234 protein-coding genes, 3 tRNA genes and 1 pseudogene (1 of these 238 only partly in view) are annotated in these 219,959 nt (G+C 65.0%); 108 read left to right on the top strand and 130 right to left on the bottom strand.

What is annotated here, in order from left to right; genetic code table 11:
• Positions 1-41: 41 nt before the first annotated feature.
• Positions 42-1,073: an NAD(P)/FAD-dependent oxidoreductase gene (locus tag BV210_RS03660; RefSeq protein ID WP_077205332.1), complete on the bottom strand. Its 1,032-nt coding sequence runs from the start codon at positions 1,071-1,073 to the stop codon at positions 42-44.
• A 232-nt stretch (positions 1,074-1,305) separates the two neighbouring features.
• On the opposite strand from BV210_RS03660, the gene BV210_RS03655 reads away from it, so the two are divergent.
• The gene (locus tag BV210_RS03655; RefSeq protein ID WP_077205331.1) at positions 1,306-1,899 is read left to right on the top strand and encodes a hypothetical protein; all 594 of its coding nucleotides are present in this window, start codon (positions 1,306-1,308) and stop codon (positions 1,897-1,899) included.
• A gap of 133 nt (positions 1,900-2,032) precedes the next feature.
• On the opposite strand, the gene BV210_RS03650 is transcribed toward BV210_RS03655, so the two are convergent.
• Together BV210_RS03650 and BV210_RS03645 are read right to left on the bottom strand one after the other, a co-directional pair.
• Positions 2,033-3,697: a glycosyltransferase family 2 protein gene (locus BV210_RS03650; RefSeq protein ID WP_077205330.1), complete on the bottom strand. Its 1,665-nt coding sequence runs from the start codon at positions 3,695-3,697 to the stop codon at positions 2,033-2,035.
• 2 nt (positions 3,698-3,699) lie between these two features.
• Positions 3,700-4,038 carry a hypothetical protein gene (locus tag BV210_RS03645; RefSeq protein ID WP_077205329.1) on the bottom strand — a complete coding sequence of 113 codons (339 nt, stop codon included), beginning with the start codon at positions 4,036-4,038 and terminating at the stop codon, positions 3,700-3,702.
• 269 nt (positions 4,039-4,307) lie between these two features.
• On the opposite strand from BV210_RS03645, the gene BV210_RS03640 reads away from it, so the two are divergent.
• The 3 genes from BV210_RS03640 (at position 4,308) to BV210_RS03630 (ending at position 7,347) form a co-directional block, all read left to right on the top strand.
• Complete coding sequence (locus BV210_RS03640) at positions 4,308-5,057, top strand: glycosyltransferase family 2 protein (RefSeq protein ID WP_216640639.1); 750 nt, start codon at positions 4,308-4,310, stop codon at positions 5,055-5,057.
• 70 nt (positions 5,058-5,127) lie between these two features.
• A complete protein-coding gene (locus tag BV210_RS03635; RefSeq protein WP_077205328.1) occupies positions 5,128-6,246 on the top strand; it encodes a glycoside hydrolase family 26 protein in 1,119 nt (372 codons plus the stop codon).
• Between the two features lie 120 nt (positions 6,247-6,366).
• A complete protein-coding gene (locus tag BV210_RS03630) occupies positions 6,367-7,347 on the top strand; it encodes a glycosyltransferase family 2 protein (protein ID WP_077205327.1) in 981 nt (326 codons plus the stop codon).
• Between the two features lie 32 nt (positions 7,348-7,379).
• On the opposite strand, the gene BV210_RS03625 is transcribed toward BV210_RS03630, so the two are convergent.
• The 3 genes from BV210_RS03625 to BV210_RS03615 form a co-directional block, all read right to left on the bottom strand.
• Positions 7,380-8,795 (bottom strand): lipopolysaccharide biosynthesis protein, encoded by a 1,416-nt coding sequence (locus BV210_RS03625; protein ID WP_084802551.1) that lies wholly within the window; start codon positions 8,793-8,795, stop codon positions 7,380-7,382.
• Between the two features lie 370 nt (positions 8,796-9,165).
• A complete protein-coding gene (locus BV210_RS03620) occupies positions 9,166-10,284 on the bottom strand; it encodes a hypothetical protein (protein WP_157525786.1) in 1,119 nt (372 codons plus the stop codon).
• A 125-nt stretch (positions 10,285-10,409) separates the two neighbouring features.
• On the bottom strand, positions 10,410-10,655 hold the full coding sequence (locus BV210_RS03615; protein WP_077205324.1) for a hypothetical protein: 246 nt from the start codon (positions 10,653-10,655) through the stop codon (positions 10,410-10,412).
• A 140-nt stretch (positions 10,656-10,795) separates the two neighbouring features.
• On the opposite strand from BV210_RS03615, the gene BV210_RS03610 reads away from it, so the two are divergent.
• A complete protein-coding gene (locus BV210_RS03610; RefSeq protein ID WP_077205323.1) occupies positions 10,796-11,764 on the top strand; it encodes a phosphoadenosine phosphosulfate reductase family protein in 969 nt (322 codons plus the stop codon).
• A 194-nt stretch (positions 11,765-11,958) separates the two neighbouring features.
• On the top strand, positions 11,959-12,600 hold the full coding sequence (locus tag BV210_RS03605) for a hypothetical protein (protein ID WP_077205322.1): 642 nt from the start codon (positions 11,959-11,961) through the stop codon (positions 12,598-12,600).
• 15 nt (positions 12,601-12,615) lie between these two features.
• On the opposite strand, the gene BV210_RS03600 is transcribed toward BV210_RS03605, so the two are convergent.
• The 3 genes from BV210_RS03600 to BV210_RS03590 form a co-directional block, all read right to left on the bottom strand.
• Positions 12,616-13,140 (bottom strand): hypothetical protein, encoded by a 525-nt coding sequence (locus BV210_RS03600; protein WP_077205321.1) that lies wholly within the window; start codon positions 13,138-13,140, stop codon positions 12,616-12,618.
• 69 nt (positions 13,141-13,209) lie between these two features.
• Positions 13,210-13,629, bottom strand: a complete 420-nt coding sequence (locus tag BV210_RS03595) for a VOC family protein (protein WP_077205320.1) — start codon at positions 13,627-13,629, stop codon at positions 13,210-13,212.
• Positions 13,630-13,665: 36 nt separating this feature from the next.
• Positions 13,666-15,165, bottom strand: a complete 1,500-nt coding sequence (locus tag BV210_RS03590) for a DUF790 family protein (protein WP_077205319.1) — start codon at positions 15,163-15,165, stop codon at positions 13,666-13,668.
• 83 nt (positions 15,166-15,248) lie between these two features.
• Here BV210_RS03590 and BV210_RS03585 point away from each other — a divergent pair, with 83 nt between their 5' ends.
• Positions 15,249-15,665, top strand: coding sequence for a hypothetical protein (locus BV210_RS03585; protein ID WP_077205318.1), 417 nt, complete (start codon positions 15,249-15,251; stop codon positions 15,663-15,665).
• Here the strand turns inward: BV210_RS03585 and BV210_RS03580 are convergent.
• On the bottom strand, positions 15,662-17,095 hold the full coding sequence (locus BV210_RS03580; RefSeq protein WP_077205317.1) for a DEAD/DEAH box helicase family protein: 1,434 nt from the start codon (positions 17,093-17,095) through the stop codon (positions 15,662-15,664). The genes BV210_RS03585 and BV210_RS03580 overlap by 4 nt on opposite strands.
• A gap of 111 nt (positions 17,096-17,206) precedes the next feature.
• Here BV210_RS03580 and BV210_RS03575 point away from each other — a divergent pair, with 111 nt between their 5' ends.
• The 6 genes from BV210_RS03575 (at position 17,207) to BV210_RS03550 (ending at position 23,330) form a co-directional block, all read left to right on the top strand.
• The gene (locus tag BV210_RS03575; protein WP_077205316.1) at positions 17,207-17,809 is read left to right on the top strand and encodes a hypothetical protein; all 603 of its coding nucleotides are present in this window, start codon (positions 17,207-17,209) and stop codon (positions 17,807-17,809) included.
• Positions 17,810-17,876: 67 nt separating this feature from the next.
• Positions 17,877-18,584, top strand: coding sequence for a nucleotide exchange factor GrpE (locus BV210_RS03570; RefSeq protein ID WP_077205315.1), 708 nt, complete (start codon positions 17,877-17,879; stop codon positions 18,582-18,584).
• Positions 18,585-18,760: 176 nt separating this feature from the next.
• Positions 18,761-20,701 carry a molecular chaperone DnaK gene (gene dnaK / locus BV210_RS03565; protein WP_077205314.1) on the top strand — a complete coding sequence of 647 codons (1,941 nt, stop codon included), beginning with the start codon at positions 18,761-18,763 and terminating at the stop codon, positions 20,699-20,701.
• 219 nt (positions 20,702-20,920) lie between these two features.
• The gene (locus BV210_RS03560; RefSeq protein ID WP_077205313.1) at positions 20,921-21,163 is read left to right on the top strand and encodes a hypothetical protein; all 243 of its coding nucleotides are present in this window, start codon (positions 20,921-20,923) and stop codon (positions 21,161-21,163) included.
• A 70-nt stretch (positions 21,164-21,233) separates the two neighbouring features.
• Positions 21,234-22,385, top strand: coding sequence for a molecular chaperone DnaJ (gene dnaJ, locus BV210_RS03555; protein WP_077205312.1), 1,152 nt, complete (start codon positions 21,234-21,236; stop codon positions 22,383-22,385).
• A gap of 243 nt (positions 22,386-22,628) precedes the next feature.
• Entirely contained in the window at positions 22,629-23,330 is a 702-nt protein-coding gene (locus BV210_RS03550) for a hypothetical protein (protein WP_077205311.1), read from the top strand.
• Between the two features lie 12 nt (positions 23,331-23,342).
• On the opposite strand, the gene BV210_RS03545 is transcribed toward BV210_RS03550, so the two are convergent.
• From BV210_RS03545 to BV210_RS03530, 4 genes are all read right to left on the bottom strand, one after another.
• Positions 23,343-25,340, bottom strand: coding sequence for an AMP-binding protein (locus BV210_RS03545; RefSeq protein WP_077205310.1), 1,998 nt, complete (start codon positions 25,338-25,340; stop codon positions 23,343-23,345).
• A 57-nt stretch (positions 25,341-25,397) separates the two neighbouring features.
• On the bottom strand, positions 25,398-26,162 hold the full coding sequence (locus BV210_RS03540; protein ID WP_077205309.1) for a response regulator: 765 nt from the start codon (positions 26,160-26,162) through the stop codon (positions 25,398-25,400).
• A gap of 112 nt (positions 26,163-26,274) precedes the next feature.
• Positions 26,275-28,050 (bottom strand): PAS domain S-box protein, encoded by a 1,776-nt coding sequence (locus BV210_RS03535; protein WP_077205308.1) that lies wholly within the window; start codon positions 28,048-28,050, stop codon positions 26,275-26,277.
• Positions 28,051-28,152: 102 nt separating this feature from the next.
• Positions 28,153-29,010 carry a hypothetical protein gene (locus tag BV210_RS03530; protein ID WP_077205307.1) on the bottom strand — a complete coding sequence of 286 codons (858 nt, stop codon included), beginning with the start codon at positions 29,008-29,010 and terminating at the stop codon, positions 28,153-28,155.
• Between the two features lie 155 nt (positions 29,011-29,165).
• Here BV210_RS03530 and BV210_RS03525 point away from each other — a divergent pair, with 155 nt between their 5' ends.
• Positions 29,166-29,888 (top strand): helix-turn-helix domain-containing protein, encoded by a 723-nt coding sequence (locus BV210_RS03525; protein ID WP_077205306.1) that lies wholly within the window; start codon positions 29,166-29,168, stop codon positions 29,886-29,888.
• Here the strand turns inward: BV210_RS03525 and BV210_RS03520 are convergent.
• Together BV210_RS03520 and BV210_RS03515 are read right to left on the bottom strand one after the other, a co-directional pair.
• Positions 29,885-31,123 (bottom strand): branched-chain amino acid ABC transporter permease, encoded by a 1,239-nt coding sequence (locus tag BV210_RS03520; RefSeq protein ID WP_077205305.1) that lies wholly within the window; start codon positions 31,121-31,123, stop codon positions 29,885-29,887. The two genes, BV210_RS03525 and BV210_RS03520, sit on opposite strands and share 4 nt — an antisense overlap.
• A gap of 1 nt (position 31,124) precedes the next feature.
• Positions 31,125-32,471: an ABC transporter substrate-binding protein gene (locus BV210_RS03515; RefSeq protein WP_077205304.1), complete on the bottom strand. Its 1,347-nt coding sequence runs from the start codon at positions 32,469-32,471 to the stop codon at positions 31,125-31,127.
• Between the two features lie 160 nt (positions 32,472-32,631).
• Here BV210_RS03515 and BV210_RS03510 point away from each other — a divergent pair, with 160 nt between their 5' ends.
• The 4 genes from BV210_RS03510 (at position 32,632) to BV210_RS03495 (ending at position 35,649) form a co-directional block, all read left to right on the top strand.
• The gene (locus BV210_RS03510) at positions 32,632-33,510 is read left to right on the top strand and encodes a branched-chain amino acid ABC transporter permease (RefSeq protein WP_077205303.1); all 879 of its coding nucleotides are present in this window, start codon (positions 32,632-32,634) and stop codon (positions 33,508-33,510) included.
• On the top strand, positions 33,507-34,277 hold the full coding sequence (locus BV210_RS03505; protein WP_077205302.1) for an ABC transporter ATP-binding protein: 771 nt from the start codon (positions 33,507-33,509) through the stop codon (positions 34,275-34,277). The genes BV210_RS03510 and BV210_RS03505 overlap by 4 nt, the downstream gene beginning before the upstream one ends.
• Positions 34,274-34,996: an ABC transporter ATP-binding protein gene (locus tag BV210_RS03500; RefSeq protein WP_077205301.1), complete on the top strand. Its 723-nt coding sequence runs from the start codon at positions 34,274-34,276 to the stop codon at positions 34,994-34,996. Before BV210_RS03505 ends, BV210_RS03500 begins: the two co-directional genes overlap by 4 nt.
• A 71-nt stretch (positions 34,997-35,067) precedes the next feature.
• Entirely contained in the window at positions 35,068-35,649 is a 582-nt protein-coding gene (locus BV210_RS03495) for a GNAT family N-acetyltransferase (protein ID WP_077205300.1), read from the top strand.
• Positions 35,650-35,667: 18 nt separating this feature from the next.
• Here BV210_RS03495 and BV210_RS03490 read toward each other — a convergent pair whose 3' ends face one another.
• Positions 35,668-37,503, bottom strand: coding sequence for a histidine kinase N-terminal 7TM domain-containing protein (locus BV210_RS03490; RefSeq protein WP_077205299.1), 1,836 nt, complete (start codon positions 37,501-37,503; stop codon positions 35,668-35,670).
• A 265-nt stretch (positions 37,504-37,768) separates the two neighbouring features.
• Between BV210_RS03490 and BV210_RS03485 the strand changes: the two genes are divergently transcribed.
• The 4 genes from BV210_RS03485 (at position 37,769) to mce (ending at position 40,621) form a co-directional block, all read left to right on the top strand.
• Positions 37,769-39,448, top strand: coding sequence for a methylmalonyl-CoA mutase (locus BV210_RS03485; protein WP_077205298.1), 1,680 nt, complete (start codon positions 37,769-37,771; stop codon positions 39,446-39,448).
• A 129-nt stretch (positions 39,449-39,577) separates the two neighbouring features.
• Positions 39,578-39,991 (top strand): DUF2178 domain-containing protein, encoded by a 414-nt coding sequence (locus tag BV210_RS03480; RefSeq protein WP_077205297.1) that lies wholly within the window; start codon positions 39,578-39,580, stop codon positions 39,989-39,991.
• Positions 39,988-40,179 (top strand): helix-turn-helix transcriptional regulator, encoded by a 192-nt coding sequence (locus BV210_RS03475; RefSeq protein ID WP_077205296.1) that lies wholly within the window; start codon positions 39,988-39,990, stop codon positions 40,177-40,179. The genes BV210_RS03480 and BV210_RS03475 overlap by 4 nt, the downstream gene beginning before the upstream one ends.
• A gap of 55 nt (positions 40,180-40,234) precedes the next feature.
• A complete protein-coding gene (gene mce, locus BV210_RS03470; RefSeq protein ID WP_077205295.1) occupies positions 40,235-40,621 on the top strand; it encodes a methylmalonyl-CoA epimerase in 387 nt (128 codons plus the stop codon).
• Here the strand turns inward: mce and BV210_RS03465 are convergent.
• The 6 genes from BV210_RS03465 to BV210_RS03440 form a co-directional block, all read right to left on the bottom strand.
• Positions 40,618-42,447 (bottom strand): histidine kinase N-terminal 7TM domain-containing protein, encoded by a 1,830-nt coding sequence (locus tag BV210_RS03465; protein ID WP_077205294.1) that lies wholly within the window; start codon positions 42,445-42,447, stop codon positions 40,618-40,620. The genes mce and BV210_RS03465 overlap by 4 nt on opposite strands.
• 103 nt (positions 42,448-42,550) lie before the next feature.
• A complete protein-coding gene (locus tag BV210_RS03460; protein WP_077205293.1) occupies positions 42,551-43,129 on the bottom strand; it encodes an NUDIX hydrolase in 579 nt (192 codons plus the stop codon).
• 80 nt (positions 43,130-43,209) lie between these two features.
• Entirely contained in the window at positions 43,210-44,163 is a 954-nt protein-coding gene (locus tag BV210_RS03455) for an alpha/beta fold hydrolase (RefSeq protein WP_084802550.1), read from the bottom strand.
• Between the two features lie 60 nt (positions 44,164-44,223).
• Positions 44,224-45,828, bottom strand: coding sequence for an oleate hydratase (locus BV210_RS03450; RefSeq protein WP_077205292.1), 1,605 nt, complete (start codon positions 45,826-45,828; stop codon positions 44,224-44,226).
• 292 nt (positions 45,829-46,120) lie between these two features.
• Positions 46,121-46,501, bottom strand: coding sequence for a hypothetical protein (locus BV210_RS03445; RefSeq protein WP_077205291.1), 381 nt, complete (start codon positions 46,499-46,501; stop codon positions 46,121-46,123).
• Positions 46,502-46,547: 46 nt separating this feature from the next.
• Complete coding sequence (locus tag BV210_RS03440; protein ID WP_077205290.1) at positions 46,548-47,189, bottom strand: FAD-dependent oxidoreductase; 642 nt, start codon at positions 47,187-47,189, stop codon at positions 46,548-46,550.
• A gap of 141 nt (positions 47,190-47,330) precedes the next feature.
• Here BV210_RS03440 and BV210_RS03435 point away from each other — a divergent pair, with 141 nt between their 5' ends.
• From BV210_RS03435 to BV210_RS03425, 3 genes are all read left to right on the top strand, one after another.
• Complete coding sequence (locus BV210_RS03435) at positions 47,331-49,097, top strand: 2-oxoacid:acceptor oxidoreductase subunit alpha (protein ID WP_077205289.1); 1,767 nt, start codon at positions 47,331-47,333, stop codon at positions 49,095-49,097.
• Positions 49,097-49,960, top strand: a complete 864-nt coding sequence (locus BV210_RS03430) for a 2-oxoacid:ferredoxin oxidoreductase subunit beta (RefSeq protein ID WP_077205288.1) — start codon at positions 49,097-49,099, stop codon at positions 49,958-49,960. Before BV210_RS03435 ends, BV210_RS03430 begins: the two co-directional genes overlap by 1 nt.
• Before the next feature lie 401 nt (positions 49,961-50,361).
• Entirely contained in the window at positions 50,362-51,495 is a 1,134-nt protein-coding gene (locus tag BV210_RS03425) for a HAMP domain-containing sensor histidine kinase (RefSeq protein WP_077205287.1), read from the top strand.
• A gap of 24 nt (positions 51,496-51,519) precedes the next feature.
• On the opposite strand, the gene BV210_RS03420 is transcribed toward BV210_RS03425, so the two are convergent.
• Positions 51,520-51,957: a GNAT family N-acetyltransferase gene (locus BV210_RS03420; RefSeq protein ID WP_077205286.1), complete on the bottom strand. Its 438-nt coding sequence runs from the start codon at positions 51,955-51,957 to the stop codon at positions 51,520-51,522.
• 43 nt (positions 51,958-52,000) lie between these two features.
• The gene (locus tag BV210_RS03415; RefSeq protein WP_077205285.1) at positions 52,001-52,969 is read right to left on the bottom strand and encodes an alpha/beta hydrolase; all 969 of its coding nucleotides are present in this window, start codon (positions 52,967-52,969) and stop codon (positions 52,001-52,003) included.
• A gap of 304 nt (positions 52,970-53,273) precedes the next feature.
• Here BV210_RS03415 and BV210_RS03410 point away from each other — a divergent pair, with 304 nt between their 5' ends.
• From BV210_RS03410 to BV210_RS03395, 4 genes are all read left to right on the top strand, one after another.
• Positions 53,274-54,560, top strand: coding sequence for a digeranylgeranylglycerophospholipid reductase (locus tag BV210_RS03410; protein WP_077205284.1), 1,287 nt, complete (start codon positions 53,274-53,276; stop codon positions 54,558-54,560).
• A 101-nt stretch (positions 54,561-54,661) separates the two neighbouring features.
• A complete protein-coding gene (locus BV210_RS03405; RefSeq protein ID WP_077207953.1) occupies positions 54,662-55,450 on the top strand; it encodes an aldo/keto reductase in 789 nt (262 codons plus the stop codon).
• Positions 55,451-55,554: 104 nt separating this feature from the next.
• Entirely contained in the window at positions 55,555-56,331 is a 777-nt protein-coding gene (locus tag BV210_RS03400; protein WP_077205283.1) for a hypothetical protein, read from the top strand.
• 69 nt (positions 56,332-56,400) lie between these two features.
• Positions 56,401-56,592 carry a hypothetical protein gene (locus BV210_RS03395; protein ID WP_077205282.1) on the top strand — a complete coding sequence of 64 codons (192 nt, stop codon included), beginning with the start codon at positions 56,401-56,403 and terminating at the stop codon, positions 56,590-56,592.
• Here BV210_RS03395 and BV210_RS03390 read toward each other — a convergent pair.
• From BV210_RS03390 to BV210_RS03370, 5 genes are all read right to left on the bottom strand, one after another.
• Positions 56,586-57,104: a hypothetical protein gene (locus BV210_RS03390; RefSeq protein WP_077205281.1), complete on the bottom strand. Its 519-nt coding sequence runs from the start codon at positions 57,102-57,104 to the stop codon at positions 56,586-56,588. The genes BV210_RS03395 and BV210_RS03390 overlap by 7 nt on opposite strands.
• Positions 57,101-58,006 carry an RsmB/NOP family class I SAM-dependent RNA methyltransferase gene (locus BV210_RS03385; protein WP_077205280.1) on the bottom strand — a complete coding sequence of 302 codons (906 nt, stop codon included), beginning with the start codon at positions 58,004-58,006 and terminating at the stop codon, positions 57,101-57,103. Before BV210_RS03385 ends, BV210_RS03390 begins: the two co-directional genes overlap by 4 nt.
• A gap of 239 nt (positions 58,007-58,245) precedes the next feature.
• On the bottom strand, positions 58,246-58,530 hold the full coding sequence (locus tag BV210_RS03380) for a hypothetical protein (protein WP_077205279.1): 285 nt from the start codon (positions 58,528-58,530) through the stop codon (positions 58,246-58,248).
• Between the two features lie 57 nt (positions 58,531-58,587).
• Positions 58,588-58,917, bottom strand: coding sequence for a DUF6114 domain-containing protein (locus BV210_RS03375; RefSeq protein WP_077205278.1), 330 nt, complete (start codon positions 58,915-58,917; stop codon positions 58,588-58,590).
• A gap of 49 nt (positions 58,918-58,966) precedes the next feature.
• On the bottom strand, positions 58,967-59,884 hold the full coding sequence (locus BV210_RS03370) for an SDR family NAD(P)-dependent oxidoreductase (RefSeq protein ID WP_077207952.1): 918 nt from the start codon (positions 59,882-59,884) through the stop codon (positions 58,967-58,969).
• Between the two features lie 179 nt (positions 59,885-60,063).
• Between BV210_RS03370 and BV210_RS03365 the strand changes: the two genes are divergently transcribed.
• The 3 genes from BV210_RS03365 to BV210_RS03355 all read left to right on the top strand — a co-directional run bounded on the left by BV210_RS03365 (position 60,064) and on the right by BV210_RS03355 (position 62,192).
• Entirely contained in the window at positions 60,064-60,795 is a 732-nt protein-coding gene (locus BV210_RS03365; protein WP_077205277.1) for a proteasome assembly chaperone family protein, read from the top strand.
• A 99-nt stretch (positions 60,796-60,894) separates the two neighbouring features.
• Positions 60,895-61,650 (top strand): DsbA family protein, encoded by a 756-nt coding sequence (locus BV210_RS03360; protein ID WP_077205276.1) that lies wholly within the window; start codon positions 60,895-60,897, stop codon positions 61,648-61,650.
• Positions 61,647-62,192 carry a hypothetical protein gene (locus tag BV210_RS03355; RefSeq protein WP_077205275.1) on the top strand — a complete coding sequence of 182 codons (546 nt, stop codon included), beginning with the start codon at positions 61,647-61,649 and terminating at the stop codon, positions 62,190-62,192. The genes BV210_RS03360 and BV210_RS03355 overlap by 4 nt, the downstream gene beginning before the upstream one ends.
• Before the next feature lie 35 nt (positions 62,193-62,227).
• Here the strand turns inward: BV210_RS03355 and BV210_RS03350 are convergent, their stop codons facing one another.
• Positions 62,228-62,482 (bottom strand): hypothetical protein, encoded by a 255-nt coding sequence (locus tag BV210_RS03350; RefSeq protein ID WP_077205274.1) that lies wholly within the window; start codon positions 62,480-62,482, stop codon positions 62,228-62,230.
• A 5-nt stretch (positions 62,483-62,487) separates the two neighbouring features.
• Positions 62,488-62,928: a hypothetical protein gene (locus BV210_RS03345; protein WP_077205273.1), complete on the bottom strand. Its 441-nt coding sequence runs from the start codon at positions 62,926-62,928 to the stop codon at positions 62,488-62,490.
• Between the two features lie 127 nt (positions 62,929-63,055).
• Here BV210_RS03345 and BV210_RS03340 point away from each other — a divergent pair, with 127 nt between their 5' ends.
• The 6 genes from BV210_RS03340 to BV210_RS03320 all read left to right on the top strand — a co-directional run bounded on the left by BV210_RS03340 (position 63,056) and on the right by BV210_RS03320 (position 66,102).
• Entirely contained in the window at positions 63,056-63,415 is a 360-nt protein-coding gene (locus BV210_RS03340; protein WP_077205272.1) for a helix-turn-helix domain-containing protein, read from the top strand.
• Positions 63,415-63,687, top strand: coding sequence for a hypothetical protein (locus tag BV210_RS03335; protein ID WP_077207951.1), 273 nt, complete (start codon positions 63,415-63,417; stop codon positions 63,685-63,687). Before BV210_RS03340 ends, BV210_RS03335 begins: the two co-directional genes overlap by 1 nt.
• Positions 63,688-63,736: 49 nt before the next feature.
• Positions 63,737-63,883, top strand: coding sequence for a hypothetical protein (locus tag BV210_RS20145; protein ID WP_172824869.1), 147 nt, complete (start codon positions 63,737-63,739; stop codon positions 63,881-63,883).
• Between the two features lie 57 nt (positions 63,884-63,940).
• Complete coding sequence (locus tag BV210_RS03330; protein WP_077205271.1) at positions 63,941-64,396, top strand: ferritin-like domain-containing protein; 456 nt, start codon at positions 63,941-63,943, stop codon at positions 64,394-64,396.
• Positions 64,397-64,454: 58 nt separating this feature from the next.
• On the top strand, positions 64,455-65,576 hold the full coding sequence (locus BV210_RS03325) for a pyridoxal phosphate-dependent aminotransferase (protein ID WP_077205270.1): 1,122 nt from the start codon (positions 64,455-64,457) through the stop codon (positions 65,574-65,576).
• Between the two features lie 139 nt (positions 65,577-65,715).
• Entirely contained in the window at positions 65,716-66,102 is a 387-nt protein-coding gene (locus tag BV210_RS03320) for a hypothetical protein (RefSeq protein WP_077205269.1), read from the top strand.
• Here the strand turns inward: BV210_RS03320 and BV210_RS03315 are convergent, their stop codons facing one another.
• The 3 genes from BV210_RS03315 to BV210_RS20745 all read right to left on the bottom strand — a co-directional run bounded on the left by BV210_RS03315 (position 66,103) and on the right by BV210_RS20745 (position 68,855).
• On the bottom strand, positions 66,103-67,284 hold the full coding sequence (locus BV210_RS03315) for a redox-regulated ATPase YchF (RefSeq protein ID WP_077205268.1): 1,182 nt from the start codon (positions 67,282-67,284) through the stop codon (positions 66,103-66,105).
• Positions 67,285-67,489: 205 nt separating this feature from the next.
• Positions 67,490-68,707, bottom strand: a complete 1,218-nt coding sequence (locus BV210_RS03310) for a polymer-forming cytoskeletal protein (RefSeq protein WP_084802549.1) — start codon at positions 68,705-68,707, stop codon at positions 67,490-67,492.
• A 25-nt stretch (positions 68,708-68,732) separates the two neighbouring features.
• Positions 68,733-68,855 (bottom strand): hypothetical protein, encoded by a 123-nt coding sequence (locus tag BV210_RS20745; RefSeq protein WP_256385551.1) that lies wholly within the window; start codon positions 68,853-68,855, stop codon positions 68,733-68,735.
• A 119-nt stretch (positions 68,856-68,974) separates the two neighbouring features.
• On the opposite strand from BV210_RS20745, the gene BV210_RS03305 reads away from it, so the two are divergent.
• Both BV210_RS03305 and BV210_RS20140 read left to right on the top strand, forming a co-directional pair.
• Entirely contained in the window at positions 68,975-69,172 is a 198-nt protein-coding gene (locus BV210_RS03305; protein ID WP_077205267.1) for a DUF5800 family protein, read from the top strand.
• Between the two features lie 44 nt (positions 69,173-69,216).
• The gene (locus tag BV210_RS20140) at positions 69,217-69,354 is read left to right on the top strand and encodes a hypothetical protein (protein ID WP_172824868.1); all 138 of its coding nucleotides are present in this window, start codon (positions 69,217-69,219) and stop codon (positions 69,352-69,354) included.
• Between the two features lie 185 nt (positions 69,355-69,539).
• Here the strand turns inward: BV210_RS20140 and BV210_RS03300 are convergent, their stop codons facing one another.
• On the bottom strand, positions 69,540-70,754 hold the full coding sequence (locus BV210_RS03300) for a proteasome-activating nucleotidase (protein ID WP_077205266.1): 1,215 nt from the start codon (positions 70,752-70,754) through the stop codon (positions 69,540-69,542).
• Positions 70,755-70,911: 157 nt separating this feature from the next.
• Between BV210_RS03300 and BV210_RS03295 the strand changes: the two genes are divergently transcribed.
• The 4 genes from BV210_RS03295 (at position 70,912) to rad50 (ending at position 75,589) form a co-directional block, all read left to right on the top strand.
• A complete protein-coding gene (locus BV210_RS03295; protein ID WP_077205265.1) occupies positions 70,912-71,184 on the top strand; it encodes a helix-turn-helix domain-containing protein in 273 nt (90 codons plus the stop codon).
• A gap of 64 nt (positions 71,185-71,248) precedes the next feature.
• Positions 71,249-71,626, top strand: coding sequence for a hypothetical protein (locus BV210_RS19670; RefSeq protein WP_157525785.1), 378 nt, complete (start codon positions 71,249-71,251; stop codon positions 71,624-71,626).
• Positions 71,601-72,902, top strand: coding sequence for a DNA double-strand break repair protein Mre11 (gene mre11, locus BV210_RS03285; RefSeq protein ID WP_077205263.1), 1,302 nt, complete (start codon positions 71,601-71,603; stop codon positions 72,900-72,902). The genes BV210_RS19670 and mre11 overlap by 26 nt, the downstream gene beginning before the upstream one ends.
• Entirely contained in the window at positions 72,899-75,589 is a 2,691-nt protein-coding gene (gene rad50 / locus BV210_RS03280) for a DNA double-strand break repair ATPase Rad50 (protein ID WP_077205262.1), read from the top strand. Before mre11 ends, rad50 begins: the two co-directional genes overlap by 4 nt.
• Here rad50 and BV210_RS03275 read toward each other — a convergent pair.
• The 3 genes from BV210_RS03275 to BV210_RS03265 form a co-directional block, all read right to left on the bottom strand.
• Entirely contained in the window at positions 75,586-76,017 is a 432-nt protein-coding gene (locus BV210_RS03275; protein ID WP_077205261.1) for a hypothetical protein, read from the bottom strand. The two genes, rad50 and BV210_RS03275, sit on opposite strands and share 4 nt — an antisense overlap.
• Before the next feature lie 63 nt (positions 76,018-76,080).
• On the bottom strand, positions 76,081-76,440 hold the full coding sequence (locus tag BV210_RS03270) for a hypothetical protein (protein WP_077205260.1): 360 nt from the start codon (positions 76,438-76,440) through the stop codon (positions 76,081-76,083).
• A gap of 46 nt (positions 76,441-76,486) precedes the next feature.
• Positions 76,487-76,669 carry a hypothetical protein gene (locus tag BV210_RS03265; RefSeq protein WP_077205259.1) on the bottom strand — a complete coding sequence of 61 codons (183 nt, stop codon included), beginning with the start codon at positions 76,667-76,669 and terminating at the stop codon, positions 76,487-76,489.
• 118 nt (positions 76,670-76,787) lie between these two features.
• On the opposite strand from BV210_RS03265, the gene BV210_RS03260 reads away from it, so the two are divergent.
• Positions 76,788-79,553 (top strand): DNA-directed DNA polymerase, encoded by a 2,766-nt coding sequence (locus BV210_RS03260; RefSeq protein WP_077205258.1) that lies wholly within the window; start codon positions 76,788-76,790, stop codon positions 79,551-79,553.
• Here BV210_RS03260 and BV210_RS03255 read toward each other — a convergent pair.
• Positions 79,546-81,420: a histidine kinase N-terminal 7TM domain-containing protein gene (locus tag BV210_RS03255; protein WP_077205257.1), complete on the bottom strand. Its 1,875-nt coding sequence runs from the start codon at positions 81,418-81,420 to the stop codon at positions 79,546-79,548. The genes BV210_RS03260 and BV210_RS03255 overlap by 8 nt on opposite strands.
• Positions 81,421-81,697: 277 nt before the next feature.
• Here BV210_RS03255 and BV210_RS03250 point away from each other — a divergent pair, with 277 nt between their 5' ends.
• The 3 genes from BV210_RS03250 to sufD are packed head-to-tail and all read left to right on the top strand — an operon-like array spanning position 81,698 to position 85,337.
• Positions 81,698-82,630, top strand: a complete 933-nt coding sequence (locus BV210_RS03250) for an ABC transporter ATP-binding protein (RefSeq protein WP_077205256.1) — start codon at positions 81,698-81,700, stop codon at positions 82,628-82,630.
• A 57-nt stretch (positions 82,631-82,687) separates the two neighbouring features.
• Complete coding sequence (sufB, locus tag BV210_RS03245) at positions 82,688-84,118, top strand: Fe-S cluster assembly protein SufB (protein WP_077205255.1); 1,431 nt, start codon at positions 82,688-82,690, stop codon at positions 84,116-84,118.
• Position 84,119: 1 nt separating this feature from the next.
• Positions 84,120-85,337: a Fe-S cluster assembly protein SufD gene (gene sufD, locus BV210_RS03240; RefSeq protein ID WP_077205254.1), complete on the top strand. Its 1,218-nt coding sequence runs from the start codon at positions 84,120-84,122 to the stop codon at positions 85,335-85,337.
• Positions 85,338-85,419: 82 nt separating this feature from the next.
• Here sufD and BV210_RS03235 read toward each other — a convergent pair whose 3' ends face one another.
• On the bottom strand, positions 85,420-86,442 hold the full coding sequence (locus tag BV210_RS03235; protein WP_077205253.1) for a DUF2332 domain-containing protein: 1,023 nt from the start codon (positions 86,440-86,442) through the stop codon (positions 85,420-85,422).
• A 124-nt stretch (positions 86,443-86,566) separates the two neighbouring features.
• On the opposite strand from BV210_RS03235, the gene BV210_RS03230 reads away from it, so the two are divergent.
• The 5 genes from BV210_RS03230 (at position 86,567) to BV210_RS19665 (ending at position 88,732) form a co-directional block, all read left to right on the top strand.
• Positions 86,567-87,046, top strand: a complete 480-nt coding sequence (locus tag BV210_RS03230) for a rubrerythrin (RefSeq protein ID WP_077207950.1) — start codon at positions 86,567-86,569, stop codon at positions 87,044-87,046.
• 31 nt (positions 87,047-87,077) lie between these two features.
• Positions 87,078-87,518, top strand: coding sequence for a metal-dependent transcriptional regulator (locus BV210_RS03225; RefSeq protein ID WP_077205252.1), 441 nt, complete (start codon positions 87,078-87,080; stop codon positions 87,516-87,518).
• Between the two features lie 61 nt (positions 87,519-87,579).
• Positions 87,580-88,326, top strand: a complete 747-nt coding sequence (locus BV210_RS03220) for an HNH endonuclease (protein WP_077205251.1) — start codon at positions 87,580-87,582, stop codon at positions 88,324-88,326.
• Positions 88,327-88,353: 27 nt separating this feature from the next.
• Positions 88,354-88,477 (top strand) — tRNA-Gln (locus BV210_RS03215).
• A 96-nt stretch (positions 88,478-88,573) separates the two neighbouring features.
• Positions 88,574-88,732: a hypothetical protein gene (locus BV210_RS19665; RefSeq protein WP_157525783.1), complete on the top strand. Its 159-nt coding sequence runs from the start codon at positions 88,574-88,576 to the stop codon at positions 88,730-88,732.
• On the opposite strand, the gene BV210_RS03210 is transcribed toward BV210_RS19665, so the two are convergent.
• The gene (locus tag BV210_RS03210; RefSeq protein ID WP_253741593.1) at positions 88,702-89,223 is read right to left on the bottom strand and encodes a pyridoxamine 5'-phosphate oxidase family protein; all 522 of its coding nucleotides are present in this window, start codon (positions 89,221-89,223) and stop codon (positions 88,702-88,704) included. The genes BV210_RS19665 and BV210_RS03210 overlap by 31 nt on opposite strands.
• A 73-nt stretch (positions 89,224-89,296) precedes the next feature.
• On the opposite strand from BV210_RS03210, the gene BV210_RS03205 reads away from it, so the two are divergent.
• A complete protein-coding gene (locus tag BV210_RS03205; RefSeq protein ID WP_077205250.1) occupies positions 89,297-89,959 on the top strand; it encodes a DUF502 domain-containing protein in 663 nt (220 codons plus the stop codon).
• A 10-nt stretch (positions 89,960-89,969) separates the two neighbouring features.
• Here the strand turns inward: BV210_RS03205 and BV210_RS03200 are convergent, their stop codons facing one another.
• Positions 89,970-90,701: a GNAT family N-acetyltransferase gene (locus tag BV210_RS03200; protein WP_077205249.1), complete on the bottom strand. Its 732-nt coding sequence runs from the start codon at positions 90,699-90,701 to the stop codon at positions 89,970-89,972.
• Positions 90,702-90,937: 236 nt separating this feature from the next.
• Here BV210_RS03200 and BV210_RS03195 point away from each other — a divergent pair, with 236 nt between their 5' ends.
• Positions 90,938-91,669 carry an HD domain-containing protein gene (locus BV210_RS03195; protein WP_077205248.1) on the top strand — a complete coding sequence of 244 codons (732 nt, stop codon included), beginning with the start codon at positions 90,938-90,940 and terminating at the stop codon, positions 91,667-91,669.
• Here BV210_RS03195 and BV210_RS03190 read toward each other — a convergent pair.
• Genes BV210_RS03190 through BV210_RS03180 form a run of 3 tightly spaced genes read right to left on the bottom strand, consistent with a single transcriptional unit; the run spans position 91,666 to position 93,890 of the window.
• Positions 91,666-92,361: a LysE family translocator gene (locus BV210_RS03190; RefSeq protein ID WP_077205247.1), complete on the bottom strand. Its 696-nt coding sequence runs from the start codon at positions 92,359-92,361 to the stop codon at positions 91,666-91,668. The two genes, BV210_RS03195 and BV210_RS03190, sit on opposite strands and share 4 nt — an antisense overlap.
• Positions 92,362-92,364: 3 nt before the next feature.
• Positions 92,365-93,555: a threonine synthase gene (locus BV210_RS03185; RefSeq protein ID WP_077205246.1), complete on the bottom strand. Its 1,191-nt coding sequence runs from the start codon at positions 93,553-93,555 to the stop codon at positions 92,365-92,367.
• 53 nt (positions 93,556-93,608) lie between these two features.
• Entirely contained in the window at positions 93,609-93,890 is a 282-nt protein-coding gene (locus BV210_RS03180) for a hypothetical protein (protein WP_077205245.1), read from the bottom strand.
• A gap of 95 nt (positions 93,891-93,985) precedes the next feature.
• Here BV210_RS03180 and BV210_RS03175 point away from each other — a divergent pair, with 95 nt between their 5' ends.
• On the top strand, positions 93,986-95,239 hold the full coding sequence (locus tag BV210_RS03175; protein ID WP_077205244.1) for an NAD(P)/FAD-dependent oxidoreductase: 1,254 nt from the start codon (positions 93,986-93,988) through the stop codon (positions 95,237-95,239).
• Here the strand turns inward: BV210_RS03175 and BV210_RS03170 are convergent.
• From BV210_RS03170 to BV210_RS03140, 7 genes are all read right to left on the bottom strand, one after another.
• Positions 95,231-95,929, bottom strand: coding sequence for a metallophosphoesterase (locus tag BV210_RS03170; RefSeq protein ID WP_077205243.1), 699 nt, complete (start codon positions 95,927-95,929; stop codon positions 95,231-95,233). The two genes, BV210_RS03175 and BV210_RS03170, sit on opposite strands and share 9 nt — an antisense overlap.
• 36 nt (positions 95,930-95,965) lie before the next feature.
• Positions 95,966-96,544: a J domain-containing protein gene (locus BV210_RS03165; RefSeq protein ID WP_077205242.1), complete on the bottom strand. Its 579-nt coding sequence runs from the start codon at positions 96,542-96,544 to the stop codon at positions 95,966-95,968.
• A gap of 63 nt (positions 96,545-96,607) precedes the next feature.
• On the bottom strand, positions 96,608-97,366 hold the full coding sequence (locus BV210_RS03160; RefSeq protein WP_077205241.1) for a proteasome assembly chaperone family protein: 759 nt from the start codon (positions 97,364-97,366) through the stop codon (positions 96,608-96,610).
• 5 nt (positions 97,367-97,371) lie between these two features.
• On the bottom strand, positions 97,372-97,554 hold the full coding sequence (locus tag BV210_RS03155) for an RNA-protein complex protein Nop10 (RefSeq protein ID WP_077205240.1): 183 nt from the start codon (positions 97,552-97,554) through the stop codon (positions 97,372-97,374).
• Positions 97,555-97,579: 25 nt separating this feature from the next.
• Positions 97,580-98,380 carry a translation initiation factor IF-2 subunit alpha gene (locus tag BV210_RS03150; protein ID WP_077205239.1) on the bottom strand — a complete coding sequence of 267 codons (801 nt, stop codon included), beginning with the start codon at positions 98,378-98,380 and terminating at the stop codon, positions 97,580-97,582.
• Complete coding sequence (locus BV210_RS03145; protein ID WP_077205238.1) at positions 98,381-98,554, bottom strand: 30S ribosomal protein S27e; 174 nt, start codon at positions 98,552-98,554, stop codon at positions 98,381-98,383. It abuts the gene before it with no gap.
• A 2-nt stretch (positions 98,555-98,556) separates the two neighbouring features.
• Positions 98,557-98,841 (bottom strand): 50S ribosomal protein L44e, encoded by a 285-nt coding sequence (locus tag BV210_RS03140; RefSeq protein ID WP_077205237.1) that lies wholly within the window; start codon positions 98,839-98,841, stop codon positions 98,557-98,559.
• Between the two features lie 154 nt (positions 98,842-98,995).
• On the opposite strand from BV210_RS03140, the gene BV210_RS03135 reads away from it, so the two are divergent.
• Positions 98,996-99,250, top strand: a complete 255-nt coding sequence (locus BV210_RS03135; protein WP_077205236.1) for an HAH_0734 family protein — start codon at positions 98,996-98,998, stop codon at positions 99,248-99,250.
• Here BV210_RS03135 and BV210_RS03130 read toward each other — a convergent pair.
• A complete protein-coding gene (locus BV210_RS03130) occupies positions 99,247-101,715 on the bottom strand; it encodes a DUF2298 domain-containing protein (RefSeq protein WP_077205235.1) in 2,469 nt (822 codons plus the stop codon). The genes BV210_RS03135 and BV210_RS03130 overlap by 4 nt on opposite strands.
• Before the next feature lie 95 nt (positions 101,716-101,810).
• Here BV210_RS03130 and BV210_RS03125 point away from each other — a divergent pair, with 95 nt between their 5' ends.
• The 5 genes from BV210_RS03125 (at position 101,811) to BV210_RS03105 (ending at position 104,485) form a co-directional block, all read left to right on the top strand.
• Positions 101,811-102,575: a glycosyltransferase gene (locus tag BV210_RS03125; protein ID WP_077205234.1), complete on the top strand. Its 765-nt coding sequence runs from the start codon at positions 101,811-101,813 to the stop codon at positions 102,573-102,575.
• Positions 102,572-103,030, top strand: a complete 459-nt coding sequence (locus BV210_RS03120) for a GtrA family protein (RefSeq protein WP_077205233.1) — start codon at positions 102,572-102,574, stop codon at positions 103,028-103,030. The genes BV210_RS03125 and BV210_RS03120 overlap by 4 nt, the downstream gene beginning before the upstream one ends.
• Before the next feature lie 69 nt (positions 103,031-103,099).
• Positions 103,100-103,174: transfer RNA gene (locus BV210_RS03115), tRNA-Met, on the top strand.
• A 202-nt stretch (positions 103,175-103,376) separates the two neighbouring features.
• Complete coding sequence (locus BV210_RS03110; RefSeq protein ID WP_077205232.1) at positions 103,377-103,661, top strand: hypothetical protein; 285 nt, start codon at positions 103,377-103,379, stop codon at positions 103,659-103,661.
• A gap of 38 nt (positions 103,662-103,699) precedes the next feature.
• Positions 103,700-104,485, top strand: a complete 786-nt coding sequence (locus BV210_RS03105) for an endonuclease/exonuclease/phosphatase family protein (protein ID WP_077205231.1) — start codon at positions 103,700-103,702, stop codon at positions 104,483-104,485.
• A gap of 23 nt (positions 104,486-104,508) precedes the next feature.
• Here BV210_RS03105 and BV210_RS03100 read toward each other — a convergent pair whose 3' ends face one another.
• The 9 genes from BV210_RS03100 to BV210_RS03060 all read right to left on the bottom strand — a co-directional run bounded on the left by BV210_RS03100 (position 104,509) and on the right by BV210_RS03060 (position 111,722).
• Positions 104,509-105,642 carry a YihY/virulence factor BrkB family protein gene (locus BV210_RS03100; protein ID WP_077205230.1) on the bottom strand — a complete coding sequence of 378 codons (1,134 nt, stop codon included), beginning with the start codon at positions 105,640-105,642 and terminating at the stop codon, positions 104,509-104,511.
• 84 nt (positions 105,643-105,726) lie between these two features.
• Positions 105,727-106,155, bottom strand: a complete 429-nt coding sequence (locus BV210_RS03095) for a hypothetical protein (protein ID WP_077205229.1) — start codon at positions 106,153-106,155, stop codon at positions 105,727-105,729.
• Positions 106,156-106,159: 4 nt separating this feature from the next.
• Entirely contained in the window at positions 106,160-106,729 is a 570-nt protein-coding gene (hpt, locus tag BV210_RS03090; RefSeq protein WP_077205228.1) for a hypoxanthine/guanine phosphoribosyltransferase, read from the bottom strand.
• A gap of 38 nt (positions 106,730-106,767) precedes the next feature.
• Positions 106,768-108,639, bottom strand: coding sequence for a hypothetical protein (locus tag BV210_RS03085; protein WP_084802548.1), 1,872 nt, complete (start codon positions 108,637-108,639; stop codon positions 106,768-106,770).
• The gene (locus BV210_RS03080; RefSeq protein ID WP_077205227.1) at positions 108,636-109,118 is read right to left on the bottom strand and encodes a hypothetical protein; all 483 of its coding nucleotides are present in this window, start codon (positions 109,116-109,118) and stop codon (positions 108,636-108,638) included. Before BV210_RS03080 ends, BV210_RS03085 begins: the two co-directional genes overlap by 4 nt.
• Positions 109,119-109,220: 102 nt before the next feature.
• Positions 109,221-109,730, bottom strand: a complete 510-nt coding sequence (locus BV210_RS03075) for a type IV pilin (RefSeq protein ID WP_077205226.1) — start codon at positions 109,728-109,730, stop codon at positions 109,221-109,223.
• 151 nt (positions 109,731-109,881) lie between these two features.
• Complete coding sequence (locus tag BV210_RS03070) at positions 109,882-110,379, bottom strand: type IV pilin (RefSeq protein ID WP_077205225.1); 498 nt, start codon at positions 110,377-110,379, stop codon at positions 109,882-109,884.
• Between the two features lie 135 nt (positions 110,380-110,514).
• Positions 110,515-111,048: a type IV pilin gene (locus BV210_RS03065; protein ID WP_077205224.1), complete on the bottom strand. Its 534-nt coding sequence runs from the start codon at positions 111,046-111,048 to the stop codon at positions 110,515-110,517.
• 146 nt (positions 111,049-111,194) lie between these two features.
• Positions 111,195-111,722, bottom strand: a complete 528-nt coding sequence (locus BV210_RS03060) for a type IV pilin (protein WP_077205223.1) — start codon at positions 111,720-111,722, stop codon at positions 111,195-111,197.
• Positions 111,723-112,193: 471 nt separating this feature from the next.
• Here BV210_RS03060 and BV210_RS03055 point away from each other — a divergent pair, with 471 nt between their 5' ends.
• From BV210_RS03055 to BV210_RS03015, 9 genes are read left to right on the top strand one after another with little or no spacing between them, the layout of a single operon-like run.
• Positions 112,194-113,216, top strand: coding sequence for a monovalent cation/H+ antiporter subunit E (locus tag BV210_RS03055; protein WP_253741592.1), 1,023 nt, complete (start codon positions 112,194-112,196; stop codon positions 113,214-113,216).
• A gap of 5 nt (positions 113,217-113,221) precedes the next feature.
• Positions 113,222-113,488 (top strand): monovalent cation/H+ antiporter complex subunit F, encoded by a 267-nt coding sequence (locus BV210_RS03050; RefSeq protein WP_371340832.1) that lies wholly within the window; start codon positions 113,222-113,224, stop codon positions 113,486-113,488.
• The gene (gene mnhG, locus BV210_RS03045) at positions 113,489-113,812 is read left to right on the top strand and encodes a monovalent cation/H(+) antiporter subunit G (RefSeq protein ID WP_077205221.1); all 324 of its coding nucleotides are present in this window, start codon (positions 113,489-113,491) and stop codon (positions 113,810-113,812) included.
• Positions 113,809-114,345 (top strand): DUF4040 domain-containing protein, encoded by a 537-nt coding sequence (locus BV210_RS03040; protein WP_077205220.1) that lies wholly within the window; start codon positions 113,809-113,811, stop codon positions 114,343-114,345. Before mnhG ends, BV210_RS03040 begins: the two co-directional genes overlap by 4 nt.
• Positions 114,342-114,851, top strand: a complete 510-nt coding sequence (locus BV210_RS03035; RefSeq protein WP_077205219.1) for an MnhB domain-containing protein — start codon at positions 114,342-114,344, stop codon at positions 114,849-114,851. The genes BV210_RS03040 and BV210_RS03035 overlap by 4 nt, the downstream gene beginning before the upstream one ends.
• 26 nt (positions 114,852-114,877) lie before the next feature.
• On the top strand, positions 114,878-115,231 hold the full coding sequence (locus tag BV210_RS03030) for a cation:proton antiporter subunit C (RefSeq protein WP_216640656.1): 354 nt from the start codon (positions 114,878-114,880) through the stop codon (positions 115,229-115,231).
• Positions 115,224-116,741 carry a monovalent cation/H+ antiporter subunit D family protein gene (locus BV210_RS03025; protein WP_077205218.1) on the top strand — a complete coding sequence of 506 codons (1,518 nt, stop codon included), beginning with the start codon at positions 115,224-115,226 and terminating at the stop codon, positions 116,739-116,741. The genes BV210_RS03030 and BV210_RS03025 overlap by 8 nt, the downstream gene beginning before the upstream one ends.
• Positions 116,738-118,546, top strand: a complete 1,809-nt coding sequence (locus tag BV210_RS03020) for a cation:proton antiporter (protein WP_077205217.1) — start codon at positions 116,738-116,740, stop codon at positions 118,544-118,546. Before BV210_RS03025 ends, BV210_RS03020 begins: the two co-directional genes overlap by 4 nt.
• Complete coding sequence (locus BV210_RS03015; protein ID WP_077205216.1) at positions 118,546-120,297, top strand: Na(+)/H(+) antiporter subunit D; 1,752 nt, start codon at positions 118,546-118,548, stop codon at positions 120,295-120,297. The genes BV210_RS03020 and BV210_RS03015 overlap by 1 nt, the downstream gene beginning before the upstream one ends.
• A gap of 85 nt (positions 120,298-120,382) precedes the next feature.
• On the opposite strand, the gene BV210_RS03010 is transcribed toward BV210_RS03015, so the two are convergent.
• The 4 genes from BV210_RS03010 to coaBC form a co-directional block, all read right to left on the bottom strand.
• The gene (locus tag BV210_RS03010) at positions 120,383-120,601 is read right to left on the bottom strand and encodes a hypothetical protein (protein WP_077205215.1); all 219 of its coding nucleotides are present in this window, start codon (positions 120,599-120,601) and stop codon (positions 120,383-120,385) included.
• Positions 120,602-120,678: 77 nt separating this feature from the next.
• Positions 120,679-121,452 carry an SDR family NAD(P)-dependent oxidoreductase gene (locus tag BV210_RS03005; protein WP_077205214.1) on the bottom strand — a complete coding sequence of 258 codons (774 nt, stop codon included), beginning with the start codon at positions 121,450-121,452 and terminating at the stop codon, positions 120,679-120,681.
• 42 nt (positions 121,453-121,494) lie between these two features.
• Positions 121,495-121,968, bottom strand: coding sequence for a molybdopterin-dependent oxidoreductase (locus tag BV210_RS03000; protein ID WP_157525781.1), 474 nt, complete (start codon positions 121,966-121,968; stop codon positions 121,495-121,497).
• Between the two features lie 66 nt (positions 121,969-122,034).
• Complete coding sequence (gene coaBC, locus BV210_RS02995) at positions 122,035-123,189, bottom strand: bifunctional phosphopantothenoylcysteine decarboxylase/phosphopantothenate--cysteine ligase CoaBC (RefSeq protein ID WP_077205212.1); 1,155 nt, start codon at positions 123,187-123,189, stop codon at positions 122,035-122,037.
• Positions 123,190-123,325: 136 nt separating this feature from the next.
• Here coaBC and BV210_RS02990 point away from each other — a divergent pair, with 136 nt between their 5' ends.
• On the top strand, positions 123,326-123,835 hold the full coding sequence (locus BV210_RS02990) for an SCP2 sterol-binding domain-containing protein (RefSeq protein ID WP_077205211.1): 510 nt from the start codon (positions 123,326-123,328) through the stop codon (positions 123,833-123,835).
• Between the two features lie 68 nt (positions 123,836-123,903).
• On the opposite strand, the gene BV210_RS02985 is transcribed toward BV210_RS02990, so the two are convergent.
• Genes BV210_RS02985 through trpB form a run of 3 tightly spaced genes read right to left on the bottom strand, consistent with a single transcriptional unit; the run spans position 123,904 to position 126,366 of the window.
• Positions 123,904-124,359: a YbhB/YbcL family Raf kinase inhibitor-like protein gene (locus tag BV210_RS02985; RefSeq protein WP_077205210.1), complete on the bottom strand. Its 456-nt coding sequence runs from the start codon at positions 124,357-124,359 to the stop codon at positions 123,904-123,906.
• Positions 124,360-124,413: 54 nt separating this feature from the next.
• Positions 124,414-125,151 (bottom strand): NAD(P)/FAD-dependent oxidoreductase, encoded by a 738-nt coding sequence (locus tag BV210_RS02980; protein ID WP_077205209.1) that lies wholly within the window; start codon positions 125,149-125,151, stop codon positions 124,414-124,416.
• A 42-nt stretch (positions 125,152-125,193) separates the two neighbouring features.
• Positions 125,194-126,366 (bottom strand): tryptophan synthase subunit beta, encoded by a 1,173-nt coding sequence (gene trpB, locus BV210_RS02975; protein ID WP_077205208.1) that lies wholly within the window; start codon positions 126,364-126,366, stop codon positions 125,194-125,196.
• A 101-nt stretch (positions 126,367-126,467) separates the two neighbouring features.
• Between trpB and BV210_RS02970 the strand changes: the two genes are divergently transcribed.
• On the top strand, positions 126,468-126,998 hold the full coding sequence (locus BV210_RS02970) for a type II toxin-antitoxin system RatA family toxin (protein WP_077205207.1): 531 nt from the start codon (positions 126,468-126,470) through the stop codon (positions 126,996-126,998).
• Positions 126,999-127,003: 5 nt separating this feature from the next.
• On the opposite strand, the gene BV210_RS02965 is transcribed toward BV210_RS02970, so the two are convergent.
• Entirely contained in the window at positions 127,004-127,741 is a 738-nt protein-coding gene (locus BV210_RS02965) for a halocyanin domain-containing protein (protein ID WP_077205206.1), read from the bottom strand.
• A gap of 99 nt (positions 127,742-127,840) precedes the next feature.
• Between BV210_RS02965 and BV210_RS02960 the strand changes: the two genes are divergently transcribed.
• From BV210_RS02960 to purL, 4 genes are all read left to right on the top strand, one after another.
• Positions 127,841-128,257 (top strand): hypothetical protein, encoded by a 417-nt coding sequence (locus BV210_RS02960; RefSeq protein ID WP_077205205.1) that lies wholly within the window; start codon positions 127,841-127,843, stop codon positions 128,255-128,257.
• A gap of 75 nt (positions 128,258-128,332) precedes the next feature.
• Entirely contained in the window at positions 128,333-128,587 is a 255-nt protein-coding gene (locus BV210_RS02955; protein WP_077205204.1) for a DUF6684 family protein, read from the top strand.
• 168 nt (positions 128,588-128,755) lie between these two features.
• Entirely contained in the window at positions 128,756-130,615 is a 1,860-nt protein-coding gene (locus BV210_RS02950; protein ID WP_077205203.1) for a cytochrome c oxidase subunit I, read from the top strand.
• Positions 130,616-130,702: 87 nt separating this feature from the next.
• Complete coding sequence (gene purL / locus BV210_RS02945) at positions 130,703-132,862, top strand: phosphoribosylformylglycinamidine synthase subunit PurL (RefSeq protein WP_077205202.1); 2,160 nt, start codon at positions 130,703-130,705, stop codon at positions 132,860-132,862.
• Here the strand turns inward: purL and BV210_RS02940 are convergent, their stop codons facing one another.
• Both BV210_RS02940 and BV210_RS02935 read right to left on the bottom strand, forming a co-directional pair.
• A complete protein-coding gene (locus tag BV210_RS02940; protein ID WP_077205201.1) occupies positions 132,863-133,354 on the bottom strand; it encodes a cupin domain-containing protein in 492 nt (163 codons plus the stop codon).
• A 38-nt stretch (positions 133,355-133,392) separates the two neighbouring features.
• Positions 133,393-133,578: a hypothetical protein gene (locus BV210_RS02935; protein ID WP_077205200.1), complete on the bottom strand. Its 186-nt coding sequence runs from the start codon at positions 133,576-133,578 to the stop codon at positions 133,393-133,395.
• A 120-nt stretch (positions 133,579-133,698) separates the two neighbouring features.
• On the opposite strand from BV210_RS02935, the gene hisF reads away from it, so the two are divergent.
• From hisF to BV210_RS02910, 5 genes are all read left to right on the top strand, one after another.
• Positions 133,699-134,514, top strand: coding sequence for an imidazole glycerol phosphate synthase subunit HisF (hisF, locus tag BV210_RS02930; protein WP_077205199.1), 816 nt, complete (start codon positions 133,699-133,701; stop codon positions 134,512-134,514).
• A 273-nt stretch (positions 134,515-134,787) separates the two neighbouring features.
• Entirely contained in the window at positions 134,788-135,072 is a 285-nt protein-coding gene (locus tag BV210_RS02925; RefSeq protein WP_077205198.1) for a ribbon-helix-helix domain-containing protein, read from the top strand.
• A complete protein-coding gene (locus tag BV210_RS02920) occupies positions 135,059-135,346 on the top strand; it encodes a type II toxin-antitoxin system RelE/ParE family toxin (RefSeq protein WP_077205197.1) in 288 nt (95 codons plus the stop codon). The genes BV210_RS02925 and BV210_RS02920 overlap by 14 nt, the downstream gene beginning before the upstream one ends.
• A gap of 84 nt (positions 135,347-135,430) precedes the next feature.
• Positions 135,431-136,402: a phosphomevalonate decarboxylase MvaD gene (gene mvaD / locus BV210_RS02915; protein ID WP_077205196.1), complete on the top strand. Its 972-nt coding sequence runs from the start codon at positions 135,431-135,433 to the stop codon at positions 136,400-136,402.
• A 64-nt stretch (positions 136,403-136,466) separates the two neighbouring features.
• Positions 136,467-137,651, top strand: a complete 1,185-nt coding sequence (locus BV210_RS02910; RefSeq protein WP_077205195.1) for an NAD(P)/FAD-dependent oxidoreductase — start codon at positions 136,467-136,469, stop codon at positions 137,649-137,651.
• Here the strand turns inward: BV210_RS02910 and BV210_RS02905 are convergent.
• The 4 genes from BV210_RS02905 to BV210_RS02890 all read right to left on the bottom strand — a co-directional run bounded on the left by BV210_RS02905 (position 137,648) and on the right by BV210_RS02890 (position 141,696).
• A complete protein-coding gene (locus tag BV210_RS02905; protein WP_077205194.1) occupies positions 137,648-138,697 on the bottom strand; it encodes a chemotaxis protein CheW in 1,050 nt (349 codons plus the stop codon). The two genes, BV210_RS02910 and BV210_RS02905, sit on opposite strands and share 4 nt — an antisense overlap.
• Complete coding sequence (locus BV210_RS02900) at positions 138,694-139,593, bottom strand: ParA family protein (protein ID WP_077205193.1); 900 nt, start codon at positions 139,591-139,593, stop codon at positions 138,694-138,696. Before BV210_RS02900 ends, BV210_RS02905 begins: the two co-directional genes overlap by 4 nt.
• 67 nt (positions 139,594-139,660) lie before the next feature.
• Positions 139,661-141,145, bottom strand: coding sequence for a cysteine--tRNA ligase (gene cysS, locus BV210_RS02895; RefSeq protein WP_077205192.1), 1,485 nt, complete (start codon positions 141,143-141,145; stop codon positions 139,661-139,663).
• A gap of 56 nt (positions 141,146-141,201) precedes the next feature.
• Positions 141,202-141,696 (bottom strand): hypothetical protein, encoded by a 495-nt coding sequence (locus tag BV210_RS02890; protein WP_077205191.1) that lies wholly within the window; start codon positions 141,694-141,696, stop codon positions 141,202-141,204.
• An 89-nt stretch (positions 141,697-141,785) separates the two neighbouring features.
• Here BV210_RS02890 and BV210_RS02885 point away from each other — a divergent pair, with 89 nt between their 5' ends.
• From BV210_RS02885 to BV210_RS02870, 4 genes are all read left to right on the top strand, one after another.
• Positions 141,786-141,983: a hypothetical protein gene (locus BV210_RS02885; protein ID WP_077205190.1), complete on the top strand. Its 198-nt coding sequence runs from the start codon at positions 141,786-141,788 to the stop codon at positions 141,981-141,983.
• A 90-nt stretch (positions 141,984-142,073) separates the two neighbouring features.
• Positions 142,074-142,952: a CbiX/SirB N-terminal domain-containing protein gene (locus BV210_RS02880; protein WP_077205189.1), complete on the top strand. Its 879-nt coding sequence runs from the start codon at positions 142,074-142,076 to the stop codon at positions 142,950-142,952.
• A gap of 93 nt (positions 142,953-143,045) precedes the next feature.
• A complete protein-coding gene (locus BV210_RS02875; RefSeq protein ID WP_077205188.1) occupies positions 143,046-143,417 on the top strand; it encodes a helix-turn-helix domain-containing protein in 372 nt (123 codons plus the stop codon).
• Positions 143,417-143,722: a hypothetical protein gene (locus BV210_RS02870; RefSeq protein WP_077205187.1), complete on the top strand. Its 306-nt coding sequence runs from the start codon at positions 143,417-143,419 to the stop codon at positions 143,720-143,722. The genes BV210_RS02875 and BV210_RS02870 overlap by 1 nt, the downstream gene beginning before the upstream one ends.
• A 50-nt stretch (positions 143,723-143,772) precedes the next feature.
• Here the strand turns inward: BV210_RS02870 and BV210_RS02865 are convergent, their stop codons facing one another.
• Positions 143,773-144,993, bottom strand: a complete 1,221-nt coding sequence (locus BV210_RS02865) for an outer membrane lipoprotein carrier protein LolA (RefSeq protein ID WP_077205186.1) — start codon at positions 144,991-144,993, stop codon at positions 143,773-143,775.
• A gap of 57 nt (positions 144,994-145,050) precedes the next feature.
• Complete coding sequence (locus BV210_RS02860) at positions 145,051-147,027, bottom strand: outer membrane lipoprotein carrier protein LolA (protein ID WP_077205185.1); 1,977 nt, start codon at positions 147,025-147,027, stop codon at positions 145,051-145,053.
• Positions 147,028-147,418: 391 nt separating this feature from the next.
• Here BV210_RS02860 and BV210_RS02855 point away from each other — a divergent pair, with 391 nt between their 5' ends.
• A complete protein-coding gene (locus BV210_RS02855; RefSeq protein WP_077205184.1) occupies positions 147,419-148,504 on the top strand; it encodes a DR2241 family protein in 1,086 nt (361 codons plus the stop codon).
• On the opposite strand, the gene BV210_RS02850 is transcribed toward BV210_RS02855, so the two are convergent.
• Together BV210_RS02850 and BV210_RS02845 are read right to left on the bottom strand one after the other, a co-directional pair.
• On the bottom strand, positions 148,501-149,082 hold the full coding sequence (locus BV210_RS02850; protein ID WP_077205183.1) for a hypothetical protein: 582 nt from the start codon (positions 149,080-149,082) through the stop codon (positions 148,501-148,503). The two genes, BV210_RS02855 and BV210_RS02850, sit on opposite strands and share 4 nt — an antisense overlap.
• Positions 149,083-149,120: 38 nt before the next feature.
• Entirely contained in the window at positions 149,121-149,315 is a 195-nt protein-coding gene (locus tag BV210_RS02845; RefSeq protein WP_077205182.1) for a methytransferase partner Trm112, read from the bottom strand.
• A gap of 158 nt (positions 149,316-149,473) precedes the next feature.
• Here BV210_RS02845 and BV210_RS02840 point away from each other — a divergent pair, with 158 nt between their 5' ends.
• Positions 149,474-149,836, top strand: coding sequence for a group 1 truncated hemoglobin (locus tag BV210_RS02840; RefSeq protein ID WP_077205181.1), 363 nt, complete (start codon positions 149,474-149,476; stop codon positions 149,834-149,836).
• A gap of 10 nt (positions 149,837-149,846) precedes the next feature.
• Here the strand turns inward: BV210_RS02840 and BV210_RS02835 are convergent, their stop codons facing one another.
• The gene (locus BV210_RS02835; protein WP_077205180.1) at positions 149,847-151,223 is read right to left on the bottom strand and encodes an adenylosuccinate synthase; all 1,377 of its coding nucleotides are present in this window, start codon (positions 151,221-151,223) and stop codon (positions 149,847-149,849) included.
• Between the two features lie 211 nt (positions 151,224-151,434).
• Between BV210_RS02835 and BV210_RS02830 the strand changes: the two genes are divergently transcribed.
• Positions 151,435-151,740: a hypothetical protein gene (locus BV210_RS02830; RefSeq protein ID WP_077205179.1), complete on the top strand. Its 306-nt coding sequence runs from the start codon at positions 151,435-151,437 to the stop codon at positions 151,738-151,740.
• Positions 151,741-151,749: 9 nt separating this feature from the next.
• Here BV210_RS02830 and BV210_RS02825 read toward each other — a convergent pair whose 3' ends face one another.
• Entirely contained in the window at positions 151,750-154,236 is a 2,487-nt protein-coding gene (locus tag BV210_RS02825) for a hypothetical protein (protein WP_077205178.1), read from the bottom strand.
• Positions 154,237-154,398: 162 nt separating this feature from the next.
• Here BV210_RS02825 and BV210_RS02820 point away from each other — a divergent pair, with 162 nt between their 5' ends.
• Positions 154,399-154,683 carry a DNA-directed RNA polymerase subunit L gene (locus BV210_RS02820; RefSeq protein ID WP_077205177.1) on the top strand — a complete coding sequence of 95 codons (285 nt, stop codon included), beginning with the start codon at positions 154,399-154,401 and terminating at the stop codon, positions 154,681-154,683.
• On the opposite strand, the gene BV210_RS02815 is transcribed toward BV210_RS02820, so the two are convergent.
• The 19 genes and pseudogenes from BV210_RS02815 to BV210_RS02730 form a co-directional block, all read right to left on the bottom strand.
• A complete protein-coding gene (locus BV210_RS02815; RefSeq protein WP_077205176.1) occupies positions 154,680-155,549 on the bottom strand; it encodes a hypothetical protein in 870 nt (289 codons plus the stop codon). The genes BV210_RS02820 and BV210_RS02815 overlap by 4 nt on opposite strands.
• Before the next feature lie 117 nt (positions 155,550-155,666).
• Complete coding sequence (locus BV210_RS02810) at positions 155,667-157,187, bottom strand: NADH-quinone oxidoreductase subunit N (RefSeq protein WP_077205175.1); 1,521 nt, start codon at positions 157,185-157,187, stop codon at positions 155,667-155,669.
• On the bottom strand, positions 157,187-158,725 hold the full coding sequence (locus tag BV210_RS02805; protein WP_077205174.1) for a NuoM family protein: 1,539 nt from the start codon (positions 158,723-158,725) through the stop codon (positions 157,187-157,189). Before BV210_RS02805 ends, BV210_RS02810 begins: the two co-directional genes overlap by 1 nt.
• The gene (gene nuoL, locus BV210_RS02800) at positions 158,726-160,759 is read right to left on the bottom strand and encodes an NADH-quinone oxidoreductase subunit L (protein WP_077205173.1); all 2,034 of its coding nucleotides are present in this window, start codon (positions 160,757-160,759) and stop codon (positions 158,726-158,728) included.
• A gap of 1 nt (position 160,760) precedes the next feature.
• Complete coding sequence (gene nuoK / locus BV210_RS02795) at positions 160,761-161,063, bottom strand: NADH-quinone oxidoreductase subunit NuoK (protein WP_077205172.1); 303 nt, start codon at positions 161,061-161,063, stop codon at positions 160,761-160,763.
• On the bottom strand, positions 161,063-161,401 hold the full coding sequence (locus BV210_RS02790; protein ID WP_077205171.1) for an NADH dehydrogenase: 339 nt from the start codon (positions 161,399-161,401) through the stop codon (positions 161,063-161,065). The genes nuoK and BV210_RS02790 overlap by 1 nt, the downstream gene beginning before the upstream one ends.
• Complete coding sequence (locus BV210_RS02785) at positions 161,398-161,673, bottom strand: NADH-quinone oxidoreductase subunit J (protein WP_077205170.1); 276 nt, start codon at positions 161,671-161,673, stop codon at positions 161,398-161,400. Before BV210_RS02785 ends, BV210_RS02790 begins: the two co-directional genes overlap by 4 nt.
• 162 nt (positions 161,674-161,835) lie before the next feature.
• Positions 161,836-163,512, bottom strand: a complete 1,677-nt coding sequence (locus tag BV210_RS02780) for an NADH-quinone oxidoreductase subunit D (protein WP_077205169.1) — start codon at positions 163,510-163,512, stop codon at positions 161,836-161,838.
• A 135-nt stretch (positions 163,513-163,647) separates the two neighbouring features.
• Positions 163,648-163,722, bottom strand: a pseudogene (locus BV210_RS20865) (NADH-quinone oxidoreductase subunit I); the annotation flags it as partial.
• A gap of 179 nt (positions 163,723-163,901) precedes the next feature.
• Positions 163,902-164,363, bottom strand: coding sequence for an NADH-quinone oxidoreductase subunit I (locus BV210_RS02775; RefSeq protein ID WP_077205168.1), 462 nt, complete (start codon positions 164,361-164,363; stop codon positions 163,902-163,904).
• Position 164,364: 1 nt separating this feature from the next.
• Positions 164,365-165,408: a complex I subunit 1 family protein gene (locus BV210_RS02770; RefSeq protein ID WP_077205167.1), complete on the bottom strand. Its 1,044-nt coding sequence runs from the start codon at positions 165,406-165,408 to the stop codon at positions 164,365-164,367.
• Positions 165,408-167,084: an NADH-quinone oxidoreductase subunit D gene (locus BV210_RS02765; RefSeq protein WP_077205166.1), complete on the bottom strand. Its 1,677-nt coding sequence runs from the start codon at positions 167,082-167,084 to the stop codon at positions 165,408-165,410. Before BV210_RS02765 ends, BV210_RS02770 begins: the two co-directional genes overlap by 1 nt.
• Entirely contained in the window at positions 167,081-167,782 is a 702-nt protein-coding gene (locus BV210_RS02760) for an NADH-quinone oxidoreductase subunit B (protein ID WP_077205165.1), read from the bottom strand. Before BV210_RS02760 ends, BV210_RS02765 begins: the two co-directional genes overlap by 4 nt.
• Before the next feature lie 3 nt (positions 167,783-167,785).
• A complete protein-coding gene (locus BV210_RS02755) occupies positions 167,786-168,193 on the bottom strand; it encodes an NADH-quinone oxidoreductase subunit A (protein WP_077205164.1) in 408 nt (135 codons plus the stop codon).
• Between the two features lie 121 nt (positions 168,194-168,314).
• On the bottom strand, positions 168,315-169,049 hold the full coding sequence (locus BV210_RS02750) for a hypothetical protein (RefSeq protein WP_077205163.1): 735 nt from the start codon (positions 169,047-169,049) through the stop codon (positions 168,315-168,317).
• 88 nt (positions 169,050-169,137) lie between these two features.
• Positions 169,138-169,875, bottom strand: a complete 738-nt coding sequence (locus tag BV210_RS02745; RefSeq protein ID WP_077205162.1) for a hypothetical protein — start codon at positions 169,873-169,875, stop codon at positions 169,138-169,140.
• 79 nt (positions 169,876-169,954) lie between these two features.
• Positions 169,955-170,596 (bottom strand): AIR carboxylase family protein, encoded by a 642-nt coding sequence (locus tag BV210_RS02740; RefSeq protein ID WP_077205161.1) that lies wholly within the window; start codon positions 170,594-170,596, stop codon positions 169,955-169,957.
• Positions 170,593-171,738: a 5-(carboxyamino)imidazole ribonucleotide synthase gene (locus BV210_RS02735; RefSeq protein ID WP_077205160.1), complete on the bottom strand. Its 1,146-nt coding sequence runs from the start codon at positions 171,736-171,738 to the stop codon at positions 170,593-170,595. Before BV210_RS02735 ends, BV210_RS02740 begins: the two co-directional genes overlap by 4 nt.
• 70 nt (positions 171,739-171,808) lie before the next feature.
• Positions 171,809-173,683, bottom strand: a complete 1,875-nt coding sequence (locus BV210_RS02730) for a flippase activity-associated protein Agl23 (protein ID WP_077205159.1) — start codon at positions 173,681-173,683, stop codon at positions 171,809-171,811.
• A gap of 125 nt (positions 173,684-173,808) precedes the next feature.
• On the opposite strand from BV210_RS02730, the gene ribH reads away from it, so the two are divergent.
• Together ribH and BV210_RS02720 are read left to right on the top strand one after the other, a co-directional pair.
• Complete coding sequence (ribH, locus tag BV210_RS02725; RefSeq protein ID WP_077205158.1) at positions 173,809-174,210, top strand: 6,7-dimethyl-8-ribityllumazine synthase; 402 nt, start codon at positions 173,809-173,811, stop codon at positions 174,208-174,210.
• Complete coding sequence (locus BV210_RS02720) at positions 174,207-175,355, top strand: pyridoxal phosphate-dependent aminotransferase (RefSeq protein WP_077205157.1); 1,149 nt, start codon at positions 174,207-174,209, stop codon at positions 175,353-175,355. The genes ribH and BV210_RS02720 overlap by 4 nt, the downstream gene beginning before the upstream one ends.
• Positions 175,356-175,457: 102 nt before the next feature.
• Here the strand turns inward: BV210_RS02720 and BV210_RS02715 are convergent, their stop codons facing one another.
• Positions 175,458-175,847, bottom strand: coding sequence for a hypothetical protein (locus BV210_RS02715; protein ID WP_157525777.1), 390 nt, complete (start codon positions 175,845-175,847; stop codon positions 175,458-175,460).
• Between the two features lie 135 nt (positions 175,848-175,982).
• On the opposite strand from BV210_RS02715, the gene BV210_RS02710 reads away from it, so the two are divergent.
• The gene (locus BV210_RS02710) at positions 175,983-176,363 is read left to right on the top strand and encodes a pyridoxamine 5'-phosphate oxidase family protein (protein WP_077205155.1); all 381 of its coding nucleotides are present in this window, start codon (positions 175,983-175,985) and stop codon (positions 176,361-176,363) included.
• A 3-nt stretch (positions 176,364-176,366) separates the two neighbouring features.
• Here the strand turns inward: BV210_RS02710 and BV210_RS02705 are convergent, their stop codons facing one another.
• Positions 176,367-176,798 carry an adenylyltransferase/cytidyltransferase family protein gene (locus BV210_RS02705; protein ID WP_077205154.1) on the bottom strand — a complete coding sequence of 144 codons (432 nt, stop codon included), beginning with the start codon at positions 176,796-176,798 and terminating at the stop codon, positions 176,367-176,369.
• Complete coding sequence (locus tag BV210_RS02700) at positions 176,795-177,301, bottom strand: Mov34/MPN/PAD-1 family protein (protein ID WP_077205153.1); 507 nt, start codon at positions 177,299-177,301, stop codon at positions 176,795-176,797. The genes BV210_RS02705 and BV210_RS02700 overlap by 4 nt, the downstream gene beginning before the upstream one ends.
• 104 nt (positions 177,302-177,405) lie before the next feature.
• Here BV210_RS02700 and BV210_RS02695 point away from each other — a divergent pair, with 104 nt between their 5' ends.
• Positions 177,406-179,310, top strand: a complete 1,905-nt coding sequence (locus BV210_RS02695; RefSeq protein ID WP_077205152.1) for a DHH family phosphoesterase — start codon at positions 177,406-177,408, stop codon at positions 179,308-179,310.
• Positions 179,311-179,496: 186 nt separating this feature from the next.
• On the opposite strand, the gene BV210_RS02690 is transcribed toward BV210_RS02695, so the two are convergent.
• Positions 179,497-179,733, bottom strand: coding sequence for a hypothetical protein (locus tag BV210_RS02690; protein WP_077205151.1), 237 nt, complete (start codon positions 179,731-179,733; stop codon positions 179,497-179,499).
• A gap of 537 nt (positions 179,734-180,270) precedes the next feature.
• Between BV210_RS02690 and BV210_RS19655 the strand changes: the two genes are divergently transcribed.
• The gene (locus tag BV210_RS19655) at positions 180,271-180,420 is read left to right on the top strand and encodes a hypothetical protein (protein WP_157525775.1); all 150 of its coding nucleotides are present in this window, start codon (positions 180,271-180,273) and stop codon (positions 180,418-180,420) included.
• A gap of 46 nt (positions 180,421-180,466) precedes the next feature.
• Here BV210_RS19655 and BV210_RS02685 read toward each other — a convergent pair whose 3' ends face one another.
• The 5 genes from BV210_RS02685 to BV210_RS02665 form a co-directional block, all read right to left on the bottom strand.
• Positions 180,467-182,128, bottom strand: coding sequence for a phosphatidylserine/phosphatidylglycerophosphate/cardiolipin synthase family protein (locus tag BV210_RS02685; protein WP_084802546.1), 1,662 nt, complete (start codon positions 182,126-182,128; stop codon positions 180,467-180,469).
• Between the two features lie 51 nt (positions 182,129-182,179).
• Positions 182,180-185,242 (bottom strand): FAD-binding and (Fe-S)-binding domain-containing protein, encoded by a 3,063-nt coding sequence (locus tag BV210_RS02680; protein WP_077205150.1) that lies wholly within the window; start codon positions 185,240-185,242, stop codon positions 182,180-182,182.
• Positions 185,243-185,305: 63 nt separating this feature from the next.
• Positions 185,306-186,631 carry a HEAT repeat domain-containing protein gene (locus tag BV210_RS02675; RefSeq protein ID WP_077205149.1) on the bottom strand — a complete coding sequence of 442 codons (1,326 nt, stop codon included), beginning with the start codon at positions 186,629-186,631 and terminating at the stop codon, positions 185,306-185,308.
• A gap of 35 nt (positions 186,632-186,666) precedes the next feature.
• On the bottom strand, positions 186,667-187,431 hold the full coding sequence (locus tag BV210_RS02670; RefSeq protein WP_077205148.1) for a protein sorting system archaetidylserine synthase: 765 nt from the start codon (positions 187,429-187,431) through the stop codon (positions 186,667-186,669).
• Positions 187,432-187,478: 47 nt separating this feature from the next.
• Positions 187,479-187,748 carry a hypothetical protein gene (locus tag BV210_RS02665; protein ID WP_077205147.1) on the bottom strand — a complete coding sequence of 90 codons (270 nt, stop codon included), beginning with the start codon at positions 187,746-187,748 and terminating at the stop codon, positions 187,479-187,481.
• A 105-nt stretch (positions 187,749-187,853) separates the two neighbouring features.
• On the opposite strand from BV210_RS02665, the gene BV210_RS02660 reads away from it, so the two are divergent.
• Positions 187,854-188,345, top strand: a complete 492-nt coding sequence (locus BV210_RS02660; protein ID WP_077205146.1) for a plastocyanin/azurin family copper-binding protein — start codon at positions 187,854-187,856, stop codon at positions 188,343-188,345.
• Positions 188,346-188,405: 60 nt separating this feature from the next.
• Here the strand turns inward: BV210_RS02660 and BV210_RS02655 are convergent, their stop codons facing one another.
• From BV210_RS02655 to BV210_RS02640, 4 genes are read right to left on the bottom strand one after another with little or no spacing between them, the layout of a single operon-like run.
• Positions 188,406-189,056: a 30S ribosomal protein S3ae gene (locus tag BV210_RS02655; RefSeq protein WP_077205145.1), complete on the bottom strand. Its 651-nt coding sequence runs from the start codon at positions 189,054-189,056 to the stop codon at positions 188,406-188,408.
• The gene (locus BV210_RS02650) at positions 189,053-189,274 is read right to left on the bottom strand and encodes a KEOPS complex subunit Pcc1 (protein ID WP_077205144.1); all 222 of its coding nucleotides are present in this window, start codon (positions 189,272-189,274) and stop codon (positions 189,053-189,055) included. Before BV210_RS02650 ends, BV210_RS02655 begins: the two co-directional genes overlap by 4 nt.
• On the bottom strand, positions 189,271-190,419 hold the full coding sequence (locus BV210_RS02645; protein WP_077205143.1) for a hypothetical protein: 1,149 nt from the start codon (positions 190,417-190,419) through the stop codon (positions 189,271-189,273). Before BV210_RS02645 ends, BV210_RS02650 begins: the two co-directional genes overlap by 4 nt.
• Positions 190,420-190,881, bottom strand: coding sequence for a 30S ribosomal protein S15 (locus tag BV210_RS02640; RefSeq protein ID WP_077205142.1), 462 nt, complete (start codon positions 190,879-190,881; stop codon positions 190,420-190,422).
• 271 nt (positions 190,882-191,152) lie between these two features.
• On the opposite strand from BV210_RS02640, the gene BV210_RS02635 reads away from it, so the two are divergent.
• Complete coding sequence (locus BV210_RS02635) at positions 191,153-192,727, top strand: hypothetical protein (protein ID WP_077205141.1); 1,575 nt, start codon at positions 191,153-191,155, stop codon at positions 192,725-192,727.
• On the opposite strand, the gene BV210_RS02630 is transcribed toward BV210_RS02635, so the two are convergent.
• The 5 genes from BV210_RS02630 to BV210_RS02610 are packed head-to-tail and all read right to left on the bottom strand — an operon-like array spanning position 192,724 to position 196,102.
• On the bottom strand, positions 192,724-193,476 hold the full coding sequence (locus BV210_RS02630; protein ID WP_077205140.1) for a hypothetical protein: 753 nt from the start codon (positions 193,474-193,476) through the stop codon (positions 192,724-192,726). The genes BV210_RS02635 and BV210_RS02630 overlap by 4 nt on opposite strands.
• Positions 193,473-193,946 carry a hypothetical protein gene (locus BV210_RS02625; protein WP_077205139.1) on the bottom strand — a complete coding sequence of 158 codons (474 nt, stop codon included), beginning with the start codon at positions 193,944-193,946 and terminating at the stop codon, positions 193,473-193,475. The genes BV210_RS02630 and BV210_RS02625 overlap by 4 nt, the downstream gene beginning before the upstream one ends.
• The gene (locus BV210_RS02620; RefSeq protein ID WP_077205138.1) at positions 193,939-194,880 is read right to left on the bottom strand and encodes a hypothetical protein; all 942 of its coding nucleotides are present in this window, start codon (positions 194,878-194,880) and stop codon (positions 193,939-193,941) included. Before BV210_RS02620 ends, BV210_RS02625 begins: the two co-directional genes overlap by 8 nt.
• Positions 194,868-195,449, bottom strand: coding sequence for a hypothetical protein (locus BV210_RS02615; RefSeq protein ID WP_077205137.1), 582 nt, complete (start codon positions 195,447-195,449; stop codon positions 194,868-194,870). Before BV210_RS02615 ends, BV210_RS02620 begins: the two co-directional genes overlap by 13 nt.
• Entirely contained in the window at positions 195,443-196,102 is a 660-nt protein-coding gene (locus BV210_RS02610; protein WP_084802545.1) for a hypothetical protein, read from the bottom strand. The genes BV210_RS02615 and BV210_RS02610 overlap by 7 nt, the downstream gene beginning before the upstream one ends.
• 240 nt (positions 196,103-196,342) lie before the next feature.
• On the opposite strand from BV210_RS02610, the gene BV210_RS02605 reads away from it, so the two are divergent.
• The 7 genes from BV210_RS02605 to BV210_RS02575 all read left to right on the top strand — a co-directional run bounded on the left by BV210_RS02605 (position 196,343) and on the right by BV210_RS02575 (position 203,575).
• Positions 196,343-196,414, top strand: a tRNA-Ala gene (locus tag BV210_RS02605).
• A gap of 283 nt (positions 196,415-196,697) precedes the next feature.
• Complete coding sequence (locus tag BV210_RS02600; RefSeq protein ID WP_157525774.1) at positions 196,698-197,045, top strand: hypothetical protein; 348 nt, start codon at positions 196,698-196,700, stop codon at positions 197,043-197,045.
• Entirely contained in the window at positions 197,045-197,446 is a 402-nt protein-coding gene (locus BV210_RS02595) for a hypothetical protein (protein WP_077205135.1), read from the top strand. Before BV210_RS02600 ends, BV210_RS02595 begins: the two co-directional genes overlap by 1 nt.
• A complete protein-coding gene (locus BV210_RS02590; RefSeq protein WP_077205134.1) occupies positions 197,446-199,371 on the top strand; it encodes a hypothetical protein in 1,926 nt (641 codons plus the stop codon). Before BV210_RS02595 ends, BV210_RS02590 begins: the two co-directional genes overlap by 1 nt.
• 486 nt (positions 199,372-199,857) lie before the next feature.
• Positions 199,858-201,858, top strand: a complete 2,001-nt coding sequence (locus BV210_RS02585) for a hypothetical protein (protein WP_077205133.1) — start codon at positions 199,858-199,860, stop codon at positions 201,856-201,858.
• 41 nt (positions 201,859-201,899) lie between these two features.
• A complete protein-coding gene (locus tag BV210_RS02580; protein WP_157525772.1) occupies positions 201,900-202,862 on the top strand; it encodes a hypothetical protein in 963 nt (320 codons plus the stop codon).
• A complete protein-coding gene (locus tag BV210_RS02575) occupies positions 202,859-203,575 on the top strand; it encodes a DUF6339 family protein (protein ID WP_077205131.1) in 717 nt (238 codons plus the stop codon). Before BV210_RS02580 ends, BV210_RS02575 begins: the two co-directional genes overlap by 4 nt.
• A 16-nt stretch (positions 203,576-203,591) precedes the next feature.
• On the opposite strand, the gene BV210_RS19650 is transcribed toward BV210_RS02575, so the two are convergent.
• The 4 genes from BV210_RS19650 to BV210_RS02560 all read right to left on the bottom strand — a co-directional run bounded on the left by BV210_RS19650 (position 203,592) and on the right by BV210_RS02560 (position 206,866).
• A complete protein-coding gene (locus tag BV210_RS19650) occupies positions 203,592-203,753 on the bottom strand; it encodes a hypothetical protein (protein WP_157525770.1) in 162 nt (53 codons plus the stop codon).
• 46 nt (positions 203,754-203,799) lie between these two features.
• Complete coding sequence (locus BV210_RS02570; RefSeq protein ID WP_077205130.1) at positions 203,800-204,891, bottom strand: DNA cytosine methyltransferase; 1,092 nt, start codon at positions 204,889-204,891, stop codon at positions 203,800-203,802.
• A 140-nt stretch (positions 204,892-205,031) separates the two neighbouring features.
• Complete coding sequence (locus tag BV210_RS02565; RefSeq protein WP_077205129.1) at positions 205,032-205,658, bottom strand: hypothetical protein; 627 nt, start codon at positions 205,656-205,658, stop codon at positions 205,032-205,034.
• Positions 205,659-205,753: 95 nt separating this feature from the next.
• On the bottom strand, positions 205,754-206,866 hold the full coding sequence (locus BV210_RS02560; protein ID WP_077205128.1) for a DNA cytosine methyltransferase: 1,113 nt from the start codon (positions 206,864-206,866) through the stop codon (positions 205,754-205,756).
• An 87-nt stretch (positions 206,867-206,953) separates the two neighbouring features.
• Here BV210_RS02560 and BV210_RS02555 point away from each other — a divergent pair, with 87 nt between their 5' ends.
• The 4 genes from BV210_RS02555 (at position 206,954) to BV210_RS02540 (ending at position 211,276) form a co-directional block, all read left to right on the top strand.
• Positions 206,954-207,316 (top strand): hypothetical protein, encoded by a 363-nt coding sequence (locus tag BV210_RS02555; RefSeq protein ID WP_077205127.1) that lies wholly within the window; start codon positions 206,954-206,956, stop codon positions 207,314-207,316.
• A 328-nt stretch (positions 207,317-207,644) separates the two neighbouring features.
• Entirely contained in the window at positions 207,645-209,558 is a 1,914-nt protein-coding gene (locus tag BV210_RS02550; RefSeq protein WP_077205126.1) for a hypothetical protein, read from the top strand.
• The gene (locus tag BV210_RS02545) at positions 209,551-210,582 is read left to right on the top strand and encodes a hypothetical protein (protein ID WP_077207942.1); all 1,032 of its coding nucleotides are present in this window, start codon (positions 209,551-209,553) and stop codon (positions 210,580-210,582) included. Before BV210_RS02550 ends, BV210_RS02545 begins: the two co-directional genes overlap by 8 nt.
• 1 nt (position 210,583) lies before the next feature.
• Positions 210,584-211,276, top strand: coding sequence for a DUF6339 family protein (locus tag BV210_RS02540; RefSeq protein WP_077205125.1), 693 nt, complete (start codon positions 210,584-210,586; stop codon positions 211,274-211,276).
• A 7-nt stretch (positions 211,277-211,283) separates the two neighbouring features.
• On the opposite strand, the gene BV210_RS02535 is transcribed toward BV210_RS02540, so the two are convergent.
• The 6 genes from BV210_RS02535 to BV210_RS02510 all read right to left on the bottom strand — a co-directional run.
• Positions 211,284-212,048: a hypothetical protein gene (locus BV210_RS02535; protein ID WP_077205124.1), complete on the bottom strand. Its 765-nt coding sequence runs from the start codon at positions 212,046-212,048 to the stop codon at positions 211,284-211,286.
• Complete coding sequence (locus BV210_RS02530) at positions 212,041-213,048, bottom strand: hypothetical protein (protein WP_077205123.1); 1,008 nt, start codon at positions 213,046-213,048, stop codon at positions 212,041-212,043. Before BV210_RS02530 ends, BV210_RS02535 begins: the two co-directional genes overlap by 8 nt.
• Positions 213,049-213,237: 189 nt before the next feature.
• The gene (locus BV210_RS02525) at positions 213,238-215,442 is read right to left on the bottom strand and encodes a DUF262 domain-containing protein (protein ID WP_077205122.1); all 2,205 of its coding nucleotides are present in this window, start codon (positions 215,440-215,442) and stop codon (positions 213,238-213,240) included.
• Positions 215,443-215,518: 76 nt separating this feature from the next.
• Positions 215,519-216,406: a phosphatidylserine/phosphatidylglycerophosphate/cardiolipin synthase family protein gene (locus BV210_RS02520; protein WP_157525768.1), complete on the bottom strand. Its 888-nt coding sequence runs from the start codon at positions 216,404-216,406 to the stop codon at positions 215,519-215,521.
• A complete protein-coding gene (locus BV210_RS02515) occupies positions 216,403-218,352 on the bottom strand; it encodes a DUF1998 domain-containing protein (RefSeq protein WP_077205120.1) in 1,950 nt (649 codons plus the stop codon). Before BV210_RS02515 ends, BV210_RS02520 begins: the two co-directional genes overlap by 4 nt.
• A 2-nt stretch (positions 218,353-218,354) precedes the next feature.
• Positions 218,355-219,959: the end of a helicase-related protein gene (locus tag BV210_RS02510; RefSeq protein ID WP_077205119.1), read on the bottom strand. 2,103 nt of this gene lie beyond the right edge of the window; 1,605 of the gene's 3,708 nt are visible here — the last part of the coding sequence; the start codon falls outside the window, past its right edge; the stop codon is at positions 218,355-218,357.

Raw genomic sequence — 219,959 nt, 5'->3', positions numbered from 1 at the left:
GACGCTCCTTCCAGTCGCGTCTCCCTGCGGTCGGCCGACCGTCAGTCGTCCGCGCTCGCTTTCCCGCCGTCCTCGCGGTGGGCCTGCGCGGACGCACGGAGGTCGTCGGAGACCGCCGGTACGTCGTCGGCGTCGATCCCGCCCGCCGCCTCGATCTCTTCTTTCGACATCGGGTAGGTCCGCAGCTCGTAGTGGATGTCGATGCCGGCCTTGGCCCCTTGTCCCATCGCGACGGGGATCTGGTTGTGGCCGGGCACCACGTCGCCGACCGCGTAGACGCCGTCGGCGCTCGTGTTGCCGTGATCGTCGACCGCGATGGTCCCGTCGTCGTTCAACTCGACGCCCAACTGTTCGGCGAGGTCGGTGTTGTAGTCGGATCCGTACATGGCGAAACCGCCGCGGTACTCCCGGCGCGTGCCATCCGCGAACTCGAGGGCTTCGAGCCAGCCGTCCTCGCCGTTCTCGACGCCCGTCACTTCTTCTTCGACGATGTCGACCGGGTGCGCGCGGACCAGTTCGTCGGTCTCCTCGCTCCAGGTTGGCTCGTCGCCGTTCAGCAGCACGTCCACCTCGTCGGTGAAGTTGAGCATGATCATCGCGACGTGGGCAGTGCTGTCCCCGTGGCCCATCACGTACACCGACTCGTCGACGAACATGTAGGCGTCACAGTGCAGACAGTAGTGGAGCCCCCGACCCGTCCGGGGCGCTGGCGGGTCGGGCCGGCCGTCCGAGAATCCGGTCGCGAGGACGACGCGGTCGGCGACGGCGGTGATATCGCCGGCTTCGAGCCGGATCCGACCGTCGTCGAGTCGTTCGGCGTCGGTCACGAAGTCGCGGTGGTAGTCCGCGCCGTAGCCCTCGATCTGCTCGATGGCCGTCTGGAGCAACTCGTTGCCCGATACCTCTTCGGTAGTCCCGATGACGTTGTGGGTCTCCTGCATCATCGCCGCGCGGCCGCCGCCGCGGTTGATGACGGCGGTGTCGTGGCCCAGTCGCGTCGTGTACAGCGCCGCTGTTAGCCCCGCCGGTCCGCCGCCCACGACGACGACTCCGTACTCGTGTTCCTCACTCATTGGTATCCACGCGTAGGATAGCGCGACACAAAACTGTCTGGTTACCCACCGGTTATCGAGTCCCCGTGACACGATGAGCCGCATTGCCGAAACCACCCACAGCAGTGTCGTGGTGGCAGTTACCACGGGTCACAGTTAGAATGGGTCACACGAAGGACAGGCCATATATGACTGGGGTGCGTATATCCCGACGAACAGACCCGGTGTCAGCCGACCGCCACTCATTCAAATCATGACAAGCCATGTATTCAGACTCCATTCGACACTCGAATTGCCGCTCGAAGACGTGTACGAGTATTTCGAAGACCCCGATCTCCCGGTGGAGATGGAGGACATCGACATCACTCGGCGGAACAACACACTGATCATCAGTGCCGTGGCCGCCGACGAGAGCATGAGCAAGTACACGCCGACGGCACAACTGAAAGCAAGCATCACTGAAAACAGGGTGTACGAGGAAGAACCCGAGGACCGACCAGGCGGCCCAGGCGGTGGCAGTGGCGGCGGCCCGCAGTGGGGGACGCTCGAAGAGGAAGAGGAGGAGATCGAGTCCGAACTCGTCGAGTACGCCTGTTTCAAGGGCGACCGCGAAACCGTTCTCCAGAACACGGCGCTCCAGTACCCGATGTTCGAAGTCCTCTGTGGCATCGCCTCGATCGCCGAGAAAGGCACGTTGACCGCCGTCGTCGCGGTCGACGGCGAACTCCACGCCACCCGTATCGTCGACGGCGAGGAACGCCCCGCCTCCGTCAACGTCGTCGAGGAGCCCAAGGAAGACGAAGGGGCAAACGGCGTCAACTGGCGCGACAACAAGTTCATCTCCTGAGTCACGCCGACCCCGATTACGCAACGCGCGATCACCGCAGCCGTTTCTCGTGCTCTCGTAGCAGCCCCAGCGTCGGCGCTCGTTCACCGTCCGACGCTCCCGGGAGATACTCCCTCGAGAGCGCCTGCCAGGCTCAGTCCCCGTCGGTGGCGAACTCGTCGAGCTGAGCCGCTCTCCTGACGTCGCCCCACTCGTAGTCCTCGCTGACGAACGCGCGGACGAGGCTGACGACGAGCGTCCCTTCGAGGAACTGCTTGAACCCGACTACGTAAACGACGACGTAGGGCAGCAACCACAGGCTCTCGTCTTCCATCCGGATGACCAGCAGGGCATAGAGGCTGGCGATCCCCAGCAGCGGAAGGACCGTCAACAGCAGCGTCTCGTACGGACGGGCGAGCACGGCCAGTGCCACTCCGACGTACATCAGGACGGCGATGACGGGCGTCAGGAAGACCCGGAGCACGTAGAAGGGAAACGAAAACCGGTGGAGGTTCCCAGTGGTACCGTCGAAGAGCACGCCCCGGTGTTTCAGCAGCGTCTCCACGGCCCCGGTGAACCAGCGACGACGCTGACGGTAGAGGTCCCGGAGGGTGAACGGTGCTTCGGTCAGGACCGCCGCCTCGCTCTGACGGACCGTCCACCCACACTTGAGCACCTTCACGGTGAGGTCGAAGTCCTCGGTGACGGTGTCGGGATCGTAGCCGCTGGCTCCCTCGAGGGCTTCGCGCCGGAACCCGGAGAGACAACCGGGCACGATCGGCACGGCTCCGAACCAGGAGAACGCACGGCGGTAGGTGTTGATACCGACGAGGTACTCGATGGCCTGTAATCGGGTGAGCAGCCCCGAGCGGTTTTCCACCTTGACGTTGCCCGCGATCGCACCCACATCGGGGTCGGCCTGAAACTCCGCGACGACCGACGACAGGGAGTCGGGTAGCAGTCGGCTGTCGGCATCGACGCAGACGACGATATCTCCGGAGGAACACAGCAGCCCGAAGTTCAGAGCCGAGTACTTCCCGCCGTTGTCCTTGTGGTAGACCGAGACCGTCTCGCTCCGGTGCTGTGTGGCTTCCTGAAAGGTTCCGTCCTCGCTCCCGTCGTCGACGACGACGACCTCCAGTCGATCGGTCGGGTAGGTCGTGTCGAGGATGCTCTCGATGCACTCGCCGACGTAGCCCTCCTCGTTGTAGGCCGGGACGATGACGCTGACGGTCGGGTACGGTGGCTCGGGGTCGGGGAGCGACCGTCGGCGACAGTGTTCGATCGTCGCGAGCGGGACGACGAGCCAGAGGTAGATCGCGAGGACCACGAATCCGGCAAAGACGCCCAACCGGAAGGGTGAGGCGGTAGTGAAGTACGCCACCCCGAACACGACGGTCGAACAGAGCGCGAGGTAGCCGAGCAGCCAGCCGGTGACGTCCCGCCGGGCGGCGAGCCACTGGCGGAGGTCGGCGCTCCCGAGCGCGCCGATGAGGTGGACTCCCGCGACAGCGATCACCGCCCCGAGCGCCACCGATGCCGGCGAGAGCGACCCCGTGGCCGCCACGAGGAGCGACACCAGCCAGAATATCGGCATCGAGACGAGTATCCAGACCGGGAGCGGGAGGCTCCACCCGTCCCCGGACTTTCCGGACCGGAGGTGTGAGCCGATCAGCGCGAACACGAAGCAGATCGCCGCGACCGCCGGAATGGCCGTCACCCACCCCGGAACCACGAGCGTCAGTGCCGGGAAGATGAAGACCAGCGCGAGCGCTATCGTGGCGACGTCGACCGATGGACGGCCAGGAAACCGTGTCATCGTTACTGTCCCCGACCACCCGGACGAGGCGGTGCGTCGAACAACTGCCCGCAGTCGTCACAGCGGAGGACCGAGGCGACCCGACGCAGGAACTCCAACTGGCCGGGTCCCTCGCAGGCGGGACATTGGACCCCCTCGTCGCACTCGAACGCTCGCTGAAGGTCCACGTGGCCACAGGACTCGTGTTCGTAGACCGTCTCCGATCGAACCAGTTCCGTCTCACAGCCTGGGCACCACAACGGCTCGCGCGCTTCGACACGGTCATCTGTCGTCTGAACCGGACCGTCGGCGACCGTCGTGTCGACTCGCCGTTCTTCGTGGCGAGCGTCACTAAGTTCCATACACGAGGTGGATGGAATGAAAATAAAGTTATTCGCGTCAAACTGGGTTTAAAGGTGATAGCTTCTAACGGGTATCGACCACGTAGGGTCTGTGCCCGCTCGGGCATCACACCGATCCAGGCGATCGGTCGCAAATCTGGCACAGTCTGACGGGGATCGGCGGGTCACGGGGCAGACGGTTCGTCCCAGCTACCCCCAATTCGATTGCAGGGTACTCCTACTGCCGTCGAAAGACACGGGTACGACGCGGGTAACAATTGGTCCTGTCCGTGAACGAGGGTGAACGGATGCCGGAACTGAGCGTAATCGTCCCGTCGCTCTCCCCGCCGTCGGAGCTGCCGGTCGTCCAGCGACTCGACCGGACGGCGTCAGCCGACTTCGAGCTGCTCGTCCGCGACGACCAGACCGTGACGGCGGCGCGCAACGCGGGGATTCGGCGGGCCTCCGCCGACAAACTCGTGTTCCTCGACGACGATTCACGTCCCTGTGAGGGGTATCTGTCCCGCGCCGCGTCGGTCCTGGACCGAGAGGCGGCGGTCGCGGGGCGGACCGTCCATCCCCGCGACGATGTCTTTGCCCGTCGCCTGACGGGCCACTACGATTTCGGCCCGGAGAGCAGGTACGTCGATCGATTTTGGGGTTGCAACATGGCCGTGCGGGCAGACGTATTCGACACGGTCGGGACGTGGAACGAAGGGTTCAGCTGGGGACACGAAGAAAAGGAACTGGCCGATCGGGTCCGAGAGTCGTTCCCGATCTACTACGATCCCGATCTGGTGGTCGCCCACAGCTACGCGGACTCGATCCCGGACTACTGGCACAAGATGTACCGGTTGGAGACCCAGACGCCGTACTACTGGGAGTGTCGGGGCGTCAGCCGGCGGCGACAGTGGCTGCGGATCGTCCAGTACGCGCTCGATCCAACGAACTACGCGGGGCTGTCGCCTCCGCACGCAGCCGCCCGATTCGGCGGGAGCGTCGCCAAGACACTCGGCAGGCTGAGGGGGATGGTACGGTGAGCCCCGGCGCTGAAACAGCGCCGCCAGTACACACGTCATAACAATCCGAAGCCTGGGCGGACGGGTACCCATGAACCGGCGACGCGCGCTGATGGCTCTCGGTTCGGGTCTCGGGGTGACGGTCGGCAGCTGGGGACTGTACCAACGGCTGAACCATTCCTCTGGCCGGTCACGGTCCGCGCCGACCCGCGACGGGCAGGTACTCCACGGCATATCGCCGGCCGCGACCGACCGCGATCGGATGGAGACGCTCGCCGCGTGGCTGGACGCGCCGCCGGCAACCGTGGTCGTCTACGCCAACCTCGGCTGGTCGCCCGACCGGATCGAGACGTTCCACGATCGACTCACGCAACTGTGGGGCTTCGGAATCGTGCCGCAGGTAACACTGCAGCCGTTTTTCTCGACGGCTGAGGAGACTGACGCCGACGTGGCATCCGCGATCACCGCGGGGGACTACGACGATCGTCTCGCCGTCTGGCGGACCGAGCTGACGGATTGGCTCACCGGCGGTGACCGGCACGGGAACGACAGACGACTCTACATCAACCTCGCCCCGGAGATGAACGGTGACTGGGTCCCCTGGGGGGCGGCCACTGGCGACACGACGCCGTCGGACTTCGTCGCGATGTGGGACTCCCTCCAGGACCGACTCACCAGTGACGAGGTCGAGAGCCACCACGTCCAGTGGATCTGGGCCCCGAACATGGTCAGCCGCGACGATAACCCCCTCTCGGCGCACTACCCGGGTGACGACGCGGTCGACTGGCTGGCATTTCACGGGTACAACCGGTATCAGTGGGGCGGCTGGAACGATCCCGCTACCCTCTACGACGGGGTGATCGACGCGCTTCGGTCGATCGCCGACAAGCCCATCGCCATCTCCGAGTACGGCTGTTCCTCGCGCATCGAAGACGAGTACCACCCCGATCGGAAGGCGGAGTGGATCGAACGTGTTTTCGAGTACTTCCGGACCCGCGACGTGCGGATGGCCTGCTGGTTCAACGTCGAGGACGAGACCGACTGGGGCGTGTTCGACGGTGAGCGGGGGACCCACACCTGGACCCACGACGGCGAGACGTACGACGTGTACGAGGCCTACCGGAAAGCGGTGGTCGCGGATCAGGTCCTGCCAGCTCACCCCGACCACGCCCGTCGACTGACCGACGAGGAGTTCCAGGGGGCGTTCTGAGGGGCCCGGAGCGAACGGGCGAGCGGTAGCCGACTCGTTCGCCGACGGTATACGGCCCGAAACACGCCGAAAGAAGCAGATAACTAACTGAATATTTCACCGAACGTGGATGCAGAAAATATGTGTGATGTCCCACTGGTGAGCGTCGTGGTGCCGACCTACGAGCGCTCGGCCATGCTCGTCGAGGCGGTCGAGAGCGTCTTTAGGCAGACGTACGGGAACGTCGAGCTACTCGTCGTCGACGATGCCTCGGAGTTGCCGGCGGAGCAGGCGCTGGCCGAGGTCACCCCGCCGGCCGACACCGATCTCCGCGTGCTGCGCCACGAGGAGAACCGCGGCGCGAACGCCGCCAGAAATACGGGGATCGAGGCGGCTCGCGGTGAGTTCGTCGCGTTCCTCGACGACGACGACTACTGGCGGCCCGGCAAGCTGGCGCGACAGGTCTCGGCGCTCCGCGGTGCGGACGAGGCCGTCGGCGTCGCGTTCACCGGGCTGGTGTACGTCGACGAGAACGGGACGACGACGGCGACGACCAGTCCCGTCACGGACGGCGACTTCCTCGAACAGCTCGTCCGTGGTGCGACCTTCGGGACCTTTTCGGCCGTCATGGCCCGGGCGGACGTGTTCGACAGCGCCGGACTCACGGACGAGCGGTTCCCCTGCTGGCAGGACCGGGAGTGGTACTTCTCCGTCGCGGCCGACTACGACTACGTCTCGATCCCGGAGCCACTGACGGTCCGGCGGTATCACGACGACCGGCAGATATCGGACGACTACGAAGCTCGCCGCGACGTGGCTTACCCGCTACTGGTTCAGAAGCACCGCGACCGGATCGCAGCGGTCGACCCCGGCTACGAGCGGACGTTCCTCGCGACGCTGAACCGGTACGTCGGCCTCGCCGCTCTCCGGAGTCAGCGGTACTTCGACGGCGTCCGGTACCTCCTGCGGGCGCTCCGGTACGACCCGACGGCCGCCGCGACCTACCTGTATCTTCTCGTCGCCGTCGGTGGGCGCTACACCTACGAGCCTGCGCGAGTGTGTCGACGACTGTTCGAGCGCGTTTCACACTACGTATCGACCGTCCGGGCCCGGCCGACGTAGGTCGACCCGCGCCGGTGTCCCGGCCGCCGGAGTCACTCCAGGCCCGCACGGACCTGGGCGACGTCCTCCAGCACGTCCAGTCCGCTCGTGCGGTACACGGCACCGAGCACGCTGGCGTACCAGGCGACGCCGATCGTCACGAGGACGGCGACCCCGGTAGGACCCGAGGGGACCACGCCGATCCGGTCGACGGCGACCACGACTGCGCCCATGGACAGACTCGCCCCCAGTGGGACCGCGAGCGAACGGGGAAACCGGGAGAGCCGGGCGTCGAGGGTCCGTCCGACCACGACCACCGCGACCGGGTTCTCGACGGCCGCGCTGACGACGAGTGCGACGGCGGTTCCCGTGATCCCCCAGGCTGCCGTCGCCGGGAGGAGGACAGCGAGGAAGACGATCATCCGGAGCGACTGGAGGGCGGTGTTGTACGCCGGACGGCCGATGGCGCGAAACAGCGGACCGATGGTGGCGACGATCGATCGCATCGCGCCCCAGACTGCCAGCACGCGCAGGGCGTCGATCATCGGAAACCACTCCGGGCCGAAGAAGGCCCTGACGAACGCATCGGCGACGGCAGCGATGCCGACAGCGACTGGCAGGGAGACGTACGCGAGGACGCGAAGAGTGCGGAGGTACGTCTCGCGGAGCCGGTCGGGATCGTCTTGGAGCTTGGAGAACGCGGGGAAGGTCACAGTCGAAACCACCTGGCTCACTTCGGTCGCCGGAGCGTTCGAGAGGCGGAAGGCGAGCTGGTACAGCCCGACGCTCGACGCGCCCAGTAGCAAGCCGACGACGGCGTCGTCGCCCCAGTTGAGCACGAGCAAGACGAGCCCGGAGCCGAAGATCCACTTGCCGAATTCCAGCAGTTCCCGCGCGGCCGCACCGTCGAACCCGAATCCCGGACGATACGGGTGGATCACATAGGAGACGACGCTCCGTGCCGCCGACCGGGCCACGATTCCGGCCACCAGCGCCCAGACGTTGGCCGCGACGAGGACAGCCCCCAGGGCGACACAGACGTACGCGGCGGTTCCGCTGGAGCGGTAGACGAACTGCTTGTCGAACGCGAGGTCCTTCCGAAAGTATACCGCGCCTGGGTTCGCCATCCCGGTCAACAAGGGCGAAAGCGCCAGTATACGGATCACGTCGGTTAACCCGCCGCTATCGAAGGCCGTCGCGGCGACCGGCGCGAGCAGGTACGCCGCCCCCGCGATCAGCGTCCCCCGTGCCAGTCCCAGCCACAACGCCGTGTCGAGGTACTCGTCGATGTCGTCTGACTCGTGCTGAATGAGCGCGGCGTCGACCCCAAACCGCAGTCCCTTCTGGAGGACGGCGAGCGAGAGCAGCCCGAGACCGATGAGTCCGAACGAGTGCGGCGAGAGGAAACGAGCGAGGACGATCAACAGCCCCAGCTGGGCGACACGGTCGATTCCGGTCACGAGCGTCATCCACACACCACCGGTGACGGTCCGGTCGCGCAGGGTATCCCCCGGGCTGAGCAGGCGACGCGCTCGACGCAGGAGTGTCGACGGCCTCGGTGCCACGAGCGAAATCCGTAGGACTGAGGGGTAGTTATTGGCCTTTTACCGGCCCGGAACGAAACGCCTTCCGGACGGAACGCCCCTCTCCGCGGCCGAACTACGTCCCGCCGATCGACGGCGAACGCCACGCGACATGCATCGTCGACGGTGCGACCGGCCCGCATCCGTCACCGGCGTCGAAGAGCCCACATCGGACGACGGGGCAACCGGCGTCACCTGGCGGGACAACACGTTCAGTAGCTGACGCCGCGTTCGATGCTGGGATTTCTTCGTGAACTCAGTCCGCCAGCGATGCGGTCGTCGAACTCGCCTGCCCTGTACTGGTGTCGGGCGTCTCTCCGCCCCCGACGGTATTCTCGCGGACGCTCTGTGGGATTGCCGTGTCGACCTGTGTATCGAACTCGACGAATTCGGTGTGCATCGTGACGTTCCCGCTGCCGGTGGAGCCGGTGACCTCGAGTCCGTTCACCTGTACGTCCAATTCGACGTAGGAGATCCGCTCTGTCTCCCTGTCGACGCCGATCTCGACGCGCATCGACTCGAACTTCTCGAGTGCGTTCTCGCCCGGCCCGTCACTGGCGTTGCCGAAGATGCTTGCAAGTCCCAGGAGACTGTCGAGGTTCCCGCTGACGATCACGGTGTCGTCGGTGACTCTCGCCCGCGACTGATTGGTCATCTCGAGCGGGATGTCGAAGTCCGGTGCCACGTCGTCGAACGTCGTCTCTTCGGTCTCGTACTCGTACTCGATCTCGTTTTCGTTCTTGCTCCGCTCGTACTCGGTCCCGTTCGCGTACCACGTGTCGACCTGCTGGGCGAAACTGAACCCGCCGAACTCGATGTCGTTCTCCATGCTGGTGTAGGACCGATTGCGAACCATGTCGTACCTCCCGGTCCCCTCACCTCGCATGGTCATCCGACCGCTCTGCTGACCCTGGAGTGTGAGGTTCATCGACTGGCGTTCCTCCGTCACGATGGTATCGACGTTTTGCATCCGCTCGCGAGCGGGCGGTAGCGGATTCTCGATGGCCGTCACCGTCGTCGACTCGCCGGCGACTTCGACCGTGTACTCGCCGGGTTCCTCGAAGACGTGACGAAGGGTGACACTCCGCTGGGCGTTCGCGTCCACGCGGACCGTCTTCGAGACGGTCTGTTCTCCGTCGACGCTGAGATCGACCGTGTGGTTCCCGGCCGCGTCACCCTCGTTTACCGCTTCCACCGTGACGGCGTAGCCGACCCCGGCGACGGCCTCGTCGTCGAGCGTCGTCGACACGTCGACAGCGGCGGCACCGCTTTCCGTTTCCCCCGTATTCACCGGTGTCTCGGTGCCAGTGAGCCCGGAACAGCCTGCCAACAGTACCAATCCTGCAACTACCAGTAGCAGCGACGATCGTCGCATGCGTACACGTCAACGAACTATCGTAAAATACCTGCTATTCTCTCGAAACGTGAACACTGTCCGGCGGTTCCTGTCACGCCCGGATCCGTCGGTGGTCGCGGGTGGCCGCCGCGATCCGCGGCCGCTCAGTTCCGGTGGCGGAACGACACGACCGTACTCAGTCCCTGCCCGTCGACCTGTTCGGTCGTCACGTTCATCGTGAGCACGTCGTCCTCGTCGACGACGCCGTAGGCGATCGCTTCGAGATCGTTCGCGCTTTCCCCCTCGGTCAGCAGAACGATCCGTACCTGATCGCGGTTGACCGTCACGTCGTCCACGTCGTATCCTTCGTCCTCGAACGCCGCTCGCAACTCCGCTTGCAACTCACTCATGCCTCGGCCTACGGCGGCCGCCTTTAAAATTCAGGGGCCCGCGAGTGGCTTCCTGCCGGCCGTTCGGTTTTGGTACTCCACCCCATGCTGCTGGCATCCCGAAAAACACTTACCGGGGGCTAATTACATCTCATTACACCATGGCGGAATTCCCCGACTACCTGGACGTCGATTACACGGACGGTGAAGGCGAAGATCCGTCGGATTACCCGACCATCGAGGACAAGATCGAGAAGGCCATCGAGGTCACTCGCGAGGGTCTCGAACAGTACGAGAACCCCGTCGTGATGTGGACCGGTGGGAAGGACTCGACGCTGACCCTCTACTTCATCAAGGAAGTCGCCGAGAAGTACGACCTGGAGGTGCCCCCGGCGGTGTTCATCGACCACTACCAGCACTTCGACGAGCTGTTCGACTTCGTCGAGAAGTGGGCCGACGAGTGGGATCTGGAACTCATCTACGCCCGCAACGAGGACGTGGGCGAGTACGTCGAGGAGAACGGCCTGACTCCCGGTGACGACATCCCGGTCGAGGAACTCTCCGAGCACAACCAGCACCACATCCGGAACATTCTGGAGTACGAGGAGGACACCTTCCCGTTCCTGCTCGACACCTACGTCGGCAACCACCTGCTCAAGACCGTCGCCCTCAACGACGCCATCGAGGAGTACGACGTGGACGGTATCCTCTCCGGCGTCCGCTGGGACGAACAGGAAGCCCGCGCCGACGAGACGTTCTTCTCGGCGCGTCACGACCCGGACATCTACCCGCCCCACGACCGGATCCAGACGATCCTGCAGTTCGCCGAACCCGACGTGTGGAACGCCTACTGGCACTTCGTCGTCCCGGACACCGTCGACGAGTACCCCGACGACGGCTACGTCCCGCAGGGTCAGGACGACATCCCCGGCGACCTCACCAAGGACGACCTGCCCGTGAGCCCGAAGTACTTCGCCGGCTTCCGCTCGCTGGGTAGCGAAGTGAGCACCGACAAATCCGCCGAGGAGCCTGCCTGGCTGCAGGACATGGAGAACACGACCGAGCGCGCCGGCCGCGCCCAGGACAAGGAGGACCTGATGGAGCGCCTGCGCGACCTCGGCTACATGTGAACCTAACTTTTTACGTCCTCGGGTGACGCGCTCCGCGCGTCACCACTCGTCGCAAAAATTTAGTATAAAAACGACCTCGACGCGAGGCGAAGCCGAGCGTCGAGTGAACCGCGGCGCTCCGCGCCGCGGATGCTAATTTCTACAGCACCACACGTCCGCAACACTGACGGTACCGCCACTCACAGCCGTCCCTAATGACCGAGGGCGTTGCCGACGATTCCGGCATCGACTACACCGACGGGGCTGGCGAAACACCCGCGGACTACCCGACCTTGGCGGCGAAGTTCGAGCGCGCGAGCGACACGGTCGGAGAGGCGCTCGCCACCTACGACGCACCCGCTGTCGTCTGGTCCGGCGACCGGGACTCGACGCTCGCACTCTATCTCGTCCGCGAGGTGGCCGACGACCGCGACCACCCGCTCCCGCCGGTCGTGCTGGCCGATCCCGTCGCCGACGACGCCTTCGTCGCGCGCTGGGTCGACCGCTGGGAACTCGACCTCGTGATCGCCGGCGACGACCGAGTGGCGACCGTGATCGACGACCACGGCTTCGACGGCGTGATCGTGCCGGATCGTGGGGACCAGTCCGACGTATCGACCGACGACTCGTTTTTCACGCCCGCTCGGAACGGCACCGTCACGTACGATCGGATTCGTCCGCTGCTTCCCTTCGACGAGACGGCCGCCCGGAACGCGACCTGGGGGTTCGTCGTCCCCGACACCGTCGACGCGTTTCCGGCTGGGTACGTCCCCGAGAGCGCCGACGACCTGCCCGACGGCGTCGAACTGGCTGACATTCCAGTCAGTCTCATCTCCTTCGAGGTCCGACCGGTGTGACGCCGTGTCGTGCTCTCAGTCACAGGCAACCTCCTCCCATTGCGTCCTCGACGCCACCGTCCCGTTCTCCCGGACCCGGATCGTCGTTCGCTGGTCGCTACAGCGGAAATCCGCCTCGGTCACTCGTAGGGTCCTCGTTCGTTCGTCGGCCTCGCTACCGACCGTCAGCGTATAGCGGTCCGGGTGGAGAAGCCGGACCAGATACGTCCCGTCGGGCGGGAGCGCGACCTGCCTGTCGACGAGCGTTTCGCCACTCTCCTCGTGGACGAGTCGCACCAGCAGTGTCCGCCTCGTCGCCGCATCGTTCCAGAGGAGGATCGGCAGACCGCCCGCGCCGTCGCCGATTCGGACGCTGCTCTCCGGATCGGTTCTGGTCCCGCTGTAGAGACCGCCGACTTCACCGTCGGGGTTCGGGTCCGACACCGTCGATACGCTCGGTGGGCCACCGGACAGCGCAGGAAACACGACGGCGGCGACCCCCGCACCGACGGCGACGATCCCCAGGATGGCGAGGACTCCGACCAGTGCGCGGCGCTGCATGCTGCCACCTCTCACCCGGGGCGGTACGTGTTTTGTGGTCCGTTCGACCGAGTGATCGTTCGCCAGCGACTACAGTTCCAGCACTTCGACCAGATGCCCGTCGGGGTCCTGCAGGAAACAGATTCGCGTCCCGCTCTCGGTAGTTCGTGGCTCGCTGATGGTCGGCACGTCCGCAGGCAGGTCGGCGTAGAAGGCGTCGAGATCCTCGACTTCCAGTCCGAAGTGGGACGCGCCGGGCTGATTCAGTCGCGCGTGGGCGGACTCGTCGCCTTTCGGCTCGTACTCGACGAGTTCGACGCGCGCGCCGTCGGCGTCCAGATGCGCGAAGTCGGCGGACGCTCCGGGAATGCCGACGCCGCTCGCGAACTCGTCGCCACCGACCGAGAACCGCGACAGCAGTTCGAGGCCGAGCGTGTCCCGGTAGAACGCGACCGCCCGGTCAAGATCCGACACCGTGAGTCCGACGTGGTGCGCCGTGAGGTCCTGCATACCGCCCCATTCGCCGAGCGGGGCAAAACCGCTTCGTTACTTCTCTCTCACGGTGCCGCCGCCGAGCCCTTCCCACTCTACGCGATATCCCAGCCGCGAGAGGACCGCACTGGCGTCGTCGATACCGCACTCTTCCAGAATCCCCTCGGCTTCCGACAGCGCCATTCCCTCCTCGATCTCTTTCTCAAGCGTCTCCAGCACCGCGGGCCGCACCAGCGTCCGTCCCACCCGCTCGTGCTCTGAAAAAATCTTGCCTTCGAGGGCAGATTCGCTGACGCCGTGGCGGTCGGCCAGTTCGGCGAGGGTGATCGCGTCCTCGTCGGGTGTGAGTTCGTCGGGGAGGTCGGCGGCAGCGTCGGCGGCGAGTTCGTCTTCGTAGCGCCGGAGCGCGTCCCGAACGTCCTTGATCCGGACCGTTCCGGAGTAGGGTATCGCGCGGTGGTCACGGGCCTCGATCTCCTCGCCCACCCCCAGGCTCTCGTCGACGGCGACGAGCAACTCGACGGATTCGAGGTCGGCCAGGCGGTCGAGTTTCTTCTCGACGTACTCGGGCGTCCAGAACCCCATAATCTCGAAGAACACGCGGAAGTCGGCGTGTTTGTACTCGAAGGCGAAATCGGGGATGACGACGTGGGCACCCGCCGCGAGCGGTTCGGGTTCCCGGACGAGATCCCAGTCCAGATCCAGCGACTGGAACCGGGTGGCGAAATCGGCCTCGACGCCGCTATCGAATGTCATTTCGGTCACGGGTTCGGCGTCCGGCACCGACACGTCCGCGTCGGTCAGGACCATCTCGCGGTCGGTCCCGCGGTCGTCGACGGTCGCGGAGACGGTCCACTCGGCGGTGCCGGCGACCGTCCGGAGCAGGCGGGCGAAGCGCGTGCCGTAGCGACGAGTCGCACGGAAGAGGGCGTCCGGTCCCGTCACGACCACCTCCCGGCCCTCGTCGGTCCGCCTGATCTCGTACATCAGGCGGAGTCGCTTGACCGCCGAGACGACGGTTTTGGGATCCGACGATCGAACCCGGACCTCGGTGGCGTCGAAGAGCGCGGTCTGGGCCAGCGAGAGGTTGTACTGGGTCACGAGGTCGGCGGGGTCCCAGCGAGCCTGCAGATCGGCGAGGACCTGCTCGCACTCGCGGTCTGCGTACAGCGAGGTCTCGACCTCCTCGGGGGTACAGTCCAGGCGGTCGGCCGCGGTCGCGAGGGCCTGCTGGCGCTCCTCGCTGGTAACCACACCGACCGCTGTGGCAGCCTCGAAGGCGGTTTTGCGGGCACGCTCGGGGTCGACCGGCGCACGTGTCTCGAACGTGGCCTCGCGTTCGAGGAGTTTCGTGAAGCCCCGAACCAGTTTGAAGTCGTCGGCCTCGCGTTCGAGGTCGGTGAGCGCGTCCTCCAGAGTCGTGCGGGACTGGTCGAGGTGGCCCTGAAAGACGCCGATCACGCGGGCCGACAGCGCTTCGTCGTCGGCGTCGGCGAAGCGGGGCTGGTAGCCGCCGCCGGCCCGGGACACCCGGAGCAGGTCCTTGGTCAGCACGGCTTGTCGGAGGCAACACAGCGACAAAAACCCGGGGAGTCCGAGAGAGAAGATTCATGCCCCGCCGCTGTCGACCGACCTCTATGAATCGCCGACATGTCCTGTGTGCGCTCGTGGTGGTCGCCGCCCTCACCGCGGGCTGTATGAACACTCCGCGGCCCACGCCCCAGTCCCCTGCCGGCGATCTGGACGCCGGCGACGGCCAGTCGGTCGAGACGCCGGAGCCGAACCGATTTTCGGTCCCATCCTGGGACACACGGGCCGGTGACAACACCACTGTCGTCGACATGCAGGTGTGGAACAAGGCCGACCGGCAACGGGGCGTCCGGGTGTCAGTCTCCCGGCAGATCGGCAACCGGTCCGTCGCGGGATCGACCGATCTCGTCCTCGGCGCGAACGAAACCGCGACGACCGAGATTACCCTCGACGTGCCATACGACGAGTTCTGGGAGGGCTCGAACCTGGACTTCGACCTCGAAGAACGGCCGATCGAGGACTAACGCCGCCGCCGGGCGACCCGTTCCTCCGCCGTCTCCTCGCTGACGATTTCGTATAGGAGCGCGCGTCCTGGTCCCGCTCTGTCTCCGTCCCCGTCGTCACCGTCCCCGTCGCCGCCGGCCTCGCTCTCCTTCGGCCGGAGGATCCGCCCGAGTCGCTGGGTGAACTCCCGTTCGCTCCCGCTCCCCGAGAGGACGACCGCGACGTTGGCGTCGGGTACGTCGATCCCCTCGTTGAGGACGTTCGCCGTCACGACCGTCGAGTACGTCCCCTCCCGGAACCGTGAGAGGATCTCCCGGCGTTCGTCGGCGGCCGTCTCTCCCGTGATAGCCGGAACGAGGAATCGCTCGGAGAGGCGATAGACGAGGTCGGTGTGGGCGGTGAAGACGATCACCCGATCCTCGCGGTGGCGGTCGAGGATGCCCGCCAGTTCCTCGACTTTGCGGTCGGCGTTCATCATGATCTCGCGGGCACGCTGTTTGGCCAGTAGCGCCTCCCGGGCTCGTGGGTCGGTTCCCGACCGCTTGACGAGTTCCTGGTAGTCGCTCCCGCTCCGCAGCTGGATGTTCGACTGGGCGAGGTAGTCGGTGAAGGTTCCCTGCTCGCGCTCGTAGGCCTCGCGCTCTTCGGAGGTGAGCGCCACTTCGATCCGTTTCAGGTCGTACTCCGCGAGGTGGTCGCCCGCGAGGTCGTCGGCGTCGAGGCGGTAGACGACCGGGCCGACGAGGTCTTCGATCACCTCGTGTGCGCCGTCGGGGCGCTCGAAAGTCGCGGTCAGACCGAGGCGGGCGGGCGCGGCGAACAGCCGACCGATGTCGCGATACCCCTCGCCCCCGAGGTGGTGCACCTCGTCGAAGACGAGCAGGCCGAATCGGTCGCCAACGTCGTCGGCCCGGAGGTACGCCGAGTCGTAGGTTGCCACCGTCAGTGTCTCGCCCCGCTGTTCGCCGCCGCCGAACTGCCCGACCGGTACGTCGAACTCCCGCTTCAGTTCCTCGCGCCACTGCTCCAGCAGGTCGATGGTCGGGACCACCACGAGCGTCGGCACGCCCAGGGTCTCGATGGCCTCGATGCCGATGACGGTCTTCCCGCTCCCCGTCGGGAGTTCGAGGACGCCCCGCGGTGCCGGGGGGCGGTCGCCGCCACCGTCTGCTCCCTCGCTCACCGCGTCGTCCGTGTCCAGCCAGGCGTCGAGGGCGTCCCGCTGGTACTCGCGGAGTTCGTAGGTGGCGGACAGATCGAGGGACTGGCGGTCGAGCACGCGGTCCTCGTACTCGACGCCGCGGTCGTCGAGCGCCCGCCGGAGTTCGTGGTACCGGACCGCCGGTGCGCGCCCGGTCTGTGAGCGCGGGTCGCGTTCGACGCCGGGCAGCCCCGTCGGTACGTCGCCGGCCAGTCGAACGGTCCCGTCCTCGAAGGTCAACCGCAGCACGGCCGCGGCTACGTCGGGGGTCCGAAAGAACCCACCGTCTGCCGACCGAGATCGCCGTGGTCGACCACATGCGCCGAAATCGACAAATGTTGCCGACTCGTAGCCACGGGTATGCCCTGGGTCGACCCGCACGAGACGGACCCCGAGACGTGGGCCGGGGACGCGACGGCGGAGCGGTCGTGTACGTCGGTCTACGAGCGGGCGCTGGACACGCCCCGCCCGTTCGAGCGGACCGACAAACTGCTGTTGCAGGGGCCGTCGGTGACCGAGGCGTTCCGGACGCGGGAGTACGACCGGGTACGGATCGACTACCACCTCGCGGTCGAGACCGACGGGCGGGTCAAACTCCTCGCGCGCGGACACCTCTGGGGAGGCGACGAGCCACACCAGCGGTTTCGCGCCCAGTACCGGCGTGAGGGCGAGCCGACCGAGACGGTGCCGTTCGACGAGTATCTCGCGTGGACGCGGTACCAGTTCGGGACCATCGAGGTCGACGGCGGACGGCTCACGTTCGAGGCCGAGAGCGACCGGGAGGAACGGATGCGACGGCTCGACTGGGCGGATCTGTACGCGCCCGACAGGTTGCGGCTGGCCGAACTCGAACTGATCCGCAACCCGGCGCTCGCCCGGTACGCCCTCAGTGATCGGGGCGACTGGCGGGCCGTCGAGGACGCGTTGCGGTACAATCCGGACGCGTTCGCAGTCCGGCCGTGAACCGTGGCGTCCGGTTGCCGGGACGGATTTCTGAACCCTTTTACCCGTCGGTGGGCACTGTCCGGACATGAGCGAGCAGGACGCCTCCGACACGGACGACGCCGACGAGTCGGCACCCGAGGACGCGGCGGACGCAACCCCCGACGAGGTGTCCGCCGACGAGACCACGGCCGACGAGTGGGAGACGCTCGACGACGTGGCCGAGGACGACGACGAGAGCGACGGTACCGCGGAGTTCGAGGCCGGCGACGACCTGCTCGACCGCGTCGAGTCCACAGACGACGAACAGTTGGCCAACGAGATCGCGTCGCTCCGGATGCGCGTCGACTCACTGGAATCGGAGGTACAGGAACGCGAGGAAGAAGCCGACGAACTGGAGTCGAAACTCGCCCGGACGAAAGCGGACTTCCAGAACTACAAGAAGCGGATGAAAAAGCGCCGCGAGGAGGAGAAACAGCGGGCCACCGAGGACCTGGTCGAGCGCCTGCTCGACGTGCGAGACAATCTGAAACGAGCGCTCGAACAGGACGAGGACGCCGACATCCGGGACGGCATCGAGGCCACGCTGCGCCAGTTCGACGAGGAACTGCGACAGGAGAACGTCGAGGAGATCGACCCAGAACCGGGCGAGGAGGTCGATCCTCAGCGCCACGAGGTTCTGCTCCGTGTCGAGTCCGATCAGCCAGCCGGTACCATCGCGGAGGTCCACCGTCCCGGCTACGAGATGGCCGAGAAGGTGATCCGGGCGGCACAGATCACCGTCAGCGAAGAGTGACGCCGATAGCGGAGCGGGGGTCGTCCCGCTCCGCGCTGAATGCGGTACGTAATATAACTCCCGGTCACTGTCCGGCGTCGTGGACTAAAACGCCGGAAGCAGTTGGGAGCGGTCGGGTTCGACTCTCTCTAATCTAGCAACTTTTAACCGATTCAGACCGGTAGGTGGGGACAACAATGGCGAGCAACAAGATTCTCGGTATCGACCTCGGTACCACCAACAGCGCTTTCGCGGTGATGGAGGGGGACGACCCGGAGATCATCGTCAACAGCGAAGGCGAGCGGACGACACCGTCGATCGTCGCCTTCACCGAGGACGGCGAGCAACTCGTCGGGAAGCCGGCCAAGAACCAGGCCGTCCAGAACCCCGAGAACACGATCCAGTCCATCAAGCGCCACATGGGCGAGGACGACTACACCGTCGAGATGAACGGGGAGGAGTACACCCCCGAACAGGTCTCGGCGATGACCCTCCAGAAGATCAAACGCGACGCGGAAGAGTATCTCGGTGACGAGATCGAGAAAGCCGTCATCACGGTCCCCGCGTACTTCAGCGACCGCCAGCGCCAGGCCACGAAGGACGCCGGCGAGATCGCCGGCTTCGAGGTCGAACGCATCATCAACGAACCGACCGCCGCGTCGATGGCCTACGGCCTCGACGACGAGTCCGACCAGACGGTACTGGTGTACGACCTCGGTGGCGGTACCTTCGACGTCTCTATTCTGGATCTCGGCGGCGGCGTCTACGAGGTCGTCGCCACCAACGGTGACAACGACCTCGGTGGGGACGACTGGGACGAGGCCATCATCGACTACCTCGCCGACGAGTTCGAGTCCGAACACGGGATCGACCTCCGTGACGACCGGCAGGCCCTCCAGCGGCTGACCGAGGCCGCCGAGGAGGCGAAGATCGAACTGTCGAACCGCAAAGAGACCACGGTCAACCTGCCCTTCATCGCGGCCGACGACGACGGCCCGAAGGACCTCGAACAGAAGATCACCCGCGCCAAGTTCGAGTCCCTGACCGAGGACCTCGTGGAGCGAACGGTCGGCCCGACCGAGCAGGCCCTCGAGGACGCCGGCTACGCCAAGGGCGACATCGACGAGGTCCTGCTCGTGGGTGGCTCGACCCGGATGCCGATGATCCAGGACAAGGTCGAGGAACTGACCGGCCAGGAGCCCAAGAAGAACGTCAACCCGGACGAGGCCGTCGCGCTGGGTGCGGCCATTCAGGGTGGTGTCCTCTCCGGCGACGTGGACGACATCGTCCTGCTGGACGTGACGCCCCTCTCGCTCGGGATCGAGGTCAAGGGCGGCCTGTTCGAGCGCCTGATCGAGAAGAACACAACGATTCCCACGGAGGAGTCGAAGATCTTCACCACGGCCGCGGACAACCAGACCTCCGTGCAGGTCCGGGTGTTCCAGGGCGAACGCGAGATGGCCGAGGAGAACGAGTTGCTGGGTGAGTTCCAGCTGACAGGCATCCCCCCGGCTCCGGCTGGAACGCCCCAGATCGAGGTCGGCTTCAACATCGACGAGAACGGTATCGTCAACGTCGAGGCCGAGGACAAGGGATCGGGCAACGCCGAGTCGATCACCATCGAGGGCGGCGCGGGCCTCAGCGACGAGCAGATCGAGGAGATGCAGGAGGAAGCCGAGGAACACGCCGAGGAAGACCAGAAGCGCCGCGACTTCGTGGAGGCACGTAACGAGGCCGAGTCGGCCATCCAGCGCGCGGAGAAGCTACTCGACGAGAACGAAGAGGAGATCGACGAGGAGCTCGAGAGCGATATCGAGGCCGAGATCGACCGCGTGCAGGAGGCCCTCGACGAGTACGAAAACGTCGACAGTGAGGAACTGGAGACGGCGTCGGACGCCCTCGAATCGGCGACCGAGAGTCTCTCGGAGGAACTGCAGGAGATCGGCAAGCAGATGTACCAGGAGCAGGCCCAGCAGGCTGCCGGCGGTGCTGGTCCCGGCGGCGCAGGCGCTGCGGGTGCTGGTCCCGGTGCGGGAGCCGGTCCCGGCCCGGGCGGTGCTGGTCCGGGTGCGGACGGCGGCGACGAGGAGTACGTCGATGCGGACTTCGAGGACGTCGACGAAAGCGACGACGAGTAACACGAGGAGTCGCTTTCGTCGGCTCGATAGACGAACGAAGTGAGTCTATCGGTGTCTCGAAAAACGACCGGAGGGAGTTTTTCGAGGTGGACGAGGACTGAAATGACGAGTCTTCGTCGGCTCGGAAGTCGAGCGGAACGTGTCGCGCTGTGGCTGACTATAAAGGCATACATATATTCAGGATAATACTTTTGGTTGTCAGAAACTGAACTCGAAACGATGGACGGTCGGGAGATGCTGGTGGGGGTTGTAGCGACCACAAAGTGGCTGGTGTACTGCGGTGGGGTCGCGGTTGTCGGTGGGGGAATCGTCTTCGTGTTGGCGGTGGCGTGGCTCGGGGTTCCGGTGCAGAAGGTGGTCCGGGAGACGCCGGTGTTCGGTGCGGTATCGCCGTCGATCGTGGCGGTCGGGGTGTTGTTCGCTGCGGTCGTGATGGTTCTCGACGCGGACCTGCGGTCGTAGGGCGGACTGGCTGCCGCGTTGACGGACCCGTTCTTTTCAAGTATCTCAATCGAATAGGGTGGGACAACGAATGAGCGAGGATTTCTACGACGTACTCGGGGTGTCGCGAGACGCCAGCGAGGACGAGATCAAGCAGGCCTACCGGGAGAAAGCACGGGAGTACCATCCTGACGTGAGCGACGATCCGAACGCCGAAGAGAAGTTCAAGAAAGCCAAGACGGCCAAGGAGGTCCTCACGGACGAGGAGAAACGGCAGGCCTACGACCGCATGGGCCACGAGCGGTTCGAGCAGGCCCAGAAACAGGGTGGGTTCAGCGGTGGTGGCGGTGCCCGCGGCCAGCGCGGCGCGGGTGGCGACCCCTTCGGACAGGGCGGTCCATTCGGCGATATGGGCGACATCTTCGAGCAGTTCTTCGGCGGCGGGGGCGGTCGCGGCGGTGCTCGACAGGGCACGGATCTCCGGACCGACCTCTCGATCACGCTCGAAGAAGCCGCGAGCGGCGTCGAGAAACAACTCGTCATCACGCGACCCGAGAACTGTCCCGACTGTCACGGCGACGGACATCCGCCGGACAGCGACTCCCGCACCTGTCCGGAGTGTGAGGGTCGCGGACAGGTGACGCGCGTTCAGCAGACGCCGATGGGCCGGGTCCAGCAGACGACGACCTGTCAGCGCTGTGGGGGCGAGGGCACGCTCTACAGCGAGACCTGTGATACCTGCCGCGGGAAGGGACAGGTCCGCAACGAGGTGACCCTCTCCGTGGACGTGCCCGCCGGGATCCGGGACGGCCAGACCCTCCGGATGGAGGGCGAGGGCGCGCCAGCCGAGGGCGGTGGGCCAAGCGGTGACCTGCTGATCGAGGTGTCGATCGAGGACCATCCCGAGTTCGACCGGGAGGGCGACGACCTCTATCACGAGTACGCGATCTCCTTCCCGCAGGCGGTGTTCGGCGACACGGTGGAGGTGTCGACGCTCGACGGGGCCGTCGAACTCGACGTGCCGAAACACACCCAGAGCGGCGAAGTCTTCAGACTCGACGGCAAGGGGATGCCCCAACTCCGGGGCCGCGGGAACGGCGACATGTTCGTGCGGGTCCGGGTCGTCACGCCCGACAGCCTGAACGACGAGCAACGCGAGGCGCTGGAGGCGTTCGCCGAAGCCGGCGGCGAGGAAGTCGACGTCGAACAGGGCTTTTTCGAGCGACTGAAAAACAGCTTCTGAGCCGCCAGTCTACAGCCGGCCTTCTGGAGTCAATCGACCGATAGTTCTGGTACGATTAGATTTATTATTATCAAGTACGGACGTGAAATCGGCGCGGGGTCGGTACCGGTAACGTACTCGTATCCACCCCTTCCCCCCTGGTGGCCTCGCGCCGCTTTTCGGTCCGGGTGATTCGTTCGAGAGTGGCTCCGAACGGCCGAACCGTGACAGACGACTTAAGCGGGCCCGGCGGTAACGATCGGTATGGACGTTATCGGCGATCTCGTCGCGCGCGAGCGTCGGGTGAAAGAGCCGCTGGTGTACGGCGACGGGGCCCAGCCCTACACCGCACACAAGTTCTGTACCGACGCCTGGAAGGCGGCGAGTCTGTTCCGCTACCACGGCGTGGGTCCGGGCCGGGGCGTCGGCGTCGCGGCCGACCCGACGCCACAGTCGCTGCTCGCGTTCTTCGGTGCAGCGCTTCTGGGTGCGCCCGTACGGTTCGGCCTGCCGCCGGAAGCCGACGCTCGGATCGTCGTCGGTCCAGTCGCGGCGGTCGAATCGCTGACGGTCGACCCGGGAACCAAGCGCGTGGGCTATGGGGACGAACCGTCCGATCCGGACGTGATCCACTTCGAGCGGGACATCTGGAGCGAGAACCCGACGATGCCGCCGGACAGGGTGAGGCCGGACCAGTCGGCGCTGTCGACGGCCGACGAAACCTACACTCACGAGGCCCTGCTCGCTGCCGCCGAACGGGTCGTCGACGAGCGGGACCTGGCCGACGGAGACGCCGTCGCGGTCCGTGCGTCGCTCACCCGACCCGGAACGCTCGTCGCGGGCGTGCTCGCGCCCTTGCAGGTCGGCGCGTCGATCCTGCTGGCAGAGACCGGACCCGAGCCGACGCTCGTGGTCGGTGCTGAGGGGGACGCGCCGACGCTCGACCCAGACGACGTGGTGCTCTGACGGGCCGATCACCTAGCGGGCGTCCTCGATGGCGTCCAGTGCGTCGGGGTTCTCGATCGAGGAGAGATCTCCCAGATCCTCGTCCTCGTAGGTGGCCTGGACGGCCCGGCGGATGATCTTGCCCGACTGGGTCTTGGGGAACTCCTCGACGAACAGGACCTCGCGGGGGCGGAACGGTTTGCCCAGTTCCTCGCCCACCTGTGTGCGGATCTCCTCGCGGAGGGCGTCCGTCTCCTCGATCCCGTCCTCGACGATGACGTAGAGGACGACGGCGGTACCGGTGGTGTCGTCGTCGGCACCGATGGCGGCGGCCTGATTGACGGCCTCGTGGTCCATCGATGCGCCCTCGACCTCGGCCGGCCCCACTTTGCGGCCGGCGACGTTGAGGGTGTCGTCGGCCCGGCCGTGGAGGAACCAGAAACCGTCCTCGTCCTTCTGGGCCCAGTCGCCGTGGTTCCAGAGGTCGTCCCACCGCGACCAGTACTCGTTCAGGTAGCGCTCGTCGCCGCTCCAGAGGGATTTCGTCATCGAGGGACAGGAGTCACGCGCGACCAGATAGCCCCGCTCGTGGTCCTCCTTGATCGACTCGCCGGTGGCGTCGACGATGTCGATGTCCATACCCAGTCCCGGCCCGCCGAGGGTGCAGGGTTTGAGGTCGTTGATCGGCAGGGGCATCAGGAAACAGCCACAGATCTCGGTGCCGCCGCTGATGTTGATGATGGGCGTGTCGCCGCCGCCGACGTTCTCGTGGAACCACAGCCAGGACTCGGGATCCCACGGTTCGCCCGTCGACCCCAGGAGTCGAAGCGAGGAGAGGTCGTGACCCTCGACCCACTCGTCGCCTTGCTTGCGGAGCGCCCGGATCGCAGTCGGGGAGATACCGAACTGGGTGAGGGAGTGGCGGTCGATCATCTCCCAGAACCGGTCGGGTTCGGGGTGGTCCGGTGCACCCTCGTACATGAAGATCGTTCCGCCGAAGGTGTGGTTGCCGATCAGCGTCCACGGCCCCATCATCCAGCCGATATCCGAAACCCAGAAGAACCGATCCGAGGGCTGCAGGTCGAACCCGAAGTACAGTTCCTTGGCACACTGGGTCTGGACGCCGGCGTGGGTGTGGACGATCCCTTTGGGCTTGCCGGTGGTCCCCGAGGAGTACAGCAGCATCGACTCCTGGTCGCTCGGAAGGGACTTGGTGTCGTACTCGTCGGACTGGGTGGCGACGGCGTCGGCCCACCACTCGTCGCGGCCGTCGGTGATCGGTATGTCTGCTCCCAGTCGGTCGTAGACGATCACCGACTCTACCTCTGTGTCGGCCTGCTCGATGGCCTCGTCGGCGGTCTCCTTGAGCGTCACCGGGTCGCCCCGGCGGAGGAAGCCGTCGCCGGTGAAGAGAACCGAGCACTCGGGGTCCTCGAGGCGGGTGGCGGTGGCGTCGACGCCGAACCCGGAGAAGATGGGGACGGCGATCGCGCCGGCCTTGAAACAGCCGTAGAGGATCGAGACGACCTCGGGGACCATCGGCATGTAGAGGCCCACGGTGTCGCCGGTCCCGATATCCCGTTCTTCGAGGGCGTTGGCCACCTGATTGGCCTGCCGGTGGAGTTCGTGGTAGGTGACCTCCCGGACCTCGCCGTCTTCGCCCTCCCAGATGGTCGCGACCTTGTTCCGGCGCTCGTTGTCGGCGGCGGCGTGGCGGTCGACGACGTTGTGGGCGAGGTTGAGTTCGCCGCCGGGGTACCAGTCGGTGAACTGCGGGCCATCCGTATCATCGCGAACCGTGTCGTAGTCCTCGTAGAACTCGATGTCGAGGTAGTCGACGAGTTCGTCCCAGAACCAGTCGACGCCGGAGTCGGGTTCACCCTCGATGTCGGTCGTGGTCCGCTCGATCAGTGCCTCGTAGTCGTCGATCCCGTGGGTCTGCATGAACTCCCACACGTTGGTGGACTCGACGAACTCCTGACTCGGTTCGTGGACCACTTCGTCCAGATCGGCGAGCGATTCGGATGTCATGCTCCGGTATATAGTCGACCGGCTAAAGTAGCTTCCCCCGCCCCGAACGGTGAGGTGTCAGTGGTACGGAGCGAGGCGCTGGTGGCTGGGGTCGGTCTGCATCTGGACGTGACCACAGTCGGTACAGCGCCAGACGTACGACCCGAGACGCCTGTACCCGCGTGCAGGGTTATCGCCCGGACCGATGCCCCACTCGTTGCCGCAGTTGACGCACTTGTTGGGTGCGTACTTGCTCTCGCCGTCGGGCTCTCGGCTCGGCCCCCGGGTCTGGCGGATCGTGTCGAGGACGGCGTGGATGTCGTCGACGTCCATCGCTCCCCGGAGCCGCTCGAACCTTTCTTTGAGCCTTCGAACCCGTCGTTCGAGCGACTCCCGGTCCGGCAGGTCGCTCTCGCCGGCCGTCGCGCCGACCTCGGCCGAGGCGAGCTGTGTCGTCCGTCTGTAGTACTCGATCACCGTCTCCCGGAACCGTGTCCGGCGCGCGAGGCGGTCGACCAGCGACCGGAGTTCGTCCTCGAAGACGGGTTTCGCGAGGTGATGGTCGACGTCGAGCTCCGGGAACGATCTGTTCCGGTCGGCCGTCGTCGTCACGACCTCACAGTACCCGCCTCGGGCCCGGACCAGCTCCAGTACGTTCGCGGCTGCACCGTCCCCGAACTCCTCGGCCAGAACGACGACGTCCACGTCGTCGTCGAACGTCTCGGCGACCTGCCGCTTCGTCACCGCGATACGGACCGTACACTCCGCGAGCCACAGCTCGTAGAGCTCCGCCCGAGTCGCGTTGTTCTCGACGACGAGAACGACAGGTTGTGTCTCCCTCATGGTTCCGTACAGCGATTAAACTGATATCAACTAGTCTCTGGTTGTGGATCTACAAATACGTTCGCTCGCCGCTATCACGGGTGATAACATCGGAATGTGGCGGCCGGGGTCGTCACTCGCTGCCGCGGGAGCCCCGCCGCGCTGCCTCGGAGACGTCGCGTGACTTGACCGAGAAGGAGTGGACCGTCGTCAGGTCGTCGAGGAGGTCCTCGGCACGGTCGAGCCAGTCTTCGGCGGCGTCTAGGGCCTGCTCGTCGCCGGCGTCACGGGCGGTCGATAGCTGGGCCTGTGCCTCCCGGAGCGGGTCCCGGAGGTCCTCGGCGAGGACCTCGCTGAACTCGTCGAACCGCCGCTCGATCCACTGCTCGTACTCTTTGGGTTCGGTGATGTCCTGCAGGAACCCGACGGTGTGTGTCACGTCGCCGTCCTCGTCTTTGACCGGTGCGACGCTGACCCGGCCCCAGAACGGCGTCTCGTCCCGTCGGGCGAGCAGGAGTTCGACCGTGGCGTCGTCCTCGCCGTCGATCGCGGCCTCGAGTTCGGCCCGCTTCGCCCGGTCGGTCTCCTCGCTCACGAGGTGGGTCAGCGGTCGGCCCTCGATCGCCGTCCCGTCGTAGCCGGTGAGTTCCCGGAACCCATCGTTCGCGTAGACGACGGGCGTGTTCGGTCGCGTCCGGTCGGCGATCGTGATGCCGATGGGTGCTTCCGAAATCGCCCGATCTCGGAGTTTCAGCTCCCGTTCGCGCTCCTTGCGTTCGGTGATGTCCCGGGTCGAGACGACGAGCTGGTCGACCTCGCCGTCGACGACGACCGGTGCGATCTGCGTGTGCCAGTGGGTCGGGATGCCGGGGATGTCGTAGGCCTCCTCGTAGGAGAGCTGGGTCTGCCGGTCGACACACTCCTGGAACCGGCCTTCGATCCGGCGACCGATCTCGTCGTCGAGTATCTCCCGCGGTGTCCGTCCGCGGATCTCCGGAAGCGACAATCCCGACATCTCCTCGTAGGCGGGGTTGATCCGCTCGATCTCGAACCGGCAGTCGTCGGTGACGTCGACGAGTGCGATGCCGTCCTGTGCGTTCTGGAACGTCGTCTCGGCCCGCTGTAGCTCCCGTTCACGTGCTTTGCGCTCGGTGATCTCCCGGGAGTTGAAGACGTAGCCGCCGACGGTCGTGTCCTTCCGGTTGCTCCCGACGCCCTCGAACCAGGCCCAGGACCCGTCGGCGCGTTTGAACCGGAACCTGACCTCGTCGACGACGGTCCCGTCCCGATCGGTGAGTTCGATGAACCGCTCGCGGAGCTCCTCGCGATCGTCGGGGTGGACGTAGTTGAACGCGTACTCGCCGACCAGTTCCCCGGGTTCCCACCCGAGTACTCGCTCCACGGAGGGGCTCTGGTACTCGATCGTCCCGTCGGGTGCCATGACCGTCACGATGTCGGCCGAGTGCTCGATGAGCGTCCGGTACTGTCGACCGGACATCGCCGTTCCGTCGGCCGCGTCGTCAAACAGGAGTGCGCCCCGGATCCGTTCGGCCAGCAGCTCCGCGCTGGCGGTCGCGAGCGCCGTCGTGAGGGCGTCGGTCGCCCCCGCTTCGACGCTCTCGGCGGCGTCGTCGGCGTCGTCGGCCAGGACGACCACGGGTATCGCGGGGTACTCCGCCCGAAGCGCCTCGAGGAGCGCGACGGCTGTCCCGTCCCGAAGGTCGAACTCGCTGACGACGCAGTCGGCGTCGGTCTCCGCGACCGCTGTGAGTGTGTCCCCGATTTCCGATACGGTCGTGACCGTCGTCTCGTCGTCACTCCCGTCGAGATACGGGATCGCCCGTTCGACGACACTCTCGTCGGCCCCGACGTGCAGAACGGTCGTCGATGCCGACCCGATGGCAGCCATAGCTCCGGATAGAATAAGATTGCTGATAAGCACTTGGGCCGCATTATCACTGGTCGAACTGGGGAACGTCGACGGCACTAGGACAGCCAGCCGGTCAGGCGGTCACGCCGGGCTGTCGGCCCGCACCCGGACCAGTCCCGTCGAGTCGCCGTCCTCGGTCACCGTCAGGTCGAACTGCCAGCGGTCGTCGTCGAGTCGCCGGGGGTCCGAGAGTTCCAGTGCCGGCCCGGGAAGCCGACCGAGCAGGTCGATCGCAATCGGCAGCGTCGGTAACGACGCCGACCGGTCGGTGAGTGCGTAGTCGGTGATCGTCACCGTCCAGGACTCGCTCTCCGGGGAATCGGACCTCGCGTCGACGGCGTACCCGTCGACGAGGTCGAGCCGCTGTAACCGTTGCAGGGTCGCGTCCAGTGGCCGATCGGTGTCGTCGGAGTCGGCGAGCTCCCCCGCTGCCCCGCGGAGGACGGCGGCCTGTTCGGGTTCGGGGAGTCGCGCCCCGAGCTCGAAAGAGAGGGTCCGTAGCAGGTGCAGACAGAGGTCGTCGGGGTCGTCGATGGCGTCGGCGGTCTCACAGTAGGCGTCCATGATCGACGACTCCAGATCGGCGTACCCCTCGGCCGACAGCGTCTCGAACACGGCCGCGGCCACGTCGTGACAGAAGCCGGTCAGCGAAGTGGACTCGCCCGTCGCGGGCGGTGTCACCGTCCGGTTCGCCCGCTCCGGCTCCTCGCAGGCGATGAAATCGTAACAGGGCGCTCGCGGGTCCCAGCGGCGCAACACCGCCCGGTAGGCGGTCGCCGCTTCCGCGGCCGACTCCGCTGCCTCGCGGTCCGGGAACCGCTTGCCCGCGACCGGGACCGGACAGACGCCCGTCCGCCCGCAGACCACCCAGTACGTCCCACCGTCGTCTGCCAGTTCCTCGATTCGGGCCCTGATCTTCGAGAGCGTGTCGCCGACCATTTTAGGCACACCTAAAACAACTGGGCGAAAATAGATTACGGTCCGGGTCGGCGGTCGCTTCGGTCGCTTCCTCCCTCTCTGAAATAAAAACGTTTCGTTCAAGTCAACATTATCTTTATACCTGTGACCAGCAAACGGTTCCGCAGGTGTGCTAAATGATATCACTGCAGATGGACATGGTCCAGTACGACTGTCCGTACATCGATACGACGGTCGAAAACGACGTGTCCTTTCACGCGAAGCAGTGGGACTTCAATCCGGCCGCAGAGGAGCTAGAGACGCGGATCACGGTCAGCGGTGCGGACGCGGAAGCGCTGGATAACGGGTTGACCACGTTCAGGAATCACGAGAACGTTCGCGGGTTCGATCTGCTGAAACGGGAGCGGGACGTGGCGCTGCTGCGGTCCCGGATCGGACAGACGGACGCGATGGAGACCATCCGGAAACACGACGGGTACATCACCGGCCCCTTCGAGATCGAAGGCGGGAGCGAGATCTGGCACGTCGGGTTCGACCGGAGCGAACTGGCCGAGGGTGCGCTGTCGGAACTCGACAAGGAGAACGACTTCACCGTCGAGTCCCGGGAGTCGATGGACCTCCAGGACTACTACGAGGTGATGGACAACGCGGACGTGGCCGCGTCACTGCTCGACGGCTGTCGGGAACTCTCCGAGGTCGAACGCCGAACCCTCCGGACCGCGGTGACGGAGGGGTACTTCGGGACCCCGCGAGACGGGACCCTCGCCACGCTGGCCGAGGAACTCGACGTCTCGAAGATGGCCGTCTCGAAGAACCTCCGTCGCAGCGAGCGAAAACTGTTCGAGCGCATCGTCGACGCGATCGGCGAACTCGACGGGGCCGCGAACGGGGACCCCTAGAAGCGGTTGGCGACCCGTTGCGGTAGCGACCTGACGCCGGTTATCACTCGACGCACGAACGCGACGACCTCGTCTTTCGCCAGCACGGCGTAGCCGACGACGGTCTCCTTGACGAACGCGATAACGCCGGCCACGCCGTCAGTCTGGTATCGCTGCCAGGCGACGCCGAGCCAGGCACGGAACCTGTTGATGCCGCCGGCGACCCCGTTGTCGAAGAAGAGGACGACCAGCAACAGCAACACACCGAAGCTGAACTGCCAGTACTGCTCCAGAAGCGGGAACAGGCTGATGAACTCGCGGAGGTACTCGTAGGTGAACGCCCCCACGATCGGCCCGAAGAACGCGTATGGGCCGCCGATGACCGTCATGATGACGGGTTCGGCGGAGAACGTCCAGTGAGCGTAGGAGGGGTTGACGTTCGTCGCCAGCGGGATGAGCAACGCACCCGCCAGGCCACTGAACGCCCCGGAGATGATGAACGTCACCCACTGGTGGCGGTTGACGTCGATCCCGAGTGCACTGGCCCGTTCGGGGTTCTCCCGGATGGCCCGACAGACCATCCCGAACGGTGACTGGACGATCCGCCAGAGCATGTACATCGCGACCGAGACCACGATGAGCGACAGGAAGTAGTACACGAACGGATCGACGATGTCGACCAGTCGGAACTGCATGCCGAACAGTTCGATCTCTCCCATGGTGAAGGTCAGACCGTCGGAGCCGTTGGTGAGGTTCCCGTCGCCGATGCCGAAGACCTCGAAGATAACGCCGACGGTGTCCTGCAGGACCATGACGTACACCGCCATGCTGAACGCGAGCGTGATCAGTGCGAAGTAGATCTCCTCGAGTCGCACCGAGAGAAAGCCCACGAACACCGCCACGAGCGTCGCGACGACGACGCCCAGCAGTAGGGCCAGCACCCACGTCGCGAACGGCGAGATGGCACCGAACGTCTCCGGGATACCCAGTGCTGGCGACACCTGTCCGACGGTTATCGCGGCCGTGTAGCCCGCGGCCGCGACGAACATCGCGTGGCCGAAGGAGAGCAGGCCCGTGTACCCGTACAGGAGGTTGAACGCCGTCGCGAACAGGGCGAGGATCACCGTCTGGGTCAGGATCGAGGTCTGATAGCCACCGAGGACGAACGGCGCGGCAACCAGCAGGATCGCCGCGAGCAAAACGATCCAGGACGTGTTCTCGACCGTCTGGACCCGTTCCGAGAATCCGTAGCTCATCTTACAGTCCCGGTGGGAGGCCGCTCCCGTCGAGCAGGTCCAGTGCCGTGTCCCGGTCCAGCGAGTAGGTCTGCGTGTTGATCTGCCCCGCGCCGTCGTAGGGGACGTCGGCGTCGAACGACGACTCGCCGATCACGCAGTTGGCCGTCGCCTGGTGGGTGTCTGCGTCGATCGTAATCGAGCCACGCGGGTCGTCCTCGTAGGTCAACCCTTCCATCTCCGCGATGATGTCGTCGGAGTTCGTGCTCCCCGCGGCCTCGATGGCCTGCTTGTAGATCTGGACCGCGGCCCAGGTACTCCCGCCGGTAAAGGGCGGGTACGCGAGCACTTCACTGTCGTTCTGGTAGGCGTTCCGGAACGTCTCGATGAGGTTCCGGTCGGCCTCGGTGTCGTACGCGCCCGGCCAGTACCAGCCGGAGTAGTGGACGCCCTCGGGCATCGTGTCGCCGAGCGCCTCGAAGTTGTTGGGGTCGGCGCCGATGGTGTCGAACACGTCGTCGACCTGATCGAACAGCCCCTGCTCGGCGGCCTGGTTGGTGAACGTGACCGTGTCGTTCGCCCAGAAGCTGGTGAACACGATATCCGGGTTCGCGCTCAGCACGGAGTTGATCTGTGGCGTCATGTTGGTCGCGCCCAGTTCCGGGAACTCCGAGGCGACGACCTCGTAGTCGGCACCGAGGCCGTCCATGTACGCCTGCACGTAGTTCCAGCACTGCTGCCCGTAGGCGTAGTCCGGTCCCATGTTGGCGATCCGCGGGTTGTCGAAGTTCTCCGAGATGTACTTCGCGATCGCGTAGGTCATGTGGGACGTGTTCGAGTTCGTCCGGAACACGTTCGGGAGGCCAGCCGCCTTCCCGTCGTCATCGTAATAGTCCCCGTATTTCTCCTCGTCCGGTTCGGTGATGAACGGCGTCCCGATGTCGGTCAGCGTCCACGGTACCCCGAGCTGCTCGACCGTCGGGCCTGAGTTGAGCGTGACACCCGAGGAAGTCATTCCGAGCAGGACATCGGCATTCTCCTGCTGGACGAGACTCTGGAGTTGCCCCTGCGGGTCGTTGCCGTGATCACGGATGACGATCTCGACGTCCTCGTCCATGATCCCACCGTTCTCGTTGATCGCCTCCACGGCGACCTCGGCCGTCGCGGCCGACCCGGCACCCAGTGCCTCGGCCAGCCCGGAGAGCAGGTAGACGCCGCCGATGGTGATTCCGCTGCCGCCGCCGCCCAGACAGCCCGCGACCGATGCGGCGGTTCCCGCACCGGTGGCCGCCAGCACCTCGCGCCGACTTACGAGCCGCGTCCCAGTGTCCTTCGACTCGCTCCCTGATCGATCGACATCATCTAGCATGGTAGTCCATCTACATCCATTCCCGGCTAATAGACAAGGGTTTACATGTAACCATTGTCAGCGCAATTATATTCTTTCAAGGTAATAGGCGGATAGAGTCCTACACACGTGTATAAAGGGGGCGAAAGTATTAACCGATAGCTGATAGAGAGGTCTTCCCATGGTATCGACCGGCCTGCTAATCGATCAGGTGATCACTGGCCTCAGTATCGGGAGTTGGTTGTTTCTCATCGCGGTCGGATTGAGTCTCATCTTCGGCGTCCTCGAAGTGCTGAACTTCGCCCACGGTGTCTTGTACATGATCGGTGCCTACGTGGGCATCGTCGCCGTAGAGAGTTCGACCGGGAACTTCTGGCTGGGGGTGGTGGCCGCGGGGCTCGTCGTCGGCCTCGTCGGGGTCTTCATCGAGATGGGATTTCTCAGGCGCGTGTACGACCGGGACGAACTCGATCAGTTGCTCCTGACGTTCGCGTTCGTCCTCATCATCACCGACGCCGTGCGGTACGTGTTCGGCTCCGGGTCCCGGATCATCAACCCGCCGCCGAGCCTCCGGTTCGACGTCGTTCTGGCGGAGGGAATCTCGATCCCGTCCTACCGAGCGTTCGTCATCGTGGCCTCGGTCGCGGTGATGGGGGTGATCCTGCTCGCCTTGCGGACCACGAACTTCGGACGGGTGGTGCGTGCCACCTCCAGTGACCGGGACATGGCGCTGTTGCTCGGGATCAACGTGCCCCGGCTCTACACCGGCGTCTTCTTCATCGGTGCGGTGCTCGCCGGTGTCGGCGGTGCGCTCGCTGCACCACTGCAGTCCGTGACGCCGGAACTGGGTAACCAGGTGATCATCAACGCCTTCGTCGTCGTGGTCATCGGCGGCCTCGGCTCCTTCACCGGGGCGTTCATCGGCGCGTACATCATCGGCATCATGATCGCGGTCGGCAGCATCTTCGCCGCCGGTGCCGGCCAGCTGTTCCCGTTCGTCGCCCTGATCGCCGTGTTGCTTCTCAAACCCGAGGGGATCGTCGGAGGTGCCGAAGCGTGACGACGGTTCTGGAGACCGACGGGCTCGAACGCCGCTTCGGCAAACTGCTCGCCGTCGAGGATCTGACCGTCTCGATCGACAGCGACGACATCACGAGCATCATCGGCCCCAACGGCGCGGGCAAGACGACCTTCTACAACCTGTTGACGGGTCGGCTCGACCCGACCGACGGGGTCGCCCGGCTCCGACCCCGCGACGGGGACGAACTCGTCACCGTAAGCGGCCGCGAACCGCACGAAATCAACCGCCTCGGCCTCTCCCGGGCGTTCCAGATCAACAACGTCTTCGAGGGGCTGACCGTCTCGGAGAATCTCCGGATCGCTCGCATCAGCAAGAACGGGCGCACGTTCGACCTGCGCGCCGTCGCCCGTGAGGACCCGGAGCTGACGGCGGAAGTGAACGAGGTCATCGAGATGGCCGAGCTCGAAGGCGTCGCCGATACGGTGTGTGAAAACCTCTCGCACGGCGACAAGCGGAAAGTCGAGATCGCGCTCGCACTGGGGACGGATCCGTCGGTGGTCCTGCTCGACGAGCCCACCGCGGGGATGAACGCCACGGAGACCGAGAAGATGGTCGAACTGGTCCGGGATCTGGACGAACAGACGGACATCACCTTCGTCCTGACCGAACACGACATGGACGTCGTCCTCGGGATCTCCGATCGGATCCTCGTTCTCGATAACGGCCAGTTGATCGCCGACGGGACGCCCGACGAGGTCATGGCCGACGAGCGCGTTCGCGAGGCCTACCTCGGAGGTGAGCCATGACGCTCCTCGACCTCTCGGACGTGAACGCCTACTACGGCAACAGCCACGTCCTGTTCGACATCTCTCTGTCCGTCGAGGAAAACGAGGTCGTCGCACTGCTGGGCCGAAACGGCGCGGGCAAGACGACCACACTGCGGGCGATTACCGGCACGGTCCCCCGGCGAGAGGGGACGATCACCTTCCGCGGCGAGTCGATCATCGACGAATCGGTCGACTCGATCAGCAACAAGGGGATCAAACTCGTGCCGGAGGAACGGCGGATCTTCCCGACGCTGACCGTTCAGGAGAACCTCTCGGTCGCCCGCGGCGCCTGTCGGGGAACCGAACCGCGGCCGATCGAGGAGATGTTCGAGATCTTCCCCGTGCTGGACGACCTCCGGGAGAACCGGGGCCGCAACCTCAGCGGCGGGGAACAGCAGATGCTTTCGGTCGCGCGGGCGCTGGTCCAGAACCCCGACCTGCTCCTGCTCGACGAACCCACCGAGGGGCTGGCCCCGGTCATCGTCGAGGACCTGGCCGACGTGCTCGAAGACATCGTCAGCCGCGACGTGACGGTCGTGATCACCGAGCAGAACGTCGACTTCGCGCTCGACCTCTCCGAACGGGCGTACATCATCGAGAGCGGTGAGAACGCCTGGGACGGCTCGATCGCCGACCTGCGCCAGCGCGAGGACCTCCTCGACGAGTACCTCTCGGTCGGGGAGGCAAACGCGGACTGACCGCGTCGCCGTCGGTGTTTCCAGCAGAAGGGCTGCCAACGTTTTTAGCCGGGCGTGGCCAAGGGGCCACCATGTACGTCCGGGACGCGAAAAACCGTGAGGAGGTCTGGCTTCTGGATCACATCGAGGACATGGGCCTGGACGAGACCGCGTTTCGCTCGCGCGACTACGTCATCGCCATCGACGAGGAGACGAACGAGAAGGCGGGCTTCGGGCGGGTCCGCGTCCACAAGACCGACGACGAAGACGTCTGTGAACTCACCTCTATCGGCGTCCTCGAGGACTGGCGCGGACAGGGCGTCGGTGCACACGTCGTCGAGCGGCTCATCCAGAAGGCCGGCGACGAAGGGTTCGAGACCGTCTACTCGCTGACCGACCAGCCGGACTACCTCCGACAGTTCGAGTTCGAGCCGATCGACGCTGGTTCGCTCCCGGAGAAACTTCAGGGTCGGCTGGAGGAAAAACGCGAGACGACCGCGCCCGACGCAGTCCCGATGGCGCTGTCGGTCGCGGAGTTCCGGATGCCCCGGAAGTTCCGGGAGGCCTTCAAACAGGCCGCTGCGGACGAAGGCGAGGCCGAGCCCGAAGAGGGGCCAGAGGACTTCGGGATCGATCCCGACGAGGCGACCTACAAGTATGACACCGGGCGGTGACCCGGTGGTTTCGACCGTCTACTCGGACGGTTCGGTTGGCGATGAGTGAGACCCGCCGTCCCCTCGCCCGGACGGCTCGTCGTCCGCAAGCGGCGGGATGTCCGTCACGTCGAACCGCGCGCCGCCGGAAGACGAACGGTGGTCCTCTTGTGACCGCCCACTCACTTCATCTTCTCGCGGGCCATGCCCGCTCGAACTGTCCGCGGAACTCCGTTCCGCGCTACTCGCGGGGACGCCCGCTTCGCTGTCACTCACCGCGATCTCCCAGCCGTGGGCCTCGACGATGCTCCGGACGATGGCGAGCCCGAAGCCGGTTCCCGACTCGCTGGTGGTGAACCCGTCCTCGAACACCTCGTCGTGCTGGTCAGCGGGGATGCCGGGGCCGTCGTCGGCGACGAAAAAGCCGTCCTCGGTCGCGCCCACGGTGACGGTAACGTCCCCGCGGCCGTGATCGAGGGCGTTGCGGAACAGGTTCTCGAGCGCCCGAAGGAGGCGCTGCTCGTCGGCCTCGAACTCGCGGTCGTCACCGAGCACGAGTTCGGCGTCGACCGTCTCGACGTTTCCCCACGCACGGTTGGCCAGCGAATGGAGGGACACCCGCGACCGATCGTCGACCTGTTTCCCCTCTCTGGCGAGGGTCAACACGTCGTCGATGATGACGTCGATGCGGTCGAGTGCTTCCTCGGCTTCCCTGAGCTCCTGGTCGTCGTCCCGGAGGCGACCGAGTTCCAGTTTTGCCGTCGCGACGTTGAGCGGGTTACGCAGATCGTGGCTCACCACGTTTGCGAACTGTTCGAGCTGGTCGTTCTGGCGTTCGAGTTCACGCTGGCGACGCTTCTGTTCGGTGACGTCGTTGACCAGGAACAGCCGACCGATCAGGGTCCCGCTGCTGTCTTCGAGCGGTCGCACCCGGACCTGGTAGTGGTTCGCGCCGAACGACAGCTCGCCTGTGACCTCGTCGTCGACGTCGGCGATGTCCTCGAACTGGTCGCGGACGGCCGGCATGCCAGCCAACAGTCCCGTTGCGTCCATTCCGATGGCGTCGGTCGCCTCGAGGTCGAGCATCTCCAGACCTTTCGGATTGATGTCCACGAGTCGGTCGTCCCTGTCGAGGACGAACACACCGGCGCCGATGTTTTCGACGACGACGCTGCGGGCGACGGGAACGAGCTCCAGGAAGTCCTGGCTGAAGATGGCCCACCAGAGCGAGAGCCCCGTAACGGCGAACGCGACCGGAGTGAGGTCGAAACTGACCGGCCCGAACAGGAACAGCGCGTTTCCGACCCAGGGGGCGAACACGGCGATGAGGATCGCGGCGACCTGTCGCTGGTAGAGGTACTCGGACTTGACCGCGAAATTCACCAGCATGGCAGCCGAAGCGGTCAGGAGGACGTACGAGTAAGCGGTGTGAGCGATAAATAGCGGCCCGTAGGTGACGGAGTAGCCGGTGAACGTCCCCGGATCCATCGCACCGAACGCGTAGACGAGGTCCCGTGACTGTGGGGCCCAGCTCGCAACGGTGATGAAGACCGGTTCGAGGAGCAAGAGCGCGACCGACCGCCGGCTGATGTACTCCTCGCGGCCGGTGTAGCGCAGCGAGAGCAAAAAGAGGAACAGGACAGACCCGACGACGCCGACGAGCAGGAATCGCGTCGCGAACTTCGCTATCGGGGTCCCCGAAAAGACACTGACCAACCCGGCCATCAGCGTCCAGAAGACCACCGAAAGCAACACGCCCGCGAGTAACTTGGCAGTACGCCGATCCCGGTGTCGCCAGGCGTAACTCGCCACGCCCAGACACAGCAGACCCGCGACGACCAGTGTCCCCTGATAGAGTATCTCGTGGAGACTCATCCATCGACCATAAATACTGTTTCCATAAGTACTCTTAGTCTGTGTACCCTCTCGAAGTGTACGTACACGGTTCGGCCACCCTTTCGGTGATTCAGCGCGAAAAATCTCCCATTTGCGGCCGGCGAAATCGCGTCCGCCCGTGTAATATTTCACTGCCGACTCGCCGGCGGACTCATCGCGAGGACCGCGTCGGGAGTGAAACGCCCCAGCGTGGCCGCCGTCCGCTCAGACAACGCTTATACACGGCCACGTCGTTCACCCAGCCATGTTCGACGAGGAGGACCTCCGGGAGATCCGCTCGGCGAAGGCCGACTGGGACGAGGAGTCGGTCCAGCCGACCGTCGAGCGGTTCGGTGAACGCAAGGAGACGTTCACGACCGACACGGAGGGACAGACCGTAGATCGCCTGTACACGCCCGCGGACGTGGCCGATATCGACTACGACGAGGATCTGAGCTTCCCCGGCGAGGAGCCCTACACGCGGGGCGTCTACCCGACGATGTATCGCGGCCGACTCTGGACCATGCGCCAGTACGCCGGCATGGGGACCGCCAGCGAGACCAACGAGCGGTTCAACTACCTGCTCGACGAGGGCCAGACCGGGCTCTCGATGGCCTTCGACCTCCCCACACAGATGGGGTACGACTCGGACAACGCCATGGCCGCCGGCGAGGTCGGCAAGACCGGCGTCGCCATCGACTCCCTCTCCGACATGGAGACCGTCTTCGAGGGCATCCCGCTCGACGAAGTGTCGACCTCCATGACGATCAACGCACCGGCCTCGGTCCTGCTCGCGATGTACATCGCCGTCGGCGACCAGCAGGGCGTCGACCGCGAGGAACTCCGGGGGACCATTCAGAACGACGTCCTCAAGGAGTACATCGCGCGCAACACCTACATCTACCCGCCCGAGCAGTCGATGCGGATCATCACGGACATCTTCGAGTTCTGTGCCGCGGAGGTCCCCAACTTCAACACCATCTCGATCTCGGGCTACCACATCCGGGAGGCCGGCTCGACCGCGGCCCAGGAGATCGCCTTCACGCTGGGCAACGGCATCGAGTACGTCGAGGCTGCCATCGAGGCCGGACTGGACGTCGACGAGTTCGCCCCGCAGCTCTCCTTCTTCTTCGCCTCGTACAACAATATCCTCGAAGAGGTCGCGAAGTTCCGCGCAGCCCGACGGATGTGGTACAAGATCATGGAGGAGCGCTTCGACGCCGAGAACCCCAAGAGCAAACAGCTCAAGTTCCACACCCAGACCGCCGGGTCCACGCTGACGGCCCAGCAGGTCGAGAACAACGTCGTCCGGGTAGCCTACCAGGCGCTGGCCGCGGTGCTGGGCGGGACCCAGAGCCTCCACACCAACGGCAAGGACGAGGCCGTCGGCCTCCCGACCGAGGAGAGCGTCCGGACCGCGCTCAGAACGCAGCAGATCCTCGCCCACGAGTCCGGAGCCGCGGACACCATCGACCCGCTCGGGGGCAGTTACTACGTCGAGAGCCTGACCGACGAGCTCGAAGAAGAGGCCTTCGACCTTCTCGACCGAATCGACGACAAGGGCGGGATGCTCCCGGCCATCGAGGATCAGTGGGTCCAGCGAGAGATTCAGGACGTGGCCTTCGAGCGCCAGCGCGAACAGGAGGAAGGCGAACGCGTCATCGTCGGCGTCAACGAGTACCAGGTCGAAGAGGAGGAGGACGTGGACATCGAAGAAGTCGACGAGTCACTCGAAGCCCAACAACAGGAGACTCTCGCCGAAGTCCGCGAGGACCGCGACGACGAGGAAGTCGAGGCCAAACTCGAAGCGATCCGGGAGGCCGCCCGCGGGGACGAGAACCTCATGCCGTATCTCGTCGACGCCGTCAAGGTCTACGCCACGACCGGCGAGATCTGTGACGCCATGCGCGACGTGTTCGGCGAGTACCAGGGCGGCGGCATCTGACGGCGCGAACCCTTCTCGGTCGACGTTCAGACAGTTATTCGATCAGCGACAGACCTAAGTATCTGTGTAAAGTCTCCTTTACTGTAAAGCGACCTTTACGGAAACGTCGCTTTACACCGCCCTGCAACCATGACACCGACACATCCGATTCGACGAGGACAGAAGTACAAACGCGTGATGCTCGGGTTCGTCGCGATAGGTGTACTGGCGTTTTTCGCCGGTATGTTGATCGACCAGTACCTCGCGGGACTGATCGTCTACGCCGTCGGCGCGATGGGAGCGCTCGTCGTGACGGTGTACGCCGAGTTCAGCGACGCGATAACCTTCCTCGACGAACGCGATCAGCGACTCCACGAGCGAGCAAGCCACGCGACCGTTTCGGCGGTCTCGTACGTCGCGCTCCCGATCATCGTGGCCCTCTACCTGCTCGACGCCATCGGGCAGTACGACATCCCTCCGGTCGTCTGGGGTGGCATCTGGGTCCTCAGTGCCTTCTACCTGCTCTGGGGTGCCGTCTACACCGTGTATCGGTACCGGACATGAACAACGACCTGCGCGAGCGCCGAGCGGAACGCGACCTGAGCCAGGCCGACCTCGCGGCCGAGGTCGACGTGACCCGCCAGACGATCAACTCCATCGAACGCGGTCGGTACGACCCCTCGCTGGAACTGGCCTTCGAGTTGGCCGCCTACTTCGACTGCCGGATCGAGGACATCTTCGACCCCGAGTAGGTCCCCGCTGACGCACGTCCACAGCGCTGATTGTGCCCCGCCACGCAGACCCGGTATGAAGTTCGATCACGCGGGCATCGCGACCGACGACGCCGACGCGCTGGCCGAGCAGTACGCGGCCCTCTTCGACGCGACGGTCGCCCACGAGGAACAGTTCGACGGCATGCAGGTCGTCTTTCTCGACCTCGGCAACGGCTTCTTCGAGGTGCTGGAACCCCTCGACGGCGAGGGTGCCATCGCGAACTACCTCGACCGAAACGGCCCGGGAATCCACCACCTCGCGGTGGCGACCGAAGACATCGAAGCGGCGCTGAATCGCGCACGCGAGGCGGGCGTCGAGTTGATCGACGAACAGCCACGCGGCGGGGCCTGGGGCCACGACGTGGCCTTCCTGCACCCCGAATCCACTGGCGGGGTCCTGCTCGAGTTCGTCGAGCACTAGGCGGTCGCCGTCTCGACCTCGACCGGGTCGCTGAAACAGTCGATCTCGAAGCGTGCGCCGCCCTCCGGGCTCTCCGCGATGGACAGCTCCCAGCCGTGCGCGCGGACGATGTCCCGGACGATGGCCAGTCCGAGGCCGGTCCCTTCCTCGTGGGTCGTGTAGCCCTGTTCGAACACGTCGGCGCGTTCGTCCTGGGGGATCCCTTCGCCGTCGTCCTCGACGTAGAAGCCGGTGTCGCCGGTGAGTGCGCCGACCCGGACCGTGACGTCACCGTCGTTGTGGTCTATCGAGTTGCGGAACAGGTTCTCGAAGACGTTCAGCAGGCGGTCCCGGTCGCTCTCCAGTCGGAGTTCGACGTCGGTATCGAGCGAGGCCCGGTCGGTTTCGACGTTCTCCCAGGCCTCGGTCGCGACTGCGCGTACGTCCACGTCTTCTTTCTCCGTGATGGCCTTCCCGGAGCGTGCGAGGGTGAGCGCGTCGTCGATGATGTCCTGCATCCGTTCGTGGGCCATGTCGATCTCCTGGACGCTGTTTTGGTACTCGTCGTCGAGTTTGGTGTCCAGCAGTTCGACGTGGCCGGTGGCGACGTTCAGCGGGTTCCGGAGGTCGTGGGAGACGATGCTGGCGAAGCGGTCGAGTCGCTCGTTCTGGTGTTCGAGCTGTTGTTTCTGCCGTTCGAGGTCCCGTTTCTGCTGGCGGAGTTCCTCCTCGCGCTGGCGGAGCTGTGTCTCGCGTTCCTTCTGGCCGGTGACGTCGTACAGGAGGATGCTCTGTCCGGCGAAGGCCCCCGAACTGTTCTCGATGTTCGAGATATTGATGTCGTAGCAGCGTTCTTCGGTTTCGGAGACGGACACCCAGATCTGCTTACGCCGGTCGCTCAGGAGTTCACCTTCCTCGTAGTCGTCCCAGTACTTGCCGAGGTCGATCACCTCGAAGACGGGTTTGCCGACGACCCGGTCTTCCAGCCCCATCATCTTGCGGGCCGTGGAGTTGATGTCCACGATTCGACCGTCGGCGTCCAGGATCATGACGCCGCTATCGAACTCCTCGATCACGAAGTCACGCGCCAGCGGCAACACGTCGTCGAACCGCGAACTCAGTCGGGCCAGCACGGTGTCGATGGGGAGCATCTGGACGAACCGCATGCTCGTGAAGATCACCAGCCCGATCGCGCCCCAGAACAGGAACGAGAGGGGGACGATCATCATGTGGGGAAACGGACTCCAGCCGGCGATAGTGATCAGGTTGCCGACCCACATCGACAGACCGGCGAACGCGAGCACCAGACTCAGCTTCCGGTAGACGTTCCGGGAGTGGATCGCCTTCCGGAGCAAGATCGCGGTCGCACTCAACAGCAGGACGTAGGTCAGTCCGACGAACGCCCAGGGGACCGGTCCCCAAGTGTCGTAGGCCAGCAACACCAGCGACCCGTCACGCACGAGCCGGGCGTTCGCGAGTACCAGTCCGTGTGCTTGATTCGTCGGGGTCAGGGGCACGTACACCAGCGACACCAGGAGGAGGGCGTGGGGCAGGTATCGCTGAAGCCTGTCGTAGTGGCCGGCGTACGCGACGGCGAAGAGGAACCAGCAGCTACAGAGGGTGACGGTCGAGACGAGAAAGCTCGTGAAAAAGACCAGCTTCAGCTGGAGCGTCGTGCTGGCCACCACGAGGGCGAGCGACAGTGACCACGTGGCGAGGCTGAACATGGCCCCGACGTACCAGATTGTCCCCCGCCGGCCGCGCTTCGCGTAACCGAGGTACCCGGCGACCGACGAGACCACCGCGACGAGCAACAGCGCGGGCACGTAGATGCTGTACTGGAACATGCGACTCGGTCACCGTTCCCCGATGGATGAACGGTGTCGTTGTTTGTCAGTTCCTTCGAGTGGTGTAAAAGATATCTCCTGTATTATCGCGGCTGATAACGAATTAGCCCCAGTCGGCGGCGCGGAACTCTCCTTCCGGGTGCATCCGGGCGGGCGGTTCGGCGAACCAGGCCGCGCCGTTGAGTTCGCCGGGCTGGATGGCGAGGTGACCGCCCTCGTAGCGGCCGTCGAAAAAGACCCACAGCGTGTGCAGTCGCTCGTCGTGGTCGCCCTGGGAGACGCTGATCCGCCGGCGGATCAGGAACGGTTCGACGATCCGGCAGTCGACGCCGGTCTCCTCGCGGACCTCCCGGACGGCCGCCTCCTCGTAGGACTCGCCACACTCCCGACCGCCGCCGGGGAGGCCCCACCGGGTCGAGCCACGCGAGAGGATCATCAGCACGCGCCGGGACTCCGGGATGTCGGCCGGAAGCGACTCCGAGAGCGGTGCGGTCTCGGGCGGTTCGCGAACGACCCAGACGTAGCCGCCGCCGGTGTACCCTTCGGTGGCCAGATCGCGCAACTCCGGGAACACGTCGGCGGGCACTTCCTCCTCTTCCTCCCGGACGGGCACGTCGCCGTACTCCGACAGCAGTCGGTCCTGCCGGCAGTCGACCTCCGTCCGGTTCACCTCGTGGGCCATCTTCGGCCCATACTTTTCGTTCGCACTGAAATGTCCTCCGACCCGCCAGTCCCGGCCTGGTCCCCGCAAGAGCCGAACGGTCAGCCCGACAGCGTCTCGAATACCTCCTCGGCGGTCCGCTCGACCGTCGAGAGATGGCCGAGGTCGGGATAGACGTGCGCCTCGGCCGTGGGAATCGCGTCGGCCAGGTACAGCCCCATCGCAGCTGGTACGACGGTGTCTTCCTTCCCGTACCACAGCCACGTCGGTACGTCGACCGACCCGAGATCGAATCCCCACGAGCGGCCGAACAGCGCCGTCTCGGTGACCAGCGGATCGAGGCCGTGGTGGCGGCGCGACTCGATCATGCTCGCGTGGACGACCTGCCCGAGTTCGCCCGTCCAGACCGGTCCGTCCGCCGGCGCGGCACTGTCGGCCATCGATTCGAGGAAGGCGTCCCGGTCTTTCAGGGCCTGCCGGCCGCCGAGCCACAGGGCGAGTTTCGCCGCGGGCGGCAGGGCACGTGCGCTGTAGTACCAGAGCCGGTCACGGACGCCGACCGCAGCCATCGGCCCGAGTCCACAGACGATGCCCGCTCGCTCGACCCGCTGGTCCAGCAACGCCGCCGTCACCGCGGCGTATGGGCCGCCGGCCGAAATCCCGAGGACTGGAAATTCGGCCAGTTCCAGCGCGTCGGCCATATCGGCCACGTCGGCGGGCCAGTCGGTCAGTGCCCGGTCGGGGTCCGGATCCGAGACGCCGAAGCCCGGCCGCTCGGGCGCGATCACACGCACGCCCTGCTCGCGGGCCACGTCGTCGAACGCCGCCGCGAACACTCTCGAGTTGGGGAACCCGTGGAACAGGACGAGGGGGTCGCCGTCGGGATCGCCGACGGTCGCGTACCCCAGATCCCGACCGTCCCGCAACTCGACGGTCCGGGGGTTCTCGGCGATCTCACGGGCCAGTGCCAGCGCATCGGACCCGTCATCGGTCGGTATTCTCACCCGTTCGTCGTCGCTTCCGAGCCACTCGCCGAGTGCGTCGCGCAGTCCCATGCGCGAACGGTCTGTCGCTCCCCGAATAACGGTTCGGGACGGCGAAGACGAGGGGCGACGCTATCGGAACGCCGCCTTCCCCACGTCGAGCAACACGTCGGGTTCGTACTCGTGGTCGCTCACCGGCGGGATCTCCCTGTCGATGTCGAGCAGCTCGTAGGTGGCCATCATGGCCGACCGGACCGAGTACTCGACGGTGAACACCACGTCCCGTGGCACCTCGGCGAACTGGCCGAGGAACGCGAGGTTGTTCGACCCGTCCGGGACCACGTCCGGTCGATCACCGGGGGTCCGGGGCATGAACTGGCCCGTGATGAACGGCATCATACAGGGGATGCAGTTGGCGTCGTCGACGAACTCCTCGAAGCGGTCGAGACAGCCCAGATGGTAACAGAGCTCTTCGAGGATCTCCTCACCGGTACAGTCCTCCATCTTCTTCTCGACGTGGTTGCCCTCTTCCTCGGGGAACAGGCCGTATCCCCAGAGTACCTTCACGTCGTCGGGCTGGTTCGCGAAGTGTGGCTGTGCGGCGACGACTGTGGAGAGCAGCCAGTTCGACTCCGTGTACGTTACCAGCCCGTTGCCGGGTTCTTCCCGAGTGACCTCGACGATGTGTTCGAGCAGATCCGGTTCGTCGAGCGTGACGGTGAACGACTCCCACTTGGTCTCCTCAATGTGGTCGGCGAACACCGATGGATCGCCGAACTCGGGGTTGTCCTCGACGATGGACTTCCACAGCTGGAAGGAGGCTCCGGTCCTGTTCAGGTCTGGGGCGTCCGTCATCGACCCCAGACTCGACCCGTCGGTCATCGAACCGTTCGTGACGAACACCATGTCCTCGGGTTCGACCGCGATGGTTTCGGACCCACCGTCGGTGTCGTAGTGGATCGCCTCGACGGTCTTGCCGTCCCGCTGTGGGACGATGTCGAGATCGGTCACCTCACAGCCGCCCTCGAACTGGACGCCCCGCGCTTCGAGCCACTGACGGAGCGGACGGACCATCGAGTCGTACTGGTTGTACTTGGTCCGGTCGACGCCCTCGAGCGTGTGCAGGCGCGGGAACTCGTGCATGAACCGGTGGAGATACCGGCGCAGCTCCGCGACGCTGTGCCACGGCTGGAACGCGAACGTCGTCGACCACAGATACCAGAAGGTCGTGTCGAAAAACGACTCCGAGAACCACTCCTCGATCCGCGTGTCCCCGAGTTTCTCCTCGGGCGTGAGGACGAGCTGCAACAGGGAGAGCCGATGCTCCATCTCGAAGCCGTAGGTAGACACGTCGAGAATCTCCTGGTCGCTGTTCATCAACCGTGCTTCTGCGTAGGTCTCGTGCTCGGCGTTGAACTCGTCCATCACCGCCTTCACCGACCTGTCCTCGTCCTCCAGCGCGGGAATCGAGTCCAGCAGGTCCCAGGTACACTCGTAGGTGGGGAAGTTGAGCATCCGCCCGCCGCGGATGACGTACCCCTCCTCGGGCGAGCCGGCCCCGTCGAGGGCCCCGCCCATCACGTCGAGCTTTTCCAGGACGTGGACGTTCTCGCCCGGCATGCCACCGTCTCGCACGAGGAACGCAGCCCCGGCGAGCGACGCGATCCCGCCGCCCACGAAGTACGCTTCTCGCTCGGTCACGTCCGGTTCCGTCCGTCCGTCGTCGACGTGGCTCATTCTCGAACACCTCCGGTATGCCGCTGGTTCCGTGCGACCGCCTCAGTTCGCGACCACGGCGAGCGTGTGTCGGGTACTGTCCGTCCTGTGTCGTGGTCGGGTAGTGGTCTCATCTTCGTTTGTTGATTCGATGCCCCGGGAAAAGGACACTCCCGACAATTATCAACCGGTGGTTAGTTGCGACAGGTATAAATTATACATTTCTCACACTTCACATTGGTGGTGGTATATAAGCAATCTGCCGACGCGACCGGTGGCGACCACCGGCAGTTGCGACGGGTCAGCGGTGCACCTACTCGTAGTACTCAAGGTACAGCGCGATCGCCTTCAGCCCGAGGTAGAGCCCGAGCGGAATCCCGACCAGTGCGTGTCCGATGGGGCTGTCGAGGAAGCCGAGGATCGCTCCGACGATTCCGCCGAAAAAGCCGACCACGCCGCCGACGAGTCCGAACAGTCCGCTCAGCAGGCCGCCACCCCCCTCGTCGCCGTCGGCGTTCGCGGCCGTCTGAAGCTGGGAGCCGTTCCCGGCCCCGTCCGCAGCCGTCCCGTTTGCAGTCTCCTGAGCGGTCGCCGGACCGACGGGTCCCGGTGCGGCGAAGACGGCCACCACGCTCGCGACGAGCAGGCAGGCACCGATCCGGGCGGCGATCCGCGACCACCGACGCACACTCATCACCCGGAGTACCGACCGATGGGGGTTAAATCCCACCCGCGTTCGCCTAGCCGAAGTTCTCGACCTTGGCGGCGTCGGGGTCGCCGCCGGCCGCGTCGATGGCGGACGTCGCGGCGTCCAGGAAGTCCGCGAAGCCGTAGACGAACACCTGTTCGCCCTCTTCGCCGGTCACCACGTCGGTCGTGGCCGCGACCGTGTCGTCGTCGGCGTCGAGGACGTGGACGGTTGCGCCCCGGGCTTCGATATCCTCGAGTGCGTCCTCGTGGATGGGATCGTCGTCGCGGTAGACGACGGCGGCCTCGTTGCCGTCCGCGAGCGCGCGGCGAGCGATGCCGACTGCTGGACCCACACCCGGGCCGCCCGCGAGGACGACCGTCCGGGATTCGTCCTCGTAGTAGGCGTTCCCGTAGGGGCCCGACACGTCGAGTTCGTCGCCGGCCGTCAGATCGGCGAGGATCGGCCCGAACGCGCCGTCGGGGTCGATCTCGACGGTGATCTCGAAGGTGTCCTCGACGTCCGACGACGAGATGGTGTAGAAGCGGCTCTCGCGCTCGCCGTCGATGTCCGCACTGAGCTTGACGAACTGGCCGGGGTTGGCCGTGAAGTCCGCTGGTGACTCGAACGCGATGGCGATGGCGTCCTGACCGACGGACTCGACGGCGGCGACGGAGACGGGTTCGTCTTCCATATTTCACTCTGGGCGCCCTTGCCGAAAGGTGCTTTCGATCCGAAGAGAACTGGACGGACAGTCAATAAACTGACCGATTTGCGGGGTTGAACACCTATTGCAGAAGGCTTTTGCGTCGCCGCTGGGTAGCCCCTCGCTAGTATGCCCGCGGACCTCAACTGGGCCATCGGCGGTGAAGCTGGCGACGGGATCGACTCGACGGGCAAGATTTTCGCACAAGCTCTGTCCCGTGCCGGTCGCCACGTCTTCACCTCCAAGGACTTCGCGTCGCGTATCCGTGGCGGGTACACGGCGTACAAGATACGCACCTCGGTCGACCAGGTCGAGAGTGTCGTCGACAGACTCGACATTCTCATCGCGTTGACCGAGCGAACCATCGACGAGAACATGGACGAACTGCACGAGGGCAGCGTCATCATCTACGACGGTGAGCGCACCACGATGCAGGACGTCGAGATCCCCGACGGGATGGTCGGGCTCGACGTCCCCCTCAAATCGCTGGCGGAGGACGCCGGCGGCGCGATCATGCGCAACATCGTCGCGCTGGGCGCTGCCTGCGAGGTGACGAACTTCCCCATCGAGAACCTCGACGAATCGCTGGACAAGCGGTTCAAGGACAAGGGCCAGGCCATCGTCGAGAACAACAAGGAGGCCGCCCGACTCGGGCAGGAGTACGTCGCCGAGGAGTTCGACCACGACTTCGACTACGACGTGGAGACGACCGACAACGACTACGTCCTCCTGAACGGCAACGAGGCGCTCGGCATGGGCGCTATCGCCGCCGGCTGTCGGTTCTACTCCGGCTACCCGATCACCCCGGCGACCAGCATCATGGAGTATCTGACCGGCCGGCTGGACTCCTACGGCGGGAAGGTCGTCCAGGCCGAGGACGAACTCGCGGCCATCAACATGGCACTCGGCGCCGCACGGGCCGGTGCACGTGCGATGACCGCAACCTCCGGTGCCGGGATCGACCTGATGACCGAGACCTTTGGACTGGTCGCACAGAGCGAGACGCCGCTGGTCATCACCGACGTCCAGCGCTCCGGGCCGTCGACCGGGATGCCGACGAAACAGGAGCAGGGCGACCTCAACATGGCGCTGTACGGCGGCCACGGCGAGGTCCCCCGTTTCGTCGTCGCGCCGACGAGCATCTCGGAGTGTTTCTGGAAGACGATCGAGGCGTTCAACCTCGCCGAGAAGTACCAGACGCCGGTCTTCCTGGTCTCGGACCTGGCCATGTCGGTCTCCGAGCAGACGTTCCCGCCGGAGGTCTTCGACATGGACGAGGTCGAGATCGACCGCGGGAAGGTCGTCGACGAGGACTCGATCTCGGAGTGGCAAAACGAGAAGGAGCAGTTCCAGCCTCACTTCCCGGCCGCAGACGGCGTCAGCCCGCGGACCTTCCCCGGGACCGACGGCGGCGCACACATGACGACCGGGCTCGAACACGACGAACTCGGTCGCCGGACCGAGGACACCGACGTCCGCATCGAGCAGGTCGACAAGCGCCAGCAGAAAGTCGAGACCGCCCGCGAGGCCGAAGAGTGGGACTACCGCGAGTACGGTGACACCGACGCGGACACGCTCGTCATCTCGTGGGGGTCCAACGAGGGCGCGATGCGCGAGGCCCTCGGCTTCCTCGACGAGAAGGACATCGACGTGCGCTTCATCTCCGTGCCGTACATCTTCCCCCGTCCGGATTTGTCCGAGGAGATCGAAGCCGCAGACGACGTGATCGTCGTCGAGTGTAACTCCACGGGGCAGTTCGCCGACCTCCTCGAACACGACACGCTGACACGACTCAAACGCGTCAACAAGTACAACGGCGTGCGATTCAAGGCCGACGAACTCGCAGCGGAGATCGAAGACAAACTCGCCGAACCCAGCGAGGTGGAGGCAGAATAATGAGCTCCGATATCAGATTCACCGACTTCAAGACCGACAAGCAACCCACGTGGTGTCCCGGCTGCGGCGACTTCGGGACCATGAACGGCATGATGAAAGCCCTCGCGAACACCGGCAACGACCCGGACAACACGTTCGTCGTCGCCGGCATCGGGTGCTCCGGGAAGATCGGCACCTACATGCGCAGCTACGCGCTCCACGGCGTCCACGGCCGCGCACTCCCCGTGGGCATCGGGACGAAGCTGGCAAACCCCGAACTCGAAGTGATGGTCGCCGGCGGGGACGGCGACGGCTACTCCATCGGCGCGGGCCACTTCATCCACGCCGTCCGCCGGAACGTCGACATGACCTACGTCGTCATGGACAACCGAATCTACGGCCTCACCAAGGGCCAGGCCTCGCCGACCTCGCGTGAGGACTTCGAGACCTCGACCTCCCCCGACGGGCCGAAACAGCCCCCGGTCAACCCCCTCGCGCTCGCGCTGGCCGCCGGCGGTACCTTCATCGCCCAGTCCTTTAGCTCCGACAGCCAGCGCCACACCGAGATCGTCAAGGAGGCCATCGAACACGACGGCTTCGGCTTCGTCAACGTCTACAGCCCGTGTGTCACCTTCAACGACGTCGACACCTACGACTACTTCCGTGACACCATCGTGGACCTCAGCGAGACCGACCACGACCCCACCGACTACGACGACGCCAAGTCGGCCATCCTCGACGCCGACAAGGAGTATCAGGGCGTCATCTATCAGGACGAGGGCTCCGTGCCCTTCGACGAACGCGAGGGTCTGAGCGAGCCGATGCACGACATCCCCGACGGCGCGCCCGAGGACGCGATGGATCTCGTCCGGGAGTTCTACTAGCACCTTTTTCCCGCTCGGGTGCCGCGCTCCGCGCGGCACCACTCGCGGCAAAAACGTGCGCGAAAAAGGCGGAGTTCGCGCCGCCGGCGCGAACTCCGTACGACTTCCTTGCTCCGCACCGCGACCGCACAGCCACCGCACCGCCACCGCACCGCGACCGCACAGCCACCGCACCGCCACCGCACCGCGACCAAACAGCCACCCCACCGCCAGCAGTGACTGAATCGCCGTCGGAATCGAGTCCTGCCGGACCGCCGCGTCGCAGTTCGATCAGCCCCGAGATTCAGTACTGAGAATCGACGACGAAGTATTTACCTTCGCCACTCGTATATCAAATAATCGAACTGTACGATCGTCTCGCGCGCTTCCGAGACGACGAGCGAACACCGGAACGATACACGATGTCAGAACACGAGTTCGACGCGGAACAGGCACGCCGAGACCTCTACGAGGTGATGAGTCGCGACACCGACTTCGATACGAAGGCGACCGACGCCTTGCGTCTCGGCCGGAAGTATCTCGGCGTCCAGAACGGCCACCTGACCCGGATCGACGAACCGATCGACTACCGGGAGGTCATCGCGAGTTCGGACCCGTCGGACGGCGTCATCACGCCCGGGCTCGTCATGGACCTCCAGAAGACGTTCTGCCGGGAGGCGATCCAGCGGGAGGATCCGCTCAGAATCCACGACGTCGACGCGCAGGGATGGGGCGGCCACCCGGCCCGGACCGACTACGGTATCCAGTGTTACCACGGGACGACGATCACCGTCGACGACGAACTGTACGGGACGGTCTGCTTCGGTTCGATTACGCCTCGGGAGGACCCGTTCACCGAGGACGAGACGCTGTACGCCGAGCTGATCGGCCGGATGCTCGAACACGAACTCGTCCGGGAGCGCACCGAGACCGAGCTGGAGCAACTCGAACGGTTCGCGAGCGTCGTCTCCCACGACCTCCGGAACCCGATGACGGTCGCCAAGAATCGCATCGAACTCGAACGCGAGCACCGCGACAGCGAGCACCTCGAGTCGGCCGCCACCGCCGTCGACCGCATGGACGACATCGTCGACGACGTGTTGACCGTCGTTCGCCAGGGCCGGGACGTCGAGGATACCGAACCCGTCACCCTCGAGTCACAGCTATCGTCCTGCCGGCAGTCGGTCGACCTGCGCGACGCGACGGTGACCGTCACCGAAGACATCGAGTTCGCGGCGGACCCCGACCGACTCCGCCAGCTGTTCGAGAACCTGCTCCGCAACGCGCTAGACCACGCCGGCGAGGGCGTCACCGTCACCGTGGGCTCCCTCCGGGCCCCCGACGGCTTCTACGTCGAGGACGACGGCCCGGGCATCCCCGGAGAGGACCGCGAGACGGTTTTCGAATCGGGCTACTCGACCCGCGAGGAGGGGACTGGCCTCGGCCTCTCGATCGTCGCGAGCATCGTCGAGTCCCACGACTGGGAGATCGAGGTGACCGAGAGCGAGCAGGGCGGGGCGCGGTTCGAGATCACCGGGGTCGCCGTCCCGCAGTGATCTGCAGGGGCTGGTAGTACACGATCACCGCACCTGCTTCGTCATCTCCACGTGCGGGATACCCGCCTCCTCGAACTCGTCGCTAACAGTTTCGTAGCCCAGCTTTCGGTAGAACTCCTCGACCGTGGTCTGTGCGTGCAGGACGAGGCGGTCCAGATCGCGCTCGCGGGCGAGGTCCTCGACGGTGTCCATCAGTTTTCGGCCCAGCTCTTCCCCACGCCGTTCCCGGCGGACTGCGACTCGTTCGACCTTGCCGGTGTCGTCGCCGACGGTCCGGAGTCGGGCCGTGCCAACGGGTCTGCTGCCCTCGTAGGCAACGGTGTGGACGGCGTCGTCGTCCCGCCCGTCGATCTCCACGGCTTCGTCGACGCCCTGCTCGTCGACGAACACGTCGCGACGGACCGCGAACGCATCAGACAGATCGCCGTCGCCGGCGACGACCTCGATCCGTGCGTCGGGCATGGCTCGACGTAGGGCGGGCCGGGAGAAAAGGGCTGGTGGGTCGTCAGTTTCCGCCGGCTTTCCGGACCTGTTCGGCGACTTCCTCGACGCCATCGTAGGTGTGGTCGACGATGGCCTCCATGTTGAGGAAGCCGTGGATCATCGACTCGTGGTTGCTGTACTCCACGTCGACGCCGGCCTCGGCGAGTTCCTCGGCGTAGGCGTGCCCCTCGTCGCGCAGCGGGTCGTACCCGCAGGTGAGGACGAACGCGGGCGGCGTCTCGGCGAGTTTGTCACGGCGGGCGTTCAGCGGGAACGCCCACGGGTGGTGGGCGTCGATCTCGTCGTCGATGTACTGCTTGACGAACCAGAGCATGTCCTGTGCGGTCAGGAAGTAGCCGTCCCCGTTCTGAGCGCGGGAGGGCATCGGGTCCATGTAGGTCGTCGCGGGGTAGAGCAGGAGTTGCCGGTCGATGTTCGGCATCCCGCGCTCGGCGGCCATCAGCGAGACGACGGCGGCGAGGTTCCCCCCGGCGCTGTCGCCGGCGACGACGTGGGTGCCCGTGTCGGCGCCGTACTCGTCGGCGTTGCGGGCGGTCCACTGCGCGCCGGCGTAGGCGTCCTTGATCGGCTCCGGCCACGCCGCTTCGGGGGCCTTGCGGTACTCGACGGAGACGACCACGGCTTCGGCCCGGTTAGCCAGCATCCGGCAGAGCGGGTCGTGCGTGTCGATATCGCCGGCGACGAAGCCGCCACCGTGGAAGTAGGTGACCGTCGGGTGTCCCTCACCGGCCGGTGCGTAGACCCGGGCGGGAATCGGGTCCTCGCCGTCGCCGGCGGCCGGAATCTCCACGTCCTCGACGGTGTCGACGTCCTCCGGTTCGGCCGTCGAGAGGTCCGTCATGATAGACAGCTGCTGGCGCGAGTCCTCCGGTGTGCCCTCCGAGAGCGAGATTTCGTAGTCGTTGAGCAAGTCGAGCATGTTCTCGACGTGCCCGTCGAGATCCCCCCGTACCGGCTGGTCGTCGAACATATGCCTTTCTTTCACACCGGACCGCCCATGAACGTTCTACCACTAATCTACGGCTGCTTTTAAGCTATCCGGGGGAATGCCGGGGAGTCGGCCGATTTCGCCGCGGATAGGGTCCTTTTTATGAGCTGGGACGATAATGGAGACCAATGAGTGTGCAGTCCGATAGTACCGTGGGGGGTGACGCGGTGGGGGCCGTGATCACGGACTCGCCGTCGCGGGGGGCGTATCGCATGCGACGATGCGGCTCGGTGTCCGGTGGAGAACAGCGCTGTCAGGAACGATCCGCAGTGCAGGAGAGGATGCTATGACCGATCGTTACGACGTCCTCGTCGCCGGTGCGGGTCCGGCCGGAGCACAGTGCGCTCGCGACCTGGCAGCACGGGGCTACGAGGTGCTCGTCCTCGAAACCGAACCCGAAGACGAGTTCCCGCGCCAGAGCAACAAGTCGACGGCGGGCACGTTCCCCTCGATGATGGCGTCGTTCAACGTGCCCAGCGACGTCGTGATGAACTACACCGACAACGTCGTCCTGGAGTCGCCCAACGAACACTACGTCCAGGAACAGGCGGGTGCCGTCCTCGAGTTCGCCGACTTCAAGCAGTGGCTCGTCGAGAAGGGGCGCGAGAACGGTGCCGAGTACTGGTTCGACGCCCGCGTCGCCAACCCGATCATGGACGGCGGCGAGATCATCGGCGTCGAGTACGACGGTGACGAGGAGGTCTACGCCGACATCGTAATCGACGCGACGGGCCCCTCCGCGCCGCTCGCCCGCGCCCTCGGCGTGAGTGATCTGGAGCGACGGAACCAGGCCATCGGCATCGAGTACGAGTTCGAGGGTATCGACGTGGATCACGACGGGTACGCCGACCTGACCGACGCGATGATGCTCCGACTCGATCACGACCTCGCGCCGGGCGGGTACTCCTGGATCTTCCACACCGGCGAAGACACCGCCAAGGTCGGCCTCTGTTACATCCAGAACGAGCGCTACCAGTCCCGTGGTCACGAGGGCATGACCATCGACGACCACCTCGACTACTGGCTCGACTCCGACCCCCGCTTCGAGGACGCGACGAAACTCGAAGGCAAGATGCACCGCGGGTCGGCCCACATCCAGATGCCCGGAGAGATGAGCACGGACAACTTCATGGCCATCGGTGACACCGTGCCGACCCTCGATCCGCTGTGGGGCGAGGGCATCCACAAGTGCATGGAGTCCGGTCGCGTCGCGGCCGCGACCGCCGACAAGTGTCTCACGCCGAACGACCCCGACACGTCCGCCGAGAACATGGCGACCTACGACGACCTCTGGCACCAGCGGGTCGCACCCCGGATGCGCAACCGGCTGTTGATGACCAAACTGCTGTATCTCGCCCCCAACGAGCGCTACGACCAGCTGATGACGGATCTCCACCGGATGCCAGACGAGACACTCGCGAAGGCCAACAAGGGGAACCCGCTAGCCATCGGGAAACTGATCCACACCGGCGACCTCCCGATCCTGGTCGACTACGCGAAAGAGCAGTTCGACGGGGCCGGATCGAACCCCGCGAGCCCCGTCGAGGCCATCGCGAAGTTCTTCCGGCGCTGACGCTTCGCGCCGGTTTCACAACCGTTTTCCACGCGGCAGCCGTTCGTTCTATGACTATGTCTCCACAACTCGACCCCGAGAGCGTTCCGCGAGCGAACGGCATGCCGATGCTCGGTCTCGGCACCTGGCAGAACGAGGACGCCGACCAGTGCGCCGAGAGCGTCCGGACCGCACTCGAGGCCGGCTATCGGCACATCGACACCGCACAGGCCTACGGCAACGAGGAGGCCGTCGGCCGCGGCATCGCCGAAGCCGACGTGGACCGCGAGGACGTGTTCCTCGCGACCAAGGTGTGGATCTCGGAACTGGCCCACGACGACGTGATCGAGAGCACCGAGGCGAGTCTGGACAAACTCGGCGTCGACTACGTCGACCTGCTGTACATCCACTGGCCGGCCCGCGAGTACGACCCCGAGGGGACCATCTCGGCGTTCGACCAGCTCCACGACGAGGGCAAGATCGAGCAGTTCGGGGTCTCGAACTTCGAGCCCCACCACGTCGAGGAGGCCCGCGAGCACGCCGACATGCCCGTGTTCGCCAATCAGGTGGAGATGCACCCGCTCCTCCCCCAGACCGAACTCCGGGAGTTCGCGGCCGACACGGACCTCGAACTGGTGGCGTACTCGCCGCTCGCTCGCGGGCAGGTCTTCGAGAACGACACCATCGTCGACATCGCCGAGGCCCACGACGCTAGCCCCGCGCAGGTCAGCCTCGCCTGGCTCCGCGAGAAGGGCGTCACCGCCATCCCGAAGGCGACCGGCGAGGACCACATCCGGGACAACTTCGGGAGCGTCGACGTCGACCTCTCAGCGGACGATATCGAGCGGATCGACGCCATCGACGAGCGGGACCGGCGGGTCCACCCCGACTTCGCGCCGGACGCCTGGTAACCGTCCTGTCGCGGACCGGCGGCTGGCCTCTCGAATTCCCCCTCGTTGACACGCGTCTGACGAGGCCAGAATGATTATACCCCCCGCGTCGTAACCCGCCGCACATGGCAGCGGGACGCGCGTCGGGCGGCGGTGTCGTCGACGATATCCGCTTCGATCTCCGGCGGATGCACGAGACCTGGATGGAGTTGTTCTTTCCGCGCCAGCGCAACGCTTCGAGTTCCGTCCTCGGGAAGTGGGAACCGAAGACGGCCCGGGAGAAGGTGACCTACAACACCTGGTACTACCTCGGGATTCCGATCATCGGACTCCTCTACCCGCTCGTTCTCCTCGGTGTCGTCCTGCGTTTCCAGAGCCGACGGCTCGACAGCGCGGCGCTTCGACTCGGAACCGTGGGCGTCGTCTTCCTGTTTATCCTGCTGTGGGGTGCGCTAACCGCGGCGTCGTACGTCCGGTTCGACGGGCTCACGGAGGGCTTCTTCGCGGTCGCGGCCGCCTCGACGGTAGCGGTCGTCGCCGCCGCGCTGGCGGTCGGCTTCCGGGTGATCGGCGGCCGGGTGACGACGGTCCTGTTCGCGTGGCCGTTCGCGATGACGGCGATCTTCCTCCCGCCGGTCGTCGCCGCACTGTACTCCCCGACGGTTGCCGAGGTCGTCCTGCCCCGCAGCGAGAGCCTCGCCATCTGGCTGCTGGAGAACCCGCTCGACTTCGCCGACGTGAACACGTACCTGAAGACGCGGTACGACCTCGAAGGGCTCGCCTTCGCAGGCATGTGGTTCGGCCTCTCCGTCCCCGTCGGCTGGGTGCTCGGCATCCTCGTGACGCTGGCCGACCTCGTCCGGCCGAAGGCCGACGGCGGAGACGGCGGCAGCGACGACTGAAACCCCCTCCCACCGGAACTGACCGCCGGAAGCACAACTCACATTTCCGTCGCTTCCTACGGGTCAGATATGGAGTTCGACCTGCCGAAGACGCTGGCACTGTTCGCGGCGTTGATCGTCGTCGGTGTGGGTGCGTTGCTCGTCGCGCCGATGATGGGGACGACGACCGTCCTGACGATGGTCCTCCCGTCGATGGCCATCTTCGGCGGGATCTGTCTCTTCCTGGGCGTCAAACACGGCGAGTACCGCGCCGGTCACTGATCCACTCGGAGGTCCCGGCGTCGACCCTTCGGGATTTGCGAGCGCAACTCCCCGTGCAGGTAGAGGCCGACGCCGAGCGGTTCGGCCGCCCCCGCGAGGTCGTGGGTGGCGATCAGGTAACCCCAGTCGCCGTCCCACGCGATCTCCTGATCCTCGCCCGCGACGAACGCTTCGGCCTGCTCGCGAGTGAGGTGGATCACGTTCTTCTCGGCCCGGTGGCCGAATCGCTGGACCGCGTTCGTCGTCGGCTTCCAGTGGTCGCCCCGGGTCCGCAGGACGCTCATGCCGAGTCCCTCCACTCTGACCGGTGACTCGGTGTCGGCGTGGAACGCCCAGACCTTCCCGCGTCCTTTCTCCCAGAAGGAAAAGTCGGCGAGGAACGCCCGCGAAATGCCGAACCGCTCGTCCCACCAGTCGAGGAGTTCCTCACGGGTAGGCTGGTCTTCGTGGATCCGATCCTCGGGGTCGGTCGGGAGGCGGACGAACGTCTGACCGTCGTGCTGGTCCGTCATCCTTCCACCTCCAGTTTCGCACAGAAGAACCCGCCCGTGTCGTTGTGGTGGGGATAGATCCGCTTCGCTTTCCGGACCGACTCGTCGAAGGTCTCGCCCTCCCACTCGGTGACGCCCGGCGCGTGGTCGAGGGGCAGGTCGAACTCGACCAGCCGGCAGTCCGCCTCGGCCAGCACGTGATCGAGGACGGCCTCGTTCTCCTCGGGGGCGAACGTACAGGTAGAGTAGACGACGTGGCCGCCCTCCCGGACCACCTGGACCGCCCGTCGGAGGATGCCCTTCTGGGTCCCGGCGATGCCCGTCACGTGTTCGAGCGTCCACTCGTCAAGCGTGTCGGGATTCTTCCGGATGGTGCCCTCACAGGAACAGGGCACGTCGACGAGGGCGGCGTCGTACCCCTTCGACTCCCAGGGCTTCAGCGAGTGGTTGCGGGCGTCCTCGCGAGTGACGGCGATGTTGGTGACGCCGAGCCGTTCGGCGTTGCTCCGCAGCGCGGAGATGCGCCCGAGGTTGTTGTCGGTCGCCACCAGCAGGCCGCGGTCGTCCATCAGCGCCGAGAGCTGGGTGGTCTTGCTCCCGGGGGCGGCACAGGCGTCCCAGACCCGGTCGCCCGGCTCGGGGTCGAGGACCGTCGCCGGGACGGCCGAGACCTCCTCTTGCCCGTGGAGCCAGCCGTGGAAGTACGGCCAGTTGGCCCCCGGCTGGGTGTCCAGTCTGAAGAGGCCGGGGTGCCACTCGCAGGGCTCGACGCCGATCCCCTCGGCTTCGAGCGCCTCGCGGGCCCGCTCGGGGTCGGTCGCGATCGTGTTCACCCGAACCACCGACGGCAGCGGGCGCTCGCAGGCGTCGCGGAACGCCTCGAAGTCGTCGATCAGCGGTTCGTAGCGGTCCAGTACCTCCATTGGCCGTCCGTTCGCTCCCGGTGATTAAAACCTCGGCTATCCCGGGACGGGCGGACGAGGGTAGCGAGGACGACCGGAGGGAGTCCTCGAACAGTCGAGCGGTGAAACCGCGAGACAGGGAGTCCGCCGGAGGTGCGAGCGGTGACGTGAGGAACCGCGGGACGGGCGGACGAGGGTAGCGAGGACGACCGGAGGGAGTCCTCGAACAGTCGAGCGGTGACGAAAGGAACCGCGAGCGTTCAGTACTCTTCACCCTCCAGATCTTCGAGGTGGGTCTGGAGGTCGGGGAACGCCTCGACGTCGGCGAGGCCGTACTCGGCACCGCCGTAGAACGATTCGGGGATCTCGGTGTCGACGAGTACGTCGTCGGCGTCTCCGTCGACGTGGTTGACCTTGTCGAGCGGCACCAGCCGAACCGACTCCTCGTCGGCCTGCACGCAGACGACGAGCGTCTCCCGGAACAGGACGGCGTCGAACGCCTGCGGTTCGTACTCCGACGTGGTGAAGAGGGTGATCGAACCCATACCGGAGTCGACGGGCCGAAGGCACTAAACCCTCCCGCGGGTCGGGGAGGTTCGGAATCATCCCGCTGTCGGCTTCCACGCGACACAGAGGCTCCCACCGACGACACCCAGCAGGAGGCCCACGACGAGGCCGCCGAGCGCACCGAACACGGACGCGAGCGAGAGGACGATGGCGACGGCACCGAGTTCGGTCGTGAACGACGGTCGAAGGTGGGCGGCCACGCCGACGAGGACGAGCGCACACCCGATGGCGAGGCCGACGGCCGGCGCGCCGTCGGCACCGACGAGTGCGAACACCCCGCCGAACTGGAGCGGGACGGCGGCGATGACGACGCCGGCCAGGACGACCACGAGCGGGCCGGCGACGGGACCGCGGCTGGCGACCATATCGGCCACGTCTACGCCCGCCCGGAAAACCCTAGGCCCGACGCGGTTCTCAGGCGTAATCCGCGAGCGGTTCCTCGATGTCGAGCAGGTCGGCGCTGCGCTTCCAGAGGTCGCGCTGGGCCTGCTCGTCGCGCGCGTCCGGTGCGGGGCGGCGCTTGCGACAGCGCGCGAAGTACTTGCCGGTCGTCCCCGCGACGTCCTCGGACGCTGCGAGGTAGGTCATCGTCGCGGCTCCGTCCGCGGGCGAATCGGTTAGCGGCACGTCGTCGAGGAAGTTGCCGAACTGCTGGATCGGGCCGGGGAGCGCCCGCGAGAACTCGCTTCCGGGGATGATGCCCGGGTGGAACGAGTTGGACGTGACGCCCCGCCCCGCGTTGTCCAGCCGCCGGGCCAGTTCGTTCGCGAAGTGGATGTTCGCCAGTTTCGACCGGCAGTAGGCCGCCCACTCCGAGAACGGGCTCGGCTCGATCAGCGCGTCGAGATTCATCGAGGTGACGCGGTGGCCGATGGAGGCCGTGGTGACGACCCGCGCGTCCGGCGCGAGCGTGTCGAGCAGTTCCGTCGTCAGCAGGAACGGCGAGAGGTGGTTGATGTGAAAGTGCATCCCCACGCCGAGTTCCGTCCGCTCGTCGTCGTCGAACAGTCCACCGGCGTTGTTACAGAGCACGTCGATCTCGTCGACCGAGTCGCGAACCTCGTCGGCCATCCCGCGCACCGCCTCGACCGACGCGTAGTCCGCCGAGACGAACTGCGCGTCGGAGCCGACCGCTTCCAGTTCGTCGACGGCGCTCTCGCCGGCCGCCCTATCGCGGCCGTGGACGATCACGTCGGCCCCGAGTCGTCCCATCGCCACCGCGGCCTGCCGACCGAGGCCGTTCGTCGACCCCGTCACGAGCACCGTCTGTCCGGACAAGTCCACGCCCTGTACCCCCGCCTTCACTTCCGGATCCCTGTCCCCGAGTATCATCATCCGACAGTTTCGAACGATCGCACATAATATTCGCGGAATTCACTCCGGAGAGAACCGCTATCCGGCCACCGGTACGGTGGCGGGCGACGAGGCGGCACCCGGTCGCGAGAGTGGAGGGAAACCGAACAAAGTGTGTGGCCCACGGGATTTTACTCGCTGCCGGTCAAAGGGCGGCTATGGCACACGTCGATGTCCACGACGACCGTTCACTGGAGTCGCCGGTCCTGATCGAGGGGTTGCCCGGTGTCGGCCTCGTCGGGAAGATCGCCACCGACCACCTCGTCGACGCGTTCGATATGTCCTACTACGCCGCCTGCCGGTGTGACGGGTTGCCCGACGTGGCCGTCTACCACGAAGGTAGCCAGAGCGTCGAACCGCCGGTTCGGATCTACGCCGACCACGACCAAGACCTGCTCGCCCTCCAGAGCGACGTGCCCGTCTCGCCGAGCGAGGCTACCGAGTTCGCGGCCTGCCTCTCGGGGTGGATCGCCGAGCAGGACGCCCTCCCGCTGTATCTCAGCGGCCTCCCCGCCGACAAGGGCGGCCCGCCGGAACTACACGGGGTCGCCACGGGCGAAGCCGGCGACCTGCTGGAGGAACACGACATCACCGCCCCGCCACAGAGCGGGTTCGTCAGCGGCCCGACCGGGAACCTGCTCTCGCGGGCCGAACGGGACGGCCTCGACAGCCTCGGGTTCGTCGTCGAGTCCAACGCGCAGTTCCCCGATCCCGAGGCCGCTCGCAAGCTGTTGATCGACGCCGTCGCGCCCGTCGCAGGGATCGACGTCGACACCCAGAAACTGGTCGATCAGGCCGAGGAGATCGCACAGGCCCGCCAGCAACTCGCCCAGCAGATGGGCCAGGCCGGCGACGAGAGTTCCCAGGCCCAGCCCATCGGGTTCCAGTAACCGCCCACGCCAGCAGTCGCCTGCCCCCACCCCCGGGCTGTTTTGCACGCTCTGCAAATCGTCGGGTGGTCTATGTGAGCCCAACGACGACCACGACGCATGGAAGGACCGGATTCGCCGGCGACGCGTCGTGCCCTCCTCGGTGGGATCGGCACAGTCGCCGTCGGGGGTGGCGTCGTCTACGGAGCGTCACGGCTCGATGGTGACAGCTCCGACGGATCGACTTCGAACGAATCGAGCGGGGCAGGGTTTCACAGCAGTTCCAAGACGACCGGTTTCGGCATCGAACTCGGTGGCCATCCGATCCTCGGCGCGAAGGACGCTCCGGTCGACGTGTACTACTGGAGCGACTACCAGTGTCCGTTCTGCCGCCGCTTCGAGGGCGGCGCCTTCCCGAAACTGATCGAGAACCACGTCGAGGAGGGTACCGTCCGCTTCGTGTTCATCCAGTTTCCGTACCTCAGCGACGCGTCGACGACGGCCGCAGTGATGGACCGGTGTGTCTGGCGGCAGGTCCGGGACGCGAACCCGGACCGCTATCTGGACTGGCACTCGGCCGTGTTCGAGGCGCAGGGCGAGAAGGGTTCGGGCTGGGCGTCGAGGGAGAACCTGCTAGAGATCACGGCGGGTGTCGAGGGCGTCGACGCCAACGCCGTGGAGACGTGCATGGACGATCACGGGACGGAGATCGAAGCCGAAATCGAGACGGACGTACAGCAGGCTTCGAGGTTCGGGATCAGAGGGACGCCGGCGTTCGTCCTCTACAACCGAGACGCCGACAAGGCGGGGAAACTCGTCGGCGCACAGCCGTACGAACGCTTCGACGAAGCGATCTCGAGGGTGAGAAACGCGTGAACGATATCGTCGACGCCCACGTCTCGCGGTTCGTCGAAGCCTTCGGCTACCCGTTCACCTCGACACGGCGGACGGTCGCGACGCTCGCGTTCGCCGTCACGACCTACGCCCTGTTGATCCTGTCCTCGTTCCCGACCTATTCGATACAGATGCTCACGTCGGATCTGGCCTATCTCGACGACGCGGTGCTCGCGCTCACCGCGAACACGTTCGAGTCGATCGGTGCGGTCGGGCTCGGTCTGACCGTCGTCTACGCCGTCGTCACCGGGGTCGCACTCACGACCGCCATCGGCCGTATCCGACACGCCGGCGGCGTGAGCGCTCGCGGCCTGTCGAGCGTGCTCCCCGGACTGCTCGCCTCCGGCTGTGCGAGCTGTGGAGCCGGCCTCCTCGGTACGCTCGGATTCGTCGGTGCGCTCTCGACGCTCCCCTTCGACGGGAACCTCCTCCGTCTGGCGGGCCTCGTGCTCCTCGTGGCCTATCTCTCCCGGCTCGGGGACCCCCGGTACTGTGCGATCCCGTCGGGGGCCGGCGGCGAGTAAGGAGCGTCGGGAACGGACCCAAACGACCTGTTATCTCACTTCTCACAGCAACTCGCGTCGGTGCGGAGTCGCCACACCACGGCGAGGAGCCCGACCGTCAGGGCCGAGACGGCGACGCGAACGACGCCCCCGCCCAGCGCCGCGGTCGCACCGCCAGCCGCGACACCGCTTGCTGCGCCGGTCGCCGCCGGCGCGGCGAACAGACAGCAGAGACTCACTGCGCCGCCGACGGCCACGAGGGGCCATCGGGCGTCCGCGTCGTCAGCGTCCTCGTCGGCTCCGTCCGTCATCGGTCTCAGTCGGCCCCCGGATCCGTCGACGGCTGACCCGCACAGTCTGCACAGGATTTCTGGGACCGGACGTAGAGCAGTCCCGCGAAGACGACGACGCTCACCGCGCCGATCACCGGGCGGAGCGGGTCTAGATACGTCATCAGCGCGGAACTGCTGAACAGCGCCAGCAGGATGGCGTTACAGATCGGACAGCCGAACGCGAGAAAGCCGAGGGCTGTTCCGGCGGCCGCGCTCCTGTCGTCGCCCCCGTCGGGCGTGCGCTGGAACGTATAGAGTGCGAGCGCGCCCGCAGTGAGCGTCAGGAACAGGTAGTCCAGACCCGTGCGTGGAACCATACGGACGTAAAGGGGATTCGGGATCAATCCAGTGACGACCCCGAAGAGGACGAACGTACCGGCCCCCACCGCCACCGCTTTCAGGACGCGTTTCCAGGAACGGGTCATACCCGTCGTTCGCAGGTGGCAGACTAAAGGGAACTGGCTCTTTGCAGTCTTGTTTAAAATGCACATTCCTGCTGTCGGTGATTCACGAACCACCGACGCTTTGGTCCTGGGTGGTCTCCGTGGGGACATGGACGGTGGCGAGAGCGCGTCGATGGCAGACGTTCTCCAGATCCTCGCGGACGACTACTCACGCCGGATCCTGCTGGCGGCCGACGAGAAGCCACGGACGGCAAAAGACCTCAGCGACATCTGTGACGCCTCCCTCGCGACGATCTACCGTCGTGTCTCGACGCTACAGGACTACGAACTCGTCGACGAGCGGTCGACCGTCGACGACGACGGGGCCCACCGCCGCAGGTACGAGACGACACTCGAAGCACTCCACGTCGAGATGGACGACGGCGAACTCCAGGGATCGATCACGACGCGGGACGAACTCGCGGATAACTTCACCAACCTCTGGTCGAATCTCCGGGACAGCACATGATCGACGCGCCCTTCCTGCTCGTGAAACTCGTCACGCTCGTGCTCGCGCTCGTGGTCGCGTCGCTGGCCTTCCACGGCTACCGACGCAGCGGGAACGAGCCGATGCTGTACGTCGCCGGCGGGTTCGTGTTCATCGGTGTCGGGGCGATCTGTGAGGGGTTGATCTACCAGCTGCTAGGCACGTCCCTCCTGTCGGCAGCGCTCGTGCAAGCCGTCGTCGTCTCAAGCGGCATGGTGTTGATCCTGGCCTCGCTGACGCGTGGCAGCGAGTGAGCGGCCTCGCTTCGCAACTTTCACCGGGTTCCCGCTCGGACAGTGGTACATGACCGACACGGACGACGCCGTCGAGACGTTCCTCGACGAATCCGAGACCGTCTTCGAGGAGTACGACCAGGGCTACATGGATGCGGACGCGGCGCTCGAACGCCTTCGCGGACACATCGAGGACCTCGACGAGGCAGGCGACTGAGGGGGGCTTGCACTCGCCGGGTCCGTCGCTAAGTGGCTGGCGACCGGACTGACACGCATGACCGACGACGAGGTCATCGACCTGCTGCAGACGGCCTACGGCGACGAGATCGAGACCGTGATGAACTACCTCACGAACTCCATCGTGCTCGACGGCGTGAGCGCCGAGGAAGTCAAGGCGAGCCTCCAGGAGGACATTCAGGAGGAACTGGGTCACGCGGAGATGCTGGGCCAGCGACTCAAACAACTCGACGCGCGCCCGCCGGGATCGATGGCGTTCGAGGCGAGCCAGGAGTCGCTGCAGCCGCCCGAGGACACCACGGACGTGCTCAGCGTCATCGAGGGCGTCCTCGACGCCGAGAACGACGCCATCGAGACCTACCGCTCGCTGGTCCACGCCGCCGAGGACGCCGACGACCCCGTGACCGAGGACATCGCGGTGACGATCCTCTCCGACGAGGAGGCCCACCGCACGGAGTTCCGCGGGTTCCGCAAGGAGTACCGGCAGGACTGAGCGACGCGGAGTCCCCGAATCCGCTACCATTATCGGGATCGGTCCCCGCGAGTAGGGTATGACGGAGTTTTCCGAGCGGATCGAGCAGGTGTCGATCTCGGGCATCCGCGAGGTGTTCGAGGCCGCGGGCGAGGACGCGATCAACCTCGGGCTGGGCCAGCCTGACTTCCCCACCCCCGAGCACGTCCGCGAGGCGGCCGTCGAGGCCATCGAAGCCGGCGAGGCCGACGCCTACACCTCCAACAAGGGGACTCGCGAGCTCAGAGACGCCATCTCGGCGAAGTACGACCGCGACTACGGGCTCCACGTCGACCCCGAGCACGTCATCGCCACCGCGGGCGGCAGCGAGGCCCTCCACATCGCCCTCGAAGCCCACGTCGACCCCGGCGACGAAGTGATCTACCCCGACCCCGGATTCGTCTCCTACGAGGCGCTGACCCACATCGCTGGGGGCGAACCCAAACCGGTCTCCCTGCGCGAGGACCTCACGATGGATCCCGCGACCGTCGAGGAATCGATCACCGACGACACCGCCGTCTTCGTCGTCAACTCGCCGGCGAACCCGACTGGCGCTGTGCAGTCGCCCGACGATATGCGCGAGTTCGCCCGCATCGCCGACGAACACGACGTGCTCTGTCTCTCCGACGAAGTGTACGAACACATCGTCTTCGACGGGGAACACCGCTCACCGCTAGAGTTCGCCGAGACGGACAACGTCGCCGTCGTCGGCGCGTGCTCGAAGACCTACTCGATGACGGGCTGGCGACTCGGCTGGATCACCTCCAGTGAACGCCGGATCGAGCGGATGCTCCGGGCCCACCAGTACGGCCAGGCCTGTGCCACCGCCGCCAGTCAGCACGCCGCCGAGGCCGCTCTCTCGGGGCCCCAGGAACCCGTCGAGGAGATGGTCGCGGCCTTCGAGGAGCGCCGGGACGTGTTGGTCGACGGCCTGGCCGACATCGGACTGGACTGCCCGACGCCCCGTGGCGCGTTCTACGCGATGCCGGAGGTGCCCGAGGGGTTCGTCGACGAGGTCATCGACCGCGGCGTGGTGATCGTTCCCGGCGAAGCCTTCGGTGACCACGGCGCAGGCTACGCACGCATCTCCTACGCCGTGGACGTGGAGACGCTGAAGGAGGCCCTCGAGATAATGGACGAGGCTGCCACGGCGGTTCGGTGAGTTCACCGCCCGCACTCCTCGAAATTGCTTTCTGGCCCCTCGCGTCGGTAATAATCAACTTTCTTAAAAATAAGGGGGTATAGCCGGCAGTGGCCCTACCGGGGAGCGGGCCATCCTGTATCGTACGGGAAGGGGTCACATGCCGACGTTTCAGAACGCAATATCCAAAGCACTCGACGTTACCGAGGCGGAACTCGAATCGCTGGTCGTCGCCGACGAGGCGATGTCACTGGGCTATCGCGTCGCGGACACCGACGACCCGGATGCCGTGACGGAACAGGCCGCCGCCGTCGCCAGCGCGTACCTGCTGGCAGTCCGTGACGGCGCGGGGCGACCCGAACTCACCGTGCACATCTACTCGGGCGAGGCATCCGTCCCGACGGCGTCGTACGTCGTCGAGGCGTCCTGGGCGCGGGCCGCGATTCTGGGCGATATGGCCCACAGTGAGTACCTCCAGCGCGTGCTGGATACGCTGGCCTCCCGTCAACAGCGGGCCGCCGGAAAAATCGAGATCGCCGAAGCCTGATTACTTGGCCGAGCTGACGATTTTCACCACGTCTCCCTCTTCGAGCTCGTGGTCGTCGCCGATCTTGCGGCCGTCCTTGGCGTCGACGGCGTGGAGATAGCCGTCGCCGATGTCCGAGTGGACGGCGTAGGCCAGATCGACCGGCGTCGAGCCGTCGGGAAGCAAGTGCGCGTCGGGCAGGACGTTCCCGGTGCCGTCGGTCCACTTGCTCTCGTTCTGGACGGGGTAGGCCGTCAGGTGATCCAGCAGGTCGTAGACGGCCGTGTTCAGCGCCGTCTGCACTCCTGTGCCGCCCCACTCACCCATCACATCGCGGATGCGCTCTAGCCCCTCTGCCTGCTGGTCGCTCACGTCGCCGGCGATCTCGAAGTCGGGATCGCCCGGGTCGTAGTCGACGACGCCGGCGTCGGCCCCGTTGCGCAGCGCCAGCTCGCCGTCTGCGGTCGCGGGCACGACGTACTCGGCGGCCTCACGGAGGCGTTCGACGTTGCCCTCCGGCGCGATGTCGGCCTTGTTCGCGACGACGACGATGGGTTTGGTGCGCCGGCGGATCTCCCCGGCCAGCGCCTCGCGGTCTTCGTCGGTCCACTGGATCGGATCCTCGGGATACTCCAGTTCCCGGAGGGTGCGTGCCACGTCCAGTTCCGTCGCGCCGACGCCGGTGAGCATCTCCGCCAGCGCCTCGTCGATGTCGAAATCGGGCGAGCGCGACTGCCGTTCGACCGACTCCCAGTTGCGGTCGACGATGCTCGCAAGCCAGAGGTCCATCTCTTCCTCGACGAAGTCCACGTCCTCGACCGGGTCGTGTTCGCCCACCTCGACCGGCTCACCTTCCTCGTTGGTCCCGCCGGAGGCGTCCACGACGTTCAGGATGGCGTCGGCGTTCGAGAGTTCGTCGAGGAACTGGTTGCCCAGCCCTCTGCCCTCGTGGGCACCGGGGACGAGGCCGGCCACGTCCAGCAGTTCGACGGGGACGTAGCGCTTGCCGTCCCGGCAGTGGTCGTCGCCACAGCGCTCGTCGCGTTCGAGACAGGGGCACTCCGTCCGGACGTAGCTGACGCCACGGTTGGCGTCGATAGTAGTGAAAGGATAGTTCCCCACGTCGACGTCGGCCCTGGTCGCGGCCGTGTAGAACGTCGACTTGCCGGCGTTTGGTTTGCCGGCGAGAGCGACCGAAAGCATGCCCCGAGATACCCGTGACGGGTGGAAGGGGCTTTCGGTTCCGGGGGTCGCGTGCGGTCAACTGCCCAGAAGTGTGGGCCAATACACTCGTCCGAACGGCCGAGTCACTAGCCACGGGGACGACTCGTCGGGCCCTTCTCGTGCTCTGTCCGGTCCTCACACTGATGGTACTCGATGTACGTCGCTGAGTCCAGAAAGAGCCGACTTACTCCGCGAGGCCGGCCTCGTGGCCGTTCTCGCGGTAGTCGTCGTCGGTGTCGGACCCGTCCTCGGTGACAGTCACCCGTTCGTCGTCTGGGTCCCGGTCAGTCACACGCTCCGACTCGGCGTCGGATGCAGTCACACGCTCGTCGTCCGCTTCCGAGTCGTCGGACTCGTCGGCCGTGTCGTCGGTCGACTCGCCAGTGTCGTCGGCGGCCGCGCCGTCGTCGGACGGCTGGAACCCCGAGTTCGCCCATCCATCGTGGACTTCCGCGGCGTCGAGGTCGGCCGTCTCGTCGTCGGTCACGGCGTCGCCGCCGTCCGACTCGTCGGTGTCGGAGTCGTCGGTATCGGTCGCGTCCTCCTCCGGCGCTCCAGTTCCGGAGTCGGACTGCAACATGGTCATCTCACCGCGCGCACGGATGGATCCCTCCACGGTGGCGTCCTCGTGCAGTTGCACGTCGGTCGCCGAGATGTCGCCCCAGATCGTTACGTCCGGGCCGACGCTGACGGTGCCGTCCCGGGTCGTCACGTCGCCTTTGATCTCCGTGCCCTCGCCGACGTGAACGTCGGACTTGGCGCGGAGGCTCCCGAAGACGATGTTGTCCTCGCCGACGGCCAGGCGTTCGGCGCGCAGGTTGCCGTGCAGTCGGCAGTCGTCGCCGACGGTGGCCGGCGTCGAGACGCGCCAGGCGTCGTCGCTGACGCTCCCGTTCCGGGGGATCAGGACCGGATCGCTGTCGGCACCGTCGTCGCTCAGGACTTCGGAGACGACTTCGTCTGCGGTCTCCTCCTCACCGATCCGGAGGAGATGCGAGAGGTACACGAACAGGAACACGATGGTCGGCATCGGGTTGCGAATGACGATCCAGCCGTTGGCCTCGAAGCCCTCCTCGATGTCGACGTCGTCGCCGATGTCGAGGTCACCCGAGACCATGAGCTGGCCGCCGACGTGGACGCGCTCGCCGATGTAGGCGTTCTCGCCCACGAGGACGTTGCCTGCCACGTCACTCCACATGTCCAGCCGACAGTCGCCCTCGGCCTCGATGTCGCCGCCGAAGCGGACGCGCTCGCCCGCGATGACGTTGTGCCCGCGGACGCCGAACTCGACGGTACTCTGCCCGCCGACGATCACGTCCCCGTCCGTCACGAGGTCGTGTTCCTCGACGGTCGTCCCGTCCGGGATCTGCAGTTCGTCCAGGAGATCCGAGCGCAGCGGCACACCCCCACAACTGTCGGGACAGATATTAAACTCGGGGGCAACGTCTGACGCTCGTCTGACGCCACCGGTCGCCGAGGTACTCGTCGGTGAACAGGTGGTGGTGTGACTCGGGAATCTCGTCCATCTCGAGCAGGGGGACCCGGGACATAGTTTCACAGACGGTTCGATGCGAAGTAAAGGCTCTTGCCTGCGGTCCCGCGGGCGGTCCTGACGGCCTGGACCGTCACACCGCGCAGTTTTTTACCGACGACGGCCAACGTTCGCGGCATGACGGCGCTTTCCTTCGACGAACAGGGTGTCGACGTGGTGTACCAGGGCACCGAGTTCCGCCTGGAGAAGGCCCTCATCGAGGACGCTATCGGCAAGGCCTACCCCGACGTGACCGACCACGAAGTGCTGAAAATCGTCGCCGAGGATCCGGCGCTGTCCGGTGAACCCCGGCGGATCGCGGAGATCCTCGCCTGAACCGAGTCGGTACAACTAAATTCCACGCTCCGAATCGTACTCACATGACAGACCTCGTCGAGAAGTTCGATCATCCGTCGTGGTTCACCATCGGTGGGACAGTCGCTGGCTACGGGATCATCCTCGTGGTGATGTTCGTTCTGCTGTTCGTCGTCCCGTTCCTGATCTTCACGGCGCTGTGATCGCGGCGGCGCACTAATTTTCCGTTGCGCTGGTGTTCACCAGGCTCTTCACGGACACGTCCAGTTGCATCGAGACTGGTCCGATGCAACTACGGGACGGAACACGCACTCGTACTTGCGTTTGCGGACACTCGATGCAAACATCGGCTGGTACTGCAGCAAAAACGTGGGTCGACGGTCCGTCGCTACGCGAACGTCTTCGAGACGTCCTCGTCCTCGTCGGCCTCTTTCTGGATCTTCTCCCAGGCCTCCTCGAAGTCCGTCATGCGGACCTCGGTGCGGTCGTCGCGGATGGCGAACATCCCGGCCTCGGTGCAGATCGCCTTCACGTCGGCGCCGGAGGAGTCGTCGGCCATCTCGGCGAGTTCGGCCCAGTCCACGTCCTCGGAGACGTTCATGTCCCGGGTGTGGATCTGGAAGATCTGTTCCCGTCCCTCTGCGTCGGGCTTGGGGACCTCGATGAGGCGGTCGAACCGACCGGGGCGGAGGATGGCCCGATCGAGCATGTCGAAGCGGTTGGTAGCGGCGATGATGCGGATCTCACCGCGGTCCTCGAAGCCGTCCATCTCCGAGAGGAGTTGCATCATCGTCCGCTGGACCTCGGCGTCCCCGGAGGTCTTCGATTCGGTGCGCTTGGCCGCGATCGCGTCGATCTCGTCGATGAAGACGACGGCGGGCTCTTCCTGCCGGGCCAGGTCGAACAGGTCGCGGACGAGTTTCGCGCCCTCGCCGATGAACTTGTGGACCAGTTCGGAGCCGGCCATCTTGATGAAGGTCGCGTCGGTCTGGTTGGCGACGGCCTTGGCGAGCATCGTCTTCCCGGTGCCCGGCGGGCCGTGGAGCAGGACGCCGCTCGGCGGGTCGATACCCACGTCCTCGAACATTCCGGGGTTCTTCAGCGGCATCTCGACGGTCTCGCGGACCTCTTCCATCTGTTCTTCGATGCCGCCGATGTCCTCGTAGCCCACGTCGGGGCTCTTGTCGACCTGCATGACGCGGGCACGGACGTCCGTCTCGTCGTCCAGTGACTTCACGATAGAGAGGGAGTTGTTGACGGCGACCCGGCTGTCGGGTTCGAGGTCCTCGCGCATCTCGTCGGTGACCTCGGTGAGAGCCTCCTGGTTGTTGCCGTGCTGTTTGATGATGACGCCCTCGTCGGTGAGTTCCTGTACCGTGGCGACGAACAGCGGGGACTGTTTGAGCTTCTTGTTCTCGTGGGTGAGCCGCTCGAGTTTCTGCTGATATTTGTTGTTCTCGGCGTTGGCGTCCAGCAACTTGTCCCGCATCTCCTCGTTCTGGGACTCGAGGACTTCGAGCCGTTCCTGGAGGGCGTTGATCTTCTCCTGTTGAGAAGCGTCCTCGTCGTAGGGCAGCTCGACATCGTCCACGGTGTCAGTCATTGGCACCGGCTAGGGGATGTAGTAATAAGAGACTTCGGGTAGACACAAGCACCGAAGCAAGCCCGGTACCGTGCGATTCCGAGATTCGGCGGATTACTATGAAGAATAAATTAGAACAGGAAATATTATTAGCCTGTATGCGATAGTAGCGGGTAACATGAGTGCCTCAGAGTCAGCGGGAACGGACGTCGACACTGGCGGCTGGGACGCGGTGCGCGACCTTCCGCCCAGTGCGAAACTGGTCGCGAAGACCCTGGAGTACAACGACACGTTGACCCAGAGTCAGCTGGCCGAGGAGACGCTACTGCCGCCCCGGACCGTTCGCTACGGGCTGAACCGCCTCGAAGAGGTCGGAGTCGTCGACTCGCGGTTCTCCTTCTCGGACGCGCGCAAGCGCATCTACACGCTGACCATCGACGAGTCCCGCTGAGCGGTCCCACCAGCCCGACCGCTCGCCCGAGCCTTCAAGTGTGAAAGCGGGACCACCGCGTCGTGTGCCCGATACAGCCACCGTCAAGGACGCGTTGTCACGCCTCGCTCGCGAACCCCCCGGAACACCGTCCACGGAGAGCGGCTGGTTCGGGGCCGACGACTACCGGGATGTCGTCGCGACGGCCGAGGACGCAGTCGAGTCCGTGGACGCTGCTGTGGACTTCCTCGACGGCGACGGCATCGACCGCCTCGACGCCGCTATCGAGTCGGCCGAAGACGCGGGCGACCATGCGGCCGCCCGTCGTGGCCGACGAGTCCGGGAGACCCTGACCGACTTCCGGGCGGCGGCCCGGGGCGACCAGTTTCACTCCGGTCACGGAACGGCTTTAGGAGGTGGTGCCCAAGGTGGGAGAAATGACACGGGTAATACATACGGGTGATACCCACCTCGGGTACCGGCAGTACCACCGGCCCGAGCGCCGCGAGGACTTTCTCGACGCGTTCCGCCGAGTGGTCGAGGACGCGGTCGAGGACGACGTTGACGCCGTCGTCCACGCCGGCGACCTCTTCCACGACCGCCGACCGGACCTGCCCGACATCCTCGGGACCCTCTCCGTACTGCGGGAGCTGGACGCAGCCGGCGTGCCCTTCCTCGCTATCGTCGGCAACCACGAGACCAAACGCGACGCCCAGTGGCTCGACCTGTTCGAGTCGCTGGGGCTGGCGACCCGACTTGGCGACGAGCCGATCACCGTCGGGAACACCGCCTTCTACGGCCTCGACTTCGTCCCGCGGTCCCAGCGTGAGGATCTCGAGTACGACTTCGATTCCCACGACGCAGACCACGCCGCCCTCGTGGCCCACGGCCTCTTCGAGCCGTTCGACTACGCCGACTGGGATACCGAGCGCCTCCTCGAGGAGTCGACCGTCGACTTCGACGCCGTCCTGCTCGGGGACAACCACGAACCACAGAAGACGGAGATCGAAGACACCTGGATCACTTACTGTGGGTCGACCGAGCGAGCCAGCGCCGACGAGCGCGAGGACCGCGGGTACAACATCGTCGAGTTCGACGAGCAGGTGTCGATCAGGCGGCGTGGCCTCCCGACCCGCGAGTTCGTCTTCGTCGAGACCGAACTCGGCGAGGGTGAGGGCGTCGAGCGCGTCCGGGAACGCGTCGGCCAGTACGATCTGGCGGACGCGGTCGTCGTCGTCCACATCGAGGGTGAGGGCGATCCGGTCGCCCCGGCCACCATCGAAGAGTACGCCGACGAGGAGGGTGCGCTCGTCGCTCGCGTCACCGACCACCGCGAGGTAGCCGACAGCGCGGACATCGATGTGAACTTCGCGGACCCCGACGACGCCGTCCAGGAGCGCATCCGCGAGATGGGACTCAGTCGGGCGGCCCGAGACATCGACGAGACCGTCCGGGCGAGCAAGACCGCCGACTCGAACGTCACCGACGAGGTCGAGCGCCGCGTCCGCGAGATCGTCGACGAGGGCGACGCCGACGCCTTCCGTCCTGCCGAGGAGTACTCGACAGACGAGGAGGCCGACAGATCGACGGCGACCGCCGAGCCCGCGACCACCGGGGAACCGACCAAGACCGACGGCGGCGACGCGGACGACGACCCGTCGGCGGCCGCCGACGCCGATGCCGATACCGACACAGACGCCAGCGGGTCGGACCAGCCCTCGCTGGGTGATTTCGAATGAGATTCGAGCGTGTCAGGCTGGAGAATTTCAAGTGCTACGGGGACGCGGACCTTCGGCTCGACAGCGGTGTGACGGTCATCCACGGGCTGAACGGCAGCGGGAAGTCCTCGCTGCTTGAGGCCTGCTTCTTCGCGCTGTACGGAGCCCGCGCGCTGGACGAGAACCTCGACGAGGTCGTGACCATCGGTGAGGAAGATGCGACGGTCGAGCTGTGGTTCACGCACGGTGGCAGGTCCTACCACGTCGAACGACGCGTCCGGGTGACCGACGACCGCGCGACCACGGCCAAGTGCGTGCTGGAGACGCCCGAGTCGACCTACGAGGGGGCCCGCGACGTTCGCGGGCACGTCGCCGAGTTGCTCCGGATGGACCACGAGGCGTTCGTCAACTGCGCCTACGTCCGCCAGGGCGAGGTGAACAAACTCATCAACGCTTCCCCCGCCGACCGGCAGGACATGATCGACGACCTGCTCCAGCTCGGGAAGCTCGAGGACTACCGGGAACGGGCGAGCAAGGCCCGCCTGGGGGTCAAACACGTCCGGGACGGCAAGCGGGAACTGCTCGACGATCTCGCCGCCCAGATCGAACGGAAGGAGGAGCAGGACCTTCACGAGCGGCTCAACGCACTCCAGACCGAGCGCAAGGACCTCGAAAGCGATATCGAACGGTTCGAGGAGAACCGTGAGGAGGCCGTGACGACCCGCGACGATGCCCAGGCGATCCTCGACGATCACGAGGAGAAACGCGAACGACTCGGCGACCTCGAAACCGAGATCGAGGAGCTGACCGAGACGATCGAGGCGACCGAGCGCGAACGCGAGCGACTCGGCGACCGGATCGGCGACCTGAAGACCGATATCGACGAGATCGAGAGCGAGCGCGACGATCTGCTCGAAGAATCGGAACTCGACGATCCCGACGAGGCGACCATCGACGAGACTATCGAGGACCTCGAAGCCCGGGACGAGCAGTTACGGGACGACATTCAAGACCTCCGGGTCGAAGTTAGCGAACACACGAGCGAGGCTGAATCGCTTCGAGAGACTGCCGAGGAGAAGGCCGCCCGGGCCGAGGAGAAACGCGGGGAGGCCGAAGAACTGGCGAGCGAACTCGCGGCGACGCGGGAGACACTCGCCGAGCGACGCGAGCGGATCGAACGCCTGGACTCCGACATCGAGGAAAAGCGTGAGGCCTTCGAGGATGCTCCGGTCGCGGTCGGCGAGGCCAGCGACCACTGGGACGAACTGGCAGACGAGCTGAACGAGGCCCGCGAGCGCGAGACGGAACTGGAGACCGAACTGAAAAACGCAGAGGATACCCTCGAAGAGGCCGAAAACCTGCTGGAGCAAGGGAAATGCCCGGAGTGCGGCCAGCCCGTCGAGGATTCCCCGCACGTCGAATCCATCGACGAGCACCGCGAGCGGATCGACGACCTGCAGGACGAACTCGTTTCGGTCCGGCAGCGTCGCGAACGACTCGAAGACGAGGTCGAAGCGGCCAGCGACCTGGTCGACCGGGAGAACGAGATCCGGACGCTCGAGAACGATCTGGAGAACGTCGAACAGTTGGTCGACGAGCAGGAAGACGGGCTCGACGACACGGTCGAGAAGATCGAACAGTTGCGCGAAGCGGCCGAGGAACTCGACGCCGAAGCGGCGGAGAAACGCGAGGCCGCCGCGGAGGCCGAACAGGCAGCCGAGGAGAAACGCGAGGCCGTCGCCGAGTGCAACGAGGAACGCAGCGAGATCGGCGATCGACTCGACCGCCTGGAAGCGATTCGAGGAACCTTCGAGCGCGTGGCCGACTGCGAGGACGAGATCGAGCGCCTGCGCGAGCAACGGGACAACAAGGCCGAGTTGAACGACGAGCGCCGCGACCGGCTAGCGGACAAACGCGACCAGCGCGACGAACTCGAAGCCGAGTTCGACGAGTCGGCCGTCGAACAGGCCCGCGAGGAGAAAGCACGCGCTGTGGAGTACATCGAGAAAGTCGAGCCGAAACTCGACGAACTCCGCGCGGAACGTGACGACCTGATCGACGAGATCGGCGGCGTCAAACAGGAGATCGAGGAACTGGAGGATCTGCGGGACCGACACGACGACCTCGAAGCCACGGTCGAACGGCTGGACTCGCTGTACGACGAGACCGAGCGACTGGAGGAGATGTACGGCCAGCTACGGGCGGAACTGCGCCAGCGCAACGTCGAGAGTCTCGAACGGATGCTCAACGAGACGTTCGATCTGATCTACGGCAACGACTCCTATTCCCGGATCGAACTCGACGGGGAGTACGAGCTGACGGTCTACCAGAAGGACGGCCAGCCGCTCGATCCCGAACAGCTCTCGGGCGGCGAGCGCGCGCTGTTCAACCTCAGTCTTCGGTGTGCGATCTACCAGTTGCTGGCCGAGGGGATCGAGGGCTCGGCCCCGATGCCGCCGCTGATCCTCGACGAACCGACTGTGTTCCTCGATTCGGGGCACGTCTCCCGGCTGGTCGACCTCGTCAAACACATGCACGATCTCGGCGTCGAACAGATTCTCGTCGTCAGCCACGACGAGGAACTGTTCGGCGCGGCAGACGATCTGGTGACGGTCTCGAAGGACGCCACGACGAACCGGTCGACGGTATCACGCAAAGACCCCGATGCGGCGACGCGAGAACTCGTCGCCGACGCCGCAACGGACTAACTCTTCTCTCCGGCACGGAGGTAGTCCAGCCCTTCGACTGCCTCGTCGGTGAGCCGATACCCACGCTCGCCGGCCACAGTCGCCTCGTCGACGAGGCCGGCGGCGCGGAACTCCCCGAGCAGGCCGTGGAGATCGCTCTCACAGAGATCGTACCCGCTCAGGAGGTCGCGGACGGCCAGCGGCCCGCGGCGGTCGAGTTCGAACAGGAGTCCCAGCGACCGGTCGTCGCGGACAGCGGTCAGGATCGTCCGCGTCGCGTCGGGGACGGTACCGGCGGCCGTGTCGAGGGGAGACTCGTCGACGAACTCCAGTTCGTCGTTCGGGACGTAGCGCTCCTCGCCGGTCTCGGGGTCGCGGACGCGGCTGGAGTCGCCGGACTGCTTGATCAGCAACAGCCGGGTCCCGGACTCGTCGCGGACGGTACGCATCGCTCGCCGGTAGTGGTCGGTGACGGGTAACCGTTCTGGACCGCTGTCGATGGTCCGCGACCGTCAGTCACTGTCGACGAACTCCTCACGGGCGCGCTGGTAGCGGGCGTAGCCGTAGAAGAAGACGGCGAGACCCATGAAAAACACCGCACCGCCGTTGACCCACTCGCCGCGGAAGACGGCGAGCATCGGGCCGAGCGCGACCGCGAACAGTGCGAGGTTGAAGATGGCGACGAGTTTCCAGAACGACCGGGCGAGTCCCTCCGGCACGTCTTCGGGCGCGGGATCCGGCGGCTCCGGGATATCGACTTCCGGAACATCGGGGCCCAGATCCGGCTCTGCGTCGGGTTCCGGATCGGGCTCGACGTTCTCGGGGCTCCCGGGATCGTCCGGCTCGTGGGGCCAGCGGTCGTCGTCGCTCACTACTCCGTCGTCGGGCAGGGGGTGAGAAAAGCGTTCCGTGACCGCTCTATACCGCGTCCTCCAGCGTGGTCGCCGCACTCGACTGGACCCACGCGAGCGGGTTCTGGGCGTCGTAGAGTACGACCCCGTCGTCGGTCTCGTAGGCCTCTATCGTCTCGACCTCGGGGCCGTCCGGTCCCGTTTCGGCACTGTCCAACTCCGACCGACTTCCGTTTGCGCGGTCCGTCATATCGCTTCGGCATGTGGTATGATGTGTCATGCCATATACCTTGTGTTCCCGTCGCGGCTCGAAACGCGGCCGGGGGACCGTCGGGATTTTAGTCGGGGGTCTCGAACGGGTGGACAGTATGGACGAGACCGGGAACGGAACACAGACAGGTCTCTCTGCGTTCGAGGACGGGCCGGGGAGCGACGGGGCCGACGGCGAGGGCGACCGTGACGCGGCGGCGGAGGCGGCGGCCGTCGCGGGCAACGGCGGCGACACGTTCGACATCGTCGACCTCGACGACATCCGCTATCCGGACACCGACGAGTACGTGACCGCCGCTGTCACGCAGGTCGACTACACCGTCGAGGGCCGGGGCGACGACGAGTTCCCCGTGGTACACATCTTCGGCCGCACACCCGAGGACAACGAACAGGTCCACATCGAAGTCTACGAGTTCAGACCCTACTTCTACGCGCCGACCGACTCGCTGACCGACGCGGACCTCCAGCGCGACACGATCACCGGCTGGGAGGAGGAAGACGACGACGGCGAGCCCTACGAGTCGATTCGCGGCGAGCGCCTGACCAAGATCTTCGGCCAGACGCCGCGGGACGTGGGCCAGATGCGCGACGAGTTCGACCACTACGAAGCAGACATCCTCTTTCCCAACCGCCTTTTGATCGACAAGGACATCACCAGCGGCGTGCGCGTGCCCGCCCGCCGCGAGGCCGAAGGCGAACCCATTCGGGTCCCCCACGACGAGATCGAGGCCGTCGACGCCAGCGCCGATCCGCGCGTCAACACCTTCGACATCGAGGTCGACGACCGCCACGGGTTCCCGGAAGAGGGCGAGGAGACCATCGTCTGTCTCACCTCACACGACTCCTACGACGACGAGTACATCACGTGGCTGTACGACTCCCCCGCGGGCATCGACCCGCCGGAGGCCCTGGCCGAGTACGACCCCATCGAGGCCGACTTCGAGGCCGACGTGCGCGTCTTCGAGGAAGAGGAGGCGATGCTCGAAGCGTTCGTGGACTACATCGAGACGACCGACCCGGACCTCCTGACCGGCTGGAACTTCGACGACTTCGACGCCCCCTACTTCCTCGACAGGCTCGAAGAACTCCAGGGCCCCCACCACGACTACGACCTCTCGATCGAACGGCTCTCCCGCGTCGACGAGGTCTGGCGCAACAACTGGCAGGGGCCGAACATCAAGGGCCGGGTCGTCTTCGACCTGCTCTACGCCTACCAGCGCACGAAGTTCACCGAACTCGACTCCTACCGACTGGACGCCGTCGGCGAACAGGAACTCGGCGTCGGAAAAGAGCGCTACCCCGGCGACATCGGCGACCTCTGGGAGGACGACCCCGAGCGCCTGCTGGAGTACAACCTCCGGGACGTGGAACTCTGTGTGGAATTGAACGACCAGCAGGAGATCATCCCATTCTGGCAGGAGGTCGCTTCCTTCGTCGGCTGTAAACTGGAGGACGCCACGACGCCCGGCGACGCCGTCGACATGTACGTCCTCCACAAACTCCACGGCAACTTCGCCCTCCCCTCGAAAGGGCAACACGACGCCGAGGACTACGAGGGCGGGGCCGTCTTCGACCCGATCACGGGAGTCCGGGAGATGGTGACGGTGCTGGACCTGAAGAGCCTCTACCCGATGTGCATGGTGACGATCAACGCCAGCCCCGAGACCAAGGTCGATCCCGATGCCTACGAGGGTGACACCTTCCGCGCCCCGAACGGCCAGCACTTCCGGAAGGAACCGGACGGCGTCATCCGGGAGATGGTCGACGAACTGCTGAGCGAACGCGAGGAGAAGAAATCGCTCCGGAACGACCACGATCCCGATAGTTCGGAATACGAGCAGTTTGACAGGCAACAAGCAGCTGTCAAGGTAATTATGAACTCTTTATATGGGGTCTTGGGTTGGGATCGGTTCCGGCTATACGACAAGGAGATGGGAGCTGCGGTCACTGCAACGGGGAGAGACGTTATCGATTATACCGACGAAGTCGCGGGCCGTATGGATAAAGAGGTCGTGTATGGTGACACTGACAGCGTGATGATAGAACTCGGTGGCGACGTGTCGAAGGAGGCGGCCATCGAGCAGTCCTTCGAACTGGAGGAGCAGATCAACGACGCCTACGACGAGTTCGCCGAGTCGGAACTGAACGTCGACCTCGACGCCGGCGAGGAACACCGCTTCCAGATCGAGTTCGAGAAGCTCTACCGTCGGTTCTTCCAGGCGGGCAAGAAGAAACGCTACGCCGGCCACATCGTCTGGAAGGAGGGCAAAGACGTCGACGACATCGACATCACGGGCTTCGAGTACCAGCGCAGCGACATCGCGCCGATCACCAAGGAGGTCCAGAAGGAGGTGATCGACCGCATCGTGACGGGTGCGGACACGGAGGATATCAAAGACTACGTCCACGAAGTCATTCAGGACTTCGAGGCGGGGAACGTCAGCCTCGACGACGTGGGAATCCCCGGCGGTATCGGGAAGAAACTGGACAACTACGACACCGACACGGCCCAGGTCCGTGGGGCGAAGTACGCCAACCTCCTGCTCGGGACGAACTTCGCGTCGGGTTCGAAACCCAAGCGCGTCTATCTCGACCGGGTCCACTCTGACTTCTGGGACAAGGTCGAGGCCGAACACGGGCTGGACCCGTCGACAGATCCGCTGTACGGCGAGTTCCGCCGCGATCCGGACGTGATCTGCTACGAGTACGCGGATCAGGTCCCCGAGGAGTTCGAGGTCGACTGGGAGAAGATGCTGGACAAGACGCTCAAGGGACCGATCGAGCGCATTCTGGAGGCGCTGGACATCTCCTGGGACGAGGTCAAAAGCGGGCAGGAACAGACCGGTCTCGGCAACTTCATGTAGTCGTCGCCGGCCCGTCGCTGGTGGCCGGGTTCGGGCCCGACGCATCATCGAGGCCGTCGATCTCGAAGCGAGCGCCGCCACTCTCGCTCTCGGTGATCTCGACGGTCCAGCCGTGTGCTTCGGCGGCGTTCTCGACGATGGCGAGCCCGAACCCGGTGCCGTCCGTGGCCGTCGTGAACCCCTTCTCGAACACCTGACCGCGCTTTTCGGGCGGGATGCCGGGGCCGTCGTCTGCGACGTAGAACCCGTCGGTCATCTCGCCGACGGTGACGGTCACGTCCGACCCGCCGGGTTCGACGGGGTCATCGGACGACGTCCGATTGCTCGTGGAACCGTGTTCCACGGCGTCATCAGAACGCTTCGCGTTCTGATTGCCTGTCGAGCCATGCTCGACAGCGTCCTGACGAGCCTGCGAGTCAGGGCTCGTGGAACCGTGTTCCACGGCGTTACGAAAGAGGTTCTCGAACAGCTGGGTGAGCTGTGAGCCGTCCGCGACGACCGTCCGATCGGTCGTGACGTCGAGCGTCGCTGCCCCGGTGTCGACGTTCTCCCAGGCGTGCTCGGCGATCCGACGGAGCGACACCGGCTCGCGGTTGAGGACGGTCTGGCCCTGTCGAGCCAGCGCGAGCGCGTCCTCGATGAGTTCGTCCATCCGGTCGTGGGCCTCGGCGATTTTCTCCATGTGGACGCTGTCGTACTCGTCTCGGGCGAGTTCGAGTCGGCCGTCGGCGACCGAGAGGGGGTTACGGAGGTCGTGTGAGAGGATGCTGGCGAACTCCTCTAGCCGTTCGTTCTGCTCTTCGAGGCGGTCTTTCTGGGCGCGGAGCTGGCGTTGAGCCGCTATCTGGTCGGTCACGTCCTGGAAGAGCACGACCGAACCGGTGTCAGAGTTCGCTCCCTCGATCGGGGGGCCCAGAGTCGAGGTCTCGACGTTGTAGTAGCGGTCGTCGCCGTTTTCTTCGCGCGTGATGGTGTTGAACCCCTCGCTGTCCTCGAAGGCGGTCGCGATCTCGGGGAACGTGGCTTCGAGGAATGCGCGGTCGCGACCGAGCAGTCCCTCGGGATCCATCCCGAGCAACTCCGCGGCCCGGTCGTTGACGTCGACGACCACGTCTCCCTGGTCCAGCACGAGGTAACCGGTGTCCATCTCCGCGACGACAGAGGAGCGCTCGACGGGGATGAGTTGCAGGATGCGGTAGCGAAAGACCATCAACACGCCGATCGGGAGGGCGGCGGCGAACCCGATGGAGGTGTAGTTGAACGTCGTCAGTCCGGCCAGATACGCCATGTTGAGCAGCCACGGGATCGAGAGTGCGGCGACGATGGACCGGACCTGGCCACGGTAGTGTCGGTTGGCCGTCTCGAAGGTCAGAAACAGATACGCGGCCCCGGCGACGAACAGATAGGCGATGCCGTGGTGGAGGTAAAACAGCGGCCCCCAGGTCACGTCGGCGACGAGTACCCCGTCTCGGCTGACGAGACGCGCCGACCGCATCGTCCACGACCCGAGGTTGGTAACTTCGAGCACGGTCGAGAGCGCGACGGGAAGCGTGACGAGAGCCAGTCGCTCGGGCCGCAGCCAGTCGGTTCGCTCCGTGTAGTCGGCGGCGAAGACGAACAGCGAGACCACGACGACCGTCCCCATCAGGTAGTAGCCGGGATACAGCGCCAGTTTGGTGTCGAGGTCGGTGACGGCCAGCCGCGCCGCGTCGCTGAGACACCATAGCGTCACGGCGACGATCAACACCAGGGGCGGAATCGGGGAGAGCCGCGGGGTCTCGAAGTTCCGTACGATCACGTAAACCGTTGGAATAGCGACTAGAAGCGGGAACACGAGCGGCAACAGGAGCCAACTGAACTGCACCATTCCCAACCGAACTATTCAGGTACGGGGTATGAATGTTGTGGGCATTTCACGCATTTCTCTCTGAAACCAGCAGTCGGCCGACGGTTTCCCCTGCCTGCCGTCCCGTTCCTGGCCACCGAGGGTCACCCACGGTTCGGAATAGCGGGACGGCGTCCCGCCACTCTGGTTTCCAGAATACGAAATCAAATTTTCCGTTGGGGAAATCGTAACCGGGTGAATGCGAAAGCATTATCAACGTCACGGCCGGATCTGAAGACGACTTAGGTGTCCCTAAACAATGGCAACACTCGAAATATCCAACCTACACGCTGAAGTTGCCGAGGAGGGCGGTGAGCAGATCCTGCGCGGGGTCGATCTCGAAGTCGAATCCGGTGAGATCCACGCGCTGATGGGTCCCAACGGGAGCGGGAAGTCGACGACCGCGAAGATCATCGCCGGCCACCCGGCGTACGAAGTGACCGAGGGCGAGGTCCTCCTGCACATCGAGGACGACGAGTTCGAGGACCTCGACGAGGAGATCCCCGACGACCTCCGCACGTGGAATCTGCTGGACCTGGAACCCAACGAGCGCGCGGCACTCGGTATCTTCCTGGGCTTCCAGTATCCCGCGGAGATCGAGGGCGTCACGATGGTCAACTTCCTGCGCACGGCGCTGAACGCCAAACTCGAAGAGCGCGAGGAACTGTTCGAGGAGGACGAGGAGGAGGAAGAAGCCGAAGGTGGCGACACCAACGAGGACGCGGCCGGCTACGACACCTCTCCGATGGAGGGCGACCCCGAGGAAGGCGACATCGGCGTCGCGGAGTTCCAGGAGATCCTCCAGGAGAAGATGGAGCAACTCGACATGGACGAGAGCTTCGCCCAGCGATACCTCAACGCGGGCTTCTCCGGCGGGGAGAAAAAGCAAAACGAGGTGCTGCAGGCCGCGATCCTGGAGCCCTCGATCGCCGTGCTCGACGAGATCGACTCCGGGCTGGACATCGACCGCCTGCAGGACGTCTCGAACGGCATCAACGCGCTGCGCGACGAGCAGGGCGCCGGCATCCTCCAGATCACCCACTACCAGCGGATCCTCGACTACGTCGAGCCCGATCACGTCCACGTGATGCTCGACGGCCAGATCGCCAAGTCCGGCGACGCCTCGCTGGCCGAGGAACTCGAGGACAAGGGGTACGACTGGGTGCGCGAGGAGTTCTTCGAGACCGCGTAACCGTCCGGGGCTAGCACAGACTGATACGTCCAGAGACCGAAACCAGACACACCAACAATGAGTTCAGATCAAGACCATCTCAAAGAGACCGACACCGAGGCTCGCTTCGAGTTCAAGAAGGAGGAGAACTCCGCCTTCAAATCCGAGAAGGGCCTCACAGAGGAGACCATCCGGGTCATCAGCGAAGACAAGGACGAACCGGAGTGGATGCTCGAACGCCGCCTGCGCGCCCTGAAGCAGTTCCAGGAGATGCCGATGCCGACCGACTGGCCCGGCGCGCCGGACCTGAGCGAGATCGACTTCGACGAGATCGTCCCCTACATCCGCCCGGACATCGAGACACGCGGCGGCGCGGAGTCATGGGAGGACCTCCCCGAAGAGATCCAGGACACCTTCGACAAACTGGGCATCCCGGAAGCCGAGAAGAACGCCCTCTCGGGCGTGGGCGCCCAGTACGAGTCCGAGATCGTCTACCAGAACATGCAGGAGCGCTGGGAGGAGAAAGGCGTGATCTTCTGTGACATGGACAAGGCCGTTCAGGAACACGAGGATCTCGTCAAGGAGCACTTCATGACGAAGTGCGTCCCTCCGAGTGACAACAAGTTCGCCGCGCTCCACGGCGCGGTCTGGTCCGGCGGGTCGTTCGTCTACGTCCCCGAGGACACGACCGTGGAGATGCCCGTGCAGGCGTACTTCCGGATGAACTCCGAGGGGATGGGCCAGTTCGAGCACACGCTCATCATCGCCGAGGAGAATTCGGAAGTTCACTACATCGAGGGCTGTTCCGCGCCGAAGTACTCGGCGTTCAACCTCCACAGCGGGGGCGTCGAGGTCTTCGTCGGCGAGAACGCACACGTCCAGTACTCGACCGTGCAGAACTGGTCGAAGAACACCTACAACCTCAACACCAAGCGCGCCATCACCGAGGCCGACGGCACGATGGAGTGGGTGTCGGGGTCGATGGGGTCGAAGGCGACGATGCTGTACCCCTCGACCATCCTGAAGGGCCCAGGTGCGACGGACAACCACATCACCATCGCGATGGCCGGCGAGGGCCAGAACATCGACACTGGCGCGAAGGTCTACCACAACGCGCCGAACACGAAGTCGACCATCGAGTCCAAGTCCATCAGCAAGGACGGCGGCCGCACGAACTACCGCGGCCTGGTCCACATGTCCGACGGCGCGGAGAACTCCTCGACCTCTGTGGAGTGTGACGCGCTGATGTTCGACAACGAGTCGACCTCGGACACGATGCCGTACATGGAGATCCAGGAGAACAAGGTCGACGTGGCCCACGAGGCCACGGTCGGCAAGATCGGCGACGAGGACGTGTTCTACCTGGAGACCCGCGGGCTCGACGACGACGACGCAAAGCAGATGATCGTCGCCGGCTTCATCGAGCCGATCACGGAGGAACTGCCCATCGAGTACGCGGTCGAGCTCAACCGCCTCATCGAACTCGAGATGGAGGGCTCGCTCGGATAATATGAGCACGCAGGTACACGCGAACCTCACGGAGGAGCAGGTAACGGAGATCAGCGACCAGCTCGACGAGCCCGAGTGGCTGCTGGAGACGCGACTCGACGCGCTGGAGGCCCTCGAAGACCTCGACATGCCCGCCGTCATTCAGACGCCGGGCCGGGAGTGGACGAACCTCGACGCGCTCGATTACGAGAGCTTCGTCGACCCCCTCGAGATGGCTCAGGAGAAAGACCGCGTCGACGCCGACGGTGTCGACGTGCTCTCCTGGTCCGAGGCACTCGACGAGCACGGCGACCTGATCGAGGATCGGTTCGGCAGCGTCGTCGATCCCCAGCGCAACTACCTCACCGCGCTGTCGACGGCGCTGTTCTCGGCCGGGACGGTCGTCTACGTCCCCGAGGGCGTCGACGCCGAGGACGTGACGATCCGGACCCGGATGAACTCCCGGGCGCTGTTCAACTACACGCTCGTGATCGCCGAGGAATCGGCCTCGGTCACCATCCTCGAACGGCAGGAGACCGGTGAGGACGCGAGCGAGGAGGACGCCCGCTACTACAGCGGCGTCGTCGAGGCCGTCGCGGGCGAGAACGCCCACGTGCAGTACGGCGCGCTCCAGAACCTGGATTCGGACACCTACAACTTCCAGGTCAAGCGCGGCCACACCGGCCAGTACGGCACGGTCAACTGGATCGAAGGCAACATCGGATCCAGACTTACGAAGACCAGCGTCGAGACGCGACTGCTCGGCGATAGCTCCGAGAGCAAGATCGTCGGGGCGTTCTTCGGCCACGAGGACCAGCACTTCGATCTGGCCTCGCGAGTCTGGCACGAGGCCGAACACACGACCGCCGACCTCGTGACCCGGGGCGTCCTCGACGACGAGGCCCGCTCGGTCTACGAGGGCGTCCAGGACGTGGGTCGGGAGGCCTGGGACACCAACTCCTACCAGCGCGAGAACACGCTGATGCTTTCGGACGAAAGCGAGGCCGACGCCTCCCCGAAGCTGATCATCAACAACCACGACACGGAGGCCAGCCACTCCGCGACGGTCGGGCAGGTCGACGCCGAGGACATGTTCTACATGACCTCCCGCTCGATCCCCGAACAGGTCGCCGAGAACATGCTGGTCGAGGGCTTCTTCGAGCCCGTCCTCAGCGAAGTCGAAGTCGACGAGTTCCGCGAGGGCCTCGAAGGACTGATCGCGCGCCGACTGCGCGAATAGCGAGGTTGCGGTAGCAACCTCGACATCGAACGGGCCGGAGGCCCGTGCGTAGACTCCGGGCGCTTTCTTTTGCAGTCGCAGGTCACACTCGCCAGGAGAGCCAGCTCCCGTAGGCCTCGAACGCGGCGAGCTCTGTAGTCTCGGCCTCGCCGTCCTCGAAGCGGACGTGCCGGTACGTCGGATCGCTGGGCGGGGTCGACGGATCTCCCGACAGCCAGTGGACCGGGCGCTCGTGGCTGGCGTCGGCCAGCGTCTCGCGGATGGCCGCCACGGCATCGTCGGGGAACTGGTAGAGCGCGATGGTACTGAACACGACGAGCGTCGCGTCCGCGGGCGCGTCGCCGAGGCGCGCGGGGAGGACCGCGGCGGCGTCGCCGGTGACGAGTTCCGGTGGAGTGTCGGCGGCCAGATCCAGCGCGGCGGCGAGCCGGTCGTGTCGCCGCTTTTGGTTCGGGAGGACGAGCGCCCGGAGCCAGCGGGCGTCGCTCTCGTCGGTCGCGTCGAGGGGATTCAGATCGACGCCCCAGCGGTCGGCGACGGCCGGCGGGTCCGCCGGGAGCGGTGGCGTCCCGTCCCGGAGGTCGGTCTCGATGCGGACCGGGGAGTTGGAATTGCCGACGACGCGGTCGTCGAACGCGTAGCTGTACCGGTCCCAGACGAGGTTCAGGCCGGCGCTGGCACCGAGCTCGACGAGGGCCAGGGGTTCGCCGTCGGCTGCGGCGACCCGGGCAAACGTCGGGTAGAGGACGGCCGACCGCCCCACGTCGTTGGTCTGGACAAGTCGGCTTTCGAGGCGGTCGCTGATGGCATCGCGGTGGGTCCGGCAGAACTCATCGAAGGCCGGGAACGGATCTGTCTCGGTCGGGTCGATGGGATCGTCGTCGACGGTGGGGTAGAACTCGGCGAGCCGATGATCCACCCCATCGAGCAGGAGGTCGTGGACGGCACCCAGCAACAGGTTCGGCGCGGGCTGGCTCTCCGGGGCCGTCGCGGCGAGGGCGAGGAGGTCCTCGTCGTCGGCGACGGCGCGGCTCAGTTGCTCGTACAGCGGGGACTGGTCGCTCGCCCAGTCGGCGAACTCGCGGAACTCGCTGGCGCGGGTCACGGTCGAGTGGTCCGCAGGCGGGCGCTTAGCGGTCTCGACTGCCGAGGGAACGGCTTAAGTTCCCGCCTACCCGATCGTTGTGTATGCTGGCGGGACAGAGCCGACGGTGTCGGCGGTGGTCGCCGTGAGCGTCCAGCAACCGGTCTCGAACGACCACCAGCTGGCGCGCCTCCTCCAGATCGGCGTCGTCCTCGAGGAGGTCGTGGAGGCCCGAGCGGGCGAACACGCCCGGACGATGGACGTCGACGATCCGGAACTGGAAGCGCTGCTCGACGACGCCGCCCGGGAGTCGGCCGACCACCGCGACCGACTGGAGGACCTGATCGACGACCTCGAAGCCGACACGATTCCCTTCGAGGAGATCAAGGGGCTCGTCACGGCCCAGTACGAGGCCGAATCGGACTTCGACGGCGTGCTCTACGATCAGCTGTGTAACGAGGAGACGGCCTACAAGTTCTACGACGACCTCATCGAAGCGATCGAGAACTCGGACGCCACGCTCAGCGTCGATCGCGAGTACGTCGTCGACACGCTGGCGGCGATCCGGGACGAGGAAGCCGAGGGCGTCGAGGAAGTCACCGAACTCATGGAGAAACGAGAATGAATGGGAGCTATCTGCACGGAGGGGATCTCGCGTGAACACGTCCGACCAGTATCTCAAGGCGATCTATCTCGTCCAGCAGGAGGAGGACGGCCCGGCCTCGACCGGTCGCGTCGCCGACATGCTCGACGTGAGCCCGGCCAGCGCCAACGAGATGATCGGCAAACTCGAAGAGCGCGAACTGCTCGAACACGAGAAGTACAAGGGCGTCACCCTCACCGACGAGGGCATCGTCCGCGCCCGCGACGCGCTCCAGACCTACTGCATCATCGAGCGATTCCTGCTGGAAGTGCTCGACGTCGAGGAGTTCCGCGCCGAGGCCAAACAGCTCGAACCCGTCATCGACGAGACCGTCGCCGAGCGACTCGACACCATCATCGACCGCGACTCGAAGTGTCCCGACTGTTTCGCCCCCGAAGCCGACGCCTGCTCCCTGCTGGAAGTCGAACCCGATCCGGCCGACCCGGCCGACTGACTACTTTTAGTTTCACTTCGGTAGGGTCGCATATATCCCACCGACAGCCGAATGATCGGCCATGGAATGTCCGACCTGTGGTAAGTCGCCCACGACTGAACGTGGCGTCAAACAACACCACACAAAGGTCCACGACGACCCGCTTCCGAACCGGGAGTGTGCTGGCTGCGGGACGGAATTTTACGATCCGAAGGCTCGGCTGACGTACTGCGATAACTGTAATCCTAACGCCGGCGAAAACAACGGCAACTGGAAAGACGCGAAGGAGACGACCGAGTGCGAGCGCTGTGGCGACGAGTTCGAGTATTATCCCTCGGATAAGAAGGGTGTCTACTGCCCGACCTGCGTCGAGGAAGCGGACGAGTTTCTGGGGACACACTACGCAGACGTTCACGATATCGAGCCAGTTCCACGCGAGTGCAAGCAGTGTGGTGAACAGTTCGAGGTTCTGCCCTGTTTTACACGAGATGGCGACCGGAAATTCTGTGACCACGATTGTCTCAGCTCGTGGCTCTCTGACGAGTGGGGTGACGGAACTGCCGTCTACAACGGTGACTGGCGTTGGATCCGACGAAAAGCGCTCGAACGCGACGACCACCAGTGCCGATTCTGTACTAAAGATAGCGACGAGATCGGTCGTAACCCGGACGTTCATCATATCAGACCGGTCCGGGATTTTGACGATCCACAGGATGCGCATGTTTTGGACAACGTAATTTCACTCTGTCCGAGCTGTCACGGACTGGCTGAACACGAAACTATCCCCGCGTCGGTGCTTCGTGGCATGGCGAAATCCCGGAATCCATAAGACGCCAGAACCAGAACACCCTCTTGCAGTCCCGTGGTGTAGTGGCCAATCATATGGGCCTTTGGAGGAATACATGCCGACTTGATTCGGCAACCTCGGCAGTGTATTCCGAGGTTAGCCCACGACGGCGGTTCGAATCCGCCCGGGACTACTATAATTATTCTTACATTATTGCCGTTGTTCCCGAACGAGTTCGGCCGGAACCGACAGAGTTGACTTTCCGGGTATCGTACGGGGGAGTGAGACGATGATCGATCCCGTCTTTCTACACGCTGGCGCGTCACGGATACCGTTGCCCCACGCCGTCGTCGACGGGATCATCGGCGTGGTGGCTGGACTGGTGATCGTGGCGGCCTTTTACCTGTTCCTCCGTTTCTACGCGGAGTCCTCGCGGTCGGAGCCGTGAGCCATTCGGTCGGCGTAGTCCCAGGAAGCGACTCTGGTCGGGTCTATCCGGATGGAAACTTCCTCGCGGTCCTCGTCGAGCAGTCGTCGAGCCAGCCCTGAGTTCGTTCCGTCGAGATACCGTTCCAGTAGCGACCGCAGGACGGTCTTCTCGGGGTCCGGTTCGACGGTGGCACGGCCCTGGCCGCGGACGCCGCGATAGGGCGGGTCGTTGACGGACACCTCGAAGGCCACACCGGGGTCGTGTTCGAGGAACCCGACCACGTCGGCGCTGGCGGCGGTGGCACAGTGGAGGGAGCCATCGCGAAACTCGTACCACAGCGAGAGCATCCAGAGCCCGCCGCCGGGGGTTCGACAACTCAGCCGGATGGGAACTCGGCTCTCGGTCAGAAACGTCTCTGCCTCGCCGCGAGTCCAGGGTCCCGAGGGCTCCCAGGGCTGGTCGCCGTCACGCTCGCCGTCGGCTCCGGCGGGTCTATCGCTGTCGGTCACGGTATTCGAGAGGGTCTTCGGACGGAAAGCAATGGGGGCCACGTTCTTTGTCGGGCCGCGGATACGTACTGGTATGGGATTCCGACAGGTACTCCGGAACAGTTTCATCGCGGGGCTGGCGTTGCTCGCGCCGCTCGTGGTGACGGTCGTGGCGATGCAGTTTCTGGTCGGCTGGGTGACGACGTTCATCGATCCGGTGGTCCAGGGGACGCGGCTGACCCAGTACACGGCGAACATCGAAGCGGTCGCACAGGTGCTCGCGCTGCTGTCGATCGCCGGCTTCGTCGTCGTGTTGGGGTATCTCGCCCAGGGGAGCGTCGGCGGGCGCGTGTTCGCTGGAATCGACCGCGGGATCGGTGTCGTCCCGCTGGTCAGTATCGTCTACTCCAGCGTGCGACAGGTCGCCAACGCCCTGACCGAGGGGTCGAACCGCTACAAACGCGTCGTCATGGTCGAGTACCCCCGTGACGGCGTCTACAGCATCGGGTTCGTTACGGGGGACGGACCCAGAGAGGCCGTGAACGCCACCGGCGAACCGCTTTACAACGTCTTCCTGCCGAACAGTCCGAACCCGACGGGTGGCGCGTTCCTGATGGTCCCCGAGGACGAACTGCACGAACTGGATATCAGCGTCCGGAGGGGCGTTCGGTTACTCGTGACGACTGGCATGGCCGAGAGCGACGAGGAGATGGAAGAACTACGGGCCGAAGCCGATCTGCCCGGCTACTCGTCGTGACCGATCCGCGCTACATGTAGGCCGCGTCCCAGCGCGTGGGTTTGCGGCTGTTGCCACACTCGCTGCACTCGATACGGCCCATGGCGTCCATCGCGTTGGCCAGTGAATCACACTTCCCGCAGTGGTAGCCGTACTTCTCGTCGCGGTCCTGATCGGTGTAGACGCCGTGGAACGGCTCCATCGACCCCGGATCCACGTCGTCGTAGTCGATGTACACCGTCTGGCCGCTCTCGGTGGTGCGAGGCTCTAGCCCCTCCGGTTCGGCCTCCAGGTAGATGGCTTCGGTGTAGGGGCTACCGTCGATCTCGACTTCCCCTTCGCCGACCTTCTCGAAGCCCTTGTCCTGGTAGAAGGTGTTACCGACCTCGTTCATCGAGAGGACGCGACCCCGCAACTGGCTGATGTCCATCTCGCGGAGGCGGTCGCGGACGGCAGCGAACAGTTCGGAGCCGATTCCCTCGCCACGGTAGTCGGGGTGGACGTGGAGCCACAGCAGGTCCGCGCCGTTCTCGTCGTCGTGGATCACGGTCTCGGTGAACCCGACCGGTTGGCCCTCCAGTTCGACCAGCAAGAAGAGCATGTCGTCTCGCGCGACCTTCTCCGCGTAATCCTCGTCGTCGTACCACTGCTGGACCGTCCCCTCGATGGTACCCGGACTGAGCGTGTAGGACGCCTGTAGCGACCGTTCGGCGATCTCCATGACTGCTCGTTGATCGTCAGGAGTTGCCGCTCTGACTTCCATATGTTACAGTACGAGGGAGGCTCTCATAAATCCATGTCACACCGTACCGGTGAAACGGTCGACTCGTGACGGCGACAGCGCGGGTGGTCTGGGACTGCAGTGACGGTGCGACGGAACCGGTTTCTGAACTCGACTTTGGGGGCGTGGTAGATTTCAGTCTGTCGTAACGCTAAAGACCCGCACTCGCTTTTATATCCGTAAGATGAACAGCGAACGTCACGTCCGGAGGTGGTCCCGTGGGTGTTGAAATACGGGAGTCGCCCGTCTCGGACGCGGAATTCGAGGCGATGCAGGTCTTCGTCCACGACTACCTCGAAGCGAGCGTCGTCAGCGAGGACGAAGGCGGGCGGATGCGGTGGTATCCCTGGCACTCGGCGGCCTACCGGTTCAACCACATCATGAACGTGGTCGAACTGGCGACCGACATCGCGCGCGAGGAGGGCGCAAACGTCGACGTGACGCGCGTCGCCGCCCTCTTTCACGACATCGCCAAACTGGAGGCCGACCAGGACGTCCACGCTGAGGAGGGAGCCCGCATCACCCGCGAGTACCTGACGGCTCACTGCGACTACCCGCAATCCTTCGTCGACGAAGTCTGCGCCGCGGTCGAGGACCACTCCTATCAGGGGCCGCTCTCGGATCTCTCACTGGAGACCCAGTGTCTCATCGAAGCCGACCTGCTCGACAAGGTCGGCGCGAACGGCACCGCGTTGATGCTGTTGCGGATGGGCTATGAGTCCCGCACGCACATGGACGCCGCGGAGATGGTCGGGCGCGTGCTCGAACGCGGCCGCGACGCCGCCGACCGCGTCGAAAGCGATACCGCCGAGAGCGTCGTCCACCAGCGGCTCAAACGCGTCAAGTGGTTCAAGGAGTGGCTCGAATCCGAGGTAGCCATGATGGGCGACTCCGACGCCGAATTGAGCCCCGGCATGGAGAAAGAACTGGACGACGAACTCGACGACTAGAGCAGCGTCCCCAGCCCGTCGGCCACGAAGAGGAGGCCGAAGCCGGCCAGTACGACCGCGCTCCCGCCGGCGACCACCGGCGTGAGACGGTCGACCCGCTTCCCAGCCGCGCGTAGCGCCGTCGGGAATCCGACGATCCAGCAGACGATACCCGCGAACAGTCCGGTGAGCAACAGCGGGCTGCCGGTTCGGACGACCACCAGGCCCGCGAGTTCCGCGCCGACGTAAGGTGTCTTTTCGAGTACGTCCACCGTCCCGGGTTCGAGCAGACCGACACCGACGGTCAGCCAGAACGCGATCTGGTAGGGGTTGGTCAGCGCCAGCACGAACGCCTTCCGGAACCCGCGGCCGACACCCTCCTCGGTCGCCGCCGCTTCGGACTCGACGGTCAGGGCCTCGCGAGCGCTCGTCGCCGCGCCGATCGCGAAGTACAGCATCAACGCACCGCCGCCGAGGATCATCGCCCCGCGCAGCGTCGGCGCGTCCTGGACGACCGTGACGATCCCGACCAGCGCGAGCACGAAGAAGCAGGCGTCGGCGAGCATCGCACCGAGGCCCGCGGTAACGCCCGCTAGCCAGCCGCGGAGGACGCTCTCCTCGGCGATGACGGCGTTCATCGGCCCGGGCGGAGCCGCCAGCGCCAGTCCGAACAGGACCCCGGCACCCAGCGACGCGACGGGACTCGCCGCCATCGGTCAGATCCCCTTGCTCATGAGGTGACTGCGGAGCACGTCGGCCTCGGCGTTGCCGGTGAGCGTGTTCACCAGTACGAGGGTGTCGTCGGGGCCGAACTCGTCTTGCTCTGCGAGCCTCGCCGCGCCGCTGGCCGCGACGCCGGCCGTCGCGCCGAGTTCGACCCCTTCGGACTGGGCGATGCTGACCGCGCCCTCCAGCACGTCCCGGTCCTCGGTCGCGACCGCCCCGCCGTCGCTCTCCCGGACGGCCGCCAGTACGTCGGGCCCGCCGGCGGGGTCGGGGATCTCGACGCCGCCACAGATCGTGTCGGGCGTCTCCCAGACCGCGGTGTCCTCCTCGCCGTTCTCGAACGCCTCGACGATGGGGGCACACCCGGCGGCCTGCGCGGCGTACATCGCCGGCGTGTCCTCGACCACGCCGAGGTCGGCCAGATCCCGCGTGCCGGCGTAGGTGCCGACGAGACCGACCCCCTCGCCGGTGGGGTAGACGACTGCGTCTGGAACTTCCCAGTCGAGTTGCTCGAGGAGTTCGTAGCCCAGCGTCTTGGCTCCTTCCCGACGGTAGGGCGTCTCGAAGGGAGCCAGCGAGTGCCAGCCTTCCTCCGCTACGGTCTCGTGGAAGGCCTCGACGGCGTCGCCGTAGCGCCCGCCGACGACTTCCATGTCGCCGCCGTGGACGTTGATCATCGCCTTGGCGTCGAAGGTCGCCCGCGAGGGGACGAACGAATGGGAGTCAAGCCCCGCACGAGCGGCGTAGGCGGCCGCTGCCTGCCCCTCGATGCCCGTCGTCGGCAGGGCCACGTCGTCGGCCCCGGCCTCGGCGGCCGCGGTCACCGCCACCGCCATCCCGCGGTCCGCGACGCTCCCCGTCGGGTTTCGGCCCTCGTCTTTGACGTACACCTCGCCGACGCCCCACTCGTCGGCGAGGCTCGGACAGGAAACCAGCGGCGTCGCGCCCTCGTCCATCGTCACCAGCGTCTCGGCCGTGAAGGGGAGCAACTCGGCGTAGCGGGCAATGCCCTCGTAGCGTCGTTCCGTGGTGGTCTCGGGCGTGAAATCGACCGCGTCGAGGTCGTAGGTGACAGTGAGGTGGCCGTCACACGACGGGCAGGTGCCGGTCGTCTCCGCGGGGTCGAACGAGTCGCCACACGCGCGGCAGGTGAGGTCCCGAACGGCCGGGTTGTCGGTCATATCCGCGGATCGGGTCGCGACGGACTAAGCCCTGTCCGTTCGCTCCGGGGCGGTCAGCGCTCGCGTTCGGCTGGGTCTCCCAGCGAGTCGGCCACGCGCTCGATGGCCGCCGTCCGGCGATCGTAGGCGGCGGCGAACCAGCGACCGGCCCGCCAGACCGTGTACCCGCCGGCGAGCAGGAGGACGACGAGCGTACCGAGGATCGGAGTCTGGACGATAAAGAGGCTGTACGCGAGGACGAACGCGGAGACGGTCGCGACGATGATCGCACCGAACTGGGGTCGGGACCGCCCGGCCGTCGCGTCGCTGTCGCGGGGACCCGCGTCGGCGCTCATGAACTACCGTCGTAGTCGCGATCCAATAGTTGTTTCGGCGACAGGAGTCGGCCGGCCACAGGACCCTTTTGTGGGTCCCACCCGTTCCTCCGGGCATGACAGACGCCGTGGTCGTCGGCGGGGGGCTGGCCGGACTGGTCGCGGCCCGCCACCTCGCCGATGCTGGCCAGGACGTGACGGTGCTTGAAGCGCGCGAGGAGGTGGGCGGCCGCGTCCGCTCGGTCCGCGAGGACGGGTTCGTCTTCGACCGCGGCTTTCAGGTGCTGTTCACCGCCTATCCCGCGGCGCGGCGGGAACTGGACTACGACGCCCTCGACCTGCGGTACTTCTCGGCCGGCGCGGCCATCGCCCACCCAGGCCGCCGGTCGGTGCTGGCCGACCCCCTCTCCAGTCCGGGCGACCTCTCGGACACGCTGTTCAACACCGACGTGACGCTGGGCGACAAACTCCGCCTCTTCAAACTCCAGCGGGACCTCAAGGCGGCCGACACCGGCACGCTGTTCGACCCCGACGAGACCGAGGACGTGCGGGCCTACCTGAAAGACCGGGGCTTCTCCCAGAAGTTCGTCGAGAACTTCGCCGAGCCGTTCTACGGCGGGATCACGCTGGACCGCTCGCTGTCGAGCGACGCCGGCGTATTCCGCTACACCTTCAAGATGCTCGCCGAGGGGAAGACGGCCGTCCCCGCAGACGGGATGGGTGCGATCACCGAGCAACTGGCCGACCGCGCCCGCGCCGCAGGTGCAGAGATCGAACTCGGCGTCGGGGTCACGAGTCTCGACGTGGGCGACGGCGGCGTCACCGTCGAGACCGACGGGGAGTCGATCGACGCCGACAGCGCGGTCGTCGCCACCGATCCCCAGACTGCGGCCGAGTTGACGGACGTTGCCGTCCCGACCGAGATCCGCGGCTGTGTCACCCAGTACTACGGGCTCCCGGGCCACGTCGAACTGGAGACCGGCAAAAAGATCGTCCTGAACGCCCGCGACGCGGAACCGAATCAGGTCGCGCCACTCTCGACGGTCGCGTCCGAGTACGCGCCCGACGACCGGACGCAGCTGAGCGCGACGTGGCTCGGCGACCCTGACGCGAGCGACGACGAACTTCACGCCCGTGCCCGCGAAGTACTGGGCCAGTGGTACCCCGAGCGCCAGTTCGATTCCCTCGAACTCCTGCGGACCGACCGGATCGACGTGGCCCAGTTCGTCCAGCCCCCGGGTTTTCGCGGAGATCTGCCCACGGTCGACGCGCCCGAGGGTCCCGTCGTCCTCGCGGGCGATTACACTCGCTGGTCCTCGATCCAGGGGGCGCTGGAGAGCGGTCGCATCGCTGCCGAACGGCTACAGTAGGTCCCGAAACTCGCCGAGGGGTGGGAACTCCCGAACTTCCTCGGCCTCGTCGTCCCAGACGACGGGCCGGAACCGGTCGAGGTCGCCGATCAGCGGCGAGTTCGTCGAGGCGGTCCCGCCGTAACGCCGGTTGATCGAGACGCCTTCGATCAGGTGGGAGAAGGCGGGGAGGACGAGCAGGTCCGCGCCGTCGTAGCCCTCGCGACCGTAGAGGTAGCAGTGCCACTTCTTGCCCTCGACGGTAATCGTCGGGTGGTCGTGCCCGACGACGTACAGGTCCGCCTCGGTCGCGGGTTCGTGGTCGCCGTGACAGATCACGGCGGTCCCGCTGTCGGTCTCGACCTCGAACTCGTGGGCTGTCGGGCCGGACCAGACCACGTCGAGCATCGTGTCGTGGTTGCCCGGCGTAACGACCGGCCGCGCACCCGCGTCCCGGACCGTTTGATCGAGGGCGGCGACGGTCTCCTCGGCGGCCGTGGCGACCTGGTCGAAGGAGTGCAGGAGGTCGCCGGCGAACACGACCGTCGCCGGGTCGTACCGTGCACAGAGCGCGGTCACGCGGTCGACGAGGTGGTCGCGCTCGCCGAGGGGGAGCGAGACGTTCGCGGCCGCGGCCTTCCCGACGTGGAGGTCGGCACAGACGAGCGTGTCGCCGAGCAGGGCGGCCCGGTCCCGGAAAGTCACGTCCACACTCCCCGTCGGGTTCTGCCCGGTAAATGCCTGCCGCTAGCTGGCGTGTTGTTTGGCCGTGGTGTAGGCCTCCCGGACGCGCTTGAACTCGTCCTCGTCGCCGCCGTGGTCCGGGTGAACCTCCTTGACCTTCTCTCGATAGGCCCGCTTGATGTCGTCGAGGCCGGCCCCGACTGGCAGTCCGAGGACGGCGTGGGCGGCCTCTCGCGGGTCGAGTTCGCCGCCGCCGTCCTCCTCGAAGCTGATCTCGGGTGTCTCGAAGGGGAGGCGCGGGCCGAGTGCCACGCCGGGTAACTCGTGTTCGACGAGGACCGGGAACGTCGCCGAGCGCTCGATTCGGTAGTACGCGCGGGCGTCGAAGGTGATCGCCACGTCGCGTTTGGGCAGGTAGAAGGCGACGTGTTGCCCCTCGACGAAGTGGCCTTCGGCGTACTGTTCGCCGATTGCGTCGAGGTAGGTGCGGATTTCGTCGCGGCGGTGGGCCTCGCCGCTGGGTTCGCGGCCGTCGACCCGGCCGCGGCCGGGGAACCGGGTCACGCCGACGTAGAAGAGGGCGGCGATCACCGCGCTGAGAGCGAACCCCAACAGCGCACCGTCGATGAGCCACTGTGGCAAGCGGTCAGAGCACCTCCGGATACACGAACACGGTAGGGGCCGGTCGCTAAAGAACCCTCGGACCTACCCGATGTACCGCAGATCCTCGTCGGCGGGCCCCGCCGCCGCACTGCCCTCCATCTCCTGGATCTTCCGGACGACTTCCTCCATCTCCTCGGCCCGCTCTTCGAGCGACCCGAAGTCGACCTCGAAGCCGACGAGGTCCTCCAGTACCGTCAGCACTGCCTGCGCGCTCTTGGGATCGACGAGATACCCGCTGGTCTCGCCCATCAGGCAGGCCGCCTCGAAGTCGCGGCGTTCGCCCAGCCCGAGCAGGAGACCCGAGACGCCGACGATGCCGCCGGCCGGTTCGTCCTCGCGGAACTCCACGTCCGCGTCCTCGAGGTCGTCGACGAATTCGGAGGTCGTCGCCGCACCCAGCACGTCGTACTCCTCGATGAGTTCGCCGGTCGGGACGCCGCCCAGGGCGAACACGCGCTCGACGCCGAACTCCTCAGCTACGTCGAGGATCCGGTCGGTCAGGCGGTAGTGGCCCTGGTTGTCCTGTGCCTGATGGTCGCCAGTCAACACGAGCAGGTCCTGGCCCTGTTCGGTGTGGACCGCGTGGAAGGAGGCGCTTGCCAGTTCCGACTCGCCGTCGTCGATGCTGACCTGCGGCGGGAAGTGCTGTGAGTAGATCCGGCGCACCTCCTCGCTGTCCAGTTCCTCGAGGAGGTGTTCGGCGGCGAGTTTCCCCACGTGGCCCACGCCCGGCAGTCCCTCGATCAGCACGGGATCCGATAGCTCCGGGTCCGCGAGCGTCTCGATTTCGAACTCGTCCATACCCGCTACTCGCGGTTCCTGCGCTTAATAGCGCGTCGATATTCCCCGTATCGGTCCGTGGGATCGAACGGCGCTGGCGCGCTGTTCTCGGCGTCGGCCCCACACTCCGGACAGCTCTCGCCCAGCGTGTAGACCGGCCGCTCGTGGGCCGACTCCCAGGCCGAACAGACGCGGATGTCGGATTTCATGAGAAGGGCTCCGACGGAGTGACCGTCACTCCTCGTCGGTGTTGCGCTCGCGGTGGTAGTGGCCGGTGCCACCGTGGTCGGCGACGACTGCACTCGCGCGGTCGGCGCTCTCTTCGAGGTGAGACTCGGCGGTCTTGTAGTCGGGGGCGCGGACCCGGATGCGGTACTCCGGCGAACCCACGTAGGTGACTTCGAGTTCCACTTCGTCGGGTATTTCCCCGTTGCCCTCTGCGGCCTGCAGGGCCTCCTTGATCACGTCGACGCCGTCGGCCGACGGGACCGAGAGGTCCACGTAGCCGGTGACGTTGACGTAGGGCACCGAGACGTTCTCGCGGGCGGTCTCGACGATCTTCTCGATCTCCTCGTCGTCGAGGTCGGTGTCTTCGAGGGCTTCCGTCCCGTGGATGGCCGCCTGCTCGAAGCCGTCGTACATCGAGCCGAACTCCGCGAGGAACTCGTTGGCGATGGCGGCGTAGGTCTCGTCGGCGAGGTCCTCGCCGAAGGCCAGTTCCATCCAGTTGTCGGCCTTCTGCTCGTTTTTCCACTCCTGGATCTTGTCCTTGCGCTGGTGGTCGTTGACGTCCTTGATCGAGAGGTCGACCTGCTGGGAGTCCTCGTCGACTTCCAGCACCTTGGCGACGACTGTCTGGCCTTCGCTCACGTGGTCGCGGACGTTCTTGATCCAGCCGGAGGCGACCTCGGAGATGTGACAGAGCCCGCGCTTGTCCTCGTACTCCAGCATGTCGACGAACACGCCGAAGTCCTCGATCTCGTCGATCCGGCCGACGACGAGTTCGCCGGGCTCGGGCCAGCCACTGTATTTCATCTATCGCGCCTCGACGGTGTCGGTGACCTCGCCTTCGATGACCGCTTCGCCGCCGGTCGGGCGGGCGAGCTGGTGGCCACAGACCGCACACGCGACTTCCGTGGCGGCCTTGCCGAAGACGATCTGTTCGTTCTCACAGTCCGGACACGCGACGCTGTAGAAGTTTCCTGCCATCGTTATTCTTGGAATTCGAGTCGGCCGGCGCGCCATCCTTCACGGAGGTGAGCCTTGCCACACTCCGAGCAGCGGTACTTGAGGTCGGTCTTCTTGGTGGGCTTGTCCCCACCGGGCACCTTCGAGAACTTACCCTTGTTCCCGATGCCGGTGCCGCGCCGCTTGCGCTGGCGGTCGTTGACCTTCTTCATGCCCGAGGAACGCCCCGAGCGAACCTTCTCGACTTCCACCTCGTGGTGTTCGTTGCAGTGCGGGCAGTACGTGTTAAATCGGCGTGGCATCTCCATAGATATCTACCTTGTGTCCGAGTTAGACAGTGCCCGTTAAAACCCGTTTGGTTTCGGTATCCGCTCGCCCCCGACCGTCGACCGAGGCCGGACGGGGACCGCCCGATTTCTCGGCATCGAAGCGCTTAACAGCGATTCGGGTCAACCGGCGGGCATGAAACAGCTGATCATCAACGGGGACCCCGGGATCCGGAAAGACGCCGTCATCGAGTACGACGGCGAGGAGTACGTCTGTTTCGGCGTCGCGCGCCAGGGCGACTGGCACGGCCCCGATCGCGTCCAGCTGTGGTGTACCGTCGGCTCCGAGGACGAGCGCGAAGACTACCAGTACCGCCGGTACATCCCCAACCACCTCGAAACGTTGTCGGCCGACGCCGACGCCATCACCGTCGTCGAGTCCGCGACCTAGAGTTCGGACTGGTTCACCTGATAGATCGTCACTTCTTCCCACTGTCTCACGACCGTCACACCCGGGACCTCGCCGACCGTGATTCCCCGGTAGGCCGACCCGTAGGTCGCTCGCTCGGCCGGCCCGACGTAGACGTACTCAACGTCGTACTGTTCGAGCAGGGCCGCGCTCTCCGCCGGATCGCCCGTGTAGATCGTTCTGAGGTCCGCCGCCCGGCGGTCGTAGGCCTCCTGTCCCCGATAGCCGACCTCGTGGTGCCAGCCCAGTACCGTCGGGACACCGGTCAGGCTCGACGGGGCGCTGGACCCGCCGTTGCGCTCTCCGTCCCAGGTGTAACTCCCTGGTGCGGTGGTGATCGTCGGTCGTTCGTCTAGCTGGCCGACCCAGCGGATGGCGGCCGCCTCCTCGGGGTGGACGCGGTCGACGAACTCGGTCGCGTCGAGCGTCGGGTCGTCGGTCTGGGCGTACACCGAGTCACTGGTGAAGTGGCTGGTCAGCGCCAGACCGCCGTAGATCGACGTACTGACGATCAGGACCGCGGCGAACACCCGCAGGGCGGGCCGCCAGCGACCGCCGCTGAGGCCGAGTTCGGGTCGGTGTTGCCAGACGAGATGGGACAGGGCCGCGCCGGCCGCGACCGCCCACAGCGCCCAGACCTGCGCGTAGGTCTTGAACACCGTGTTCATCCGCCCGGGACCGGCCTGCTCTTTCACGTAGACGAACTCGACGAGCAACACCAGCCCCGCGCCGGCGACGAGCAACACCGTCTCGAAGCCCGGGAGCGGGAGTGTGGTTCCGGACGGTGGCGACTCGGCGTCGCCAGCGCCACCACCGTCCGCACTCGCGGCGGCCGCCCCTGCCGTACGGTCGGGTCGAACTCTGTCCCCGATACGTCCCCTGACACCGCCGGGCAGGTCGCGCCACCGGAGCAGCGCCCAGCCGACCCCGAGCAGCGGGAGAAAGAGCAGGACTGCGGCGGCCCGGCTCAGCAGGGCGATCACGGCGACGACGGCGAGCAAGGTGACAGTCCGCCAACCGTTCCGGGCGCGGGGGAGCGCGTGCCGGAGCAGATAGGGAACGAACACCAGCAGGAAGGTCCCGTGAACGAGCACGAGCGCGCCGAGGCTGCTTCGGGCCGGGAACAGTGCGAGTTCACGCCCGCTGGCCGCGACCATCCAGAACGGGGCCGAGAGGACCAGTCCCCCGAGCACGACGACTGCCCCCACGCCGCCGGCGACCAGCAACCGGACGCCCTCGGCGAGCCGCCAGTCGTCGGTGTCGAGCCGGTCGGCGACGGACGCGGGCAACAGCGTCCGGGCCTCGGCGGGCGCGAACAGCACGGTCAGGACCGTCAGCCCGGCGACGCTCGGGAACGACCAGGTGTTGACGACAGCCAGCAGGCCGGCCAGCGGCGGGGCTGCGCCGAAGACGAGCGCACGTCGCCGCCAGATTGCCTCGGCCGGCGTCAGATAGTACGTGAGACACACCGTCGCGGCCAAAAGGAGGAAGGGCGGCCCCATCATGTGGGCGTGCAGGTCGCCGTTGAGCCAGGCGAACAGGGGGAACTCGTTGATCGTCCCGTCGATGACGCGGCTGGCGTCCCAGTAGTCGAACTGGTCGAGGCCAGCCGCGAGTCCGTCCGCCTCGACGCCGACGACCCCGATCACGAAACCGATCAGGCCGTCGAGCGCCGCGAACACGAGCTCGAAGGGTGTCGCGACGACACCGGCGAGCCCCGTCATCTCGCTCAGGGACGCGTTCCAGCCGTCGACGAGCGCGACGACGAAGCGCAGCGGGGTCGTGAGGTTGCTCGCGACGGCGACGAAGAAAGCACCGAAGACGCCGCCGAGCCACCGCGGACTCGACCGGCTGGCCGCGACGGAGCCGGCCAGGCCGTAGGCGGCGGTGACGAACGTCGCGAAAAAGCCCGCGAGCGCGAGGTTGTAGGCGAAGCGGGCCTCGGTCGCGGTCAGTCGCGCCAGCAGCGCGGCGAGCAGGTGTCCGCCGTAGTAGTAGCTCACCGGTTCGCCAGCGAACCACATGTCCTCGGGCGGGAGCGTCGGGGCGCGCAGCAGCGACTGGAGCAGGCCGAAATCGAGGAACTTCTCGCCGCCCGCCGGGTGGACGGCGGGGTCGACGGCCCGCACCGCGACGAGAAAGAGGAAGGCGAGGGTGAACACGCCGACGGTCTCGGCGAGGACGCGGCGATCCAGATCGACGCCGCGCCGGGCGAGGAGTCCACCGGCGAGGAGTGCGAGGACGGCGACGGCGACGAACGGTGCGAGGCCGAACGAGACGCGTCCGATCCAGTAGGTCACGAACCAGAGGATCGTGAACGAGCAGACGAGCGCCACCCCGACACCCCGGTCGGCGAGGCGACCGAACAGCGCGTCGGCAAGCGGGAGTCCGGCCAGCAGCAGCGCCAGGAAGACCCCTAACCACAGGGCGACGAGCAGGAACTCCATCACCTGTGGGAGACGCGTCCGTCCCTATACCTTTTCTTGTTCGCCACCGGCACGAGACGAACGGTTTTTACTCACTCCGCGGAATTTGGCGGACGATGAGTCGGTCCCTCGGTGTCGTTGTCCCCGCCTACCGCCCGGACGTGGAACGGCTGTCGGCCTACGTCGAGGCCATCGATCGGCGACTCGACCCGGCGGCCATCCGGATCGAACTCGACGCCGCCGACGATCAGGTGGTCGAGCGCCTCCGTGATCTCCCGGTCTCGATCGGCGTCGTCCCGTACCGTCGCGGGAAGGGGGCAGCCGTCACCGCCGGCTTCGAGGCACTGTCGACCGACGTGCTCGCCTTCCTCGACGCCGACGGGAGCACCACGCCCGACTCGGCGGCCGCCGTCGTCGACCCCGTCCTCGCGGGCGAGGCGGACCTCGCCGTGGGGTCCCGTCGCCACCCCGACGCCACGGTCTCTGACCACCAGACGACGGCCCGCCGCTGGCTCGGCGAGGGGTTCGTCTGGCTCGCCCGGCGGTTGCTCGACGCGAAACTCCACGACTATCAGTGTGGCGCGAAGGCGATAACGCGTGAGGGGTGGGAGCGGATTCGCGAACACCTCTACGAGGCGGGGTTCGCCTGGGACATCGAACTCGTGGCGATGGCCGCCGCGTTCGACCTGCGGATCGAGGAGGTGCCGATAACCTGGGAGGACCAGCCCGGCTCGACCGTCGAACCGATCCGGACCTCGATCCGGATGGCGACGGCACTGTTCACCGCCCGCCACCGCGTCGAGCGGGTTCGGAACAGCCGACTGCACACAGCAATCGCGGACCGCCGCGAGGACGAGGAGGCGTTGATCGACAAACGATGAGTGACCGGGAACTCCCCAGCTATCTGGAGTCGCTGCTGTCCGGCGTCCGGTTCGGCCAGTTCGTCTCCGTCGGCGTCGTGGGTCTGATCGCCGATACGATCACGCTCGTGGCGCTGACGGAACTGCTCGGCCTCGAACCGTGGCTTGCTGGTCTGTTGAGCATCGAGGCGGCGATCCTCGTGATGTTCACGGTGAACGAACACTGGACGTTCGCGGACGTCGGCGAACCGGGGAAACTCCTCCGTAGGCTGGTGAAGTCCCACGCCGTTCGGTCGGTCGGATCGTCGGTGCAGTACGGCATCTTCTACGGGCTCGTGACCTTCGCCGGTGTCTCGGTGATGCTGTTCGGGAACGACGTCTGGTATCTGTTCTCGAAGTGGATCGCGGTGGGGATCGCGATGTTCGTCAACTACGCGTTCGAGAGTCTGTTCACGTGGCGTGTTCACGCGGAGTGATCACGGGAGAAATTGACGGACGGCTTCGGAATCACAACCCTTAATTGGCGGTCGGGTTTACGAAGATGTAGCGGGATGGGATAGCCAGGAGATTCCGGCGGGCTCATAACCCGCAGATCGGTAGTTCAAATCTACCTCCCGCTACTTTTGACGCGAACAAACCCGCGAGTACCGCGTAGCGGTACTCGTGACCGTGAGCGTCAAAATGGCAGAGTAGATTTGAAGTAGACCACGAGGGAGCGACGCGACCGAAGTGGGCGTAGTTCAAATCTACCGCCTGCCAGATACTATAACACGTCTGGGAGGGCGCAACCGCTATCAGTCCAAGTGTGCTAATGGGTAGACTATGGAACCGTACGAGGAGGAGTACCTCGAAGCGATACTGGAGAACCTCTCGACGAGCATGGCACAGTGTATGCGTGACGGGGGTGTGGACGCGGAACTGGTCGAGAGTCGGGACCGACTCACTACCAGCGGCCGGCTCTGGGTCTGTGGGTACGTGACCAGTCGCCTGTCGATGGTCCGGGCCGGTGAGGTGGGGAACCCGAACCTCTCAGTTCGAGATCTCGAACACGTCCACGAGGTCGTCGAGCGACACGAATCGGCCATCGCGTGCCAGTTACACTCGTGACTCCCCAGCCAGGAGACTGTGCGGCGAGTATCCGTCTCATGACGTACAACGTCCGGTATCCGTCGCCGCCTGGCGGACCACACGCCTGGGAGCGTCGCCGGGAACCGGTGACGACGACGATCCGGTTCCACCGGCCGGACGTCGTCGGCCTGCAGGAGGCGTTTCACTCTCAGGTCGCTGAGATCCGGTCGGCGCTTCCGGGGTTCGAGTGGTTGGAGGCTGGACGGGCGGGGAGCGAGGATTACGGCGATCATCCGGCGCTGGGGTTCCGGCGCGAGCGGTTCACGCTGGAAGACGAGGGGTCGTTCTGGCTCTCGGAGACGCCGGGGACGCCGAGTCGGGGCTGGGACGCGGCGCTGTCCCGGATGGTGCGGTACGTTCGGCTCCGTGACACGGTGACGGACGGGACGTTCTATCACTTCAACACGCACTTCGATCACCGCGGGGCGACCGCGAGGGAGGAGAGCGCGACCCTCCTCCGGCGACGCAGCGCCGACATCGCGGTCGACGAGCCGGTCGTCGTGACGGGGGACCTCAACTGCCAATCGGGATCGGAACCGTACAGACGGCTCACGGAGGAGTCAGCGGCGGAGAGTCGGCGGCTGTGTGACGCCGCGACGACCGCGGAAATGTCGAGCCACGGGCCGTCGACGAGTATGACCACGTTCAGCAATCTCGTCCCGGAGAAGAAGATCGACTACGTGCTGGTCGACCCGGACGCGAGAGCCATCCAGCACGGGATCTGCTCGGACACGTACGACGGCGGGCTCTACCCCTCGGATCACCTGCCGGTGCTCGCGGACGTGGTGCTGTCCGACGACTGACGGCCATCTTTCGAGGGGTGTCGTCAGTCGCCGGCGTGCGTGGAGTCGTCCGCGCCGCCGCGTCGACGGCGTCGGTCGGCCGTCTCGGTCGGGACGGCGTCGTCGGTCTCGTCGAGGGGGGCCTCCCAGCGGACGGAGACCGCCCACTGCTGGGTGTCGCCGTCCCTGTTGGTCTGCTCGATCACGTGAACGTCGCCGTCCGGTGCGGGGTATCGCCTGACGCCGTCGTCGCCGACGGTCGGTCGATTCGCGCCGGCACGGTCGGTCAGGTCGGACCGGAGACCGAGGAGGTAGTTCCCGAACTGTTCCGGTGGGAGGTCGTCTTCGCGAGTGGTCTCGTAGCCGGCCGCGGCGCGGCCGACGCCGCCGGCCTTGCCGGAGGAGTGGCCGCCGAGGACGGCGTTGATGACCGCGCCGGTGAGCAGGACGAGACCGGAGAAGTAGAGCCACGTGACGACGACGAGGACGCCCCCGAAGACGCCGCCGGCCGTGCCACTGGAGAAGGTCAGGTACACCTGGAACAGCGACTGGAGGAGGGCCCAGCCCACCGCCGCGAACACGACGCCGGGCAGGACGTGTCGCCACTCCACGTCAGTGTCCGGAAACCGGTAGAACATGGGCGTGAAGGCGAGGACGAGACCGGCCACGACGATCAGCGGCGAGAGCAGGCCGGCGTAGGGGACCAGTCCCGAGAACCGGGCGAACAGGACGGTGGCACCGATGGTCGCGACGAGGGCCAGGACGAGCGCGATCAGCGCCACCATCCCGTCGATCAGTTGGTCGAGAAAGGAGTTCTCCTGTTCGGTCTCGTAGATCTCGGAGAAGGCGGTGTCGAGCCCGCGAAAGATCTTCAGGGTCCCCCAGAGCAGGACGACGATGCCCACGACGGAAGCGCTCGCGTACCCCGACCCTTCCTGGAACACTGTCGCGAACGTGTCGCCGATGGGACCGGGGAGCGCGCCCTGGGCGAGTTCGACGATCCGGCGTTCGAGTTCGGTCCCGATCACCGAGGTGACGAAGAGGAGCAACAACAGCAGCGGAGCCAGCGAGACGAAGGCGTTGTAGGCGATGCCGGCGGCCATGAACGTCACGTTCTTGTTCCCGAAGTCGGCGACGATCTGCTCGAGCGTCTGGACCGCGCCGGTCGAATCTGCCATGCCGTCCCTCCGGTACTGGCACGGAAAACGGACTCGTCCCTCGGGGGAGCGACACCTCGCTCGCGCTGGGTTTCGAGCGGGCTGTCAGGCGCGTCGGCGGTCGCGCTGCCACGCCCGGAACAGGAGACCGACCAGCCCGAGCGCGCCGACGACGGCCGAGAGGCCGCCCGCACCGACGGCGACGAGGTGGGCGATGGCGGTCCCGTCCTCCGGGTCGCCGACGACCACGCGGAGTCGGTAGACCGATCCCTCGTACCGGACGTACCCGGCGTTCGGTCGCTGATCGGGCTCGATCCGGGTAGTGCCGTTCGACTCGATGGCCTCGCTGACCAGGCGGCGGTCGCTCTCCGAGAGGTTCTCGTAGTCCCGGACGGTGACGTTATCGGACGGGTCGGTGGGTGTGAGTTCGAGGGTCTGATCGCCGGCGGCCTGCTCGGGCGCGGTCGCGATCACGTAGCCGGTGCCGGCGAGACCGAGGACGAACAGGGTGGCGAAACCGAGGACCAGTCGCATCGCGTCAGCCGTCGCCGAACTCGTCGACGACGACCACTTCGCCGTCGACCACGTCGACGTTGATGAGCGTCTTGACCTGGTAGTCCGAATCCTCGATCTTGTTCTCGCCGCCGACCTTCTTGATGACGGCGACGCTGTCGACCACGTCCGCGCCGATGTCCTCGAGCGCGCCGGTGAGGGCGCTGAGGGTGCCGCCGGTCGAGAGCACGTCGTCGAGCAGGAGCACGCGGTCGCCCTCGTAGACGTCGTTGACGTACATCTCGCTCTCGGAGTAGCCGGTGACCTGCGAGAGCGAGACCTCGCCGTCGAGGCCGTACTGGCGTTTGCGGACGACGACCAGCGGGATGTCGGTCATCAGCGAGACGGCGGTGGAGATGTGGATGCCCATGGCCGCCGGGGTGACGATCTTGTCGACGTCCTCCAGCTCCGCTTTCCGGATGATCTTGATGACGATCTCCCGGAGCAACTCGGGTTTGAGCATCGGGACGCCGTCGCTGATCGGGTGGACGAAGTAGTGATAGCCGTCCTTCTCGATGATCGGGGCCTCCCGAAGCGACTCCTGCAGTCGATCCATGTCGCGCGAGTTTGCCCCCGACGACTAAAAGGTGCCCGTCACGCGAGCGGCAGCGCCGCCGAGAGCCACCTGACGACCGGGAGCGCGAACTCCCCCGCGTACGCGAAGTACTCGATCCCCGAAAGCAGGACGAAGATCGTTCCGACGCCGGCGGCGGCCGCGAGGAGGACCGCGCCCGCACGCTCGGGGACGGTATCCGAGAGCGTCCGGGCGACCGCCCAGACCGCGAGTGCAGTCGCAGTCGCGAGCGCGAGCAGCGCGTGGAACTGGATCGCCTCGCCGAGACCCGGATCGATCGCGGCCAGAGCGATGACGACGAGCTGGCCGCCGATCAGGACGGTACCGCCGTAGGCCAGTCCGATCGTCCGCCAGTGGTTCGTCACGGCCGACCGGACGGCCGGTAGTCTGGCGATGCCGTACACGCCAAGCAGGAAGAGCGGGTGCAGGTACCGGACGGTCACCTGCGCGTGGAGCGGCAGCCGGGGGAGATAGAGACACACGAAGAGCAGCCCCGTCACGAGCGCGACGCTGTCGACGACGCCGGCCGGCGAGCGGAGGTGCGCTCCGATCGCGGCTCGGCCCCGGCGGCGGACCCACAGACCGGCCGCGACGGGCGCGGCGGCGAGCCCCCCGAGAAGGGGTGCCGATTCGAGGACCGTCAGTCGGATGGCCTGCGAGCCGTCCTCGGCCGCGACCGCGGGGATGTACCCGCCGCGGAGGAAGGTCCGGAACCCCCGTCCCGGTTCGGTGAGCGCGACGACGGCTCCGTCGACGAGCAAGGAGAGGAATCCGGTCGCGATCCCGAGCAGTTCACCCACGAGCGGGAGTGATGAGACGAGTCCATCCCCGCCCCCGCCGCCTCCGCCGGTCAGGTCGAACCCCTCCGTCGTGCCGTAGGCCGGGAGCATCCGGGGGGGCTGGATGGGGTTCCCCGAGAGCAGCACGTTCGTGAGGAAAAACGGGACGAGCGCGAGCGCGAAGGTGCCGGCGATCACGGCGAGTGTCCGGCGGTCGTTGCTGGTGGCCGTCGCGAAGTCGGCGACGACGAGCGGGACGAACAACAGCAGCGCCTCGGCGGCGTGGACCCACGCCAGCAGCGCCACCGGAACGTACGTCACCGCGCGGAATCGCCGCTCCTCGACGGCCTCGACCGCGGTGCGACTCCGGGCCAGCGTGTACAGCGCCGCCGCGATACAGAGCACCGTGAACGAGTGGCGCTTCAGCAGCGCCGCCCAGAAGGCGACCGGCGTGGCGACGAGAACGGCCGCGCCCGCCGCGACGCCGATCCGCTGGCCGTGCAGGACGGCGACCAGTCGGTAGCAGAACACGCCCGCGAGCGCGGCGGCGACCATGCCGACGATCTGGAGCGCGAGGACGGGATACAGCGCCGGCGCGACCGGCGTCGCCAGCGCGGCGTTCGCGAGGAAGGCGACCACCGCGAGCACGCTCCCGCCGACGACCACCCACTCCCGGTCGACGATCCGGCCCACGGTCGTCGCGGCTCCGACGAGTGCCAGCGACCAGAGACCGATCAGGACGACGCCCAGATCCAGCACCGCGCCGAGTCCCGCCAGCGCGTAGAGGACCGGGGTCGCCAGCGCGACGATGCCGTAGTTGCGCCCGACCGGCCCGTCGGCCCCGACGTAGGTCCCCGGCGCCTCCAGCCCGCTCCCGTAGGGGGTCTCCGTCAGGACGACCCGTCCGTCGGCGACGTTGACCAGCGTGTTCGCGATGGCGCTCCCGTCGGTGATGTAGATCCCCAGTCGCCAGTAGAGGCCGAAAAAGCAGAGCCCACACAGAAAGAGCGCGAGCCCGCGCCGGTCGCCGAACAGCAACCGCCCGAGTCCCGTCCGGAGGGTCTCGGTCCGCGCGGCGAGCCGTGCCGTGACGCCCGAGTCGAGCGTGCTCATCGTCGCACCTCGACCGTGATATTCCGCTCCGCGACGAACCGTGACTCCTCGTCGGTCCGGTCGACCACGCGCACCACGCCCGCGTACGAGTCGTTCTGAACTCTGTCGGGCGCGAGCTGGTCGCGTTCGAGCGAGAGTTCCATTCGGTCGCCGGTGTCCGGGCCGAGGAAAAAGGCCGACTCGCGGCTGTAGCTCAGCGCCGGAATCTCGATCTTGTAGGTCAGGATCGGCCGGCCCTCGATCCCGTCGAAGCGGACCGTCGCGTCCGGGACCTGCAGGTAGTAACTGTCCTCGCCGAACTGGCCCTGGCGGAGGGCCGCCGTCGCGGGCAACGTCACCTCGCCCACCTCGACCGAGCCCGTCCCGATCTCGGGCGTCCGGTCGGTGGGTCGGTCGGCCAGTGCGAGCGGACCGGACGCCAGCGTCCCGACGAGAATCACCGCGGCAGCGACGTAGGGCACGTACGAGCCGAAATCCATCTACTCTGTGGGTGGTGTAATGGGGGCATAAACCTCACGAGCGTGTGATGTGTCGATGGCCGTCGCTGGCCGGTGTGAAGAAAACGAAAAGTGTGTGGTCAGTTACGCGTCGGGGCCGGTCTCCTCGGAGAGGGTGGCCGACGTGTCGCCTTCCTGGGGTTCCCAGACGAGCGACATCTCGAAGTCGCTGGACGCGCCGATGGTGATCGTGTCACCGCCGACCACTGCCGTGGTGTCGCCCTTGCTGCCGGAGGCGTTTGCAGCGTTCCACTCCGAGCCCGAACCCGAGATCTGTGGGTATTCAGTGCCGTTCGTCCCGGCAGTAGTAAACGGATTAGTGAACCCACTGCCACGGAAGATCAGTTCGTTGTGACGGATCGAATCGCCGCTGTTGTGGCCGACCTCTACGACGCCCTCTGTCTTGTCCGAGTCCGTGACGTTGTTGTAGTCCCAGCTGAAGGACGCCTGCGGCGTCTGTTGCTGGCTCCCACCGAGTCCTAGCACGAACGATGCGATGACCGCGGCCAGGATGACCGTGATCGCGACCATCAGGATGACCCCGATGACCGGACTGACTGCGTCGTCCTCCTCTAACAGTTGCCGTACCTGCATGGAGAATGTGTTACTTAGTGGTTGACTTATACGTTCGGGTCGGCTCAGTGGCCGACTGAGGTGTTACATCGTATAATGTCTGAAAATAAGGGGGGGGCGATAAAGCTGCGATTAATCGGCCGTTACGGTCGAAGAAAGAAGTAAGCCGTCGTTACGCGTCGGGGCCGGTCTCCTCGGAGAGGGTGGCCGACGTGTCGCCTTCTTGGGGCTCCCAGACCAGCGACATCTCGTAATCGCTGTTAGCACCGATCTGAACGACGTCACCGCTGGCGACGGCGCTCGTATCGCCCTTCGATCCGCTGGACGCGTTCGCCGGCCACTCGACGCCACCAGAACTCACACTGATATTCCCGACGTCACCGACGATGGCGCTCCCGTTGAATCCACTCCCACGGAAGATCAGTTCGTTGTGTCGGATCGTGTCACCGCTGTCGTGACTGACTGCTGTGTATCCTGCGTTGTATTCTGAATCTAACTCCGTGTAATCCCAGCTAAAGGACGCCTGTGGTGTCTTTTGCTGGCTGCCACCGAGCCCCAGCACGAACGATGCGATCACTGCGGCCAGGATGACCGTGATGGCGACCATCAGGATGACTCCGATGACCGGGCTGACTGCGTCGTCGTCTCGTAGCAGTTCGCGGACCTGCATACCACACCTGTTATTTGGTGCTTGTCTTATACATTTGGGTCAACTCAAAGACAGAATCGGCCTCTACGGGGCGAAGAAATGATCAGTTGAAGGAAGGCGTTAACGCTGCGTTAAAGCGGGGAAAACAGGGTGAGTTTACGCGTCGGGGCCGCTTTCTTCGGAGAGAGTAGCGGAGGTGTCGCCTTCAGCTGGCTGCCAGACGAGGTCCAGATCGAACGAACTTTGAACACCGACATTGAGAGTGTCACCGCCCACGACAGCCGAATTATCCCCTTTAGCTCCACTGGCTTGTGAGTCAGGCCATTGTTTCTCACTCGTGTTACTGGCGATCGGGATTGGACCGCTAAAACCATCGGGTGAGGAGTTGTCTATGTGACTGGGATTGGCGAAGTTCGAGCCACGGATGTAGAGTTCCGACGCGACGATTGAGTCGCCGCTGTCATGGGAGATTGTCACGACACCGACATCCGTATCGTTATCCGGTGAGACGTCGTGCTTCTCGTAGTCCCAGCTGAAAGACGCCTGCGGCGTCTGCTGTTGGCTCCCCCCGAGACCGAGGACAAACGATGCGATGACGGCAGCCAGAATGACCGTGATGGCGACCATCAGGATGACCCCGATGACCGGGCTGACTGCGTCGTCGTCTTCTAGCAGTTGTCGAACCTGCATGACAACCTTGTTATTCTAACCCTTACTTATCTATTTTGACTCGACATAAGTGATTATTAATCTCGGTTAGCGGTGAGAGAAATGCTTGAAAACTGAACGCATCTGGGCGGAAAACGAAGTCGATTCGTAGAAAAACGACGAGTCGCTTACGCGTCGGGGCCTTCCCAGGTGCTGATCGTTGCCGAGGAGTCGCCTTGCTGTGACTCGTAGATCAGGCGGATCTGTCCGTCGGTGCCGATCGGGAACGTGAGATAGTCCCCGCCGGTGACTGCACTCGTACTACCGATCGAACCGCTTGCGGTCCCTTCGATGTCGTTCGCTCCACCTGACGTACTTTCTTGATTATTACTCGAACCGTCTATTACCTCATTCCAGGTGGAGTCGTAATTGTGACTCGTGGCTGACCCGTTGTTGCCACGCAGGTACAATTGATTCGCCTTTATCGAGTCTCCGCCGTCGTGATTCATCGTCAGGATTCCGGCGTCATCGGTGACTGTCTCCTCGAACTGGAAGCTAAAACTCGCCTGCGGGGAAGTCGAGCTAACCTGTTCACCGAGGCCGAGCACGAACGTCGCGATAACTGCGGCCAGGATGACCGTGATGGCGACCATCAGGATGACCCCGATGACCGGGCTGACTGCGTCGTCGTCTGAGAGTAACTGTTTCAGTTGCATGGGTGGGGTGTATGGGGGCACGCGCGCCGTTCGGGTCGTCCGCATCGAGCGTCGCCGCCCGGCCGGACGTCGTCCCGTGGAGAGCGAGCGTGCTTACTGTCTGACAAGGCGATGGCGTTACATAAATGCTCGTACTGTTTTAACGGACATTTACGCCCCTCGGGGCCCTCTACCTGCCGAAACACTCCCACCCCGTCCCTCGATTTCCCGCCCGCCTCGCCAGTCGGCACATGGTGACCCGTAACACGGGTTAACGTGTCACTACTCTGTAATCGCGGTGGTTCGCTGGGCGGTCGACGGGCGATCGCGCGGTGGCTGGGGCGGGTCGGCGGGCGTCGGTGACCTGAAAACACAATGGCTTTGATTCGGACCTTCCATGGGCATCACGACAACAGTGAACGCCGTCAATTATCCAGCGGCCGAGCCGGGCCGGTCGGCGGACCGGTGGCCCGCGACTGCGGAGGGATTCCCGTGACGGGCGAGCGGTTGCTCGTGCCCGTCAGCGAGTCCTCGACGCTCCGGAACACGGTGGCGTACGCGGTCCGGAACGCCGTCGAGGGCGAGAACCGCTACGACGCGGTCCACTTCGTCTATCCCGACTCCCGCCGCGTCACGGGCGACGAGTACCTCGAGGACGCCCACGAGCTGCTCGAACGGATCGAGGTCTGGGCCGACGAGGACCTCGGCGACGACGACCCCGCCCTCACCGTCGAGACCGCCGTGATCGGCCTCGACGTCTACCTGTTCAGCCCCGGCGACTACGTCGATCTGCTGACCGGCTACGCCGACGAGCACGGCATCGAGTCGATCCTCCTCGATCCCGATTTCAATCCCGGCGAGAACACGCCCCTGCTCCCACCGATCGAGGCCGAACTCCAGCGTTCCGGGTTCGCCGTCGAGACGGCCCCCGTCGAGCGCGGAACGCAGCGCGCACGCCTCGTCCGGCGCGCCAGCATCGGTCAGTTCGTCCTGCTCGCCGGCCTCTCGTTCGGTTTCTACCTCCTCATCGGCGGCTCGCTTGCCGTCTTCGATCTCGTGACCGGCGCGATCAGCGCCGCCATCGTCGCCACGGTCCTCTGGCGGATCTCGCTCGCTGGCCCGGTCCAGCCCGGGAAACTACTGGCACGTTTCGCCCGCATGCTCGTCTACACGCCGTATCTCCTCTACGAGATCGTCGTGGCGAACCTCGCCATCGCCTACGTCGTGCTCCACCCGTCGCTCCCGATCGATCCCGAAGTGGTGGAGTTCGACGCCGCCGTCTGGTCGGAGCTGTCGGTGACGACGCTGGCAAACAGCATCACGCTCACGCCGGGGACGCTGACCGTCGACGTGACCCGCCAGCACTTCACCGTCCACACCCTGACCGGCGGCGCGCGCGATGATCTCCTCGACGGCGGTCTCGAACGCGCAGTCCGGTTCGTCTTCTACGGTCGGGCGGCCGCCCGCGGGCCGGGCCCGCGCGAGCGCGGCGACGACGGAGGTGAGGAGTCGTGACGCTGATCACCGACGCCCTGCTGGCGGCCGCGGGGGCGTTCATCCTCCTCTCGGTCGTCATCGTCTACCGGATCGTGCAGGGGCCGACGATGCAGGATCGCGTGATCGCGGTGAACGTCGTCGGGACGAACACGGTCGTCATCATCGCGCTGTTCGCCGCGGCGCTCGACTCCCCCGGCGTCCTCGACATCGCCTTGGTGTACGCCCTGCTCAACTTCCTGATGAGCATCGCCATCTCGAAGTTCACCGTCGAACGCGGAGGTGTCCTGTAGATGGTGACGCTCTACGAGGGAGCGGTGCTGGCGCTTCTGGCCGGCGGCGTCTTCTTCGGCGTCGTCGCCGCCGTCGGACTGCTCCGCATGCCGGACCTCTACACGCGAGCCCACGCGGCGTCGAAGGCAGACACACTCGGCTCCGGCCTGTCGCTCGCCGGTGCTGCCCTCGTCTTCGGCTCCGGGCTGCCGACGGTCAAGACCGTGCTCTTGCTCCTCTTCCTGTTCATCACCAATCCGACCGCGGCCCACGCAATCTCCCGCGCGGCCGCGGATCAGGGGATCGAACCCTGGACGACCGACGACGGGGGTGAGGACGGATGATCGACGCGATCTCGCTTGGCCTGCTGGCACTGGTGCTGGCCTGCGCGCTGGCGACCGCCGTCCTGCGCGACGTGCTGGCGGCGATCATCGCGTTCGCCGCCTACAGCCTCGGTGTCGCGATGATCTGGGTGCTGCTGCAGGCGCCCGACGTCGGCCTGACCGAGGCCGCGGTCGGTGCGGGCGTGACGACCATCCTCTTCCTGGTAACCATCGCCAAGACCGTCCGGCCGCCGGGCGAGGCGATCTTCGAGTCGGTCGACCCGAAGGGGCTGGTCGTCGCGGTCCTGATCGTGGGCGTGCTCGCGTCGACGCTGGGCGCGCTCCCGCCGGTCGGGGCGGCGGACGCGCCGGTCGCCCAGTCGGACGTGACCGACTACTACCTCGACAACGCCTACGAGGAGACGGAGGTCAAAAACGCCGTGACCGCGGTGCTCGCGGCCTACCGTGGGTTCGACACGATGGGCGAAGCCGTGGTGGTCTTCGCGGCCGGCGTCGGCCTGCTCGTCGTCCTCGGCCGGGAGGTGTTCGCATGAGCGGCGACGACACCGAAACCGAGGCGACCGGGGTGACCCGCTCGCTGTACGTCGAGAGCCCGATCATCATGGCCACGGTCCGCGTCGTCGCGCCGTTCGTGTTCACCTTCGGCCTGTTCATCATGTTCCACGGGGCCGACTCCGCGGGCGGTGGCTTCCAGGGCGGCGTCATCGTCAGCACCGTCATCCTGATGCTGGCCATCGCCTTCGGCGTCGAGGCCACCCGGGACTGGATCAGGCCCGAACGCCTCGTCGCCATCGTCGGGATCGGCGTCTCGGTCTTCCTGTCGATCGGGATCGGGACCGTCGTCGCCGGCGGCGGGTTCCTCGATTACTCGGCCGTCCCGATCTATCACGCCAGCAAGTACGGGATCGAACTGGTCGAACTCGCGATCGGTGTCATCGTCTCGGGCATCGTCGCAGGGCTGTTCTTCGGCCTGGCTGTCGGTGCGACCGGTGAGGTCCCTGCCGACAGCGATTCAGACGAACGGGGGGGATTGCTGTGATCGACGCCCTCCTCGCGACCGGCGTAATCGAGTCCATCGCCGCCCGGTCGTACTACGTCGGGACCTTCCTCCTGCTGGGGATCGGCGCGTACGTGATGATCGCCAGTCCGAACCTCGTCAAGAAAGTGATCGGCATGAACATCTTCCAGACCGGTATCTTCCTGTTCTTCATCGCCTCGGCCTACGTCGACGGCGCACAGAATCCCGTTCTCGAACACGCCGGGCCCTACGTCAGCCCGCTGCCACACGTCCTGATCCTCACCGCCATCGTCGTCGGGGTGAGCCTCACGGCCGTCGCGCTGGGACTCATCGTCCGCATCTACAACGAGTACGGGACGCTCGAAGCCGACGTGCTCCAGGAGGTGCGTACCGATGACTGATCTCCTCCCCTTCCTCGTCGCCCTCCCGCTGGTGGCGTCGGTCGTCGTCCTCTTCGTGGGCCTCGTTCGCTCCGAGACCGGGTGGCCCATCGCCGCCTTGGCCGGCCTCGGCCAGTTCGGCCTCGCCGGCTACCTCGGCTACCGCGCGCTCACGGCCGGCCGCATCAGCTACGTCGTGGGCGGGTTCCGGGCCCCCTACGGGATCGAACTCGTGATCGACGGCCTCTCCGCGGCGGTGATCGTGCTGATCGCGGCCGTCTCACTCGGCGTCCTCGTCTACGCCCGCACCGCTGGCCCGCGCGGGAACCCGTTCTACGCGACCTACCTCTTGCTCGTCGGCGGCCTGACCGGTGTCGTCGTCACCGCCGACGTGTTCAACATGTACGTCTTCATCGAGATCTCCGGACTCACCGCCTACGCGCTGGTCGCCAGCGGTGACTCGGGCCGGTCGGCGGTCGCCGCGCTGAAGTACCTCATCGTCGGCACCGTCGGCGCGTCGCTGTACCTGCTCGGCGTCGGCTACGCCTACATCGGGACGGGGACGCTCAACATGGCCGACCTGTCGACGAAGCTGGCGGATCCGGCGATCGTCGGCCACGACTCCGTGTTGGCGACGACCGCCTTCGCCTTCATCGCTATCGGACTCTTCATCAAGACCGCCGTCTTCCCGCTGCACACCTGGCAGCCCGAGGCCTACGCCGGCTCGCCCGACAGCGTCAGCGGGTTCATCTCCGCGCTGGTCTCGACGACCTTCGCGTACGCCTTGATCCGCATCTCGCTGACCGTGTTCACGCCCGACTTCTTCGCCGCAGTCGACCCCGCCCGGACGCTGCTGATCGTCGGTGCCATCGTCAGCATCGTCGCCGGCAGCGCGCTCGCGGTCTCCCAATCCGAGATCAAGCGGATGCTCGCGTACTCGTCGGTCTCGCAGTTCGGCCTCGTGCTCGCGGGGCTCGCGGCCCTGAACGGAACCGCGCTGATCGGCGCGATCGTCCACCTCGTCGGCCACGCGATCATGAAGGGCGGCCTGTTCCTCGCGGCGGGGCTCATCGCGACTGCCACCGGCGCGCGCGAAGTCCACGAGTACGAGGGGCTGAGCGAGCGGATGCCCTACGCCGCCGGCGCGTTCGCGGTGCTGGCCTTCGCGATGGTCGGCGTTCCGCCCGCGGTCGGGTTCGTCGGGAAGTGGTACATCGCCGTCGGGGCCGTCGAGGCCCAGCTGTGGCCGCTGGCCGCGGTCATCCTCCTCTCGACGCTGTTGACGCTGGCCTATTTCGCCCGGCTCGTCGAGCGGATGTACTTCCGCGAACCGGCCGCGCCCGACGACCACGCCGAGGGTGAGACGGCCGCCGACGCTCGGCCGGACGCGGTGGTCGCCGACGGCGGGCGAACCTCCGTCGGGATGTACGTGGTGGTCGTCGTGGCCGCCGTCCTCGCGGTGACGCTCGGCGCTGCCGTCGTTCCGTTCGCCGAACTGCTCGAACCGACGCTCGATCTACTCCTGCCATGAACGAATTCACACCTTCACTCCGACCGCTCGCGGCGGTACTGGTGCCCGCAATCGCCATCGTTCCGATCCTGCTGTCGGGCCGACGGCCCAACCTCCGGGAGTCTTGGACGGTGCTGGCCGCGCTGGGCGCGTTCGGCATCGTCGCCAGCATGGTTCCGGGGGTTCTCTCCGGGACCGTCTACCGGACCGAACTGGGGACCTTCCTCCCCGGCGTCGAGTTCGCGCTTCAGGCCGACGCGCTCGGCATCCTCTTCGGCCTGCTGGCCAGCCTGCTGTGGGTCATCACGAGTTTCTACTCGATGGGGTACATGCGCGGGCTGGACGAACACGACCAGACGCGCTACTTCGCGGCGTTCGCCGCCAGCGTCGCCTCCGCAGTGGGGGTCGCGTTCGCCGGCAACCTGTTCGTCATCTTCGTGTTCTACGAACTGCTGACGGTGGCGACCTACCCGCTGGTCGCCCACGACGAGACCGACGAGGCCCGCGCCGCCGGCCGGAAGTACCTGACCTACACCTTCGGCGGCGGCGTCGCCGTCTTCGCCGGCGCGGTGCTGGTCTTCTGGCTCACGGGCATGGGCACGGGCGCTGCCACGACCGCGTTCACCCCCGGCGGCATCGCGAGCCTCGCCAACGCCGACCCGATGGTCGCCCGCGTCGCCTTCGCCCTGCTCGCGGGCGGGTTCGGCGTCAAGGCCGCGCTGATGCCGCTGCACTCCTGGCTCCCGGACGCGATGGTCGCGCCGACGCCCGTCTCCGGCCTGCTCCATGCGGTCGCGGTCGTCAAGTCCGGCGTGTTCGGCATCGCTCGCGTCGTGCTGGACGTGTTCGGCCCCGGACTCGTCGGCGAGATCGGAATGGGGACGATCCTCGCCGCCGTCGCCGCCTTTACCCTCGTCGTGGCGAGTATCATCGCGCTCCGGCAGGACAACCTCAAGCGCCGGCTCGCCTTTTCGACGGTGAGCCAGCTCTCCTACATCGTTCTCGGGCTGGCGGTCGGTGCAGCGGCCGCGGGCTCCGGGTCGACCGACGCCGCCGCCTACGCGCTGGTCGGCGGCCTCCTGCACATCCCCGCCCACGCGTTCATGAAGCTCACCCTCTTCTTCTGTGCCGGCGCGCTCCACGTCGAGACCCACACCGACGACATCTCCAACATGGCCGGCATCGGCCACCGCATGCCCCTCACCATGGGGGCGTTCGCCGTCGCCGCGGCCGGGATGGCCGGCATCCCGCTCGTGGCGGGCTTCGTCAGCAAGTACTTCCTGCTGATCGGGACGGTCTCGGCCGGCGGCCTCGTCTTCACCGCCGCCCTGCTGATCTCGGGCGTCCTCAACATCGCGTACTTCTGGCCGGTGGTCTACACCGCCTTCTTCGAGAAACCGACCGAGGGCGACCCCAAACCGCTGGTCGAGGGACCGCTCGGCGGCCGGTTCGCCGGGACCGATCCCGGAAGCGCACACGCGACCGCGACCGACGGCGGCTCTCGGCGCGACGACGCCCGCGGCCCGCTACCCGACGGCGGCGACGAGGGTGATCCCGACGACCACGGCTTCGCCCGGAACCACGAAGGTCAGGGGATCCGAGACGAGATCGACGCGGCCGAACAGCTCCACCACGAACACGGCCCCGACGAGCGGATCGACTGGGAACACAGCCGCTGGACCGGCGAGGAGTCCACGTGGCTGATGCTCGGGCCGATCTGCTTCGCGGCGGCCGGCTCGGTCGCCCTCGGGATCGTCCCCGACGCCGCCGTGTTCCTCGAGATCGTCCGCCTGATCGTCGAGAACGTGACGGGGGTGGTCGTCTGATGGTCGACCCCCTCGTCCCGCCGTTCGTCCCCGTCCTGCTGGCGGCGCTGCTGTTGCCGGTGGTCGGCAAGTATCTCGGCCGCGGGCCGGCCCACGCCGTCGGGATCCTCGCCACGGCGGTCGTCGTCCCCTACGTCTGGCTGGTGCCCGAAGGGGCGTTCGTCGCGGGCGTCGACCTGTTCGGCTTCGAGACGGTCCTGTTCAACGTCGACGTGTTCTCGCGGCTGATGGGCCTGATCTTCGGGTTCATCGGCGCGGTCGCGGTGGCCTACTCCTGGGCCACCGACGCCGACGCCGTCCAGACCGCCTTCGCGCTGTCCTACGTCGGGACGAGTTTGGGGGCGGTGTTCGGCGGCGACTGGCTCACCCTGATCTTCTTCTGGGAGCTGATGGCCGTCACCTCGACCCTGCTCGTCTGGCACTACGGCGGGAAGGCCGTCCGCGCGGCCTTCCGCTACGCCCTGCTGCACGGGATCGGCGGCACCCTGTTGCTGGGCGCGGTGGTCTGGCACTTCGCCGAGGTCGGCTCCTTCCTGTTCAGCGCCGCGCCCGGCGGTATGGTCGGCCCGGTCGCACAGACCCTCGCGGCGATCGGCATGGGCGTCAACGTCGGCTTCGTCGGCCTGCACGCCTGGCTGCCCGACACCTACCCGCGGCCCCACGTCGCCGCCAGCGTCTTCCTCTGTGTCTTCACCACCAAGACCGGCGTCTACGGCCTGTTCCGGGCGTTCCCCGAGGGCGAACTCGCCATCGCCTACGTCGGCGGTGCGATGGCCCTCTTCGGGGCCTGCATGGCCCTGCTGCAAAACGACATGCGCCGCCTGCTCTCCTATCACATCCAGTCCCAGGTCGGCTACATGGTCGCCGGCGTGGGTCTCGCCGGCTCTCTCGCGACCGCCGGTGCCTTCGGCCACGTCTTCAACCACATCCTCTACAAGAGTCTGCTGTTCATGACCGTCGGCGTCGTCGTCTACCGCACGGGCGAGGAGAGCCTGAAGAAACTCGGTGGCCTCGGCCGGCAGATGCCGATCACCGCGATCGTCTTCTTCGTCGCGGCCCTGTCGATCGCCGGCTTCCCCGGGTTCAACGGCTTCGTCTCGAAGGGCATGGTGATCGTCGCTGCCCACTACAAACACTACGACGTCCTGTGGTACCTCCTGCTCGCCGGCGGCGTGGGTACCTTCCTCTCCTTCATCAAACTGGGCTACTACGCCTTCCTCCACGGCGAGTACGAGGGTACCGTGAAAGACGCCAGCCTCGGTCAGGCCGTCCCGATGGTCGCAGTCGCGGCGCTGTGTGTCCTGTTCGGCCTCTACCCCCCCGCGCTGTACGAGATCCTTCCCGGTGTCACCGAGGTCCACGGACTCGACGCGGTCCTCGGCGGGACCGAGTTCCACCCCTTCAGTCCCTCCCATCTCCTCGAAGGCGTGGCGCTTGCGGCCGCCGGCGTGATCGGCTTCGTGATCCTGAAGACGCCCCTCTCCCGGGTCGCGAAGGTGCCCGACGTGGACAGCCTCTACAATCCCGGGGGCCTGTACGGGACCCGCGCGCTCGTCGTCGGCGTCACGGAACTCTACGCCGCGGTCGACCGCGTTGTCGTCGGGCTGACCCGGGCGACGATCCGACTCGTCAGGGATCCCCGGACAGTCCTCGACGACGCGACGGTCGATCGGCTCACCCGGCAGGACACCATCGGTTTCGGCGTCCTGCTCGTGGTGGTCGCACTGCTGGTCACTGTCGTCGCACTCTGAGGGGTCTGCCGCGTTCTGGACGGGGATTCCGTGGACGGCCCCGCCGGCCGTACTCGACCGGGCGCCCACCGCCGGATCCGTGGCCCTAGACTCCTGCCGGCCCGTAGCCGAGATCAGATTCGGAGGGAATCTCCTCGACGGACTCACCACAACTCGAACAGGCCTCCTTGTCGGTCCCGACGTACGTCGTCTCACACCCTCGACACCGGTACAGCGTCGCCGATGTCGTGCGTTCAGTATCGGGCCGTTCCGTTGGCCCTTCGTCGTCGAAAATCGTCTTGATCCGTTCCAGCACGTTTCCCATACGTGGAACACACGTACCAGCGGCATGCATTCAGTGCATGGTCGACCATGCCGTCCGCCGGAGGACGGTCGGACTTCTCAGAAGCAGGTCCCCCCGGCGTCGATCGCGATCTCCTGGCCCGTAATCTTCCGGGCGTGCGGGCCGGCGAGGTAGGCCACCTGCTCGGCCACGTCTTCCGGGCTGATAAAGTACTCCGGCAGGGTAAAATCGTCGGGTCCCAGACTCGCCGGTTCGGCGTTCTCCACGTCCGCAAGTTTCGCCTGCGCGCCGATCGCGTCGTCGATCCGGTCGCCCTCGACCGGCCCGGGCTGGATCACGTTGACCGTCACGTCGTCCCGCCCGAGTTCGGCGGCCAGCGTCCGGCTCAGGCCCACGAGTCCCATCTTCGAGGCGCTGTAGGGCGTCCGGTTGGCGTAGGGTCGCTTCCCGCCGATGGAGCCGAGGTTGACGACGCTGCCCTGCTCGCTCTTCCGGAGGTGTTCGCCGGCGTGTTTCACGCAGCGCCACGCGCCGATCAGGTTCACGTCCAGCACGTACTCGAAGTCGGCCTCCTCGATCCGGTCGTAGGGCTGGACCGGGCCGGCGATGCCCGCGTTGTTGACCAGACAGTCGAGACCGCCGAAGGTGTCGACCGTCTCCGCGATGGCGTTCTCGACCGAGTCCTCGTCGGTCACGTCCGTCTCGACGGCGAGCGTCCGGTCCGGGTCGTCGATGGCGGCGGCGGTGTCGTGGATGCCGTCGCCCCGCGCCGCGAGCGCGACGTTCGCGCCGTGGTCGGCGAGCGTGATCGCGATCTCGCGGCCGATTCCCTGACTCGCACCGGTGACGAAGGCAGTGATATCCTCGAGCATAGACCAGCCTCGGGACTCTCCCTCAAAGGCGTTCCGGCGGGCTCAGTTCCCGACAGCGGCGTCGCTCTCCACTGGGGACAGCGCCTCCAGATCGGTCGGCTCCTCCTCCGGCGCGAGCGATACGGGCTCGATCCTGCGGACGCCCTTCGCGCTCCGGCCGCTCTCCACGTCCGGCCCCACGATCCGGATCTCCTCGGGGGAAAGCGGGTCGCCGTCCCGGCGGTAGGCCAGCACGGCCGTCAGCGCGTCGGTCACGTCGAGACAGACCCGGTAACCGTCCCGGCAGGTCACGAGGACGTGCGTCGCGTCCGGCGGGCTCTCGGCGGTCGCGAGGAGGTCGCCCAGTTCCAGCCCGGTCCAGGGCCCTTCGATGGGGCCGCTGTCAGCACAGGCCATCTCCGGGGCTATCTCGACCGGTTCGAACCCCTCGCAGGCTTCCAGCGCCGTCGGGAGCAGTAGCTGTCGGTCGCCCTCGATCTCGACGTACGCCGCGGTCGATTCTCGCTCGGGAGTCACGTCGGTTCGGTGTCGTGTCTGCACCCGGAAAAGAGCGTCCGTCCGTTCTCGATCGGTGGGAACGTATTACAGTTCCACCGCGAGTTCCTCGGCCACGCGCGCCCCGAGGCCGGCTTTGCTGCCCGCGTACTCGTCGCTTCCGTCCTCTCGGATCACCAGCGCTCGCGTCTCCGCCTCGCCCATCACGTCGGCGCGGTTGCCGACGACGAAGGCCAGTCCAGCCCGATCCATCGTCTCGCGTGCGCGCTCGATCAGCGTCGCCTCGTCGCCCTCCGTCTCGACTTTGAATCCGACGATGGCCAGATCGGGGTGGGCCTCCCGCACGCTGTCGATCAGTTTCGGCGTCGGGGTCAGTTCGAGGGTGAGCCGGTCCTTGCCGGACTTGATCTTCTCGTCGGCCGCCCCGACGGTGTAGTCGGAGATGGCGGCCGCCGAGACCAGCGCGTCTGCATCGTCGGCGTGAGCCTGCACCGCTTCGAGCATCTCCGCGGCGCTCTCGACTCGCTCCACGTCGGCGTAGTGAACGTCACCGCCGTCGTGCACGAGCGTCACGTCGGCCCCGCGGACGTGGCAGGCCCGTGCGACTGCCCGTCCGGTCCGGCCCGACGCGCGGTTCGAGAGCGTCCGCACGGGGTCGACGGACTCCGTCGTCGCGCCGCTCGTGACGATCACGTGGTTCCCTGCGAGCGGATCGGGCGTCGTCGCACGGGCGACGCCGGTGACGATGGCTTCCTCCGTGGCGATCTTGGCTTTCCCTTCCTCGATCCGCGGGTCGACGAACTCGACGCCCCAGGACTCGACCTGAGCGATGGTTTCGAGGACGCCGGGGTGGTCGTACATCGGTTCGTGCATCGCGGGCGCGACGACGACGGGGACGTCAGCGCCCAGCGCCGTCGTCGCCGTCGTCGTCACCGGCGTGTCGTCGATGGCTGCCGCCAGTTTGCCGACGGTGTTGGCCGTCGCCGGCGCGATCAGCAGGACGTCGGCCCAGCCCTCGCGGCCACACAGCTCGACGTGTTCGACCTGTCCGGTAATCTCCGTGACGACGGGTTCGTCGGTCGCGAAGTCGACGGCCCACGGGTGGATTATTCCCGTGGCGCTGTCGGTCATCACTGCTCTGACCGACGCCCCCTGTCGGCGTAACTCGTGGGCCAACTCCACGGTCTTGACCGCCGCGATGGACCCGGTGACCCCGAGCGCAACGTTCACTCCGGATAGCATTATCTCCCCGTTTGCCCCCGCGCGGTAAATCCGTAGGGGGTTCTTTGAGGACCCCCCGATTTCCGGGTGCTTAAAAAGAAGCCGTAGATTTCCCCGTGAAGCTTTACTAGGGTTGGGGTCACAAGTTGGCATGCCTATGGCAGATGGACTCATATTCCCGAGTTCGGAATGGTTCGATAACTACCAAGAAAAGGTGAACAACAGCGAGGAGTACGCCGAGAAGTCGGCCGGCTGGGGTGTCGACTTCAACGGCGACTTCATTTTCAAGATGACTGACATGCCGCTCGACGAGATCGACGTCGACGCCATGCCCGAGCACCTTCAGGACGAGCTCGACCAGTACGTCTCCGAGGGCGCGTCGGGCCACACCGGCCAGACGTTCGTCGGTCTCGAAGACGGCGAGTGTACCGACGCCTACCTGATCGAGTCCGAGGACGAGGTCGACAACGGCTTCAAGCTCACCGGGACCTACGAGAACTGGGTCGAGCTGACGAAGGGCAACATCGGTGCCGTCGACGGCATGATGTCCGGGAAGTTCGAGCTAGACGGTGACATGCAGAAGATCCTCCAGTACTCCGACGCCGCGACGCTGCTGACCGAGTGTGCGACAGAGGTCGACACTGTGTTCGCACACGAAGAGTACTGAGGTAGCGACCCGCGGAATCGATCGAACCGCGCCTGGCACCCGTGGGGGTGGGGCGCGTGTTTCACTTCTCAGGGCGCGTACGTCCCCTCGAGCCGTGCGTTCGCCAGCACCTGCCCCATCATCTCGTCTTCCAGGTCGTTCGTGTCGGCCGACGGCGAGAGGTCGAGCGTCGTATCGAGCGCGTACACCCGGAACCGGTAGGTGTGTTCCCGGTCCGGCGGGTTCGGCCCGCCGTAGCCGTGTTCGCCGTAGTCGTTTTGCCCCTCCGTGGCGTCCTCGGCGTCCCAGTCTTCGGGTATCTCTCCGACGTCGGGGTCGATGTCCCACACGAGCCAGTGGTCCCAGATCTTCCCCGCCGGTTCCATCGCGTCCGGATCGTCGACGATCAACACCAGCGATTCAGCCGTGTCCGGCACGTTCTCGATACGCAAGGGCGGGTTCACGTCCGCCTCGGTGTAGCCGTATTTCTCGGGAATCCGCGCCCCGTCCTCGAAGGCCGGACTCTCCAGTCGTAGATCACTCACGGTATCCCTCCACCGGCGGTACGACCGGGCGGCAAAAGAAACTACGGCGTGGAATCAGTCACTGTCTTCCGCGACGCTCGGGTGCTGGGTCGGCTCGTCTGGGTGGCGCTCGGCGAACGCCTCGGTCATGGCGTCCATGGACTCGCGTTCCCGGACCTCGCGCTCGGTCTCGTCGATCTCCTCACAGCCCGGCGGCACGTCCCGCCCCCGGCCCGAGAAGTAGCCCTCGGGCGCGACCCAGTCGTGGTAGAACGGCCGGTCGTCCTCCTCCAGCAGGGTGACGGCGACCTCGGCCCCGTGGCCGGCACAGATCGCAGTCTGGTGTGGCTTCTCCGCCAGCCGCCCCGCGGCGTAGAGGCCGTCGACGCCGGTGCGTCCGCGTTCGTCCGTGTCGACGTACGTCTTCCCGCGGTCGACGAACCCGACGCCCTCTATCTCCCGGAGGTACTCGACCGTGTTCTTCGTTGCCGCGATCACGTAATCGGCCCAGAACTGGTCGCCGGCGGCGGTCTCGACGGCGAAGCCCTCGTCGTCGACGGTGACGCTCGTCACCTCCCCCTCGTGGAAGGTACAGCCGGCGTTCTCGGCCTGGTCTTCGAGCATGTCGAGAAAGCGTCGCGAGTTCACGCCGGCGGGGAAGCCGGGGACGTTCTCCAGGTGGCCGTTGCGACGGAGCAGCGACTCCCCGTCGTTCACGACGATGGTCTCCAGTCCGTGTCGGGCGGTGAAGGTGCCGGCGCTGAGGCCGGCCACGCCGCCACCGACGATACAGACGTCCGTGGTTTCGGTCATGACAGCGGGGAGTTGGCCGGCCCCCGAATAGAAGGGTTCGATTTACTCGCCCAGATCGAACTGCTCGGCGGCGGTCTCCATGTCCTTGTCGCCCCGGCCCGAGAGGTTGACGACGATGGTCTCGTGGTCGGTCTCCTCGGCGACCTGCCTGGCCATCGCCAGCCCGTGGGCCGTCTCCAGCGCCGGAATGATCCCCTCGGTCATCGAGAGGGTCCGGAACGCCTCCAGGGCCTCCTCGTCGGTGATGGCGCGGTACTCGGCGCGCCCGATCTCGCGGAACAGGGCGTGTTCGGGGCCGACGCCCGGATAATCGAGCCCCGCGGAGACGGAGTGGACCTCCACGTCGTCGTCGATTACCCTCGTACGCATCCCGTGGAGCACGTCCTCTTTGCCGTCGTCGAGCGGCGCAGCGTGACGGCCCGAGCCCGCACCCTCGCCGCCGCCCTCGCCGCCGTAGAAGGCCACGTCGTCGTCCCGGAACGCGTGGAACAGCCCCATGGCGTTGGAGCCGCCGCCGACGCAGGCCACGCACGCGTCTGGCAGGCCGCCGATCTGCTCGATGGCCTGCTCGCGGGCCTCCTCACCGATGACCGACTGGAACTCCCTGACCATCCGCGGGAACGGGTCGGGGCCGACGACCGATCCGACGAGGTAGTGGGTGTCGTCGATGTTCTCGACGAAGTCCTCCAGCGCTACGTCGACGGCGTCGGCCAGCCCCGCGCCGCCCTGCGTGACGGGGTTGACCTGTGCGCCCATCAACCGCATCCGGAAGACGTTCATCCGCTGGCGCTCCACGTCTTTCTCCCCCATGTAGATCTCCGTGTCCAGATCGAACAGGGCGCCGACCATCGCGGTCGCGGTGCCGTGCTGGCCGGCCCCGGTCTCGGCGATCAGCCGCTCCTTGCCGGCCTTCTTCGCCAAGAGCGCCTGCCCGACGGCGTTGTTGATCTTGTGGGCCCCGCCGTGGAGCAGGTCCTCGCGTTTCAGGTAGATCTCGGCGCCGTACTCCTCGGAGAGTCGCTCGGCGTGGTACAGCGGCGTCGGTCGCCCGGCGTAGGATTCCAGGATCGCGCGGAACTCCTCGCGGAACTCCTCTGTCTCGACGATGTCCTCGAACGCCGCCGCGAGCTGTGCGAGCGGTTCCTGCATCGGTTCGGGGACGTGCCGGCCCCCGAAGCCACCGAACTCCTCGTCTGCCTCGTCGTGTTCGCTCATGTCGGTCTCAGTGGCCCGGGAACGCACATATGTCTGACTGTTTGATACGGAGCGACGGCTACCTGCGGAATATTTACGGGCCGCTCGGCCCCAGTGCGAGTGTGGACAGAGTCGAGGTCAGCACCGTCGTCTACCTGCCGCCCGCGGAGATCTACGAGTTCCTCGAGGACTTCCCCGGCTACGCCGACTACTCGAAGTACCTCGAAGAGGTCCGCAGCGACGGCGACGGCGGTCCCGGGACACGGTACTTCCTCACCTTCGCCTGGTGGAAACTCAGCTACACCGCCCACTCGAAAGTGACCGACGTCGATCCGCCCACCCGGATCGACTGGGAGATTACGAAAGACATCGATGCAGGGGGCCGCTGGGCCGTCGAACCGATCCCGGAGGAGCGACCGGACAGTCAGGAACACGCCTGTCGCGTGCGCCTGATCGTCGAGTTCCACCCGGATTCGGCGGATTCGGGGGCCATCGACCTCCCGCGATTCGTCTCGATGGGCTGGGTGATCGAGAAGGCAAAGCCGAAGATTCAGGCCGAGGCCGAACGCGTCGTCGAACGGATCGTCGCCGACCTCGAGGGCCGCCAGCGCGAAGTCGACCTCGAAATAGAAACGGTCGATACCTCGGTGTAGGCGGTCTACTCGTCGATCTCGTAGTCGCCGCCGTACTTCATGAAGACGTAGGAGAGGCCGAGGGACGCGCTCATCACCAGCGCCGTCGCGACGCCGATGGTCTTGGCCTCGCCGGGCAGTGCGGGACCGCCACCGCCGCCGCCTGTCTCCGGCTCGACCGTCGGGTAGTCGCTCCCGACGACGACCGCGCCGAGCATCCCCTGCCCCTCGTGGGGGACACAGTAGTACTTGTAAATGCCGTCTTCCTCGAACGTGTGTTCATACTTGACGCCCGTACCACTCACAGCGGAGCCGGAGTCGAGCGGCCCCTCGTCGGAGACGACGTTGTGTCCGCCGCCTTCGCCGGTCCACTCCCACTGGACGGTCGCGCCGTTGTCGACGTGAACACCTGCGGGGCTGAACGCGAACCCGTCACCGGCACCGACCTCGACGGTCACGGTACTCTGCCCGGTCGCGTCGGTGACACTCCCGCCGTAGGTGTTTGCGTCGTCCAGATACCCGCCGAGGTCGGGGGTGCCGCCACCGCCGCCACCGCCGCCACCACCCTCGGTCCCGGTCCCCTCCGGGGTCCCGGTCCCGTTGGTCTCGGTCCCGTTAGTCGCTGTCCCGTTTGCCGTTCCGGTGCCGCCTGCCTGCGTGGTCTCCTGGGCAGCAGCTGTGCCCGTGACGCCGGCGGCCGCCGCGCCGCCCGCCGTCGCCATGAGGAAACCCCGTCGTGACACGTCCTCCGAACGGTCGCTCATGGTCGGGCGTTAGGTGGGGGTGGTAGTGAATATGTTGGTTCCGGATTCCCCGGGCCGGGGTTTCGATGCGCATTTTACGCGCGAGTCCCATGGTGGGGTATGGAAGAGGAACCCGGCCTGAGCGACCAGTACCGGAAAGCCAGTCCCTGGCCGATGTTCGTCGCACTCGGGTTCGTGCTCTCTGAGGTCGGCATCATCGTCGGCATCTTCGCCATCGCCGTCGGCGGCCTGTTGCTGTTCGGCGGGAGCGTCGCCGGCATCCTCAAAGAGTCCGAATACGTCGACACGCTCTGGGGCTCGTTGCTGGCCTTCGGCGGTGTCCTGGCAGTGATCGGCGTCGGCCTCGTCGGCTGGCGCGTCGGCGTCGACCCCGGCGTTCTGGTCGACGTGATCGTCGCACCCGGAGACTACGGGCAACTCGTCCCGCGCGCACTCGCGGTGGCAGTCGCCGGGCTCATCCTGCTGGCTGCCGGGGGGACCGTCCAGGCGCTCGAACGGAACGTCGAGCCTCGATAGTCGATCTGATCCCGACCGTCACGACGGCGCGGCGATTCCGACAACCTATTTATCGTCGTCGCAAAACTGGCTGGTATGCTCCCGAGCACGTTCGACCGTGAAACCATCCTCGACCTCACGGTCAACATGATCCCGCTTGGCATCCTGATGTTTTTCATCGTGGCCTTCGGGCTGTTCAACCCCTTCGGCTGGAACAACGTCATCTCGTCGCTCCAGTTCGGCATCCTGATCGCCGCGTTCGTCCTGCTGACCATCCTGACCTACTACGCCGGCAAAGCCGTCTCCGAGGCCGAGGCCGAGATGGAAGGCGACGAGGACCACACCGCCTGAGACGACTCTCCCGGCCGTCCGTCGCCGGTCTCTCTTTGTCAGTCGGTACCATCGGTAGCCGTTGCCATCGAAATAGCGTGGACCGCCGCGTCGTCCCCGGACGAACACGTTCCTGTGGGATTCAAAGGGAATCTTTCTTTAGCCCCCAGTTCCGAACGTCGAGTATCAATGGCTGCAGAACAGCTCGCACTAACGGTGCTGATGGGCGTGTTCCTCGTCGCCGTAATCGCGCTTCTGACGCGCATCGAGGACTGGCGCTCGTATACGCCACTCGCCGGCGGCGGCGCGATCGGCGAGGAGGCTAGCTACGGGCACGACGAAAAGCCCGGCGGAATCGTGCGGTGGCTCACCTCCGTCGACCACAAGGACATCGGACTGCTGTACGGTACCTACGGGGTGCTCGCGTTCGCGGTCGGTGGCATCATGGCCTTCCTCATCCGGATGCAGCTCATCACTCCGGCCGGGGCCGCCATCGAGAACGGGTTCTACAACGCCATCCTGACCAGTCACGGGATCACGATGCTGTTCCTGTTCGGGACGCCGATCATCGCGGCGTTCTCGAACTACTTCATCCCGCTTCTGATCGGGGCCGACGACATGGCGTTCCCGCGGATCAACGCCATCGCGTTCTGGCTGCTCCCACCCGGTGCGTTGCTCGTCTGGGGCGGGTTCCTCATCCCCGGTGTCGGGACCGCACAGACCTCCTGGACGATGTACCCGCCGCTGTCGGTCGAACAGGCCCAGGTCGGTGCCGACCTGATGATGCTCGGCCTGCACCTGACGGGTGTCTCGGCGACGATGGGTGCGATCAACTTCATCGCGACCATCTTCACCGAACGCAGTGAGGACGTCAACTGGGCGAACCTCGACATCTTCTCGTGGACCATCCTCACCCAGTCGGCGCTGATCCTGTTCGCCTTCCCGCTGCTTGGCAGTGCGATCATCATGCTGCTTCTGGACCGGAACTTCGCCACGACCTTCTTCGCCGTCGATGGCGGTGGGACGATGCTGTGGCAACACCTGTTCTGGTTCTTCGGCCACCCCGAAGTGTACATCCTCGTGCTCCCGCCGATGGGACTCGTGAGTTACATCCTCCCCCGCTTCGCGGGCCGGAAGCTGTTCGGGTTCAAGTTCGTCGTCTACTCCACGCTGGCCATCGGAGTCCTCTCCTTCGGCGTGTGGGCTCACCACATGTTCACGACCGGGATGGACCCGCGGCTGCGGGCCAGCTTCATGGCCGTCTCGCTCGCGATCGCGATACCGAGCGCGGTGAAGACCTTCAACTGGATCACGACGATGTGGAACGGGAAGCTCCGCCTGGCGGCCCCGATGCTGTTCTGTATCGGGTTCATCTCGAACTTCATCCTGGGCGGCGTCACCGGCGTGTTCCTCGCGTCGATTCCCGTCGACAAGGTCCTGCACGACACCTACTACGTGGTGGGCCACTTCCACTACATCGTGATGGGTGCCATCGGCTTCGCCGTCTTCGCGGGCGTCTACTACTGGTTCCCGATCTTCACGGGTCGGATGTACCAGCGGACGCTGGCGAAGTGGCATTTCTGGCTGTCGATGATCGGCACCAACATCACCTTCTTCGCCATGCTGGCGCTTGGTTATCTGGGCATGCCCCGGCGGTACGCGACCTACGAGTTCGACTCGGCCATCGCGCCGCTGGCGACGACCACGACCTTCCACCAGCTGGCCTCCGTGGGCGCGTTCATCCTGCTGGTCGGCCAGATCATCTTCGTCTGGAACCTCGTCCAGTCCTGGCTCGAAGGCCCGAAGGTCGGCCCGGACCCCTGGAACCTCAAGGAGGAAGTTCCGGAACTGTTCGGCCGCGAGTTCACCTGGCACGAGAACCGCCTCGAAACCAGGATCGCGACCGACGGTGGTCCCGCGAACGAAGCGAGTGGGGCCTCGTCGGAGGGCACCTCCGACGGTGGCGAGGGTGACGAAGACGTTGCCACGGACGGTGGCGAACCAGTCGACGACGCCGACGACGCGACCGCCGAACGGACCGACGACTGACGACGCACTCGTTTTTTCCGCCCGCTGTCGCCGTTCGCACGCGCGACATGGAAAGCGATTTAGCCGGCCTGTGGCTACCCGTGCCCAATGAGTCTGTCCGATCAGGACCACGATCTCGTCACCGCGGAACTCGGCCGCGAGCCGACGCCGGCCGAGGCCGCGCTCTTCGAGAACCTCTGGAGCGAACACTGCGCGTACCGCTCCTCCCGACCGCTGCTCTCTGCCTTCGAGTCCGAGAGCGAAGACGTCGTCGTCGGCCCCGGGGACGACGCGGCCGTCGTCGCTCTTCCCGATGGCGACGGCGGAACCAGCGAGACCTACATCACGCTGGGCATCGAGAGCCACAACCACCCCTCCTACGTCGACCCGTTCGACGGCGCGGCGACCGGCGTCGGGGGCATCGTCCGGGACACCCTCTCGATGGGTGCCTACCCAATCGCGCTGGCTGATTCGCTGTACTTCGGCGGCTTCGACCGCGAACACTCCCGCTATCTCTTCGAGGGCGTCGTCGAAGGCATCTCCCACTACGGCAACTGCATCGGCGTCCCCACGGTCGCGGGAAGCGTCGCCTTCCACGACGACTACGAGGGCAATCCGCTGGTGAACGTCTCCTGTATCGGGCTGATCGACGACCCCGACCGGCTGGTCACCGCCGAAGCGCAGGAGCCGGGCAACAAGATCGTCCTCGTCGGCAACGCGACCGGGCGGGACGGCCTCGGCGGTGCTTCCTTCGCCAGCGAGGACCTCGCGGAGGACGCCGAGACCGAGGACCGCCCGGCGGTGCAGGTCGGTGACCCCTACACGGAGAAACTCCTGATCGAGGCCAACGAGGCGCTGATCGACGAGGGGCTGATCGAGTCGGCCCGCGACCTCGGCGCGGCGGGGCTGGGCGGCGCGACGAGCGAACTCGTCGCCAAGGGTGGTCTCGGGGCCCACATCGAACTCGAACGGGTCCACCAGCGCGAGCCCAACATGAACGCCCTGGAGATCCTGCTCGCCGAGTCCCAGGAACGGATGGCCTACGAGGTGAAACCCGAGAACGTGGATCGAGTCGCCGAGATCGCAGAACGCTACGATCTCGGGTGCTCCGTCATCGGCGAGGTGACCGACGGCAACTACGTCTGCGAGTTCGAGGGCGAAACCGTGGTCGACGCGTCGGCCGAGTTCCTCGGCGAGGGCGCGCCGTTCAACGATCTCGATTCGGTCGAGCCCTCCCAGCCCGAGCGGGACCTCCCGGAACCGGCCCTCGACGACGCCTTCGAGGCCGTCGTCGGGAGCCCGAACACGGCCTCCAAGCGGTGGGTCTATCGGCAGTACGACCACGAGGTGCAGGTCCGAACCGCGACGCCGCCGGGCGACGACGCGGCGATCCTGGCGATCCGGAGCGCCGAGACGGGACTGGCCTACTCCGCCGGAGCCGACCCCAACTGGACGGACGCCGCGCCCTACGACGGCGCGCGGGCGGTCGCGCTGGAGAACGCCACCAACGTCGCCGCGAAGGGTGCGATCCCCCTCGCCGCCGTCGACTGCCTCAACGGCGGCAACCCCGAGAAACCCGACGTGTACGGCGGATTCGAAGGCATCGTCGACGGAGTGGCCGACATGTGCGCGGAACTCGACGTGCCAGTGGTCGGCGGCAACGTCTCACTCTATAACGACTCGAACACGGGACCGATCCCGCCGACGCCGACGCTCGCGCTCGTCGGGACCAAGGACGGCTACGAGGCACCACCTGCCGCGCTCGCCGGTGATGGCGAGATTCTCGTCGTCAACGACCGGGCGCTGTCGGGCGAGGCCGAACCCCGACTGGGCGGGTCGGAGTACCTCGCCCAGCACGGCGGGAGTGACCGGTTCCCCGAACTCCCCGACGACCGCGCCGCGTTCGTCGAGACCCTCGCCGACGTGGCGGATCACGAGGCGACCCGCGCGGTCCACGACGCCAGCCACGGCGGCCTCGCGGTGACGCTCGCCGAGATGGTGACCGACGACGCGGGCGCGGACGTGGCGCTCGAGGGCGACGCCGACGCCGCCGAACTCCTGTTCCACGAACAGCCGGGTCGGGTCGTGATCGAGACAGAGGACGCCGACGCCGTCGAAGCGGCCTTCGAGGGAATCGCGCCCGTCGAGCGCGTCGGCTCCGCCGACGATTCGGGCGCGCTGTCGCTGACGGCGAACGACGAGACGCTCCACTACGGGGCCGACGTGATCGGCGACCTGCGGTCGATCATCGAGCGCGAACTGGCGTAATCAGTTCTCGTCTTCCTCGTCGGGCCAGTACTCCACTTCCGCGTCAGTTGGATAGTACCCCTCGAAAGTGCGCTCGTCGCGCCCGCCGGGCGGGGACCCGACGTAGACGCCGAACTTCTCCATCTCGGGGTAGATCGTCACGTCCGGTTCGTTCATCGTCGAGACCGCCAGATAACGGAGGGTATCGTCGCCGTCGTTGACGACCCGGTGCCCGCCGGACTCGTCGGCCGGGAGCGTGACGAAGTCGCCGGCCCGGAGGTCGTGTTCGCCGTCCTCGGCACGAAGCAGCCCCTCGCCCGAGAGCACGTAGAGCGCCTCCTCGTTGGCGGTGTGGTAGTGGTAGGGCCAGGCGCGTTCGCCCTGCGGGAGTTGGTAGAGGCTACAGCCCAGATCCTCGGCGTCGACGGCCTCGCCGAGGTGCTTTCGGTGGAACGTCGCCTCCTCGTGGTCGTACTCCGTCCAGTCGAGGTCGGATTCGTTGATCTTCCGCATTCGGTCGGGCTACTCGGCTGCCTGAAAAAAGATTGGCGCTACAACAGGAACGGGATGCCGAACGTGATCGCGAGGCCGATTACGAGGACGACGATTCCGAAGCCGACCTGACTCGTCGTGAAGTCGCTCTGCGGTGCGGTGCTTCGCAGTGGCGGTTCCCCGTCGGGAATATCCGGGCTCTCGGGGTCGTACTCCGGCCGGTCCTCGTCGTGATCGTCGCTCATACGAGGACGTTGACAGTCGGATTACTTCGGTGTGTCGGATCCGCGGTCGACCGATCTAGACTCGGACCTGTGGGAATCAGACGCCTTTTGTCGGGCGGTGCCGTAGCCTCGCGCAATCAGATGACCCTCACCAAACGGATCATTCCGTGTATCGACGTGGACCTGGACGAGGAGGGCAACGCCGCGGTGTATACGGGCGTCAACTTCGAGGATCTGGAGTACACCGGCGACCCGGTCGAGATGGCCAAGAAGTACAACGAGGCCGGAGCGGACGAGTTCGTCTTCCTCGACATCACCGCCTCCGCCGAGGGCCGAGAGACCATGCTGGACGTGGTCGAGTCCATCGCCGACGAGGTGTTCATCCCCCTCACCGTCGGCGGCGGCATCCGCACCCGCGAGGACGTCAAGGAGACTCTGCGAGCGGGGGCGGACAAGGTGTCGATCAACACCGGTGCGCTACAGCGGCCGGAACTCATCGAGGAGGGCGCGGCGGCCTTCGGCAGCCAGTGCATCGTCATTAGCGTCGACGCCCGCCGCCGCTTCGACGAGCAGGGTGACCACTACGTCGAGGTCGACGGCGAATCCTGCTGGTTCGAGTGCACGGTGAAAGGCGGTCGCGAGGGGACCGATATCGACGTGATCTCGTGGGCCGAGGAGGCCGAGGAGCGCGGCGCGGGCGAACTGTTCGTCAACTCTATCGACGCCGACGGGACCAAGGACGGGTACGATATCCCACTCACCAAGGCCGTCTGTGACACCGTCTCGACGCCGGTAATCGCCTCCTCGGGCTGTGGCGGCCCCGAGGACATGTACGAGGTGTTCACCGACGCCGGCGCGGACGCCGGGCTGGCGGCCTCGATCTTCCACTTCGGAGAGTATTCGATTCAGGAGACCAAGGAATATCTGGACGAGCGCGGTGTGCCGGTGCGGTTATAAGAGGCGTCGTACCGCGAGCGCGAAGCGCGAGCGGCTTTTTCCCCAAGTTTTTGCCGCGAGTGGTGCGCAAAGCGCACCCGAGCGGGAAAAAGTGGAAACGGGGTATCTGGACGAGCGCGGTGTGCCGGTGCGGTTATAAGAGGCGTCGTACCGCGAGCGCGAAGCGCGAGCGGCTTTTTCCCCAAGTTTTTGCCGCGAGTGGTGCGCAAAGCGCACCCGAGCGGGAAAAGGGGACCGACAGTAAATTGTGTACTGCATGCGTAACACAGACGTATGTCAGAAACTGATTCGGGTGGGAACGACGACCCGGAGACGACGACGCTGACTCTCCGTGTGACGGAGCAATTCCTGAAAGACGTCGATGCAGCGTGGAAAGAGGAGGGCTACACCTCCCGAAGCGAGTTTCTCCGGCACGCGATTCGTGATGCGGTCGAACACCCGGGTGCGTCGCGGGCGATGTTGGCCGACATCGCGGCTTCGGAGTACGCGATGCGGAAGGGTGAGGGTGAGACGTACGGCCGGGACGAGGTCGTGGCGATGATCGATGACGACGAGTGACGACTGGACGTGGGAATTCCGAGAGCGGGCCAAGGACGCTTTCGAGGGTTTAGAGACTGACACGCAACGTCGTATCGTCTCGAAATTAGACGAGATCGTGTCCGACGAGTGGCGGACACCGGACGAGTACGTAGAGCCGTTAACGGGCGCTCCGCACGGGAAGATACGCGTGGGAGACCACCGGCTCGGGGCACGGACTGACCGTGAAACGGAAACGTTGCTAATTTTCTCGATAGAGCATCGTTCGGGCGCGTACGAACCGGGCGACGATTGATCTGGCCGGTGAACGGGTTCCGGTCTGACTCACGATGCTCCGCGACTTGGAAAAGGCAAAGTTCCGGTGCCCGAATCAGGGCGTATGAAAGCGACCGCGAAGGCACATCCGATCGAGGGGTTGGTGAAGTACCACGGGATGCGCGACGAGGAGTTGCGCCAGCCGTACCACGACTCGATCAGCGTCTGTACGGCACCGAGTCACACGAAGACGACCGTCGAGTTCGAACCCGACAGCCACGAGGACGTGTTCCTGATCGACGGCGAGGAAGTCGAGGGCCGGGGCCGCGAGCGGATAGAGAACGTCGTCGATCACGTCCGCGAACTGGCGGACGTCGACCACGCCGTGCGGTTCGAGTCGGCGAACGACTTCCCGACGAACATCGGCTTCGGGTCGTCGTCGTCGGGCTTCGCCGCCGCCGCGCGGGCGCTGGTGGGCGCGACCGATCTCGACATGACGCTGCCGGACATCTCGACGGTCGCGCGCCGTGGGTCGGCGTCGGCCGCGCGGGCGGTGACGGGGGCGTTCTCACATCTCCGGACCGGCAAGAACGACGTCGATTGTCGCTCCGAGCGGATCGAGACCTCACTGGAGGACGACCTCCGGATCATCGGTGCGGAAGTCCCGGCCTACAAGGAGACCGAGGAAGCGCACCGTGAGGCCGCCGAGAGCCACATGTTCGAGGCCCGGATGGCCCACATCCACGGCCAGATCGCGGAGATGCGCGACGCGCTGCTGGCGGGCGATTTCGACCGCACCTTCGAACTCGCCGAACACGACTCCCTGTCGCTGGCCGCGACGACGATGACCGGTCCGTCCGGGTGGGTCTACTGGCAGCCCCGAACCATCGAGGTGTTCAACACCGTTCGGGAACTCCGCGAGGAGGACGTCCCGGTCTACTTCTCGGTCGACACCGGCGCGAGCGTCTACGTCAACACGACCGCCGACCACGTGGATCGCGTGGAGGGTGCCATCGCGGACTGCGGCGTGAACACGCGCGTCTGGGAGGTCGGCGGCCCCGCACAGCTACTCGACGAGAGCGAAGCGCTGTTCTGAGTCGCTGCGGTCGCACTCTTTCCGGGGGCGGGCTTTACCCGTCGGGCGGCCCAACTGACCGGTGATGAAGGTCGCAGTTCTGGGGGCCGGCTACGCAGGGTTGACGCTCGCTCGACGGCTGGAGAAGCGACTGCCGCCCGAGGCGAACCTGGTCGTCGTCGACGAGCGCGCGGACCACCTGGTACAGCACGAACTCCACCGCGCGATCCGTCGGCCGTCCATCGCCGACGACATCACGGTTCCCCTCGACGAGTGCTTGGAGCGCGCCGAGATCAGACAGGCGAGGGTCACCGACGTCGACGCTGAGGCGGGCGTCGCGACGCTGGACGGCGACGAAGAACTCGATTACGACGTGGGGGCGGTCTGTCTCGGGGCGGAGACGGCCTTCTACGACCTGCCGGGCGTCGAGGACCACGCGACGCCGCTGAAACGCCTCGGTGACGCCGAGCGGATCCGGGCGGACGTACTCGATGCCTTCGACGCCGGCGACGCACGGATCGTCGTCGGCGGTGCCGGACTCTCTGGCGTCCAGGTCGCCGGCGAACTCGCCGCGCTGGCTCGTGAGCAGGACGCTACGCACAGCGTCGAGATTACGTTGCTCGAACAGGAGGAGGCCGTCGCGCCGAACTTCCCCGAGCGGTTCCAGCGGGCCGTCGACGAACAGCTCCGCGACCGCGGGATCACGGTGCGGACCGACGCGGCCGTCGAAGCGGCCGACGCGGGGACGATCACGCTCGAAGACGGGACGGAACTTCCCTACGACGAGTTCGTCTGGACCGGGGGCATCCGCGGTCCGGACGCGCTGGCTGGTGAGCGCCCGCTGGTACGAAGTCGACTCCAGTTGTCAGGCGATACGTTCGTCCTCGGCGACGCCGCGCGCGTCGTCGACTCGGACGGCGAGGCCGTCCCCGCCAGCGCGCAGGCGGCCATCCGCGAGGCTCGCGTCGCCGCGGACAACGTCGAGCGGCTGATCGACCACCGCCTCGGGGCCGGTGATGGGAGGTTCGAACCGCGACTCGAGGACTTCCGGTTCGACTCGCCGGGCTGGCTGGTCAGCGTCGGCGACGGCGCGGTCGCACAGGTCGGTGGGACCGTCCTGACCGGCGCGGCCGCGCTCGCGCTCAAGACGACCGTCGGCGTCGGCTACCTGACGTCGGTCGGGGCCGTCCGCGAAGCGGTCGGACTCGTGGGGGAGGAACTGGCTCTGGACAGCGATCCGGAGAGTGACGACGGCGACGCCGAGAATTAAGAGGAGTTCAGTGCGAGGTCGGGCGTCGTCCAGACGATGAAGTCGTCCTCGTCCTCGCGGTTGATGATGCCGTTGATGTGCTCGTCGTCCTCGTCGGGTGACTCGTTGACCTCCTCGTCAGTGACGGGCGTGACCTGCCGTACTTCGTCGACGACCCAGCCGAGGTGGCCCTGCTCGTCCATCTCCTCCGAGTCGAAGACGACGATGAGGTCGCCCCGCCCCTCGTCGTCGACGGCGAGTGCGTCCTTCGGGTTGATGATGGCGGTCACCTGCCCGCGCAGGTCGACCACGCCCTCGACGTAGGACGGCGAGTTGGGGACCCGGGTCATGTTCTCCAGTTCGACGATCTCCTCGATGTACTCGATGTCGAGGCAGAACCGCTCCTCGCCGAGTTCGAACTCCAGGACGCGCGTGCGGTCGCCGGCGTGGGTCGCGCGCCTGCCCGCGGCCGCTGCTCGCGCCGCGGCGACGGTCCCTTCCGCGTTCAGCATCGACTGGTCGTCGTCCTCGGTGACCGTCGTCGCCTGGTCCGGGATGGCGAAACCGCCGCTCCCCGACAGTGCGTCGACGGCCTCGGCGGCGTCCGACGAGGACACCGACTCCGCGACGCCCGACTCCGTCGTCGCTCGCTCGACCCCCTCGTTTGCCGCGGTGTCCGCTTCAGCCGTCTCGCCGTTGTCGCGGTCCTCGCCGTCGTCCCCGGTGGGTTCTTCGAACTCGAATCCGCTCGTCTCGACGCCGCTTTCCTCGTCCGCAGTGCCATCGAATTCGTCGCCGTCGTCCGCTCCGGGGTTCCGGTCTGTGTCGGACTCGTCGTCGGCTGGGGCCGTTTCGACAGTCTCGTCGATCGTCGGCGTCGAGTCGTCCGCCGCCTGCGTTTCGTCGGCCACGGCGTCGTCTTCCTCGGTTTCGGCCTCGCCACCGTCGGCGGTCGCGTCGGCCCCATCCTCCTCGTCGTCTTTCGCAGGTGTGCGGCGTCGTCCTTCGCGCATCTCTCGAATGCGGTTCGCCCGTTCCATTCGGTCGTTGGTATCCTCGTCGGTCATTGTGGTATCTCCTCTGTGAAGCCGAACTGTCTGTCGAGGTCGGCGGCGATCTCAAGGAAGCGGTCGGCCATGTCCACCGTCGAGTCGTAGGCGAACAGCGACTGCCCGCTTGAGAAGGCCCGCTGGAGCGCGACCCGCTTGCGGACGGACCAGACCGGCACGTCCTCGAACACGGCCTCCAGCCAGTCGAGCATCTCGGCGTCCTCGTTGGTCGATTCGACCCGGTTGGCGACGACGCCGACCTCCCGGACGCTCTTTCCCGTCCGATCTTCCAGCGCCGCGATCTGGTCGAACAGGAGTTCGATGGCCCGTTCGGAGGTCGCCTCGGTCAGCGCCGGGATCAGGACGTTGCCCGTCGCGTAGATCGCGGTGTCGGTCAACTGCCCGTAGAAGGGCGGCGAGTCGACGACGACGTAGTCGTACCCCGAGAGCCGGTCGAGCACCTTCTCCAGCCCGTCCAGCGCCGTCTCCCCGGTGATCGTCTCCGGCCCGACGTTGATCGTCAGCGGTTCCAGCACCGCGGGATCGACGTCGAGCGCCGGATCGGCGTCGAGTTTCGCCATCACGCTGGCCATCGTTAGCTCGTGTTCGGCCTGCAACATGTCGATGTTGCTCGGCAACACGTCCATCTCGTCGTGGGGGCGGATCAGGTCGTGAACCGCCGACCGCTGGTCCGGGTCCGTCAGGACGTCGAACAGCGTGGGCGGTGTCGCGTCGTAGGCCTCGACCAGCCCGAGCCCCTCCGTGGCGTTGCCCTGCGGGTCGAGGTCGACGAACAGCACGTCCCGCCCCCGCTCGTTGAGCGCGCCCGCGACGTTGATGGCTACCGTCGTCTTTCCCGTCCCGCCCTTGGCGTTCGTCACACAGAGCGTCGCGGGACGGTCGTTCCCGTGCATCGCTACTACCGGTGTTCGGTCACCGCTCCTTATAAAAATCCGCTCCCGATTCTCAATTGTTGTACCGTCAGTCGAACCGCGCGACCGGCCCGTCGTCGGTATCTTCCACTGTGGCACCCAGCGCTTCGAGTTCGTCGCGCAACTCGTCGGCGCGCTCGTAGTTGCCCGCCTCGCGCTCTTCCTCCCGGACCGAGAGGATCAGGTCCGCGAGTTCCTGTGCGACGCGAACGTCGCCGCCGCTTTCACCACCGAAGTCCAGGCCGAGGACGCCCTCGCCCAGGTCCTCGAAGGCCTCGATGGCCCGGCGCAGGCCGACGTAGTCGTACTCCTCGTGACCGTCGACGTGGCGGTTGACCGCGCCGGCCAGATCCAGCAGCGCCGTCGTCGCCTCGCGGGTGTTGAAGTCGTCGTTCATCGCTTCGGTGAACGCCTCGCGGACCTCGGCGACCGTCTCCCGGAGCGCGTCGTCCTCCACCGTGGTGTGGGCGTCGACGCTGTCGGCAGCTTCGACGGCCCGTCGGTGGCCGGTCTCCAGGCGCTCCCAGCGTTCCTCTGCTTCGGCCACGGTATCGGCGCTGTAGGTCGCCTTGCTGTGGTAGGCCGTCGAGAGCAGGAAGGTCCGGGCGACGTTCGGGCCGTGCTCGCCGACGAACTCCGCGACCGTCGAGAAGTTCCCCAGCGAGGAGGACATCTTCTCGTCTTTCGTTTCGAGGAGGCCGACGTGGAGCCAGTAGCGGGCGAACTGCTGGCCGGTCGCGGCCTCGCTCTGGGCGACTTCGTTCTCGTGGTGGGGGAAGACCAGATCCTGCCCGCCGACGTGGATGTCGATGGTTTCGTCGAGGTGGGTCGTACTCATCGCCGAGCACTCGATGTGCCAGCCGGGTCGTCCCTCGCCCCACGGCGAGTCCCACGTCTGTGCGGTCTCACAGGCCTCCTCCGCTGGGGCGGCCCCCTCGTGCTGGTGGTCGGCGATGTCCGCGGGGTCGACGCCGCCGGCCTTCCAGAGGGCGAAGTCCGCGGGGTTGCGCTTCTCCGAGCGCTCGTCGGGGTCGCCCTGCGAATCGAGTTCCTCGACGTCCTGATTCGAGAGTTTCCCGTAGTCCTCGAAGGCGGTCACGTCGAAGTAGACCGAGCCGTCGACCTCGTACGCGTAGCCCCGGTCCAGCAGGGTCTCCACGAGGTCGATGATCTGAGGGACGTGTTCGGAGACCCGCGGGTAGACCTCCGCGCGCAGGAGGTTCAAAGAGCGCATGTCCCGGATCACCTGCTGGACGTAGGTGCGGGCCACCTCGGCCTCGCTCGCCCCGTCCTCGCCGACGCGCGCGACGATCTTCTCGTTCACGTCGGTGAAGTTCTCGACGTGGCGCACGTCGTAGCCGAGGTGTTCGAGCCACCGGTGCATCACGTCGACGTGGACCCAGCCCCGGGCGTGTCCCAGGTGGGCCGGGTCGGAGGTCGTCAGGCCACAGTAGTAGAGCAGCACCGAATCGGGGTCCCGTGGCTCGAACGCCTCGCGCTCGCCGGTGAGCGTGTTCGTCACGCGAAGGGTCATTACCGGAATGGAGCGCGGGGGACGGTTTCAATGCGTCGGAAAACCACTGCCTGCCCTCAGTCGGCCGTCGCTGGCGTCGTGCCGAGCGCTCTCTCGACCGCCCTGACGGCGTCGGCCCCGGCCCGCCGCTCGACCACGACCAACAGCGCATCACCGGCGACGCCAGCGGCTGTCAGCGCCACCTCCTCGGCCCGGAGGTGGTCCAGGACGTGGGCGAGCGCCGTTGCGTCCACCTCACCGGAGGCCAGGATGCCCGTCAGGTCCCCCTCACCGGGCACGAGCGCAGTGTCACCGATCGTCAGGAGGGCTTCTGCGGGGTCGCCCTCGCCCAGCCCGCTCTCCATGCTGACCCGCGCGTCGGTTCCGCCCTGCGCGTACTCGGGCAAATCCTCGGCGTAGCGACGGAGGGCGGCGACGACCGCCTCGTGGTCGTCAGTCCCGAGATCGAGAAATCGTGCGGCGGCGGTGTAATTGACGACGCCCGCTCGCAGCCCGTCGTAGAGGAACGGATGGCTGCGGACGGCCTCGCGCGTGCGGGATGCCAGCGACATACCGCTGCTGGCGCTCGCGGCGAGTAAAAACGCCCCGGCTCGACGGGGTATTAAAACGCCCATATCTTTGCGGCAGTTCAGCTATTCACATGGGAACAAATATCACGGACGTGTCGGGAGGTACCCGACTCGCACTCACCATGCCGGAAACCACGATTCCGAACTGCGCGGAGCACTGTCCGTTCAAGCAATCGGTCAGCGGGGCCTGCGATCACGATCTCGAACAGTCGCTGGTCCAGGAGTTCCTCGACAATCCTGGGCAGGGGTGTCCGTTCGGACCGGAGTGACCGCCCGACGGTTTCGACGTATCGGACCGACGAAGCGACCGCGAGCGGGACATCCGAACCTCTAAGACTCGTCTGGCCCTAGCCCCAGATATGCAAGCGCTGGTCATCGCGGCCCACGGCTCACACCTCAACGCCGAGTCGAGCACGCCGACGTTCGACCACGCCGACACGATCCGGCGGTCGGGCGCGTTCGACGAGGTCCGCGAGAGCTTCTGGAAGGAGGAACCCCACTTCCGGGAAGCCCTCCGGACGCTCGAATCCGACGAGGTGTATCTGGTGCCGCTGTTCGTCAGCGAGGGGTACTTCACCGAGCAGGTGATCCCGCGGGAGTTCCGACTGGACGAGTGGGACGTCGAGCAGTGGGACTCGGACGGTACCGGCGCGACCCACACCACGCTGACGGCGACGGACACGGGCCAGACCGTCCACTACTGCGGCCCGGTCGGCACCCACGACGCGATGAGCGACGTGATCGTCCAGCGCGCCGAGTCGGTCACCGGCGACCCCGAGGTCGGCGACGGCTTTGGCCTCGCCGTCGTCGGCCACGGCACCGAGCGCAACGAGAACTCGGCGAAGGCCATCGAGTACCACGCCGACAACATCCGGTCCCGGGACCGCTTCGACGAGGTCAAAGCGCTCTACATGGACGAAGATCCCGAAGTCGACGACGTGACGGACTTCTTCTCCGCTACGGACGTGGTGGTCGTCCCCCTCTTCATCGCCGACGGCTACCACACGCAGGAGGACATCCCCGAGGACATGGGCCTGACCGACGACTACCGCAAAGGGTGGGACACGCCCGCGGAGGTCGACGGCCACCGGATCTGGTACTCCGGGGCGGTCGGCACCGAACCGCTGCTGGCCGACGTGGTTCTCGAACGCGCGGCCGACGCCGGGGCGGACGTGCGCGAGGCCATCGAGCGGGTCCGCGAGGAGACCGGGGGCGGGCGGGTTACCGCGGACGATTGAGGCGTTCTGGAGGGTCACCCGGTGGACCGGACCGTTTTCAGGGTTGGAAAGTGACTGTGGGCTTTTAACCCCTGCTGGTACGATGCTCGATTCGTGAGTGAGGATTGGGAGCTGGCCGAGGTCCTCGACCTGCTCAGCGACGAGTACGCCCGCTCAATCCTCGCGGCAACGAGTGTCGAACCCATGTCCGCCAAACAGCTCTCCGAACAGTGCAACGCGTCCCTCCCGACGGTCTACCGACGGATCGAGTGGCTCCAGGAGTACGAGCTGATCGAGGAACGCACGAAAGTCGAACTGAGCGGCAACCACCACAAGGTGTACTCGGCGACTCTCGACGAGTTCTCGATGGACTTAGAGGACGGCGGCTACGAGGCCACCATCGAACGGACCTCGCGGGCCGAATTCCCCGGCGAGGACGCCGAGGACACCGCCGACCGGTTCACCAAAATGTGGGAGAACCTATAATGATCGACCAACTCGCGTACTGGACGATATTCGCCCTCTCGGCCGGGTCGGTTCTGGTCGGGAGCTACATCGGCTACCAGGCCTACCGCGGGTTCCGCCGCCACGACAGCCGCCCGATGCAGTACCTGTCGATCGGCCTGTTCCTGCTGACTACCGTCGCGTTCGGGCTCTCCTTCGTCGGCTCCCTGCTCCTCCAGATGCAGATCCTCCCGCCCCGGACGTTCCAGCAGCCGCTAACGCTTTTGACGCGACTGCTCCAGTTCCTCGGCGTCTTCTTCATCGCGTACTCGTTGCACAAGCGGTAGCCGGCGGACACTCGACTAGCGGACCCGGTGTGGACACGCCGGGACGACACTCACTCACAGCCGACCGAGCCGGCGATCTCGACCAGTAGCACCGGGGGGACGGCGTGACCGGACACCTGATAGTCGTACTCGCCACACTCCCACGAGGCGTAGTTCGTGTAGCCGGTACTCACGTTCACCTGGTGGCCGGCCACCTGCGTCGACCAGTCGGGCGTCGGCGGGTAGAAATACCCCCGGTTCTTCGAGACGGAGATCTCCATGCTCGCGTTGACGTACTTCAGCCCGATGCCCGTGAGTCGCTGGCTCTCGGTCCTCGAAGCGTACGCGAGGCGGAAGGTCGGCGGGAGGTCCGGTTCCGGAACCGAGATATTGGTCGTCCGTCGGAGTGCCGGCGTCGACGCGTAGAAATCCCGTCGTGGCGTGTCCTCCCGCTCGACCGAGACGTTCGCGTCCGGGTCGAACCGGAAGGTCGACTCGTCGAGTCCCGGGTCGAAGGTGACGTTCTCGTAGCGCACCGTCAGGGCGTGGCGCTCCCCGTCGGCCCGCCACTCCGTGTGGCGCTTCAGCGGGAAGAACCGCTCGGCGTCGACCCAGAGGGTCTGCCGGTAGCCACCGACCCGGGAGTCGTTCCGTGCGGTGATCTCCAGGACGTAGACCGTCCGGCCGTCGAGGGTGTCGGTCCCGTTGTAACTGACGGCGAAGGCCGCCGCCCCGATCTCGTCGAGGTCGCCGGTGGCCTGCCCGTCCGGTGCGCCGCCATTCTGCGGGACGGCCGGCAGCGGATCGATCCCGGGCGTCGGCGTCGCGGCGGTCCGGTCCGTCTCTCCGGTCACGTTCAGCCGGGAGAACAGTCGTTCGATGCGTTCTCCCTGGCTGTCGGCCGACTCGGTCGGGTTACTCAGGCGAAGCCGCTCGACGGCCCCGGAGGACCGGTTTCGCCACCACATCATGGAGCCGTTGGACACGGTCAGGTCGTGTCGGCGGTGCTGTCCGGAGAGCAGTTCCCGGCGGAACCGATCTGTGCCTGGTCGCATGGAGACGCGTAGCACCGACCGCCTGACCTCGTCGCCTTCCCTGTTGATCGTGGTCCGGGTCGCGTTGAGCCCCTCGATCGTCGCGTACCGCTCCGATGCGTTCGCACCGATCTGCTGTGTCGCGTTTTCGGCGGGGCTGACCGACGACCAGACCCCGACGAGGAGCACGCCGACGACGAGCACTACCAGACAGGCTCCGACGAGGACCTGTCTGGTGGTAGCGGTACCGCGGGACATCTGCGTGTGTGACTAGACGTGAAGACCAAGTGATAGTCGTTTCGAGACGCGCGGCGCTCACTCACACCGGATCGATTCGGCGACCGTGACCAGTAGCGGCTTCGAGACGAACCGCCCGGCGACGCTGTAGCGGTGTCCCGAACAGCTCCACGTGACGGTCCGGGTCGACCCGCTCCGGAGGTACCGCCCCGTCCGGTTCCCGATCCGTATCTCCCGACCGACGTCGGTCCCGTTGGTCCAGTTGGCAGTCGCCTCGAAGTTCGGCTGGAACGTGACCCGGAGCCGTGACGTCTCGTTGCGATAGACCAGCGTAACACCCTGGTACTCGCTCACGTCCGTGACCCGTCCGCTCGCGAACGTGAAGTCCGGGGGTACCGTGGGGTTCGGCACGTCGACCGGGGCGTTCGCGGCCGTCGCCTCGCGGGTCTCGTACCGGTCACTGCTCCCCACCGTGGGTTCGGTGACCGTGGCGTTCTCCGGCGGGTCGAAGGTGAACGTCCCGGGCTCGAAGCCGTCGGTGTACGTCAGGTTGCGGTACGTGACGACCGAGACCGTCCGGTCGTCCGGCGGCCCGAACTCGGTACGCTGTTGGACCACGAAGAACGTCTCGGCGTCGATCCACAGCGTCCGCGTGTAGTTCGTGAACCCCGACGCCGACGCGTCGTCGTCCGGTTTCGGCCTGATCTCGAGGACGTAGGCCGTCCGGCCCGCGACGCGTTCGGCTCGGTCGAGCGACACCCCGAACTCGCCCGAGGGGGCGCCCGGCGGTCCGACGCTTCCGGCGACGCTCGCTCCGGGAACCGGTGTGAGTCCGGGCGACGGGCCGGTTCCATCGTCGTCGGGCGTCGTTCGCGTCCGGTTCAGCCGGGCGAACAGCTGTTCGATCCCCTCGTACTGTCCACGGGTGTCGACGGCGCCGACTCCCTCTGTCCGGGTCACGTTGTTTGCGTCGCGGTCGTAGCTCCACGTCACGGACCCGTTCGAGACCGTCAGGTCGTTACCCTGGTCCGTGAACGTGCCGTTCGCCGACTCGTAGCGGGCCTTTCCGGTGCCCGGTATCGTCCGCATCCGCTGGGCGAACCGGACTCGCCCGTCGCCGTCGGTCACGTTCGACCCGTTACCGTCGTCGAACAGGTTGGTGACGTTCATCGTCACCGTCGCCCGGACGCCGTCGAGGGACAGGACCCGTTCGGCGGCGTTCTCGCCGAGGTTCGGTGTGACCAGTGCCGCGTTCTCGGGCGGTTCGTACGCGAAGGTGTCGTCTTCGAGTCCGGGCTCGAAGGTCACGTTCCGGTACTCGACGGTCGTGGTGACCGGCTCGCCGTCGTCGATCCACTCGGTCCGGTACTTCAGCGGGGCGAACCACTCGGCGTCGACCCACAGCGTCTGTGAGACGTTGGTCTTCGCCCCCTCTCGCGGACGCACGTGGAGGACGTGCACCTCGCGACCGGACACCGTCGCGGTGCCGTCGTAGGTCACCGCGAACTGTCCGTCGCTACGGTTGGTCGCGGGCGCGTCGGGCGTGTCGGGAGCGTGGGGCACGGCCGGCAGCGGCGAGACACCCGGCGTCCGCTCGTCGGCTGCGGTTTCGGTCCCGCCGGACTCGGTCGCCCGGTCGAACAGGGCTTCGATGCGCTCCCCGCGGGTTCGCAGTCGCTCGCCCAATGCGCTGGCGTCGGTTCGGCTCACCAGTCGCGTTTCGGGGTCGTAAGACCACTTCGTCGAGCCGTTCGCGACGACGACGGTGTCGTTCGCCGTCGTGTTCCCGGCCGGTCCCAGCCTGACCTGTCCCGTCCCGGGGCGCATGGCCATCGCTCGGACCGTCCGATTCCGTTCGTCGCCGCGTTCGACCGTCGTTTCGACCGTCGCCGTCATCCCGTCGAGGTCGGCGTAGCGGTCCGACGCATTGTGTCCGACGGGCGGCGACGCCTCTCCGTCGGTCGTCAACAGTCCGACGGCACCGACGCCTGCGGCGACCGCGAGGACGCCGACGACGAGGGCGACCGTCGTGGTGGAGGGCTTCTCGATCGACATCGTACAGTAGACCGACACGATACGGGGGCCAAATAGTTTCGGTCCGTCGACAGCTGTCGGCAGGGGTCCGGCCGGACGTGGCGGAGTCGACACGGGGTCAGGAAACGGCGGCGTCCGCGGGCGAGGAAGCCGACGCGGAACGCCGGTGGATCGAACGGGCAGGGCCGAAGCGTGGAGGGCCGAAGCATGGTCACGGGAACCGCTGACAGGGGGCAACCATCACCGTCAGCGTGAGACCATGCACCTCTCTCTATATTCCCCTGCATAAAAAAGGGGGAATCGACGTTTCCGCCCCGGAAGTTCGGCCAAAAATATAAATACGAGAAACAATTCTCCGCCCGATCGGGACGGAACGACGGAGTTTATTCGACTGGCAGCCCTCGCTTCGTGTATGAGCGAGACGGCGGTACGCCGGCTACGGGAAGCCGCGAGCGAGGACGGCGTCGACTGTGACGGCCTCCGGGTGACGGCGACGGGGGCTGGCTATCGCTTCCGGACACCCGACCTCGACCGCGAGGGTCTCTCCGAGTCGGAACTGGAAACGGTCGCCACCGACAACCGTGCCTACGTCACAAACTGGGACTTCTGGACCACCGTCGCGCCCGACTCGCCCGCCGACCGGGCGTTCCTGCGCTGGCTCGAAGGTGCCGACGACCGGTCGGTGCCCGAGCGCTACGAGCGACTGGCCGACGGGATCGTCACGGAGTGGGGCCAGTTACGACTCGCCGTCGATCGCGAGGACGACGGCGGCCGCCGATACGAGGTCCGACACGTCGACGACGCCGACGCCCCGGCCGACGATCTGGAACGCCACGACGACCCACTGGACGCGCGGGCGGTTGCGAAACACGACGAGCGCGATCGGTACCGGCCGCTGAAGACCGCGCCGACGCTCCGGTCGGGCTGGGTGTTCCCTGACCTCGACCCCCGGGAACTGGTCAGCACGGTCGATTTCTTCTACCCGGCGACGGTCGTCAACTGGCATCGCGAGCGCGAGGGCGACCTCGACGTGGACCACTGGCGGGAGACGATGGGCCGCCAGTCTGGCATCTACGGCGTCATCGAGACCTGGGACCGGGGCGAGGGACACGATCACGTGAACTGGGTCGCCGAGGCCTGCTGTGACGACTCCCAGTGTCTCAAGCGCCGCGAGTGGGAGTACGACGACGAGACCGACCTCGACGTGGACGGCGGCGACGGTGAATTTCCGTGCCGGGAACCGTGTTCGCTCGTCGTCTCCGCCGCGCGCCAGTGGACGAAACTCGAAGGCGAGCAGTCACGGACCTACGAGTTCGAGTTGACGCCCAGCGAGAAAGAACAGATCGAAGCGATCGTCGACGCCGTCGCCGAGGGCCGCGCCGACGAGATCCGCGAGGCCGACGTGTACGACGACGCCAACCGCTATCGCGCCCGCTACCTCCGGGCGAAACTGTTCGACGACGACGGGAACCTCGGCGGCGTCGAAACGGAGGACTAGCGAACGAGCAGGTAGCCGGCCAGCAGGACCGCGACGAAGACGACGACCGCGCCCGCGGCGACCAGCCCGCTCTCGAAGACCGTCGCGGCTCCGACGGCGACCGCGACGGCCATCGTACCGAGTGCCAGAACCGGCAGTTCGGGACGGTCGGTGAGGATCGATTCCGTCGACGCGCCGTCCGTGTCACCGTCGGCGTCGCCGTCGCGCTCGCCACCGCCGGGCTCCGCGAGGCTCTCGTCGACCTCGACGGTCCCGGTGTCGTCGGGTTCGGTCAACTCCACGTCGACCCACCGGGTCGTCGCCCCGTAGCCCGCCGAGAGTTTGATCTTCCCGTGGACCGGCTCGTGTTCGTGGACGCTCACCGGAATCGCCTGCGTGCTGTTTGCCTCGACGTAGTGGTTGGTCTCGTCGAGGGAGGCGACGGCCGAGAGGTTCTCGTCGAGGTGGACGTGGACCCGGCCCGCGTTCCCGTGGTTCCGTACCCTGATGACGAACGAATCGTCGGTCTCGATGGCGGCCGGAACCGAGAGCGAGTTGCGCTCCCGGCGGTTCACGTCGACGTATAACTCGTCGGGCACACGGACATCTCCGCGTGGCGGGGAGAAAAAGGTTCAGTCTAGGCCGGGGACTCCTCGCGCATGTCCGGCGGCAGCAGGTTCGGGATCCCGTCCTCGATAGGGTACTCTTCGCCGCACTCTGTACAGACCAGTCGCCCCTCCATGATCTCGTCGTCGTCCCGTCGGATGACCTCCAGGTCGAGTTCGTGCTTGTCGAGTGGACAGCAGATGATGTCCATCAGATCCTCGCGCATACCCACACCTCCGGCCGGCCCGGGCAAAAACGTGCCGAACCGACGCACGCCCCACCGGACCACCCATATAAATCTAGTCCCGAACGTATTCGGGAAGTACAGGCTCTCTACCGACGGTTTTCGGCAGTCTTTTGGCTATCCCACGGCTCGGTTCGAACGTGAAGGCCGAGACTCTCTACGACCGGTTGGGCGGATCGGACGGTATCGAGACAGTCGTCGACGAGTTCTACGACCGGATGCTCGACGACGAACGGATGCAACCCTTCTTCGAGGACGTGGACATGGAGCGCCAGCGACGCCACCAGGCGCTTTTCATCAGTCAGGTGGCCGGCGGCCCCGCGGAGTACAGCGGGGAGAACATGCGCGCGGCCCACCGGAATCTGGGTCTCACCCACGAGGACTTCGAGACCGTCGTCACCCACCTCCGGGCGAGTCTGGACGCCTGTGGGGTCGACGAGGCCGACGCTGCCGACGTGATCGAAGCGGTGCGGGGACTCGAAGACGACGTGCTCTGCCGGTAAAACTGCGCTTCTAGAACGGGCGCTCTCGGACGATCGTCTGGGAGCGACCCGGACCGACGCCGACCGCGTAGATCGGCGTGTCGAGTTCGTCGCTCACGTAGTCCAGATACGCGCGTGCGTTCTCGTGGAGCGCGTCGTACCCCTCGCTGGCGACCGCGGCCCAGTCCTGCTCGGGCCAGCCCTCGAAGGACTGCAGGTTCACCTCGCAGTCGGCCCACTGCTCGGTGGTCGCCGGCATCGTTTCCAGCGTCTCGCCGTCCAGTTCGTAGGTGTGGCCGACCTGCAACTCGTCGAGGCCGGCGAGGGTGTCGACGTGGTTGACGGCGAGGCCGGTGAATCCGGACGCACGGGTCGCGTGGCGGAGCATCGGCATGTCGAGCCAGCCGACCCGGCGGGGCCGCCCGGTGACGGTCCCGTACTCGTCGCCCTCCTCGCGGATGTAGGTGGCCAGTTCCTCGTTTTCGCCTTCGCCCTGTTCCTCGTAGCCCGGCGTGTCACCCTCGACGCCGCCGAGTTCGGTCGGCATCGGACCGCTCCCGACGCGGGTCAGGTAGGCCTTGACGATGCCGACGACCTCGCCGTCGCCGACGACGCCAGGTGCGAGTCCGGTCCCGGTACACGCGCCGCCAGCGGTCGGGTTCGAGGAGGTGACGAACGGGTAGTTCCCGTGGTCGATGTCGATGATCGTCCCCTGGGCGCCTTCGAGGATGACGTTCTGCCCGTCGTCGATGGCACTGTCGAGGAAGTTCCCGGCGTTGACGGTCATGTCTTCGGTCTCCAGTCGGCGACCGAACTCGCGGAACTCCTCGTAGAGCGCCTCGACGTCGAAGGCATCGGGGTCGTCCAGGTCCGTCAGGTCCAGCCCGTACACGTCCTCGACCAGCGCTTTCTTCTGGGGGACGACGTACTCCAGACGGTCCCGGAGCACCTCGGAGTCGAGCAGGTCGCCCACGCGGACGCCGCGGCGACCGGCCTTGTCCTCGTAGGTGGGGCCGATGCCGCGGCCGGTGGTACCGACCTCGTCGTCGGTCTCGCTCTTTACCTCCTCCTCGATTCCGTCCAGCACTCTGTGGTAGGGGAGAATGACGTGGGCGCGTCGGGCGACCCGCACGTCGGGGTCGAGTCCGCGCTCTCTGAGCGCGTCGAGTTCGTCGAACAGCGTTCGCGGGTTGACGACACAGCCGTTGCCGAGGACGCCCACCTTCCCGCGGACGGCCCCGCTCGGGACGAGCGACAGCTTGTACTCCTCGTCCCCTTCGACGACGGTGTGGCCGGCGTTGTCGCCGCCCTGGTAGCGGACGACGACGTCGGCGGCGTCGCCGTATAGGTCGACGATGCCGCCTTTGCCCTCGTCGCCCAGCTGGGACCCAACGATAGTTACGGTCATGGCCGAGGTTTCTGCCGGTCCCGATAAACAGGTTACGGTCCCCTCGCAATCGGCCACTGGACACGCGACGGCCGCCCGGTCCGACACCGCGTGCCGTGTGGTATCATACAAAGATTTAAACGCGTACCCGCCGAACACGTAATTTGAGGCTGCTCTTTAAGTATGCCGGACAGCAACCTTTAAAACCTGCGAACACAAGTTAACAATTGCCATGATAGACAGGCTTGAGAAGGAAGTAGATATGCTCGAGCGCCATCTGCAGGTCCTCCGGATGGTAATCGAGAACGAGCCGATCGGCATCGTCAAGATGTCGAACGAGACCGGCTACCCGCATCACAAGGTCCGCTACTCGCTGCGCGTCCTCGAAGAGGAGAACCTCATCGAGCCCTCGAGTCAGGGTGCCATCACGACCGAGCAGACCTCCGAGTTCGTCGGCGACCTCGACGAGAAGATCGACCACATCATCGAGAAACTCGACGACATGAAGATCGAAGACGTCGCCGAAATCGAGAACTGAACGGCGCTATCAGATTTCGGGCACGGAGAGGTTGAAGTTCTCCTCACGCGCTTCGACCAGACAGAGGTGGAACCCGTCTTTTCGGGAGAGTTTCACGAAGCTCTCGCGTTTGTCACGGCTGAGTAGCCCGCTGCCCGTCGCATCCGAGGCCGCCTCCATCGCCTCCGGTTCGAAGAAACTGGACGTGACGAGGAAGGACCCGGCCAGCGACTCCTTGGACTCGCCGACCCGCTGGGACGCCGAGATCAGTCCCTCCATCATGCTCTGACTGGCTGGCTGGCGTGACTCGTTCATGTTCGCGACGAGCAGCGGGTTGCCCATCCGATCCCGGAGCACCACGTCGAAGCTCTCCTGACTGCGGTGTTCCTCGCCGTCTTCCTGATACTTGACGGTGATCGCCCCGTTCAGTTCCGCCCGATCGATCTGCGGGAGCGCGTCGTACAGTGGTCCGAGCGCCTCCTGATGTCCCGTATCGCGGATCTCGTATGGGAGGACACGAACGACCCACTCGACGAAGTTGTACTGGATCGTGTCCGTCAGGTAGGCCGCGAACGGCTCCCCGTTGACCGCTACGTCCTCGGCCTCGAACTGGGTGTGATACTGGATCTGCATGTTATCGTTGACCGCACCCGCCTCGGCGTTCCCGGCGTGGGCCGCTTCGAGCGTCGCGTCGCCTTTCGACCGGTACCGGACGAAGAGGTTCGTGTTCTCGATGGCCTCGGCCGGACTGAGCCGCTCGCGGTCCGCGACCGACTCGCCGCCCTCCTCGGTCCGGAGTTCGTCGATCCGGCGTTCGAGCTGTTCGACCCGCTCGCGGAGTTCGTCACGCTCCTCTTCCAGCGCGTCCCGTTCCGCTTTCAGTTCGTCGCGCTCCTCCTCGGCCGTCTCCAGTCGGTCTTCGAGGTCCGCGATCTCCGTCTCCCGCGCTTCGAGTTCGTCCTCGAGCTCCTGGATTTCGGAGGGATCGACGCCGCCCTCGGGTTCGGGCTCCGGTCCGGTGTCGGCGGGCTCCCGTCGCGGTTCGCCCTGCTGTCCCTCTGCCGGTGGTCGGTCCGACTGGGCCTGGTCGGGTTCGCGCTTGGGTGTCCCCTGGCGCGGCGCGGCGTCGGTCCCCTGACTCGACGGTCCCGTGCCGCGGGCCGGTTCGTTCCCGGCTGATCCCGGATCCGGCTCCGAACGCGCACCGCTCCCGGCGGCCGGCGTCGGACCGGTGGGGGTCGGCCCCTGGCTGGCGCTCCCGTCGTCGCGCTCGTTCGTCCGGTCGGGATCCAGCGACGGGATCGATCTGGTCTCCAGTCCACTGACGTCGGTGGCGTTCTGCTGTTGTCGGCCGCGGGCTACGTCTCCCGTTCCCGACCGTGGTCCGCTCGCGCCCGCAGCCCCGCCGGTACCGCCACCGTTCCGCGCCCCGGTATCGCGCTGTGTGTCCTGGGTCGTCGGCTCCTGTGTACTGGAGCGCTGTCCTCGGGTCCGCGTGTCGCCGCTCCGCGACGACGCGCTCCGGTCGGCTCGGTCTCCCTGTCGATCCGTTCCCGTGGAGTCGGCCCGCTCGCTCTCCCGCCGCGAACTGCTGGACGCGTGACCCTCCTCACGCGTCTGCTCGGGATCGTCGTCCCGCGTCCGCTCCGCACGAGCGTCCGTCTCTGTGGTGGTCGCATCGTCGCCGCCTCGATCCCGGGTCTCGGCCGACTCCGACGCGGACTCGGACGAAACACCGTCTGCAGCCTCTGTCTCACCGTTCGCCGATGCCTCCGCTTCACCGCTGGCACGCTCCGACTCGTCGGCCGCCGGTTCGCTCGGCTCTGCTTCGTCGTCGGCCGTCACCGGTTCCTCCTCGGTTGGCTCTTCGTCGGCTGACCCCGTGTCGGCTGGCTCCGCGTCGGCTTCTGATTCGGCCTCGGTCGACGCCGCGGCCGCCGCGCCGGCCTCCGTCGTCGATCCGGTCGCGGGTTCGGCCGGTTCCGGGATCTCGATCACTTCGATCTCGACGGGGCGGACCTCGTAGATCCCGACTTCGTCGTTGGCCTGGTCGAAGGCCTCGTCGTCGATCAGCAGGTTGTCGCTCGCGCCGACCCAGGCGACGCTCATCGAGCGGCCCTGGTGGTAGACCAGATAGTAGTCGCCGCTGAGGACGTTCTCGGACAACTCGACGAACCCCGTGAAGTTCCCCTGTGTGAGTGTCCGGTCGACTTCCTCGATGCTCGTCTCCTCGGTGTAGTACTGTGCGCGGACCTCGTCGCTGCGCTCCTGCATGACCGAGAGCAAGGGCAGCGCCGGGGAGGGGGCCTCGTAGGCGGTCCCCTCCGCGTCCTCGAAGTCCTCGATGGTACCGTCGAGGATGCCGATCACTCGGCCGGAGGTCATGCAGAGCCGCGTCGGTCCCGCCGCGACGATACCGGAGAAGTCGTCGTCAGCAAGGTCGTGCAGGCCGCGGTACCCGCCCGAGAAGGGTCGGGAGTCCCAGTCGTCGACCTGCTCGACCGCGCGTGTCGTCATTGATAGGAACAAGTTCCATGCGGTCCTAATACTTTGCGGGGAAAACGCGGTCAGTCACCGGTGGACCGAGGGCCTCGACCGGACGGGCGGGGTCACCGAGTCGCCGAGCGGATCGCTCCCGTGTTCGTAAGGTTCAATGCCGCCAAGTGTGGACGAGATAGCATGGAACTGCGGGTCATCGAGAAGACCGACACGGAACTCTCTATCGAGATCGCGGGCGAGGATCACACGTTCATGAACGTCCTCAAGGGCGCACTGCTGGAAGCCGACGGCGTCGAGGCCGCGACTTACGACGTGAATCCCGAACAGTCCGGTGGCCAGACCGAACCGATCCTGACGGTCAAGACCGAAGACGACGTCGACGCGCTCGACGCACTGGAGACCGGCGCAGACCGCGTCATGGAGAAGGCCGACGACTTCCGGACCGCCTTCGAGGCGGCGGCCTAACAGACGATCTGCGTCACGTAGAGCACGCCGTCGGGGCCTGCGTGTACGTCGACGCCGACGAGGCCCTCGGACTCTTCCTCGAACGAACTGGTCCCCGTCCGGGTCGCGACGAGCCGTCGCGCGAGTTCGCGTTCGGTGTCGGGTGTGTCGCCTGCCCGCTCCGGATCGAACGAGAACGTCGCCGGGGTGTACCCGTCCGCACACCTGTCACCCAGCCGGTCGTCGACCGCTGACCGCTCGATCGTCAGATTCTCGTCGCCGTACTCCGCGCGCACGACCTGCTGGTTGACGTAGGTGGCCGCGGACACGACATCGCCGTCGCTCGTCAGGTTCGCGTAGCCCTCGCTCTCACGCTGGGCGTTCAGCTCCTCGACGTAGGCCGATTCCACGTCTTCCAGCGCCAACCCGTCCGCGGCGGTGGCGTTCCCCGGAACCGGCGGCGCGGGTGAGATGCCGGGAATCTGGACGACGCCCAGGAAGCCGAGCGCCAGGTACGCGACCAGTGCGGCGACCGCGAGAAACAGCAGGGCGAGTTTGGCGTCGATGACCTCCAGATAGCTCACGTCGGCGCTGGGGGTCCGGCCCGAACTGTCCTCGAGCATCTCCTCGACGATCTCGTCCTCGTCGTAGCTCAGCGCCCGGCGCTCCAGGGTCGGGTTCCCACACCGGTCACAGGGCGGCGTGTGCTTGGGGTGGTCGTTGCCACACTCCGTGCAGATCCAGGCGTAGGTCTTGGTGGCCTCCTCGTCCTCGGCCTCGGGAGCCAGCGGCACGACCGCCTTCTCGAACTCGCTGTGGCCACAGTTGTCACACGGCGGATCGTTGCGTTCGTGTGGCTTTCCACAGTGCTCACACCGCCACTTCATCGCACTGACGGAGGAACCGGTGGACGGAAAGCCTGTCGGTCGGACGACGTGACCGTCGGGACGTGGGTAGACGAGCAAGCGGTGAGAAAGAGCGATGTGAGGGGAGGAACGGCGGCCTCAGAACAGCGCAGCCGCGGCGTCGAAGGCCGTGCCGGAGATCATGCCGAAGGCCGGCAGCAGGAGGAAGGTCGCGATGGCGGCACCGACGACGGCCGCGTAGAGGCCGGTCGGGTACGAGGCGACCTCGAAGTCACCCGCGGGCTCTTCGATCCACATCGCCTTGACGACCCGGGAGTAGTAGAACAGCGACAGCGCGCTGTTGATGATGAGTGCGGCCGCCAGCAGCCACGCGCTCAGCGTGGCCGCGCTCGCGGTCGCCGACAGCAGCGCCCACTTCGAGAGCGCGCCGCCGCCGATCGGCAGGCCCGCGAGGCTGAACAGGAAGATGGTCATGGCGACGCAGGCGATGGGAGCCTGTTTCGCCAATCCGTTGTAGTCCTCGAAGGTGCGACCGACGCCCCAGTACTCGACCAGGGCGACGAACAGGAAGGCTCCGGTGTTCATGAACCCGTAGACGAACAGGTGGAGCATGCTGGCTCCCAGCGCGTAGCTCTGGTTGGCCGACCCCGTCAGCAGCGCGATGCCGATCAGCGCGTAGCCGGCGTGACCGATCGAGGAGTACGCCAGCATCCGCTTGACGTTCTCCTGGGTGGCCGCGGCGAAGTTGCCGAGCGTCATCGTCACCAAGGCGAGCACGGTGAAGGCCATCGCCCAGTCGAGCGTGCCGGCGACGACCTCGATCGGGAACGCGGTGACGAACACGCGGAACGCGAGCACGAACCCGGCGGCCTTCGAGGCCGACGAGAGGAACCCGGAGATAGGCGCGGGCGCGCCTTCGTAGGCCTCCGGTGCCCAGAAGTGGAAGGGCACGGAGGCGGTCTTGAACGCGAACCCGCCGAGCACCATCAGGATGCCGACGCCGAGGACGCCGGAGTTCTCGATGCCCGCTCCTAGGACCTCCGCGACGGCGTCCAGCTGCAGCGCGCCGGTCGAGGCGTAGACGAGGCTGATCCCGTAGGCCAGCACCGCCGAGGAGACCGCGCCGATCAGGAAGTACTTCATCCCGGCCTCGACGCTCCCCTGGTTGTCCTTGAGGTAGGCCACGAGACCGTAGGACGGCAGGCTCGACAGTTCCAGCGCGACGAACGCCGTCGCGAGGCTGTTTGCCGAGGCCATCACGGACATCCCGGTAGCCGCGAGCAACACGAGCGCGTAGTACTCGGCCTGGTTCGGCCGGCCCGACAGGTAGTCGTAGCTGGCGAGGGTGACGAGCGCGGCCACGCTCGTGAAGATGAACGTGAAGAACAGGCTCATCCCGTCGACGACCAGCTGGCCGCTGAACAGCTCGATCGGACCGCCCGTCCGGGGCATCCCCGTCCCGGAGACCAGATACCAGCCCGTGACGACCATCGCCAGCACCGAGCCCAGCGTCGCGACGCCCGCGAGCAGGCCCGGTGACTCGTCGTTCGGATCGACGCTGTCGATCAGGAACAGGGTCAGCGCGGTCAGCCCGAGCAAGATCGCCGGGGCCAGCGCCGTCCAGTCGGGCAACGTGCCCGAGGTCTGGAGTGCGATCATCAGGCACCACCTCCCTGTACGAGTTGGATCATCGGATCGACTGCGTCCTGTATCATCGTGTAGAACAGATTAGGTGCGACGCCCAGCGCGATGACGAGCGCCAGCAGCACGAACAGCGGCGCGACGTCCTGCAGCGGGGCGCGCCCGATGTCGTAGTCCGTTTCGAGCCGGAAGGGCCCGAACAGCGTCTTCTGCATCGCACGCAGCAGGTAGCCCGCGACGATCACGATGCCGAACATCGCGATCGCGGTGAACAGCGGCGCGGCCGGAATGATCGGGGATTCGAACGCGCCCATGAACACGAGCACCTCTGCCGCGAATCCGGACATCAGCGGCAGGCCCATGTAGCCGAAGGCGGCCGCGACGAACACGCCCGCGGTGACGGGCATCCGGTCGGCCATCCCGGACATGTCGCCGATCATCCGGGTGTGGGTCTCGTTGTAGATGACGCCGACCGCCATGAACATCAGCCCGGAGATCAGCCCGTGGCTGACCATCTGGAACGTCGCCCCGCCGAGTCCGTGGGGCGTGAACGCGATCAGCCCCAGGATGACGTAGCCCATCGAGGAGATGGAGGAGTAGGCGACGATCCGCTTGAGGTCCTGCTGGGCCAGCGCCAGCAGCGCCCCGTAGATCACCGAGACGACTGCGAAGATGGCGATGAGCGCGGCGTTGGCCTCGGCCACGTCGGCGAGCATCGTGAAGTTGAACCGCAGCAGCGCGTAGGTCCCCATCTTTAGCAGGACGCCAGCCAGTAGCACCGACACCGGCGTCGGTGCCTCGACGTGTGCGTCCGGCAGCCACGTGTGGAAGGGGACGACCGGCACCTTCACCGCGAAGCCGAAGAACAGCGCGGTGAACGCGGCCAGCTTGATCGTGCCCGGCGCGAAGCCGGCGACTTCACCGAGCTGGCCGGCGGCGAGCGCCTGCGCGACGGCGGGCAGGCCGAGCGAGGTCAGCGAGTCGCCCAGGCCGAACACCAGCGTGAAAAAGCCCGCGAACATCACGAGGCTCGCCACGTTGGTGTAGACGAAGAACTTGATCGCGGCGTACTTCCGGCGCGGGCCGCCCCAGACGCCGATGAGCAGGTACATCGGCACGAGGACGGCCTCCCAGAAGACGAACCACAGCAGGAAGTCCAGCGCGGAGAAGACGCCGATCAGCGCGGCCTGCATGAAGAGCACGAGGCCGTAGAACTGGGACTGCCGTTCGTCGATCGGCGTCCACGCGCTGACGATCGCCAGTGTGGTCAGGATCGTCGTCAGCACGATCAGCGGCATGCTCACGCCGTCGAGGCCGACGTGCCAGTTGATCGCGTACGGCCCGAGCGTGATCCAGCTCGCCATCGTCTCGAAGGCGGGCTGACTCCCTGCGAGCAGGGCGTTGCCCGTCCCCTCGAAGACGCTGTACATCCACAGGCTCACGCCGACGGGCACGAGGCTCATGACGGCCGCCAGCTTGCCGGCGTACTCGTCGGGAGTGAGGAAGACGAGGCCCGCCGCCATCAGCGTGAAGACGATGAGCAGTTCGACCAGCATTCAGAACCACCCCCCGAGGATGCCGAAGGCGACCAGCAAGAGCACGAGCCCGACGGTCAGCAGGGTCGCGTAGTTGCTGACAGCCCCGGTCTGGATCCGGCGGACGCGGTCGCCGGAGAACAGACTCACACTGGAGACTCCGTTGACCACGCCGTCGATGATTCCCTGATCGAACGTGTCGGCCACGCGGGCGAGCGGAAGGGTCACACCCGTCGCCAGCCACACCTGATACTCGTCCTGGTAGTAGTTGTGCATGAGCAACGTCCGGAGTCCGCCGAGTTTCTTCGTGTGTTCGACCGGTTCGTCGACCGCGTACAGCTTGTAGGCCAGCCCGGAACCGGCGAGCGCCAGTCCCAGCGACAGCGCCGCCGAAATCAGTAGTGTCGGAATCTCACCGCCCGCGATGTAGACCGACTCGTAGGGCAGCAAGTCCTCGTACACGTGCAGGCCCGTCAGGAACTCTGCGTTGACGATCTCGGAGCCGACCAGCCACTTGTGGAGGAAGTCGATCTCCAGCCCGGACAGCTTCGCGACCGGCACCATGTTGATGAAGCCGATGGTCGCGGCGAGGATTCCCAGCACGGCCAGCGGGAGTTTCACGTTCCAGCGCACACCGTGGGGGTCTTCGGCCGTGTCCGTCCGTGGCTCACCGTGGAAGGTCAGGAAGACCATCCGGAAGGTGTAGAAGCCGGTCAGGAACACGGCGAGCAGGCCCATCGCCCACGCGATCAGGATGACGGGACTGCCGAGGCCGTGGATCAGCGCCTCGTACAGCACTTCGTCCTTGGACCAGAAGCCCGCGAACGGGAAGATCCCAGCAAGCGCGAGCGAGCCCGAGAGGAAGGTCCAGTAGGTCACGGGCATCTTCTCCTTCAGGCCGCCCATGTCCCACATGTTCTCGTTGTGGTGCATGGCGATGATGACCGACCCCGCGCCGAGGAACAGGAGCGCCTTGAACACGGCGTGGGTGGTCAGGTGGAAGACCGCGGCGACGTACCCACCGGAGCCCAGCGCGAGCATCATGTACCCGTACTGGGAGATGGTGGAGTACGCGAGCACCTGCTTGAGTTCCTGTTTGACGACGCCCATCGTCGCCGCGAACAGGGCGGTGAAGCCGCCGATCAGGGCGATGATTCCCATCGTCGTCGGCGTCAGCAGGTAGAACCCGTACATGCGCGCGACGAGGTAGACACCTGCCGCGACCATCGTCGCTGCGTGGATCAGCGCCGAGACGGGAGTCGGACCCTCCATCGCGTCGGGCAGCCACGTGTGCAGCGGGAACTGCGCCGACTTGCCGACGACCCCGCCCAGCACGAGCAGTCCGAGGATGGTGAACCAGGTCTGTGCGCCGAAGCCGAAGAAGCTCTCGCCGGCTTCGAGCGCCTGCGCGGCCATGGCCGGGAAGCCGCTCTCGGTGACGAACAGGCCCGTCCCGAAGGTGGCGAAGATGCCGACGACGCCGATCAGGAAGAAGAAGTCACCGAAGCGGGTGACCAGGAAGGCCTTCTTCGCGGCGCTGGGCGGTGCGTCCTCGCGGAACCAGAAGCCGATGAGCAGGAACGAACAGAGGCCCACCAGCTCGAAGAACATGAACGCCATCAGGATGTTGTCCGCGAAGACGAAGGCGAGCATGCTGAAGCTAAAGAGCGAGAGCGAAGCGTAGTACCGGGGGAGCCCGGTCTCGTCCTCGTCGTTCATGTAGCCAAGCGAGAAGACGAACACGAGAAGCGAGATCAGCGAGACGATCAACAGCATCAGCGCCGAGAGGGGGTCGATGTAGACCCCGAGGTGGAGATCGAACGTGCCGATCCCCGTCGCGAACTGCCATATCTCCTCGTGATAGGCCGTCTCCGAGCCGAGGATGCCCGCGACCGTCAGCGCGGTCCAGATCGAGATGAGCAGGGAGCCGGCCGTCGCGAAGATGCCGGCCAGGGCCCCTTTCTTGGGCATCCACTTCCCGAAGGTCAGCGCGACCACGAACGATACGAGTGGCAACACCGCGATCGCCGGAACGAACTCGAATGCACTCACCATCTTACCACCTCATTGTCGTCGGTTTGGTCACGTCGATGTCTCCGAAGTTACGGTACAGCACCAGGATGATACCGATCCCGATCGCGACTTCGGCGGCGGCGAGCGCCATCAGGAACAGGGAGAACACCTGGCCCGTGAGGTTCCCCCACTGGAGGGAGAACGCCACGAAGTTGACGGCGGCCGCGTTGAGCATCAACTCGACCGACATCAGGAATCGCAGGGCGTTGCGCCGGGTCAAGATCCCGAACAGGCCGATGCAGAACATCGCCGCCGTCAGCAACAGGTAGTACTCGGCGGGTACCATCAGCGCTCACCCCGTTCCGTCGTGTGGCCGCCGTCGGTGAGTACGCCGGCCGACTCGTCGTCGCGTTTCGCCAGCATGACGGCCACGTCCAGTGCGGCGTCCAGTGCGATCGCGATGACGATGAACGACACCAGGAACTCCTCGGTCTCCAGTGCAGTCTGGCTCGCGAGGTCGAACATCGCGTAGCCGATGCCCGCGGTGATCGACGCGTCGGGGAACCCGGCCGCCGATCCGAAGGAGGAGCCCAGGAACACGGCCGCCAGCACGGCGAACAGTCCCAGCGCCGCGACGCCGGCCGTCCAGTTGACGTCGTCCGCCAGCCGTGGTCGGGTCGTCATGTGGTCACCTCGCGTGCCTCGTTCGGGTCTTCGCTGCGGGTGAGCATCACGGCGAAGGTGATCAGGATCAGGACGCCGCCCACGTACACGAGTATTTGCATGGTGGCGACGAACTCCGCCTGCAGCATCACGTAGTGGATTGCGACGCTGAGCAACGCGACACCCAACAGCAGCGCGGAGTGCCACACGTCCCGTAACAGGACGACGCCGAGGCTGCTCGCGATTGTGACGAACGCGAACAACCCAAATGCTATGGTTTCGTACAGTGCCATCTTACATCACTCTCCTATCGGCGGGCCTTTGAAGATTTCTTTATCAGATTCGTGCTCGTGTCGTCGAAACCGTGTTCTCCACCCGAAACGGGCCGTTTCCTTCCCGACAGAAATATAGAAAATGTGACGGTATCACACTCCGCTCCAGCTTGCCGCCCCTCCTCACCGGTCGACTTCCCCGAGAACCACGTCGAGACTGCCCAGTGACGCGATCATGTCCGGTAGGTACTCTCCTTCGGCCATCTCCGGCAGCGCGTGGAGGTTGTGGAAACAGGGGCTGCGGATCTTGAACCGGGCGGGTTTGGCGGTCCCGTCCGACCGGATGTACACGCCCAGTTCGCCTTTCGCCCCCTCTACTGCGCGGTACACCTCCGTGTCGGGGTCGGGCTTGAGCGTGCGCGGGACGTTCGACTGGATCGTCCGCTCCTCGTCGGGCCAGTCCTCCAGCAGGTCGACACACTGGTCGACGATCTTCGCCGACTCCTCGACCTCCCGGAGTCTGACGAGGACGCGCGCGTAGTTGTCACAGCCGTCCTCGGTGGCCACGTCCCAGTCGAGTTCCGGATAGTAGCCGTAGGGATCGTCCCGCCGCACGTCGTAGTCGATCCCCGACCCGCGCGCGACGGGGCCGGTCACCCCGTAGTCCTTCGCGACCTCGGGATCGAGATATCCCGTGTCGACGGTCCGGACCTGGAACACCTCGTTGCTCGTCAGCAGGTTGTGGTACTCCTCTAACGCCCGCGGGAGTTCGTTCGTGAACTCGCGGATCTTCTCGAAGAACTCCTCGCGGGGGTCGGGCAGGTCCCACGCGACCCCACCAAGCCGGAAGTAGTTGTACATCATCCGCTGGCCGGTCAGGTCTTCGAGGATGCTCTGGACCTTCTCCCGGTCCCGGAAGGTGTACATGAAGGTCGCGGTGAAATCCCCGTTGACGTCGAGCGAGAAGGTTCCCAGCGCGAGGAAGTGACCCGTCATCCGCGAGAGTTCCACCCCGAGCGTCCGCAACACCTGGGCGTAGTCGGGGACCTCGATGTCCGCGAGGTCCTCCGCTGCCCGCGCGTACGCCCACTCGTTGGTCATGTTTGCCGTGTAGTCCCAGCGGTCCGGGTAGGGCATGATCTCGTGTCGGTAGTGGCCTTGCTGGGCCATCTGCTCCTCACACCGGTGTAGATAGCCGATATCGGGCTCCACGTCCAGCACTTGCTCGCCGTCGAGCACTGTCTCGATGTGGAGGACGCCGTGGGTCGCCGGGTGGTGGGGCCCGATGTTGACGAACATCGTGTCCGGATCCCCCTCCGAGGCCGCCTGCGTGTCCTCGAGGAGCGGGTTGACGTTCTCCCGGATCGGGACGATCTGGGGTTTGGTCTGGTCGTAGTCCAGCGAGAGCGGGTGACCCTGCCACGTTTCGGGTAACAGGATCCGCACGAGATCCGGATGCCCCTCGTACTCGATGCCCACCAGGTCGTAGGCCTCTCGTTCGTGCCAGTTCGCCGTCTCGAACACGGGTGACGCGGTCTCAGATACCGGCTCGGTCTTGCTCGTCGGGACGACGACGCCCACCTCCTGGGTCCGGTCGGCGTACTTGGTGAGGTGGTAGATCGACTCGTAGCGGTCCTGATACTCCTGGGCCGTCAGCAGGGAGAGGTGGTCGAAGCCCGCCTCGTCTCTCAGCGTCGAGAGGACCTCCTGCACGTCGTCCGGGCGGATAACGAACGCCTCGGCGTTGACGTGGTCCTCCCGATCCAGCACCGCGTCACCGAGCAGGGACGCGAGTGCGTCGTAGTCGACCGCGCCGTCCTCGGTCTCGCCCGCGTCGCGGGTCGGATGTTCGAGGCTCATGATGGGACCCCCGGCGGTGTCGGCCGTTCCAGCCAGGTACCCCTGCTAGCACGCGGCCGCGAATAAACGCTGTTTGCGGGTCGCTACAGGATCCTGTCCCGGTAGTTGCACTCTCGAAAAACAGCGAGCAGCCGCTTACTGGTAGTCCAGTTCGCCTTCGCCTTCGCCGATCCACGCGCCCCGGTCCGGTTCCCGCGGTTCGAGCGGGTCGACAGCGACCACCTTTTTCCCGTTCGGGTCGCCTGCGGCGACCACTCACGGCAAAAACGTGGGCGAAAAAGGCTGGCCTCGCTTCGTCGCCGGCGCGTCGCGCCGGCTGCCTGCGGGACCTTCGGTCCCGCTCTGCTCGGCCAGTGAACCGCGCTCCCGTCGGTCGCGCGGATGCTTGGCTACTGGTAGTCCAGTTCGCCTTCGCCTTCGCCGATCCACGCGCCCCGGTCGGGTTCGCGGGATTCGAGCGGGTCGATGTCGTTGTACCAGGGGACGTTCTTCAGCTGTTCCTTGTTGTAGGCGAGTTCGTCCTTCGTGTCGGCGGTGAACTCGAAGTTCTGGGTCAGCAGGATGGCGTCGACGGGACAGACCTCCTCACAGAGCCGGCAGTAGATGCACTGCCCGATGTGGAGGTTGTACTCCTCGCCGTTGCGCTGTTCGTCGGTGACGATCTGGATCGTGTCGTTCGGACAGACGTTCTCACACTGCCGACACCAGATACACCGCTCCTGACTGAACTTGTGGACCCCGCGGAACCGCGGGCTCACTTCGGGTGCTTCTTCGGGATACTCGACGGTGAACGTCTCCCCGTCGAGCGCGTGTTTCATCGTCGTCGCCATGGATTTGAGCAGTCCGATCATGTTACACGACCACCCCGACGATGACAGCCGTCAGGATCAGGTTGGCGAAGGAGAGCACGAGCATCCCCTTCCAGCCGATTTCGATGAGCTGATCGATACGCACCCGGGGGAGCGCCGACCGCGCCCACTGGGTGAACAGGAAGACGGCCCAGATCTTGATGAGGAACCAGACGATCCCGGGCAGGACCGGTCCGGCCGGGCCGCCGAGGAAGATCGTCGCGATGATCGCCCCGCCCAGGAAGATGTGGATGAACTCCCCGAGGTACATCAGGACGAAGTAGACCGAGGAGTACTCGGTCTGGTAGCCGGCGACGATCTCGGTCGGCGCTTCGGGCGTGTCGAACGGGTTCCGTCCGACCTCCGCCAGGTTCGCGACCAGGAAGAGGACGAACGCGAACGGGTTGACGAACGCGTACCAGGACGGGATCGGGATGCCGGCGATCGTCGCCAGCGTCCCGCTCTGGGCCGCGACGATCTCGCTCAGCCGGAGCGTCCCCGCGAAGATCACGACGGACGCCCCAGTCAGCACCAGCGGAATCTCGTAGGCCAGGTTCTGCGCGACTGCGCGCAGACCGCCCAGCATCGAGTACTTGTTGTTCGAGGCGTAGCCGGCCATCACGAGGCCGAGCGACGCCAGCGAGGCGACCGCGAACACGTACGCCAGCCCCGCCTCGGGGTCGGCGACCTGCACGCCGTTGCCCATCGGGATGACGGCGAAGCCGAGTAACGCCGATCCGGCGATCAGAAGCGGCGCGAGGTCCCACGCCGGCCGGTCGACCTCCTCGGGTACGATCAGTTCCTTCGAGAGCAGGCGCACCGCGTCGGCCACGATGACCATCAGCCCGAACGGCCCGATCCGGTTGACTGCGATCCGGTCGGTAAAGGCCGCCGTGATCTTCCGTTTTGCCCACGGGCCGGCGATCGCGACGTTGAGGAGCATGAACGTACCCACGATCGCCGACGCGATCAGCGCCGCGACGAAAAACTGCAGCGGGTCGTTCGCGTTCAGTCCGAGCAGCCCGGCGATGGTGTCCGACAGCGTCATTACCGATCCACCTCGCCCATGATCGTGTCCAGACTACCCAGCGACGCGATCAGGTCCGCGATGTACTCGCCCTCGGCCATCTCCGGCAGCGTCTGCAGGTTGGAGAAGGAGGGTCCGCGGATCTTGAACCGCGCGGGCTTGTCGGTCCCGTCCGAGCGGATGTAGATCCCGAGTTCGCCCTTCGCGGCCTCGACGGACTTGTAGATCTCCGTGTCCGGCTCGGGCTTGATCGTCCGGGGGACGTTGGCCTGGATCGTCCGGTCGTCCTCGGGCCAGTCCTCCAGCAGGTCGACACACTGCTGGATGATCTTCGCCGACTCCTCGACCTCCTGCAGGCGAACCAGCAGGCGGGCGTAGTTGTCACAGCCGTCCTCGGTGACCACGTCCCAGTCGAGTTTGTCGTAGTAGCCGTATGGGTCGTCCCGGCGCACGTCGTAGTCGACGCCCGACCCGCGGAGGACGGGCCCGGTCGCGCCGTAGCTCTTGGCGACCTCGGGATCGAGGTACCCCGTGTCGACGGTCCGGACCTGCATGATCTCGTTGCTGGTCAGCAGGTTGTGGTACTCCTCCAGCCGCTCGGGCAGGTCGTCGATGAACGCCCGAATCTTCTCGAAGAACTCCTCGCGGGGCTCGGGCAGGTCCCACGCGACCCCGCCCAGTCGGAAGTAGTTGAACATCAGCCGCTGGCCGGTCAGATCTTCGAGGATGTTCTGAACCGTCTCCCGGTCCTGCATCCCGTACATGAACGTCGCGGTGAAGTCGCCGACGATGTCCAGCCCGTACGCGGCCACCGCGAGCATGTGCGAGAGGATCCGCGAGAGTTCGGCGGACATCGTCCGGACGACCTGCGCGTACTCCGGCACGTCGATGTCGGCCAGCTCCTCGGCCGTCCGGGCGTAGGCCCACTCGTTCAGCAGCCCGGCACCGCCCCAGTCCCAGCGGTCGGGGTATGGCATGATCTGGTGGCGGTAGGTGCCCTGCTGGCACATCTGCTCTTCACAGCGGTGGATGTAGCCGATGTCGGGTTCCACGTCGGCGACCTGCTCGCCGTCCAGCGTCACCTCGACGTGGAGGACGCCGTGGGTCGCCGGGTGGTGGGGCCCGATGTTGAGCAACATCGTGTCGCTGTCGTCGGGGGCCCGGTGGTCCTCCTCCAGCGGGTTCTTGTTCTCACGCAGGGTGACGATCTGGGGTTTGGTCTGGTCGTAGTCCTGCGAGAGCGGGTGGCCCTGCCAGGTCTCGGGCAGGAGGATCCGGCGCGGGTCGGGGTGACCCTCGTACTCGATACCCACCAGGTCGTAGGCCTCCCGCTCGTGCCAGTCGGCCGTTCGGAAGACCGGTTCGGCCGACTCCGAGACGGGGTCGTCCTTGCTCGTGGGGACGACGACGCCGACCTCCTGCGTCCGGTCGGCGTACTTCGTCATGTGGTAGATCGTCTCGTAGCGATCCTGGTACTCCTGTGCGGTGACGCAGTTGCAGTTGTCGAAGCCGGCCTCCTCTTTCAGCGTCGAGAGGACTTCCTGAACGGCGTCGGGGCGGATCACGAACGCTTCGGCGTTGACGTGGTCCTCCCGGTCCAGCACGGCGTCACCGAGCAGGGATTCGAGCGCGTCGTAGTCGACACTGCCGTCGTCCGCGACGGCGAGTTCCTGCGTGGTTGGTTCCTCTAAACTCATGGCGAATCCACCCAGTTGTACCGCATCACGAGGTCGTCCGTGTCGATCTGGTCGGCGAGTTTCTCGACGAGTTCGTCCCGTTCGAGGTCACCGAACTGTTCGAGTTCGTACGGCTTGACCGTCACGGGCGCGGACTCGCCGTTGGCGACTCGCTCCTGAAGCTTGGCGATGCCGTAGATGAGCGCCTCGGGACGGGGCGGACAGCCCGGCACGTGGATGTCGACCGGGATGACCTCCTCGGCCCCTTTGATGACGTTGTACCCCTCCTGGAACGGACCGCCGGAGATGGTACACGAACCCATGCCGACGACGAACTTGGGTTCGGGCATCTGGTCGTACACCCGTTTCATCCGCGGGGCGAACTTCGAGACGATGGTCCCGGGGACGATGATCACGTCGGCCTGTCGCGGCGAGGCCCGCGGGACCCCGGCCCCGAACCGGTCGAGGTCGTGTTTGACCGAGTACGTGTGCATCATCTCGATGCTGCAGCAGGCGATCCCGAACTGCAGCATGAACATCGACGAGCCCCGCACCCAGTTCATGAACTTGTCGAACTTGGTGAGGATGAACGGGGACGAGCCCAGCGCCTTCCGGAGCGGGGAGTTGAACCGGTTGTCGGCTCCCTCGCCCATCCGGGCTTCCTGTGTCGACTGGGTGTCGGCACCGACCGTGTCCGTCAGTTTGTCTTGGCTACTCATGTGTTATCTGGCATCTTTCCGCGTCTCGGCCCGCGGCGAGCGGACCCACTTGACTGCGCCGTTGCGCCACGCCCACCCGAGACCGACGACGAGAATTCCGATGAACACCAGCATGGGAGCGAGAACTCTCGTGACCCCGACGCTCTCTACCGCGCTGCGGTAGATGACCGTCCACGGGAAGATCAGGACGGTCTCGATGTCGAAGATCAGGAACAGCAGCGCGACCATGTAGTACTGGATGTTGAACTGAATCCGGGTGTCACCGGTCGGAATCTCACCGCTCTCGTAGGTGGAGCGTTTTCCCTGTTCGGGCACGCTAGGCCGGAGAAGTTTCGATACCGCCATCATCCCGACTGGGATGAGAAGACCGACCAGCGCCAGCGCCCCGATGGCTATCCATGGATTGCCCATCCGTGTACACCTATCGTTGAACGCGTACGGAACGGTGGCATATAAGGGTTCATAGATCCCACCGCCCGGAAAAACCACGGCTTAGACCGTTGACAGGTGCCCTCGGTCGTCAACGGGCCGATCAGGGTCGGTCGAACTCCGCCAGCTGGTAGTCCTGATCGGGCGCGTCCACCGCCAGCGCGAACGGCCAGTCGGCCTTGAGACAACTGGTCGGTCCCGTCCCGTTGCCCGATACCTGCAGTTCCATCGTGTAACAGGTCTCCCCTGCCACTGTCGCAGTCCCGGTGATCTCCGCGGTCGCGCGGTCCCAGTCGGGCGAGAACCCGTCGCCGACCGTCACGTCGTCTCCGTCGATCTCCCACGACTCCCCCACACGCAGCTCCTGTCCCGCGGCCAGCACGACCGGCGTTCTGACGTACAGGAACGGTTCGCCGACCCTATCCTCGCCGATCAGGTCCGCGAAAATCTCTCCCTGTGGGGCCGCAGCGGTCGTCGAATACCCGCCGGCGCTGGCGTTGACGGCCACCTGCTCAGGACTCGTGTCGCTCGTCCCCGTCACGATCCACGCTATCGGGACCGTCCCGTTCGACAGTCTGGCCTCGTATCCGTACGCCTCGCCGTCGTCGAACTCGTAGTCCAGTTCCACCCTGTCACTGCTCCCATCGCCGTCCGCACTCCCGTCGTCGTCACCGGCTGCAGCATCGTCGGTCGCTGCGACAGTCCCGTTCGCCGTCGGTGTCCCCGTGGCCGTGTCGGCAGGAGTCCCGCCGGCACCGCCGCCGCTACAGCCCGCCAGAACCAGCAACAGCGCCAGTACTACTGTACCCCCGACCGTGCGCGTCCGCAGTGTCCCCATGACTCCCCGTACTGCAGTTTACGGTTTAGTTTTTATTGCATACGTTTGGAAAACTAGTGGTCTCCGGATCGCGTGACCGAAGTGGGATTCAGGGACGCGTGTAGTCGGTCATCGTGTACGTCGCGGTCTGGGTCGACTGACTCCCGCCGACCTGGGCCTGGGTCGTGAAGGAGACGGACAACGCGAACGGCCAGTCTTCCTTGACACAGCCGCTGAAGGGCCGGTCGTCCGATTCGAGTTCGATGTTGGCACACTGACTGCCCGCGATCTGTGCGGTGTCGTTCACGGTCACGGTGATCTGATCCTCGGTCGCCTCCTCTCGATCCGTGAACTGGAGGTCGCTACTGGTCACCGTCCAGGACTCTCCGGGGTCGAGGGACTGTCCGTCGGCGAGCAACTGCGGAACCTGTCCCGCCACGAAGGGAAGGACGGTGAAGAGCTGGGTCTCGTTCAGTTCCCTGAATACGTTCCCCTGGGGGCCGGTGAAGGTCGAGGTCGTGGCCTCTCCCGCCGCACGGCTCACGACTTCGACGGTGACCGCTCCGTCGCTAACGTCCGTGACGGTCCAGGTGAACTGGCTCGACCCGCCCTGTACCGCCTCGCTCTCGTACGTGTAGGACTCACCTTCGGTCCACTGGTAGTCGAGCGACGGCACTCCCGCCTCCGAGTCCGTCTCGCCGCCGTCGGTCGATTCGACCGTCTCGGTCGGTTCGTCGGCCGTCGTCTCCGTCGGTGTCGGACCGCCACCACCCGAACAGCCCGCCAGAACCATCGTCGCGGCCAGCAGTACCGCGACGAGGACTCGTCTGTTGCCGAAATCTACCATACGCCGGCTATGTCGGATCCGTTGAAAAATCTATGGGCTCGGACAGATTCTACTCGTCGGACTCGGGGCGCTTCCCGTCTCACTCGTCCCGGTCCCTGAATCCGGGCGTTCCGAGTTCGTGGAGGTCCCGTGATACGTCACCTACGCCGTCCTGGAGCCCCTCGTGGTAATCGACCAGCCGGTCGCGCAGTGCCTCGTGCTGGCGCGCGAGGTACTGGACTGCGGACAGCGCGGCGTTGAACGACTTCCCGGCGTCGACGGCGGTCAGCGGCGCGCCCTGTGGCATCCCGATCACCGAGTCGACCGACTTCTCCTGGACCGGGACGCCGATCACCGGCAGTGGGTAGGCGATGGAGGCTGTCATGTTCGGCAGGTCCGCCGACTTTCCGCCCGCGCCGGCGATGATGACGTCCAGCCCGCGCTGCTCGGCCGTCTCCGCGTACGCGTACATCAGTTCCGGCGTCCGGTGGGCCGAGACGACGAAGGTCTCGAACGTGAACCGCGCCTCGGGCGGGTCGTCGAAACTGGTCTGTTCGGCAAAACCCAGCTCCTCGGTCAGGCAGTCGTAGGCTCCCGGCCGGCCAGACTCCGACCCGGCCATCACGTCCAGGTCCGAATCCGAACCCATGACGATCCCGATCTCGGGCGTGTCTTCGGTCGGTCTGTCGCGCTCTGCCTCCTCGCGTAGCTCCTCGATCAGTGATTGAACGTTCTCGCTCATTTGAAAGTGAGTCCGTCGCGCAGGTTTCGTGCCGATGCCAGCAGGTCGTCGGTCCCATCGTCACCGGTCAGCGTGACGTGGCCGGTCTTCCGGAGCGGGTAGACCTCGCGTTTCCCGTACCAGTGGAGGTGCGCACGGTCGCGCTCGAAGACGGCTTCTTCGCCTGTCAACCGCGCCTCTCGACGCTCCTCGCCGTCGCCGAGGATGTTGACCGATACGGTGGGATCGCGTCGTTCGGTCGATCCCAGCGGCCGACCCGTCACCGCCCGGACGTGCTGTTCGAACTGGGAGGTGTGACAGCCCTCGATGGTCCAGTGCCCGGAGTTGTGCGGGCGCGGCGCGATCTCGTTCAGCAGGATCGCCTCGCCCGTGTCGAACAACTCGATGCCGTAGACCCCTCGCCCCTCCATCTCGGCCAGCACGTCTTCGGCGACATCACGGGCGGCCTCGATACGCTCGTCGGTCGCTCTCGGCGGCGAGACGGATTCCCGTAGGATCTCTTCCTCGTGGATCGTCTCGGTGACGGGGAAGGTATCGGTCTCCCCCTCGGTCTTACAGCCCATCACCGCCAGTTCGCGCTCGAAGGGGACGAACGCCTCGACCATCGCCGGGCCGGCGATCTCGTCCATGGCCGACTCGGCGTCCTCCCGGCTCTCGACGAGGACGTTGCCGCGCCCGTCGTAGCCGCCCTCGCGGGCTTTCAGCATCGCGGGCGTTCCCAGATCGTCCAGCGCTGCGTGGAGGTCCTCGGTCGAGTCGACCTGTCGGAACTCCGGGACCGGGATGCCCGCGTCCTGCAGGCGTTCCTTCTGGACGAGTTTGTCCTGTATCGTCCGGAGCGTCGCCGGTTCGGGGTGGACCGGGACGCCGGTCTCCTCGCTCACCGCTTCGAGCATGTCGGGGTCGGCCAGTTCGATCTCGAAGGTGAGGTAGTCGGATCGCTCCGCGAGCGCCCGCAGTGTCTCGCGGTCGTCGAAATCACCGACGAGCTGGTCGCGGACGACCGGCGCGGCCGGCGCGTCGGGCGTCGGGTCGGAGACGACCACCTCGACCCCGAGCGGCGCCGCGGCTTCGCCGAGCATCCGCCCGAGTTGCCCGCCCCCGACGACGCCCAGGGTCGGTCCTGGCGACGTGAGTGTCATCGCTCGGCGCTTTCCCGGGCACGCGCTTAAGGATTGTCAACCCGGGAGCGCGGGGCGGCGAGGGACGGACTTACGCGTCCGGCGGCGTCGCCGACGCGTTCACCTCGCCCACGTAGTCGGGGTGGATGAGGAAGACGGTCTCGGTCCCGTAGGTCCGGAGTTCGTAGGTCGCACTCCAGTACTCCGGGAACTGCTCACGGGCCTGTCGCTCCTCGTTGACCGCGTTGTCCTCGTCGTCCTCGTCGTGGGCGCGAACGATAACGATCGGTGGCTCGGATTCGGCAGCGGCTTCGAGGTCGGGGGAGCCGTCCGCACAGCCCACCTCCGCCCCGGATTTGTTGAGATACCACGGGAGCGGCAGGGAGTTGAACCAGTCCGCACACGCGGGCGAGAGGGTGATCCCTCGCTCAGATTTCGGGACCAGCTGGGAGTCCCGCGGGTAGCCGTCGTAGACGAAGTCCGTCGTCCCGTTCGTCCCCCCGTCGACGAAGAAGTCCCCGTAGAACAACACGTCGGTTCCCTCGTTCGCGTCGACGGCCCGCTCCATACTGTCCAGCGCGGGGCGCACGTCGTCGCCCGGCTGTGCGTACTGGACCAGGGCGTTCTCCCCCTCCTGGGCCTGTGGGGCGAGATACACCCCGTAGACACCCATGCCGACGACGAAGCTGACCGCGACGATCACCACGACAGCGGCCGCGCCCATCGCGACCGGGTCGTCGTCGGCGACGGCGTCCCGACCCCACCGGAGAACGAGTGCGAGTCCGACCGCCGCGGGAATCGCCAGCGGCACCACGGCGTGCATCGTCGCCCACGGGGCCTGGATGTCAGTGACGATGGGATACCCCAGAATCGAGACGAACCCACAGTAAAACGAGAAGGCCACGAGGTCACGCGGTCGCTCGCCCGTGTATCGGTCGACGACGAATCCGATCACCGCGAAGACACAGAGTGCGAGCGCGCCGTAGCCTAGCGTTTCGGCGAAGTCACCGAGATACGGGAGGTAGGCGTGACTCTGCATGTCTTCGCCGATCCACAGTCCGTAGAACTCCTTCCACGAGCCGACGATGGCGCGGTCGACGACGGTGACGAACATCCCGAGGTCGGCTCCCCCGATGGCGTTGTACAGGCCCACGTCGCCAGGATCGCCGTCCCGCGGTCCGTAGAAGAACACGATGATCGCGAAGAACTCGACGACCGCCAGCAGGATCCAGTGGAGCCAGTTCCAGACGCCGTAGACGAAGCCGACGAGACGGTCCTTCAGAATAGTCGTCCACGCGGGTTCGCCCTCGCGTGCGAGGAACAGGCGGTGATCGAGCAACAGAACGAGGGCCCCGATCCAGGTGACCGGGTAGATCAGCGCGTTCTCCTTGGCGGTCAGCGCGAGCGCGAAGGCTCCGACGCCCAGAAACAGGTATCGTGGTTGCCTGAAGTCGATCAGCCGGACGAAGGCGACGACCGCCCCGAACATGAAGAAGGCGACGATGGGGTCGCCCCGCATGAACCGCGAGTAGTACAGCAGGATGGGATTGGCGGTCAGAAAGAGCGCGAGCAAGACGACCTCGATATCCCGGAGGCGATGCCGGAGGCCGAGCGCTGCCAGCGGCGTCAGTCCGCCGAGCAGTGCCACTATCGCTCGCATCGTGAAGTCGCTGGCACCGAAGACGCTGAACAGGAGGCTGTTGACGTGGTGGTAGAACGGGCCGTGGATGATCCCGCGATAGGCGTAGTCGCCGGTGTGGAGGTACTGGAGGATCCACCAGCCGACGCGGCCCTCGTCCCAGTGGGCGATCCGCTCGCCGAGGAGCAGGAAGCGGGCGAACAGCGCGAAGGCGGTGATGGCGGCGACGACCAGCAGGAGGCGGTCGACGCCGAACCAGGTGGGGAGGGCGGACTCGGACGGCTGGGCGGCGGGCTCCGTCGCGGAATCGTCGTCGGCCGTTGCCATTGTGGATGCAGTCTGGCCGGGGATTTAGAATCCTTCTGGTTGCAAACGAACACTCTCTCGCGGCGGACAGGATGGTGCGACCGCCGAACGGTATTTCTTTAGGTCGCGGTTGCTATCGCGGACACATGGTACGGCTCGGACTGGTGGTCGCGGAGTTCAACCGCGACGTCACCGAGGAGATGGAGGCGGCCGCGAAGGCGCGCGCCGACGAGTTGGGCGTGGAGATCGTCGAGACAGTCCACGTTCCCGGCGCGTACGACTCGCCGCTGGCCGCCGACCGGCTGGCACGCCGGGACGACGTGGACGCGGTGGCCGTCGTCGGCGCGATCAAGTCCGGCGACACCGACCACGACCAGGTGATCGGCAACGCCATGGCCCAGGGGCTGACCGACGTGAGTCTCGATCGGGACACGCCCGTGACGCTCGGCGTCACCGGCCCCGGCATGAGCATGGACGAAGCCCGCGCCCGCACCGACTACGGTGCCGCCGCACTGGACGGAGCCGTCGACCTCGTGGAGGAACTATGACTATGGACTTCGCATCCCGCGTACAACGAGTGGAACCGAGCGCGACCCTCGCGATCAGCAACCTCGCCGCCGAACTCGAAGCCGACGGCGTCGACGTCGTCGACCTCTCGGTCGGCGAACCCGACTTCGACACCCCACAGAACGTCAAAGACGCCGGCGAGCAAGCACTGGAAGCCGGCCACACCGGCTACACGTCCTCGAACGGCATCCCCGAACTGAAAGGGGCCATCGCCGACAAACTCGCCGCCGACGGCCTCGATCACGACACCGACGAGATCATCGTCACTCCCGGCGGCAAGCAGGCTCTGTTCGAGATCTTCATGAGCCTGATCGACGACGGGGACGAGGTCTGCCTGCTCGACCCGGCGTGGGTCTCCTACGAGGCGATGGTCAAGATGGCCGGCGGCTCGCTCTCGCGGGTCGACCTCTCGCCCCACGACTTCCAGCTCGAACCCGCACTGGACGCCCTCGGCGACGCCGTCTCCGACGACACCGAACTGCTGGTCGTCAACTCCCCGTCGAACCCGACCGGCGCGGTCTACTCCGACACCGCCCTCGAAGGGGTCCGGGATCTGGCTGTCGAACACGACATCACGGTGATCTCGGACGAGATCTACAAGGAGATCACCTACGGCGTCGAGCCGACGAGTCTCGGTACCCTCGACGGCATGGCCGACCGGACGATCACGGTCAACGGCTTCTCGAAGGCCTACGCCATGACCGGCTGGCGGCTCGGCTACTTCGCCGGTCCCGAGGAACTGATCTCCCAGGCCGGCAAACTCCACAGCCACTCGGTCTCATGTGCCGTGAACTTCGTCCAGCACGCGGGCGTCGAGGCCCTGGAGAACACCGACGAGGCCGTCGTGGAGATGCGCGACGCCTTCGAGGAACGGCGGGACATGCTCGCCGACCTGTTCGCCGACCACGGCGTCGACGTGCCCGTCGGCGACGGCGCGTTCTACATGATGCTGCCCGTGGACGACGACGATCAATCGTGGTGTGAGGGAGCTATCGAGGACGCCCACGTCGCGACGGTGCCCGGGAGCGCGTTCGGCACCCCCGGCTACGCGCGGCTCTCCTACGCCGCGAGCAAGGAGCGCCTGCAGGAAGGCGTCGAGCGACTGGCCGAGAACGGCTACATCTAACGAGCGGTCCGCCCCCGATTTTCCTGCCGCAATCGCCCATCACTGGCGAGTATCCCTCACCTCGTGACGGAGACACGGCAACACATCGGCGACGGTGACACCCTACGTTGCCTCGAGAATCCGGGGCGAGATCTCGCAGACCCACAGAAACCCGAAGGCGATCCCGACTGGGAGGAGAGATATCTGAGCCAGTCCGAGGGTTCCGGCATCCGGTGGTGCGACGAACTGCCCGAGTATCACCGCGGTCAGACTCCCGACGGCGATCGCACCTGCGACGTTTTCGGCAGTACTGCGGTTCTGCGTTCGCGGCCCGATTCGGTTCCGATAGTACAGGTACACCAGAACCGCCGGGACGAACACCGTGACGATAGTTGCGATGCTCCCTGCATACACCGCATTCCGGCTCGAGGCGTCGTAGTACGTCCAGACCCCGGTCGACACACCCGCCAGGAGGAGGGGTAGTACAAATGCGACGGGGCTCAGGGGGATCATCGGCTGACGTTCCTTCCTGTTGTCGTATCAATTTTGGTGAAGATGTCACGGAGTGGAACACGTTTACTATAGCGATATTTGCTGTACTCGCGAGATCGGAACCAGATTCAGGTGGGTGGACGTCGAACCGGACGTATGGCCAACGTTCCCGACGAGGCCGAAGACCTGCTCACCGGCGAACCGCTCGTGGCCCACCTCGCGACCTGCCGGGACAGCCGACCCCACGCCGCGCCGATCTGGTACGTCTACCGGAAGGGGCGATTCGAGATCGCGACGACCGGCGAGAAACTCGAAAACATCCGCCAGAACCCCGCCGTCGCGCTCTCGATCCAGAAGGACGAGGACGGCGACCCGCAGTGGGGGATGACCGTCCGCGGGACGGCGGACGTCGTCACCTCCGAGAGTGAGCGGATCAACCGTCGCCTCAACGAGAAGTACGGCGCTGACGACGACGCCTGGGAGGAAAATACCGGGGTCCGGATCGAGGTGGGATCGGTCGACTACTGGACCTACTGAGCGTCAGTCACAGCGCTCCGTACAGACCCGGTCGATGATCTTCCCCGTCGAGAGGAGTTCGTCGTCGCGGACTTCCTCCCGGCCGGAGGCGCGCTCGACCCGGCAGTCGAGGCCGGCGTCGGCGAGCGCCCCCGCGAGCTGCTCCTCGTCGTGGTGCTGGTCGAAGCCAAGCGCGATCACGTCGGGGTCGATCTCGCGGATCGGGACGAAGAAGTCCTCGGGGTGGCCCACGCGGGCCTCGTCGACTGCCTCCAGCGCCGCCACCATGTCCCGACGCTGGCGATTGGAGAGGATGGGTTGCTCCTTGTGAGTCACGTTCTCCCGGCGGGCGACGATGACGTGGAGTTCCTCGCCCATCCCGGCGGCTTCTTCGAGGTAGTGGACGTGGCCGGGGTGGAGGATGTCGAAGGTCCCCTGTGCGACGACGGTCGTCATCTGAAGCCCCCGTCGAACTCCTCGTCGCGCAACTCGGCGTCGATGTCGGCCTGCGTGAAGTCGAAGAACTCCTCCTCGGGGAGGTCGATGTCGATCACGTCCAGATCCCTGGGGTTCCCTTCCTGGTCGAAGGCCTTCCAGTCGGTCTTGCCGTAGGGTGCGCCGACGATGATGTGGACCTTCCCCTTGTTGAACGTCTGGAGGTCGGCGTCGCTCGGGCGGAGGACGCCGTTGGGATGGGAGTGGACCGACCCGGCTGCGCGCATGTCGTTGGGGACCATGTTCGTCTTGACGGTGGCGCTGACGGGGTTGGACTCGGTGCCCGGGATGACGAGCACGTCGGTGATGACGGTGCCGTCGCGTTCGAGGCCGACGTTGCGGGCGCTCTCTCCTCTGAGGAGGCCCATGTACTCGTTGGGGTGTGCGTCCTCGGAGGCTTCCAGCGCGAACTCCAGGGCTTGTTCGGCGATCCCGAGGATTTCGCCCGACCGGAACAGCCGCATGCCACAGTCTGGGGTCGGTTGCCTTCTAAGCGTTCCGGATGCGCCGGGACCGACCCGTCAGCGTTTCCAAAGGTTAAAACGCGCGAGCGCCGAATCGCAGTCAAATGTCTCCATCCACTCCCGATGACGGGGCGGAGGTCTCCGCCGACGGGGTTCCTACGGTTTACGACCTCGCTGACGGCTGTTCGCTCGACGACGTCGATCGCGGCGCGTACTACCACGCGACGGTCAACGGCGTCGTGGCCTACGGCGTGTTCGTCGACGTTACCGACGGCCTCTCCGGCCTCGTCCACGAATCGAATCTGCTGGGCACCTACGAAGTCGGCGACGAGTTGCTCGTCGAACTCTCCGAGGTCCGCGAGGACGGCGACGTGAGCTTCGAGGAGGTCGAACTCGCCGACTACGAGACCGAACGCGTCGACGCCGGCGAATCGGTCCCCGTCGCCGACCTCGAAGACGTCGTCGGGTCGACCGTCACCCTCGAAGGTGAAGTCGTCCAGATCAAACAGACCGGTGGGCCGACCATCTTCCACGTCCGCGACGAGTCCGGCGTCGTCCCCTGTGCGGCCTTCGAGGAGGCCGGCGTCAGGGCCTACCCCGAGATCGAACTCGCCGACGTGGTCCGGATCACCGGCCGCGCCGAGATGCGCGAGGCGGCCATCCAGATCGAGGTCGAGGATCTCGAGCGATACGAGGGCGACGCCGCCGACGCGGCCCGGGACCGCCTCGACGGCGCGCTCGCGGAGTATGCCGAACCGAACGATATCGAACCGCTCGTCGAGTGGGAAGCCTTCGAGAAGCTCCGGCCCGATCTGGAGCAGGTCGCCCAGCGGCTCCGTGAGGCCGTACTCGAGGGCCGACCGATCCGGATGCGTCACCACGCCGACGGTGACGGTCTCTGTGCGTCGGTGCCGCTCCAGCTGGCACTGGAACGATTCATCGCCGAGCATCACCACGACCCTGACGCACCGCGACACCTGCTCAAGCGCCTCCCCAGCAAGGCTCCCTTCTACGAGATGGAAGACGTAACGCGGGACCTCAACTTCGCGCTGGAGAACCGCAAGCGCCACGGACAGAAGCTCCCGCTCCTCCTGATGCTGGACAACGGGTCGACAGAGGAGGACACGCCGGCCTACCGGAATCTCGCTCACTACGACGTACCGATCGTCGTCGTCGACCACCACCACCCCGACCCCGACGCTGTCGGACCGCTGGTCGACGAACACGTCAATCCCTACCTCCACGACGAGGACTACCGGATCACGACCGGGATGATGTCGGTCGAACTCGCGCGCATGATCGACCCGTCCCTCACGGAGGAACTCGGTCACGTCCCCGCGGTTGCGGGGCTCGCCGACCGATCGCAGGCCGAAGCGATGGACGACTACCTCGACCTCGCTGCCGAGAAGGGCTACACCGAGGCCGACCTCCGGGACGTGGGCGAGGCGCTGGACTACGCCACCTTCTGGCTGAAGTACAACGACGGGCGCGAACTCATCAACGACGCCCTCAACGTCGCCTGTGACGACCGGGAGCGTCACGAGGAACTGGTCGAGTTCCTGGCATCGCGGGCCGAGCGTGACGTGGACGAACAGCTCGACGCCGCGATGAGCCACGTCGAACACGAGCGCCTGGACAACGACGCCCATCTCTACCGGATCGACGTGGAGAACTACGCCCATCGCTTCACCTACCCCGCGCCGGGGAAGACGACGGGCGAGATTCACGACCGGAAAGTCGAGGAGACCGGTGACCCGGTCATCACGATCGGCTACGGACCGGACTTCGCCGTCCTCCGATCGGACGGCGTTCGGCTGGACATTCCGGAGATGGTCGAGGAACTCGTCGACGAGATCGACGGCGGTGGCGTCTCCGGCGGCGGCCATCTCGTCGTCGGGTCGATCAAGTTCGTCGAGGGGATGCGCGAGGAGGTCATCTCGGCGCTGGTCGAGAAGATGGCCGACGCGGAACTCGACGAGGATCTCGCCGCGACGCTGCCCGACGAGTAATCCGCGCTTGCGGTACGACGATCCAATTGGGCGCCGCTTACTCGATTTCCCTCTTTCTCGTCGGCCGACACTCACCAGTTACCGCCGGGTTTGCGTCGGCTTATGCCGACTACGCGACCAATAACGAAACGTGGCCGGACGGAACCGGGGGCCATGAGCGACAGCGACGACGACCGTGGGGCGGACTTATCGAAAAAGGAGCGGCTGATCAACGCCTGGATCGCCGTCGGACCCGAGGGAAAGACGACGGACGTGAGTGACCTCACCGGCTCGTCCCGTGGGTACGCGTCCGACATCAGGCGCTCGATGGCGGGCGACGACGACGACGAGAAACTCCCGTTCGAGGAGCTCACGGACGCACACGATCCGGAACTGGTCGACCAGTACCGCTCGGACCTGGCGGACGACGCCGTCGATGGCCACTGGCCGTTCGCGGATCGCCTCACAGGGGCCGAGGCTACCGACCAGGCCGAGTCACCCGGGCCAGTGACCGGTGAGCCGGTCTCCCGATCCCGGGCCGGACCGTCGAGTACGGGTTCGGCACCGCAACAACCCGACACCGGCGGAAACGCTCCCCGGCAGCCACCGCGACAGCCTCCACAGCCATCCTCGCAACGGTCTCCACAGCATTCCTCCCAGCAGTCACCACAGCAATCATCGCAACAGCCTCCGCAGCATTCATCGCAACAGTCATCACACCAACCTCGGCAGCAGTCCCCCCGGCAACCGCCGCAGCACTCGCAGGGACACAGTAGACCAGGGCCAGAAACGTCTGCCGCGCCGCCCGGCGGGCAGGAGTCGACCCAGCCACAGTCGTATACCAGTGGTCAACCACAACGTACACAACAGTCCGTACAACCGACACAACCTCCAGGGCAACAGCAAACGACCAACCCGACACCCGCCCAGTCGACACCGTCGTCTGGATTCCGGAACCGACTCGCCGAACTGGACCAGCAGTTGATCGCCCAGCAACAGCAGGCCACAGCCGAACTCAACTCCCTCCCCCAGGGGTCCCAGGCTCACGCCATCGCGGTCTCGAAGTACAACCTCGTCGTCGATCTCCGCGAGTCGCTCCGACAGTTGACCAACGTGGCGCCCGGACCGTAATTTCCTATCGCGAATAGTGATTTACGAGCCGCGTTCGGCTCGCCCGTCAGCCCTCGAACTCGAAGCGTCTTCCGACCAGCACGGCCGCCAGCGCGGCCAGCGCGACCGCCAGCACTACGCCGGCCGGCAACCGCCAGTCGCCGCCCTGCCAGTCGGCCCGGAACACGTCCGCGAAGTAGCCGGCGACGCCCTCGCCTTCGAGCAGGACGGCCACCTCGCGATTCTGTCGTGCGGAGTGGTTGTTCCAGTTCAAGGATCCGACCAATACTTGCTCGTCGTCGACGATCACGCCCTTCGCGTGAATCTTCTCGAATCGACCGTTCGGGTCGGCGACCCGGGCCGACAGCGGAATCCCCTCACGCGCGGCGAGGTCGTTTAGCCAGTCCACCAGCTCGCGATTGTCCTCCTCGACGTACCAGGCTCCGGCGAGCAGGATCTGCACGTCGACGCCCCGTCGGGCGGCCGCGACGGTCGCCCGCAGGAACGGTTGTCGGCGGCTCCCGATGGAGACCTGCTGGATCCGAACGCTCTCGTCGGCGTTCCGGAGGAGGGTCACCAGTCGGCGCTCCGCGTTGTCGGGCGCACGGAGCAACTCGACTGAGTCGGGACTGAACCGCCGCGGATCGACGGTATTCGGATACGTCTCGTTCGCGGGCGGTCCGTCGGCCGGCTCGAAGCGCTTTCCGGCCCTGAACTGTGGCCAGGATCGGGCGTCCAGCCCGCTCGCGTCGGCGTGGAACGTTCGATTGAGCGCCGCTACGATCCGATCCGCGCTCACGACGGCACCCCAGCCGCGGCTGGCGTGACCACCGGTGCCGGCCGCCTTCCAGTTCTCCGTCGTCACCAGCGCCCGGTCGTCGACGACGGCGTACTTCGCGTGGTGGAACTCGTAGCGAGCGGGTGCACCCGAGAGAACGGTCACGTCGATGCCGCGTTCGGTGAGGGAATCGAACATCCGGGCCGACCGCCGGGTCAACCCGCCGACCGGACTGCCGTCCGCGAGGACCCGAACCTCGACGCCACGACGGTTGGCGGCGACGAGTTCCGCCCTGATCCGTTCGGACGTAAGCGTGTACCCGGCCAGCAGGATCCGTTTCTCGGCGTCGGCGAGGGTCTCCGCCGGGACCGATCCGCCGTCGGGGAGGACGAACGCACGCGCCGACTCGCCCGTGGCGGCAACGACCGGAAACTCCGTCGCGCCGACCGGCTGCCAGGCCACCCCGTCGCCGTTCGGCGTCGCGAGTTCCCCCTCCGGTGCGTCCGTGTACGTCAGTTCGGCGACGGATTCGCCCCCGCGTGCGAGCGTGACGCGGTCACCGGTGTTGGCGAGCGCTAACCCCTGGTCGAGGGCGACGATCTCCGCGTCCGTCCGGGTTCGCGTCAGATTCGGCGCCGTCGTGAGCGCGACACGCCCCTCGACGGTAACGTTCGGGAGCGCAACCGTGTCCTCTCCGTCCGAGAGCGTGTAGTTCCCCAGCCGGGTCGGCTCAGCAGCGTCGAGTACCACGAACTCCCCAGCATCGCCGTCGGGGACTGGATTCGGGTAGACGGCCGCGAACGTCGGTGGGGTTGCGTTGGCGGGCGCTGGCGGCCGTGTCGACTCCGCCGGCGGAGCTGGTCCGCTCGTCGCCGGTGCTGACGCGGCGAGAGCCGGAATTCCGGCCGCGAACAGGACGAGTGCGGCGAGTACGGCGCTGCGGGGAGACACGGGGGCAGGTGGTCTCGTATTCCTGGATAAACCTTCGGCCGCGATATCGAATCAGTCGGACAGGGCTGCGGCGACCGACTCGATCGGGTGGGGCGGTTCCGCGTCGGCACCGGGACGGTCGCCCAGTTGCGTCCGGCAGGATGCGCCGGGCGCGACGACCCGCTCGCCGTCGCTGTCTTGGACCTGGTCGAATAGAATCTGGCCGATAGCGCGACTCATCGAGTAGTGTTCGGCCTCGTAGCCGAAGGAGCCGGCCATGCCACAACAGCCCGAGTCCAGCGGGTCGACGTGGTAGCCAGCCCGCCGGAGGACGCCCACCGCGTGGTGGTCCTTGGCCGTCGCCTTCTGGTGGCAGTGGCCGTGGTAGGTCAGGGATTCCCCGGGCGCGTCGAACGCGATGCCGTCGTCCAGCCTGTGCACATCGAGATATTCGAGGACGCCGTAGGCGTTCTCGGCGACGGTCTCGGCGGCCGCGGAATCGTCGGTGTCGCCCAGCAAGTCCAGATAGTCGGACTGGTACATCACCGCGTCGGAGGGCTCGACGACCACGATCTCCCAGCCGTCCTCGACCCGTGGAGCCAGTTCGGCCACGTTATCGCGGGCGGTCTCGCGGGCTTTCTCCAGAAAGCCCTTCGAGAAGGCCGCGCGCCCGCTGTCGGTCAGTTTCGTCGGGACCTCGACGTGGACGTTCGCGGCTTCGAGTACCTCGACGGCTGCCTTCCCTGCCTCCGGGCGGCTGTAGTTGGTATAGGTGTCGGGGAGGAGGAGAACGCGTCGCTCGGCGTTCTCAGCCGAGACATCACTGGCCCGCTGGCGGTCCCACTTCACGAAGGTCCCCCGCCGGAAGGTCGGGAGCGTCCGTTCGCGGGCGATGCCCAGCGTCTTCTCGGCGACGGCCCGAGTGCCTGGGACCTTCTGGGCGAGGTTCGACAGCGGGGCCAGCGCGCTCCCCACTGCCGACAGCGTGTCGACGTTGGCGAACAGGCGGTCCCGCAGGCTTGCCCCCTCGCGCTGGTGGTGTTCGTGGGTCAACTCGGCTTTCAGCTTCGCCATGTCGACCTCGCTCGGACAGTCGTGTGCACACCCCTTGCAGCCGATACAGAGGTCGAGCACCTCGGTGACGAACTCCTCGGAGAACTGCTCGTCGTCGGGCAGTTCACCGGACATCGCTCGCCGGAGGGAGTTCGCCCGGCCCCGCGTCGACAGCGACTCCTCTTCGGCGGCCCGGTAGGTCGGACACATGACGCCGCCGGTCGTGTCCTGGTGGCCGCGACAGCCGCCACAGCCGTGACAGAGTTCGGCCATGCCCTGCAGGCCGTTCTCCTCGTCCCACTGCAGAGCGGGTTCGAACCCGGCCTCGAACTCGTAGTCGGGATCGAACCGGAGGTTTTCGGTCATGTCCGTCGGCTCGTCGGGCCGGGAGACGACCTGTCCCGGATTCAGGAGCCAGTCGGGATCGAAGGCGGTCTTCAGAGTTCGAAAGGTCTCCCAGACCCCCTCGCCGTACAGTTTGCGGTTCCACTGGGTCCGGGCGCGGCCGTCGCCGTGTTCGCCGGAGACGCTGCCGCCGTACTCGACGACGAGGTCGGTCACGTCGTCGGCGATGGACTCCATCCGGTCCACGCCGTCCTGCGTCTTGGTGTTCACCAGCGGCCGGATGTGCAGGACGCCCGGGCCCGCGTGGGCGTAGAAACTCGCGTAGGTGTCGTGGGCCGAGAGGACCTCGCGGAAGTCGGCGACGAACTCCGGCAGGTTCTCCGGCGGGACGGCGGTGTCCTCGACGAACGCGACGTGTTTCGCGTCGCTCGTTCGTCCGAGCAGGATCGGCAGCCCCGACTTCCGGAGCTTCCAGAACTGCTCGCGCTCGCCCTCGTCGTGGGCCTCGTCGGCCGACGCGGCCCGAACTTGCGCGTCTGTCTCGATCCGCCCATCCGTCGGATCGGCGAGCGTCCCGGTCCCGGGCGATCGATCCGCGAGCAGGTCGGCTACCTTCTCCCGACCCGCCTCGTCGCTCTCGGCGTAGAACTCCACGAGCAGGACCGCGCCGGTTCCCGCGGGGACCATCTCGGCCACGAGGTCGCCGAACTCGGAGGTATCTCGGGCCAGATCCAGCAACACGTCGTCCAGCACCTCGACCGCGGCGGGGTCGTGGTCGAGGATGGGTTCCACGTCCTCCATCGCTTCGAGCAGGTCGTCGTACCGAAGGAGTGCCAGCGCCTTCGTCTCGGGGACCGGTTCCAGACTGATTTCGGCCTCGGTCACGACCGCGAGGGTGCCCTCGCTGCCCGCGAGCAGGCCCGGCATGTCGACCACGCCGTCCTCGCGGGCGCGCTCGATCACGTAATCGAGGTTGTATCCCGAGACGTTGCGCTTGAGGTCGGGGTAGGCGTCGGCGATGGCCTCGTCGTTCAGCACGTCCCGGACCGCCGCGTAGATCCGGTCTTCGAGATTCCCATCGGAGTCGGCCAATCTGTCAAGGTCCTCGACTGGAACTGGCTCGAACGTGGTCCGGGTACCGTCGGCGAGGACGACCTCGCAGGCCTCGACGTAGGCGTCGGTCTTCCCGTACTGCAGGGAGTGTGCGCCGGTGGAGTTGTTGCCGATGGCCCCGCCCAGTACGGACTTGTCGCCCCACGCCGGGTCGGGGGCGAACTTCAGATCCGCGTCAGCCAGCGCGGCGTTCAGGCGGCCGAGTGTGATCCCCGGCTGTGCCCGTGCGCGGCGGCTCTCCGGGTCGATCTCGCGGAGAGCGTCCATGTGCTTCGAGAAGTCGAGGACGACCGCCCGGTTGACGGTCTGGCCGGCGAGGCTCGTCCCCGCGCCGCGGGGCAGGACGGGAATCCCGCGGTCGGCGCAGTACTCGACGACGGCGGCCACGTCGGCGGTCGAGGTGGGGAAGACGACGCCGACGGGCGTCACCGCGTAGATTGAGGCGTCGGTCGCGTACTGCTCCCGGGTGTACTCGTCGAAGCGGACCTCGCCGTCGATCAGTCGCTGGAGGTCGCTGACGAGGCCCGGCCGCGCCACGTCGCCGCCCCGGTAGTCGTAGTTCGCCCGGTCGTCGGTACTGGGGTCGCCCGACGACGGACCGCTGGCTCCCGACTCGGAACTCATGGACGAGGATAGCGACCCGGGAAAGAAACCGTTGGCGTTGCGGAACGGGGGTGAACCGACGGATCAGGCCGACGTGGACTCGACGGCCTTCTCGGCTTCGACCTGCACGATGTAGGACCGGTCGTCGGCGTAGTCGGCGGCGGCCTCACGGGCGCTCTCGGTGCCGATGGCGTTCAGCGCCCACGCGGCGCTCGCCCGCACCTCGTCGGCGTCGTCGTCGGCCAGCACGTCCGACAGCGGATCGATGGCCCGGGTGTCACCGATCAGGCCCAGCGCGCGGGCAGCCGTCGACCGGACCTCGGGGTCGTCCGCGACCAGCTGGTCGGCGACGACCTGCGTCGAGCGCTCCGCGCCGATGGCGCCGACCGCTCGCAAGGTCGTCTTCCGGAGGGCCACGTCGCCGCCCTCGACGTACTCCTCGATGGTGTCGAGTGCCTCCTCGGCCCCGATGCGGCCGAGGATGCGGATAGCCTGCTTGTTGCGCTTCTCGGCCATCGCCAGCAGATCGTCGGTCGCCTCGGGCGGGGCGATCCGTTCGAGCGAATCGAGGACGTTCTCCTCCATGAAGTCCGACTCGAACTTCTCCAGCCCGAGGAGGATCATCTCGACGGCCTCCGCGTCGCCCTCCTTGTACGCCTTCTCGTGGAGCTTGATGGCGTTCCACTCGGCCGGGTAGTCCTTGCGGTTCTCGGGGTCGAGCGGGTCGTAAAAGCCCTGTGCGGCGAGTTGTTCCCGAACCAGGAGGTCGTCCCACTCCTCGGCGTCTTCGAGGTCGGATTCGAGGTCCTCGGCGGCCGCGAGAAGCGTCTCGATGGTCTCTTCGTCCTCGTCGGGGTCGAGGTCGGTGTCTGTGACGATCTCGCTCACCGTGCGGAGTTCGGCCGCCAGATCGTTTATCGACTCGCTGTCGGGCTCGAAGGTCTCGACGAGCTGGCTGCCGGCGGTGTCGAGGAACTCCTCGACGGCCGGGATGACTTCGAGTTCGCCGTCCTCGGTCCACTCGGTGGTCTCGACGGTGTCAGCGGCCGATTCGACCGTCTCGGTCACGTCCTCGGCGTAGGGGCCGCGCTGGCTCTCCAGATCGCTCCGGAGCGAGTCGAGGCGGTCCCGCAGGTCGGCGACCGCCTCGTCTTCCTCCTCGTCCTCGTCGTCGGGGGCCAGCCCCTCGACGGCCTCCTCGGTCGCGTCGAGGTCGGATTCGACGTCGTCGAGGTCTCCCTCGGTCTCGGCGGCGTCGAGGTCCTCCTCGATCGAGTCGAGTCGCTCCCCGATGGCGTCCGCGTCGGCAGCGGGCACGTCGGTCGTCCCGCCGCCGTTCTCCGCCGCGGCCTCGGATTCTGTTTCGGCGTCGGTCTCGTCCGCGCCGTCCCCGGCGTCGCCGTTGCTCATACCAGACCACTCGTCTGTCCCCACAAAAGGCGTTTCTATTCGGTATCCGCGCCAGGGGCGGGCTCGGGCCCCTCGTCGGCCCCGTCCTCCGGCGCGTCGACGAGATACCGCCGGTAGAACCACGGCCCGATCAGGTAGAGGACGGCCCCCACGAGCAACGCCCGCGGAAAGAGCCGCCCGAACGCGGTCGGCGCGACGATGGCTCCGGCCTGCACCGCGCCCATCCCCAGCGCGTGGGACGCGCGCAGTTCCGGGTAGGTAATCGTCGTGACCATGAGGTACGTGAACACGGCCGTCATCGCGAGCAACGCGGTGGCGCCGCGAGCGCCGGGGACGCCCGCGAGGTAGACGACGGCGAGAATCGTCGCCGCCAGCGTCGTCTGGACGCCCTCGGTCTCGTCGCTCCCGATGTCGTAGGCGGTGTACATCCCCAGTCGAACCACCCCCGACCCGACGAACAGCGCGGGGAGGACCAGCGCAGTGGCCAGTAACGCGGGCGGATCGCCGGCCGAGAGGGTCAGGCCCCACTCGGCGCTGGCGACGCTGAAGACGAAGATCGCGGGCGCGACGCAGAAGGAGGCCACGTCGGCCAGCGAGTCGATGAATTCGCCGACCGGCGTGCTCCCGAGTTTCCGGGCGAGGACGCCGTCGAGTCCGTCGGCCACCGCGGCCAGCAGGATGAGGCGAGCGCCCAGCGCTGGGTCGGCGACGGCGGCGACCGCGGCCGCGAAGCCGAGGCCTGCGTTTGCCACCGTCACTATATCGGCGAGTCCCAGCCGGCCGACGAACCGCGGCTGCATACCACCCGGTCGGAGGACCGCCGCCTTAGTCCGTTCGGTACCGACCGCTACTCGATCGCGTGCATCAGCCCGGTCACGAGCAACCCGAACGCCGCGACCGACCCGAAGACCACCAGCACGCCCGCGAGTCGGTTCTTCCCGTCGGGGTCGAACCCGTACCCGAGGACGCTCGCCAGCCCGAGCAGCGCCACGACCGCGCCCGCACCAACGCCGACGCCGGTCAGTCGCGGGATCTTGGCCCCGAACTCGACCGCGGCGGCGGCGATCGTCGCGAGCCCGACGGCGAGCAGGCCGGCCCCGAACTGTCTCTCGTCCATACTCGGGATCCGGGCGCCGGGTAGAAAAGTCCGATCACTCGGACCGGCGCCTCCCCGGCGATTCGAACCGCGCGACATATCACACTGCGGTACCGAGACCCGGGTATGCGCAGACGGGATTTCCTCGCCTCGGTCGGCGGTACGGCCGTCGCGGTCTCGGTCGCCGGCTGTTCGAGCTCCGGCGGCACAGGTACGAGCGAGAACGAGTACGACATCGGCATGTCCACCTCCGCGTTCCGACCGGCGGAGTTCGCCGTCGCCCCCGGGACGACCGTGGTGTGGCGCAACACCAGCGGGACCGCCCACACCGTCACCGCCTACGACGATCAGATCCCCGACTCGGCCGACTTCTTCGCCTCGGGGGACTTCGACAGCACCGAGGCCGCCAGTGACGCCTGGCTCCAGAACCGCGGCGGCGCGATCGAGGGCGGCGCGACCTACGAACACACCTTCACCGTCCCCGGCACCTACGAGTACTTCTGTGTCCCCCACGAGGGGGCCGGGATGGTCGGCACCATCGAGGTCACCGAGAACGCGACCCGCACCCCGAAGGACCCCGGGACGGACACTGACGGAACTGCAATCGGAACCGAGTAACGCGGACGCGGTACAGCAGCGTGGCTATCGGAGCGCGAAAAAATCGAAAATCGAGTCGGATTACTCCTCGTCGCCGGCCACGTCGGTGTCGTCTTCGTCGACGTCGACGCTGGTCTCTTCCTCGGCGGCGACTTCCTCGGGCCGGGCCTCGAGGGTCGTCTTCTGGATCTCGACGCGGCGCACCGGGTAGATGAGCTTCGCGTCGTTGTAGATGGCCGAGGAGAGCCGACCTTCGACGACGCTGTCGACGAGGTCGGTGAAGGTGCGGTCGCTCGCGGCCTCCTCGACGAGGTCGATCATCGTCCGGCGGATGGCCTTCTCCTGGCTGTGGTCCGCGGACTTCGTCGTGTAGGCGACGGGCTGGATCTGCAGCCGGTAGTCGTCCGTCGTCAGGACCGTGACGAAGGCCTCGATCTTCGAGGAGCCCCGGCGGACGAGGCTGCGCTTGTAGTCCCGGGTCAGCTCGAAGGTGTCGAACTCGGTGTAGGCGGAGTCGCCGGCCACCTCGTCGACCTGGAAGGTGAGCTTCTTGTTGTTCTCGCTGGCGTCCGATTTCAGATCGCCCAGCGTGGTTTCGATGGTCCGTCCGAGGACCTGTTCCGATTCCGCTGCGGGCGTGTCACCGAGTTCCTCGCGCTCGAACTGCTCGGGCGAGAACACGGTGTACCACTGCTTGCCCTGCTTCTGCCGTGAAACTGATCGTTCGCTCATGATTGTGTCTGGGTTAGTTCGTCCGCGACTGTACAGTTGACCACGTAATCGTCGACCGTCGCGTGCAACCCGCCGGTCGACTCCCGTTCGATCTCCGTCCTGACCGTCTCGCCGTCGACCGTCGTCGACATCTCGTCGGTGTTGTCCGGCGCGAGTGCGGCCGCGACCATCGCGGCCCGCTCGTGATCGCCGTGGGTCGTCTCGATGACGGCTCTCATAGTGCCTCCCTGAAGGCCTCGATGAACGAGGCGGTGTCGGTCTCGACGGACGCCCGTGCGTGCCGACCGCTGCCGGCCGCACGGCCGCCGACCTGGTCGACGGCGGCGTCCATCGTCGCGCCGAGCTGTCGGTCCTCGACCGCCGCGGCGGCCGCCTGTCCATCGGTGACGAACAGCACGACCGGCTCCGGCGACCGGAAGTCCCTGAGCAGGCGCGCGGCCGTCCCGACTGGCGTTTCGGCGTCACCCTGTGACTCCCCTCGGGCCACGAACAGACCGTCGTACCGACCTGTCGTCGCGTTCGCGAGAGCGTGGTGAGCCCGCTGGCCGTGAGTCCGCCACGCGTCGAGGGCCGCCTCGCGTGCGTCGTGACCGAGCGCCAGCGCGACGCCGGTGCCGGGTGCGTCCCGGGCGACCGCGTCGAGCACGTCGCCGTACCCCTCGACGGTCCCGAAGGGACCGCCCGCGTGGGGTCGCAGCGCGTCCTCGACGCACTCGGCAGCGCGCCGGTTCGCGTCGTCGGCTCCGACGGTGCGAAGCGCGACCATCGAGGCGAGCCGTCGCCGGTCGTCCTCGTCCAACGCCGTCGCGTCCTCGGCCGCGAGCATGAGGTTACAGTCGGCCAGCGCCGCCCGCACGCTCTCGGGGTCGCCCGAGAACGGCGCGTGCAGGCGCGTGCCGTAGGCCAATCCCTCGGTGAGGTCCGTCGTCGGCGTCGCGACGCCCGGTCGGCGGGAGACGCCAGCCGCCTCGCGCAGTCGGCCGTTCGGCGTGGCGTCGGCCACGGTCGAACCGGCCAGCGCGAGGACGGCGTCGGCACTCCCGAGTTCCTCGGCGGCCCGGAAGGCCACCTCGCTCACGGGGTCGGACCCCGCTGGAATCGCCGCGTCCGCGGCCGCGTCGGCCCGGCCGAGCGTCACCGTCGCGTCGGCTTCGGTGGCGCGCTCGGCGGTCGCGGTCGGGGCGACGACGCTGGCCTGGAAGGGCCGGTCGGTCGCCGCGAGCGCGCGGGCGAGGACACCGGTAGCCGCGAGTGCGTCGCCGTCGGCGCTGGCGACGAGCCGAACGAACTCGGCGTCGCGACAGACCGCGGCGACGTCGCTGGCCACGGAGGCGGACTCGGCTGGACGGTCGGCTGTGGACATCTACAGGAGTTCCTTGGCGGTGTCGTAGGAGTACGTGAAGTCGGCGTCGAGTTCGTCGCCGCGGTAGTAATCGACCAGGCGGCGGATCTTCGACTGCGTGTTCTGGAGCGCGCGCTTGTTCTGGTGGTCGTTGGGGTTCTCGTCCATGTGATCGCGCAGGCGGACGGCCCGCTTCATCAGGTTGCGTAGGTCCTCGGGGAACTCGGGTTCGGCGTCGTTCTCCTCGAGGATCTCCGTGACCTTCTTGTCCGTGACGAGGCTCACGTCGGGAACCGGCGTCCCCTGAACGCCCTCGTCGCGGAGCTTCAGCCCGATCTCGCTGGGACTGTGCCCCTGTTCTGCCAGTTCGACGACGCGCTCTTCGACGGCGTCGGCGTCGACGTCGCTCCACTCCGGCGGTTCGTCTGCCACGGGCTTGTCCGAGTCGGACGAGCCGCGGCGGCGTGTGTGCATTCGTGCCATAGTTGAATTGGAACCGCGACGACCGCTGTCCGGCGTGCCGGCAGGCGCTGCTGGCCCCGAAGGCCGACAGCGCGGGCCGGCGGACTGCCGAAACACTACCGCAATCCCAAGCCGCGAAAGTGATCGTAGCGGCGCGTCGGATTTGCGGTCGTGCTGTTCCCACCCCAACCTTCCCGCTCTCCCACTTTACGGTTTCTACTCGCGTCCAGTTATCAGATCTCGATACGACGGCCAGAGCGCTTTTGCTACTCGGTATGCAACCTGTGGCAATATGGCTGCAGGGACGGCGCGGTCGGGGACGCGCGCACAGTCGGGACCGGTCGGGTACGTGCTCGTGTTCGCGATCGTGATGGCAGGGATGGCGATCATCGTTCTCATCGGCGCTGGCGGACTGTCGAGCACACAGTCCCAGTCCGAACTCCAGCGCGCGGAACACTCGATGACGCTCTTTGACTCCCGGGCGGCGATGGTCGCGCTCGGTGACTCCGGTGGGCAGAGCATCTCGTTCGGGCAGGACAGTGGCTCGTTCAGAGTCGAAGACGAGAACGGCTGGATGCGGCTTACACACGACAACTACACGGAGGACGACGACGCCGAGCGGGAGGTCATCTACAACAAGTCGATGGGGGCGTTGATCTACGAGAACGGGGACCGGACGATGGCCTATCAGGGCGGCGGCGTCTGGCAGCGCGATTCGAACGGCGAGGCGCGCATGGTCTCCCCGCCGGAGTTCCATTACCGCGGGGCGACGCTGACGCTCCCCGTCATCCGGACGCTCGGCGGCGGCAACGCCAAAGGGAGTGTCGACGTGTCGATCCGGCCGCAGAAACAGGCGAAGCTGATATTCCCGAACACGACCGCACCCGACGACGGGAGTCCCGAGGTCGGCGCACCCTACAACGATACCGAGCGCGACTACACGAACCCGATTCGCAACGGGACGGTCAACGTCACGGTCCGGAGCGACTACTACGAGGCCTGGGCCAAGTACTTCCGCGAGCGCACGACCGGTGAAGTAACCGTCTGGGACGAAAATCGGACCGTCCGCCTGAACCTGCTGTCCATCGGCGGCCCGCCCGGGTCCTTCACCATCCCCGAAGAGGGTGAGAGCGTCCCCGCCGGCGGTATCGCCGACGGGCACCCGCTCAAAGAGTTCGAGTTCGACATCGTCTACACGAAGGGGAACAACGACCACTTCTCGCTGTACGACGAGAAGAACAACCAGGAGTACGAGTTACACGTCGTCCCGACGGGGAGCAACTACCACAACGACTGTCCAGACGAGGATCAACTGGACTCGCCAGTATACGTCAGTCTCTACTACTACTCCGGTGACGGGTCCGGAAAGTACGAGTTCTGGGAGACGCGGATCGATCCCGATAACCATCCCGACAGCAAGATCGAGTGGACCTGTGCCAGCGAGGGCCCGAAATTGTCCATCGACTTGCTCTCGGATTTCGGCGGGATGGATTACGATCAGAGTGCCCCAGGGGTCAGTTCCAGTAAGAACGGAAACAAGTGGCGCTTCGGCGAACACATCAAGAAAACCTACGAGCACGGGGACGCCACGCTCCACCAGCACGACAGTATCAGCTGGGAAGATCCAGCATCCACCTACTCACCGACCATCGACGACACGGACCGCACGCTCGACGAGATCGTCAACCACTACACCGCGCTGATGGGGCCGGACATCGACATGACCTCACAGATGGGGCCGGGTAACAGTCGCGCCATCGTACAGGACGCCTCCTCGGGGACGCTCACCTACGAGACCGCCGAGGGTGCGGAGTACATCACGTATCTCCACGTCACCGAAAACGAGATCGAGGTCGACTTCGACTAGGTCTCGAACTCGAAGTTGATCAGCGACCGCGTGACCGACAGCCGTCCCGGCTCGTCGATCTCACACTGGACGGTCTCGGGACGGGTCACCGTACACGCCGCATCGGCGTCGGTTTCGAGGTAGCGCTGCCAGAGGCGATACCGCGGCGACGTGATGTTGACGATCAGGTCCTCGTAGTCGGTCTGTCGCTGGACGAACTCCGGGAGGGGTTCCCGGACCGCCTGCTCGGCGCGGACGCGTACGGTCCCGCCGCTGACGCTCGTCGCGTTCCCGACGTGCTGGGTCTGGATGATCGGGATGATCACCCCGTCGTCCTCGAAGCGGAAGGGCGGGTCCTCGACGACGACGCCACCCTGTGGCGCGTCACGGAAGACGGCTCCGCCCTCGTAGACGACGGTCGTGTCGCTGCGCCCCTCGTACATGATCGGTGCCGCCGAGTAGGACACGTTCGGGTTCGTCCCGCCCGGATCGACCCCCGTGACGTTGATCTCCACCTCGTCGCGCACCTCCAGTCGCGCGTTCGAGAGTTTGATCTCCGTCGAGCGACTCGGCGCGCCCTCCTGGTGGATGTCGGCCATGTTGTCCGCGAGCACGTCGAAGGCCCGTTCTGCGTTGTTCACCTGCTCGGCGTCGCGGGCGTCCTGCAGGATTCCGATCCCGGTGACCGAGACGATGCCGACCGTCGCCGCGACCAGCGAGAACACGATCACGAACCCGAGCACGTCGCTCACAGCACGATTTCGTGTCATGCGTCGCCCTCCAGTGTGAGTTCGTCGCTCGCGGTGTAGTTGACCGCGATGGAGCCGCCGGACGCCGACGACGACTCGATCGACGTGGTTGTCTCGACGGGCACCTCGACGGTGATATCCGGATTCGTCGTCCGGACCACGACCCGCGGGTCGGAGCCGCCCTCGATCCGGACATCGTAGGTGGTCCCCGCGACCCGGGGTGGGAGGTCCCGCCCGACCCGAACCGTCTCGTTGTCCGTCGTCGTCCGCGCCAGGCGATCGGCCATCATCACGTCGGCACTCACCTGTTCGCCCAGCACCTCCAGTTCCGTCCGGATGCTCTGGTCGCGCTGGCTCTCGACGAAGGTGCCGCCGGCCACCAGCAATCCCGTGATCAGGATGAGTGCGATGGAGAGCCCGAGGACGTAGTTCAGCGTCGTCGAAACGCCGCGGTCGTCCTGTCTCACCCTCCGTTTCGATTCCTCAGTCATCGCTCTCACCCGGGCGCACCTCTGCGTCCGTCGCGTACGAGAGCGATGCCGACCGGTATTCGACGTGGACGGTCGCCGCGTAGACCGCCGGCAGCGCGAACGGTACGTCCGGCGCAGTGCCGTAGTTCGTGGTATCGATGCTGGCGTCCCGGACGACCATCGAGTAGGTACCCTGGAACGCGTCGCCGTTCCGGACCTCGATGTCGTACGGCGCGGAGACGCCCTCACCGAACTTCAGCGCGGGACAGTCGGTGCCGTTGAACGTGCCGGCAGTCAGTCCGATCGTCGGGTTTCCGTCGGCCGAACAGGTCCCCGATCCCGATGCGTTCGTGATTTCGATCCAGGTGTCGTCCGCGGTGCCGTCGTTGTACAGCGTCAGCGTCCAGTCGTCGGAGCCATCGGACACGCGGAGCGTGAGAGGATCGTCACCCGACTGATCCAGCATCGACGAATCCGTCACGTCGATCGTCGCCGACCGGGTCCCCTGCACGCCCGTCGCCAGTGTCCAGTCGCTAGCCACGTCTGCGGTACTCGGCTCCGTCGAGTTCGAGAAGTTCCCCGTCGTCTGGTTCTGTCCGATGCGGGTTCCCCAGGTGACGGCGGCCAGCGACGTGTTGGCACTGGTCCCTTGCAACACCTCGAACTGGGCGGCCCGTCGGCTGGTCGAGACGACCGCGTCCGAGAGGTCGTCGTGGATCTTCGCCTTCGTCGAGCCGTTCCGGTTGACCGACTCGAGGACCCGCTCCAGTCCCTCGGTTACGTCGTTGCGGTAGCTGATCGCGTTCTCACCCCCGGCGTCGTCGCCCCGGGTGGCGAGGTTCTCCGTGTAGATGACCGAGTTCAACACCAGCGTCAGAGCGACGAACGACGCCGCGAGGACGAACCCAGCGACAAGGAGCACCTGCGCCCGGTCGTCGTCTCTCAGATTCGCCACACTACCACCTCCACGCGGACCACGTCGAACACTGGCCCCTCGCCGTTCTTGTCGGCGTAGAAGTTCGAGTTGTTGATCAGCGGGCCGTGACTTCCGTCTTCGTTCAGCAGTCGAGTGTCGTTCGAGATGACGACCGTCCTGCTCGCGGCGACGGCGTTGTCGGTCGGCTCGCCACGATACAGGATGGGTTTCTCCTGGAGCCGCCCGGACTTGTAGTAGGTCACGTAGACGTTGTAGGCGATCCCTCTGTCGCCGAACGTCCGCTGGAGCGTCCGTCCGAGGTCCGTCGGGAGCCGCCGCGTGTAGAATCCGTTGACCGAGGCCCCGTGGAACCGACTGCTCGAACTGTTCCAGTACAGCACCGTCCGCCGTAGCGAGTCGTTCCGGGCCGCCGTCGCCAGCACACCCGACGCGCTGGCTTGTTGCTGGTTCTCGATGTGCTGGCTCGACGTACTCGCGGACAGCGGCGTCACCGCCGTCATCTGGAGCGCGAAGACGATACTCGACGTCAACAACAGTCCCGCGACGATGGCCTCTAGCGTGTGGACCTGTCCGCGCTCGCTCACCATAGCTTCACCACCAGCGAGACGCTGGTCCCGTTGACCGACACCGCCCGCCGCGCCGTCACCGACGACTGGGCACCCGACTCGGCGTCGTTACCGGCAGCGAGCGGGACCACGTCACCCGCGCTACAATCGGTCCCGCTCTGCTCGACGAGTTCTCCTGCCGTCTCGTCCCAGCAGAGCAACTCGTCGGGTGACCCTGACCCGCTCACGTTCCCGCGAATCGTCACGTTGACGAACGAACTCCGGTCGATCCCGAGCTGGGCTTCGAGTGGCCGGTCGGTGAACTGGCAGCCGCCCGGTGGACTGCCACCCTCGAAGAACGCCACCGTACACGTCGTGTTCAGCGTGTACGGCGTGTTCGGATCGCCGAGTGTGTCCATCGTGAGCCCGTCCGCAGCCCTGTCGACCGCCACGATGTCCTCCTGGTCGCCCGTGGTGAACGGCTGGACAGTTCCCGACACGAAAGTGAAGATGGCGATCAGAACGAAGACGAACAACACGACGCCGACAGTGAAGTCGATGGTCGTTTGTGCACGGATAGATCCCACAGACCGCTCGTCGGTCGATGCAGTCTCTTCCTCGACCGGTGGTCGGGACGGTCCTGCCGGTCCGTCGCCGGCCGCCCGTGCCCGGTCGGACGTTCTTCCGTTCTCCATGCGAATCCCTCGTCTGAACGACGCCGAACCATCACTGCTCGGCTCCCGCATTTCTCCCGGCCCGTTGCCGACTGCTAGTTCCAACTACCCCTAATGATAGCACCGACAATATAGGGATTGTGGCCGTCAGAATTCGTATTTAGGTGCTTTGGCCGACCCAACGCGTTGTGAGTTGTCCTCCCCCGTGGGGCAACTCCTTCGATGGGTTTAAGAAAACTCGACGGATACCGATGAATGCGAGGGCTCGTAGATCAGCGGTAGATCATCCCCCTGGCACGGGGAAGGCCCGGGGTTCAAATCCCCGCGAGTCCACTCCGATTTCTCGCGCTTCTCCGGGGTAACTGAACAGTCCGTAGACCATATTCAACGGCAGGATTTCGAGGAAATCCGAGTCTCGAAGACCTCCCCCGCGGGAATCGATTCGTGCCGTCTCGGAAGGACCCCACCCGGCGTCTGCCGATTCGAAGAGGGAGGTGGTGTCTGTGGCAACTGAGGAATCGCCTTCGTCACCGCCTGCTATCTGTCGCTATTGCGGGCTCACGATCGAGCGGTGGGACCAGCGCTGCGTCGCTCGCGACGACGGGGGCTGTCAGCGATGACTCGCCCCGAATCACGCCGCGATCGACCGGAGATAGACGACGTCGCCTGTAACACCGTCCCCGAATCTCCAGTCGCAGTGCGTCCCGACGGTCCGCGCACGGGCGCACTCGATCCCTGCGGCGTCTGCTTCGACAATGATGACCCATCAGACTTCGAGTGGGTCGCGCGCGGGGGTCAGTACGCGACTCGTGTCCACAAGCTCCCGCAGTACGATGTCTCTCCTCAGTTTTCGGACGAAGTCGACCCGGGTCCGAGTCCTTTGCTGGTCCAGTTGCAGCGCGAGGACGTAACCAGCGTCGAGGATCTCGACCTGCGGGAGAGCGGCTCGGAGGGTGACGCCTGATGTCCGACCGATCCTTCGAGGTCGACGGGCGCACGTACGAGCCGGTCCCGGAGAGCTGGATCGATCACGGCGTCGACCGCGGCTCCGGCCATCCACGCCTCTTGGCCGTCAGCGTCGCGCACTGCGAGGAGAGCAAACTACTGTACGTTCGCTACGCGCACCCCACCGAGGAGACCGTCTATTGCGCGACGACAGGCGCCCACGTCACCTCGGACGACAAGGTGTTCCCGAGTGCGCTGGTCTCGAAGATCGCCGAGTGGCCGCGAAGTCGCGTGCCGGCCAGTCACGTCGGTCCGAACGGGCACCTTCACCCTATCGAGAAGGAACACCTGCGCAAGTGCTGGAAAGAACGGATTGCCGGGGGTGATTCGGAAGCTGTCGAATCCGGGGGGCAGGTCTGATGGAGGGCGACGAGCGGATCCACGCCGGAGAGGACCGGGATACTCCCACGATGGACGACGTCCGGCGGGATGACCGGCAGGAAGAAGCACGTGCTGAGTCACTCTTCGCCGAGGAGTATGAGGTCGAGCGGCCGACAGCCCAGACTACCCATCAGCCGGAAGCTGTCGGATCGTCCTGCTGTCGGTGGTGTGAGACGGCGTTCGACGACCGAGTCGAACACCGAAAGCACACCTGCCCGGACCGGAGCAAGTGGGAGCGTCTCTGGGCGTTCGAACCCGACGACGAGGCTCTGATCGAGCCCCAGGTACACGAGGTCGGGGCGAAGCTCCTGTTCGACGGTCAGTCCGACGGGATGGAACCGTACTTCGCAATCGTCTCGCAGTTCGACGAGTGCTACGACGGGCTGGGGTCATTCGAGGCTGCCGACGAGACGTGGCACCTCAATCACGACGAGGAGAAGGTCAAGTACTGGGAGGGACAGATTGCAACGCGCGAAGAAGACGCCGGTGACGCCTACTACGAGTACAACATCGGCGTGGTCGCCGACGATCCTGTTGGTCGGAAGCGCGTGAACTTCCAGTTCCGGCCGTCACTCCCCGAGGCTACCAATGTCGATTCCGGCGAGCGTATCGAGTCCATGCCTGCGGACCTTCCCGAAGGCCTCCGTGTCCAGGTCGACTCCGCGAACGTCGAACGAGAGGCGATTCTGGACGTGCTGCAAGGGCTGGCCGACGCGATGGGGATTAGCACCCACTACTTCCGGGAATCTCGTCTGCACGACTGGAGCCGCGTCTACAACTACGCGCAGTACGTGCGCGTGCTGCGGTCGATCTCCGAGCGCCGGTTGGTGAACCAGACCGGGTTGCTTGAACGACTCGCGTCTTTCACGAGTCAGCGACCCGGTCGCGGCGAGTACAAGTGGGACAACGAGGAGATCATGGGCCACCGCAATGCCGTGACGCTCAACGAGACGTCACTCTCGAAGTTGCTACCGGAGCAGAGCGTCGGGAAGGTCTCGAAGGTCTACCACATGAAGAATCCAGAGGCCACCGCGGATCCGGACGAGCCGACGACCCATCCGAAGTTCGAGGTCCAGTACTCCACTGAGTACAGCGAGGAGAAGTCGATTCCCTGGGCCGATGCCGACGACTTGGAGTCCGAACTCGACGAGTACCTCCTGTGCCAGCTGGATTGGGCCGATCTCGTCCCTAAGGCCGATGCCGAGTGGGTGGTTCCCGACGAGTACTGGGAGCCAGAGGACACGGACCGGGACGTGACGGTGTACCCGGATCCGCTCCACGATCTCCAAGAGGTCGAGGAAGGCGTCGCGATCCACCACATGGTGAACGAGGACGCCAGTCCCGGGGAGCGGTCGGTCCTCCAGGCGCTCGCGGATGGCGGACAGATGCACTACGACGAGCTCGCTGACGCGAGCGACACGTCCTCGTCGACGGTGTACCGGGCGGCCGACCGCTTCTCTGACGTCATCGAACGCGCGCAGGGCGTCTTTGAGTTCGCCGACGACGTCATTCGCGAGAAGTTCGAGGAGTTGTTCGGCTACCTTGAGGACGCCGCGGACTGGGTCGACCGCGGCATCGAGCACGTTCAGGATTCCGAGAAGGTCATCGCTGGCGACAGCCCGCTCGCCAGCTGGGCCCGTCGGTACGGTGCTTCGATCTCCGAAGGTCGCGAAGCCCTAGATGTTGACTTCCAGGCCGGCGTCTACTCGAAGTACGAGATTCAGAAGATTCTCCGCGCCGGCTACAGTGCTGCGCGGCAGACCGGGTCGGTCGCCGCAGACAAGATGCTGAAAGCGACGGTTCGCTACCAGGATCGGGACGACGGGGAGTTCCGAGGTCGGGCGTTCGCCATTCAGGGGAACTCGATCTCGGTACTTGGTGCGAACGTCCTCTCGCTCGGCTGACGACGGCTGAGTGGCAACACTACCGACGACCCCCGGTTTCGGCACTCACACCGGTCGAATTATTTTTGCTGGTTATTTCCTGTTGGTAGTTGCATCGCAGTGTCGCGCTCAATAGGCGGTCCTCGGCGGTCGTCGTTCCGCCAGTTGGGCAGGGGGGGCTTAGGCCGTGTGCCAAAGGGGCACAACTCAGAAAAAACTCCGTGGTTAACCGAATTCCAGTTAAGGTAGATGAAACGGGTTGCGGACCTTGCCTTCGTGACTAAACTGACTGCCGAAACAAGACTTTTAAATAACCAATTATCGGTTGAGGTATTGTAATTCAAGTTAGCAAACTCCAGTTCAAGTTAGAAGGCCTTCGTGATCTGTTCAGATGACCCGACTGTTCTGGATCCTTTTGGATAGCCAATGTTAAATAATGTGTTGCCCATCTGTGGTGTATATGTCCCATACGCCGGCCGTCGATACTCTCACCCACTCGGTCAAAAAATGACTAATGTAAAGTGGACATTCCCGGATCAGGCCTCGGGGCTGACCGATTATCACTCCATTCCTACGGAGAAAGCTCTGGATAGTGAACTGGAGACGTTTGTCCGGGAAGTTCTCCAAAACGCCAACGACCAAGGCCTACCGAACGATGATCCAGTAAAGGTAACGTTCGAGTTCAATCGACTCACTGGAGACGACCTAAAAGATTATCTCGAAGCCCTAGAGTGGACAGGTCAGACAGATCCACCAGCAAACCTAGAGTGGCATGTCGAACGCGCTATCGACAACGAACAGGCGAGAGATCCGGGACTTAAACGTTTTATCGATAGTTTCGACGGAGAAGAGCTACTCGTGCTCACCGTCCACGACGAGAACACGACAGGGCTGGTTGGGAAAGAAGACGACAGTTCTCAACCTTACGGTGCACTCGTGAAGGACTTCGGAGGATCCGAGAAGTTGGACTCGAGCTCCGGAGGAAGCCATGGAGTCGGTAAGACCGTGTTGTGGGCATTCTCGAGTATCTCGACGGTCTTGTTCAACTCGACACCGCGCGATACACCCAGTGCCGAGAGGGAACCGCCACGGCTGATCGGTCGTAGTATCCTTCCTGCACACGAACACGAGGATGCAGATCGGACGTACACGAACCACGGCTGGTTCGGATACGACGACGACTCAGAGATAGACCGATTGGGTCGTCCGCCGTCCCTCTGGGGGCGTGAGGATACGGTCTCGGAGCTAGCCGAGACTCTACAGGTAGAACGGCCGAACGAGGAGACTGGTACGAGTATCGGGGTCGTAGGGTTCCGGATCCCTGGCGAAGACATGCACCCCGACCCCGAGGATCTGTCCGAGAAGTTCCGTCATGCGGCTGTAAAACACTTCTGGCCGGCTATTTCGCGAGGTGACCTGGAAATTCGGATCCGTACGCCGGACGGGGCTGAAGAAGTCGCGGATTGGGACGATGCTCCAGGTGTACGGCCGTTCGTCGAGTGTTACTCACAGTTGTTCGACGTGGACTCCGACGAATTAGAGGGGCCAGGTTCTGTGGCGAAGACGAGCGTCGACATCACTGTCCCCGAAGAGAGTGAGGGCGTCATAGACACTCCAGACCCAGAGTACAAGACGACCGTCGATCTGCTGATTCGACAACTGAATCCGACCGATACAGAAGAGTTCGACGAGAGCGACGACACCGACCTGAGTAAGAACCGGGTTGCGAGGCTTCGGGGTGCACAGATGATCGTGGATTACGTGGACAAGAGCAGTGTCGCGGACAGGGGTGACGACTTCGTTGGTGTTCTCGTCTGTGGCGAGGCCCAATCTCCCAACGGTGACACTCCAACACCAGAGCAGCGTGCGGTCGAGAAGTTCCTCAAGCGATCGGAGCCGACCCAGCACGACGACTGGCAAGGTAGCAAGAACGACTACCTGAAGAAACACTACCGCGGTACTATAGTGAAGGAAATCGCCGCTCTCGAGGGAGAGAGATTAGAGCGGGCCTTGGCAGAGGTCGTTCAAGAGGATATCGAGTCAGGTGACGAAGTCCCGGACATGGACGACGTAGCACCGATAATGGGGGGGAGGACGAACGACGACGAAAGCAAAGGCGGTGGTCCAGTGATGGACTGGAACGTGGAACCCGAGACATGGTTCGACGACGAGAACTGGTCGTTCTATGGTAAGGGTGGGCCGATCGACGAGGAACACGGGCCTTGGAGCGTCACGATTACGATCGATCGGTTGGACGTCGACGAATCATCGTCGGACTCCATACCAGTACAGTCTGTGAAACCCCTCTCGCCAGGTGTGGAGATGAAGTACAACGGTTCGTCTGTCACACTCAAGGTTGACGAGTCGATCGACGAGATCGAGTTCGAAGGTAGCTCCGAAGAAGTCGTAGACGGTATCGGAGATGTCCGGGAAGCGTTCGAAGTCGGGGCTATTACCGAGGCGAGGTTGGACGTGTCAGCCGAAATCGAGACGGAAGGTGATTCCTGATGCCTGCGAACACTCGAAGTTCGAAGTCACGCGACGAGTCGATGCCGTACCTCTATGCAGACGGTTGCCTCCAGTTCGGGATCACCGGCTTCTCTTTCGACGGGGGTGACGTCGGGAGTCCAGATTACGATGACAGGACTATCCCACTGTACGACTACGGTGATTGGTCAAAAGTGACTATCGAAGGGAATGTGACGGTAGGTGATTCTGTCGAACGCGTCTTCCCCGACGACGAGGGACCACCATTTCCGGCAGAGTTGATCGTGATCGTGGATGCCGAAGAGACACAGCTGCGTTTCGAGAAGAACGTCGCAAATCCACCAATCTCCGAGGAGAGCTACGACGTGGAACTCACGTTGGACCGGTCGCTTCTCCGTGGTGACGTAGTATTGACACCTCGGTTGGTCAGGACAGAGCCGTGTCGGGAAGGACTCCCGTACGCACCGAACGACGGGATGCGTGTGGCTGGTGGCGAGAGCTGGACGGTAGTCGTGGATCATCCGACGAAGAACTCAGACGGGTTTCCGTTCGTGTACAGGGATTTCTCACAAGAAGGAATGCCTCCCGAAGAACTGGTCCACTCGTTCAGTAAGACTCCGAACCCCAAGATGATGATAAACGACCGGAACGAAAACGTCGTCGACGTCCTCCAAAGCGGTAACACGTACGGGTTCCGGCCGAACATGAAGCGCTTACTGAAGGCCGACTTCGGTGTCTCTCTTTGGATCCAACTCGTGATACTCACCGGGACGACGATCGCGGAAGCGGGTGAGCCCGAGTTTGACTGGCAAGAAGGGGTGATCGAAGAGATCTCCGAATCTATGCTCGGTACACACCTATTCGGTGAGGACGTCGATTACGAGACGGTCGTCTCGGAACTCGGCGAGAAGATCTCGGACCCATCGAAACTACGTGAACTGATCACCGATCTCTGTGAAGCTGTTCAACTCTATCAGGAGTACGCTGAACACCTCGACTACTTCATTCAGGAACACTCACCATGACTACGATCCACGTACTCGCCGATTCGGGCCAAGACCTCGTGAAGTCCCACGATAGATTTCCGGAGGAAGAGGGATCAGAACCGCCTGCCGACGAACTCGAGAGTCACCTCCGGACTCTCGAAGTGGAAGAGGCTACGATTGACTACGATCGGCTGGACGAGGCGATCGAAACGTCGATGGCGATCTTCGACTTGGGGCGACGACGACAGCGAACCGCGATGGACTCTAACCTCGCCCCTATCGTGCATCAGTGTATCGACGTACCACCTCGTGTGGCCGCAGTACCCGGAATGTGGCACTATCTGACACTCCTCCATTACCCAGACTTCATCACGTCTCGGTGGAGTCAAGACGACGACCTACAGGAGAAGTTCCTCGGAACCCAGAAAGATCTCTACTCCAACCACCTAGCGCGTCTCTGGTGGGGAGCACACCTTACGTACGATAAGAACGAAGACCACTACTTCGCTACGCATCGACTGTTCAACAAGCAGCGGTTGGTGAACTACGTACTCGACAGTTCGTTCAGACGATATCGGCCGGCAGCGATCGCATTCGCCGAAGAACTCTGGAAAGAGAGTGGCAAGAACATTACGAGTATCGCAAAGCGGTTCAACAACTCACTCTCGACGACACAACTCGAGTCACGATCGAAAGAACAGATCCGGGATCAACTGAAGAAGATACGAAACCACGTCGAAAGTACGAGTTAGCGATTCTACAAACAGTCTACTTCTCGTCCTCTTCTTCGTCGTGATGGGGCCCACGCGTGTATTTTTTGTCGTCCCTGTCTCGGTAGCGATTGCTCTCTTCGTCGTACTCCTCGTTCGTAACTTTGCGTAGGATCTTATCAGCGGCTTTTTTAACCTTGTTCGAGGTCTTCTCTGGCATATATGTCATCTTATATTGGATTCATATAATAATACCCCAAACCAGACTAGTAGTCCGTGATAGTAGCTTGTCTATCCATCCCCCTGAGGAACTCTTCGACCCGATCGCCGACGACTTCTCCCAGTTTTGGTGGTACTGCATTCCCGATCAGACGACCGACTTTGGTGATCCCGACTGCTTCAAGGTCGTCGGCGAAGCGGTAGTCCTCGGGGAAGGTTTGTATCATCGCACCCTCACGAAGTGACAGTGCACGATCTTGATCGGTGTCGTAGTGGCCGAACCGTCCGCTTCCGAGGTTGTAGAACTGAGTCGTGATAGTCGGTGCTGGTTCGTCGGCGACCATCCGACCGTACACTGCTTCGTAAGTCTGACCACTCGCCTTTTTGTGACAATCGAGCTGGAGTCTTTCTGGCCAATCGCGCCAGCTTCCACCGGGTTCTGAGTGTCGGATCCGCTCTAAATTCTTCTCTGATAGAGCACGTGCAGTGTGTAGAGGATCGTTTTCGGACGTCTCGCCTGCTTCTAGAGGTTCTAAGTGGTCTATGCGGTTTTTCACGGTCGGATACTCTTCAGGTTCGGGTCTCAACGGCTCACCGAGATCTATCCGACCATTTCTCGACGCCAGAACGACCCATCTACGCCTGGTCTGAGGTATATCGTGTTCCGGGCAGTAAACTCGCCTGTCGTTCTCCGGATTCAAGTTGTAGCCGAGATCATCTAGGCCATCTATGAATTCGTCGTAGACGTCGGCGTGGCGGACTTCGAAGACGTTCTCCATGGCGACGATGTCGGGTTCGGTCTCCCCGACGATCTCCAGAAACGCTCGTAGCATTCCGTACTTGGAGTGCTCGGAGCTGTCCGAGCCGTGGGTCAGTGGAGAGAACGGCTGACACGGAGCACATCCTGCCAGTAGAGTGGCGTCGGCTTCTGGGTCGAAGTAATCTGCTACCTTCTCCGGTTCTTTTCGTGCAAGTTCGCCCACATCCTCGAGAACGAACTCTGCCTCGTTGTTCTGTTCGTAAGGAAATTCACAGTCTGGGTCGATGTCGATACCTGCCTCCACAGAGATACCGGCACGCTCCAGTCCGTTGGTGAGCCCACCGGCACCACAGAACAGATCGATAGCAGAGATATGCATTCGGTCGTATAAGGGTATGACCTCTCCCGACTAAACATTTTACCAACGGACACTGTCACCGCTTCATCGCGTCCACAGTTACAGATAGTCCTATTCTCAGCCGGAGGTGATCCTGTCGAACGGTTGTATTCAAGTAGGAATCAGAGGCTCTCGTAGTACTCACAGTAACCGTTCGCAAAGCACTGGTCACAAGCCGGATCTGATCGACAAACCGCTGCCCCAAAGTCGAGTAGTGCTAAGTTGTAAGTACGCGGATCGGCCTCAGGGAGAAGCTCTTCAGCGAACGTGATCTGTTCTGATCGGGTGTCCGGCCAGTCGGTATCGAAGACTCGACCGTACACCCTCTTGACGTTCCTATCGAGAATAGGTAACGGCTCACCCCGTGAGAAACAGAGTGTCGCGTTGGCTACGTAGTGCCCCACACGAGGGAGTTGAGTAAGCTCTTCTACTGTCTCTGGAAGTTCGCGCTTCTCGGCGGCAATACTCTTCAGCGCCTCTGCTCGCATGTTGTAGAAACCGAGCGGTTCGATCACGTCTATCAACTCCTCTTCGGTCGCTCCATCGATCGCACGGAGATCAGGGAATCGCTCCAGAAAATCAGGATATACTTCGGCGACATTCCCTGCTGGTGTCTGGGTGAGGAAGAACTCGGCGACGAACACCTCGTAAAGCGACAGTTGCTCGTCGCGCCACGCGAAGTCACGCAAGTTCTCTTCGGCCCACTCCATCAACTCGGAGCGGAACTGCTCCTGTTTCAGGCTCCCCATCGTTTCCGGGTATTACCGCTACCGTATTGAAAGCCCATTACACGGCGGATCTCCAATTCCTAGACCTGAATTCGAGGACAGCTGAATCGATTGGCTTAGTCGTCGGCCGTCCCGGCATTCACAGCGGGTACTTCGGCACCGACATGCGAGAGAATTCCTCTGCCGATGTGTTCGCCGAGTAGCGGCGGAACCGCGTTCCCGATCAACCGTCCCAAGTTCTTCACTCCGACTTCGTCCCAATCGTCGTAGAAGTCGTAGTGTTCTGGGAAGGTCTGTAGTAGCGCACCCTCCAAGAGGGACAGCGCTCTATCTTGATCGGTGTCGTAGTGGCCAAACCGACCACTTCCGTAGTTGTAGAACTGGGTCGTGATCGTCGGAGCGACTTTATCCGGTTCCATTCGGCTATACGGAGCTTTGTACGATCGACCGCTGGACTTCCTGTGGCAGTCTGCTAACAGGTGGTCTAGGCCTTCCTCTTCCCAGAGTCGCCAATCTCCACCAGGCTCCATATGTCGGATACGTTCGAGGTTCGTCTCAGAGAGAGTTCGTGCCCTATGGAGGTCGTGGTCTGGATGAACTTCTCCAGCTTGGAGTGAGGGTAGGTGCCCGATCGTTTCCCGGACAGTCGGATACTCGGACTCATCTTCGTAGAGGGGGTCGGGCAGAGAGATCGGTCCTTCTTTCGAGGCCATCATCACCCACCGTTTCCGATTCTGTGGAATCCCGTACTCCGGACAGTAGACCTTCTTATCTTCGTCGGTGTTTACGTGGTACCCGAGTTCTTCGAGAGTCTGAACGAGTTCGTCGTAGACGTCGTCCTTCCGTACCTGGAGAACGTTCTCGGTGACGACGACGTCCGGCTCAACGTACTCGACGATCTTCTTGACGTCTTTGAGTAGCCCCCACTTCTGGTGGTCTTCGTGCGTCTTGTCTTTGGAGTGTCCCATCGTCGAATACGGCTGACAGGGTGCACACGCAGCTAGAACGTCTAAATCGGAGTCCCACGGAAACATCCTCGCCACGCGTTCGGGGTCCTGTGAGAGGGGACGTACGTCTGTTTGCTTGTACTCGGCACCGATGTTCTGTTCGTAAGCGTGGTTACAGTGAGGGTCCTTGTCAACCCCGACGTTCACAGAGATACCGGCCTGCTTTAGACCGTAGCTGAGTCCTCCAGCGCCGCAGAAGAGGTCCACCGCGGTAATTTTCATAGTCTCAATTCCTAGTAGTCCAACATAAGTGCTGGTGTATCTATGCCAGCATTGGGGTTTTTGTGATACAGTGACGACAAGATCTGTATGTCGGATGATCCAGAGCCCACAGAGAGATACGATGGATTGCTCACAGTCCGTCTCTTAGACGACGATGCAGGGAGAGAAAATATCCAGTGTTCCTCCTACAGAGAGGCTATCGAACTCGTCAAAGACAATCGCTACTCTACAACCGCGGTCAAGATAATCGACAAGGATGGAGACGTCGTGTTTGACTCCCTAGATATGGATATCGACGATTGGGAGACTGAGTGGAAACACGCGAAACGTCAACTGTCGGTTGAAGCCGACGATTACGATTGTCCATACGACAACGTCGCCTGTTTCGCCGATGACCTCTGTGTCCAGTGTAAGATGGATAAAGTCCAGAATAAACACCAGAACAGATGATCGGATAACTCATCACAGCGGCTGCCTCAACGACCATATCTATGCTGTACTTGACTAGTTGGAGACCCAAGTGATCAGAATGTTTCTCAACTGGTTCGGATGCCGATGGAATAAGCAGATCCTGCGCTGAATGGCTCTGAAAATGGATCGCTATCCAAGAGTTTCGGAGAATTGACTCCCGATCATCCACGGTTCATATTTAACGGTGAGTTCCACGCTCGGAGAGCACCGTGAGGCGAACGATCAGAGTAGGCGATAGATGGAAAGGGGGGACCGACACGTTTATCGAGGTCACCCAATACAACGACAATATATCTATTCTGAACAAATGACTCGAAAACCACACGACACGGCGGGCGAAGCAGAGTGGTTCTTCTTCAATGGAGGGCCGGGCGCCCCACGATACGGAGACGACCCGACGAAGCACTCTGTTGATCACGACGCCGAGGCATTCGTCCGCGAAGTGTTACAAAACGCGAACGACCAAGGACTGGACAACGAAGACCCGGTACGGGTCACCTTCCGGTTCGTCACTCTGTCTGGGGAAGACAAAGAGGCGTTCCTGAATACGTTAGAGTGGAAACAGGGGCTCGAAGACCGACTCGAGGCTGTCTCGCGAGCCGAACACGGTCGAAGATACGGCGATCTCTTGGAAAGGATGGACGATCCCGACGCCGAGATACGTCTCCTGATCGTGGAGGATAGGAACACGACCGGTCTCACGGGCACTTGGGAAGAAGATTCTAACTACGCCGCTCTCGTCCGAGACGAGTTGTACAGTAGCAAACAAGACGACACAGCCGGCGGATCGTACGGTCTCGGGAAATCAGTACTCTGGACGTTTTCTGGTGCTTCGACGGTAGTGTTCAACTCGTATCCGACGGACGTGTCCGAGGATACACAGGCTCCGCGGGTAATAGCGAGATCCAAGTTCCCGACACACGAACTCCCGGACGACGATACTACGTATCAGGGTGCTGGATGGTTGTGTGAAACCCGGGAGACCGAAGACGGTATCCGTCCCATGTCCATGCGAGGCGAGGAGGCAGAGCAACTGGCCGAACGACTGCATGTCGGGCGGGACGACACCAGTGGAACGAGTGCGATGGTCGTCGATTTCCAAGACCCAACCCGGGACGAACGACCAGAGATCGACGACCTTGCAGAAGAGTTCGTGGAGGCCTCTGTCAAGTATTTCTGGCCGGCCATCTTCCGTGACGACCTCGAGGTAACTGTCGAGACGCCTGAAGAAACGTACGAGGCGAAGACAGAGAACGTCCCTTCGATCAGGCCCTTCCTGGAGTGTTTCAAATCGAGGTTCGATGAAAATCAGCTACTCGGCGAGCCAGGTGACGTAGCAGGACTAGATATCCCAGTAAACATCCCCCCACGTGCAGATGGTTCCGAAACTCCAGACGGAGAAGTCCGACTGGCTGCTCGCCTCGCCTCCCCAGCAGACGACGATACCTATCTCAACAAAGTGGCCTTGTTCAGGGGGGCAGGGATGGTGGTGAAGTATTACGATCAGAGTCGAGTGGCCTTCGGTGATCGAAACTTCCACGCCATACTCGCTAGTGGAGAGGCACGCACCGATTTCCCACCTTCTGATTCCGACCAAGAGGTCGATCGGTTCTTGCGTTTCGCCGAACCTCCAGAACACGACGAATGGGAATCTACCGAGAATCTACGAGAACAATACCAGCGTGGCTTCAGAACGGCGCTCGAAGATATGTTCGATACGATGCGCGATGGTCTCCGTCATCTCCTCGCCAAGAGTGACGGAGGCACAGATATCCTCTCCGACAACGTGCTGAACCGTTTCCCGATCCATGGGGATGGAGCCCCGAGAACGACTGGCAACTCTACACCGGCAGAAGTCTTCGAGATCGTGAGTTCCTCGCAGTTCGACGGAGAGCGCTGGAAGTTCTCGGGTCGAATCGAACCAATCGTGGAAGAGTTCGATGGATGGACCGCCGAGATATCGCTCACCGGTATCGGCGAAGACGGTTCGAGATCCGACGAGATTCCCGTCGACTCGATGTCTGTGGACGACGAGAACGTGACGAAGGTTCACGAGAACGGGACTGCTCGCTTAGTTGCAGACGCAAATACGGAGAACGTCTCGTTCGAAGGATACTCTCGTGCCACAGACGAAGACGACATGTTGAGCGGTAAAGTCGGCGAGACGCAGATCGAAATCAAGGCGGAGATCCAGACTACGGGAGGTGACGAACTTGACTAAGCACACGCAACGGCACAGGAGTACGACCCTCCCGTTCAAATATCGGGACACCGGCCTCGACTTCGACCTAGAAGAGTACTCTGTCGATGGATCGAAGCCCAAAGAACTGGATCTCAAAGCAGGCCAGACCGAGGTCGATCTAACGCAAACGCTTCCGTCACCCGAAGACGAGGGAGCGGACGATTGGGAGAAGGTCACCTTGTTTGGTCGTCTCAACGTCCCAGAGGAGACCGTCGAAGCTGTCTTTCCAGAGCAAGAGCGCGACGATCCTCCAGCAAAACTCTACGTCGCGGTGCGTTGTCACGAGACGATATATCGTGACAAGACGGTCATATCCGACGAACCCACTGCTCCTGATTCGTACAACGCCACGGTGAGGATACCGAAAGAGATGGTCAGGGGGACGGTCGAGCTTCGCCCCTACCTCGTTCGAACGGAGGATGGGCCGACAGATGGACGATACGCTGGAAAGAAGAATTTCAGGCTAGCGAGTGGAACGATCTATTCCGTGGTCGTCGATCTCCCGCCAGGAGAGCAACCACCGGCGATCGACGGTGAAGAAGTCAGCTTCTCACGCACACCTCACCTCCCTGAAGGTGACAAGCTCTACTACCTCGACTTCCGAAACGAGAGTCGCCCGAAGCTCTGGATCAACTCGGATCACCCTCGCATCACCGACATACTCCAGAGCCAAGGGTCGGTCGGGGCCGAGGCTCGGATGCGAGACGTGATCCTCGACGAGATCAGTTACGGTGTCTGGTCCCAGTTGATCGTCCGTGCGGCCTGCGCTATAGACGAAGATGGCGACGTAGAACACGATTGGCAGCAAACTGTCGTCGACACATTCGCTCGTAATCTATACGAGGTAGACGATGTCTCTGAAGCTGCACACATGCTGCGAGCAGACGTTTCCGACCCCGAAGCGTTGCCTCATTTGATGGATAGGATCGACAGAGAACTACAGGAATACATCGACCCGAGAACACAACTGATCAACCTCATGGAAGAAGGACTCCGGATCTGATATGGCCGAGGAAGAACGACTACATCGATTCGTCGAAGACGGTCGGAGACTCGTCGGTGAGGAGTTCCTCAAGGGTGAAGCAGAGATCCCCGACGAGGCATTGGACGAGTACGTAGAACCGATGCCAGGTGGAGCGACAGGTGATCTCCAGACACTCAACTCGAGGGTCGAGAAGATCTTGGCTGAGCACTCTGAGACCGACACCGCGATGGACGGGGCCCTCGCCGAAGATGTGCACCGGTGCCTGGACATCACTCGGCGGACTGCTGGTGATCCAGGCCTCTGGCACTGGATCGCGGTTGATCAGTATCCCGAGTTCGTACGCCACCGCTGGGAGTATCGCTCCGAAGCCGCGATGAGAGAAAAGTTCCTCGGTGCGGGCTCCGACTTGTACTCAAACGCCATCCACCGTCTCTGGTGGATCGCGGAGCTCACGTCCCGTGGCGACGATTACTCGACGACTGACGCGGTCTTTGCCAACCAGACGATGGTCAACAAAGTCTTCGACCGCTGGTTCGCGCGCTACCAACCCGCCGTTCGAGCCATGTGTGACGAACTCGCGGACGAACCGTCGCGTGTCATAGACGAGACGACGCGACGGTTCAATCACGCACTGACGAACGTGCAGCTTGAAGGACTGTCAGAGAACGAGGCACGAGAGATGATCAGACAAATCGTTGCGGAGTCTCGGTAAGGACCTCTCACTTAGCCTCGATAGTGAGAAAATCTTCTATCGAGAGGATCTGTAACGCTGAGTCAGTATCGTATCGACTCACTATCTGGTCGTTGATTCGTTCCGGTACGGACTTGTTTTCTGAGCCCAGGAAATCCGTGAAGGAGTCGGGAAGACCATCACCGCTCTCGTCCGCTTCACCACCTTCTACAGCACTTCCTGTATCCTCGTCGCTTCCCAAGAGGTCTTCAGTGTCTTCAGTGAGAAATGTACCTGATCCGCCATTTCGGCTCCACGCAGCTGCATCACAGAGAACTCTGATATCGTCCTCGTTCTCGACGACACCGCGGAGCAGACCAACTAGCCGAGCGTCAACCCCATCGATGGCCAGGACAGTGAGGACTCCGTCGGTCTCGAAGAGTTCGTTTCTCGCCTTCTCCAGCCGATTGATCAGCTCGTTCAATCGACGAACTACTTCGACGTCGTCCATCTCGGTGAGGTCGGAGTACAGGTCGATAACGTACCGCACGTCGTTCTTCTGGTCCAGATCGGTGGGCTCGTACTCGTCCAGATCGCCCTTCGCAGCAAACTCAAGGAGCTCTCGGTGGATGTCTTGGTGCCGATCAGCTACCGAGACGAACTCGCGCTTGATGCGCTCGCTGGCTACTTTGTCGAGATCGGTGTCTTCAAAGAGCCTATTTGCGTCTGCCTCCCCTTCGACAGCGTAAGCGAACAACACGCAGGTATCGGTGAAAAGGTCCTCTACCTCCCCTGCGGGTACAATTTCACTCATCTCGACGCATCGCTTGGAGCGCATTGGCTCGACTGATAGTTTCAACGTCGTCTTCGTGTTCCGGGTACTGATCTGAGGTCGGAACTAGACCAGCATCCACACAGGATTGACCAACACTGTCGATGTGTTTCTGTAGATTGTCCTCCACAGTGAAGTGCTTCTGGACAGACCACTTCCGCAGGGTCGAGGCGTTCGGACCCTTCGCGGTTTCTTTCGACATCAAAAGGGCGGGATACTCCCAGATCCACTCGTTGTAGACCTGCTTCAGTTCTTCCAGCACGGTCACCTGTGACTCCGTGACTTCTGAAGCACGCGTCTGACTGAGGACGAGAAACGCGTCCTCTACTAGATTTGTAAACTCTCGGACTTCGTCGAGAGTCTGACTCAGGAAGTCGGTACCTACCAGGCCGAGGTGGATTTGAGCAGCAGCTCGCCCGACATCCTCGTACCGCTCTGTGCCGAACACCTGAGAAGGCTGATCTGCTGATGATCCCCGTCGAGCCGTCCGAACCGCCTCTAACGCGGAATCGAGGTGTTGCCGGAGCGACACGTTCCCCAGGTACAAGTCCCGATACTCCTCTGGCGCGTGTGACTCGTAGAATGCCGCCAGGAAGTCCAGGTCGCTCGCATACCACCAGTCCTGGTCTAAGTTGGGTGTGAAGTCACTGCGTCGGTAGAAATCGACGATGTCGTCGAAGGCCGCCGTGAATATCCCCGACTCGCGTGCGTCCGGTGTGGGCATCTGCGTGCTCGTTGGACCGACTGTCCCCGACTTCGGAGCCGCTGGCATCACGGCCCCGAACTTGTACCAGCTATACGTGACCGGGAACGTCTCGTCGTCACCGGTGAAGTGCTTGACCGCGAGGTACGTGTACTTCTGCCTCTTGATCCGAGTCCCGTACTCCCAGTTTAGGTCGGAGTGCTCTCTCACTGCCTGTTTCAGGGCAGTCTCGACTTTTTCGAGGACGTTAGACTCGTCCGGCGGGGCGTCCGGGTGCATTACCGTATTACCTCGGGAACGGGCGTTCGAATGTTCGACACGAAGTACGTGAAAGTAAGTGTACTAAGGCGATTGTACTACTCGCATAAGTATCTTTCTGGGTCTGTTGAAACCCCATTAACAGATTTGAAGCGCGTGCTGGATACAGAGGGTGAGTTCCATCCCAGGATCAGTCCACCGAAGAGCAACTCAGGAGTCTTCAAACTCGTCGTTGATGTACTCTACCATTTGCTTAGGGTCAAGCGGAATCGTTCGATTGCCCTGTCGGAGATAGAACTCCTGCTCACCTTGATTTTCAAGATGTGCTGGCCTCGAAGCATGATCGATGTTCACGACGCAGACGTCCTTGTTCTCCATCGTGACGAACGAGACATCAATGAAGTCGTTGAACCGCGGCTCCATAGCCGACCCGATAATGTCATGGAGGTGGCGTTGGAATACCTCTCGCTTCTGTTCCTCGCTAAACGTTTCATAGTCGTCTTCAAGTCCGTAGATATTCCCATCGTCCTCCACGCCAATGAGCAACGTCCCACCCTCAGTGGAATTGAGGAACCCATTAATCGTCTTGAGACACTGATACTCAACGCGACCCATCGGCATCCCTTGATCCTTCACGTCAGTTCGGAGAGTGGATTTGAATTCCGTCGTCTGTGTCTCTCCATCTTCAATTAGGACTCGCACATCGGTGTCTTGAGCGGCGGAGTCGTGTACGTTGAGCGGGATTCCCTCTAGATGGTCATCAATCTCGGAAATGAAGAGTTCGACACGTCGGTTGATGAATTCATCAAGGGTCTTGTAGCCGACATCGTCGTCTCTACTCCACTCGAGCAGTACCTGCGGAATAAGGTGTGACGCCAACACTGCCTCAAACCCGTCACCATCGTAATCCCGGAGATACTCGACTGGATTCCGATCACTGATTTCTAAGTTCGTGATCTGCGGGAGATACGCGATATTCATCAAGCTATCTTCGTCGTACTCGTCTTCTCCGGGATAATTTTCGATGAAGTTACGTGGGAAGATGTGGTGGAGATTCGGTTCCTTCTGAAGTTGATAGTACACGTCTGTGAGGACCGAACGGTCATAATGTTTCCAGTCTTTGGGGTCATGTGAGGCTATGAACGCGAGAATTGCCCGCGAGAACCGTCCCTGGTAGCTGTACGATGCTGATCGGAGATCGTGCTTGTTAAGTCGGAACTCCTCAAACTCAAATTCGCCACCGGTCTTTTCATCATAAAGCGGGTCAAGGTGATCCTGACGGAGATGTCCGGTATGCCGGAGCAGGTTCTCGGACTGGAATGAGTAGAACCAGAAGTATTTCTTGAGGAAGTCGTAGTCTGGGTCGTCGTTCTCGTAAAAATAAAATGCGACGGTGATGTAGAAGTACCGGAAGGGAATTAGATTCGGGCCTTTGAGATTAAGATGGTTTTCGAAGAAATCAAACGTCATGCGGAAGGCCCGCTTGGCTTCGTCCCACACCGCTTCAATGTGGTGGGTTTTGATTTCGTTAAGGAATCTATTTGTAATATTGTTGACCTCATTATCGTCCACGTGATACTTGATGATCATAGCCAACATCTCTAAATACGTCTTGTTCGAGATGCTGACGAACTCGCCTTCTGTGTTTTCCCGGAAATCCTCTATCATTTCACGGAGATAGAATCCGCCGTCGGGATGTCCAGTCGGACGGAAAGTCTTGGCCACGATGATATCGAAGATGTCAAGGGGCTCTCCTTCCTGATTAACTCGCTCGAAAATCTCAGTAACTTCGTTGATCTCTATATCACGCAGTTTGATGAACGGGATTCGATACTGCTGCAGGACTTTACTGAAACTCCGCAACCGATCTCTGATTGGATGCCCGTTTTCAAGCCCCTGGGCAGCTAGCTGATCGTCAATCTCCCACGGATCTTTGTAGATATCAATAATTTTGAAAACATGCTCGCTGTCGTCGTCAACTTCGTCCTCAAAGAGAAATCGCCGCTTATAGTTGGCATCGTCCACGTCATCTGCTTCCTCAACAGTCAAGTCGATATACAACGTGGGATCAAAGTCACCTTCCCATTCTCCCTTCACGCCGTACAGAGAGGTTAGCAGGGAAGTTGTCCGCTGCTGCCCGTCAAGAATGTAGTTGAAATTTGAATTTTTATCTGGATCGTTTATTTCGTGACCACCGATTTCCCGGTGCTTTTCAAGCTCGGTATCAGAATTCCAGATAAGGATACTTCCGATGGGATAAAAACGATAGATACTGTCCCACAACTTCTTGATGTTGTCCCGTTCCCAAACGACCTCCCGTTGGAAGGTAGGGATCTGATACTCCTTCTGTTTCAATCCCTCAATATAGGACCCAATTGGTTCGTCATCGGGCCTGATTGGATCGCCGTGCTGCATGTGATAAAACAGGTCACGGCGAGCACCATTAAAGTATGTAATAGCTTTCACCCTCAAGACACGAGCAGTATCCCGGCTATATCGGGAGATCAACTGGGTACGAGTACTCGAACACTTCGTCGAACACCGTCGCGGCCTCCTTGACTATGTCACCTTCCACGACGACGCCGAACTCGAAGTTAGTCGAGAGACTCGTATCAGTCAGGTTCGCGCTTCCGACGTAGCAGACCCTATCGTCAACGATCACGATCTTCGCGTGAGTCGCAAACGCCTGAGAGCCCTGTTTCTCGTCCCATCGGTAGAGGTCTCTCACCTCGAAGTTGTCGCGGTGGTCCTTGTCGATCAAGTCCCACATCTTATTGAGCGTCGTTCGTGTATCGCCTTCCTCGTCTGCGGTTTCTCGGGTCAGTAGTCGTGTCTCGACACCTCGTTGGGGGAGACTCGCAAGGTCGGCCACGAGTTCGAGTGATGGATCGAAGTACGGGTTGGCGATTCGGACCGACGAATCGGCGTCGAACACTTGGTTGCGGATCGTAGAGGCGATGTCTGGGATCGAACGGACGCGTGCGGAAGTCGGTTCGAATCCTCCCGGAAGTGTGGCCACGAACTCGACGACGTCGTCCTGGCCCGTTTGGGAGGAACGACCGTCGGATGCAATCACCGCGGCTTGCTGGGTCAGTACTCGATCCACTTCGAGAGGATCGACCTCGAAAGTGTAGTCCGCAAACCCCCGCTCGTCGGTCGCTGATTGAGTTGCTGCTCCGTTCTTCTGAAGACAGGTGAAGAGGGCAGCCATTTCTCGGGTTGTCAGCGGTGTTTCTAACCCCCGATCAACGTCTGCCCGAGTTACGTCGCTGTGGTCAAGAGCCAAGATGGTGTCTCGGATAGCGACGACACGGTCAAGATCATCGAACTGGCGAACCACCGCAAAGTTCGAACAGATTGAATCGTGATCGTCGGTCACACGTACTCTGACTCCCAGAACGCGGGTATTCGACCTCTGTCGTCGCCGACTAGATATCGGCGGTCGAGGTTCCCGTTGGCGCTCTCGCAAGCGACTTCACTCATGTGAAGGCACGCGTGGCAGGCACCGTCCTCGTGTTCACATACGGGGTCGTACACGCACTGCTGGACATCCGCGATAGTCTCGTCAACCCACGGGTGAATCCTCGTCTTGAACAGTGTGTGCATCCCTCCTAGGGAGAAGTGTTCCGTGCTGCTCGCGTAGAGGAAGATCGCCGGAATGCTTGGCATAACGTACTCCGAGATGCTGTTGCTGTCGAGACCACACTGTCCGCTCGCCGTCCGCATCAGCGCGTGGCTCATCGAGTGGAGGAGCGTGTACACTTCCCGTGTGAGCTCGTCTTCTATGGGCGAGTAGTGGTCACGGAGTTCGTTGGTGTCCACGTTCTCCAAGAACCACTCCTTGAGGTCACTCTCATCGTCTGTATCGGGACGCTCAACACCACGCAGTGTTCCCTTCTCGTCCAGCCACTCGATGATCGCGGATCGGTCCACTTGGAGGACGATGGCCTCAGAGGGAGTTTGGTCAACGTAGACAGGGGTGCTGTCCTCGCCCCGGGGGTGTGGGAAAGGCTGTAGATCAGTCCGAGACCGTTCGGGGCGGTCCCGGGTGAACCCGAACGTGTAGTTCAGCAGGGGGAGATTGTCCACGACCCACGCCGACGCTATGTTCACTTTCTGGAGTTTTTCCGGGTAAACCTCTGCCTCCGGGTTCGATTCGAGGAAATCATCCTGGTCCAAAAGACCGTCTAGGGACAGAGGAGTGGGTTGCCGCTCCATCCCGTCCGTAGCATCTAGATTCCCTTCGTATCCCTGAGTCGAGCGCAGGTAGGTGAAGAGTTCGTGAGAGAGCGTCGAGTACGCCTGATCTACGTCACTTTCGCCGCCTCGCTGGGAGGGGAGCTCGACACGTTCGCGGTTCTCTTCCACGACCTCCTCTCGCGTCGAACCCTTTATCGTGTCTTCCGCGACGTCAAAGACGTCTCCGAGATCCACTCCGCTCTCGATCATCTTTTCGACCTGTTCTGCGCCCACTTTCTCCTTCAGGTCCTCTATCTGCTTCTCCCGGCGTTTCGCGTCGCGTTCGTCGGTCGTCATCCGACCGAGTTCTTCGTAGGTCTTCCCCTCCTCTTCGACGACGTCGTCGAGGTCACCGAGGTGAGCGGCCATCAGTATGCGGGCCCAGCTCTCACCGTATTCGATGTCGCCGCTGTATCGTTGGTCGATTGGAAGGTTGACGAGGACGTCGCCTTGGGAGTAGTAAACGGAGTTGCTCGCTATCGGACGGAAGTAGACTCGCTCCTTGTTGCACTTGGTACAACGCTTCGACATGTTCCCACAGAAGTCGCCACACTCACCACAGTAGAAGTACCAGGAGAGGGGGTCGTTGATGTTCTGCTTGTTGAGGTAGATGTTGTCGTATCCGTGGTCCGGGTTGCTACAGGGTTGCGGGTTGATCGACATCATGTTCCCGCAGTCGTGCACGAGAACGAAGGCGAGCTGCCGGAGTTCACTGCCACACTCGGGGCACTCCCCGTTGGTGTAGAAGAAGTGACTGGGCTCTTTCTTACTCACGACCCGGTGGCAACTCCGGTTCTGACAGTACATGGTCAGGGGGTAGAGTGATCCGACGACGCGGTTTGGTCGGCGGAAATCTACGTCGTCCACTGTGAGATCCACCCAAGGGTCCTCGTCGTCGTTGCGGAAGCTGGACGCGTGGGTGGCAATCTGTTCGGCGACGTAGTTCGCGTCGAGCGAACTGACCTTGTCTGTCTCCCACCGCGATACTTTCATCGACAGTCCCCGTCGTCCGTAGTCGAACAGCGACTTGGGACCGAACCGATACATCACCTGCGCCAGACCGCGTTTCATCTCTGAATCTGCCATGATTACTGCCTCCTGTCAAACATATTCAGCACCTGTGCGGTACCCGTATCGACGTCGACTGGGAGCTGCTCGTCGATATCCCGTAGACTCCGCATCGGTCCTCGGTCGTCCTCACTACGCTTGATCATGTTCCCGATCCATCCTTGGTAACCGTCCTTCGGGTGGCCGGACATGCACCGTTCCCAGATATCTTCGAACTCTCGCTCGACTTTCCGCTCGTAGAGATCGACCGTCCGATCCTCCGCCCATTCAGGGCGCTGGTCGGACGTGACACAGTAGGACCGCTTCACGAATTCGAGGAGCTCGTCCTTGTCGAGATCGCCCGCACGCTGTGCTTCTCGGAACGAGTCGTAGAGGTACACGCGCCCGGCGGAGGATTCGAGTTGCTCGTCGTAGTACTGGAGGAGCGTCGCAGCGAAGATACCCGGCATCGTGCAGCTCACGGCGAACTCGGCCCACCGTTCCAGCGGGGTCGCTTCGACGAGGAGGTCCTGGAAGTCGTGGTACCGGTCGAACCGTGTGTAGTGGGAGCGGTCGCGGACGTGGACCGGATTGAACAGGTCAAAGACGGTACCGGTGACGTGGCGACCGACACGAGAGTACGCCTGGATGTACTCCGCCGTCTGTCGTGGCATTCCGAAGAACGAAATGAAGTTCAGCGTGTCCACGTCGACGCCGTGGGAGATCATGCTCGTCGCGTTCACGATGTCCACAGGGTCGTCGGGATCCTCCGATTCGAGACGTTCTAACACGTCACGAACGACATCAAAACCCGTCTCACCGCTCATCACTACGGAGTTCAGCGCATCGCGCTCTTCGTCCCGTGTCTCCAGCCACGGGTTGATCATTGAGGGGACGGCACGCTGGAGACGGTCGCTATCTACCTTCTGGATGTTGTACGCAACCTGCGCATCGTAGTACTCCAAGATCTCCAGGACAGCGTTCCGCTTCTCCGAATCATCGTCGGGAAGGCCGAGGTCAACGACCTCCCCGTACGGTGTCGTACGATGGTGTTCCCGTTCTAATGCCGCCAAGAGTTCGTCCGGGTTCCGCTGATAGTGTTGGACAACGTCGGCGTACTCTCGGAGAACCTCAACCAGCGCGTACGTCCGCGATACGTTGTGGGGGACCGAACCGACGATGCGACGACCGAGTCGGTGTGGGTCCTCGTACGCATAGAACGACTGTTTGAGGAGCGGGCCCGGAGAGGGGTAGGTGTTCACGTCTTTCCAGTAGAGGGCGTGAACCTGGTTCTCGGCACCCTTGATCGTCGCCGTCGCGGTGACGTTCTTGATGTCCCATCCGTCACCGACCCGGTTGGCCCACTCCTGGAGGAACGTCTCGTAGTGGGAATCGAACGCGCCGAACTCCTCTCGGAGCAAGTGGAGTTCGTCCTGAATTAGGATCGACGGTGGGTCTACTGGGTCAACGTCATCTACGTCTTCGTCACAACTGTACCGTGAGTATCCCCGGTTCGCAACCAGACATTGGTTTTCTCCCGAGAACCCGTGCTTCGGGCAGCGTTTCTTCAACCGTCCGAAGAGGGTACGGAAACGGCGTTGCATCCCGACTACCGCGATCTTGTCAATCGTGCTCACTACGAAGGT

It is taken from the genome of Halorientalis sp. IM1011 (assembly GCF_001989615.1).
Taxonomy (GTDB): domain Archaea; phylum Halobacteriota; class Halobacteria; order Halobacteriales; family Haloarculaceae; genus Halorientalis.
Note: the sequence above shows the minus strand (reverse complement) of the source record. Positions and strands in the feature narration are given on the sequence as shown.

What these genes read in the sequence shown, in the direction of transcription:
- BV210_RS03155 (WP_077205240.1), bottom strand. Translation starts at nt 97,554, where the DNA reads ATGAAATCCGACATCCGCGTCTGTTCGGCCTGGGAGTCGGCCCACGAG.
- BV210_RS02950 (WP_077205203.1), top strand. Translation starts at nt 128,756, where the DNA reads ATGGCTGCAGAACAGCTCGCACTAACGGTGCTGATGGGCGTGTTCCTC.
- BV210_RS02590 (WP_077205134.1), top strand. Translation starts at nt 197,446, where the DNA reads ATGGAGGGCGACGAGCGGATCCACGCCGGAGAGGACCGGGATACTCCC.
- dnaK (WP_077205314.1), top strand. Translation starts at nt 18,761, where the DNA reads ATGGCGAGCAACAAGATTCTCGGTATCGACCTCGGTACCACCAACAGC.
- BV210_RS03350 (WP_077205274.1), bottom strand. Translation starts at nt 62,482, where the DNA reads ATGACGGACGGAGCCGACGAGGACGCTGACGACGCGGACGCCCGATGG.
- BV210_RS02570 (WP_077205130.1), bottom strand. Translation starts at nt 204,891, where the DNA reads ATGCATATCTCTGCTATCGATCTGTTCTGTGGTGCCGGTGGGCTCACC.
- BV210_RS03295 (WP_077205265.1), top strand. Translation starts at nt 70,912, where the DNA reads ATGAGTGCCTCAGAGTCAGCGGGAACGGACGTCGACACTGGCGGCTGG.
- purL (WP_077205202.1), top strand. Translation starts at nt 130,703, where the DNA reads ATGAGTCTGTCCGATCAGGACCACGATCTCGTCACCGCGGAACTCGGC.
- BV210_RS03330 (WP_077205271.1), top strand. Translation starts at nt 63,941, where the DNA reads ATGACCGACGACGAGGTCATCGACCTGCTGCAGACGGCCTACGGCGAC.
- BV210_RS03530 (WP_077205307.1), bottom strand. Translation starts at nt 29,010, where the DNA reads ATGGTCGGCGACACGCTCTCGAAGATCAGGGCCCGAATCGAGGAACTG.
- BV210_RS02585 (WP_077205133.1), top strand. Translation starts at nt 199,858, where the DNA reads ATGACTAATGTAAAGTGGACATTCCCGGATCAGGCCTCGGGGCTGACC.
- BV210_RS02630 (WP_077205140.1), bottom strand. Translation starts at nt 193,476, where the DNA reads ATGACACGAAATCGTGCTGTGAGCGACGTGCTCGGGTTCGTGATCGTG.
- BV210_RS02715 (WP_157525777.1), bottom strand. Translation starts at nt 175,847, where the DNA reads ATGATCCCCCTGAGCCCCGTCGCATTTGTACTACCCCTCCTCCTGGCG.
- BV210_RS02825 (WP_077205178.1), bottom strand. Translation starts at nt 154,236, where the DNA reads ATGACGACACGCGCGGTCGAGCAGGTCGACGACTGGGACTCCCGACCC.
- BV210_RS03125 (WP_077205234.1), top strand. Translation starts at nt 101,811, where the DNA reads ATGAGTCGGTCCCTCGGTGTCGTTGTCCCCGCCTACCGCCCGGACGTG.
- BV210_RS03480 (WP_077205297.1), top strand. Translation starts at nt 39,578, where the DNA reads ATGACACCGACACATCCGATTCGACGAGGACAGAAGTACAAACGCGTG.
- BV210_RS03185 (WP_077205246.1), bottom strand. Translation starts at nt 93,555, where the DNA reads ATGACCGACAACCCGGCCGTTCGGGACCTCACCTGCCGCGCGTGTGGC.
- BV210_RS19665 (WP_157525783.1), top strand. Translation starts at nt 88,574, where the DNA reads ATGATCGATCCCGTCTTTCTACACGCTGGCGCGTCACGGATACCGTTG.
- BV210_RS02980 (WP_077205209.1), bottom strand. Translation starts at nt 125,151, where the DNA reads ATGACCGAAACCACGGACGTCTGTATCGTCGGTGGCGGCGTGGCCGGC.
- BV210_RS03080 (WP_077205227.1), bottom strand. Translation starts at nt 109,118, where the DNA reads ATGGATTTCGGCTCGTACGTGCCCTACGTCGCTGCCGCGGTGATTCTC.
- BV210_RS02810 (WP_077205175.1), bottom strand. Translation starts at nt 157,187, where the DNA reads ATGATCGCACTCCAGACCTCGGGCACGTTGCCCGACTGGACGGCGCTG.
- BV210_RS03400 (WP_077205283.1), top strand. Translation starts at nt 55,555, where the DNA reads ATGGCAGCGGGACGCGCGTCGGGCGGCGGTGTCGTCGACGATATCCGC.
- BV210_RS02635 (WP_077205141.1), top strand. Translation starts at nt 191,153, where the DNA reads ATGGCTGCAGGGACGGCGCGGTCGGGGACGCGCGCACAGTCGGGACCG.
- BV210_RS02965 (WP_077205206.1), bottom strand. Translation starts at nt 127,741, where the DNA reads ATGAGCGACCGTTCGGAGGACGTGTCACGACGGGGTTTCCTCATGGCG.
- BV210_RS03435 (WP_077205289.1), top strand. Translation starts at nt 47,331, where the DNA reads ATGCCCGCGGACCTCAACTGGGCCATCGGCGGTGAAGCTGGCGACGGG.
- BV210_RS03460 (WP_077205293.1), bottom strand. Translation starts at nt 43,129, where the DNA reads ATGGCCCACGAGGTGAACCGGACGGAGGTCGACTGCCGGCAGGACCGA.
- BV210_RS03615 (WP_077205324.1), bottom strand. Translation starts at nt 10,655, where the DNA reads ATGAGTGAGTTGCAAGCGGAGTTGCGAGCGGCGTTCGAGGACGAAGGA.
- BV210_RS02910 (WP_077205195.1), top strand. Translation starts at nt 136,467, where the DNA reads ATGAAGGTCGCAGTTCTGGGGGCCGGCTACGCAGGGTTGACGCTCGCT.
- BV210_RS03010 (WP_077205215.1), bottom strand. Translation starts at nt 120,601, where the DNA reads ATGGGAAACGTGCTGGAACGGATCAAGACGATTTTCGACGACGAAGGG.
- BV210_RS02575 (WP_077205131.1), top strand. Translation starts at nt 202,859, where the DNA reads ATGACTACGATCCACGTACTCGCCGATTCGGGCCAAGACCTCGTGAAG.
- BV210_RS03325 (WP_077205270.1), top strand. Translation starts at nt 64,455, where the DNA reads ATGACGGAGTTTTCCGAGCGGATCGAGCAGGTGTCGATCTCGGGCATC.
- BV210_RS02775 (WP_077205168.1), bottom strand. Translation starts at nt 164,363, where the DNA reads ATGATCGGACTGCTCAAATCCATGGCGACGACGATGAAACACGCGCTC.
- BV210_RS03025 (WP_077205218.1), top strand. Translation starts at nt 115,224, where the DNA reads ATGACTGATCTCCTCCCCTTCCTCGTCGCCCTCCCGCTGGTGGCGTCG.
- BV210_RS19650 (WP_157525770.1), bottom strand. Translation starts at nt 203,753, where the DNA reads ATGCCAGAGAAGACCTCGAACAAGGTTAAAAAAGCCGCTGATAAGATC.
- BV210_RS03380 (WP_077205279.1), bottom strand. Translation starts at nt 58,530, where the DNA reads ATGGGTTCGATCACCCTCTTCACCACGTCGGAGTACGAACCGCAGGCG.
- BV210_RS03645 (WP_077205329.1), bottom strand. Translation starts at nt 4,038, where the DNA reads ATGGAACTTAGTGACGCTCGCCACGAAGAACGGCGAGTCGACACGACG.
- BV210_RS02695 (WP_077205152.1), top strand. Translation starts at nt 177,406, where the DNA reads ATGTCTCCATCCACTCCCGATGACGGGGCGGAGGTCTCCGCCGACGGG.
- BV210_RS02730 (WP_077205159.1), bottom strand. Translation starts at nt 173,683, where the DNA reads ATGGCAACGGCCGACGACGATTCCGCGACGGAGCCCGCCGCCCAGCCG.
- BV210_RS02540 (WP_077205125.1), top strand. Translation starts at nt 210,584, where the DNA reads ATGGCCGAGGAAGAACGACTACATCGATTCGTCGAAGACGGTCGGAGA.
- BV210_RS02525 (WP_077205122.1), bottom strand. Translation starts at nt 215,442, where the DNA reads ATGCAGCACGGCGATCCAATCAGGCCCGATGACGAACCAATTGGGTCC.
- dnaJ (WP_077205312.1), top strand. Translation starts at nt 21,234, where the DNA reads ATGAGCGAGGATTTCTACGACGTACTCGGGGTGTCGCGAGACGCCAGC.
- BV210_RS02640 (WP_077205142.1), bottom strand. Translation starts at nt 190,881, where the DNA reads ATGGCACGAATGCACACACGCCGCCGCGGCTCGTCCGACTCGGACAAG.
- BV210_RS02750 (WP_077205163.1), bottom strand. Translation starts at nt 169,049, where the DNA reads ATGGGGACACTGCGGACGCGCACGGTCGGGGGTACAGTAGTACTGGCG.
- BV210_RS02530 (WP_077205123.1), bottom strand. Translation starts at nt 213,048, where the DNA reads ATGCACCCGGACGCCCCGCCGGACGAGTCTAACGTCCTCGAAAAAGTC.
- BV210_RS02940 (WP_077205201.1), bottom strand. Translation starts at nt 133,354, where the DNA reads ATGCGGAAGATCAACGAATCCGACCTCGACTGGACGGAGTACGACCAC.
- BV210_RS02770 (WP_077205167.1), bottom strand. Translation starts at nt 165,408, where the DNA reads ATGACGCTGTCGGACACCATCGCCGGGCTGCTCGGACTGAACGCGAAC.
- BV210_RS02885 (WP_077205190.1), top strand. Translation starts at nt 141,786, where the DNA reads ATGGGAACAAATATCACGGACGTGTCGGGAGGTACCCGACTCGCACTC.
- BV210_RS03455 (WP_084802550.1), bottom strand. Translation starts at nt 44,163, where the DNA reads ATGGGACTGCGCGACGCACTCGGCGAGTGGCTCGGAAGCGACGACGAA.
- BV210_RS02990 (WP_077205211.1), top strand. Translation starts at nt 123,326, where the DNA reads ATGGCAGATGGACTCATATTCCCGAGTTCGGAATGGTTCGATAACTAC.
- BV210_RS02560 (WP_077205128.1), bottom strand. Translation starts at nt 206,866, where the DNA reads ATGAAAATTACCGCGGTGGACCTCTTCTGCGGCGCTGGAGGACTCAGC.
- BV210_RS02650 (WP_077205144.1), bottom strand. Translation starts at nt 189,274, where the DNA reads ATGAGAGCCGTCATCGAGACGACCCACGGCGATCACGAGCGGGCCGCG.
- BV210_RS03500 (WP_077205301.1), top strand. Translation starts at nt 34,274, where the DNA reads ATGACGCTCCTCGACCTCTCGGACGTGAACGCCTACTACGGCAACAGC.
- BV210_RS03305 (WP_077205267.1), top strand. Translation starts at nt 68,975, where the DNA reads ATGACGGCGCTTTCCTTCGACGAACAGGGTGTCGACGTGGTGTACCAG.
- BV210_RS02765 (WP_077205166.1), bottom strand. Translation starts at nt 167,084, where the DNA reads ATGAGTTTAGAGGAACCAACCACGCAGGAACTCGCCGTCGCGGACGAC.
- BV210_RS02700 (WP_077205153.1), bottom strand. Translation starts at nt 177,301, where the DNA reads ATGCGGCTGTTCCGGTCGGGCGAAATCCTCGGGATCGCCGAACAAGCC.
- BV210_RS03650 (WP_077205330.1), bottom strand. Translation starts at nt 3,697, where the DNA reads ATGACACGGTTTCCTGGCCGTCCATCGGTCGACGTCGCCACGATAGCG.
- BV210_RS03445 (WP_077205291.1), bottom strand. Translation starts at nt 46,501, where the DNA reads ATGAGTGTGCGTCGGTGGTCGCGGATCGCCGCCCGGATCGGTGCCTGC.
- BV210_RS03190 (WP_077205247.1), bottom strand. Translation starts at nt 92,361, where the DNA reads ATGGCGGCGAGTCCCGTCGCGTCGCTGGGTGCCGGGGTCCTGTTCGGA.
- BV210_RS02785 (WP_077205170.1), bottom strand. Translation starts at nt 161,673, where the DNA reads ATGGCACTGTACGAAACCATAGCATTTGGGTTGTTCGCGTTCGTCACA.
- sufD (WP_077205254.1), top strand. Translation starts at nt 84,120, where the DNA reads ATGAGCACGCAGGTACACGCGAACCTCACGGAGGAGCAGGTAACGGAG.
- BV210_RS03545 (WP_077205310.1), bottom strand. Translation starts at nt 25,340, where the DNA reads ATGACATCCGAATCGCTCGCCGATCTGGACGAAGTGGTCCACGAACCG.
- BV210_RS02595 (WP_077205135.1), top strand. Translation starts at nt 197,045, where the DNA reads ATGTCCGACCGATCCTTCGAGGTCGACGGGCGCACGTACGAGCCGGTC.
- mce (WP_077205295.1), top strand. Translation starts at nt 40,235, where the DNA reads ATGAAGTTCGATCACGCGGGCATCGCGACCGACGACGCCGACGCGCTG.
- BV210_RS03150 (WP_077205239.1), bottom strand. Translation starts at nt 98,380, where the DNA reads ATGAAATACAGTGGCTGGCCCGAGCCCGGCGAACTCGTCGTCGGCCGG.
- BV210_RS03035 (WP_077205219.1), top strand. Translation starts at nt 114,342, where the DNA reads ATGAGCGGCGACGACACCGAAACCGAGGCGACCGGGGTGACCCGCTCG.
- BV210_RS02580 (WP_157525772.1), top strand. Translation starts at nt 201,900, where the DNA reads ATGCCGTACCTCTATGCAGACGGTTGCCTCCAGTTCGGGATCACCGGC.
- BV210_RS02830 (WP_077205179.1), top strand. Translation starts at nt 151,435, where the DNA reads ATGATAGACAGGCTTGAGAAGGAAGTAGATATGCTCGAGCGCCATCTG.
- BV210_RS03465 (WP_077205294.1), bottom strand. Translation starts at nt 42,447, where the DNA reads ATGTTCCAGTACAGCATCTACGTGCCCGCGCTGTTGCTCGTCGCGGTG.
- cysS (WP_077205192.1), bottom strand. Translation starts at nt 141,145, where the DNA reads ATGACCCTTCGCGTGACGAACACGCTCACCGGCGAGCGCGAGGCGTTC.
- BV210_RS03625 (WP_084802551.1), bottom strand. Translation starts at nt 8,795, where the DNA reads ATGACGCTCGTGACCGGAATCGACCGTGTCGCCCAGCTGGGGCTGTTG.
- BV210_RS02610 (WP_084802545.1), bottom strand. Translation starts at nt 196,102, where the DNA reads ATGGAGAACGGAAGAACGTCCGACCGGGCACGGGCGGCCGGCGACGGA.
- BV210_RS03600 (WP_077205321.1), bottom strand. Translation starts at nt 13,140, where the DNA reads ATGCAGCGCCGCGCACTGGTCGGAGTCCTCGCCATCCTGGGGATCGTC.
- coaBC (WP_077205212.1), bottom strand. Translation starts at nt 123,189, where the DNA reads ATGCTATCCGGAGTGAACGTTGCGCTCGGGGTCACCGGGTCCATCGCG.
- BV210_RS03415 (WP_077205285.1), bottom strand. Translation starts at nt 52,969, where the DNA reads ATGTTCGACGACCAGCCGGTACGGGGGGATCTCGACGGGCACGTCGAG.
- BV210_RS03610 (WP_077205323.1), top strand. Translation starts at nt 10,796, where the DNA reads ATGGCGGAATTCCCCGACTACCTGGACGTCGATTACACGGACGGTGAA.
- BV210_RS02615 (WP_077205137.1), bottom strand. Translation starts at nt 195,449, where the DNA reads ATGGTGAGCGAGCGCGGACAGGTCCACACGCTAGAGGCCATCGTCGCG.
- BV210_RS03130 (WP_077205235.1), bottom strand. Translation starts at nt 101,715, where the DNA reads ATGGAGTTCCTGCTCGTCGCCCTGTGGTTAGGGGTCTTCCTGGCGCTG.
- BV210_RS02670 (WP_077205148.1), bottom strand. Translation starts at nt 187,431, where the DNA reads ATGCAGCCGCGGTTCGTCGGCCGGCTGGGACTCGCCGATATAGTGACG.
- BV210_RS02880 (WP_077205189.1), top strand. Translation starts at nt 142,074, where the DNA reads ATGCAAGCGCTGGTCATCGCGGCCCACGGCTCACACCTCAACGCCGAG.
- BV210_RS02760 (WP_077205165.1), bottom strand. Translation starts at nt 167,782, where the DNA reads ATGAGTAGCCAAGACAAACTGACGGACACGGTCGGTGCCGACACCCAG.
- BV210_RS03320 (WP_077205269.1), top strand. Translation starts at nt 65,716, where the DNA reads ATGCCGACGTTTCAGAACGCAATATCCAAAGCACTCGACGTTACCGAG.
- nuoK (WP_077205172.1), bottom strand. Translation starts at nt 161,063, where the DNA reads ATGGTACCCGCCGAGTACTACCTGTTGCTGACGGCGGCGATGTTCTGC.
- BV210_RS03525 (WP_077205306.1), top strand. Translation starts at nt 29,166, where the DNA reads ATGATATCACTGCAGATGGACATGGTCCAGTACGACTGTCCGTACATC.
- BV210_RS03370 (WP_077207952.1), bottom strand. Translation starts at nt 59,884, where the DNA reads ATGATACTCGGGGACAGGGATCCGGAAGTGAAGGCGGGGGTACAGGGC.
- BV210_RS02790 (WP_077205171.1), bottom strand. Translation starts at nt 161,401, where the DNA reads ATGACGACCCGACCACGGCTGGCGGACGACGTCAACTGGACGGCCGGC.
- BV210_RS03315 (WP_077205268.1), bottom strand. Translation starts at nt 67,284, where the DNA reads ATGCTTTCGGTCGCTCTCGCCGGCAAACCAAACGCCGGCAAGTCGACG.
- BV210_RS02660 (WP_077205146.1), top strand. Translation starts at nt 187,854, where the DNA reads ATGCGCAGACGGGATTTCCTCGCCTCGGTCGGCGGTACGGCCGTCGCG.
- BV210_RS03110 (WP_077205232.1), top strand. Translation starts at nt 103,377, where the DNA reads ATGGAACCGTACGAGGAGGAGTACCTCGAAGCGATACTGGAGAACCTC.
- BV210_RS03660 (WP_077205332.1), bottom strand. Translation starts at nt 1,073, where the DNA reads ATGAGTGAGGAACACGAGTACGGAGTCGTCGTCGTGGGCGGCGGACCG.
- BV210_RS02515 (WP_077205120.1), bottom strand. Translation starts at nt 218,352, where the DNA reads ATGGCAGATTCAGAGATGAAACGCGGTCTGGCGCAGGTGATGTATCGG.
- ribH (WP_077205158.1), top strand. Translation starts at nt 173,809, where the DNA reads ATGGTACGGCTCGGACTGGTGGTCGCGGAGTTCAACCGCGACGTCACC.
- BV210_RS02780 (WP_077205169.1), bottom strand. Translation starts at nt 163,512, where the DNA reads ATGAGCCTCGAACATCCGACCCGCGACGCGGGCGAGACCGAGGACGGC.
- BV210_RS03540 (WP_077205309.1), bottom strand. Translation starts at nt 26,162, where the DNA reads ATGAGGGAGACACAACCTGTCGTTCTCGTCGTCGAGAACAACGCGACT.
- BV210_RS03450 (WP_077205292.1), bottom strand. Translation starts at nt 45,828, where the DNA reads ATGAGCCACGTCGACGACGGACGGACGGAACCGGACGTGACCGAGCGA.
- BV210_RS03515 (WP_077205304.1), bottom strand. Translation starts at nt 32,471, where the DNA reads ATGCTAGATGATGTCGATCGATCAGGGAGCGAGTCGAAGGACACTGGG.
- BV210_RS02755 (WP_077205164.1), bottom strand. Translation starts at nt 168,193, where the DNA reads ATGGGCAATCCATGGATAGCCATCGGGGCGCTGGCGCTGGTCGGTCTT.
- BV210_RS02710 (WP_077205155.1), top strand. Translation starts at nt 175,983, where the DNA reads ATGGCCAACGTTCCCGACGAGGCCGAAGACCTGCTCACCGGCGAACCG.
- BV210_RS03420 (WP_077205286.1), bottom strand. Translation starts at nt 51,957, where the DNA reads ATGCCCGACGCACGGATCGAGGTCGTCGCCGGCGACGGCGATCTGTCT.
- BV210_RS03200 (WP_077205249.1), bottom strand. Translation starts at nt 90,701, where the DNA reads ATGGAAGTCAGAGCGGCAACTCCTGACGATCAACGAGCAGTCATGGAG.
- BV210_RS03440 (WP_077205290.1), bottom strand. Translation starts at nt 47,189, where the DNA reads ATGGAAGACGAACCCGTCTCCGTCGCCGCCGTCGAGTCCGTCGGTCAG.
- BV210_RS03120 (WP_077205233.1), top strand. Translation starts at nt 102,572, where the DNA reads ATGAGTGACCGGGAACTCCCCAGCTATCTGGAGTCGCTGCTGTCCGGC.
- BV210_RS02865 (WP_077205186.1), bottom strand. Translation starts at nt 144,993, where the DNA reads ATGTCCCGCGGTACCGCTACCACCAGACAGGTCCTCGTCGGAGCCTGT.
- BV210_RS03135 (WP_077205236.1), top strand. Translation starts at nt 98,996, where the DNA reads ATGAAACAGCTGATCATCAACGGGGACCCCGGGATCCGGAAAGACGCC.
- BV210_RS03430 (WP_077205288.1), top strand. Translation starts at nt 49,097, where the DNA reads ATGAGCTCCGATATCAGATTCACCGACTTCAAGACCGACAAGCAACCC.
- BV210_RS03105 (WP_077205231.1), top strand. Translation starts at nt 103,700, where the DNA reads ATGACGTACAACGTCCGGTATCCGTCGCCGCCTGGCGGACCACACGCC.
- BV210_RS03605 (WP_077205322.1), top strand. Translation starts at nt 11,959, where the DNA reads ATGACCGAGGGCGTTGCCGACGATTCCGGCATCGACTACACCGACGGG.
- BV210_RS03630 (WP_077205327.1), top strand. Translation starts at nt 6,367, where the DNA reads ATGTGTGATGTCCCACTGGTGAGCGTCGTGGTGCCGACCTACGAGCGC.
- BV210_RS02675 (WP_077205149.1), bottom strand. Translation starts at nt 186,631, where the DNA reads ATGAGCAACGGCGACGCCGGGGACGGCGCGGACGAGACCGACGCCGAA.
- hpt (WP_077205228.1), bottom strand. Translation starts at nt 106,729, where the DNA reads ATGGATCGACTGCAGGAGTCGCTTCGGGAGGCCCCGATCATCGAGAAG.
- BV210_RS03250 (WP_077205256.1), top strand. Translation starts at nt 81,698, where the DNA reads ATGGCAACACTCGAAATATCCAACCTACACGCTGAAGTTGCCGAGGAG.
- BV210_RS02735 (WP_077205160.1), bottom strand. Translation starts at nt 171,738, where the DNA reads ATGACACTCACGTCGCCAGGACCGACCCTGGGCGTCGTCGGGGGCGGG.
- BV210_RS02870 (WP_077205187.1), top strand. Translation starts at nt 143,417, where the DNA reads ATGATCGACCAACTCGCGTACTGGACGATATTCGCCCTCTCGGCCGGG.
- BV210_RS02555 (WP_077205127.1), top strand. Translation starts at nt 206,954, where the DNA reads ATGTCGGATGATCCAGAGCCCACAGAGAGATACGATGGATTGCTCACA.
- BV210_RS02550 (WP_077205126.1), top strand. Translation starts at nt 207,645, where the DNA reads ATGACTCGAAAACCACACGACACGGCGGGCGAAGCAGAGTGGTTCTTC.
- BV210_RS03635 (WP_077205328.1), top strand. Translation starts at nt 5,128, where the DNA reads ATGAACCGGCGACGCGCGCTGATGGCTCTCGGTTCGGGTCTCGGGGTG.
- trpB (WP_077205208.1), bottom strand. Translation starts at nt 126,366, where the DNA reads ATGAGCGAACACGACGAGGCAGACGAGGAGTTCGGTGGCTTCGGGGGC.
- sufB (WP_077205255.1), top strand. Translation starts at nt 82,688, where the DNA reads ATGAGTTCAGATCAAGACCATCTCAAAGAGACCGACACCGAGGCTCGC.
- BV210_RS03040 (WP_077205220.1), top strand. Translation starts at nt 113,809, where the DNA reads ATGATCGACGCGATCTCGCTTGGCCTGCTGGCACTGGTGCTGGCCTGC.
- BV210_RS03345 (WP_077205273.1), bottom strand. Translation starts at nt 62,928, where the DNA reads ATGACCCGTTCCTGGAAACGCGTCCTGAAAGCGGTGGCGGTGGGGGCC.
- BV210_RS03360 (WP_077205276.1), top strand. Translation starts at nt 60,895, where the DNA reads ATGGAAGGACCGGATTCGCCGGCGACGCGTCGTGCCCTCCTCGGTGGG.
- BV210_RS02820 (WP_077205177.1), top strand. Translation starts at nt 154,399, where the DNA reads ATGGAACTGCGGGTCATCGAGAAGACCGACACGGAACTCTCTATCGAG.
- BV210_RS03495 (WP_077205300.1), top strand. Translation starts at nt 35,068, where the DNA reads ATGTACGTCCGGGACGCGAAAAACCGTGAGGAGGTCTGGCTTCTGGAT.
- hisF (WP_077205199.1), top strand. Translation starts at nt 133,699, where the DNA reads ATGACCCTCACCAAACGGATCATTCCGTGTATCGACGTGGACCTGGAC.
- BV210_RS03395 (WP_077205282.1), top strand. Translation starts at nt 56,401, where the DNA reads ATGGAGTTCGACCTGCCGAAGACGCTGGCACTGTTCGCGGCGTTGATC.
- BV210_RS02705 (WP_077205154.1), bottom strand. Translation starts at nt 176,798, where the DNA reads ATGACGACCGTCGTCGCACAGGGGACCTTCGACATCCTCCACCCCGGC.
- BV210_RS02565 (WP_077205129.1), bottom strand. Translation starts at nt 205,658, where the DNA reads ATGGGGAGCCTGAAACAGGAGCAGTTCCGCTCCGAGTTGATGGAGTGG.
- BV210_RS03550 (WP_077205311.1), top strand. Translation starts at nt 22,629, where the DNA reads ATGGACGTTATCGGCGATCTCGTCGCGCGCGAGCGTCGGGTGAAAGAG.
- BV210_RS20145 (WP_172824869.1), top strand. Translation starts at nt 63,737, where the DNA reads ATGACCGACACGGACGACGCCGTCGAGACGTTCCTCGACGAATCCGAG.
- BV210_RS03340 (WP_077205272.1), top strand. Translation starts at nt 63,056, where the DNA reads ATGGACGGTGGCGAGAGCGCGTCGATGGCAGACGTTCTCCAGATCCTC.
- BV210_RS03205 (WP_077205250.1), top strand. Translation starts at nt 89,297, where the DNA reads ATGGGATTCCGACAGGTACTCCGGAACAGTTTCATCGCGGGGCTGGCG.
- BV210_RS03100 (WP_077205230.1), bottom strand. Translation starts at nt 105,642, where the DNA reads ATGGCAGATTCGACCGGCGCGGTCCAGACGCTCGAGCAGATCGTCGCC.
- BV210_RS02925 (WP_077205198.1), top strand. Translation starts at nt 134,788, where the DNA reads ATGTCAGAAACTGATTCGGGTGGGAACGACGACCCGGAGACGACGACG.
- BV210_RS03375 (WP_077205278.1), bottom strand. Translation starts at nt 58,917, where the DNA reads ATGGTCGCCAGCCGCGGTCCCGTCGCCGGCCCGCTCGTGGTCGTCCTG.
- BV210_RS02680 (WP_077205150.1), bottom strand. Translation starts at nt 185,242, where the DNA reads ATGAGTTCCGAGTCGGGAGCCAGCGGTCCGTCGTCGGGCGACCCCAGT.
- BV210_RS02740 (WP_077205161.1), bottom strand. Translation starts at nt 170,596, where the DNA reads ATGAGCGAGAACGTTCAATCACTGATCGAGGAGCTACGCGAGGAGGCA.
- BV210_RS03385 (WP_077205280.1), bottom strand. Translation starts at nt 58,006, where the DNA reads ATGGAGGTACTGGACCGCTACGAACCGCTGATCGACGACTTCGAGGCG.
- BV210_RS02935 (WP_077205200.1), bottom strand. Translation starts at nt 133,578, where the DNA reads ATGAGCGACGATCACGACGAGGACCGGCCGGAGTACGACCCCGAGAGC.
- BV210_RS02905 (WP_077205194.1), bottom strand. Translation starts at nt 138,697, where the DNA reads ATGACCGACGAGGATACCAACGACCGAATGGAACGGGCGAACCGCATT.
- BV210_RS03265 (WP_077205259.1), bottom strand. Translation starts at nt 76,669, where the DNA reads ATGACGGACCGCGCAAACGGAAGTCGGTCGGAGTTGGACAGTGCCGAA.
- BV210_RS03065 (WP_077205224.1), bottom strand. Translation starts at nt 111,048, where the DNA reads ATGCAGGTTCGACAACTGCTAGAAGACGACGACGCAGTCAGCCCGGTC.
- BV210_RS03060 (WP_077205223.1), bottom strand. Translation starts at nt 111,722, where the DNA reads ATGCAACTGAAACAGTTACTCTCAGACGACGACGCAGTCAGCCCGGTC.
- nuoL (WP_077205173.1), bottom strand. Translation starts at nt 160,759, where the DNA reads ATGGTGAGTGCATTCGAGTTCGTTCCGGCGATCGCGGTGTTGCCACTC.
- BV210_RS02720 (WP_077205157.1), top strand. Translation starts at nt 174,207, where the DNA reads ATGACTATGGACTTCGCATCCCGCGTACAACGAGTGGAACCGAGCGCG.
- BV210_RS02955 (WP_077205204.1), top strand. Translation starts at nt 128,333, where the DNA reads ATGCTCCCGAGCACGTTCGACCGTGAAACCATCCTCGACCTCACGGTC.
- BV210_RS03175 (WP_077205244.1), top strand. Translation starts at nt 93,986, where the DNA reads ATGACAGACGCCGTGGTCGTCGGCGGGGGGCTGGCCGGACTGGTCGCG.
- BV210_RS02625 (WP_077205139.1), bottom strand. Translation starts at nt 193,946, where the DNA reads ATGACTGAGGAATCGAAACGGAGGGTGAGACAGGACGACCGCGGCGTT.
- BV210_RS03255 (WP_077205257.1), bottom strand. Translation starts at nt 81,420, where the DNA reads ATGGTGCAGTTCAGTTGGCTCCTGTTGCCGCTCGTGTTCCCGCTTCTA.
- mnhG (WP_077205221.1), top strand. Translation starts at nt 113,489, where the DNA reads ATGGTGACGCTCTACGAGGGAGCGGTGCTGGCGCTTCTGGCCGGCGGC.
- BV210_RS03220 (WP_077205251.1), top strand. Translation starts at nt 87,580, where the DNA reads ATGGAATGTCCGACCTGTGGTAAGTCGCCCACGACTGAACGTGGCGTC.
- BV210_RS02920 (WP_077205197.1), top strand. Translation starts at nt 135,059, where the DNA reads ATGACGACGAGTGACGACTGGACGTGGGAATTCCGAGAGCGGGCCAAG.
- BV210_RS02890 (WP_077205191.1), bottom strand. Translation starts at nt 141,696, where the DNA reads ATGTCGCTGGCATCCCGCACGCGCGAGGCCGTCCGCAGCCATCCGTTC.
- BV210_RS03260 (WP_077205258.1), top strand. Translation starts at nt 76,788, where the DNA reads ATGGACGAGACCGGGAACGGAACACAGACAGGTCTCTCTGCGTTCGAG.
- BV210_RS03570 (WP_077205315.1), top strand. Translation starts at nt 17,877, where the DNA reads ATGAGCGAGCAGGACGCCTCCGACACGGACGACGCCGACGAGTCGGCA.
- BV210_RS03070 (WP_077205225.1), bottom strand. Translation starts at nt 110,379, where the DNA reads ATGCAGGTCCGCGAACTGCTACGAGACGACGACGCAGTCAGCCCGGTC.
- BV210_RS03405 (WP_077207953.1), top strand. Translation starts at nt 54,662, where the DNA reads ATGCCGATGCTCGGTCTCGGCACCTGGCAGAACGAGGACGCCGACCAG.
- BV210_RS02645 (WP_077205143.1), bottom strand. Translation starts at nt 190,419, where the DNA reads ATGTCCACAGCCGACCGTCCAGCCGAGTCCGCCTCCGTGGCCAGCGAC.
- BV210_RS03490 (WP_077205299.1), bottom strand. Translation starts at nt 37,503, where the DNA reads ATGAGTCTCCACGAGATACTCTATCAGGGGACACTGGTCGTCGCGGGT.
- BV210_RS03180 (WP_077205245.1), bottom strand. Translation starts at nt 93,890, where the DNA reads ATGAGCGCCGACGCGGGTCCCCGCGACAGCGACGCGACGGCCGGGCGG.
- BV210_RS02600 (WP_157525774.1), top strand. Translation starts at nt 196,698, where the DNA reads ATGACTCGCCCCGAATCACGCCGCGATCGACCGGAGATAGACGACGTC.
- BV210_RS03410 (WP_077205284.1), top strand. Translation starts at nt 53,274, where the DNA reads ATGACCGATCGTTACGACGTCCTCGTCGCCGGTGCGGGTCCGGCCGGA.
- BV210_RS02805 (WP_077205174.1), bottom strand. Translation starts at nt 158,725, where the DNA reads ATGCTGGTCGAACTGCTCATCGTCTTCACGCTGATGGCGGCGGGCCTC.
- rad50 (WP_077205262.1), top strand. Translation starts at nt 72,899, where the DNA reads ATGAGATTCGAGCGTGTCAGGCTGGAGAATTTCAAGTGCTACGGGGAC.
- BV210_RS03560 (WP_077205313.1), top strand. Translation starts at nt 20,921, where the DNA reads ATGGACGGTCGGGAGATGCTGGTGGGGGTTGTAGCGACCACAAAGTGG.
- BV210_RS02835 (WP_077205180.1), bottom strand. Translation starts at nt 151,223, where the DNA reads ATGACCGTAACTATCGTTGGGTCCCAGCTGGGCGACGAGGGCAAAGGC.
- BV210_RS03595 (WP_077205320.1), bottom strand. Translation starts at nt 13,629, where the DNA reads ATGCAGGACCTCACGGCGCACCACGTCGGACTCACGGTGTCGGATCTT.
- BV210_RS02745 (WP_077205162.1), bottom strand. Translation starts at nt 169,875, where the DNA reads ATGGTAGATTTCGGCAACAGACGAGTCCTCGTCGCGGTACTGCTGGCC.
- BV210_RS03140 (WP_077205237.1), bottom strand. Translation starts at nt 98,841, where the DNA reads ATGGAGATGCCACGCCGATTTAACACGTACTGCCCGCACTGCAACGAA.
- BV210_RS03485 (WP_077205298.1), top strand. Translation starts at nt 37,769, where the DNA reads ATGTTCGACGAGGAGGACCTCCGGGAGATCCGCTCGGCGAAGGCCGAC.
- BV210_RS03085 (WP_084802548.1), bottom strand. Translation starts at nt 108,639, where the DNA reads ATGAGCACGCTCGACTCGGGCGTCACGGCACGGCTCGCCGCGCGGACC.
- BV210_RS03005 (WP_077205214.1), bottom strand. Translation starts at nt 121,452, where the DNA reads ATGCTCGAGGATATCACTGCCTTCGTCACCGGTGCGAGTCAGGGAATC.
- BV210_RS03020 (WP_077205217.1), top strand. Translation starts at nt 116,738, where the DNA reads ATGAACGAATTCACACCTTCACTCCGACCGCTCGCGGCGGTACTGGTG.
- BV210_RS02655 (WP_077205145.1), bottom strand. Translation starts at nt 189,056, where the DNA reads ATGAGCGAACGATCAGTTTCACGGCAGAAGCAGGGCAAGCAGTGGTAC.
- BV210_RS02900 (WP_077205193.1), bottom strand. Translation starts at nt 139,593, where the DNA reads ATGCACGGGAACGACCGTCCCGCGACGCTCTGTGTGACGAACGCCAAG.
- BV210_RS20745 (WP_256385551.1), bottom strand. Translation starts at nt 68,855, where the DNA reads ATGTCCCGGGTCCCCCTGCTCGAGATGGACGAGATTCCCGAGTCACAC.
- BV210_RS02815 (WP_077205176.1), bottom strand. Translation starts at nt 155,549, where the DNA reads ATGAAGTGGCGGTGTGAGCACTGTGGAAAGCCACACGAACGCAACGAT.
- BV210_RS03145 (WP_077205238.1), bottom strand. Translation starts at nt 98,554, where the DNA reads ATGGCAGGAAACTTCTACAGCGTCGCGTGTCCGGACTGTGAGAACGAA.
- mvaD (WP_077205196.1), top strand. Translation starts at nt 135,431, where the DNA reads ATGAAAGCGACCGCGAAGGCACATCCGATCGAGGGGTTGGTGAAGTAC.
- BV210_RS03655 (WP_077205331.1), top strand. Translation starts at nt 1,306, where the DNA reads ATGACAAGCCATGTATTCAGACTCCATTCGACACTCGAATTGCCGCTC.
- BV210_RS03620 (WP_157525786.1), bottom strand. Translation starts at nt 10,284, where the DNA reads ATGCGACGATCGTCGCTGCTACTGGTAGTTGCAGGATTGGTACTGTTG.
- BV210_RS02665 (WP_077205147.1), bottom strand. Translation starts at nt 187,748, where the DNA reads ATGGACGAGAGACAGTTCGGGGCCGGCCTGCTCGCCGTCGGGCTCGCG.
- BV210_RS03390 (WP_077205281.1), bottom strand. Translation starts at nt 57,104, where the DNA reads ATGACGGACCAGCACGACGGTCAGACGTTCGTCCGCCTCCCGACCGAC.
- BV210_RS03365 (WP_077205277.1), top strand. Translation starts at nt 60,064, where the DNA reads ATGGCACACGTCGATGTCCACGACGACCGTTCACTGGAGTCGCCGGTC.
- BV210_RS03015 (WP_077205216.1), top strand. Translation starts at nt 118,546, where the DNA reads ATGGTCGACCCCCTCGTCCCGCCGTTCGTCCCCGTCCTGCTGGCGGCG.
- BV210_RS03475 (WP_077205296.1), top strand. Translation starts at nt 39,988, where the DNA reads ATGAACAACGACCTGCGCGAGCGCCGAGCGGAACGCGACCTGAGCCAG.
- BV210_RS03575 (WP_077205316.1), top strand. Translation starts at nt 17,207, where the DNA reads ATGCCCTGGGTCGACCCGCACGAGACGGACCCCGAGACGTGGGCCGGG.
- BV210_RS02960 (WP_077205205.1), top strand. Translation starts at nt 127,841, where the DNA reads ATGGAAGAGGAACCCGGCCTGAGCGACCAGTACCGGAAAGCCAGTCCC.
- BV210_RS02855 (WP_077205184.1), top strand. Translation starts at nt 147,419, where the DNA reads ATGAGCGAGACGGCGGTACGCCGGCTACGGGAAGCCGCGAGCGAGGAC.
- BV210_RS03275 (WP_077205261.1), bottom strand. Translation starts at nt 76,017, where the DNA reads ATGCGTACCGTCCGCGACGAGTCCGGGACCCGGCTGTTGCTGATCAAG.
- BV210_RS03300 (WP_077205266.1), bottom strand. Translation starts at nt 70,754, where the DNA reads ATGACTGACACCGTGGACGATGTCGAGCTGCCCTACGACGAGGACGCT.
- BV210_RS03425 (WP_077205287.1), top strand. Translation starts at nt 50,362, where the DNA reads ATGTCAGAACACGAGTTCGACGCGGAACAGGCACGCCGAGACCTCTAC.
- BV210_RS03510 (WP_077205303.1), top strand. Translation starts at nt 32,632, where the DNA reads ATGGTATCGACCGGCCTGCTAATCGATCAGGTGATCACTGGCCTCAGT.
- BV210_RS02860 (WP_077205185.1), bottom strand. Translation starts at nt 147,027, where the DNA reads ATGTCGATCGAGAAGCCCTCCACCACGACGGTCGCCCTCGTCGTCGGC.
- BV210_RS03095 (WP_077205229.1), bottom strand. Translation starts at nt 106,155, where the DNA reads ATGCGACTGGTCCTCGGTTTCGCCACCCTGTTCGTCCTCGGTCTCGCC.
- BV210_RS02845 (WP_077205182.1), bottom strand. Translation starts at nt 149,315, where the DNA reads ATGCGCGAGGATCTGATGGACATCATCTGCTGTCCACTCGACAAGCAC.
- BV210_RS03075 (WP_077205226.1), bottom strand. Translation starts at nt 109,730, where the DNA reads ATGCAGGTACGGCAACTGTTAGAGGAGGACGACGCAGTCAGTCCGGTC.
- BV210_RS02535 (WP_077205124.1), bottom strand. Translation starts at nt 212,048, where the DNA reads ATGAGTGAAATTGTACCCGCAGGGGAGGTAGAGGACCTTTTCACCGAT.
- BV210_RS03520 (WP_077205305.1), bottom strand. Translation starts at nt 31,123, where the DNA reads ATGAGCTACGGATTCTCGGAACGGGTCCAGACGGTCGAGAACACGTCC.
- BV210_RS20140 (WP_172824868.1), top strand. Translation starts at nt 69,217, where the DNA reads ATGACAGACCTCGTCGAGAAGTTCGATCATCCGTCGTGGTTCACCATC.
- BV210_RS03585 (WP_077205318.1), top strand. Translation starts at nt 15,249, where the DNA reads ATGAATCGCCGACATGTCCTGTGTGCGCTCGTGGTGGTCGCCGCCCTC.
- mre11 (WP_077205263.1), top strand. Translation starts at nt 71,601, where the DNA reads ATGACACGGGTAATACATACGGGTGATACCCACCTCGGGTACCGGCAG.
- BV210_RS03535 (WP_077205308.1), bottom strand. Translation starts at nt 28,050, where the DNA reads ATGGCTGCCATCGGGTCGGCATCGACGACCGTTCTGCACGTCGGGGCC.
- BV210_RS03160 (WP_077205241.1), bottom strand. Translation starts at nt 97,366, where the DNA reads ATGGACGAGTTCGAAATCGAGACGCTCGCGGACCCGGAGCTATCGGAT.